Annotated in this window: 195 protein-coding genes, 9 tRNA genes, 1 rRNA gene, 1 other RNA gene, 3 pseudogenes and 2 riboswitches; of the genes and pseudogenes, 20 read left to right on the forward strand and 189 right to left on the reverse strand. The window is 41.4% G+C overall.

The window, feature by feature from the left end; genetic code table 11:
* Positions 1-167 precede the first annotated feature (167 nt).
* On the forward strand, positions 168-416 hold the full coding sequence (locus tag C7E02_RS18060; protein WP_242979016.1) for a hypothetical protein: 249 nt from the start codon (positions 168-170) through the stop codon (positions 414-416).
* Here C7E02_RS18060 and C7E02_RS18065 read toward each other — a convergent pair.
* The 8 genes from C7E02_RS18065 to C7E02_RS18100 all read right to left on the reverse strand — a co-directional run bounded on the left by C7E02_RS18065 (position 409) and on the right by C7E02_RS18100 (position 10,413).
* Positions 409-1,065 carry a DUF4230 domain-containing protein gene (locus C7E02_RS18065; protein ID WP_105310369.1) on the reverse strand — a complete coding sequence of 219 codons (657 nt, stop codon included), beginning with the start codon at positions 1,063-1,065 and terminating at the stop codon, positions 409-411. The two genes, C7E02_RS18060 and C7E02_RS18065, sit on opposite strands and share 8 nt — an antisense overlap.
* Positions 1,066-1,217: 152 nt before the next feature.
* Positions 1,218-3,455, reverse strand: a complete 2,238-nt coding sequence (locus C7E02_RS18070) for an ATP-dependent helicase (protein WP_242979018.1) — start codon at positions 3,453-3,455, stop codon at positions 1,218-1,220.
* 286 nt (positions 3,456-3,741) lie between these two features.
* Entirely contained in the window at positions 3,742-4,932 is a 1,191-nt protein-coding gene (locus tag C7E02_RS20005) for a hypothetical protein (RefSeq protein ID WP_105310471.1), read from the reverse strand.
* Between the two features lie 10 nt (positions 4,933-4,942).
* A complete protein-coding gene (locus C7E02_RS18080) occupies positions 4,943-6,118 on the reverse strand; it encodes a M20 family metallopeptidase (protein WP_158683098.1) in 1,176 nt (391 codons plus the stop codon).
* 14 nt (positions 6,119-6,132) lie between these two features.
* Positions 6,133-7,485, reverse strand: coding sequence for an amidohydrolase family protein (locus C7E02_RS18085; RefSeq protein WP_105310371.1), 1,353 nt, complete (start codon positions 7,483-7,485; stop codon positions 6,133-6,135).
* Positions 7,486-7,679: 194 nt separating this feature from the next.
* Positions 7,680-9,254, reverse strand: coding sequence for a PucR family transcriptional regulator (locus C7E02_RS18090; protein WP_105310372.1), 1,575 nt, complete (start codon positions 9,252-9,254; stop codon positions 7,680-7,682).
* Between the two features lie 64 nt (positions 9,255-9,318).
* Positions 9,319-9,987: an HAD family hydrolase gene (locus C7E02_RS18095; protein WP_105310373.1), complete on the reverse strand. Its 669-nt coding sequence runs from the start codon at positions 9,985-9,987 to the stop codon at positions 9,319-9,321.
* A gap of 69 nt (positions 9,988-10,056) precedes the next feature.
* Positions 10,057-10,413: a molecular chaperone Hsp90 gene (locus C7E02_RS18100; protein WP_105310374.1), complete on the reverse strand. Its 357-nt coding sequence runs from the start codon at positions 10,411-10,413 to the stop codon at positions 10,057-10,059.
* Between the two features lie 300 nt (positions 10,414-10,713).
* On the opposite strand from C7E02_RS18100, the gene C7E02_RS18105 reads away from it, so the two are divergent.
* A complete protein-coding gene (locus tag C7E02_RS18105) occupies positions 10,714-10,989 on the forward strand; it encodes an MATE family efflux transporter (protein ID WP_242979051.1) in 276 nt (91 codons plus the stop codon).
* Here the strand turns inward: C7E02_RS18105 and C7E02_RS18110 are convergent.
* From C7E02_RS18110 to C7E02_RS18175, 14 genes and pseudogenes are all read right to left on the reverse strand, one after another.
* A pseudogene (locus tag C7E02_RS18110) lies at positions 10,952-13,507 on the reverse strand (SpaA isopeptide-forming pilin-related protein); the annotation flags it as partial. The gene C7E02_RS18105 and the pseudogene C7E02_RS18110 overlap by 38 nt on opposite strands.
* A gap of 23 nt (positions 13,508-13,530) precedes the next feature.
* Positions 13,531-14,283: a DNA topoisomerase gene (locus C7E02_RS18115; protein ID WP_242979025.1), complete on the reverse strand. Its 753-nt coding sequence runs from the start codon at positions 14,281-14,283 to the stop codon at positions 13,531-13,533.
* Positions 14,284-14,311: 28 nt separating this feature from the next.
* Positions 14,312-14,644 carry a hypothetical protein gene (locus C7E02_RS20010; RefSeq protein WP_162496221.1) on the reverse strand — a complete coding sequence of 111 codons (333 nt, stop codon included), beginning with the start codon at positions 14,642-14,644 and terminating at the stop codon, positions 14,312-14,314.
* 122 nt (positions 14,645-14,766) lie between these two features.
* Positions 14,767-15,582: a DDE-type integrase/transposase/recombinase gene (locus C7E02_RS18120; protein ID WP_242979026.1), complete on the reverse strand. Its 816-nt coding sequence runs from the start codon at positions 15,580-15,582 to the stop codon at positions 14,767-14,769.
* 91 nt (positions 15,583-15,673) lie between these two features.
* Positions 15,674-16,240 carry a DUF6431 domain-containing protein gene (locus tag C7E02_RS18125; protein ID WP_105310376.1) on the reverse strand — a complete coding sequence of 189 codons (567 nt, stop codon included), beginning with the start codon at positions 16,238-16,240 and terminating at the stop codon, positions 15,674-15,676.
* 572 nt (positions 16,241-16,812) lie between these two features.
* Entirely contained in the window at positions 16,813-17,760 is a 948-nt protein-coding gene (locus tag C7E02_RS18130; protein WP_105310377.1) for a helix-turn-helix domain-containing protein, read from the reverse strand.
* A 146-nt stretch (positions 17,761-17,906) separates the two neighbouring features.
* On the reverse strand, positions 17,907-18,557 hold the full coding sequence (locus C7E02_RS19500; RefSeq protein WP_186279130.1) for a hypothetical protein: 651 nt from the start codon (positions 18,555-18,557) through the stop codon (positions 17,907-17,909).
* Positions 18,558-18,667: 110 nt separating this feature from the next.
* Positions 18,668-19,042: a TnpV protein gene (locus tag C7E02_RS18140; RefSeq protein WP_105310378.1), complete on the reverse strand. Its 375-nt coding sequence runs from the start codon at positions 19,040-19,042 to the stop codon at positions 18,668-18,670.
* A gap of 4 nt (positions 19,043-19,046) precedes the next feature.
* Positions 19,047-20,468, reverse strand: coding sequence for a plasmid recombination protein (locus tag C7E02_RS18145; RefSeq protein WP_105310379.1), 1,422 nt, complete (start codon positions 20,466-20,468; stop codon positions 19,047-19,049).
* 254 nt (positions 20,469-20,722) lie between these two features.
* Positions 20,723-20,950, reverse strand: coding sequence for a DUF5348 domain-containing protein (locus C7E02_RS18155; RefSeq protein WP_105310380.1), 228 nt, complete (start codon positions 20,948-20,950; stop codon positions 20,723-20,725).
* Between the two features lie 189 nt (positions 20,951-21,139).
* A complete protein-coding gene (locus C7E02_RS18160; RefSeq protein ID WP_330406873.1) occupies positions 21,140-21,373 on the reverse strand; it encodes a complexin-2 in 234 nt (77 codons plus the stop codon).
* Positions 21,374-21,488: 115 nt separating this feature from the next.
* The gene (locus C7E02_RS18165; RefSeq protein ID WP_105310381.1) at positions 21,489-22,490 is read right to left on the reverse strand and encodes an AAA family ATPase; all 1,002 of its coding nucleotides are present in this window, start codon (positions 22,488-22,490) and stop codon (positions 21,489-21,491) included.
* Complete coding sequence (locus C7E02_RS18170; RefSeq protein ID WP_105310382.1) at positions 22,462-23,679, reverse strand: site-specific integrase; 1,218 nt, start codon at positions 23,677-23,679, stop codon at positions 22,462-22,464. The genes C7E02_RS18165 and C7E02_RS18170 overlap by 29 nt, the downstream gene beginning before the upstream one ends.
* A 14-nt stretch (positions 23,680-23,693) precedes the next feature.
* Positions 23,694-23,888, reverse strand: coding sequence for a DNA-binding protein (locus tag C7E02_RS18175; RefSeq protein ID WP_105310383.1), 195 nt, complete (start codon positions 23,886-23,888; stop codon positions 23,694-23,696).
* A 158-nt stretch (positions 23,889-24,046) separates the two neighbouring features.
* On the opposite strand from C7E02_RS18175, the gene C7E02_RS18180 reads away from it, so the two are divergent.
* Positions 24,047-24,655: a helix-turn-helix domain-containing protein gene (locus C7E02_RS18180; RefSeq protein ID WP_105310384.1), complete on the forward strand. Its 609-nt coding sequence runs from the start codon at positions 24,047-24,049 to the stop codon at positions 24,653-24,655.
* A 207-nt stretch (positions 24,656-24,862) separates the two neighbouring features.
* Here C7E02_RS18180 and tuf read toward each other — a convergent pair whose 3' ends face one another.
* The 4 genes from tuf to rpsL all read right to left on the reverse strand — a co-directional run bounded on the left by tuf (position 24,863) and on the right by rpsL (position 29,468).
* Complete coding sequence (gene tuf / locus C7E02_RS18185; RefSeq protein WP_005338007.1) at positions 24,863-26,056, reverse strand: elongation factor Tu; 1,194 nt, start codon at positions 26,054-26,056, stop codon at positions 24,863-24,865.
* A gap of 129 nt (positions 26,057-26,185) precedes the next feature.
* A complete protein-coding gene (gene fusA / locus C7E02_RS18190) occupies positions 26,186-28,303 on the reverse strand; it encodes an elongation factor G (RefSeq protein WP_005338009.1) in 2,118 nt (705 codons plus the stop codon).
* A gap of 17 nt (positions 28,304-28,320) precedes the next feature.
* Positions 28,321-28,791 carry a 30S ribosomal protein S7 gene (rpsG, locus tag C7E02_RS18195; RefSeq protein WP_207635665.1) on the reverse strand — a complete coding sequence of 157 codons (471 nt, stop codon included), beginning with the start codon at positions 28,789-28,791 and terminating at the stop codon, positions 28,321-28,323.
* A 257-nt stretch (positions 28,792-29,048) separates the two neighbouring features.
* Positions 29,049-29,468 carry a 30S ribosomal protein S12 gene (rpsL, locus tag C7E02_RS18200; protein WP_005331923.1) on the reverse strand — a complete coding sequence of 140 codons (420 nt, stop codon included), beginning with the start codon at positions 29,466-29,468 and terminating at the stop codon, positions 29,049-29,051.
* 273 nt (positions 29,469-29,741) lie between these two features.
* On the opposite strand from rpsL, the gene C7E02_RS18205 reads away from it, so the two are divergent.
* Positions 29,742-30,503: a sulfite exporter TauE/SafE family protein gene (locus C7E02_RS18205; protein WP_005338012.1), complete on the forward strand. Its 762-nt coding sequence runs from the start codon at positions 29,742-29,744 to the stop codon at positions 30,501-30,503.
* 85 nt (positions 30,504-30,588) lie between these two features.
* On the opposite strand, the gene C7E02_RS18210 is transcribed toward C7E02_RS18205, so the two are convergent.
* The 20 genes from C7E02_RS18210 to C7E02_RS18305 all read right to left on the reverse strand — a co-directional run bounded on the left by C7E02_RS18210 (position 30,589) and on the right by C7E02_RS18305 (position 51,973).
* Positions 30,589-31,278, reverse strand: a complete 690-nt coding sequence (locus tag C7E02_RS18210) for a response regulator transcription factor (RefSeq protein ID WP_022279469.1) — start codon at positions 31,276-31,278, stop codon at positions 30,589-30,591.
* Complete coding sequence (locus C7E02_RS18215; protein WP_022279468.1) at positions 31,271-32,767, reverse strand: HAMP domain-containing sensor histidine kinase; 1,497 nt, start codon at positions 32,765-32,767, stop codon at positions 31,271-31,273. Before C7E02_RS18215 ends, C7E02_RS18210 begins: the two co-directional genes overlap by 8 nt.
* 131 nt (positions 32,768-32,898) lie before the next feature.
* On the reverse strand, positions 32,899-34,086 hold the full coding sequence (metK, locus tag C7E02_RS18220) for a methionine adenosyltransferase (protein ID WP_105310385.1): 1,188 nt from the start codon (positions 34,084-34,086) through the stop codon (positions 32,899-32,901).
* 135 nt (positions 34,087-34,221) lie between these two features.
* A riboswitch (SAM riboswitch) is annotated at positions 34,222-34,320 on the reverse strand.
* 86 nt (positions 34,321-34,406) lie between these two features.
* Positions 34,407-35,699, reverse strand: coding sequence for a UDP-N-acetylglucosamine 1-carboxyvinyltransferase (locus C7E02_RS18225; protein ID WP_005331917.1), 1,293 nt, complete (start codon positions 35,697-35,699; stop codon positions 34,407-34,409).
* 272 nt (positions 35,700-35,971) lie between these two features.
* Positions 35,972-36,466, reverse strand: coding sequence for a shikimate kinase (locus C7E02_RS18230; RefSeq protein WP_005338021.1), 495 nt, complete (start codon positions 36,464-36,466; stop codon positions 35,972-35,974).
* A gap of 102 nt (positions 36,467-36,568) precedes the next feature.
* On the reverse strand, positions 36,569-36,979 hold the full coding sequence (locus tag C7E02_RS18235) for a C-GCAxxG-C-C family protein (RefSeq protein ID WP_105310386.1): 411 nt from the start codon (positions 36,977-36,979) through the stop codon (positions 36,569-36,571).
* A gap of 252 nt (positions 36,980-37,231) precedes the next feature.
* Positions 37,232-37,615, reverse strand: a complete 384-nt coding sequence (locus C7E02_RS18240) for a hypothetical protein (protein WP_005338039.1) — start codon at positions 37,613-37,615, stop codon at positions 37,232-37,234.
* A gap of 105 nt (positions 37,616-37,720) precedes the next feature.
* Positions 37,721-38,155 carry an ATP synthase subunit K gene (locus C7E02_RS18245; RefSeq protein ID WP_005331894.1) on the reverse strand — a complete coding sequence of 145 codons (435 nt, stop codon included), beginning with the start codon at positions 38,153-38,155 and terminating at the stop codon, positions 37,721-37,723.
* A gap of 23 nt (positions 38,156-38,178) precedes the next feature.
* Positions 38,179-40,029: a V-type ATP synthase subunit I gene (locus C7E02_RS18250; RefSeq protein ID WP_105310387.1), complete on the reverse strand. Its 1,851-nt coding sequence runs from the start codon at positions 40,027-40,029 to the stop codon at positions 38,179-38,181.
* Positions 40,026-40,640 carry a V-type ATP synthase subunit D gene (locus tag C7E02_RS18255; protein WP_005331891.1) on the reverse strand — a complete coding sequence of 205 codons (615 nt, stop codon included), beginning with the start codon at positions 40,638-40,640 and terminating at the stop codon, positions 40,026-40,028. Before C7E02_RS18255 ends, C7E02_RS18250 begins: the two co-directional genes overlap by 4 nt.
* Positions 40,641-40,652: 12 nt before the next feature.
* Positions 40,653-41,948: a V-type ATP synthase subunit B gene (locus C7E02_RS18260; RefSeq protein ID WP_005338043.1), complete on the reverse strand. Its 1,296-nt coding sequence runs from the start codon at positions 41,946-41,948 to the stop codon at positions 40,653-40,655.
* Positions 41,949-41,959: 11 nt separating this feature from the next.
* Complete coding sequence (locus C7E02_RS18265; RefSeq protein WP_005338045.1) at positions 41,960-43,690, reverse strand: V-type ATP synthase subunit A; 1,731 nt, start codon at positions 43,688-43,690, stop codon at positions 41,960-41,962.
* A 13-nt stretch (positions 43,691-43,703) separates the two neighbouring features.
* A complete protein-coding gene (locus tag C7E02_RS18270; protein WP_005331888.1) occupies positions 43,704-44,225 on the reverse strand; it encodes a hypothetical protein in 522 nt (173 codons plus the stop codon).
* A gap of 12 nt (positions 44,226-44,237) precedes the next feature.
* Positions 44,238-44,798: a hypothetical protein gene (locus C7E02_RS18275; RefSeq protein WP_105310388.1), complete on the reverse strand. Its 561-nt coding sequence runs from the start codon at positions 44,796-44,798 to the stop codon at positions 44,238-44,240.
* A 339-nt stretch (positions 44,799-45,137) separates the two neighbouring features.
* A complete protein-coding gene (locus tag C7E02_RS18280) occupies positions 45,138-45,650 on the reverse strand; it encodes a tRNA (cytidine(34)-2'-O)-methyltransferase (protein WP_105310389.1) in 513 nt (170 codons plus the stop codon).
* 252 nt (positions 45,651-45,902) lie between these two features.
* Positions 45,903-47,069: an aminotransferase class I/II-fold pyridoxal phosphate-dependent enzyme gene (locus C7E02_RS18285; RefSeq protein WP_105310390.1), complete on the reverse strand. Its 1,167-nt coding sequence runs from the start codon at positions 47,067-47,069 to the stop codon at positions 45,903-45,905.
* Positions 47,069-47,560 carry an Lrp/AsnC family transcriptional regulator gene (locus tag C7E02_RS18290; protein WP_005338050.1) on the reverse strand — a complete coding sequence of 164 codons (492 nt, stop codon included), beginning with the start codon at positions 47,558-47,560 and terminating at the stop codon, positions 47,069-47,071. The genes C7E02_RS18285 and C7E02_RS18290 overlap by 1 nt, the downstream gene beginning before the upstream one ends.
* A gap of 27 nt (positions 47,561-47,587) precedes the next feature.
* On the reverse strand, positions 47,588-48,457 hold the full coding sequence (locus C7E02_RS18295) for an AIR synthase-related protein (protein ID WP_105310391.1): 870 nt from the start codon (positions 48,455-48,457) through the stop codon (positions 47,588-47,590).
* 112 nt (positions 48,458-48,569) lie between these two features.
* Positions 48,570-50,087: a VanW family protein gene (locus tag C7E02_RS18300; RefSeq protein ID WP_242979027.1), complete on the reverse strand. Its 1,518-nt coding sequence runs from the start codon at positions 50,085-50,087 to the stop codon at positions 48,570-48,572.
* 137 nt (positions 50,088-50,224) lie between these two features.
* The gene (locus C7E02_RS18305) at positions 50,225-51,973 is read right to left on the reverse strand and encodes a B12-binding domain-containing radical SAM protein (RefSeq protein WP_105310393.1); all 1,749 of its coding nucleotides are present in this window, start codon (positions 51,971-51,973) and stop codon (positions 50,225-50,227) included.
* Positions 51,974-52,133: 160 nt separating this feature from the next.
* Here C7E02_RS18305 and ffs point away from each other — a divergent pair.
* Positions 52,134-52,397, forward strand: an RNA gene (ffs, locus tag C7E02_RS18310) — signal recognition particle sRNA large type.
* Between the two features lie 49 nt (positions 52,398-52,446).
* Here ffs and tadA read toward each other — a convergent pair.
* From tadA to C7E02_RS18330, 4 genes are read right to left on the reverse strand one after another with little or no spacing between them, the layout of a single operon-like run.
* Positions 52,447-52,920, reverse strand: a complete 474-nt coding sequence (gene tadA, locus C7E02_RS18315; protein WP_005331869.1) for a tRNA adenosine(34) deaminase TadA — start codon at positions 52,918-52,920, stop codon at positions 52,447-52,449.
* Between the two features lie 12 nt (positions 52,921-52,932).
* The gene (locus C7E02_RS18320; protein WP_105310394.1) at positions 52,933-53,964 is read right to left on the reverse strand and encodes a hypothetical protein; all 1,032 of its coding nucleotides are present in this window, start codon (positions 53,962-53,964) and stop codon (positions 52,933-52,935) included.
* A 35-nt stretch (positions 53,965-53,999) separates the two neighbouring features.
* Complete coding sequence (locus C7E02_RS18325) at positions 54,000-55,439, reverse strand: deoxyguanosinetriphosphate triphosphohydrolase (protein WP_029730979.1); 1,440 nt, start codon at positions 55,437-55,439, stop codon at positions 54,000-54,002.
* A 35-nt stretch (positions 55,440-55,474) separates the two neighbouring features.
* The gene (locus C7E02_RS18330) at positions 55,475-56,752 is read right to left on the reverse strand and encodes a hypothetical protein (protein WP_105310395.1); all 1,278 of its coding nucleotides are present in this window, start codon (positions 56,750-56,752) and stop codon (positions 55,475-55,477) included.
* A gap of 294 nt (positions 56,753-57,046) precedes the next feature.
* On the opposite strand from C7E02_RS18330, the gene aroF reads away from it, so the two are divergent.
* The gene (gene aroF / locus C7E02_RS18335) at positions 57,047-58,060 is read left to right on the forward strand and encodes a 3-deoxy-7-phosphoheptulonate synthase (protein WP_005338141.1); all 1,014 of its coding nucleotides are present in this window, start codon (positions 57,047-57,049) and stop codon (positions 58,058-58,060) included.
* 67 nt (positions 58,061-58,127) lie between these two features.
* Positions 58,128-59,189, forward strand: coding sequence for a 3-dehydroquinate synthase (gene aroB / locus C7E02_RS18340; RefSeq protein WP_105310396.1), 1,062 nt, complete (start codon positions 58,128-58,130; stop codon positions 59,187-59,189).
* A gap of 225 nt (positions 59,190-59,414) precedes the next feature.
* On the opposite strand, the gene C7E02_RS18345 is transcribed toward aroB, so the two are convergent.
* The 7 genes from C7E02_RS18345 to C7E02_RS18380 all read right to left on the reverse strand — a co-directional run bounded on the left by C7E02_RS18345 (position 59,415) and on the right by C7E02_RS18380 (position 68,067).
* Positions 59,415-59,879, reverse strand: coding sequence for an HAD family hydrolase (locus C7E02_RS18345; RefSeq protein ID WP_330406881.1), 465 nt, complete (start codon positions 59,877-59,879; stop codon positions 59,415-59,417).
* Positions 59,876-61,036 (reverse strand): phosphopentomutase, encoded by a 1,161-nt coding sequence (locus C7E02_RS18350; protein WP_005338144.1) that lies wholly within the window; start codon positions 61,034-61,036, stop codon positions 59,876-59,878. The genes C7E02_RS18345 and C7E02_RS18350 overlap by 4 nt, the downstream gene beginning before the upstream one ends.
* Before the next feature lie 20 nt (positions 61,037-61,056).
* Positions 61,057-61,290, reverse strand: coding sequence for a hypothetical protein (locus tag C7E02_RS18355; protein WP_029730984.1), 234 nt, complete (start codon positions 61,288-61,290; stop codon positions 61,057-61,059).
* 155 nt (positions 61,291-61,445) lie between these two features.
* Complete coding sequence (locus C7E02_RS18360) at positions 61,446-63,008, reverse strand: glycogen synthase (protein ID WP_005338150.1); 1,563 nt, start codon at positions 63,006-63,008, stop codon at positions 61,446-61,448.
* Between the two features lie 1,121 nt (positions 63,009-64,129).
* On the reverse strand, positions 64,130-65,311 hold the full coding sequence (locus C7E02_RS18370; RefSeq protein ID WP_105310397.1) for a tyrosine-type recombinase/integrase: 1,182 nt from the start codon (positions 65,309-65,311) through the stop codon (positions 64,130-64,132).
* Between the two features lie 15 nt (positions 65,312-65,326).
* The gene (locus C7E02_RS18375; RefSeq protein ID WP_105310398.1) at positions 65,327-67,171 is read right to left on the reverse strand and encodes a DUF927 domain-containing protein; all 1,845 of its coding nucleotides are present in this window, start codon (positions 67,169-67,171) and stop codon (positions 65,327-65,329) included.
* Positions 67,171-68,067: a hypothetical protein gene (locus C7E02_RS18380; RefSeq protein WP_105310399.1), complete on the reverse strand. Its 897-nt coding sequence runs from the start codon at positions 68,065-68,067 to the stop codon at positions 67,171-67,173. The genes C7E02_RS18375 and C7E02_RS18380 overlap by 1 nt, the downstream gene beginning before the upstream one ends.
* A 206-nt stretch (positions 68,068-68,273) precedes the next feature.
* Between C7E02_RS18380 and C7E02_RS18385 the strand changes: the two genes are divergently transcribed.
* The gene (locus C7E02_RS18385) at positions 68,274-68,918 is read left to right on the forward strand and encodes a hypothetical protein (protein ID WP_105310400.1); all 645 of its coding nucleotides are present in this window, start codon (positions 68,274-68,276) and stop codon (positions 68,916-68,918) included.
* A 37-nt stretch (positions 68,919-68,955) separates the two neighbouring features.
* On the opposite strand, the gene C7E02_RS18390 is transcribed toward C7E02_RS18385, so the two are convergent.
* The 7 genes from C7E02_RS18390 to C7E02_RS18410 form a co-directional block, all read right to left on the reverse strand.
* Positions 68,956-69,510: a DUF1643 domain-containing protein gene (locus C7E02_RS18390; protein ID WP_158683099.1), complete on the reverse strand. Its 555-nt coding sequence runs from the start codon at positions 69,508-69,510 to the stop codon at positions 68,956-68,958.
* Positions 69,503-69,898, reverse strand: coding sequence for a hypothetical protein (locus C7E02_RS18395; protein ID WP_105310402.1), 396 nt, complete (start codon positions 69,896-69,898; stop codon positions 69,503-69,505). Before C7E02_RS18395 ends, C7E02_RS18390 begins: the two co-directional genes overlap by 8 nt.
* A gap of 272 nt (positions 69,899-70,170) precedes the next feature.
* Positions 70,171-71,679, reverse strand: a complete 1,509-nt coding sequence (locus C7E02_RS18400) for a hypothetical protein (protein ID WP_105310403.1) — start codon at positions 71,677-71,679, stop codon at positions 70,171-70,173.
* Between the two features lie 64 nt (positions 71,680-71,743).
* Complete coding sequence (locus C7E02_RS19275; protein ID WP_158683101.1) at positions 71,744-71,908, reverse strand: hypothetical protein; 165 nt, start codon at positions 71,906-71,908, stop codon at positions 71,744-71,746.
* A 14-nt stretch (positions 71,909-71,922) separates the two neighbouring features.
* On the reverse strand, positions 71,923-73,143 hold the full coding sequence (locus C7E02_RS19505; RefSeq protein ID WP_203226988.1) for an SHOCT domain-containing protein: 1,221 nt from the start codon (positions 73,141-73,143) through the stop codon (positions 71,923-71,925).
* Positions 73,106-73,279 (reverse strand): hypothetical protein, encoded by a 174-nt coding sequence (locus C7E02_RS19280; protein ID WP_158683103.1) that lies wholly within the window; start codon positions 73,277-73,279, stop codon positions 73,106-73,108. Before C7E02_RS19280 ends, C7E02_RS19505 begins: the two co-directional genes overlap by 38 nt.
* Complete coding sequence (locus C7E02_RS18410; RefSeq protein ID WP_105310404.1) at positions 73,251-73,625, reverse strand: hypothetical protein; 375 nt, start codon at positions 73,623-73,625, stop codon at positions 73,251-73,253. The genes C7E02_RS19280 and C7E02_RS18410 overlap by 29 nt, the downstream gene beginning before the upstream one ends.
* A gap of 120 nt (positions 73,626-73,745) precedes the next feature.
* On the opposite strand from C7E02_RS18410, the gene C7E02_RS18415 reads away from it, so the two are divergent.
* Positions 73,746-74,015, forward strand: a complete 270-nt coding sequence (locus C7E02_RS18415; RefSeq protein WP_105310405.1) for a helix-turn-helix domain-containing protein — start codon at positions 73,746-73,748, stop codon at positions 74,013-74,015.
* A 34-nt stretch (positions 74,016-74,049) separates the two neighbouring features.
* On the opposite strand, the gene C7E02_RS18420 is transcribed toward C7E02_RS18415, so the two are convergent.
* Together C7E02_RS18420 and C7E02_RS18425 are read right to left on the reverse strand one after the other, a co-directional pair.
* A complete protein-coding gene (locus C7E02_RS18420; RefSeq protein ID WP_105310406.1) occupies positions 74,050-74,430 on the reverse strand; it encodes a hypothetical protein in 381 nt (126 codons plus the stop codon).
* A 297-nt stretch (positions 74,431-74,727) separates the two neighbouring features.
* A tRNA-Lys gene (locus C7E02_RS18425) sits at positions 74,728-74,800 on the reverse strand.
* Positions 74,801-75,175: 375 nt separating this feature from the next.
* Between C7E02_RS18425 and C7E02_RS18430 the strand changes: the two genes are divergently transcribed.
* Positions 75,176-75,661 carry a QueT transporter family protein gene (locus C7E02_RS18430; RefSeq protein WP_005331853.1) on the forward strand — a complete coding sequence of 162 codons (486 nt, stop codon included), beginning with the start codon at positions 75,176-75,178 and terminating at the stop codon, positions 75,659-75,661.
* Between the two features lie 35 nt (positions 75,662-75,696).
* On the opposite strand, the gene C7E02_RS18435 is transcribed toward C7E02_RS18430, so the two are convergent.
* The 5 genes from C7E02_RS18435 to C7E02_RS18455 form a co-directional block, all read right to left on the reverse strand.
* Positions 75,697-76,080 carry a hypothetical protein gene (locus tag C7E02_RS18435; protein WP_158683105.1) on the reverse strand — a complete coding sequence of 128 codons (384 nt, stop codon included), beginning with the start codon at positions 76,078-76,080 and terminating at the stop codon, positions 75,697-75,699.
* A gap of 103 nt (positions 76,081-76,183) precedes the next feature.
* Positions 76,184-78,616: a hypothetical protein gene (locus tag C7E02_RS18440; RefSeq protein WP_105310408.1), complete on the reverse strand. Its 2,433-nt coding sequence runs from the start codon at positions 78,614-78,616 to the stop codon at positions 76,184-76,186.
* Positions 78,617-79,768, reverse strand: coding sequence for a class I SAM-dependent methyltransferase (locus C7E02_RS18445; RefSeq protein ID WP_105310409.1), 1,152 nt, complete (start codon positions 79,766-79,768; stop codon positions 78,617-78,619).
* A gap of 132 nt (positions 79,769-79,900) precedes the next feature.
* Entirely contained in the window at positions 79,901-82,543 is a 2,643-nt protein-coding gene (locus C7E02_RS18450; RefSeq protein ID WP_105310410.1) for a sensor histidine kinase, read from the reverse strand.
* Positions 82,544-82,594: 51 nt separating this feature from the next.
* Entirely contained in the window at positions 82,595-83,290 is a 696-nt protein-coding gene (locus C7E02_RS18455; RefSeq protein WP_005331843.1) for a response regulator transcription factor, read from the reverse strand.
* A gap of 228 nt (positions 83,291-83,518) precedes the next feature.
* On the opposite strand from C7E02_RS18455, the gene C7E02_RS18460 reads away from it, so the two are divergent.
* Positions 83,519-83,866: a sporulation initiation factor Spo0A C-terminal domain-containing protein gene (locus C7E02_RS18460; RefSeq protein WP_005338160.1), complete on the forward strand. Its 348-nt coding sequence runs from the start codon at positions 83,519-83,521 to the stop codon at positions 83,864-83,866.
* Between the two features lie 92 nt (positions 83,867-83,958).
* Here C7E02_RS18460 and C7E02_RS18465 read toward each other — a convergent pair whose 3' ends face one another.
* The 16 genes from C7E02_RS18465 to moaC form a co-directional block, all read right to left on the reverse strand.
* Positions 83,959-85,344, reverse strand: coding sequence for a citrate/2-methylcitrate synthase (locus C7E02_RS18465; RefSeq protein WP_005338162.1), 1,386 nt, complete (start codon positions 85,342-85,344; stop codon positions 83,959-83,961).
* Positions 85,345-85,347: 3 nt separating this feature from the next.
* Complete coding sequence (rsmA, locus tag C7E02_RS18470) at positions 85,348-86,226, reverse strand: 16S rRNA (adenine(1518)-N(6)/adenine(1519)-N(6))-dimethyltransferase RsmA (protein WP_005331837.1); 879 nt, start codon at positions 86,224-86,226, stop codon at positions 85,348-85,350.
* Between the two features lie 375 nt (positions 86,227-86,601).
* Positions 86,602-87,384: a TatD family hydrolase gene (locus C7E02_RS18480; RefSeq protein WP_105310411.1), complete on the reverse strand. Its 783-nt coding sequence runs from the start codon at positions 87,382-87,384 to the stop codon at positions 86,602-86,604.
* 1 nt (position 87,385) lies between these two features.
* The gene (locus C7E02_RS18485; RefSeq protein WP_022279451.1) at positions 87,386-88,372 is read right to left on the reverse strand and encodes a diaminopimelate dehydrogenase; all 987 of its coding nucleotides are present in this window, start codon (positions 88,370-88,372) and stop codon (positions 87,386-87,388) included.
* A gap of 158 nt (positions 88,373-88,530) precedes the next feature.
* Positions 88,531-90,477: a methionine--tRNA ligase gene (gene metG / locus C7E02_RS18490; RefSeq protein WP_005338168.1), complete on the reverse strand. Its 1,947-nt coding sequence runs from the start codon at positions 90,475-90,477 to the stop codon at positions 88,531-88,533.
* Positions 90,478-91,119: 642 nt separating this feature from the next.
* The gene (locus tag C7E02_RS18495; protein WP_005338170.1) at positions 91,120-91,740 is read right to left on the reverse strand and encodes a hypothetical protein; all 621 of its coding nucleotides are present in this window, start codon (positions 91,738-91,740) and stop codon (positions 91,120-91,122) included.
* Positions 91,741-91,833: 93 nt separating this feature from the next.
* A complete protein-coding gene (locus tag C7E02_RS18500) occupies positions 91,834-92,895 on the reverse strand; it encodes a sulfate/molybdate ABC transporter ATP-binding protein (RefSeq protein ID WP_105310412.1) in 1,062 nt (353 codons plus the stop codon).
* Between the two features lie 131 nt (positions 92,896-93,026).
* Complete coding sequence (gene modB, locus C7E02_RS18505) at positions 93,027-93,731, reverse strand: molybdate ABC transporter permease subunit (RefSeq protein WP_022279449.1); 705 nt, start codon at positions 93,729-93,731, stop codon at positions 93,027-93,029.
* A 115-nt stretch (positions 93,732-93,846) separates the two neighbouring features.
* Complete coding sequence (gene modA, locus C7E02_RS18510) at positions 93,847-94,737, reverse strand: molybdate ABC transporter substrate-binding protein (RefSeq protein WP_105310413.1); 891 nt, start codon at positions 94,735-94,737, stop codon at positions 93,847-93,849.
* Positions 94,738-94,910: 173 nt separating this feature from the next.
* Positions 94,911-95,846: an MOSC domain-containing protein gene (locus C7E02_RS18515; RefSeq protein WP_105310414.1), complete on the reverse strand. Its 936-nt coding sequence runs from the start codon at positions 95,844-95,846 to the stop codon at positions 94,911-94,913.
* 4 nt (positions 95,847-95,850) lie between these two features.
* Entirely contained in the window at positions 95,851-96,858 is a 1,008-nt protein-coding gene (gene moaA / locus C7E02_RS18520; RefSeq protein ID WP_105310415.1) for a GTP 3',8-cyclase MoaA, read from the reverse strand.
* A gap of 6 nt (positions 96,859-96,864) precedes the next feature.
* Positions 96,865-97,887 (reverse strand): XdhC family protein, encoded by a 1,023-nt coding sequence (locus C7E02_RS18525; protein WP_029730993.1) that lies wholly within the window; start codon positions 97,885-97,887, stop codon positions 96,865-96,867.
* A 10-nt stretch (positions 97,888-97,897) separates the two neighbouring features.
* On the reverse strand, positions 97,898-98,920 hold the full coding sequence (locus C7E02_RS18530) for a molybdopterin-binding protein (RefSeq protein WP_029730994.1): 1,023 nt from the start codon (positions 98,918-98,920) through the stop codon (positions 97,898-97,900).
* Positions 98,921-99,190: 270 nt separating this feature from the next.
* Positions 99,191-99,991, reverse strand: coding sequence for a selenium-dependent molybdenum cofactor biosynthesis protein YqeB (yqeB, locus tag C7E02_RS18535; protein WP_105310416.1), 801 nt, complete (start codon positions 99,989-99,991; stop codon positions 99,191-99,193).
* Between the two features lie 65 nt (positions 99,992-100,056).
* Positions 100,057-101,025, reverse strand: coding sequence for a LysR family transcriptional regulator (locus C7E02_RS18540; RefSeq protein ID WP_005338185.1), 969 nt, complete (start codon positions 101,023-101,025; stop codon positions 100,057-100,059).
* A gap of 85 nt (positions 101,026-101,110) precedes the next feature.
* On the reverse strand, positions 101,111-101,620 hold the full coding sequence (moaC, locus tag C7E02_RS18545) for a cyclic pyranopterin monophosphate synthase MoaC (RefSeq protein WP_029730997.1): 510 nt from the start codon (positions 101,618-101,620) through the stop codon (positions 101,111-101,113).
* Positions 101,621-101,792: 172 nt separating this feature from the next.
* On the opposite strand from moaC, the gene C7E02_RS18550 reads away from it, so the two are divergent.
* Entirely contained in the window at positions 101,793-103,595 is a 1,803-nt protein-coding gene (locus C7E02_RS18550) for a DUF885 domain-containing protein (RefSeq protein ID WP_005338189.1), read from the forward strand.
* Positions 103,596-103,631: 36 nt separating this feature from the next.
* On the opposite strand, the gene C7E02_RS18555 is transcribed toward C7E02_RS18550, so the two are convergent.
* The 4 genes from C7E02_RS18555 to C7E02_RS18570 all read right to left on the reverse strand — a co-directional run bounded on the left by C7E02_RS18555 (position 103,632) and on the right by C7E02_RS18570 (position 109,779).
* Complete coding sequence (locus C7E02_RS18555) at positions 103,632-106,994, reverse strand: SbcC/MukB-like Walker B domain-containing protein (protein WP_105310475.1); 3,363 nt, start codon at positions 106,992-106,994, stop codon at positions 103,632-103,634.
* Positions 106,951-107,595, reverse strand: coding sequence for a DUF4194 domain-containing protein (locus tag C7E02_RS18560; RefSeq protein WP_005338192.1), 645 nt, complete (start codon positions 107,593-107,595; stop codon positions 106,951-106,953). Before C7E02_RS18560 ends, C7E02_RS18555 begins: the two co-directional genes overlap by 44 nt.
* A 76-nt stretch (positions 107,596-107,671) precedes the next feature.
* Entirely contained in the window at positions 107,672-109,135 is a 1,464-nt protein-coding gene (locus C7E02_RS18565) for a Wadjet anti-phage system protein JetA family protein (RefSeq protein ID WP_105310417.1), read from the reverse strand.
* A gap of 116 nt (positions 109,136-109,251) precedes the next feature.
* Positions 109,252-109,779 (reverse strand): spore maturation protein, encoded by a 528-nt coding sequence (locus tag C7E02_RS18570; RefSeq protein ID WP_022279423.1) that lies wholly within the window; start codon positions 109,777-109,779, stop codon positions 109,252-109,254.
* 96 nt (positions 109,780-109,875) lie between these two features.
* Here C7E02_RS18570 and C7E02_RS18575 point away from each other — a divergent pair, with 96 nt between their 5' ends.
* On the forward strand, positions 109,876-111,282 hold the full coding sequence (locus tag C7E02_RS18575; RefSeq protein WP_105310418.1) for an MATE family efflux transporter: 1,407 nt from the start codon (positions 109,876-109,878) through the stop codon (positions 111,280-111,282).
* Positions 111,283-111,344: 62 nt separating this feature from the next.
* Entirely contained in the window at positions 111,345-111,965 is a 621-nt protein-coding gene (locus C7E02_RS18580) for a nucleoside recognition domain-containing protein (protein WP_105310419.1), read from the forward strand.
* 26 nt (positions 111,966-111,991) lie between these two features.
* Here the strand turns inward: C7E02_RS18580 and C7E02_RS18585 are convergent, their stop codons facing one another.
* From C7E02_RS18585 to C7E02_RS18635, 11 genes are all read right to left on the reverse strand, one after another.
* The gene (locus C7E02_RS18585; RefSeq protein ID WP_242979032.1) at positions 111,992-112,597 is read right to left on the reverse strand and encodes a hypothetical protein; all 606 of its coding nucleotides are present in this window, start codon (positions 112,595-112,597) and stop codon (positions 111,992-111,994) included.
* A gap of 164 nt (positions 112,598-112,761) precedes the next feature.
* Positions 112,762-113,280 (reverse strand): hypothetical protein, encoded by a 519-nt coding sequence (locus C7E02_RS18590; protein WP_105310420.1) that lies wholly within the window; start codon positions 113,278-113,280, stop codon positions 112,762-112,764.
* An 11-nt stretch (positions 113,281-113,291) separates the two neighbouring features.
* A complete protein-coding gene (locus tag C7E02_RS18595; protein WP_105310421.1) occupies positions 113,292-115,196 on the reverse strand; it encodes a hypothetical protein in 1,905 nt (634 codons plus the stop codon).
* Positions 115,197-115,424: 228 nt separating this feature from the next.
* Positions 115,425-116,720 carry an ATP-binding protein gene (locus C7E02_RS18600; RefSeq protein WP_005338227.1) on the reverse strand — a complete coding sequence of 432 codons (1,296 nt, stop codon included), beginning with the start codon at positions 116,718-116,720 and terminating at the stop codon, positions 115,425-115,427.
* A 171-nt stretch (positions 116,721-116,891) separates the two neighbouring features.
* Positions 116,892-118,052: an AI-2E family transporter gene (locus C7E02_RS18605; protein ID WP_005338229.1), complete on the reverse strand. Its 1,161-nt coding sequence runs from the start codon at positions 118,050-118,052 to the stop codon at positions 116,892-116,894.
* A gap of 37 nt (positions 118,053-118,089) precedes the next feature.
* Positions 118,090-120,633, reverse strand: a complete 2,544-nt coding sequence (locus C7E02_RS18610; RefSeq protein ID WP_005338231.1) for a cation-translocating P-type ATPase — start codon at positions 120,631-120,633, stop codon at positions 118,090-118,092.
* Positions 120,634-121,042: 409 nt separating this feature from the next.
* Positions 121,043-121,990, reverse strand: a complete 948-nt coding sequence (locus C7E02_RS18615; protein ID WP_005338233.1) for an ABC transporter permease — start codon at positions 121,988-121,990, stop codon at positions 121,043-121,045.
* Positions 121,990-122,964 carry an ABC transporter permease gene (locus tag C7E02_RS18620; protein WP_005338234.1) on the reverse strand — a complete coding sequence of 325 codons (975 nt, stop codon included), beginning with the start codon at positions 122,962-122,964 and terminating at the stop codon, positions 121,990-121,992. Before C7E02_RS18620 ends, C7E02_RS18615 begins: the two co-directional genes overlap by 1 nt.
* Positions 122,951-124,471, reverse strand: coding sequence for a sugar ABC transporter ATP-binding protein (locus tag C7E02_RS18625; protein WP_005338236.1), 1,521 nt, complete (start codon positions 124,469-124,471; stop codon positions 122,951-122,953). The genes C7E02_RS18620 and C7E02_RS18625 overlap by 14 nt, the downstream gene beginning before the upstream one ends.
* A gap of 18 nt (positions 124,472-124,489) precedes the next feature.
* Positions 124,490-125,578, reverse strand: a complete 1,089-nt coding sequence (locus C7E02_RS18630; RefSeq protein WP_105310422.1) for a sugar ABC transporter substrate-binding protein — start codon at positions 125,576-125,578, stop codon at positions 124,490-124,492.
* Positions 125,575-126,363, reverse strand: a complete 789-nt coding sequence (locus C7E02_RS18635) for an MBL fold metallo-hydrolase (protein ID WP_005338240.1) — start codon at positions 126,361-126,363, stop codon at positions 125,575-125,577. The genes C7E02_RS18630 and C7E02_RS18635 overlap by 4 nt, the downstream gene beginning before the upstream one ends.
* A 248-nt stretch (positions 126,364-126,611) precedes the next feature.
* Between C7E02_RS18635 and C7E02_RS18640 the strand changes: the two genes are divergently transcribed.
* Positions 126,612-127,283, forward strand: coding sequence for a FadR/GntR family transcriptional regulator (locus tag C7E02_RS18640; protein ID WP_005338242.1), 672 nt, complete (start codon positions 126,612-126,614; stop codon positions 127,281-127,283).
* 57 nt (positions 127,284-127,340) lie between these two features.
* Here C7E02_RS18640 and C7E02_RS18645 read toward each other — a convergent pair whose 3' ends face one another.
* From C7E02_RS18645 to C7E02_RS18700, 12 genes and pseudogenes are all read right to left on the reverse strand, one after another.
* On the reverse strand, positions 127,341-128,030 hold the full coding sequence (locus C7E02_RS18645) for a FadR/GntR family transcriptional regulator (RefSeq protein ID WP_005338244.1): 690 nt from the start codon (positions 128,028-128,030) through the stop codon (positions 127,341-127,343).
* An 88-nt stretch (positions 128,031-128,118) separates the two neighbouring features.
* Positions 128,119-128,892, reverse strand: coding sequence for an SDR family NAD(P)-dependent oxidoreductase (locus C7E02_RS18650; RefSeq protein ID WP_005338246.1), 774 nt, complete (start codon positions 128,890-128,892; stop codon positions 128,119-128,121).
* A gap of 33 nt (positions 128,893-128,925) precedes the next feature.
* Positions 128,926-129,966: an alcohol dehydrogenase catalytic domain-containing protein gene (locus tag C7E02_RS18655; protein WP_105310423.1), complete on the reverse strand. Its 1,041-nt coding sequence runs from the start codon at positions 129,964-129,966 to the stop codon at positions 128,926-128,928.
* A 75-nt stretch (positions 129,967-130,041) separates the two neighbouring features.
* A complete protein-coding gene (locus C7E02_RS18660; protein WP_005338249.1) occupies positions 130,042-131,289 on the reverse strand; it encodes an enolase C-terminal domain-like protein in 1,248 nt (415 codons plus the stop codon).
* 862 nt (positions 131,290-132,151) lie between these two features.
* Positions 132,152-133,405, reverse strand: coding sequence for an ATP-binding protein (locus C7E02_RS18665; RefSeq protein ID WP_105310424.1), 1,254 nt, complete (start codon positions 133,403-133,405; stop codon positions 132,152-132,154).
* 294 nt (positions 133,406-133,699) lie between these two features.
* A complete protein-coding gene (locus C7E02_RS18670; RefSeq protein WP_005338253.1) occupies positions 133,700-134,557 on the reverse strand; it encodes a YitT family protein in 858 nt (285 codons plus the stop codon).
* Between the two features lie 105 nt (positions 134,558-134,662).
* Positions 134,663-135,532 carry an L-serine ammonia-lyase, iron-sulfur-dependent, subunit alpha gene (gene sdaAA / locus C7E02_RS18675; protein ID WP_022278537.1) on the reverse strand — a complete coding sequence of 290 codons (870 nt, stop codon included), beginning with the start codon at positions 135,530-135,532 and terminating at the stop codon, positions 134,663-134,665.
* Between the two features lie 2 nt (positions 135,533-135,534).
* On the reverse strand, positions 135,535-136,206 hold the full coding sequence (gene sdaAB, locus C7E02_RS18680) for an L-serine ammonia-lyase, iron-sulfur-dependent subunit beta (protein WP_105310425.1): 672 nt from the start codon (positions 136,204-136,206) through the stop codon (positions 135,535-135,537).
* A gap of 133 nt (positions 136,207-136,339) precedes the next feature.
* Positions 136,340-137,152, reverse strand: coding sequence for a YitT family protein (locus tag C7E02_RS18685; protein ID WP_242979056.1), 813 nt, complete (start codon positions 137,150-137,152; stop codon positions 136,340-136,342).
* A 92-nt stretch (positions 137,153-137,244) separates the two neighbouring features.
* Positions 137,245-138,426, reverse strand: a pseudogene (locus tag C7E02_RS20610) (aminopeptidase).
* A 67-nt stretch (positions 138,427-138,493) separates the two neighbouring features.
* Complete coding sequence (locus C7E02_RS18695; RefSeq protein WP_105310426.1) at positions 138,494-139,171, reverse strand: GntR family transcriptional regulator; 678 nt, start codon at positions 139,169-139,171, stop codon at positions 138,494-138,496.
* 158 nt (positions 139,172-139,329) lie between these two features.
* Positions 139,330-139,620, reverse strand: a pseudogene (locus C7E02_RS18700) (DUF819 family protein); the annotation flags it as partial.
* Between the two features lie 199 nt (positions 139,621-139,819).
* On the opposite strand from C7E02_RS18700, the gene C7E02_RS18705 reads away from it, so the two are divergent.
* Entirely contained in the window at positions 139,820-140,860 is a 1,041-nt protein-coding gene (locus C7E02_RS18705) for a M42 family metallopeptidase (protein ID WP_005338281.1), read from the forward strand.
* Positions 140,861-140,994: 134 nt separating this feature from the next.
* On the opposite strand, the gene sdaAA (C7E02_RS18710) is transcribed toward C7E02_RS18705, so the two are convergent.
* The 19 genes from sdaAA (C7E02_RS18710) to C7E02_RS18795 all read right to left on the reverse strand — a co-directional run bounded on the left by sdaAA (C7E02_RS18710) (position 140,995) and on the right by C7E02_RS18795 (position 157,360).
* On the reverse strand, positions 140,995-141,864 hold the full coding sequence (gene sdaAA / locus C7E02_RS18710) for an L-serine ammonia-lyase, iron-sulfur-dependent, subunit alpha (protein ID WP_105310427.1): 870 nt from the start codon (positions 141,862-141,864) through the stop codon (positions 140,995-140,997).
* Positions 141,864-142,538, reverse strand: coding sequence for an L-serine ammonia-lyase, iron-sulfur-dependent subunit beta (gene sdaAB / locus C7E02_RS18715; RefSeq protein ID WP_022278543.1), 675 nt, complete (start codon positions 142,536-142,538; stop codon positions 141,864-141,866). The genes sdaAA (C7E02_RS18710) and sdaAB (C7E02_RS18715) overlap by 1 nt, the downstream gene beginning before the upstream one ends.
* Before the next feature lie 23 nt (positions 142,539-142,561).
* Positions 142,562-143,968, reverse strand: coding sequence for a dihydrolipoyl dehydrogenase (lpdA, locus tag C7E02_RS18720; protein WP_022278544.1), 1,407 nt, complete (start codon positions 143,966-143,968; stop codon positions 142,562-142,564).
* A 132-nt stretch (positions 143,969-144,100) separates the two neighbouring features.
* On the reverse strand, positions 144,101-145,099 hold the full coding sequence (locus C7E02_RS18725; RefSeq protein WP_105310428.1) for a lipoate--protein ligase: 999 nt from the start codon (positions 145,097-145,099) through the stop codon (positions 144,101-144,103).
* A 63-nt stretch (positions 145,100-145,162) separates the two neighbouring features.
* Positions 145,163-146,596, reverse strand: coding sequence for an aminomethyl-transferring glycine dehydrogenase subunit GcvPB (gcvPB, locus tag C7E02_RS18730; RefSeq protein ID WP_005338288.1), 1,434 nt, complete (start codon positions 146,594-146,596; stop codon positions 145,163-145,165).
* A gap of 3 nt (positions 146,597-146,599) precedes the next feature.
* On the reverse strand, positions 146,600-147,910 hold the full coding sequence (gcvPA, locus tag C7E02_RS18735; protein WP_105310429.1) for an aminomethyl-transferring glycine dehydrogenase subunit GcvPA: 1,311 nt from the start codon (positions 147,908-147,910) through the stop codon (positions 146,600-146,602).
* A 25-nt stretch (positions 147,911-147,935) separates the two neighbouring features.
* Positions 147,936-148,313, reverse strand: a complete 378-nt coding sequence (gene gcvH / locus C7E02_RS18740; protein WP_005333840.1) for a glycine cleavage system protein GcvH — start codon at positions 148,311-148,313, stop codon at positions 147,936-147,938.
* A 51-nt stretch (positions 148,314-148,364) separates the two neighbouring features.
* Positions 148,365-149,456, reverse strand: a complete 1,092-nt coding sequence (gene gcvT, locus C7E02_RS18745) for a glycine cleavage system aminomethyltransferase GcvT (protein WP_105310430.1) — start codon at positions 149,454-149,456, stop codon at positions 148,365-148,367.
* A gap of 55 nt (positions 149,457-149,511) precedes the next feature.
* Positions 149,512-150,753, reverse strand: coding sequence for a serine hydroxymethyltransferase (gene glyA / locus C7E02_RS18750; RefSeq protein WP_105310477.1), 1,242 nt, complete (start codon positions 150,751-150,753; stop codon positions 149,512-149,514).
* Positions 150,754-150,860: 107 nt separating this feature from the next.
* Positions 150,861-150,971, reverse strand: a riboswitch (glycine riboswitch).
* 263 nt (positions 150,972-151,234) lie between these two features.
* Positions 151,235-153,187 carry an acyltransferase family protein gene (locus tag C7E02_RS18755; protein WP_105310431.1) on the reverse strand — a complete coding sequence of 651 codons (1,953 nt, stop codon included), beginning with the start codon at positions 153,185-153,187 and terminating at the stop codon, positions 151,235-151,237.
* Positions 153,188-153,485: 298 nt separating this feature from the next.
* Entirely contained in the window at positions 153,486-153,695 is a 210-nt protein-coding gene (locus tag C7E02_RS18760; RefSeq protein ID WP_105310432.1) for a helix-turn-helix domain-containing protein, read from the reverse strand.
* A gap of 64 nt (positions 153,696-153,759) precedes the next feature.
* Positions 153,760-154,557, reverse strand: coding sequence for a hypothetical protein (locus tag C7E02_RS18765; RefSeq protein WP_105310433.1), 798 nt, complete (start codon positions 154,555-154,557; stop codon positions 153,760-153,762).
* A 28-nt stretch (positions 154,558-154,585) separates the two neighbouring features.
* On the reverse strand, positions 154,586-155,107 hold the full coding sequence (locus tag C7E02_RS18770; protein WP_330406880.1) for a phage holin family protein: 522 nt from the start codon (positions 155,105-155,107) through the stop codon (positions 154,586-154,588).
* An 18-nt stretch (positions 155,108-155,125) separates the two neighbouring features.
* Entirely contained in the window at positions 155,126-155,287 is a 162-nt protein-coding gene (locus C7E02_RS19510) for a hypothetical protein (RefSeq protein WP_005332055.1), read from the reverse strand.
* Complete coding sequence (locus C7E02_RS18775) at positions 155,288-155,557, reverse strand: hypothetical protein (protein ID WP_005332053.1); 270 nt, start codon at positions 155,555-155,557, stop codon at positions 155,288-155,290.
* The gene (locus C7E02_RS18780; protein WP_105310434.1) at positions 155,550-155,876 is read right to left on the reverse strand and encodes a PF13754 domain-containing protein; all 327 of its coding nucleotides are present in this window, start codon (positions 155,874-155,876) and stop codon (positions 155,550-155,552) included. The genes C7E02_RS18775 and C7E02_RS18780 overlap by 8 nt, the downstream gene beginning before the upstream one ends.
* Before the next feature lie 11 nt (positions 155,877-155,887).
* Positions 155,888-156,778, reverse strand: a complete 891-nt coding sequence (locus C7E02_RS18785) for an Ig-like domain-containing protein (RefSeq protein ID WP_105310435.1) — start codon at positions 156,776-156,778, stop codon at positions 155,888-155,890.
* Between the two features lie 13 nt (positions 156,779-156,791).
* A complete protein-coding gene (locus C7E02_RS18790; protein ID WP_233420457.1) occupies positions 156,792-156,932 on the reverse strand; it encodes a CD1375 family protein in 141 nt (46 codons plus the stop codon).
* A 56-nt stretch (positions 156,933-156,988) separates the two neighbouring features.
* Positions 156,989-157,360, reverse strand: a complete 372-nt coding sequence (locus tag C7E02_RS18795; RefSeq protein WP_105310436.1) for a hypothetical protein — start codon at positions 157,358-157,360, stop codon at positions 156,989-156,991.
* A 41-nt stretch (positions 157,361-157,401) separates the two neighbouring features.
* Between C7E02_RS18795 and C7E02_RS18800 the strand changes: the two genes are divergently transcribed.
* Complete coding sequence (locus tag C7E02_RS18800; RefSeq protein WP_105310437.1) at positions 157,402-157,674, forward strand: hypothetical protein; 273 nt, start codon at positions 157,402-157,404, stop codon at positions 157,672-157,674.
* Between the two features lie 42 nt (positions 157,675-157,716).
* Here the strand turns inward: C7E02_RS18800 and C7E02_RS18805 are convergent, their stop codons facing one another.
* The 46 genes from C7E02_RS18805 to C7E02_RS19310 form a co-directional block, all read right to left on the reverse strand.
* Positions 157,717-157,974, reverse strand: a complete 258-nt coding sequence (locus tag C7E02_RS18805; protein WP_330406882.1) for a hypothetical protein — start codon at positions 157,972-157,974, stop codon at positions 157,717-157,719.
* A gap of 157 nt (positions 157,975-158,131) precedes the next feature.
* Positions 158,132-159,121: a tyrosine-type recombinase/integrase gene (locus C7E02_RS18810; RefSeq protein ID WP_105310439.1), complete on the reverse strand. Its 990-nt coding sequence runs from the start codon at positions 159,119-159,121 to the stop codon at positions 158,132-158,134.
* 435 nt (positions 159,122-159,556) lie between these two features.
* The gene (locus C7E02_RS20015; RefSeq protein ID WP_242979036.1) at positions 159,557-160,429 is read right to left on the reverse strand and encodes a hypothetical protein; all 873 of its coding nucleotides are present in this window, start codon (positions 160,427-160,429) and stop codon (positions 159,557-159,559) included.
* Positions 160,430-161,452: a hypothetical protein gene (locus C7E02_RS18820; RefSeq protein ID WP_105310440.1), complete on the reverse strand. Its 1,023-nt coding sequence runs from the start codon at positions 161,450-161,452 to the stop codon at positions 160,430-160,432.
* Entirely contained in the window at positions 161,443-162,276 is an 834-nt protein-coding gene (locus C7E02_RS18825) for a phage tail protein (RefSeq protein ID WP_105310441.1), read from the reverse strand. Before C7E02_RS18825 ends, C7E02_RS18820 begins: the two co-directional genes overlap by 10 nt.
* Positions 162,273-166,094 (reverse strand): phage tail tape measure protein, encoded by a 3,822-nt coding sequence (locus C7E02_RS18830; protein WP_203226989.1) that lies wholly within the window; start codon positions 166,092-166,094, stop codon positions 162,273-162,275. Before C7E02_RS18830 ends, C7E02_RS18825 begins: the two co-directional genes overlap by 4 nt.
* 98 nt (positions 166,095-166,192) lie before the next feature.
* A complete protein-coding gene (locus C7E02_RS18835) occupies positions 166,193-166,798 on the reverse strand; it encodes a bacteriophage Gp15 family protein (protein ID WP_105310442.1) in 606 nt (201 codons plus the stop codon).
* On the reverse strand, positions 166,795-167,136 hold the full coding sequence (locus tag C7E02_RS18840) for a DUF6673 family protein (RefSeq protein ID WP_105310443.1): 342 nt from the start codon (positions 167,134-167,136) through the stop codon (positions 166,795-166,797). The genes C7E02_RS18835 and C7E02_RS18840 overlap by 4 nt, the downstream gene beginning before the upstream one ends.
* A gap of 52 nt (positions 167,137-167,188) precedes the next feature.
* Positions 167,189-167,695: a phage tail tube protein gene (locus C7E02_RS18845; protein ID WP_105310444.1), complete on the reverse strand. Its 507-nt coding sequence runs from the start codon at positions 167,693-167,695 to the stop codon at positions 167,189-167,191.
* Positions 167,696-167,698: 3 nt separating this feature from the next.
* The gene (locus C7E02_RS18850) at positions 167,699-168,133 is read right to left on the reverse strand and encodes a hypothetical protein (protein WP_005332035.1); all 435 of its coding nucleotides are present in this window, start codon (positions 168,131-168,133) and stop codon (positions 167,699-167,701) included.
* Complete coding sequence (locus C7E02_RS18855) at positions 168,130-168,549, reverse strand: minor capsid protein (protein WP_005332033.1); 420 nt, start codon at positions 168,547-168,549, stop codon at positions 168,130-168,132. The genes C7E02_RS18850 and C7E02_RS18855 overlap by 4 nt, the downstream gene beginning before the upstream one ends.
* Positions 168,550-168,978 carry a DUF6751 family protein gene (locus C7E02_RS18860; RefSeq protein ID WP_005332032.1) on the reverse strand — a complete coding sequence of 143 codons (429 nt, stop codon included), beginning with the start codon at positions 168,976-168,978 and terminating at the stop codon, positions 168,550-168,552.
* Positions 168,979-168,980: 2 nt separating this feature from the next.
* The gene (locus C7E02_RS18865; RefSeq protein WP_105310445.1) at positions 168,981-169,361 is read right to left on the reverse strand and encodes a hypothetical protein; all 381 of its coding nucleotides are present in this window, start codon (positions 169,359-169,361) and stop codon (positions 168,981-168,983) included.
* Positions 169,362-169,371: 10 nt separating this feature from the next.
* Positions 169,372-170,466 carry a P22 phage major capsid protein family protein gene (locus C7E02_RS18870; RefSeq protein WP_105310446.1) on the reverse strand — a complete coding sequence of 365 codons (1,095 nt, stop codon included), beginning with the start codon at positions 170,464-170,466 and terminating at the stop codon, positions 169,372-169,374.
* A gap of 18 nt (positions 170,467-170,484) precedes the next feature.
* A complete protein-coding gene (locus C7E02_RS18875; protein WP_105310447.1) occupies positions 170,485-171,090 on the reverse strand; it encodes a phage scaffolding protein in 606 nt (201 codons plus the stop codon).
* 177 nt (positions 171,091-171,267) lie between these two features.
* Positions 171,268-171,567, reverse strand: coding sequence for a DUF4406 domain-containing protein (locus C7E02_RS18880; protein WP_105310448.1), 300 nt, complete (start codon positions 171,565-171,567; stop codon positions 171,268-171,270).
* Positions 171,568-171,633: 66 nt separating this feature from the next.
* On the reverse strand, positions 171,634-171,843 hold the full coding sequence (locus C7E02_RS19340) for a hypothetical protein (protein ID WP_147350434.1): 210 nt from the start codon (positions 171,841-171,843) through the stop codon (positions 171,634-171,636).
* Complete coding sequence (locus tag C7E02_RS18885) at positions 171,791-173,539, reverse strand: phage minor capsid protein (RefSeq protein WP_005332026.1); 1,749 nt, start codon at positions 173,537-173,539, stop codon at positions 171,791-171,793. Before C7E02_RS18885 ends, C7E02_RS19340 begins: the two co-directional genes overlap by 53 nt.
* Positions 173,540-173,548: 9 nt before the next feature.
* A complete protein-coding gene (locus tag C7E02_RS18890; RefSeq protein WP_105310449.1) occupies positions 173,549-174,910 on the reverse strand; it encodes a phage capsid protein in 1,362 nt (453 codons plus the stop codon).
* Positions 174,910-176,973 (reverse strand): PBSX family phage terminase large subunit, encoded by a 2,064-nt coding sequence (locus C7E02_RS18895; protein WP_242979038.1) that lies wholly within the window; start codon positions 176,971-176,973, stop codon positions 174,910-174,912. The genes C7E02_RS18890 and C7E02_RS18895 overlap by 1 nt, the downstream gene beginning before the upstream one ends.
* 31 nt (positions 176,974-177,004) lie before the next feature.
* A tRNA-OTHER gene (locus C7E02_RS18900) sits at positions 177,005-177,076 on the reverse strand.
* A 194-nt stretch (positions 177,077-177,270) separates the two neighbouring features.
* Positions 177,271-177,681 carry a hypothetical protein gene (locus C7E02_RS18905; protein WP_105310450.1) on the reverse strand — a complete coding sequence of 137 codons (411 nt, stop codon included), beginning with the start codon at positions 177,679-177,681 and terminating at the stop codon, positions 177,271-177,273.
* Positions 177,682-177,689: 8 nt separating this feature from the next.
* On the reverse strand, positions 177,690-178,721 hold the full coding sequence (locus C7E02_RS18910; RefSeq protein WP_105310451.1) for a tyrosine-type recombinase/integrase: 1,032 nt from the start codon (positions 178,719-178,721) through the stop codon (positions 177,690-177,692).
* A gap of 143 nt (positions 178,722-178,864) precedes the next feature.
* Entirely contained in the window at positions 178,865-179,140 is a 276-nt protein-coding gene (locus C7E02_RS18915; RefSeq protein ID WP_105310452.1) for a hypothetical protein, read from the reverse strand.
* Positions 179,137-179,304 carry a hypothetical protein gene (locus C7E02_RS19285; RefSeq protein ID WP_158683106.1) on the reverse strand — a complete coding sequence of 56 codons (168 nt, stop codon included), beginning with the start codon at positions 179,302-179,304 and terminating at the stop codon, positions 179,137-179,139. The genes C7E02_RS18915 and C7E02_RS19285 overlap by 4 nt, the downstream gene beginning before the upstream one ends.
* 9 nt (positions 179,305-179,313) lie before the next feature.
* On the reverse strand, positions 179,314-179,961 hold the full coding sequence (locus C7E02_RS18920; RefSeq protein ID WP_005332015.1) for a type II toxin-antitoxin system PemK/MazF family toxin: 648 nt from the start codon (positions 179,959-179,961) through the stop codon (positions 179,314-179,316).
* Between the two features lie 10 nt (positions 179,962-179,971).
* Positions 179,972-180,526, reverse strand: coding sequence for a hypothetical protein (locus C7E02_RS18925; protein ID WP_105310453.1), 555 nt, complete (start codon positions 180,524-180,526; stop codon positions 179,972-179,974).
* 3 nt (positions 180,527-180,529) lie between these two features.
* Positions 180,530-180,910, reverse strand: coding sequence for a DUF551 domain-containing protein (locus C7E02_RS18930; RefSeq protein WP_105310454.1), 381 nt, complete (start codon positions 180,908-180,910; stop codon positions 180,530-180,532).
* The gene (locus C7E02_RS19290) at positions 180,897-181,070 is read right to left on the reverse strand and encodes a hypothetical protein (RefSeq protein ID WP_005332009.1); all 174 of its coding nucleotides are present in this window, start codon (positions 181,068-181,070) and stop codon (positions 180,897-180,899) included. The genes C7E02_RS18930 and C7E02_RS19290 overlap by 14 nt, the downstream gene beginning before the upstream one ends.
* Positions 181,071-181,462: 392 nt before the next feature.
* The gene (locus C7E02_RS18940) at positions 181,463-181,711 is read right to left on the reverse strand and encodes a hypothetical protein (RefSeq protein ID WP_005332007.1); all 249 of its coding nucleotides are present in this window, start codon (positions 181,709-181,711) and stop codon (positions 181,463-181,465) included.
* On the reverse strand, positions 181,708-181,980 hold the full coding sequence (locus tag C7E02_RS19295; RefSeq protein ID WP_154104217.1) for a hypothetical protein: 273 nt from the start codon (positions 181,978-181,980) through the stop codon (positions 181,708-181,710). The genes C7E02_RS18940 and C7E02_RS19295 overlap by 4 nt, the downstream gene beginning before the upstream one ends.
* Complete coding sequence (locus C7E02_RS18945; RefSeq protein ID WP_242979047.1) at positions 181,914-182,306, reverse strand: hypothetical protein; 393 nt, start codon at positions 182,304-182,306, stop codon at positions 181,914-181,916. The genes C7E02_RS19295 and C7E02_RS18945 overlap by 67 nt, the downstream gene beginning before the upstream one ends.
* 66 nt (positions 182,307-182,372) lie before the next feature.
* Positions 182,373-182,510 carry a hypothetical protein gene (locus C7E02_RS19300; RefSeq protein ID WP_005332004.1) on the reverse strand — a complete coding sequence of 46 codons (138 nt, stop codon included), beginning with the start codon at positions 182,508-182,510 and terminating at the stop codon, positions 182,373-182,375.
* A gap of 61 nt (positions 182,511-182,571) precedes the next feature.
* Positions 182,572-182,937: a hypothetical protein gene (locus tag C7E02_RS18955; protein ID WP_029732211.1), complete on the reverse strand. Its 366-nt coding sequence runs from the start codon at positions 182,935-182,937 to the stop codon at positions 182,572-182,574.
* Complete coding sequence (locus C7E02_RS18960; RefSeq protein ID WP_105310456.1) at positions 182,913-184,172, reverse strand: hypothetical protein; 1,260 nt, start codon at positions 184,170-184,172, stop codon at positions 182,913-182,915. The genes C7E02_RS18955 and C7E02_RS18960 overlap by 25 nt, the downstream gene beginning before the upstream one ends.
* Before the next feature lies 1 nt (position 184,173).
* Complete coding sequence (locus tag C7E02_RS18965) at positions 184,174-186,129, reverse strand: PcfJ domain-containing protein (RefSeq protein ID WP_105310457.1); 1,956 nt, start codon at positions 186,127-186,129, stop codon at positions 184,174-184,176.
* A 1-nt stretch (position 186,130) separates the two neighbouring features.
* Positions 186,131-186,571 carry a Cas9 inhibitor AcrIIA9 family protein gene (locus C7E02_RS18970; RefSeq protein ID WP_105310458.1) on the reverse strand — a complete coding sequence of 147 codons (441 nt, stop codon included), beginning with the start codon at positions 186,569-186,571 and terminating at the stop codon, positions 186,131-186,133.
* Entirely contained in the window at positions 186,564-187,004 is a 441-nt protein-coding gene (locus C7E02_RS18975) for an RNase H family protein (protein ID WP_105310459.1), read from the reverse strand. Before C7E02_RS18975 ends, C7E02_RS18970 begins: the two co-directional genes overlap by 8 nt.
* On the reverse strand, positions 186,997-187,200 hold the full coding sequence (locus tag C7E02_RS18980; protein WP_105310460.1) for a hypothetical protein: 204 nt from the start codon (positions 187,198-187,200) through the stop codon (positions 186,997-186,999). The genes C7E02_RS18975 and C7E02_RS18980 overlap by 8 nt, the downstream gene beginning before the upstream one ends.
* 1 nt (position 187,201) lies before the next feature.
* Complete coding sequence (locus C7E02_RS18985) at positions 187,202-187,963, reverse strand: rolling circle replication-associated protein (protein ID WP_105310461.1); 762 nt, start codon at positions 187,961-187,963, stop codon at positions 187,202-187,204.
* A gap of 173 nt (positions 187,964-188,136) precedes the next feature.
* The gene (locus C7E02_RS18990; RefSeq protein WP_105310462.1) at positions 188,137-188,358 is read right to left on the reverse strand and encodes a hypothetical protein; all 222 of its coding nucleotides are present in this window, start codon (positions 188,356-188,358) and stop codon (positions 188,137-188,139) included.
* Entirely contained in the window at positions 188,348-188,533 is a 186-nt protein-coding gene (locus C7E02_RS18995) for a hypothetical protein (RefSeq protein ID WP_105310463.1), read from the reverse strand. Before C7E02_RS18995 ends, C7E02_RS18990 begins: the two co-directional genes overlap by 11 nt.
* Positions 188,530-188,760 carry a hypothetical protein gene (locus C7E02_RS19000; protein WP_105310464.1) on the reverse strand — a complete coding sequence of 77 codons (231 nt, stop codon included), beginning with the start codon at positions 188,758-188,760 and terminating at the stop codon, positions 188,530-188,532. The genes C7E02_RS18995 and C7E02_RS19000 overlap by 4 nt, the downstream gene beginning before the upstream one ends.
* Before the next feature lie 18 nt (positions 188,761-188,778).
* Positions 188,779-188,946 carry a hypothetical protein gene (locus C7E02_RS19515; protein WP_203226990.1) on the reverse strand — a complete coding sequence of 56 codons (168 nt, stop codon included), beginning with the start codon at positions 188,944-188,946 and terminating at the stop codon, positions 188,779-188,781.
* A 38-nt stretch (positions 188,947-188,984) separates the two neighbouring features.
* Complete coding sequence (locus C7E02_RS19305; protein ID WP_158683107.1) at positions 188,985-189,134, reverse strand: hypothetical protein; 150 nt, start codon at positions 189,132-189,134, stop codon at positions 188,985-188,987.
* A gap of 13 nt (positions 189,135-189,147) precedes the next feature.
* The gene (locus C7E02_RS19310; RefSeq protein WP_158683108.1) at positions 189,148-189,291 is read right to left on the reverse strand and encodes a hypothetical protein; all 144 of its coding nucleotides are present in this window, start codon (positions 189,289-189,291) and stop codon (positions 189,148-189,150) included.
* A gap of 153 nt (positions 189,292-189,444) precedes the next feature.
* On the opposite strand from C7E02_RS19310, the gene C7E02_RS19005 reads away from it, so the two are divergent.
* Positions 189,445-189,795, forward strand: a complete 351-nt coding sequence (locus C7E02_RS19005) for a helix-turn-helix domain-containing protein (protein ID WP_105310465.1) — start codon at positions 189,445-189,447, stop codon at positions 189,793-189,795.
* A 12-nt stretch (positions 189,796-189,807) separates the two neighbouring features.
* Here the strand turns inward: C7E02_RS19005 and C7E02_RS20135 are convergent, their stop codons facing one another.
* Both C7E02_RS20135 and C7E02_RS19010 read right to left on the reverse strand, forming a co-directional pair.
* Positions 189,808-189,930, reverse strand: a complete 123-nt coding sequence (locus tag C7E02_RS20135) for a hypothetical protein (protein ID WP_278336565.1) — start codon at positions 189,928-189,930, stop codon at positions 189,808-189,810.
* A gap of 189 nt (positions 189,931-190,119) precedes the next feature.
* Positions 190,120-190,293, reverse strand: coding sequence for a helix-turn-helix domain-containing protein (locus C7E02_RS19010; protein ID WP_227096788.1), 174 nt, complete (start codon positions 190,291-190,293; stop codon positions 190,120-190,122).
* 144 nt (positions 190,294-190,437) lie between these two features.
* On the opposite strand from C7E02_RS19010, the gene C7E02_RS19015 reads away from it, so the two are divergent.
* A complete protein-coding gene (locus C7E02_RS19015) occupies positions 190,438-191,256 on the forward strand; it encodes a hypothetical protein (RefSeq protein WP_105310467.1) in 819 nt (272 codons plus the stop codon).
* Between the two features lie 150 nt (positions 191,257-191,406).
* The gene (locus tag C7E02_RS19020) at positions 191,407-192,525 is read left to right on the forward strand and encodes a tyrosine-type recombinase/integrase (RefSeq protein WP_105310468.1); all 1,119 of its coding nucleotides are present in this window, start codon (positions 191,407-191,409) and stop codon (positions 192,523-192,525) included.
* A 261-nt stretch (positions 192,526-192,786) separates the two neighbouring features.
* Here C7E02_RS19020 and C7E02_RS19025 read toward each other — a convergent pair.
* From C7E02_RS19025 to C7E02_RS19060, 8 genes are all read right to left on the reverse strand, one after another.
* A tRNA-Lys gene (locus C7E02_RS19025) sits at positions 192,787-192,859 on the reverse strand.
* A 32-nt stretch (positions 192,860-192,891) separates the two neighbouring features.
* Positions 192,892-192,964 (reverse strand) — tRNA-Phe (locus C7E02_RS19030).
* A 30-nt stretch (positions 192,965-192,994) separates the two neighbouring features.
* Positions 192,995-193,068: transfer RNA gene (locus tag C7E02_RS19035), tRNA-Met, on the reverse strand.
* 28 nt (positions 193,069-193,096) lie between these two features.
* Positions 193,097-193,169, reverse strand: a tRNA-Thr gene (locus C7E02_RS19040).
* A 17-nt stretch (positions 193,170-193,186) separates the two neighbouring features.
* A tRNA-Tyr gene (locus C7E02_RS19045) sits at positions 193,187-193,268 on the reverse strand.
* Positions 193,269-193,302: 34 nt separating this feature from the next.
* A tRNA-Val gene (locus C7E02_RS19050) sits at positions 193,303-193,375 on the reverse strand.
* 4 nt (positions 193,376-193,379) lie between these two features.
* A tRNA-Asp gene (locus C7E02_RS19055) sits at positions 193,380-193,453 on the reverse strand.
* A gap of 67 nt (positions 193,454-193,520) precedes the next feature.
* A 23S ribosomal RNA gene (locus C7E02_RS19060) occupies positions 193,521-193,630 on the reverse strand; the annotation flags it as partial.

Genomic DNA, 193,630 nt, shown 5'->3' on the forward strand with positions numbered 1-193,630 from the left:
AAAATACATGGACAATCCACCAGAAGGAATGACATCTAAGGACATTCGCAATATGAGCGAGGATGAACTTCTGGATATGGATTTCTTTTTAAACGAAAATGATTTATTTGCCGATGAGGCTGGTGTAGAAGGTTTTTATATCTTCTAACGAGCGTCATCTTGTTCTCATGCCCGATTTTGTGCGGGCTATTTTCATTCATTGTTCCAACAAAAATCGGAATTTCCTATTATATAAGAAAAAAGAGGACTTACTGGCAGATGGTTATGTCTGCGAGCGAAGTCCTCTTGGTAATGTGTATTATCGCTCTGATGGAGTTATTGCCACGGGAGATATTTCTGTAAATTATGTAACTTATCCATGGCTTACTTGTTTTGAAGTAGACGGGCTCACCATTAAAAATCAGACCTCTATTTAAACTGTACTACGACCTTACGTCCGCCTACCGAGCCGTCAAGGATCTTGTGGATCAGTTCTTTTGCATGGTCATCTGCTTTCTCCAGAAGTGAGGATGTATCTATATCATCATTGTTCTCTATATCTTTTTCTGCCAAAGAAATTGCTTTCTTGGCATCTTCTTTTGTCTGCCAGTTAAAAATGGCTCTCTTTTCATCCATGAACTTGATGGAATCCGGATCCACCTGTAGTTTTCCTAACACTTTTGCATGTGGAATCGTAACAATTACTTCTTTGTCTGTAATCTTTTCTTTCACCTCATCCATCTGGATTCCGGCTTTCAAAGTTGCGCTGTAATGCATCAAAAAACTTTTCTTATTAATAAACGGAATACTTCCATCTTCCATCTGCTCTGTGGACGAATAGGTAACCTGCTGTGTTGCGAGTTCACCAACGTCTTCCAGTTTTCCAGAAATATAATCATTGGTAACTTCTGTCTTAGTCATTGAATTGTAAATATTAATTCCACCAACTGCTCCAATGACAATTCCAACAACCAGGCTAATACAAATTGTTTTCACTTTTTTCGCTGCTTTTTTCGATGTTTCTTTCTTGTTCATTTTTGTTTCTCCGTTTTCCTTTATTGTTTCAATCTCTTTAAACTCTTTCATCGTTTTTCCTCCTTATGACATTGCATTTTGTGAAAATGTAATTGAAATGCTTGTCTTTTTTACTTTTGTTAATTCTAAGTATAAGGATTCTGTCTCTATAAATATACTTCCGTATCAGGGAATTATCTACCCCTATTCCCCTGATATAGAAGTTATAGCTGTAACCACCCTCCACTTGCAACAACTGCCAGGTTTAATTTTCGTATCTTATCCTTGAACCGTATCTGCACATTCTTTTCATCTACAGCAATCACGGTTCCAGTTCCGAATTTCCGATGCACAACAGTTATGCCAGGATGAATTTTTTCTATCTTATGCTGCGTTCCAGTAGCAGAATCTTTTTTGACTGCATGAGATGCATATGTCAGATATGCCCCGTCTTTCTTATATCCTGCGGGCTCCCCATTTCTTCCTGCCCTACTATTATTCGATCTGTTTCCGTTTTTTCTATTTCCGGTTGCGCTGTTCGACAAGCTACTATAAACGCTTTCTTTTTTCCCGGAGCGAGTGTTTGTCTTCTCTTGTTTTCCAAGAAGTTCCTCGCAAAAACTACTCTTTCGATTCGTTGTCATAAGCCGTAAATCCTGCTTCGCTCTTGTTGCTCCTACATAAAATAAACGTCTCTCTTCCTCGTATGTTTCCATTTCTTCTCGGGAAGGCTTTGAACTATGAAGGCTCCTCGGGATCTGTGTCGGCAGGATCCCATCCACTACATCTAACATATATACAATTTCATATTCTAACCCTTTACTTGCATGAATCGTAGAAAGAATAAACGGACAGTCTTCCGATGTTTTCTTAGTTTGAATGATTTCTTTCAATTCATCCAGGCGCCGGATCAGATCCTCTGCCGTAGGCTCTAATTTCCCAATAATCTTCACAACTTCCAGCTTGCTGTCATTTATTTCGTTTCTTTGTAAATAATCTTGATACCCCATATAATTTGTAATGCGATTCACTGCCTTGTCACCCGGTTCCTGTAACAGATGTTTCAAATGTGTTCGCATTGCTTTTGCATTGCTTTTTTTATATTCATCAAGCTTGGAACTTACAAGCGCAGCATCCAAGATCGGCAAATCTCTTTCACGGCTGATTTCTATAATTTCCAACGCTTCTTTCCGGCTTAAATATAGTCTCAGTTTATAATAAATCTGCAGGAACAGTTCTTCATCGCTCGGATTTGCAGCAAATTGAATGATATAAACAATATCAAGAACAACCCGATTCGTGAAGAAAGTCACTTCTGCGTTCCGCATCCGATATGGAATTTCCTGCCGTTCCAAAAGATCAATAAGCGGAATTGCACATTCATGATCCCGGTACAAAACAGCTGTCTGGATTTCACAACGTTTTGCTACTTTTAACAGATACTGATATTGTGCTCTTCTGTTTTTCAAAGCTATTTCCCGTATCTCTCTTTCTGCTTTTTTTGATGCCCGCATATGTTTCTCATGTCGGAATTGATTCTCCTGGATAAACCGGTCTGCCGCTTCTACGATTTTTGCATTAGAACGGAAATTTTCTTCCATCAGGAGTACTTTTGCTCTCGGATGATCTTTTTCAAACGAAAGCAATGCTTTCGGATAAGCCGCACGAAAGCCATAGATACTCTGGTCTTCATCCCCCACCATGAATAACTGTTCTGTTCCAGATGCAAGAAGTTTTATAATTGCATGCTGAATTCTGGATGTATCCTGCGCCTCATCCACACAAATATACGGATAAAGTCTCTGAAAATATGCCAGTAAATCAGGAAATTTACGAAGCATATTGTAAGCGTATACCATCTGGTCGTCATAATCCATCAGACCTTCTTTCCGCATTTTTACACAGTATGCCTGATAGATTTCCAACAGTTTTAATTCTTCTTTTTCTTCTAAATGCCGGATTTCTTCTTCTGTCAGCATCATGTTTTTTATGTATGTAATCAATGTCCTCACATTTTTCAGATCACTTTCTGTCGGGTAACTGTGTTCTGTTTCCTGATAGATTTCTATCAGAAAATGAAGGATAATCTTTTCATCCTGCACCAGTTCAAATGCAGATTTACCGACACTCCGGCTGTAATATTGTATAATTTTTGCACAGATTCCATTGATTGTGCGAAATTCTAACCGTTCAGCCAGTTCTTCTCCAAAATAAGATGCAAACCTCCTGGACATATCTTTTGTTGCTGCGACTGTGTATGTCACTGTCAAGATTTTCTCCGGTGCGATTCCTTTACAGAAAATCATATATCCAAGCCTTGTAACCAGTACGGTCGTTTTACCGGATCCTGGTACTGCTAAGAGAAGTATCGGTCCGTCTACACTTTTTACCGCTTGCTTTTGTTGTTCATTTAATTGTACAGGAAACTGCCTTTCAAATGCTTCCCATGACATTTCTTTCATGATTTCAAAATCCTTCCTGTTTCTTGATTCTTTTATTTCTTTACAATATTATTACTTTCTGACTTATTTTCTCTGTTTTTATCTGCCAATTATGTCGAATGACCTGTTGAAAATGTCTGTTTCATTCATTTGCTTTTTTCATGCTATAATATTTATTCACCAAGTGAAAAATAATAGAGAAAAGAACCATTGTGTTATAGATATTACATCGAAATCTATCTATCACGCAATGGTTCTTTTTATTTTCTTTTTATAGTATCTTTTTTTAAATAATAATATCCATTAATTAAAACCATGGAAGAGCACTGATTACAACAGATACCGTAATTGTTGAAATTGTCATAGATGTTACATTCGCTACTGTTCCATGTACACCTTCCGGCAGTTTTTCTGAGAAAAACTGTGCAATCGGTCCTCCTATAATTCCACCGAGAACACCTGCAAATACCGCCACCGGAATATTCGCACCATACATTAGAACACATGCCGGTCCGACACTGACAACCGGAACATACGTTGCATACCAGCCACCATTATCAAATTTTCCTGCATACAGGAACACTCCCGTTGCCGCTCCGACAAACTGTGATAAAATTATAGCCGGTACAGCTCCTGAGCCATATGCTCCATGATTTCCACATACGATTGTGCCAATCACTGCGCCTGCCAGCAAAAATGCAGATGCCACTTCATTTCCATAAAACTGTGCTTCTGTAAACTCTGCAAAAACCCTGCGTACAAACCAGCTTGTACTATATACATCATCTGCCGGTGCTGCCTCCGTCCGATGTGGTTTCACCGGCACAGGTTTTATCCACGGAAGAATCTTACAAACCATACATACAATAATTCCCGTAATTGCCATCGTTGACACATTTGCTACGACTCCCGGAAGTTTCCACGGAGTCACAATTGCGTCTCCAATCCATATTGCAGTAGGGGCACAGATTAAACCACCGATAATGGAAGATGTCAATAATGCCGGAACGCTTGGACCGTAAAGCAACATAACTGCCGGTGGAGCACCTACTACAGTAATAAATGTTGCGATCCATGTTACGGATGAATCTGCAAATCCATTAATATAACGAAATACAAAAATTGCCAATCCCAGGGAGATGAGCTGTGATGCCAACACCCACGGAAATAAGGTACTACTTCCATAGCAGACATCAAATCCTGCATATTTTGAATTTTTGATCGCCAATATCCATGCTACAATTCCTCCAAGTATAATTCCTATTCCGGCAAATACACTTGCATAAAACTGTGCTTCTGTAAAATTCATAAAGAACCAGGCAATCTGTTTTGGCACAGAATCCAAAATTCCAGAAATCATATTATTATAATCAAATACTGCATTATTACCGCTTAATGCTTTTAAGCCAAAATAAAATGCAAATCCAATGACTATACTTATGATAAATCCCGGTAATGCGCCAGTCATTTTTTCTTTCGTCTTTACTGTCTCACCCATTTTTACCTCCTCATAGATAATATTTTTCCAGATATTTCTGATACAATTTTGCATATCTTCTTACGCTTTCCAGAGAAATATGTTCATTAATACAATGTGCAAGTGCATCATCTCCTGGCCCTGCGATTACAAATGGTACAGATATTTCAGGAATGATCTGTGATGCATCTGTATAGAAATAATGTCCTTTATCTTCTGTTGAAATTCCCACCATCTGTGCTGTTTTCATGATCTGTTTCACCAGCGGGCTATCTTTTGATGTCTCCAATGCCGGTCTGTCATTCATCACTTCAATGGTAATTTGAATTCCCGGTATTTCTTTTCTGAATCGGTCTGCAATCTCTTCTGTACATTTTAAAATATGTTCATGACTGACTCCCGGAACTGTGCGTATATCCAATTCTGCTTCTGCAGTTGGTGGAATAATATTCGTCATAATTCCACCACACAGTTTTGTAACGGATGCTGTTGTCGTTCCCAGAATAGGATGCACCTCCCCGGTTTCCACTTGTTCTTTTAACTCTGCGACTAATTTTTCTACATACTCAACAGCATTAATCCCAAGGTCTGGTCTGGATGCATGCGACTGCTTCCCTTGCACCGTAATTTTCAACCAAAATGCACCTTTTTCACAAGTACCTATTTTCTCATCTGAAGGTTCGCATATAATTATTTCATCAACTTTATTCACCGTACCATCTTTTACAATTCCGCAAATTCCGCTTCCCTTACTTTCTTCATCCTCAGTAAAGCAGAAATAAATAGATTTCTTTGGTCTTTTTTTTGTTTCCAGCATCCATTTTAATGCCAATATCATGGCCGCGTCTCCACCCTTCATATCAGCAGATCCACGTCCATAGAGGATATCACCTTTTACAATAGCATCATGTGGCGGATAACTCCATTGACTGTAATCTCCACATGCAACCGTATCCATATGACCGACAAATGCGATACCGCCTTCCTCTGTTTCTCCATTTACTTTTATGATCAGAGACGCTCGGGTTTTTGAATGATTAATTTTTTTATATACGATGTTTTCTGGTAACATTTCTAATATGACATCCGCAAGTTTCCCTTCATTTCCTTCCGGCTGGCAAGTATTGATCTGCACCAATTTCTGAAGAATTTGTTTGCATTGTTCAGTTGTTATCTGTGCATACTTGTTATCATTTTCTTTTTTCAACTGTCTTCTCCCCTTTATTTCTGGTACGAAAACATTACAAGCTCACCTACTCCGGTCTTTCTTACCATACCAAATTTGCTAATCCATCCACCTGCTCCACAGTTTCTTCTCACCGCACGGTTTTCAAAGGATACAATTTCTCCATTTACGATTGTGTACGTTGCAAGTTTATCGTCCATATCTACAACTGTAACATTCGCAAGTGCGCCAACACCAAGATGACCAATCTTATCTGTCCACCAATTATTTGCTGTTCTATTTCCGATTAACGCTGCCGGATTACAGGTCATTGTCGCAACTGCATCACTCAGGCTTAAAACTCCACTTTGTGAAAGTTCTATAATAGCCGGAATATTATCTCGTGTATCCCCGAATCCTTTCATTGTTCCCTGATTCTGTCCATCCGAAATCAGAATCTTTACTTTTCCTGATTCCAATGCATCATATGCTAATTTCTGCGATTCTTTTGGAAGTTGAAGCCCTTCACGACTTCCTCGTCCTGCACGAAGCATGGTTGTAACAAACTCTGCGGAAATATTGTCTCCATTTACCAGATCAAGAACGCGTTTCATACCTTCTGCTGCTCCCATGTGTGTTCCACATCCTGCCGCTGTAGCATGTGCCAGATGTAATGGACGTCCTTTTGCAAGTGAGACCAGTCTTTCCGCATGTTCTGGGTCCTGTGTATGGGACATATAAATTAGATTTGCTTTTGAAGTAATTTCATAAATCTTATCAATATTTTCATCAGACATAATAAAATGTCCCATATGATCTTTAATTCCAACCGTTAAAGCAGCCGTTGTATTGGTAATTCCATTTCTTGTCATCTTTGTAGATAATGTATCTGCATCTATCTCGCCTTTAAACATACGAATCAACTCATCTACTGACATCTGTGTTCCAAGTACATTTGCAGCTCCAAGATAAACGCCAAGGTTAATCGGAACTCCATGATCTACTTCCGCACCGAGAAGAGATGGTGCCATAAATGTATTTCCGGCTCCCGGTGATAATCCTAATGTCACGCCATCTTCTGCTGCACAGAAAATTGGATTTGTACTTACTTCAAATAAATCGCCAAGATGTAAATGCATGTCAACCAATCCCGGCATAACAGTAAGTCCTTCGCAATCAATTACGCGATCACCGGTCTCTGCTGCGATATCATCTGCGACCTGACAGACAATCCCATCTGTAATCAGGATATCGGTCTGTTTGTCTACTTTATTCTTTGGATCAACAACATGTCCACCCTTTAAAATTAACCGTCCGCTCCTTTGTATCTGCCCGATTGTATCCTGCATCTGCTTCTTTTTTACAGTTGCCAGTGCTCCGTCCAAAAATCCTACTTTATTTTCGTACATTTGTCTACCTCCTTCTTTGAATACTGTATTGTTATTTATGTGACGTAGTATACCAGACTTTATTTTGACTTTCTTCATCTTTTTGATACTATTTTCTCAGTAAATTATTGTACCAAGTGGACAACAGCGAAAAATATACGAAAAAATATACAGCTAATAAATTCCTATTTACAAGATTTATTAGCTGTATATTTTTATTTTTCATGCATCTGATATAACTTCAATGCGAGTTCCAGATTTAAACGTTCTTCCTGATCCTGCAGATCCAGTTCTAATATCATTCCCAGTTTACGATATCGGTATTTCATAGAATTGTAATGAATAAATAATTTTTCTGAAGTTACTTTTAAATTCCATCCATTCGTTACCAGAGCAATAAAAGTATCCATCATATCTGTATGATGCTTTCGATCATATGTACAAATTTTTTCGATATATTGTTTTTCAAACTCTTTCGCTTCTGCACTATGACTTACCAGTGACAGCAACTTAAAAATCCCAAGTTCATCATAAAATACAACCGTATCTTCACGTTCCATACTACGGATAATTTCTATCGCTTTTCTGGCTTCTTCCCAGCTATCATGAATCTGGCTTATATCTTTTCTGTAATTTCCAATTCCGATAGTCGCCGTAAATGGAATTACACGAGCAATCTCATCTTTAATTTCCTTTGCCAGTTTCTTTAAGTTTCCTCTAAACGTCTCTTCATCCTTGTATTTTTCTGTAATAATAAATACAATCTGATCACTTAATTTACTATACACATAGTGTGCATATTCCTGTCCGACACGCTGTTTGCTGATTAACAAAACCCGTGTCATCATTTCCATCATACGTCTGTTTACATTTTCATCCAGATGTTTTAAATACTGTTTTTTAAAATGATCAATATCTACAATAAATACGACTCCACCAAGATAAAAATCCCAGTTATAGATCATCGCACGATTTATGATTTCTTCTTTAGAGCTAATATTTCTGGTTAACATGTCCTGCACAAACTGCTCTCTGTAACCAGCTTCAATTTGACGCGCTGTAAGTTTTTTCTGTAATTTTAATATTAAAATAGTGCCCGCCTGCTCAATCGCAATCTGGTAATAATCCCGAAAAGATTCATCATAGTCATTCCATTTACTTCCAAATACAAGGTATCCGTATTCTTCTTCATTGATATGAATCCGATACCGCCCTGTTTCTTCTATTCTCCCCTGGGCGGTGTCTTTCGTATAATAAGTTTTATCAAAACAGGTATCTACAAATGCGGCTTCCTGATGAATATGTTCTTCCAGAAAAGATAAAATAGTAGAAATGTCTTCATCTTCCAATACCATCTTTGTATAAGCCTGATGTACTCGTTCCGAATACTGCAGGATTCTGGATTGATGATTAATCACCTCCTGCAGCACTGGATTAATCACATCTGTAAATGCAAATTCGAATGGAATAGCAATAATGGGAAAGTTCAATTTATTTGCCTTTTCTATTGCATCTTGCGGATATTCATAAATAAACCGGTCTAACTTTATTCCCAGAGCACATGCTCCATGTTTGTCCAGATTTTCAATTAGAAAAGCTAAATATTCCGGCTGATCTTTGACTACATAACCAGATGTAATCAAAAACTCACCGCCTTTCATCCATTTATAAATATCCGGCGCATCCATAACACTGACCGTTTTCACTTCCCGATCACTGCCGTTTTTCCCGGCTATAATCTTAAAATCCAGAAATATATCCATGGCAAGAATATCTCTGAGTCTTATCATTTTCTCACCCGCGTTCCTCTAAACCGCCTTTATTGTCTGTTAATCAACGCAATAACTATTTTTCCTACATTTCCTGTATCAGCTTAACCAACTTCTCTATGCCATCTTCCGTCCACGCCGGGATCTCCAGAATTGCATTCGGGATGTCCTGATGTCCGGAATGTGGATTATGCAACCATACGCAATCCATCTTCGCTGCCAGTGCTGCTCTGCCGCCATTCGTAGAATCCTCAATGACAAGGCAGTTATCTGTCGGAACATTCAGCCGTTCTGCCGCAAGCAGGAACGTATCCGGTTCCGGCTTTGGATGTTCTACATAATCTCCGCTTGTAATGCTATCAAAATACGGCATCAGACCAAGTCTTGTCATTGCATCCATAATCTCACTCTCTGGTGAGGAAGAAGCAACTGCAAGCTTGTATCCCATTTCTTTTAATTGTTTTAAAGCATTTTCTACTCCTGGCATCTCCGGAAATCCTTCTGCCTTAACAATCTGTGATTTCTTCACCTTCATAATCCGATTCATTTCATCCAGATCCGGAAAATCCACTCCATAATGCTCCTTTACCAGATTTCTGAAAAACTGTCTGGTTGATCCGATACATGGTAAATAAATATCATAATCAAACTCCACATCATAGTGTTCTTTTAAGATCTCTTTCCAGCATCGGTAATGCAGTGGCTCTGTGTCGATCAGTACTCCATCCATGTCAAATATAACTGCTTTTATCATCTTGTAAACCTTTCTGTTTCTTATGTCAGTTTTTTATTTATGATATCAAGATTTCTGACATCATCGCAATTATGCTAATATCTCGTCTTTCTTTGCCAGAATTGCTTCGCATGCCGCACATGCCGGACAGTCACAATACTTCGCACCTGCTGCTTTGATCTCTTCTGCATGAGCAAGTACACCTTTTGCAGCATCTCCGAATACTTTTGCTCCCATATCAGATCCTGCAAATGCAATCAGTCCATCGATTGGCATGATATCTTCTTCCAGTTCTGCAATATAATTCTTTGTTACTTCTGCTTCTTTCTCTGTCCCAACTGCTTCAAGCCATGCATTTGCTGCTTCTTTTGCTTCTGCTGAGCAGGATGTTGCCGCGATCAGTTCTTTTGTTTTTTCTGTTACATAAGTTTTTACGTTCTCTGTCATTTCTACACTACTTCCTTTCTTTTATTCCCCTTGCCGCAATTCTCTATTTCAGATTATAAGCATATCCGCATAATTTTGCAATCAGGGTTGTATTTCTTTTTTCTGAAATCTATAATGTATTTGCCAGATAGAATTATAGTACTTTACTGTAATTATAAATACAGATTAATCGATTTTAACAGGAGATTTAATAATATGAATGAAACTACGAAAAAAGAATCGCGCCAGATGGATATGCTCCATGGCAAAATTTTCAAAAATATGCTGATCGTTGCACTTCCGCTCGCCGCCTGCAGTATCATGCAGCAGTTATTTAATTCTGTCGGCGTCGCCGTTGTCGGTCGTTTTGCCGGAAGTGAAGCGCTCGCTGCCGTTGGCAGCAATGGGGCTGTTATTAACCTGCTGGTTACATTATTTTCCGGCATTTCACTTGGATCAAATGTAATCATCGCCGGCTATATCGACGAAGGCAATCAGCAAAAGATTCCAAGCGTTGTACATACTGCCGTTACGCTGGCACTTATAAGCGGGATACTATTACTTCTGCTGTCATATCTCCTTCATAACTGCACGTAAGATCATGCTCTTCTGCATCTGCCAGGTATCCGGTCGACGGAGTAATCTCTTTGACATAATATTTGCCAAGATATAAGCCATTTACAGAAGCCTGTCCTTTGTCATCGGTTGTAAGAGAAGCTACCTGCTCTCCTGCTTTATAAATAGCTCCCGTTGCTCCATCCGGGTGCACGATATCTTCACGCGCATACAGTCCATAAACTGCACCTTTCAGTGTGGCGTCTCCCTGCGGTACTGCTTTTCCTGTCTCTTTATCCACTTTATAAAGATTGATCTTTGCTGTCACACGGTCATTGCTGAAGGTATGGGCAAAAGATACGGTTGCTTCTTTATCATTGGTGTAAGAAAACTTGAACGTATACACATCTTCTGTATTTCTTACATAACCTTCCGGTGCCTGATCTTCTTTTACAGAATAGGAATATCCGATTGGCAGGTCTACTGTGAATTTTGCAGTTCCGTCTGCGCCAGTAGTAACTTTCTCAATCAGCGTTCCTTTTTTCACAACAACGCTTCCGTCTGCATTTCTGATATCATCGGATGCATACAGAGCAAAAATACCGCCTTTCAGTGGTTTCTTGGTGTCTTTATCCTGTTTTACTACGGAAACATCTGCTTTTTGTCTCTCGTTGTTAAAAGTCACATCTGCAAATACAACTTCTTTGTTCTGACCAGCATAAGTTAGAGTCACTGACTTTTCTTCATTGCCGTTATAGAAATTGTCCTGTGCTTTTGCTTCTTTTACCACGTAGGTTCCAAGATGCAGGTTTTTCAGTGTGACAGAACCATTCTCACCTGTTGTCAGATTTTCTTTTACCAAGTCACCTTTGCTGTACACTTTTGTGCCATAAGCAGTTACGATATCAGCTCCTGCATACACGTTATACACTGCATTTTTCTGTCTGCGGTTTTCATACTGAAATACCGTTCCATTTTCACTGACATCTGCTCCGGTCAGAACCTGTCCTTCTTTGTAAATGGTAAGCTCTGCCAGCTGTTCCTTATTTTCCACGGTTACAGCTGAGGTCTTACTTGCTACCCGTTTTACATTTGTTGCCGTTGCATTTACTACATATCCCTGTGGTGCTGTGATCTCTTTCAGATAAACGGTATCCTGTGTCTTGATGATCGTAACAGAAGATTTTCCATTCTTATCTGTTGCCGGCATCTGAGTGATCAGCTTTGTACAAGCCTCATCGCTGTATACACCGAATACTGCACCTGCAAGATTGACATCCGCTGTATCATCTTTCTTTACGATTTCGATCTTAGCCTGTTCAATCCAGGACACCTTTAAGCTTACATATTTTTCATCAGCAACACCTTCTCCAAATACAAATGCCAGATCCTGAACACTTGCATTCGTAGTCAGTTTATATGCTGAGTAATCTTTTGTAATACTTCCCTTCATTTTTGCAGAAAAAGTAGCATTTACATATTTTGTCTGTGTCAGAGGCGCTGAAAGATAAAACGTGGTTCCTCCTCCAATTGTTACGCTTGCACCTGCCGCACTTACATTTCCAGTAGATACATTATGAAGCTTTACTCCTTTTGGTAAGTCCATTGTGATTTTCTGCTGGAAAGATGCGTTAAACTGAATGTTCTCCGTTCTCTGAACATTTCCATCTACATAAGCTTTTACATCCGGCTTTGAAAATGACATCGCTACATCTGGTATTTCCGGCTTATTCACACAATAATTATAGAGTTCTTTTGCCAAAGCCTCTCCTGTAGCATTTGTTCCGTAAAATGCATCACTGCTTCCATTGGCATATGATGCAGCCATGTGAATAATGATGAATCTTTTTCCTTCTGAAAAATCCGTGTGTTTATTCGCAAAAAAGCTTTCACTTCCTGCGGCATCTGTACCGTAATAACACACTTTTGCTAACGCCTGATTGTCTCCAATCTTTGTGATTGTATAATTTCCAGATCCTGGTCCAGGTTTTGCTGGCTGTACACAATACGCAGTTGCTCTGACGCTTCCGTAGCTGATATAGTACGGCTCTGTCAGATAGGTTCCAAGATTATAATCTGCATATCTATACAGAGGTCCTTTTTCGATTGTTACCTGCTGTGTACTTCTTGCTGAATAAGCCGAAACTGCTTCAAATGTTGCGATCTCTCCTTCTTCCATAGAATCAAGATCCACACCTTCGTCTCCTGCCTGTTCCAAAACATCATGAAGCTCTAACCCTGATTCTTCATCATAGGTATCCTGATTCTGTGCCTGCTCTACCAAATCATCAAATTCATCAGCGTCAATATCGGTAATCTCCGAGTCTGATTCTGACTCCTCCGCTTCTTCTGTCTGCCGTTCGCTGCCAGCTGTTTCGGATTCAGTCACTTCTTCACTCCCTGCTGCCTCTGTCTGTACTTCTGTTTCTTTATCACGCACAATCAGTTTTCGGCTGATCTGGTACTTCGGATGCTCCTGATTTACCGGTTCCACATAATAGACCGCTTTGTAAGTATCCACATGATCTGTCGTAAAATCCTCATTCTTGTCATTCTTTGCTTAGACTGCCTGCAATACACTACTTATCGTTGTGGGAAGATCAGATTGAACTGTACATTTCCCTCTCCGGAATCGACCATCTCCACAGTTGCTTCATACTGTCTCCCTGTTTTTCTTGATACTAGATCCTTATAATGGATTTTTCCTTTAGACAGAAATTTTTTTGCTGTCGTCTTATCCATCTTTTTCCCTTGGCTTGCAAGGAATTTATCATTCTTCCATAAGGTAAAAGCACAGTTCCGGTCAGAACAGTAAAAGTTTACTTTCCCTTCCCTGACATCTGCTCCACAGCGGGGACATTTGCCAATGACTTCTCCTTTTGTTTTTCCCTGAAACTGGTCTTTCTTTTCTTCTGAAATACCCTGATATCTGGCAACCAGTTCCTGCATCAGCTCTGTAATCCCATTTAGGAATTCATCTGCTGTCTCTGTATTCTGGGCAATATGATTCAATGCCATTTCCCACTCTGCGGTCATCTTCGGAGATTTAATCTCATCCGGTAGAACCGTAATCAGCACATTTCCATCATCTGTCGGCACCAGATTTTTCTTTTCCCTTTTCACAAAGCCAGATTGAATCAGTTTTTCAATAATTGCTGCCCTTGTTGCCGGTGTGCCAAGTCCTTTCTTTTCTGTATCTTCGGTCCGTTCTTCATTTCCTGCACGTTCCATTGCAGAAAGCAGGGTATCTTCTGTGTACTGTTTCGGTGGCTGTGTAAAATGCTCCGATACAAAAGAATCACAGGGACCATAATGCTTGCCTGCCCAGATATCCAACTCCGGCTCTTCTTTTTCTGCAATGATTTCAAAGAACTGTTTCAGTTTTTCTCAATTGTCTTGAAGCCTTCCTGTTTTGTTTTCTTTGCATTGAGATAAAACGTATGATAATTGCAGGTACTGCTCGAAGTTTTTCTCTAAACTTCGCCGGTGATCGCCGTGGCATAAGATGCGTTCCGAACATCTCATCGCAATAGCAGTTCCCAATCTCTTGATTGAATTCTGAGATGTTCTTTTCATTTAGCCATTTCCGTAAGCAATCCCATTGCTCTGTGATCCTTACATAATATTTGGACTCGTATTCCCTGTGACGTAGTTCTTCATCACATAGTGCAACGAGTTCTTCAAAATCTGTTACCATATATATCTTTACCTCTTTATTATGGTTTAGATAAATATGGTGCCATGATTATAACTTTATGTAAAGAAATCCAAGCTCAGTTCATTGGAAACACTGGGCTGAGCCGCATTTCTTTACATAATCTAATTCTTTACATAACCCTTGCTAGCACCATCTCTCACAGGTGTATGTAAAAGCACGGTTCCGATTGAAGCACAGATCATGTCCAGTTGCCGATTTTTATAAGGTGCTCCTGAATCAACATACAGTTTATTTGGAATTCCATATGCCGCAACAGCATCTTTAAGAACTTTCTGAAGGTTGTAGGCATTCTCCTGATAGAACAGATGTCCGCCTACAATCATTCGGGAATAATCATCCAAAATCATGATCAGATACGTTCTGTGCTTCTTTCCATTCTCTTCCAGATAAGGAAGATAACAGGTATCTGCCTGGTACATTCCCCCGAAGTATGCTTCCTCAAAAGCTTTCCTGTCTCTTCCGCTTAATGCAGCATCAGTACTTTTTAATCCGTTTCGTTTGATAAACCTCTGGACTGTTGCTACAGACACTGTCGCAGGAATCAGATTTTCCTGCACCAGACGGGCATGGATCTGCGTGGCATTCAGTCTGGGAAACATCTTTTTTATCTGATAGATTTCTTCGATTGCATCTTCCGTCAGTACCCTTGTGTTTCCAAGATTAGAACGTCTCTTTGGTGCCAGGGCATCAATCCCTCCATTCCGATACAGAGAAACCCATTTCCCGATTGTTTTTGGCTTATAATGAACAGTACGTCCATCTGGGAGCTGCATTGGAACCTTTGATACCCTCCGACAGTACGCCATAATAGATTCATCCGGATACGTTTCCTGAATCACCGGTGCGATCATCCCAAACCGGAGCCTTGCAATTTCCATTAATTCGTCTATTCCCTCTTTGTTATTGTGTTGTTCCATTTCTATCGCCTCCGATTAGAGCGTATTCCTAATCCGTGTTTTTGTACATGCCGAGATTATGGGAAGTTTCAGAGGTGTTTTTTCTCGGAAACTATAAGTGATGAAAATCTGATGCATGGTCTGCCTGCAGAAAAGAAAAGCGGAACGATTTCCAAAACTGAAAAAGTAATTGACCATCTATTTCTGCAATAAAATCGGATTGTTTCTTCTGCGCATCGTTTAATGCTCCAAGTATCAGCTTTTTATGAGAAAAGAACAAATCCCGAAAATCATAAAGCGTAGAGTGAACAATCTGATACATTTCACAAATTTTTTCCACGGTATGTGTACGCAAAAAATAGTCTTTTAATACCGTCAGAATGAAACGGATACTATAAGAAGTGTATGGAATCAAAACCTCCGGCAAAACTGCGTGGGTATGTCCACAGGAAGCGCACTTTACCCTTGGGATCTGTAATATTTCGGTTTTTATGTGATTGGCTTTTAAGGTGATCATGTAACGCGAATAACTATCATGAAGAATCATTTGCCCTTTGGAATCACAGTATGGACAGACTTGTTCAGAAAGATTTAATTTTACGATTGCCCGATCAAACCATTCTTGATCAGAAAGTTTTATATTTTTTAGCTTGCAAAATAGATTAAAAATACGTATCATAACATTTGGATACTTCCTTTGGGATGTATTTTAGAAAGAGGGAACCGGTTCTTGCCAGGAAGGGGTTCCTTCTTTTTTATTATAAACCTTTTGTAAAGAGAAAAAAGCATGCAGTAAATCACTACACACTCTCATCATTCATCCCACTTATCTATTCTTATTATCTGTTGTTTTCCTTTTGTCTCAATCACTTATAAAAAGTTGCTCTACACTTTCCGGTTGCGGATTCCTGTCCTGACTGTTATAATCGAAACATGGGTGCTACCATAACGGTAGGCGGTTAGTCCTTCAACAGAGGGACTGTGACCCTCTGATTACATAGAAACCCGAAAGGGAATCCACTGGAAAGGAGGGCTAGCCAATGAGTATTGTGGATTTCATTGCAGTTGTGAGCTTCGGCATCACCTGTTTTTGTGCCGGATACACATTCGGCAAAGATAATAATAAACCACAAAAATAGCCGCCCCCGTCTGGTAAACTGAGCGGCAATTTTTGCTAAACATTTATCGGACTAACCGTCTATCGGTAGCACTCTTTTTCTATAATCATATTATCACGCATCTATGAAAATGTCAAAATCTTTCTTTTCTTATGGACACATCCATAGCTTCAAGAATCTGTATTGCCCTTTCTGCTTCGTCCGTTTCCACAAACACATCCACACCATATATCCCAAATCCAGACATACCATGCATAGCAACATTGGCACTTGCTTCCTGTGAAAAAGCAGTAATTCCATGTTCTTTAAATAATTCTATGATCTTTCCTGCTTCTACTATATCTTTAGCATTATAGATTTTCGTACAACTTGTCGTTGTTTTTGAACTCGTTCTCTCTTTAAGCGCATTTCGGCGTCTATTCTGGTTTAAATATGATAATATTCGGAGAACAATAAATGCTACAATTGTAATTCCTCCCAAAAAAGACAAAGCAAAGTATATTATTTGCTTTTCGCTTGCCCCCATTCTTCTCAGGCAAATACCATAAAATACTGAGAAAATTCCTGCACAAATCACACTGGTAAGGAAATCTCTCCATAATGCTTCTCTCGCAGATAAACCTTTATCCCAGATACCATTATGTACCATGATAAACGCATATACAATTCCACCTACTAGGGCAATAAGCGTTTCTCCCAATACAAATCGAAGGTTTACTGTCAATAAAAGTTGTATGATAATAACTCCAATACTAATCAGGAACATAGATGCAAAAGCAAGATTTCCAGCTTTTAAAGCTTTTTGTTTTACCCAATTTTCATAATCAGCTACTTTGTCTAATGTTTCTTTCATCTCTTTATTCATAGTCTGGCTCCTTTCTCCATCCAGGAGCTCTTTCATTTCAATCTCGTAATATTCAGCAATTTCAACAAGCATACTGAGATCCGGCATATTTGTCCCTGTTTCCCATCTTGAAACTGTTCTTGCAGATACTCCAAACACCTCGGCAAGCTGTTCTTGTGTACGATTTTTCTCTTTACGACATTGTTTTAAAAAAGCTCCAATCTTTTTTGTATCCATGTCTTTACCTCTCTTTCACTTACAGCTTACCAACATATACCAAAATTACCACGACATAAAACGAGAATTATCTAATTTTCCACCAGACATCGCCTGTCCAATATAATCAGCGATACTTTCATCCCAATATTATTCAAACCGAAAGTTTACTCCCAGTTTATTTTGTGAATTTTTGCAATAAAATCATCCCAATTTTCTATACAATTTTTTGTTATACATTCATCGACAATTTTAAACTCAATGTCTTTAAACCTTTCCCACCAATCAAAATCTTTATTTGGATTTTCTTTTTCAGAATCAATTCTCTCATTGACCATCCCAATAATTCTTTTTATTAATTCCTCTGAGTATTCATTGATATAAAGGCATCTCCATTCTACGCCATTTGTATAAAGCACTTTTTTATACCACAGAATTTCACCTATAAGTTGCCCAATCTCCTTCTTAAGTTTATCTGGTTTTGTAGATAAGACCTCTTCTATTTGATCCTTGGTAATTAATTTAGTCTCCAATGCCTTTACTTCAAGGCATCCCTTAAGTTGATGCCATACCTCTTCGCTAATTGTCTTATTTGATATATTTTTAAATTTTTTATCTAATATAGCGACATCCGGAAAACTACTTATTCCATAGTATATCTGCCCTTTATCTGTCTTTCTCCTTGCAAAAACATACCTTTTAGACAAATTCTTTATTGTAGGCCGTATTATTTCTACCGCCATAGGGTAAATTTCAAATTCTGTATCATTTTGTTCTTTTATAAGATTTACTTCTTCAATATACTCTTGTTTTTCCATAGATTCACTTCTCCACCAACTTCCGATTTGTCTCTTACATTCTATCACATTCTACCTCAAAACTCTATTCTTAGATTACCAAAGAGCAGCCTTTCGACTGCCCTTTCTGCTCACATATACACAATCTCTTTTAGAACAATTTCTTCTGCACAGGCTTTAATATTGTTCATTATTCCAACCCATTTCATCAAATCCTGCTTTTTCAGTTGTTCCGTTATGCCCTGCTCTTCCGTCATCTGCTTTACCAAGGTTTCCCCCTGCTCTCTTGCATCCCGATCAACCTGGTTCAAATGTCCTGTCAATTCTCCCGTCATCAATAAATACTGGTATCGTGCCGGTTTATGCTCTTTCAGGAACTGTTTCCGCAACATTCCATATTTACCATAGGTCGGTTCTTCCTCATTCACTGCCAAATCCGGCAGATAATAATCTCCATGCAGTGTGTAGCTTAATCCATTACTTTCATCATAAATGTGCTTTTTCATTGTCTTATCTCTCCATTCCTCTGTTTTTTGTTTTATTTTTCTTACGCTGTTGATTCTCCATCTCACTCTTTCGAGCACCCCAGGCCAGTCTTTCGTGAATACTTCCTTGAGGCATTTGCTCCATTTGTCGTTTTTCTTCTAATACTTTCTGCTCCTGTATATCTTGCTGCACTGCATCCTCTACAACATTTTCCCCAAGGACACGCACTACCCGGTCATATCTGTCGGAAACGCCCTTCAATTGTTGCTTTTCCTCAGATAACTGCTGTTTTTCTTCACATACTGTATCTAGCTCTCTCTGCACTCGGTTATATGCCTGCTTTGTTTCCTGATATTTGTGTTTCCATTTTTCTACTTCTTTGGTAAGTTCTTTGACCTGGGCAGCCATTGCAGCAATTTTATTTTTCATCTGGGTAAACAGTGGTTTTATCTTTTTATCCCGGTAAGTTGTTGCACGTTCTAATGTCCCAGCTTCCGGTAGAATTGCTTTCACTGTCCCATATTCCTTTATTTCCTTACTAACATTATCCATAACAGGCTGCAACCGTTCTCTGCGTTCTTCCAGGCTGTGCAGATCTTTCTCAGCTTTTTCCGCACGCTTCTTAGCTTCCTCTTTATCTTTAACTGCCTGCTCCTTATCATCTTTTAAAAGCTGGATATCAGCTCTTACTTCCGCAATCTGTGCAATCAGTCCTTCATTCTCAGCAGTGAGATATTCTTTTTCCTGTTCCAGTGCCTGTACTTCCTTTTTACGCTCTTTCTTCTTAAAATTATAAACATCCAGATGTTCCTCATGTGTCCCTTTCTGCTCCCATTCAATTCCATGCTGTCGTGCAACCTCTGCAAGCACTTCTTTTTCATGGTTGATCCACTGATTCAACTCTGTATCGTGTTTGTTCCCACCTTCAAATCCCAGGCTTTTTAATGCCTGCTTCAGGGAAACCCTGGTATCCATTCCTTTCCCTTTCCAGCCAATCACATAAGGGACAAAATCAATGTGCAGATGCGGTGTAGCTTCATCCTGGTGCAGATAACAGCTAAATACATGAAGCGTTGGATTTCGTTGCTGAAAATTCTTTACATACTCATCCAGTACTTTTACCGCCAGGTCTCCTTCTGTCGTTCCCACAGCCATATCTTCTCGATTTCCAATCTGGACAATTACTTCGTGGAACAGCTTTTCCTGCTTTCCTTGACGGATTTTTTCATAGTAATTTGTAATCTGCCGATCCTTTCTTTTTCCTACATTGTACCGTTCCACAGAATCATCAAACAACTCTTTATATACTTCTTTCAGATTTTCATTCTGGTAACAGATATTCAGGTGTACTCTGTCCGAATCTACATTTTCAGCTATAAAATCCCGTCTGTTATGAGCCAGTGAGCCAGCTCCAATCATGCCACTTATTGTCCTTTTTATTGTCATATTCCTTCACCTCCCTTTCTAAAAGCAGTGCCAGATATTGCACATAATCTTTATTTACGCCTGCCATGGCAATTATAAGAAATCTTCGCCGGATACGGCGGTTTTGTTACTTTTGTCAAAAGTAACGCAAAAGCACTTTCGACAGCCGTACCGTCTATCAAAAGTACCCTTGCGCCCTGCCGGGGGCAATACGTCCATGGGACGTCTGCTCTGCACCGACCGAAGCGGAGCAACGATCTATGTATCCGCATATCCTATTCCGGTATTCTCGCCCGGATATATTCCAGATCCCCACAGTACGGTGTTCCTACCAGATACCATTCCCTTGCCGGATTCATCTCCATTCTGGTCTGCACCCACTGATCATCAATTAGTACTTCCAGGCATTCTCCACAATGAAATCCTGTATCAATCCATAAATCTGATGACAATAAACCATATCTGTCGTTACTGCTGTTATAACCTAATCTTCCTTCTCTCATTGCTGTATGCTCCTTTCTATTATCCTGCTGTAAGCACGCTCTGCTTCAGTACTCCCTTTCGCAACCTATAATTTGCCTATAAATAATCGGGTAATCTATAACCTCTCGTCTGCATCTTACAGACTTTCCCTTGTCTGATATTTACAGGTGCGTGACACGCTCCTGTTATAGAGTAATCAACAAGAAATTTTACCATCTAAAGCTTTCCTGTATTCCCTTTTTTTCCAGATACTCCTGCCGGAACTTTTCCCGTTCTTCTTCTGTTGGTGCAGTTTTGAATTTACTGTATACCTCACGATTTACCATTGCATCCAGCTTATTCTCCAGACCTTTTCTTATATCATCTGCTTCCTGTTCCTGATCCAGTAAATGATATTTTATAATCTTTCCAAATAACTCCTCTGGAATCATAACGTTTTTCAAGTTCTCACCTTCTTACAATTTATGTAAGGACGCAACACTGCAATGTCTTTACAGATTGCAACCTTACATTTTAATTCCGCATTTTCTATAAACTCTGCAATGTTGCATCCTTTATTTATTCCGGTTTAACTTTATCTAAATCCCAATACCATGAATTACCGATTCGTCTTGCCTTAATTCCGAGTTCTTTTTTTGCATTTTCCAGTGTTCTTTTGGAAATATTCAATTCTTCTGCCATATCAAAAATTTTGCTGCTTTGTACGGAATTTGATGTTTCTGCCAGTTCTCTCAACATCTTCTTGGCTTGTTCCAGCTTATTTATCTTGGGTGCAATTCCTCCAAGCACTTCATCTGCTGTGATTTCATAGTCACCTACCCACTCAAATCCTGTTTCTGTCAGGCGAAATGCTTTGGAATGTCCAAATGCTGCCAGATTATTTTTAATTTGAACCACTGCTCTTAAATCCGGTTCTCCCTCTATTCTTCCTACCAGCAATACGCTTCTGGCTACTGCAAAAAAGTCAATCGAACCCATTCCTCTATATGCAGCTTTGTTTCCACCAGCTTTATTCATGTGTCCAATCAATAAGATTGCACATTTGTATTTTTCTGCCAGTAAGCTCAATTTCTTCGTCATGTCCCTTGCTTCATTTGCCCGGTTCATATCCATTGTTCCACCAAGATATGCCTGGATTGGATCTAAAATAAGCACCCTGGCACCTGTCTGTTTAATGGCAGCTTCCAGTCTTTCATCAATCATGGAAAGTGATTTTTCTGTTTCATCTATAACCATGATTCTTTCACAGACCGCTTCTGCCAGTTCTAATCTGGGTTTTACCGTATCTGCCAGTCCATCTTCTGCTGTCTGATAAATAATATTTACTGGTTCTGTTACCTTCATATCGTTGTCCAATCTTTCTCCTTTAGACAATTTTGCTGCGATATTTAACACCAACGTAGTTTTTCCATCGCCGGGATCTCCCTGAATAATTGTTAATTTCCCATAAGGGATAAACGGATACCAGAGCCAGTCCACTGTCTGAGACTGGACATCTGACATCTTTATCATTTTCAATTCTGTTTTATTCTCATTTCTCTGTTCCATAAATTCCTCCATTTTTCAAACTGTTCTCTTCAATTGTCTGTTGTTCTCCGAAAGAATCCCTGCTATAATCAACTTGTCTAGGGTTGACATTTGTGGATTCGTCCTCATTTGTCACATTGCTCCGGTTGCTCGTACTTCCGGAGCTTTTTATATTTTCATCATCCAGCATATCTGACACCACTTTTTGCTGATCTGGATATAAGTGACCATAAGTATTCAATGTAATACGAATGTCTGTATGTCCAAATCTCTCTTTAATCATCAATGGCTGTACACCTTTATTAATCAGAAATGCCGCATGACTGTGACGAATGTCGTGTACTCTTATCTTTTTCACTCCGGTCTTTTGAACCACCTGTTTTAACTTATGCTGTACTGCTTCATGAACTATTGGGAAAATCCGTTCATCTTCAGGTAATTCATACAATTTACCAATATAATCCTGAATCTCTTTTTTGAGAAATTCTGGTATGGAAATTGTGCGATTAGATTCTTCTGTTTTAGGAGATGTAATTACATCTTTTCCATGCATACAGTAGTAAGTTTTATTGATATGAAGCAGATTCCTCTCAAAATCAATGTCCGCAGGTGTAATGCTGAGTGCTTCGCCCTCTCTTGCTCCTGTCCAGAATAATAATTCAAACAATACATAATATTTGCTTCCCTGTTCTATTCCTGTCATAAACTGTCGGTATTCTTCAATCGTCCAGAATTTCATTTTCTTTTTTGAAGTTTTTCCCATGCGTTTTACCTTGTCACAGGGATTATCTGCCAAATTGTAGATATTCTTCGCATGATTGAACAATGCCGTCATCTGATTCTGTATTGTTTTTAGGTAATCATCCGAATATCCTTTTTCAATAATCGTATTCTGCCACTGGATAATTTCTGCAGGTGTAATACTGTTCATCGGTCTGTCCTTAAAATACGGTAACAGCTGAGCATTCATCGTATCTCTTTTGTTCTTGATACTTCTGTCTTTCAATGACTGAGCCTTGTCTCGGAAGTAGACTTCTACAAACTCTCTCATTGTCATATCCATATCAGCTTTCGCTGTTCTTTTATACTCTGCTTCAAAATTTAACGCTTCTTTCTTGGTGCGGAATCCTCTTTTTACTTTTCTCTTTTTGGCTCCTGTCCAATCCTCGTAATAAAACGAAACATACCAGGTTCCTCTTTCTTCATCTTTGTATGCTGCCATACTTTCTCACCCCCTTACATTACAATCTGGGAATATCCATAAAATTTCTTTTCCCAGAATGCCCTTGGTATTTTGCCTGCAACGGTCACATAACCCTGATCTGCAAGCTCTTTGTTTAATTTACGAAGCAGCTTATAAGCATATCCAAGTGAAATTCCCATGCTTTCAGCTACTTCTTCTGCTGTAATCATATAGTTCTGTCTCTGCATATCATTTCCTCCTCATCTATAATTATCATTTTCACTGATACTATATCATTTTAAATAATCATTGTCAATAATTTTTATCTGTATAAATGATATTTTTCCATATTGTTGATTTTTATCATTTATGATATACTAATTATAGTTTTGAGGAGGTGTCTATTATGCAGGAATCATCTATTTCAGAGAAAATAAAAGAACTGCGAACTGATCTGAAAATGAATCAGAAAAACTTTTCCGCAGCCATTGGAATACGGCAATCAACTTTATCCAGTTATGAAAACGGTGTAGTTACACCATCCAACGAGGTATTATTGACCATTGCTCAAAAATTTCATGTCTCACTGGACTGGTTGTTTGGATTATCTGAAAACAAAATACAAATTTCTACCCTGAGCGATGTCATTTTGGTTCTGCTCCAGATGAATGAATCAAATGAATTACGCTATGAACTGGACATAAATAATAAACTTCCCGGAGACATAGAAACAGAAAGTCAGAGATGGTACGCCGGACTTCGCTTTTATGGAAATGATCCAAAACATTCTTTAAATGCGGATATGTGTAATTTTCTTGCAGACCTACAAGAGAACAGAGAAAGCCTGGAATCTTATTTCACAGGCAAGGATATGTACGATATGTGGAAAAAACAAACGCTGGAATACTATACAGCGAAACCTGTCACACATAAAGAAATTGAAGAATTGGATTTTGAAACACGAATTCGTAAACGAGATGAACTTTTAGCAAAGAAATTTTCCAATAACGAATAAAAATAGTATCATAACAGTATCACAGGCAGATATGTGAAGAAAATAAAAGTCTTCCCATACCTGCCTGTCTTAATATATTCGCTATTCTTTATAGCTGTATTCTTAATTTTCACATAACAGAAAAACCCCAGAAACACAAGGTTTCTGGGGTATCTTACGTTTGGACACAGAGTGCACTCCTGACACTCAATTTATATCAAGTTATAATTACTCGATGATTGTAGCAACACGTCCTGATCCAACAGTACGTCCACCTTCACGGATAGCGAAACGAAGTCCCTGCTCCATAGCAACTGGGTGAATCAGTTCGATTGTCATCTCTACGTTATCTCCAGGCATGCACATCTCTGTTCCCTCTGGAAGCTCGCAAACACCTGTTACGTCTGTTGTTCTGAAGTAGAACTGTGGACGATAGTTGTTGAAGAATGGAGTATGACGTCCACCCTCGTCTTTTGTCAGTACATAAACCTGAGCTGTGAATTTCTTGTGGCATGTAACTGAACCTGGTTTACAAAGAACCTGTCCTCTTTCGATGTCTGTTCTCTGGATACCACGAAGAAGAGCTCCGATGTTATCTCCAGCCTGAGCCTCATCAAGAAGCTTACGGAACATCTCAACACCTGTTACAACTGTTTTCTTAACATCCTCATGGATACCAACGATTTCAACTTCGTCAGATACATGAAGAACACCACGCTCTACTCTACCTGTAGCAACTGTTCCACGTCCTGTGATAGAGAATACGTCCTCTACAGGCATAAGGAATGGCTTATCTGTATCACGCTCTGGATCTGGGATATAAGAATCTACAGCATCCATAAGCTCCATGATCTTATCTCCCCACTCTGACATTGGATCCTCAAGAGCTTTAAGAGCAGATCCCTGGATGATCGGTGTGTCATCTCCTGGGAACTCATACTCGTCTAACAGCTCACGGATTTCCATCTCAACGAGCTCAAGAAGCTCTGGATCGTCAACCATGTCACATTTGTTCATGAATACAACGATGTAAGGTACACCTACCTGACGGGAAAGAAGGATATGCTCTCTTGTCTGAGCCATAACTCCGTCTGTAGCAGCTACGACAAGGATAGCTCCGTCCATCTGAGCAGCTCCTGTGATCATGTTCTTAACGTAGTCAGCATGTCCTGGGCAGTCAACGTGTGCATAGTGACGTTTCTCTGTCTCATACTCAACGTGTGCTGTAGAGATTGTGATTCCACGCTCTCTCTCTTCTGGAGCTTTATCGATGTTCTCGAAATCTACAGCTGCGTTACCCTCAACTCTTGCTGCAAGTGTCTTTGTGATAGCAGCTGTAAGAGTTGTTTTACCATGGTCAACGTGACCGATAGTACCGATATTACAATGCGGTTTTGTTCTTTCAAATTTAGCCTTTGCCATTTTGAATATCCTCCTTAAATATATGCTTTTAAAGCATTTTCTAAAAATATTTTACGATTACTCGGCTAGTTTTGATTATATTTCAAATCATACAGTTTTTCAAGCCTTTTTGCGCCTTTTTACAAGGAATTAAGCATTTTTATTGGATAATACCTTCTCCTGTACAGACTTTGGTACCTGCTCGTATTTCTCGAAGAACATTGAGTAGTTACCACGTCCCTGTGTTCTGGAACGAAGGTCTGTAGAGTATCCGAACATCTCTGCAAGTGGTACATAACCATGTACAATCTTACCACCGCCAAGATCATCCATACCCTCGATACGTCCACGACGTGAGTTGATATCACCGATAACATCTCCCATGTACTCTTCTGGCATTGTTACCTCAACCTTCATGATAGGCTCAAGAAGTACCGGATCTGCCTTCTTCATAGCATCTTTAAATGCAAGTGATCCTGCAATATGGAAAGCCATCTCACTGGAATCGACCTCATGGTAAGATCCGTCATATACGTTAGCGTGAATACCAACAACCGGGAATCCTCCAAGAAGACCTGACTGCATAGCTTCCTCAATACCTTCTCCGATCTTCGGAATGTACTCTTTCGGAATAGCTCCACCAACTACAGTAGACTCGAATTTGAATGTCTCCTCACCGTTAACATCCATAGGCTCAAATTTAACTTTACAGTGTCCGTACTGTCCACGTCCACCAGACTGTTTAGCATATTTGCTATCTACATCAACAGCCTTAGTAAATGCTTCTTTGTATGCAACCTGTGGTGCACCAACGTTAGCTTCTACTTTGAACTCACGAAGAAGACGGTCAACGATGATCTCCAAGTGAAGCTCACCCATTCCGGCGATGATTGTCTGTCCAGTTTCCTGATCAGTGTGTGCACGGAATGTAGGATCCTCTTCTGCAAGTTTTGCAAGGGACTCACCAAGTTTACCCTGGGAAGCCTTTGTCTTAGGCTCGATAGCGAGCTCGATAACTGGCTCTGGGAATTCCATAGACTCCAGAATTACTGGGTGCTGCTCATCACAGATTGTATCACCTGTTGTAGTGAACTTGAATCCGATAGCCGCAGCGATATCTCCGGAATAAACCTTATCCAGCTCTTCACGCTTGTTGGCATGCATCTGAAGGATACGTCCAACACGCTCTTTTTTGTTCTTTGTAGCATTCAGTACATAAGAACCAGAGTTCATTGTACCAGAGTAAACTCTGAAATATGCCAGTTTACCAACGAATGGGTCTGTCATAATCTTGAATGCAAGTGCTGAGAATGGCTCCTCATCTGAAGAATGTCTTACAACATTGTTTCCATCCTCGTCCACACCTTCGATTGGTGGGATATCTGTTGGTGCAGGCATATACTCGATAACTGCATCAAGCATCTTCTGAACACCTTTATTTCTGTATGCTGATCCACATGTTACAGGTACTGCTGTACACTCACATGTTGCTTTTCTTAAAGTTGCTTTTAACTGCTCGATTGAAGGAATCTCGTCTTCAAGATACATCATCATAAGCTCGTCATCCAACTCACAAATCTTCTCAACCATCTCTGTGTGATAAAGCTCAGCATCATCTTTCATATCTTCCGGAATATCAGTGATTGTGATATCATTTCCCTTATCATCGTTGTAGATGTAGGCTTTCATTTCCATCAAATCAATGATTCCCTTGAAATCATCTTCTTTACCGATTGGCAGCTGAAGAACGATTGCATTTTTACCAAGTCTTGTTCTGATCTGATCTACAGCATTGTAGAAATCAGCACCAAGAATATCCATCTTGTTGATGAATGCCATTCTTGGAACGTTGTATGTGTCAGCCTGACGCCATACGTTCTCTGACTGTGGCTCTACACCACCCTTAGCACAAAATACACCTACTGCTCCGTCCAGTACACGAAGTGAACGCTCTACCTCAACAGTAAAGTCAACGTGTCCCGGAGTATCAATGATATTGATACGATGCTCAAGAGCACCCGGCTTCGGCTTACAGTTCTCTTCCAATGTCCAGTGACATGTTGTAGCTGCAGAAGTAATTGTGATACCTCTTTCCTGCTCCTGCTCCATCCAGTCCATAGTAGCAGTACCTTCATGAGTATCACCAATCTTATAGTTTACACCGGTATAGTAAAGAATACGCTCTGTCAGTGTAGTCTTACCAGCATCAATATGAGCCATGATACCGATGTTTCTGGTTCTCTCTAATGGATATTGTCTCTCAGCCATTATTGCCTCCTAAAATATTAGAAACGATAGTGAGCAAATGCTTTGTTTGCCTCAGCCATCTTGTGCATGTCTTCTTTCTTCTTTACAGATGCACCAGTGTTGTTTGCTGCATCAAGAATCTCATTTGCCAGTCTTTCTTCCATTGTCTTCTCGCCTCTCTGACGGGAATATGTTGTAAGCCAGCGAAGCGCTAAAGTCTGTCTTCTGTCTGCTCTTACCTCGATTGGCACCTGATAGTTTGCTCCTCCGATACGTCTTGCCTTTACCTCAAGTACTGGCATGATGTTGTTCATAGCCTCTTCGAATACTTCGATTGCTGGCTTCTCGGATTTGTCTGCGATTCTTTCGAATGCTCCATATACAATCTTCTGTGCAACACCCTTCTTACCGTCTAACATGATGTTATTGATAAGCTTTGTTACCACTTTACTATTGTACATTGGATCTGCTAATACGTCTCTTTTCTGAGTATGTCCTTTACGTGGCACGGTCCTTCCCTCCTTAAACATTTTGATTAATTCATAGGTACTCACATGTGTCGTTCTGATGATACAGTGTAGTGCAAAGACATAACTCAACATCTATATGTCTCGCAACTTACTCAATCATAGTTCTGTTTGTGAATATAAATTCATATGGCAGTTCTTCTTACTAAGCTCGTGAACTACCTCGCTAAGTTCCGAAGAACAATCTTCGTACTAAATTCACATTCCCCTTGCGGTCATGCTCATTAAGTGCTCAGGATTTATTTAGCGTCTTTTGGTCTCTTAGCGCCGTATTTAGAACGAGCCTGTCTTCTCTTAGCAACACCTGCTGTATCAAGTGTTCCTCTGATGATGTGGTATCTTGTTCCTGGAAGGTCTTTTACTCTTCCTCCACGAATCAGTACAACACTATGCTCCTGAAGGTTATGTCCTTCTCCTGGGATATAGCTTGTTACTTCGATACCGTTAGAAAGACGAACTCTGGCGATCTTTCTAAGAGCTGAGTTAGGCTTCTTAGGTGTAGCTGTCTTAACAGCTGTACATACGCCTCTCTTCTGTGGAGCAGACTCATTAGTTGCTCTTTTCTTAAGAGAATTGTACCCTTTCTGAAGTGCAGGAGCTGTAGACTTCTTTACAGATGTCTGACGTCCTTTTTTTACTAACTGGTTAAATGTTGGCATTCTCTTTCACCTCCTATGATAGTAATAAGTTGCCTCGTTTACACGAAATATGCGCACTAAAAACTAATGCCTTTTTATGCACGCTAGATTATAGTATTATGAAACCGCTTAATTGTCAAGGGGTTTTGCAAGATTTTTACAGAGTTTTTCTACGGATTTACATAACGTTTTTCATGGATTTTCCCCTTGTCATTTAAATTATCTTTCTCTATAATAAAAAAGATTTCTTTTCTGGAATCAAAGTATTTTACAAAAGACAGGAGAACACTTGATATGAATATCACACTTCATACATTTTTAGTCGTATGCCCGCTTGTTTTTCTCGCCGGGCTCGTCGACGCCATCGGTGGTGGCGGCGGTCTGATTTCACTTCCAGCTTTTTTAATTGCCGGGCTTCCTCCTCATGCAGCAATTGCCACGAATAAAATATCCAGTCCATTCGGAACTGCACTTGCCACTTACCGTTTTGCGAAAGCAAAACTCATTAATTTAAAGCTGGCAGCGCCTGCGGTAGTCGCTGCGATCTGCGGTTCTTTCATCGGTGCACAGATCTCCCTTCGCGTCCCGGAACACATTCTTTCCTATGTATTAATGGTAATCCTTCCGGTATCTGCATTTCTCGTATTAAACAAGAAATTATTTAACGATGAAGGGAGCGAAGAGATCACTCTGAACCGAAGAACTTACTTAACTGCAACGATAGCTGCATTTATCGTCGGATGTTACGACGGATTCTATGGACCGGGAACTGGAACATTTTTAATTATCGCGTTCACAGTATTTGCTCATCTGAACATCCAGACCGCAAATGCACAGGCAAAAGTCATCAACTTGACTACGAACCTGACCGCACTTGCAATCTTTCTTTACAATGGACAAGGCGTTTTAAGTCTCGGACTTGCATCTGCAGCCTGCAATATGCTTGGCGGATACATCGGTGCCGGACTTGTGATGAAAAACGGTTCTAAAATTGCCAGACCAAGTATTGTATTCGTATTATTCCTGCTTGCACTAAAAGCACTTGGGGTTTATTAATTCAGCACAATCGCCAAAAGGGACAGCCTTAATCAGCGATGGGGACGTAGTACTTTGTTAAAGTGCTACGTCCCCCATTTAATTTTTATACTTTAAATCTGTATCCCACGCCCCAGATTGTCTCAATGTACTGTGGGTTTGATGTGTCTACTTCTACTTTTTCTCGGATTTTTTTGATATGAACAGTCACAGTCGCAATATCTCCGATAGATTCCATATCCCAGATTTCCCGGAACAGTTCTTCTTTTGTATATACGTGATTCGGGTGGCTTGCAAGGAATGTGAGTAAATCAAATTCTTTTGTTGTAAATGTCTTCTCTACATCGTTGACCCATACGCGTCTTGCAGTTGTGTCGATACGGAGTCCGCGAATCTCAATAATTTTATTCTTTTCCACTGCGCTTCCTGTCAGGCGGTCATATCTTGCGAGGTGTGCTTTTACTCTTGCTACCATCTCGCTCGGACTGAATGGTTTTGTCATATAATCGTCTGCACCGAGTCCCAGCCCACGAATCTTGTCAATATCGTCTTTCTTTGCGGATACCATGATGATTGGTGTATTTTTTTCTTCTCGGATTTTCCTACAGATTTCAAATCCGTCCACACCCGGAAGCATGAGATCCAGTATGAACAAGCTGTATTCATCTTTCAGGGCTTTTTCAAGTCCTGTCTCTCCGTCATTTGCAACTTCCACCTCAAATCCGCTCAGTTCCAGATAATCTTTTTCCAGATCTGCAATTGTCTCTTCATCTTCTACGATTAATATTTTACTCATTTACTGGTACCTCCTGATACTTTCTAAGCACAAAATACATGGTCGTCCCGGTATGTTCCCGGCTCGTTGCCCAGATTTTTCCACCGTGTTCTTCTATAATCTTCTTTACAATAGAAAGACCAATACCGCTTCCTCCTTTTGAGGAATTTCTTGATGCGTCCGTCCGGTAAAATCTCTCGAACACATTTGGCAGATCTTTTGACGCAATTCCTTTTCCGTTATCTTCGATTTCGACCTGAACAAAATCCCCTACATCTTTGACGCGCAAATTAATCTTTGGCTTGTCTTTATCCATATATTTTACAGAGTTATTCACAATGTTATGCACCACTCTCTTAATTTGTTCCGGGTCTGCAATAACCTTGACCTCAGGTTCTACATAATTAAAATAACCAAATTCCACATTTTTTGCCTCTAGATCCAAAGATAAATCCTCTGAGCAATCATTAAAATAATCATTCACAGATAAAATTGTGAAATTGTACGGAATACGGTTCGTGTCAATTTTTGAATAAAGAGTCAGCTCGTTGATGAGTACGTCCATCTCACTCGCTTTATTGTAAATGGTCCGTACATATTTTGCCACTTTGTCCGGAGTATCTGCCACACCGTCCATGATTCCTTCTGCATAACCTTTGATGGTCGTCACAGGTGTCTTTAGATCATGGGAAATGTTACTGATCAATTCTTTATTTTCTTTGTCAAATTTCAGTTTCTCTTCTGCCGTATTCTTCAGACGTTTTCGCATGTCTTCCAGATCCCCACAGAGCTGTCCGAGCTCGTCATCTGTCTCAACCGGCAGTTCAAAGTCAAGATTTCCTTCTTTTATGCTCTTTGTTGCCTCCCGCATCTTCCCGACCGGTCCCATGACACTTCTGTAAATCCAGATGATCAGCACACATGCGGTAAATACAAGCACCAGGAAAATGCATACGATAATCTCCACGAACAGATTTTTCACTTCCGGAATCAGGCTTCCTACATTTGTCACAATAAATGCACTGCCTTCACTTCCATCCGAATACTGAAAATCAATCTGTTTTAGAAGGACTTGTGCTTTTCCTCCAAGATACATGCCATTTTCTGATGTCGTCTCGGCCGCTCCATACTCCGGGAGCTGGCTGATGACTTTCTCAGCTTTAGAAGCCTCCGTACCAATATAGGCAATCGTATCATTCTTTCTCACAAGAAGATAAGATTTTTTATCTTGCAGTTCACCATTCAGACTTTCCAGTTGTGCTGCATCTTCCATTTCTTCCGGATTTTTCCGTATCAATGCCTCCAGCTCACGATATGGCTGTTCTGTCAGCCGTGTAAGAACGGTTACAGAACTAGCCAGACTCTCGACTGTCGTATTCTTGATCCCATAATTTTTCTCAATAGAACTAAGTTGATATTTTCCAACCATACACACAAGCGCCGAAGATAATACAAGTGGAATTAATATAATTGTAAAAAACGCTACTACCAGCCTGGTCTTAAATTTCATAAAATAAATCTCCTTTTAAGTTCAGGTCTCACTCAAAATGCACTTTTGCATCTAAAATCAAGTATAGCATGAAAAAGGACGCTTCACACGAAAGCGTCCATAAACATTTCTAAAAATTTTATAAATCAATCTTACAGATAACTTTTCAGTAACTCTGCTTTGTCTGTCTTCTCCCATGGAAGATCTACATCTGTACGTCCAAAGTGACCGTAAGCTGCTGTCTGTTTGTAAATCGGTCTTCTTAAGTTCAACATCTGGATAATTCCAGCCGGACGAAGATCGAAATTCTCACGGATGATTTCAACAAGCTTCTCATCTGAAATCTTACCTGTTCCAAATGTATCTACCATGATAGATGTCGGGTGTGCAACACCGATCGCGTAAGATAACTGGATTTCACATTTCTTAGCAATTCCGGCTGCCACGATATTCTTAGCAACATAACGTGCTGCGTAAGCTGCGGATCTGTCTACCTTTGTACAATCCTTTCCGGAAAATGCTCCACCCCCGTGGCGAGCCATTCCACCGTAAGTATCTACAATAATCTTTCTTCCAGTCAGTCCGCTGTCACCGTGTGGTCCACCGATTACAAAGCGGCCTGTCGGGTTGATGAAAAATTTTGTATTCTCATCTACCATTCCTTCCGGAATGATCGGGTCAAAAACATATTTCTTAATATCTTCGTGAATCTGCTCCTGTGTCACATCCGGATCGTGCTGTGTAGAAAGTACAACTGCATCCAGACGCTTTGGCGTACCATTCTCATCATATTCTACAGTAACCTGAGTTTTTCCGTCTGGTCTTAAATATTTTAATGTACCGTCTTTTCTGACTTCTGTCAGTTTTCTTGCAAGCTTGTGTGCCAGTGAAATCGGATATGGCATCAGTTCCGGCGTCTCATCGGAAGCATATCCGAACATCATTCCCTGATCTCCTGCTCCGATTGCTGCAATCTCTTCTTCAGACATTTTATTCTCTTTTGCTTCCAGAGCTTTGTCAACTCCAAGCGCGATATCTGCAGACTGCTCATCGATTGCTGTAATCACACCACATGTATCTGCATCAAATCCATATTTTCCACGAGTATACCCAATCTCGCGGACTGTATCTCTTACAATCTTCTGAATATCCACATAAGCATTTGTTGTGATTTCTCCCATGACCATAACAAGACCTGTTGTTGTGCATGTCTCGCAGGCAACACGGCTCATTGGATCCTGCTCCATAAGGGCATCCAGGATTGCATCTGAAATCTGGTCGCACATCTTATCCGGATGTCCTTCAGTTACTGATTCTGATGTAAATAAATGTCTTTCCATTCTTTTCTCCTTTTCATGTTCTTTACTCTTATTCTGAGATTCGCTAAAACCCTGAAAATGCACATAGCATGGCGGATTCATTGCACAAAGAAACAGCCCACACTAAGTGGACTGTTTATATTTCATAAGCCAATCCTCTTATTGTTCGATTACTCGCTCAGGTCGGCACCTTCCCGAACCGGGGGTTGCCGCAGCTTCACAGGTCCTTTGTACCTCCACTGCTCTGAATAAGAGAAAAATATTATTATTATCTTGTAACATATATGACTTTATCGCAATACATAAGAAATGTCAATATACATATCTTACTTTCTGTTGTATTAGCTGACTTTCAGCTTGAACTTCTGAATCTCACGCTCTGTAGACACACGTTCAATGATTCCGCCGATTCCACGGATCTTCTCCTCGAAACGCTCATATCCTCTCTGGATATACACAATGTCGTCAACAATCGTGATTCCGTCAGTTGCAAGACCTGCAATGCAAAGTGCTGCTCCTGCTCTAAGATCCGGTGCGCTTACCCTTGCTCCTGAAAGCTTCTCAACACCTTCAATCGTTGCAGAATTTCCTTCTACTTTGACATTTGCACCCATTCTTGCGAGCTCGTCAAGATATTTAAAACGATTCTCGAAGATACTCTCTGTCACAATACTTGTCCCTTTGCATAAAGCCAGTGTAACGCCCATCTGTGGCTGCATATCTGTCGGGAATCCCGGATATGGTAATGTCTTCACATGTGTGCTTCTTAAGTCCCCCTTTGACACTACACGAACTGCATCGTCAAATTCCTCTACTTCGCAGCCAATTTCAAGAAGCTTTGCAATTGTTGCTTCCAGATGTTTCGGGATTACATTCAGCACTGTCACATCGCCTTTTGTAGCTGCTGCCGCAAACATAAATGTTCCGGCTTCAATCTGATCTGGGATTACAGAATAATCTGTTCCGTGAAGTTTCTGAACACCACGGATCTTGATCACATCTGTTCCGGCACCACGGATATTTGCTCCCATGCTGTTGAGGAAGTTTGCAACATCAACAACGTGAGGTTCTTTTGCAACATTCTCCATAATGGTAAGTCCCTCTGCCATTGTAGCTGCCATCATAACATTAATGGTTGCTCCAACACTGACTACATCAAAGTAAATGTGCTTTCCGACCAGGCGGTCCGCTTCAGCAAGAATCTTACCATATTCAATCTCTACATCTGCTCCAAGTGCACGGAATCCTTTCAGATGCTGATCGATCGGTCTGCTTCCGATATTACATCCTCCAGGCAGTGCAACTTCTGCATGCTTATACTTTCCAAGCATAGCTCCTAACAGATAATAAGATGCACGAATCTTTTTAATATAATCATATTCAATATTGAAATCATGAATTGCTTTCGCATTGATCTTAACAGTGTGGCGGTCTGTACGCTGTACCATTGCTCCAATACCTGCAATCGCATCCAGAAGTACATTAATATCATTAACATCTGGAAGGTTCTCAATACGGACTGTCTCATCTGTCATAATTGCTGCAGCAAGAATCGCAAGTGCCGCATTCTTCGCTCCACCAATCTCCACCTCGCCTACAAGCGGGTGACCTCCCTTAATAATATATTGCTCCATAGATAACACCTCTATATATTCTACCAATATTCTCTAAAATATTATGCATCTTTCCTTCTCTCAAGCTCCTTATCCCTGAGCGAGACAAAAATGCATGGTCGAGGGACAGTATATTATATAAACTCCCCATATGTCAAGTCATATTTTTATGGCATGACAATAACACGCCCTCTTATGGGTACCACAACAGTATAGCACAAAACACTTGCCACGTAAAATATTTTTTACATTTACGTAATGTTTTTGTAACATTTGAACTTCCGTCGCATGGATTAGTTCAGACTCGCCAACACTTTCTCAATCGTTTCTTCCAGTTCCAATCCATCTTCGCACACTGTCACATCTGCATATTTTTCAAACAATTTTACACGTTCTTCGTATAAATCCTTCAATGTCTGTCCGTCACGCAGTACGACTCCACGGCTCTTTGCATTTCTAAGTCTCTTATTTATTGTTTCAAATGATACCTGCAAATATACGACTTTTCCGATTTCTTTGTAATGTTTCATTGCATTTTCACAATATACAACGCTTCCGCCCGGTGCAATCACTGTTTTTTCCGCCTCGATTTCAGCATTGATCCTATCCTCAACTTCCAGGAAACCGTCCGGTCCAACCTCCGCTATGATCTCTCTAAGAAGCTTTCCTTCCTTTTCTTGGATGACCAGATCTGTATCTACAAAATTATAACCCAGGCGCTTTGCAACAATAACACCCACGGTGCTTTTTCCAACTGCTGGCATACCTATTAAAATGATGTTATCCATGATGTTTTTATCCTTCTATTTTTGCTTTTCTTCCTTTTATAATAAATGTGTTTTCATCTTTTCCTTTTATTATATGCAGCCTCTAATGGACAGGTGACTTTTCTACTCGCCAAATACGACCTCTTCCAATATGCGGGCTGCATCTTTCACACAATCCGGACAGGCTTTTGCCGGCGTTCCTGTCTCGACTCCCTTTAATTCCTTACAGATTACGCTGCCGCTCTCCTCTTTGAATCTGCGCACAATTTCTTTGGATATTTTATAAGTTGCCCCTTTACTTCCCGGACCACCCATTTCCACAGTACTATTCCTGGCCCCGGCAATTACACAGGCTGCTGTGACAGCTCCACATGTTCCTTCCATGCCGCCCATTCCAAGGCCAAGCCCTTCTGTCATACGAAACATCGTTTCTTCATCAATTCCAACCAGATCACAATATGCACATGCTACTGCCTGTGCACAGTTGTATCCACTCTTATGTTTCTCTGCAACTTTGTCTACTCTTGTTTCCATTCCTATCTCCTTATCTTTTCCATAATTTATAGTATATCAGCCTATCTCACGACATATGATATGCATGACTTAATTGCATCTATCCGCTTTTCCAACAAGATATGTCACTTATGCATTCCGTGTTCCTTCACTTTTAATTTTCAAGCTATAAAAGATACTGTATATTTTATCACGAATCTTTTCTTTTTCCTATCCCTTATCTTTTTCTTCTTTATTGAGAATTCTAATAATACCCGATTTCAAACAGCTAAATCAATAATATTTCCGTCTCATACTTCTGTTTTCCCGTCTCCTCTGACACAGTTCCTGATAGGTCATGACCTGGATCAGATTCTGCAGCCACTCGCCTGTTTCCTCGCCTTCTTTTGCTTCATCTTTCTTTGTTTCATCTTCTTTCGCGCGATTATAAATTCTTCTGCAAAGCAGCAACAACTGCAGCCGGTCCGGATATTCGTCATACATAACGCTCCCCGTATACTCCAGACGGTCACATTCCTCTTCGATATATGGTATCAGCCGCTTTGCCGTTCCTGGATATACACTCTTCATATATTCATAATCCCTCTGGTTCTGACGCTCATCATCATATAATAGCGGCATTGGATACGCCATATAGTAAGGAAGTTTTTCATCCATGTTCATACACTCCCACAAAATTCATCTGCTTTATCATATGCAGAAAGGAAAAAAGCGGAACAGCAATTGCTGTCCCGCTCAAATTTTTCTGTATTCTGTTTTTAATTAGCCTAAGAGCAGTAAGCCGAATACCAATGTAAAGAGGGCTACTGTCTCTACGATACCTACTACGATGAAGTAGTTAGCTGTACCTTTTCCGGTTGCTCCTAATGCATCAGATGCTCCAGCGGCACATTTACCCTGGAATAATGCTGAAAGTCCGATTGCGAGTCCACAGAAGATACCAACACCAAGTGCCAGTCCTGCGTCTGCTCCGCCTTCTACTGCTGATTTGATAAAGTTCATAAGAAGGAATCCGTAGATTGTCTGTGTAAGAGGTGCTCCAGCGAACGCGATCATGATGAACGGTGCCGGTTTTCCACTTGCATAACACTTTTTCCATGCTCCTACTGCTGCCTGTCCTGCAAATCCTGCACCGAATGCTGATCCTGAAGCAGATAAACCAAGTGCAGCTGCCATTCCAACAAATGCTAAATTCATAATTTTTCTCCTTTAATTAAATACTATTTAATAATTTTATCGTTTACTTTAAATGGTTCGTATGCAATTCCTGTCCACTCCAGTCCTGCCTGTCCTGAGAACTCCAGAACGTTCAGTCTGACACCGTGTACTACGACTGACAGGAAACACATGATAATATTCAGTCCGTGTCCGATAAGTACAACTACAACAGCGAGAATAATAAGCGGTCCGTGGAATCCTGCTGCGATTCCGTTAAAGCTCTGAGAAATGGCAAGTCCTGCCATACCTACTGCGAACAGACGGATATAACTCATTACGTTACCAAAGCAGCTGATCGTATTCAGGAATACGGTAAACGCATCTGCAAGACCAGCTTTCAGTCCCTGTGCAAATGTACGATCCGGTGACATTGCACCAAAGAGAACAACAAGTATAAATGCTACACCAATCATTGCAAATACCGGTGTAATGTTAATGCTCTCTCCGATTACCAGATAAAGCGATAATAAATACATTGCTACAATTGCTACGAGCCAGCCAAGGTCTGCTACCCAGCTCAGGTTCTTCTCAGCAATCTTTTTCTTAATAGAGATCAGACTACCAAGTGCCATCTGGATTGCTCCTACAGAGAATGAGAACTTCATGATCATGTTCTGCTGTGCAAGAGCTGTAACTCCGAAGTAATCCGGATAGTTTGCAAAGCTTGGAATTACCAGTGCTTTCAGGAACGGAACATTCATTGCTGACTCCATTCCGAACCAGGTACCGGTAATTGCTCCCCATATAACGGTTGCAATTGAAAGTACAAATAATAAGTAAACTATGTTGCTATATTTCTTTTCGCCTTTTGTCTTCACTGCAAATACTATTGTTCCGATCAGAATCAGCATACCATATCCGGCATCACCGATGATCATTGCAAAGAACAGTGTGAAGAACAGGAAGAACCAAAGTGAGATATCAGACTCTCTGTATCCCGGAAGGATTCCTAAGATGTCAAATACCGGCTGGATCAGTCCGGAGACTTTTCCGTATTTAACTTTCGTAGGTACCTGATCGTCGTCCTCTGCTACATCTTCCTGCGCCCAAGCCCATTTATTTGCTGAAGCCGCTTCTTTGAATTTTGAAAGGTCTTCCTCTGGAAGATATCCTGAGATCCATACGAAATCCTCATCACTTTCTGCGGTCTCACTTGCGGAAGAATAATTCTCCTCGTTCTGAGCTTTGAGCATCTGAGCCTGAAAACTGGCATCATATACAGCAGCTTTTTTAAGGATTTCATCGCACTCTGCGTTCTGACGCTGGCACTCCTCAATCTCTTTTGTAAGTTCACTGATTCCTTTTTCCGGAATTGCGAACTCTGCTGCCGGAATTGTTGCCGGTAAAGCTCCGATTACAGCAACGGTATCCATCTTATCGATAGTAGCAAGACGGATCATCTTAACTTCCGGATCCTGCTCAGCCATCTCAAATTCATTTTTTGCCAGACGGTAAAAATGAAGATCATACCCTGCTTCTTTTAATTCTTTTAATTCAGCCGGTGCGAAATCGCCCCATGCTTTTACTCGTTCTATCTCTGCACCTGCTGCACTCATTTCCTGGGACAGCGCTGACTTTTTGTCTAGTGCTGCAAGCACGCCCTGATACATCTCTTCAAACTGTTCGTCTGAAAGGATCGGAGCTTCTTCTTTCCCCTTGGATTTTTTATCCGGCGCATAGTCTAATAATACTCCTGCAGTCTTAGAAAGTGTTGTAAATCTTTCTGACGCTGCACGTGCCGGACTTTTCTTCTCTGCCAGATGCAGAAGTCCGAGATCCCGAAGTCCATCGAGCATCTCATCTTTCTTGGAGACGGATGACACGACATAGACCATTTTCATCTTTTCAATCATTTTGCCGCCTCCACAAGTTTTTTCTTTGAAATCTTTCCGCGAACAACTGCCGCTGTCTGCTGATCTCCAAGGAATACACCGATCACACGGATATTCTCCTTTGCCTCCGGAATCTTAACCTTCTCGAACAGATTTACTCTCTGAGATGTAGCACGAAGCTCATTCTCAAGAAGTGTTTCCTGTTTTCGAAGTGTAGATACCAGTGCATCCAGACGAGCAATCTCGCGAAGTTTTACAATTGCAGTATCAACCCACAAAGGATAGTCGTCAACATCGTAAACAATGTCTTTAAATGTCAGCTCCTGAAATGTCGGAACCGTTACACCTGCGATGTTCTCATTCTTACAGATAACTGTCTCTGGCTGTACCAAGTGATCGAGTTTTTTCTCTTCATCGAAGATTTCATTCTCCGCGAAAACTGCAACCCAGTCATCCAAGTCTCCAATCATCTGAGCACGTTCGACTTCCTTCTGCTCCAGTTCAGCTTTCGTCTTCATAATTACCGATTGCAGCTGCTGTTTTTTAAGCTGCAGAGTAGGAAGATAGCGCTGATACTGTTTCAGGTGGTCTTTCTGCACCTTCTGCTCATTTTTTGTAAGTTTGATAGCCATCAACTACTCCTTTTAGTTTAATGCCTCTTTCTTTGGCCATCTTTCTTTCAGAAGACTTGTCTTCAAACCAGTCTCATTTGGCTCGAAGCACTCTGCAAGAATTTCCCAACCAAGATCAAGTGCATTTTCAAGTGGGATATTAACACTAAGGTCCATTAATTTTGTTTCGAACAATTCACCGTATTTCAGGAGTTTCTCGTCCCATTCACTCATAAGGAATCCCATGGATTTCTTCTCAAGAGCTTCCTTGTACTGTGAGTACAGACGAATCATACCATCCATCAGTGCACGGTGGTCATCTCTTGTCTTACCATTTACGTTCTGTTTCAGACGTGAAAGAGAACCGAATGGCTCAATATGTCCATTTTTCAAATAATACTGACCTTCTGTGATATAACCTGTATTATCAGGTACCGGATGAGTTACATCGTCACCTGGCATTGTTGTAACACCAAGGATCGTGATAGAACCTGCACCCTCGATATCAACCGCCTTCTCATAACGAGATGCAAGACAGCTGTAAAGGTCTCCCGGATAACCACGGTTTGATGGTACCTGCTCCATCGTGATAGCCATCTCTTTCTGTGCATCTGCGTAGTTTGTCATGTCAGTAAGAAGTACAAGTACTTTCTTTCCGGCAAGAGCGAACTGCTCTGCAACAGCAAGAGACATATCTGGAACCAGTGTACACTCAACGATCGGGTCAGCTGCTGTATGAATAAACATAACTGTGTGGCTCATTGCTCCACCTTTTTCAAGTGTATCGCGGAATGTAAGGTAATCGTCATATTTCAGACCCATACCGCCAAGTACGATAACATCTACTTCTGCCTGAAGAGCGATACGTGAAAGTAACGCATTGTAAGGCTCACCTGAAATAGAGAAAATCGGGAGTTTCTGGCTCTCTACCAGTGTATTGAACACGTCGATCATCGGAATACCTGTACGGATCATATTCTTAGGAAGAATACGTTTTGCAGGGTTAAATGAAGGTCCACCGATCGGAATCATGTTCTCTGTAAGTGCCGGACCGTGATCTCTTGGAACTCCTGCTCCGTCGAATACACGTCCGAGCAGATGCTCTGAGAAGGAAACCATCATAGGTCTGTCAAGGAAACGAACAGAATCGCTGGTTCCAACACCCTGTGCACCTGCAAATACCTGAAGAGATACAATGTCTCTGTCAAGTTTAATAACTGTCGCGTAACTGTCACCTACTAAAGCAAGGTCGCCAAGACGAACGCCTTCTGCTTTTACAGTAACAACGTTACCGACGATTGATTCAATTTTTGTATATACTTTCTGCACTTTAGAACCTCCTACTCAACTGCTTTTGACTTGTAGAATTCCTCAATCTTCTTCGCCTGCTCATGGTACTCTGGTGTCTCAAAGACAGTACCATGCCAGTCAAGGAATTCCTGTCTCAACTGGTTGAAGAAGCTTCGAATTTCATTCTTGTCTTCCAAATCATAGGACGCCATTAATGCTTCATAAAGTTTATCGAATTCCTGTCTCTGTCTCTCCGGTGGGCATGCTGCGTCAATCGGATCGAATGAGTTCTGCTGAAGATATACAGCATCAAGAAGTTCGCCTTTCTGATAAATAATGTAGTCTTCTGCGGATGTTCCTTCCTCACCAACTACCTTCATCATCTGATTGATCTCGTTTCCTCTTGTAAGGATTGCACGAGCCTCTTCGATACGTCCCATATCTACAACACCGGTATATTTAGACCATGAATCCATCGGATGGATCGCAGGGTATTTACGAGCATCTGAACGCTCTCTTGAAAGTCCGTGGAATGCTCCAACTACCTTCAGTGTTGCCTGTGTTACAGGTTCCTCAAAGTTACCACCGGCTGGTGATACTGTACCACCGATTGTAACAGATCCGACTTTACCATTCTTAAGTCTTACTTTACCAGCTCTCTCATAGAAAGAAGCGATTGTAGACTCAAGGTAAGCCGGGAATGCCTCTTCACCCGGAATCTCTTCCAGACGTCCTGACATCTCACGCATCGCCTGTGCCCAACGGCTTGTAGAATCTGCAAGAAGAAGAACGTCAAGTCCCATCTGTCTGTAGTACTCTGCAAGTGTTACGGCTGTGTAGCAGGAAGCCTCTCTGGCCGCTACCGGCATGGAAGATGTATTACAGATGATGATTGTTCTTTCCATAAGAGATCTTCCTGTCTTAGGATCTTCCAGTTCAGGGAACTCTTTCAGAATCTCTACAACCTCACCGGCACGCTCTCCACAAGCTGCCACGATAACGATATCTGCCTCACCATTCTTTGCTTCCATATGCTGAAGAACTGTCTTACCAGCTCCGAAAGGTCCAGGAACGCAGAATGTTCCACCTTTTGCTACCGGGAGGAATGCGTCTACACAACGAAGCTGTGTTACCAGCGGCTCGTCCGGACGAAGTCTCTCATCATAGCATTTTACAGCCTGTTTGATCGGCTGTGAGATTACCATGCTGAGTTCTTTCTCCTCACCTTTGCTGTTTGCGATCACGCAAATTGTTGCTCTTACATTATAAGAGCCTTTTTCTTTAATAGATTTAACTGTCCAGTCACTACCTTTCAGTGTGAACGGAACCATAATTTCATGTTTAAATAATCCTTCAGGAACACTACCGATTGAATCTCCTGCTTCTACGGAATCTCCAACTGCTACAGATGGTGTGAACTCCCACTCTCTATCTGGAATAGGATCAAGATACACACCTCTCTCAAGGAAGAATCCACACTGCTCTGCAAGATCCGGCAACGGGTTCTGAAGTCCATCAAATACCTGGGTTAACAGACCTGGTCCAAGTTCTACGCTCATCAGCTCACCAGTAAACTCTACCTGATCTCCGACTTTGATACCATTTGACATCTCGTAGATCTGCATGCTGGCAACACCATTGTTGATTCGGATAACCTCTCCTTTAAGACGTTTTCCATCAACAAGAATATAAGCAACTTCGTTCTTATGAACTGCACCATCAAAGCTGACGTTTGCCAGGTTTCCGTTAATACCAGTTACATATCCTGTTACTGTTTCCATCAATTCTCTCCTGTTATAAGCTATATACGCGTTGCTGCACCTGATCAAAAAGACGTTTGAATTCCTTCTGTCCTTTTGACTGAACAAAACAGCTCTGGCGTTCAAGCAATTTTAATTTAATCGCATACCCGAATAAATATACGTCATCGAAAGTATGCAAGCCTACCAATGAATCAAGATTATCAAATTCATAATCCAACAAGATCTTCTCTGCTTCCAGCGGATTCTTTGCAGCCAGCGCTGCTCCTGCTACCTGTGCAGTCACAGAATCCTTATCATAGGATGCCAGATATGGTCTTCCCAGATTTACACTTCTCTGATAGTTGAGTTCGCTCATAAGATTCTTATAAGAGGCAGCCCACTCTTTCATGATTGGTCCCTCTTCTGACGAAAGTGTCAGGTTCTTTAAGCACTCATACTTTGATTCACTTACATTTGACTGGCACATGCCAAGAAATTCCTCATAGGAAAATGGCATCTCCCCGTCTGTTCTCAGGTCCGGCAGGCTTGATATCAAGTAATAATATGAAGCCATAGGCACCTCCTGTTAGAAATCGAGATCTCTGAAGTATGGCATCAGCATCTGCATGATCTCATCATCAGAACAGTCGAAATAGCCTGAACCGTCTTTTGCAGCCAAACGGAATCCTGCTCGAACACCCTTTGTAGGTCTGATCTCAAGTCCATTCTTGATCTCTTCTGCAAGTTCTGCTTTGAGTGAATCGTTCACTTCTGAAACTTCAACTGCATAATTCTTCACATCTTCATCTGATACTACAGCGTGGATCAGCTTTCCAAGAGCTGCGTCTGAGAGATTGTTCTCAATCTTTGCTGAAAGAATCTTTTCAAATTCAGCCTGTACCTCAGTTTTGAATGCAAGCATAGCATCTCTTTTTGCCTGCTCTGCACTGATTGCAGCGCTTTCTTTAAGAATACCGATCTCTTTTTCTGAAGCTTCCTGAATACTCTTAGCCTCAGCCTTCGCATCTGCTACAATTGTTTCTGCTTTTTTCTTAGCTTCTGAAATAATTGCTTCTGCTTCTGCATTAGCCGCCTCAATTCCGTCTTTGCGGATTGACGAAACTAAGTCTTGAATCTGTAATTCCATAAGTTCACTTCCTTTTCTTTATTTTCTTGGTTCTGTTATGCCACAGCATCTGCTGTTATGGCATTTTTCGGACTTTTAATTCTTCTTTCAGGCTTTCATCCCATTGTCCGTGTCTGGGACTCAGCAGTATAAAGCTTCCCCAAGCTTCACATTAAGAACTCCAGAGGTTTTCCGTTCCCCCTTCTTCTCAATGGCTGCTTCTGCCGTTTGCTCACCACCTCTCCCTTTAGATAGAATAAACCTTCTAATTGAAATTATAATATACCAAACCTGAAAAATCTATAAATTTATCATTTTTTCATATATTTACAGAGTGTTTTGATATTTTCATGAAGGCTATTATAATAGTTTCCCTGAGTCTCCCCAGTGTAATCTGTGCAGATGTCCTTCCAGATTCATCCCTGCAAAGCCATTTTGCCGCAGAGCTTCATAAAGAACAATCGACACGGAATTGCTTAAGTTTAAAGATCTGATATCACCCACCATCGGAATTCTTACACAGTCTTCCTGATGTTGTACCAAAATCTCCTCCGGTATCCCCGCACTCTCTTTTCCGAACATAATATAGCAATCCGGTTCATAACTCACTTCCGTGTACACCTTCGGTGCCTTGGTCGTCGCCATGTAGATCTTTGCTCCTGGATTGCGTTCCAGAAAATCCGCATAATCAATGTATGTAGTCACATCCAGACTTCCCCAGTAATCCATACCGGCCCGTTTCAGGCTTTTCTCATCCAGACGAAATCCTAATGGTTCGATCAGATGTAATCTGGTATTAGTTGCCACACATGTGCGTCCGATATTCCCAGTATTCGCTGGTATCTCCGGTTCGTGCAGTACGATATTTAGCATTTATCTATCACCTTTCTGCATTTATTCAAAAAAACTATTTGTACAAAATTGTACTTAATTTTGTACAATAAGTCAATGGTTTTTCTAGTAAAAATGTGTTTTTCTTTCTATCCTAATTGTTATTTTTTGCCTATTATGAACAAACAATTTGCAAAAAGAGACATATTTGCTCTCTTCACAAATACATCTCTTTTCTTTCATTTTTCCTTTATTTCCAGGCTTTATTAGCATTTTTTAACAATACCAAAGCCTCTATTTTTTTCTCAGCCTTTCAATAAAATGATTTACCCGTCCGAGCGCTTCTTTCAAATCGTCCAGTGAATATGCGTAGGAAATTCGGATATATCCTTCTCCACTTGCACCAAATGCACTTCCCGGAACAACTGCGACCTTCTCCTCACGGAGCAGTTCCGTCGCAAATTCTTCAGACGTCATCCTAAACTCCTGAATGTTCGGGAACACATAAAATGCTCCAAATGGCTCAAAGCAGCGAAGCCCCATTTCTTTAAACGCATGCATAAGATAACGTCTTCTCTCATTATATGCCGTGCGCATCTTCTGGATCTCATCGTCACAGTTCTTCAATCCCTCGATTGCTGCATACTGACTGTTTGTCGGTGCACACAGGATTGCGTACTGATGGATCTTCACCATCTGCTCCATGATGATCTGCGGTCCGCATATGTACCCCAGTCTCCATCCCGTCATGGCAAGACCTTTTGAGAATCCATTTACGACCAGCGTCCTCTCCCGCATACCAGGAAGGGATGCAATGGAAACATGTTCTGTCTTATAAGTCAGTTCTGAATAAATCTCATCAGACAATACATAGAGATCATATTTCTCTACAAGTTTGGCAATCGGTTCCAGGTCTTCTTTTGTCATGATCGCACCGGTCGGGTTATTCGGGAACGGAAGCACCAGAATTTTTGTCTTCGGTGTGATTGCAGCTTCCAGTTCTTCTGCCGTTAGTTTGAATTCATTCTCCTCTTTCATCGGAATCGGCACCGGCACACCATCTGCCAGTGTGACACACGGTGCGTAGGATACATAAGACGGCTCAGGCACAAGCACTTCATCTCCCGGATTTAGCATAGCACGCATGGTAAGGTCAATTCCCTCACTTCCGCCAACCGTTACCACAACCTCATGCACATAGTCATAACGCACATGGATCTTTCTGTCCAGGTAATTGCTGATTTCCTGACGCAGTTCCTTAAGTCCTGCATTTGACGTATAAAATGTACGTCCTTTTTCCAGAGTATAGATTCCTTCCTCCCGTACTCTCCAAGGAGTGTCAAAATCCGGCTCCCCCACTCCAAGGGAAATTGCATCTGGCATCTCGCTTACAATATCAAAAAATTTACGGATACCTGACGGTGCAATGCCGGTTATTTTCTTAGATAATGGATCTCTCATTATGGCATCACCGGTATCCTTTCTTCTTTTTTCTCATGTTTCAGGATCGTTCCATGATCCTTATATTTCTTTAAGATGAAATGTGTCGTTGTTCCTACTACACCTTCCAGAGTCGATAACTTCTCTGATACGAATCTTGATACTTCCATCAGTGTCTTTCCGTCAATGCTGACAAGGTAATCATAAGATCCGGAAATCAGGTAAACTGCAGTTACTTCCGGATAGTTCACAATACGGTCAGCCATATGGTCAAATCCACGCTCTCTCTGCGGGGTCACGCGAACTTCGATCAATGCATTCACAAAACCTCTTCCGGCTTTGTCCCAGTCGATCAGTGTATGGTAACCACAGATAATCCCTTCTTTCTCCATGTCTGCGATTTCATTTGCAACAGAAATTTCGTCTGTCCCAAGTAAAATTGCAAGTTCCCCAAGATCAGCTTTGCTGTTCTTTTCCAGATGTTTTAATATCTCACTACGAATTTCGTTCATCTTAAACCTCCACTTTGGAGGATTCTGCTATATCTTCATCAATTCGTCCGGAGCAGGACGGTCGATATAGCGGATGTCCTCCCCATTCTGTATTATTTTGTCATTATTATCCGTAAGGCGTCCGATCACAGCCGCCTCTGTCTCCTCTTTTCGAAGCGCATCTGCCAGTGCTTCCCCGTCATCACATATCATTAATATGTTTCCCGTGGAAGCAAGCTGATACGGATTGAGCTTGTAATATTCACAAATCTCGATTGTTTCCTGTCTCACAGGCATTGCCCTGAGATCCACTACAAGTCCGGTATCAGCTTCCTTAGCCAGTCTGTAAAGTGAGGCAAAGATACCGCCTTCTCCAACCTGGCGCATGACAGATACGCCTCCGGCTTTTGCAACCCTGATTTCACGTTCTGCGAAGATGGTCTCTCGGAATTCCTCTACCTGATGCAAAAAAGTTCCGGAAAAACGCTTTCCAAGTTCTCTTCTTTTTTCATCCAGGATACGAAGAGTTCCCTCCAGGCCAATCCATTTTGTAAGGACAATGTCCTGACCGGCTCGCATCGTCTCCTTGTTCCACGCCTGCTGCTTTACATCAGCCGCCAAAGCGTTCACCTGTACAAATGTACCTGCTGCCCAGGCTGCGCGGATAATCTCCGGCTCCCAAAACGTCTGACCGTGTTCTCTTGCACAGCGCGCGGCTTCAGCTTTCACATCATAAAGATGCGTTTTCTTTTCTTCCAGCGGTGCACAGACTCTGATTTCCATCTGATCCACCCGTTCCGCCCGCGTCAGCACTTCATTCATTGCCGCCGCAATTGCATATCTTCCTATCTGTTTTGAATTTCCGTAAGCTGTTGCCATCTCACTGACCACACAGCCATGTTCTGTCTCAAACTTCATATCTTGTCCGTTCACCTCCTGTCTTTTATTTCATTTATTTTCTCATTGGTTTCCTGATTTTCAAAAAACAAATCTGTTCTTTTTACCCGGCAGAAAATTCCTCCCGGCATTCTTACTGCTCAGACGAAGATTCCATAGAGCTCGCCTCGCTAATCGCCGCCTGTATCTTTGCTTTATCCTGTGTTGAGACTGCTTCTTTCACAACCGCTGCCGCACTGCTGTTCTTTGTCTTGATTCCTACAGAAATGGTTTTGTCCGCTTTGCTGTAAGTACTTTCGTTAATGACATCTTTGCTCACCTGCTTACCATTCTCATAGACAATCTTCCAAAGTTTTACTTCTTTCCCCGTATGTGCACTTCCGGTCACTTCCATCTCTCCAAGCGCCAGTTCAGCATCTGCTTTATACTTGACTCCAGGCTCTTCTGTCGATACCTCTTCCGACTCAAATTCAATCTTTCTTGTCTTATCTCTTGTCTCTTTTCCGTAAATTGCAAAACAAAGCTGATTATCGTCATCAATCTCTCCGAAAATGTAAATCGGAGTATCATAGTTATTTTCAAACACAAAATCTTTCGTGTCACCGGCAATTGCCGCATCTCTTGACGGCGGTACATAGGACACCAGCATCGAATGTGGATACCGTTTTACGACTTTCAATTCAGAGAATAGCACTGCATTGTAGAGTGTCGTGGAAACCTGACAGATGCCACCGCCATATGTATCTACGACCTGACCATTCTCATAAGAACCTGCCTGCACATATCCATGTTCTTCATCATATGGTGCTGTTACATCGTGAACCGAAATCTGTTCTCCCGGCATCACGACTGTACCATTCAGTTTCTCCACACCATTTTTCAGATTCTTCCAGCGTTCTCCGCCTCCGGCATCTGTAGAAAATGAGCCAAGTTCATCCTGTATCGTGGACAGATCCGCCTCTGTCACACTTGGCTGTTCTTCTTTTACCTTTGCCTCCATGGCGAATGATCCATGATCCCAGGAGTCATTTAAATGCTTCTTAATTGCTTTTATAGTTCCACTCTTATCTACGGTCTCGCCAATTTCCTCTTTGTTAATCTGAAGTCCGCTTCCACTTTTCGTAATGGTCGCATTCTGTGCGTGCTTTGCAAATGGAACTGCACGTTCTTCCAGAATATTCTCCATCGCTTTCTGATCCAATGTATATTCCGGGCTCAGGACAACTTTTTCTTTAGATAGTTTACGAAGACTCTTATATCGTCCAAAAAGTCCGCCGCTTTTTCCATAGTCCATGGCAGCCTTCACATTCGCCTTCACGTCTGCGTAATCAAATCCACATTCCTCAAGTGTCGCTTCTGCCTTCTGACCTTCCACAGTCAACGATACCGTCTGCTTCTGATCTGCTTTCTTCTGACCGGTCAGTTTCTCTAGTGCCTCTTTTTTTGAAAGCCCGGACAGATCTACGGTTCCGACATAGATATTCTCTGCAATCTTATCCTCCGGAAACTGTGATACATAGTGATGAAACGCGCCACAGACAATTCCAAATATCAGAATACAGCCTGCAAGACAAAATCCTGCAATCCTGATTCTGCGTCTTCTCATTCTCGCCTGTTTCCTGGTCATTCTCCTGCGTCTTCTTCGCGCCATCTTATTTTCTGCATCCTTTCCGGTTTATTCTAGGCCATCATATAAGGGATAATCATCGTTGCCACCATCGCGACAATCACAACAAGTACTACGATTGAAATGATTCTCCTTGTCTTTTTATCATTGAAATTCATTCTCTATCCTCTTCTTTCCAACGAATCTTTCTTTATCATACACGTTCTCGCTTCCTGATTCAATGGATTTCGAAACTTGTAATCAAAAAGTAACATTTTCCCCATATGCGGGAAATATTCCAGGTGCGTCATCTTGCGCATCTGATTTCTATCAAACTGTTCATATCCCGGCAAATGCTTTCGTTCTTTTTCCTCTTCTTCATAAAATGCTCTGACAAACCGCTTGTCTGTTGCATCTTCGCCTGCAAATTCCGGACGGCTCTTCGCATTTTCCCTGAGATAATAATCATAAGTCAGAAGTTCCCGCATTACGTCTGCCTGCTCTGGATATTTTTCTTTCACAAAATCCAGCACGATCTCATACCGGGCGCTTCTTCGGTGCTGAATCCCCATGTAATCATGCTCTTCATAATACTGCCACAAATCTTGGTACATCTGATATGCAGATGCATAATTTTTCACCAACGCTTCCACTACATGGGTGAATTGTCCACTATTATAGTAGATTTCCACCATTTCTTCAATCCCTTTCAGCTCAATTACATCTGAATATGGAAGCCATTTTGTAGAAAGTACTTCATACGGCGGCTCATCTTTATATCGCAGCTCATATTCCTGCTGCATCTCCTGCATATACGAACCTTTTAACACTTTCAGAAAACCAAGCTGTAACTGGTCCGGGCGCATGCTGTAGACATCATCAAATGACTTTCGAAAGCTTTTTATGTCTTCATACGGAAGTCCTGCGATCAGATCCAGATGTTGATGGATATTTCCCTTTTCTTTTATCCTTGCCACATGCTCACGGACTTCCTCAAGCCTCATTGTTCTTCGAATCTCCCGAATCGTATCCGTATTCGTAGACTGCACCCCGATTTCCAGCTGGATCAGTCCCGGACGCATCTGCCGGATCAGTCTGATTTCCTCATCATTCAGCAGATCCGCCGCAACTTCAAAGTGAAAATTCGTGATTCCATTGTCATGCTCTTGAATATATTCCCAGATTGCCATAGCATGGTCATGTTTACAGTTAAATGTACGATCTACGAACTTCACCTGCGGAACCTTATGATCCAGGAAAAACTGCAGTTCATTAAACACCAGATCCAGGCTCCGGAATCGAAGCCGCTTATCAATCGAAGACAAACAATAGCTGCATGAAAATGGACACCCCCGGCTCGTCTCATAATAAATAATCTTGTTCTCGAACTTTTTCATATCGTGATAGACAAATGGAACCTCACTCAGATCCATTGGCACACGCCACGGCCGCTCACAGATTGTCCCATCCGGACATCGGAATGTAATCCCGTCTATTTGCTCCAGCGATAATTCTGATGTTTCGGAACGCTTCCCATACACTTTACATAATTTTGCAAACGTCTTCTCTCCTTCCCCTTTCATCACACCAGTCAGTTCCGGCAGCCTCCCCAAAGTCTCCCGGGAGTCATAGGACACCTCCGGTCCCCCTGCCCAGATGATTACATCTTTCATAACTTTTTTCACGTCCCGAATCATCGACTCCACATAATCCAGATTCCAGATATAACATGAAAAACAGATCATCTCTGCCTGTCTCCTATAAATATCTTTTAAAACCTCATCTCTATTCTGATTAATCGTATATTCCGCCAGTTCTATCTGAACATTCACATCCTGCGGCATATTCTTTTCGGCATATGCCCTCAGACAATACACGGCAAGGTTCGAATGTATATATTTCGCATTGATCGCAACAAGTAAAATCTTCATAAATATATGCTCCTTTTCGAACGATTATACCACCTGAAATCAAAAAGGGACAGGTTAAAGTTCAATTGGGGACGGGGTTTTTTTGAAAAAGAACCGGGGTAAAACTGAAAAAACCCCGTCCCCAATTGACTTTTCCACCATCTTCCGTTATAATATGGACTTGTGCAGCCGGGGTGGTAGCGGTACCTTGAACCTGCAATCCGCTATAGCAGGGGTGATGTTGTGCCGAGGGCATTGGTCTGGTGAAGCCGCCCCTGGTATGTGGCGTTGATATCTGGGTCTTACGCGACGAAAATCCATGAACCGTGTCAGGTCGGGAACGAAGCAGCACTAAGTGGAATCTTTCGGGTGCCGTAAGGGTGCCTGGGTTGAGTTTACTGCCAGGGTAACGTTCGTTGGATCATGTTCGACGCACAACGCACGAAAAAAATATTATTCGTGCACAAATAAAAGCAATAATCCGTAACTTTGGATTATTGCTTATTTTTTTTACGTTTTTCCCTCAGTTCTTTAAAAAATGTTTTCATCATCTGACTGCATTCTTCTTCCAGAACCCCTGTTGTAAGCTCTACCTGATGATTGAACTGCGGCATCTGCAACAGATTTAATATAGATCCTGCGCATCCTGCCTTTGGGTTCATGCAGCCAACTACAACTCTTGTCATTCGAGATTGAACAATTGCGCCGGAGCACATCTGGCACGGCTCCAGAGTCACATACATCGTACATTCTTCCAGCCGCCAGTCTTCCATTTTCTTACTTGCTTTACGAATTGCCTGAAGCTCCGCATGAGCCAGTGTATTTTTATCGATTGTTCTTCGATTATATCCGCGAGCAATAATTTTGTCCTGATACACGATTACACAACCAATCGGAACTTCTCCGATAGCATATGCCTTTTTCGCCTGTTTGATTGCCTCCCGCATATATTTTTCATCTGCAGTCATTTTTACTCCTTACTATCTCGGCGGTCTTCGCACCTGCCGGCACCAGTAGCCGAATTGCTGATTTTCATTTCTTTCCTGTGGTTCAAGCGTCACATTCACATCTGCTTCTGCAATAAATTCCGGAAATCCAAATGTTGCCGCCGCTCTTGCTTCCCGTTCATGATAAATGCCAGGAACTCCCAGCTTTAATTGATTACCTTCGTCGATCAGAACAAGATGCCGGTAATTATAATATCCATGAAGCAGAAAATTATTATTGGCAAGTTTCCACTCGCATCGTGGCAGGATACTGATTTCTCCACGCTGGATTTTCATGATCTGCCGCCGGAAATTTTGCAAATCTATGTCTCTATCGTCTTTTTTCAGATCTTTTTTCTCCGAGGATTCTTCTACTGTTTCCTGTTCTTTTTTCTCCGGGAGCTCTTCTACTGTTTCCTGTTCCTTTTTCTCCGAGGATTCTTCTACTGTTTCCTGATCTTTTTTCTCTGGCTGTTCTTCTTCCAGATTTTCTGTCTCTTCATCGTCCCCGAACCGCGTTTCTACCTCTGCCTCTTTTTCGTCTATACTCTTAGTACTCTTAGATTCCCCGGCGGTTTTATCACTATCGAATTCTTGAAAGACCTTCGCCTTCGCAATATCAAGGTCTCCATACATTTCCTCATTCCAAAGCGCTACATAAAATGCTTCCTTAGGATCACCAAGACCAAGCCCACAAATGTCGTCTTTTTTCTCACACGTCTGACCGGCACTCTGCTCTGTCTTTCCATAGCCAGCTCTTATCAGTTCTTCTGTATAGCAAAAACATCCCCCGCAGGAAATCATTCCAATCTGTATCTCTCCTGCCGGAACGAAAAGTATATTTCCCATCTCAGAATCCAATTTTATAAGATAACAGGAAATGTTTTCATTGCTTTTTCCACACAGCCCTTTCCCATGTACAGAAATCATTGTTTCTTTCCCATCTTGTTCGACTTTTACAAACCCGACATTTCTTTTTTTCTGATTCCCTTCATATTCATACAGATATCGAATAAACCTCTTCAATCCTATCCGTCCTGACTTGTATCATTTACCACAGTCTATTCTGTTCCACTCAAAAACATTCCTCGCATTTCCTGATAAAGACGCATTGCATAGCTGTCCGTCATTCCACATATATAATCTGTCACAAGCAGAATCCTCAAATACAGTTTTTCCGCCTCCGTCTTGCCCTCTGCCTGACAATGATATGCCCGCTTATAGTTATCAGAAATAAATGACACAATCCTAAGATCCATGGAATTTAATTTCTGCGACGGGTCATCATATTTGATGATTGCTGTCATAAACTTATCCAAAAGGTCACTCAGCATGACAGATTCTGTCACTTCCATTCGATAAATAGGTTCCGATGTAAAGACTTCTCTGTATGCCAGGTCACCAAGAAGCTGCATCAGCCTCTCACAGTAAGTACCGTAAAACAGATCATACTTATATTCACCCTTCATAATTGCATCATAATTCGATGTAAACCCATAAGTTGCGCAGTTGATCACAAATCCCTGCACACGGATGATCCAGTTCTTTACTGCATAATCCTCTGGATTTGCCACATGCATCTCTTTCCCCCGAAAATATAACTCTTCCAGCTTATCCGCCGGGCGAAATATATTCGTTTCCTGATGATACATCCTTTGCAGTTCCTTAAGTTCCTCCAACAATGTATGATAACTTAAGTACCCTTTTACAAATGCATCCTCGATATCCGCAGTCTTATATGCAATGTCATCTGCCGCCTCTAATATAAACGTCAACGGATGCCGACAGCCATTCGTTCCAGTCTCCCTCTCGATCTCACGGAACATTTTCTCATCTGCCAGATAATATCCCATCTTGCGTGTCTTAATATCCCCGGAATCCAAGTCGATTCCTGTGGACGGCACCGGATATTTTACAATGGTGCTCAGAAGCGCATACGTCAGGTTCATACCTCGCTCATCCACCAGAAAATGCAGTTTCGTCACAAGCCGGAACGCCTGTGCATTTCCTTCAAAATGATACAGATCCTCTACCATCTGCCGGCTCATCACTTGTTCCATCGGCTTTCCATGATATGTCATAAGTGGCAGCTTCCGTTCGAACCACTCCCGGATCACATCTTCTCCAAAATGCCCAAAGGGCGGATTCCCGATATCGTGAATCAGCCCTGCGCATTGCAAAATATTACATATATCTTCTTTCATCTGTGGTGTAAACTCAGAATCTTTTTTGTAAACTAAAATGTTTTCTCCGATGTTCTGTCCAAGAGATTTTGCAAAAGAAGAAACCTCCAGAGAATGAGTTAGTCTTGTCCGGATAAAATCACTTTTATCCAGTGGAAATACCTGTGTCTTATCTTGAAGTCTTCGAAATGAAGCACTGCCAATAATTCGATGGTAATCTTTTTCAAATTCACTCCGCAAGTCTGAACTTTTAGCATTTCTCCCTCTCGTCTGTCCACCACGACATCTCTTTGCCGACAGAAGTTCTTCCCATCTCATCTTCTTATTTCTCCTCACAAATGATCTACTATTACTTAATCCAGATAAATCGGAGGCTCGTAATCCTTGCCGAGAAGCGCTTTCTTGCGCTCCTGATATCCAAGGAATGCCCACTCTGTCATGTCGGTCCACTGATGATCACTTCTGTCATAGACCTGGACATAACCGATTCTCTTTGGATGCATTCTCACACTGTTGGATTCATATTCCATGCCCGTATATGGGTTGATATCACCCACATTTTCTTCTTCCGGAGCTTCCCAATCCTGTGCGGTATCAGCAAACTCTTCTTCCATATCCTGTTGATTTTCCTCAACATATTCTTCGTATGCCTGCTCCTCTTCCTGATACGGTTCTGACTCCTGATACTCTTCAGCTTCCTGATATTCTTCCAGCTCCTGATGCTCTTCAGCTTCTTGATATTCTTTCGGCTCCTGATATTCTTCTGACTCCTGATACGGTTCTTCTGATACAGCCTCTTCTGTCTTGTCTTCCGGCTGCGCCTGATTCATCGCAGATTCTGTCTCCAACTGTTCTGTGGCAGCTTCCTGCTTGTCCTCATGAACCGCCTCTGCTTGCTTTTTCTTACGGCGCGGGAAATAAGCCCTCCAGCCACGTGGCTTCTCCTGCTCTTTTTCCTGTTCCTTTTCTCGCTCTCTTTCTCTTTCTTCTCTGTCTTCTCTTGCCTTCTTCTCTTCAGCCTCTATCGCAGCCATTTCTTCCAGAATATCCTTCACATCCTCCTGCTTGTTGTACTCAGGAACTTCCGAAGACTGCGGCTCTTCTTCATATTCTGCCGGTTCTTCATATTCTGCCGGTTCTTCATATTCTGTCTGGTCTGCATATTCTGATGTTTCTTCCATCTGATCTAAATCTTTATGGATATCTACCAGTTCTCCAATTGTAATATCACGTTCTGCTCCAGATATGCCAAATTCCCTTGCTTTTACCGGCTGTTCTTCCTGTACCTGCTCTGGTTCATCATACTCCAGATTCAGTGTCAGCTGTTGTGGTTCTTCATCTATAATAATATTATTTTCAGATCGCTTATCGATTTTGATATTTTCACGGGTTGTATATTCACTATCCGCATTCTCTTCCAGTATACTCAGATGAAATGGGCACTCTAATATAGATGCAATTAAACGCATGTCCTGTTCCTGAAAATTATCTCTGGCCAGTCTCTGCGTCAGATTCTGTCTGGACATTTTCTTTCCTGTTCGTTCTTCAATCATCTCCGCTAGCTGCTTGATCGTCATATCTTTACGGTTCAGAACGATTTTGACCTGTTCCCCAAATGTTAACTCTAACATCGCATTTCCTCCTTATTAAATTTCCCTTACTCTCCCTTGAGAATTTTCTGTCTTTGTAAACTTTTTTGTTGCTAGATAAACCCTTATTTTTCCTCTTTCATTTTAGCAAATGCCCTGTATCAAGTCAACTTAATTAAACTGGAACATAATGAGAGATATTTTCATAAAACCCATTGACAAATGCTATTCTAACGGGGTACTATATGTATTAGTTTCACACTTTAAACAACTAAAATTTTACAGTGCGAATATTATAGAAGTTACATATATAAAGGTATAGAAGGAGTTACTATTATGATTATTGTATTAAAACCACTTTCCCCAAAGGAAGATATTGAACGTGTTGAAAATATGGTCAAAGCAAGAGGTCTGGACACTCACGTAATTGAAGGAGCAGAGATGACGATCATCGGCTGTATCGGTGACACATCACGTATCGACCCAAAACTCTTCGAAGTTGATCCTGCTGTCACAAAGGTTATGCATGTGCAGGAGCCTTACAAATTAGCAAGCCGCGCTTTCCACCCGGACAACTCCATCATCGATGTGTCCGGAGTCAAGATTGGAGGAGATAATCTGGCGCTGATCGCCGGACCTTGTTCTGTAGAGTCTGTAGACCAGGTTCTTGAGATTGCAAAAGCTGCGAAAGCTTCCGGAGCCAACATGCTCCGCGGTGGTGCTTTCAAACCTCGTACAAGTCCATATTCATTCCAGGGACTCGGTCTTGAAGGTCTGGATATCCTCTGTGAAGCAAAAGCTGCAACAGGACTGCCAATCGTTACAGAATTGATGTCCGCCGAATATCTGGATGTATTCAACGAAAAAGTTGACCTGATACAGATTGGTGCAAGAAATATGCAGAACTTCGATCTGTTGAAACAGTTAGGACAGGTAGACCGCCCGATTCTTCTGAAACGTGGTCTGAACGCTACCTACGAAGAGTGGCTGATGTCTGCAGAATACATTATGGCATCCGGTAATGAAAATGTCATTTTATGTGAGCGCGGTGTCCGTACATTTGAATCCTATACAAGAAATACACTGGATCTCCAGAGTATCCCGGTTATCCAGAAGCTTTCACATCTTCCGATCATCATTGATCCAAGCCATGCCGGCGGAAAATGGTGGCTGGTTGAACCAATGGCTAAGGCTGCTGTTGCTGCAGGAGCAAACGGTCTGATGATCGAGGTTCATAACAATCCTGAGATGGCACTGTGCGACGGTTCCCAGTCTCTGAAACCTGCGAAATATGATGCACTGCTGAAACAGGTTGCTGAGATCGCAAAAGTAGTCGGAAAAACATTTTAACTATTCAAGATCCGTTCGCGGGTCTTGACGTTTTCACAGGTGTAAAAGAAAGAAGAGGATTATCAGCATGGAATTATATGTAGACCTCGGAGCACACAGCTACTCCATTTATATTGAAAATAATATTTTGAAAGATACCGGAAGCTATATCGAAAAAGTTTACTCCGGGAAAAAAATCATGATCATCTCAGACGACAACGTATTTCCTCTGTACGGAGATACTATTGTAAAAACACTGGAAGATAAATATGAGGTTCATTCTCTTATTCTCCCACACGGTGAGCCAACCAAGAGTTTTCAAAGTCTTCCGAAAATCTATTCCGCACTTTTGGAAGCCCGTTTTTCACGAAGTGATCTGATCATTGCCCTCGGAGGCGGTGTCATCGGAGATCTGGCAGGATTTGCAGCCGCAAGCTTCCTTCGCGGGATCAAGTTTATCCAGATTCCGACCTCACTTCTGGCACAAGTCGATTCTTCCGTCGGTGGAAAAGTCGCCGTAGATCTGCCGGAAGGCAAGAACCTGGTCGGTGCTTTTTATCAGCCGGCTCTTGTGCTCATCGACCCACTTGTGTTAAATACACTGCCAGAGCGTTACATCAACGACGGTATGGGCGAGGTCATCAAATACGGCTGCATCTGGGATGCTGATTTATTCAAAAATCTGGAGGCACACATCTCATTTGAAGATTTGAAGAAAGATCTGACCGAAGTTATCTATCGCTGTGTAGATATCAAGCGAATCGTTGTTGAGCACGATCAGTTCGACACCGGCGAGCGCATGCTCCTGAACTTTGGTCACACTCTGGCACACACAATCGAACAGCATTACCACTACACACGTGAAAGCCACGGTGAGGCAGTTGCCATCGGAATGTATCAGATTACAAAGATTGCAGAGGAAATGGGACTGACGAAATCCGGCGAGGCGGAACATATACGCAAAGTCCTGGATATCTATGGACTTCCACACAAGTGTGACCTTATGCTCCACGACCTGATCGGAGCCATTGCCCTAGACAAGAAAAACCTGGGTGGAAAATTAAATGTCGTGCTGCTCAAGGAAATTGGTAAGAGTTATACCTACCCGACTACAACGGAATTTTTCACAGAGCATGATAGAATGGTGTAATATGTAAAATTTCTTAATATGTAAATAAAAGCCCAACCGGGCATCTTGAAGTCTACCCGGTTGGGCTTTTATATCATGAAATTAATTTCAAACAATAAAATAGGACTGCATGTTTGGGAGGTTGCAGCCCTGAGGAAAAAGTTATGAAAAAGAAAATTGTTTTGTTCTTTCGAACAATTAATAGTATAGACACAAAGTGTGATGAAACTATGTTTAAAATGAAAACTAATTGTGAACAAAATATGACTGAAACCATTCATATAATTCTTCCATAGTCCCTTTGTACTCTGTCTCAGCTTCTTCTAATGGAATGTTCTTTTTATTTTCCAGTGTATCTGTTAATAAATATGTCTTTACGCCAAGGGAGCGGATCGTCAGGTCTTCCTGCACATCATTTCCTACCATGAGGCATTCTTTTGGATTAAGTCCAAACTCCTCCATAACTTCCTGAAAATATTTCGGATTCGGCTTGCAGTAATGATATGTTTCATAGGTCGTAATAACTTCAAAGTCTTCTGCATCGATTCCTGCCCAGCGGATACGGTTCATAGTTCCCACACGCGGGAAGATCGGATTGGTCGCAAGGTACACTTTCACACCATGTTCTTTCAACAGTTTAACCACCTGGTCTGCGCGCGGATTCGGTTTTGTAGATGCAATTGCCTCATTAAATTCATTTCCAATCTTTATTTTAGCATTTCAAGAAATCCCGTACCATCACCATGATACTCGATTTCAAATATCTGTGCAAGGGTGGCCGCTATATCAGCGTAAGTATCTCTTGTTCCGATATTCACGCCCTGTTTCCAGCATTTACTGTAACCAAGAAGCGGTACAGACTCACGCGTATGATCAGTTCCTTTATATCCCGGATCACAGCCATGATCAGCTGTGATAAATAACACATCATCGCCGCGCATATTAGCAAGAAATATTTCAAGATCCTTGTCAAATTCATTTAATGCAGTTGTATATCCTAAAATATCTCTTCGATGGCCATATATCATATCAAAATCAACCAGATTAATGTAACACAGTCCATTAAAATCTTTCTTTTGCAACTCAAATACTTTCTCCATGTTCTTTTTATTTCCATGGTTCGCAGTTGTCTCTGTAATTCCTTTTCCGGCAAATATATCATATATCTTGCCAACACCGATGACATCTTTTCCGGCATCTTTCAAATCATCCAGCACCGTCTGTTTGGGCGGCACAAGCGAAAAGTCATGTCTACGGTCTGTTCTTTCGAAGTTCGGATATTGTCCTACAAATGGTCTTGCAATGACTCTTGCTACTGCATGAGCGCCCATCAAAATTTTTCTTGCTATTTTGCAATATTCATACAGAGTTTCTACCGGCACAACATCTTCATGAGCTGCAATCTGGAACACACTGTCAGCGGATGTATATACGATCAACGCACCTGTTTCCATATGCTCACGCCCATAATCCTTGATAACTTCTGTTCCGGAATATGGTTTATTACACAGCACTTCCCGTCCTGTCTGCTTTCGGAATTCATCCAGCACATCCTTCGGGAATCCGTCCGGATATACCGGAAATGGTTTCGGAGATATCATACCTGCCATCTCCCAATGCCCGATGGTCGTATCTTTTCCCATAGATTTTTCATGAAGTCTTCCGTAACATCCAATTGGACTTAAAGACTTATCCCCATAATTCATCTCGTCGATGTTATAAATCCCTAATTTTTCCATATTCGGAATATGCAGTTTTCCGGAATCATAACAAGTCTTCCATGTATTGCTTCCCTCATCACCAAATGCTTCTGCATCCGGCGCATTTCCTATTCCTGCACTGTCCAGTACGATCCAAAATGCTCTCATAATAACCCCTGCCTTTCGTATTATGCATTCGCTTTCTTATAAGCAACAAACTCTTCGGGACTCAATAATGCATCCCTATATCCAAGCTCATAAGGATTGATCTTCTCCGCTCCCTTCAAGCCTACCATATCCAGTGCTTTTAATGCAACTTCTTTCGCCTGCTTTTTGCTCATTCCAATCTGAAGCGGACCAAACATCACTTCATCCAAAACTGTATTTTTGAAAATCTGATCATTCGGATTCTGGAACACCATTCCTACTTTCTGGCAAAGCTCATCTACCTCTATATTCTAGCACCAATATTTCTTTTTATTTAGGACAAATGTCCTTTTTATTTCTCACCTTTTACAAGGATGTGCGTTCCACTTAAGAACAACACACCCTTATAATTTTTATTACATATATTTTTTTAGTTTCTCGGTGTCAGCTCTACATACAAATCTTTGTATTGTTTTGCACTCTTTTCCCAGGAAACATCTTTGTTCATATCCCGGATCACCATATCATCCCAATACTTTCTGCTCTCAAAATAGAGCGTCTTTGCCCTGTTAATGGCATCGTAAAGAAGTCCGCTTTCATACCGGTCAAATGTAAAACCATTCCCTGTATTGTCGTACATATTATAAGGGGAAACGGTATCCTTAAGTCCTCCTGTTTCTCTGACAATCGGAATCGTACCATATCTCATAGCTATCAGCTGTGTAAGCCCGCATGGTTCAAATCTTGACGGAACCAGGATTGCATCACAGCCCGAATAAATGCCGTGGGCGACATTTTCATTATAATCAATGTATGCACAGAAGCTGCCTTTATATTTATATTCATAATAACGGAATGTATTTTCATACCAGGCATCACCGGTACCAAGAACCACCACCTGTGTATTCCCATCCATAATCCCCGGAATTACAGCATTTACAAGATCAAGGCCTTTTTGGTTGGTAAGACGTGAAATAAGTCCGATTACCATCTTATGGTCATCCACTTCTAATCCCAAAGATTCCTGGAGTGCTTTCTTGTTTATCTTTTTATTTACTACTGCTGACTCGGCATCATAATTAGCTGTTAACAGTTTATCTGTTGCAGGATTCCAGTTATCTGTATCAATTCCATTCACAATTCCTCTGATTTTATTATTATGATATCTCAAATGTTCCGCAAGACCTTCACCGTACTCTTCCGTCTGAATCTCGCCCGCATAAGTATTGCTAACTGTCGTAATTTTATTACAGTAAGCGATACCGCCCTTTAACATGTTGGCATCCAGCCAGTTCTGAATCATGCAGTCTTTATTGAATACATAATCCGGAAGACCTGACCAGTATTGAATCATTTTTCTGTCATATATTCCCTGGAATCTCAGATTATGTATCGTAAGTACTGCACTTGCCCGTCCAACATTCGTATTCTGAAAACAGGTTCTTAAATAAAGCGGTACTAAAGCGGCCTGCCAGTCATGACAATGTACGATGTCAGGTGTCCAGTCCAGATAATTGAGTGCGGCAAGCGATGCCTTCGCAAAATAACAGAACTTCGGAATATCATCTATGAGGTTCGTATACGGATTGCCCCAGGAAAAGAACTCGTCATTGTCGATAAAATCATAGACAACTCCATCTTTCTGATATTCCATGATTCCTACATAATACTGTTTCCCGTCAGAACAAAGATCCATATAAAAAGAACCTCTGTACTCCATCTTTTCCTGAAACTTCTGAGGAATACATTTATATCTTGGAAGAATTACCTTAACATCCAGATTTAACTTCGCCAGAGTCTTTGGAAGCGCAGACATAACATCTCCCAGTCCGCCAGTCTTAACAAATGGATAGCATTCCGAACCGATGAATGCAACACTTCTTCGCGGTCCTAAATCCAGTTGCACCATCTGTTCCTCCTGTTTCACAGGGGTTTTGTTTACAACTGCTATTTGCTTAACAAAATTCTTTTTTCTATTCTTTTTTCTACTCATATCTGGTCTCCAATCTGTAAAACATTTGCACCATCACGGATAATATCATCCTATTATTTTATTTCAAGAATGCCTCGGCATTCTTGCTGCGAGGTGCGCATCATGCAATTGCATAACATACTTCTACTGCGCACCTCTGCAAGTCTACACTCCGTTTCGGTCGGCGCAAAACCATTGTCCACCGGACAATGTGCGCCCTGCCGGAGGCTATATCAGCTGGGGGATTGACTCCCGCCACTGATACCAGCTTGTTTCTCACCACCTATAGAGGTGGTAGTCATCTNACACTCCGTTTCGGTCGGCGCAAAACCATTGTCCACCGGACAATGTGCGCCCTGCCGGAGGCTATATCAGCTGGGGGATTGACTCCCGCCACTGATACCAGCTTGTTTCTCACCACCTATAGAGGTGGTAGTCATCTCCCAGCTGATATAATAATTGTAGCGAATAATACAACGATTATCAATGACAAATCATCGAATCCAACATTCTGGCAAATCTTAACGGATCAAGAATCTGCATCTTTCCTGGACTGTTTATTTTCTCGCGGCGAGCTCGCGACAGAATCTGCGACAAAGGCACTTCACCCTTGCTTTCCCTGGTGATTTCCGTTTTATCCCCCATAAAGTCCCTATTTTCAGGCACAAAAAAATCACCGTCCCCAGAGCTCTAAGCCTCTAAAAACAGTGATTTTGTAGTGCGCGATCAGGGGTTCGAACCCTGGACACCCTGATTAAGAGACATACAAAGTCGCCACTTCTGCGACTGGTCAGTTCCCTCTACAATTCACTTCCACTTTGCCATATATCGCATTGGAGATAACTATGTATTATCTGTTTTCGGCTAAATTTCTGTTTTCTTCTATGCTCCATAAAGGCGTTTTAGTTCGCGACGAATTTCGCGACAGACTTCTTATAACAAGCATAACTTCTACTAAATAACAATAAACTCTCAGCAAAGCTTTTTCAAGCTTTGCTTCCTTGTTCGCACGAATTCACGAATTCCCGTGCCCCCTCAAAAGGATATTGCAAATTGTCATTTGCTATTTATCCTTTTTCATGACGGGGCACACGGGATTTCGGAATTCTTAGTCTCACAAACGCAAAAGCATAAGATACTATTTATTCTCCCACTGCTGAAAACAGTACATCTTCAAGTGTATCTGCTACTAATGATTCTTTGTCTTTTGAGACATGAGAGTATACACCTAGAGTAATTTTAGGATCTTGATGTCCTGCTCTTTGCTGTGCTATCTGAATTGGTACACCTTCTGATAACAGTAGTGAAATTGCACTATGCCTTGTTCCATGTAGTTTGATATGTCTCAATCCACATTTTTTCAATGTTTTTGACCATTTGCTTGTAAAACTCTTTGGACGGTACGGTTCTCCATTCTCTTTACAGATAACATGATTACTATTACAGAATTTCTCCCCATACTTCATTCTGTTTCTCATATATATCGTTCTTTGTCTGCGAAGAAGATTGATTGTATGGTCACTTACAATCAGCTTTCTATAAGAACTTTCTGTTTTACAATCTTTCAGTACTGGTTCATTCGTTTCCGTCTCTGTCCAAGCGTGTTGTATCGTTACTTCTTTCTTATCAAAGTCTATGTCGCTGTACCTTAGTCCTAACAGTTCTCCCCTCCTCATAACACAGTCAAACAATAATGCTACGGGTAACTCCATATCAGTTCCTCTAACTGCTTTTTCAAGCGCTCTAATTTCCTCTACTGTATATACTTCTAAACGTTCTGAACGTATATCTTTACCTATTTTCATCTTTCTCACTGGATTCTCCTTTATAATACCTTCGTCAACTGCTACATTTAAAGCACATTTAAGTATGCGGTCAATGTGTTTAATCGTAGATGCACTTAATGGATTATTACTTCTATTCGACTTCTTTCTTAGACCGTTATAGACCTGTTGTACCTTTGCCCTTGTCAGTTCCTGAACCCTCATATGACCAAACAGTGGTTCTATATACCTCTCAATCATACCTTTGTAATCTCTTGTCGTAGCCGGACTAAGATTTCTTCTTGTATCTTCCAAAAACCTTTCCAAGAATTCTGCTACAGTCTCTTTTGATGGTTCAAGAAGTTTTTCCTGTAAGTACTCTGCTTTCTTTATCATGAGCTCATTTTCAGCTTCTTCCCTGTCTGTTGTATTTACCTTAAAATACATTCTTTTCCTTTTACCTGTAGCTGGGTCAGTTCCTAATTCCAGTGTAATATCATAATACTGAACATTTTCAGCATTTGGTCTTGGTCTAATACTTCCGTTAATTCTTTTCTTCACATTTCATCTTCCTTTCTACTTCCAGTCTTCTGGAAAATCTAAATCATCATCGTCATCAATTGAGAAAAAATCATCCTCAACGTATTCATCTTTTATTACTTGTCTGGGCTTATTTATCCTTTTTCTTCTCTCTTCCAGAACTTCTTCATAATCTTTTACACCAGCTCCGCTTATTTTGTTAGATGGAACGGGTAATTGTATAATGTAACCTTTTACCTGTATATCACCTACAATTTTGATTCTGCTTATGTATCTGTCCGATTGTGCTTTCAGATATCCCATTTCTTTCCACTCTTTTAGTACAGTTGCTTTCTCACTGAAATGTCCTTCTTTTAGAATCTTCATAAACTCACTGTCAGTAACTTTTAACCGCATACCCGATTCTTCATCCGTATTTAGCAGAACTGTCTGCATGTTTTCCAACTTACCACGGCAGTTACTAATCTCTTTTGGACTGTCCTTGGAAAGAAACTGTGTATAATTCTTTGATATAAATTGTAACAGCCATTCCATTGCCCTTTTTCCTATGGAGACTTGTTCCACACTATTCACAAGGGAATGCTCTTCCATAAAGTCTCCTATCGCTTCTTTATTCAGCTTTAACTTCAATACCTCATTCACAATGTCCACTGCTACCAGTATCAGTGCAGACTGCTTTGCAGTTCTTTCCGTTAGATTATTATAGGTCTTTGCTTCTCTCGCCCTTTTTATGACTGCATTTGTCTCCTGTACAATCTTTTCTACCAACTTCTGCCTGTCCTGTTCCAGTAACCACTTTGCCAGCCTCGGAATGATATGACCGTAATTCTCTGTAACAACAGACTTTATCCTGTCGGCTGATTCTGCACTGCTTGTCCACGTCACATTCTGAAATTCAAAGTTTCTTGTCAACAGTCCTGTATTCATATTGCACTGTGCCAAAATACTCTTTTCTGACGTAAGAAATAATGCTGTACGGAAACGTGAAGATTCATTTACTTCCATGCCTCCTGAAAGTCTTCTCTTTTCTGTACCACTGCTAAGACTGTATAACGTCTGTGTCATATCTCGGTCTGTAAGAAGACTTCCTTCGTCTATCAACGTTGGATAAGAGTTCGGTATCAGACGCATTAAGGAATTTAGCGTATCCTGAAAAGAAAATACAAAGTTATTTCCAAGAAAATCTGGTGCGCTCCCACAGGACACTGCCAGAAGTGCTCCTGTAGTTTTTCCTGTAGAAGATTCTCCAATCATATGCACCATAATATTTTCTACACTGATACTTTCTTTCAGATAATCCACCAACAATCCACTGATAGACGCTGACAGTAAAAACTCCATTGGTGTATGTCCTATGACATCTTGCTTTAACATCTTCTTGTAGTTTGCATAAGTACCTTTCGGGGAAACTCTTAGCTTCCCCGTGTACTTACTGTCAATACCTACTCCTTTCGCGCCTTTAAATATCTTCTCACCGTTCCACTCTGCCATACCTAATTTTGCATGACATAATAAATGCTTAACGTTTACCTCTTGATTCTCTATGGACTTTATAAGATAATCTGCAGTCTTTTTTGACACCTGTACTCCATATGCAGTCAATGATACTATCTTATTTTCCACCAAGTCTTCTCTTGGGAAGAGAATTGTCCTCCTCTTCCCATCTCCACTGTCGAAATACAGCGTTAAATACTGCTTACAGGTTTCAACTTCAGTAATAGCATTCTTTACATAGACTGCGCCTCCGCATGGGATATATATCATTTCATCTTTTTTGTAGATGTAATGACCATACTGTCCTTCTATGATTTCTACGGACTTATGTACTACGGCTTGAGTAACCTTTTCAGTCTCTTCTTGTATTGTTACGGTGTAATCCATTAAAACAAGTCTCCTTCTTCTGAATCTTCATAGGGATATTCATAACATTGATCTACTACTTTCGTATGCCATGCTACCGTAACATTTTCAAAAATAAAACTTTCCAATTCTTTCTTTTTTGTATGTATTCCATACACTTTTCTCACAATCTTCAGAGCTACAAGTATCAAGCCTATTTGCCTATAAAACTCCTCTGGTGCATCCTTATATAAACCTCTTTCCTCTGCATGTCTTTTAAAACTTTCAATCTCAGAATCCAGAATGTCTATCATCCTCTCGTCTCCCCATCTTATCAATTGATTATATGCCTCCCTACTCTTATAACCGCTCACATCTCTATAAGCGCGAACCGCCATTAAGGCACTTTCCTTGTACTTAAACCAAGATACCCCAGGTTTTATTTCCAACCAAACTGTCGGAAGTGGTCCTTCCATTTTTGGTTCAGGTTCTATTCCCTGAAATTCATAGCTTTCTCTAGTCGCTATGTCTATCCATTCTTTATACACAACAATAATAGTTTTATGATGTGTATAATACCCTCTCTCCGTTTGAAGCTCTTGCATTACAGGAATGCTGTCCATCAAATATGTACCGCCATCTGATGTTTCTTTCGAATTTATTTTAAACTTTCTGCATGATATACATCCCCCTGTTCTTGCGAATAATAGCGTTGCATTGGCTACCAAACTTTCCTCGGTACGATCGCTATCTATTTCTGATAATATTACTTTTACACTTTCTTCTCCTCTAAACTCTGATACCATTCCTGCTACTGCAGTACAAACCATAAAGGTCATTGGTACACAATTGTCTATTTCTTCCTCCAACAGCGTCCTCCAGCGTTCCTCGAGTTTTCCTACTGCATAGGCATAAGAGCAGTTATTCATTTCTTTCATAGATTTTTTCCTCCTATTATTCATATACTGTTTTTTCAAGCTTCAAAATCTACGCGTATTGACTTATCCCCTTGTAGTTTCTATGGGAAACGTTTTCCATGACTTGATAATATCACCGCTCTTCTTAATCGTATTCCGACAATTTGTTTTTTTAAAAATAAAACTCCGAACAACTAATTATATAGCAACGTAAAGGAGGTACATTCATGACCAATGAAAAACAAATGGAATGTCGATATCTAACACCTAACATTCCAAAACTTAGGGTAAAAGTTCTTGAAGTAATCGAACTCGTTATCCCTGACGAGAAAAACAAATATGTATGTGCATTAAATTCAATTTCTCAACCTAAAGATACTTATAAGCACTCAGACTACCAAACTGTAGCCAAATGGAGAGAACGTACTGTAGCCCATACTATCGAATATTTAAAATTAAATTGTCCAACATGCTACTTTACAAGTGAACACTTACGCTTATTTACCACATATTTATTCGGTATTCTTTTAAGATCTAGATATCCTGACAAATACCTTACCGAAGCACTCTCCAAGTACCCTAATTCAAATCTTACCGACAATGGACAATATGCTTATTTCATTATTCATCACTTACTTCACCCTGATTGTATTGATAATCCACGTGAGTACCAAAAAATGGTCATATCGCAAAATGATATGTCTGTTTTTTTTTGCCTATTTTTAGATGTGAGTAAGTGTTTCGATGGTAGTACTACTTATAAACTTACCGAAATTCAACGCAGTAAGGTAGAAGCGTTAATATCCCAAACGGATATATCTTTAAGAGAGTCTTTCAAAAGACTTGTTAAAATATTCTTCCCTGAAAATTAATATGTTGGGGCGTTAGACAAGCTAACGCCCCGAACTATCACTTCTCTTCTGGAAACACAAAGTTTCTGAATTCCCATTTACCACTGAATCTCTGACCTGCAAATAATGGGTGTATCGTTCTTAGCCCTATATATTCACCGTCTGTATCTACAAGTTCATACACTTTTTTGGCATGTGGTTTTAAATATTCACACACCTGTCTCTTAGCTTCTTCTACACGTCTGTTCCCAATGAATGTATTTCCCCACCCAATCAGTACCGCATTAAACTTTTCATTCAGCAATTCCTGTAAGTATTCCATGTTCTCAGTATTGTCACCTGTCTGTGTCGGTTTTAACTTTGTACAAATGTCTGCAAACAAGTTCCACACAACAATCTCTGAATATCCCATGATTCCAAGATTGTTCAGTAAATAATTCGTTGTGTTATCAAATACCTGTACACTGTTTGACGCTGGATTCATTCCTATTACAAGAACTTTCTTACCTTTCATACCGTTATACTTTAATGTCAGTGCGAACCGACGTTTTAAATCTTCATCATACACACCTGTTTTCTCTAATAATTCTGTCTGTTTTACTACATTATCCATTTTCATTCTCCTTTTTTACTACCCTTACTACCTGTACTGCATAATCTGAGGAACATAGATAAAGCCGGAATGTTACTTCCACAGTACACTCCGGCTCTTTCTGCTTATAAACTTCTTCATACTCATATTCGTCTGCATTCAGATTAAAATATTTTAAAACGTTTTTCTCCTGTTCAAACACTTCTGTTCTGTCTCCGAACAGCACAATTGCAAAACCTCCCAAGTCAGCCTCTATACGGCGTTCTTTACCATATGCCGTATCAAACCTCTGTAATACCTCTTTCAGGCTGTTTTTTACCGCTGTTTGGGTGCTTATAACGCTTACCTCATCAGGCAACACTCTTATCCAGTCATCAAAATCACTTTCATTCTTCAAAACCTTATACATCTTTCTTCCCTTTCTGCACTTGTCCTCTGTGTTGAATCACCAACTTTAGCATAGTTGTGACTATCGTTATACCTGCAAGTACCTGTTTTAACTCCTTTTCGCTCACTTCTGCACCTCCCACACCGTGATATTTATATATAGTACATTCAGCAATACAATTCCGATTGCTATTCCCAGCAAATAATACTGCATACGTTTCCTCCTAGAAAAAGCCCAACGCTCCTGTGAACGTTGGGCTTATATTAAACACTTCTTAACAACCTCTATTACAATTATTCTGGAATTGATGCGGATAGATTATCCATATCTATTCCAATCGCTTTTAATTCATCCTCACTTATTGCATGAAGTGTTGCTTTATTCTCTTTTGTTCCATCAAAAATACTATCACTTACAGCATCTGTTTTGTCCTCATTTTTATGTATTACTGTCTCTCTGTAAAAATTGCTGTTTACAGTGATATTTCCGTTTTCAATATCGCTCATATCTAATTTAAAATAGTTTGCATATGGTTTATCTGTTACAGTTCCCTCCTTTTCTGTTAATGCCTCATCACTATCCCATGTCAGACCAACAAGTTCTGGTACATCATAATTAAGACTTGCAACATATATCATAGAATTATACATACCATCTGTAATATACTTTCCACCCATGTTTACAAATCCATAGAGATTAATTCCTATATCATATTCTCCATTGACATATTCATCATTATCAGTACCACCACTTGCCCAATACTGATTAGCCTCTTCTTGAGCTCTTTCGTCTTCCGTGATTGCATAAGTACTGTCAAATGTGCCTTCTTTTCCTGCGTTAACATCACCTGCACTCCACTCCATTTTATGACTGGCTTCTTTTCCTGTTGATACTCTCATTATTAAAAGGGGCTCTTTCTTAGAAGGGTCACCTTTTATATAATACTTGTCCGTTGGAATGTATTTTATGTATTTAACATAATTGTCATGGTCTCTTCGGTTTGTAAGTGGCTGAGTATTGGTTGACTGAATTTTATCTCTTTTTTCTGTCAACTTATTATCATATCTTTCATACAGGTCTGCGTCATACTGCGTAACGGTTTCTGCTTCATTATAAGTCAGATTATATACTGTTTCTGGGTAATCTGCTCTGATGTAATCTCCTAACTGATATTTTTTAAAAGTATCTGCCACACGGTCTTCACTATACCCTCTATTTGCTGGAATAAGATAATAACAATAGTCCGTCCACTCCAACATACTCATTTCTATTTCATTGGTATTATCTACAGTAAAACCGTCCTTAGTGAATAAAATATCTTTGGATTCATCCATATCATCGGAGAAATTAATCGTAACCCCCTTAGTAGTTACATCCATAATATTTACATAAACATCTTTGGTTCTATATCCAAATTCAATCTTATCTCCCTTAAGGAAATTTCCATCAATTTCTCTGAAATCATATCCAACATTTCCGTTCGTGTAATATCCTAAAATATCTGTTGGCACATTCATCGGATTCCCATCTTCTCCTACTTCTGGAACAGACGGGTCTTTCACATACTCTACAGAATCAAGATTAGTTATACCGCATTCGTACTTTACATTTTTCTTTGCATCTTTCTCTGTTTTCTCAGAAGCCTTTTCACTTTTCTTCTCTTCTGTATCCTTATTACTTTTATTATTCGTTTCTGTCGTATGCCTCTCCTCTTTTTTACTTGTATTACCAGAGCACCCCGTATTCATAATGCTTACTGCCATCACCATACACAACACTGCTATCAATGCTTTTCGCTTCATACTTTTCCTCCGTTAATAAAACAGACTGACATCCACCATATTGAATATCAGCCTGTACAATTATCTACTTGTAATACTTCTTAACAACCGCTATTACAATTGCAATCACGACTACAATTCCAACAAGTGTCATAAGTCCTGTCAGTGCTGGAATCAGTAAATATATAAAGAATCCTGCTACTATAATCGCAATGATTACGGATATTAAGTACTTTAATGCTTTCTTCATAGCATTCTCAACTCCTACATCTGTGCAAGCAATTCTGCTTTCTTTTCGTTAAATTCCTCTTCTGTAAGAATTCCTGCTTCTTTCAGCTTGTTCAGTTTCTCAAGCTTAGTAAATACATCATCTTCTGCAGGTGCGCTCTGCTGAACAACTACCTGTCTTGCATTCTTCTCATCCTGTTTAATACTACGTCTATATTCCTGATATACACGGATAACTCTTTCTGCCTCATAAGTATAAAGCGTCTGTATCTTCTCCTGTGCTCCTGATACATAAATTGTAATATTACAAAGCTTAAATGCAGCCGTTAATGCAAACTCAAGTAAACTGTTTGTCTTCTGGTCTGTAGACATTGATGTAATATCTTCATAATAGAACTGCTTTACATTCTTAGTTGCTCCGAGCATTTCTCTGTCTAACATCAAAATCTGCTTGTTCGTACATACAACAAAGTCTTTTGCTGTGATATTGTCCATGCCCCATGCAAAGTAAATTAACAATTCATCATCAAATACATACTGTCTGATAATCTTAAGAATGTTGTCACCGATTTTCTTTTTAATTACTTCATCAATCTGTGTTTCTGTAATCTCAAAGTCTTTTTCTTCCAGTCTTCTTACATACTCTTCAATTGTAATTCTATCAAATTCAGACACATTATCTGCTGAGAATAATTCTACACCATTACATACAATCTGATATCCCTCTTCTGTACTCACAAAACCAAGCTGAGATACCTGCTGTAAATCTACTGCAACGTTGGCTACAAATGTCTGATTCTCTGGAAATGCGACCGCAATATATAACTTTGTAGGAGTCATTAATATAAATTCTCCCTTGTTTCCTTCAAACTGAAATACAGGAGTTTCTGTATCATCATACTCTCTTAAAGCTTTCTGAGCCTTTTTCTGAATTTTATCGGAATATGGATACATAGTTATCTTTGATGCAGACACACTGTTTGCCGGAAGTAACAGTTTTTCAAAATAGTCTTTTGTGAAGTCCAGTATATTATCTTCAACATCAATACATGATGCACCACTGAATCCGCTCAGAATGCTCTGCAATACTTCCTGTTCGTATTCTGTTACTCTTTCGTTCATTTCCTCCATTTTCTTATTCTGTTCTTCTTTTTTAATTGCGGAAAGTTGTTTCTGTTCTTCCAACTTTTCCTGTGCTGTTTCTGCAATAGAAGTTGCCTTATCTGTTACATTCTTCATCAAATCTTTCCAGCCCATTTTTTTGTTCCTCCTTATGTTTATTTATTTTCTTTTGTACTTCCAATGGAACTTCTGTAATTGGTTTTACGTTTTCCAGTTCTACTTCCTTATTTCCGTAAAAGTTCTTATTTTTTGTGCAAAATAACTTTTTCATCTGACACCTTTTCCAACCGATAGCCTCTTAATTTATTCAATGCAACAACTCCACCACCAGCCATTGCTATTCCTATCGCTGAAATTGCTGTAGACATTCCTAAGACGCCTGATGCAGTTGCTATCGCTGGCGTTGCTATAAATGCACTCGGAACAGTTGCTGTTCCTGCTGTCGATATAGCCACAACTCCGCTAACTACAGCAACACCAATTGCAGTTATACACAATGCCCACATGGCATTTCCTGTAGTTTTTATTTTTGCTACTTTATGAGCCAAATCAAATTCCACCTCTATTGTAGAATCTCCTCTTTTCAACGCCTCTCCTAATTCTTTTTCTGTTGTCATATTATATTCACCTCTTTTTATGTATGAGTATGTTTCTACCCATATATAAATATACCATGTATTTATCACTCTTACAATAATCTACAGGTCAAAATATAATAAGAACTGGAGGGAATTATAATGTATAAGAAAAAAGAAAATCCCCTGCGTCTATTACCAGCAGACCCAGAAAAACGTGGAAAAATTAAGATTCGTTTAGAAGATATTTTAAAAGAACGAGACATCTCTCTAAATCAGTTATCTTTCCGTGCTGAAATGCAGAGAACTCAGTTAAGAAACTATCGTGACAACAAGGTACAACGCTTGGATATAGATATCCTGTTACGACTTTGCTATGTCCTTGAATGTGACCTGACTGATTTAATTGAATATATACCGCCAGAAGATTAAAGAAATGCTGATGACTTTTTAGTTGTCAGCTTTTTTATTCATCATAATACACTTTTAGTTTTAATGAATACACGACAAACACCTTACTCTTCTCCCCTTTCACTTTAAAACAGTCTTCATACCAGTGTTTTCTCTTCGTCATCCACAACCCGTTATCAGAAATGTCTATCTGCTCCACATCACTACAAAGCTGTAATCTCTGCGGATAGTAATCAAGAACATTCAGAATTTCCTGTATATCTCCTTTTACTGGATTCAGTAGAATTGCTATGAAACCTTTTTTACCAATCTTTTCACATGCCAATATCTTTTCTACTTCTGTCAACAACTCCAAAGGCAGTCTATACTTTCCTAACAGCGGATTTATCTGTTCTAAAAGAATCAACTGACTTTTGTTATAAATTTTGATGTACATACCCAATCACCACCTTTCCTACATCAAAAAAATAATATACTTTTATAAAACGCAAAAAGAGCAGTGAAAAGTACTTTCCAAACCGTACATTCCACTACTCTTCTATGCAAACTTCTCTTACTACACTTGGACTGTTTATTTTCTCGCGACGAGCTCGCGACAGAATCTGCGACAAAGGCACTTCACCCTTGCTTTCCCTAGTGATTTCCGTTTTATCCCCCTTAAAGCCCTTATTTTCAAGCAAAATAAAATCACCGTCCCCAGAGCTCTAAGCCTCTAAAAACAGTGATTTGGTAGTGCGCGATCAGGGGTTCGAACCCTGGACACCCTGATTAAGAGTCAGGTGCTCTACCAACTGAGCTAATCGCGCATCTCTTATTTTCTGTCGCATCTCTTAACGACAAGTGTTATTATATAATAGCCTTTCTGAAAATGCAAGCACTTTTTTTCATTTTTTTTACAAATTTTTGCAATTGAGCCTCTTTTCCCATTTTATACTTTTTTGTTTCTTCCCTTGATTTTTCAGAACTTCCATGCTATACTATCACCCGATGTAAAACCCGAAAAACCAAGGTCTTACAAGGGTTTCGCCGATTTCCGGCGTAGGTCATATATCAACATATATGCCTCCGCAGCATTCGTCAGATGTCCATGCAAGCATGCCCGCCTGACTCATTGCTACGCGAAAATGAATCGTGTGTTCGTGACCTTCCACACGTAAAACAAAACTAAAGGAGATTTTAAAATGAAGAACAAAAACATCAGTTTCATGACACAGGCTGCTATGATTGCAGCTATCTATGTGGTGCTCACTTATGTATTCGCACCATTTTCATTCGGAGAGGTACAGGTTCGTATTTCAGAGGCCCTGACCATTCTTCCGGTATTCACACCAGCAGCAATTCCAGGATTATTTATCGGCTGCCTGATAGGTAATATCCTCGGAGGCGCAATACTCCCTGACATTATCTTTGGAAGTATCGCAACATTAATTGGAGCATTCTTTACATGGAAGCTTCGCGAGAAGAGTCCTTACCTTGCCCCGGTTCCACCAATTATTGCAAATATCCTGATCGTTCCGTTCGTTCTGCGTTACGGATACGGAGTGGCACTTCCAATTCCATTTATGATGTGCACAGTTGGCATCGGAGAGATTATTTCCTGTGCAGTACTCGGAATGGTTCTTTACTTTGCACTTAAAAAATACGCAAAGACATTATTTGCACAGTAAAATATCAATCACTGACACTTTTATCGAACTATATATCAGCTGGGAGATGACTCCCAGCTGATATAGCCTCCGGCAGGGCGCACATTGTCCGGTAGACAATGGTTTTGCGCCGACCGAAACGGAGTGTAGACTTGCAGAGGTGCGCAGTAGAAGTATGTCATGCAATTGCATGACGCGCACCTCGCAGCTTCTAACTGAATTTTATCCTCCTTTATATTCGATGCTGCGGCTTTTCCTTTATTTTGTTGCTGATTTTGTTGTTTCCCGTCTTCATCATCTGCTGCTGACTGTCCGGCTGCTATAACCGGAGTAATCATTGTTGATGCTGCGACTGCAGAAGCTGCAATAACTGTAGTTACTTTTTTCACCGTTTTTTCTTCATAATTGCTCTCCTTAATTTGAACTTTTTTATCTGTCATCCTGATTATTGCACGAGAGCAATATGAATCCGTAATCGAGAAGAGCCAGAACCGACAGTTGCCGGTTCTGGCTCTTCGTAATGCCAAAGCAAATATTTCACTTCTATTTTGCTGCCAGATATACACTGACATTTGCAAAGTCACTTTGTGCATGATTGCTGCGTGCACCGCTTCCGATATCTTCACAGCTGACTATTCCGTCACTATAACCAACAATCATCAGCGTTGTTTGCGCATCTAAGACGGCAATTAACGGTCGTCCCTGATTAACATTGTAAAGCAGTTCGTCTATCGTACAGCCACTTAAATCCATCACGCTTCCATAAACTTCTGTAATTGCATCGACCGCAGATTTTCCACCTGCGAGTGCCTGTCTGAGCTGTTCTGTATCTGCATCTTCCGTGTCAATCGAATATTTCAGATCGCGGTTTCCACGCTCCCAGATGTAATTCTGATCAGCATCAACCACGACTCCGCCACAGTCATTGGCTTTCTGAATCGCTTTTCCTGCAGTATTATAAGTTCCCTGAAGCCTTCCATGACCATACACATAAAATGCGTCTGTTTCTTTTTTGCGGTCCAGACTGACCTGTGGAATATTTTCAAGTACCACCTGTTTCGGTTTTAATAGCTTCGGCTCCTTGTCAGAAATGCCATCATCATACGTCAAGCGAACCTGTGTCTCTTTCAGATCTGTTTTATATGTCTGCACATAAATATTGCTTTCTTTCGCCTCTTCGCTGCTTGTAATATAATCCTGTGCTGTTCCGGTGTAAGTATCGCCGTCTTTTACCGCACGGTCAAGGGTGATCATATTATCCTCAAATGCAGCACTTAACACATAGATTCCTGACTGTTCATAAGTTTTGATCACCTTATCTTTACTACTTGTAATCTCCACTTTATACATCGGAATGACCTGGGCTCCTGACAGTGTTGTTCCGACTTCTTCCGTTTTTGCAACACCGTAGACAAAATCACCATCCATGAAGCCAAGTGGTTTGATACACTCGCCATCTTTGCAAGTCACTTCATATTCTTGATCAGTCTCCAGATTCATAACTGTCACAGACTTGGACTTCGAAGGATCTTCTTTCTCATAAGCTACCAGATGTCCATCTTCGCTTGCAACATACTGATCTTCATTCAGTCCTGTCGCAAGCTCCTTTTTCGTACTTTTATTCATATCCATTTTGTAGAGTACGTCATCTGCAATCGTATACAGACAGCCATTTCCTACATTATAGTAGACCAGTCCGCCCACTTCTTCCTGGGCACGGTCATAAGCCTTGTCACTGGATACGAATAATTTTTCCTCAACAGAATTCTGTTCAATATTATAATAGTAGACTGCTGATCCAGTCTCACCTTCATGGCTGCCCCGGTTCATGTATCCACATACGGCAAATGTTGTATTTCCCTTTTCGTCTACATTTAAAATCTTAATATCATGCTGCATCAGCATATTCCGGGTATCCGTATTCTCCGCATCTGCAAAGCTGAACACAAGAGAAACTTCATCTCGGTCACGATTATAATTCCATAGTTCTCCCGCCTGCACAAATGACACAACGGTTCCGTTTTTATTTACCATGTAGACCGGATTCTTGTCTGTGATGCCAAGAAGTACACCTTTTTCATTCAACACCTTCTTCGTTGCATCAAGTATCTGGTCCATCGTCCGGTCATAATCTAACAGATATGTCTTCTGGCTTCCGGAAATGTAACGCACACGGAAATATTCCCGTACCTGGTATTCGTCTTGCTCATTTTCCTCACCAGTACAGTTCACACGATATTCCAGCTCCACTGCCATATATGCGCTGTTCAACTCTTTCATCGTCCAACGCTCACTTCCATCAACCTTCGGGGCCAGATTTCCCCATGTTACATGCGTGTAATCTGAGTGGATCGTCACATGCTGTAATGTCGTGTTGTCTCCTTCATCACTGGGCTCAATCGCCGTTCCAATTCCAACACCTTCCGCTTTCGCCAGTGCATTTTCATGGAAACTTTGTACATAATCCAGGCTTGGCGCCGCATTTAACTTGGCTCCGTCCACGATTCTCGTATAATAATACATGTCGTGATTGTCCATATGCAGCGTGATCTGAAGCATACGCTCCTCAGACAAAATATTTTCACCATCGACATTTCCTACTTCCAGCGTTGCATTCTCTCCTGGCTTCTTCACCTTTTGTTCCAACAGCTTTTCTTTGCCATCGATCGAATAAACCGTATAGTCCAGGCTGTCGATCACATTTTCATAAGCTTTAATGGTGACCTGAAGCTGGCCATTGCTGACCGGTGTGATGGAATCACGTACGCCTGTCAAATCCATCTCATTCTTATATCCGGGCAGGTCATTGAGCGAATAACCGTTATAAGAAAACGCAATCTGGGGACGTGTTGCTGCCCCCATATCTGTCGTCATGTTACTGTTCTTTTTATTTGTCACATAGCCAAATATGACCACCGCAGCAAGAAATACCAGAACCAGTACCCCTGCGTGGATCACGCGATTTTTCCATTTCATTTAAAGCTCCCCTTTTTCGTCTAGCAGTCTCCCCAGTGTCGGTGTCACGCGAAGAAATGTCTCGCATGCGCGGATGCTCTCTTCATTGTCTGCCCGACGACCTGTTTTCACCGCACGAAGCAGAATATTTTTCGGTGTATGTTCCATGTCAATAAATTCCAGAACCTGCACGTCGTATCCCTCCCTCTTTAGATACTCCGCACGTAATCCATCTGTCACAAGCGCCGCCATACGTTCTTTCAAAAGTCCATAATTCATGATCGGCGAAAGCACATCGTTCTTCATCTGCCGGTTCAGTTCATGTTGGCAGCAAGGCACCGATAAAATAACCTTCGCATTCCAGCCAATTGCTTTTGCCAGCGCAAAATCCGTTGCTGTATCACAGGCATGAAGTGTCACAACCATATCTACTTCCTCCGCGCCCGTATAGTCTGCAATATTTCCCTCCAGAAACGTCAGCTTATCATACTGATACTTCTTCGCCAGCTCGTTACATTTCCGGATTACATCCGTCTTCAGATCCAGACCGATGATCCGGATGTCATAAGATTTCAGCTCATGAAGATAATAATACATAGCAAATGTAAGATAAGACTTTCCACAGCCAAAATCCAGAATTGTAAGCTCTCTTCCAGAATCAAGCTGTGGTAAAATATCCTCGATAAATTCCAGGAACCGGTTGATCTGCCGAAACTTGTCGAACCTTGCATGCACAATCTTTCCTTCCTCCGTCATAACACCAAGATCCTGTAAAAACGGAACCGGTACACCTTCTTGCAGGATATATTGTTTCTTCCGGTTATGATTCAGATCCAGCGGGCGCATCTTTGCTTTCTTCTGCTTCTTCTTAATTGTAACCTTCCCCTTCTTGCTGATAAGCACAGAAAATTCCGCATTCGCCGTCACAAGCTGCATCTGCTTCATATTCTCCATAGCCTCCAGCATCTTTTCGCACGCCTCATCCGCACTTAAATTCTCATGAAATGCCTGATTCCCACGAAACGTCTCCATCTGATAGACCCTTGTATCTTTCATGAGCACCGGGCGCACCTTAACCTTTGCCGAGAGCTTCTCATCTCTCGGATTACTCAAAACCGCCGATATAAAATTGTCATTTAAATTTTGTTCTAATATATTTTTTAATTCATTCATAGTAGTAATATTGTACTAGCGGTACGGGAAAAAGTCAATTTGGGACAGGGTAAAAGTTGATTGGGGACAAGGCAAATTAAAGTTAGGGACGTAGTACTTTGGCGAAATGCTACGTCCCTAACTAAAAATTTATCAATCTATTTTATCAAATATAATCACGACTTTGAATAGATCACCGTCCAGATACAGATCAAATGTTCCACCCATCATTGTGGTCAATGTCTTCGCAATAGACAATCCAAGTCCGCTTCCTTCGGTACTTCGTGACAGGTCGCCGCGGATAAATCGTTCAGTCAGTTCTTCTGCCGAGGAAATGTTAAGTGGCTGCTCAGATATATTTTTCAGACTGAAGATTACTTTTCCATCCAGTGTCTGCAGATCTGCATAGATGCGTGTTCCTTCCATAGCATATTTTGCAGCATTATTATAAATATTTGCAAGCACGCGCCACATTCTTCTTCCGTCTACCCGAACAATCGCATCTTCTTCCGAGAGATTCATAATTTGTGTCAGATTTCTGGCCTGGAATTTTTCTTCAAATTCTCCGCTCGTCTGCAGGATGAGTTCTATCATATTAATATTCATAAACTCGAGAGAAATATTACCTGAGCTGACTTTCGATGCTTCTACAACATCTTCTGTCAAAGTCTTCAATCTCTGAGATTTTTCTTCCAGAACTTCAATATATCTTTGAATCTTCGGATCATCAAATTTTTCTTGTTTCAAGAGATTTACATAATTAATAATGGAGGTCAGCGGTGTCTTGATATCGTGAGATACATTTGTAATCAGATCTGTCTTTAACCGCTCACTTTTCATATTCTTCTCGACTGTCGCATCAAGTCCGCTTCCGATAGAATTGACTTGTTCTGCAATCTTGCGTTGTTCTCCATGTATATCTTCGAGATCAATCTTGTAATCCAGCTCACCTTCACTGATTTTCTCAATACCTTCTTTAATTTTCTGTCGTCCGACTGCCCAGTTGACAAGGATTACAAATCCTGCTGTCTGCACAATGAAAATCACGAATGTCCAAAATGCACTTGGCCAGCCTGATGCCAGATATGCCACCCAATGTACTGCTGCATACGCAAGATATAAAACAATGATTTTTGCTATGTGTCTGGCATTTCGAATCAATAATTTCACAAACTCTACGACACTGTACAGAAAACTGTTCTTCCATGCAATTCCTGCTTTTATTCTTCTGGCCAGACTCAAAATACCAACGAGAAACATATTACATGTATAGACTGCAAGTCCTCCGAATCCAATCATTCCAAAAAATGTTTCGTAAGAAAGAATACCATTTCCTGCTGCAAATGTTTTCTGGGAGATAATTCCTGCAGCTCCCATGAAAAGCACAGTCAATAGTGACGGTACGAACCATGCAAATATAACTGCTGCAGCTCCGATTTCTGTCTTACATCTGTCAAATTTATATAGATGCAGTTCTCCATCTCTTTCCGTTCGACCTGCGATTACAACAAGCCATACTACACTGGCAAAAAATATTAAAAACGCCAAAATCATTCCTGCACTGACTCCTCGGACAAACGGACTATACTTTTCATAAAAATGTGCATTTTTATAATAACTATCTTTCACAGGATACTTCGTATCCACACCTGTCATAAACACAAACTCTCCTTTATCTACATTACTCAGATAAACGGTCTGTGACTGCCATAGTTCTGCATCTGCTTCCTGAATATTCGTCTCAAACTCTGACAGTTTTGATTTTATTATGACATATTTTCCCATCTTACGAACACTTTTAGCAACATCATTAATATTATTTTTCTGCCCAAGCTCCTCCCGATTTGTGACAACTTTTCCACTCTTTAAATCTAAATAATAATAGAAAAAGTTACTATCTCCTTCTTTATACTGCTCTGTCAGGCTCTCATAATTTGCATAGCGGTCTCCAATCTGATAAATACAGCTTTCCAGCATATTATAAGCTTCATTGAGCCTGCCATTCCAGTTGGAATTCTCATTCACTATCTGCAAGAGATTTTCTGCTTCCAGTGGAGCTGCCTCCTCACGGAATAACACTCCATCATATTTCCAGCAATCTACATAGAGCATAGTTCCCTCTGCATCTACGATTCCCCGAAAATTCTTTTCCTCTTCCGTCATTTCATTTCTATCTGATATATCCACATTTTCCAGCTTATATAAGATCTGCTCCGATGTCTCCGCACCAATTCCATCTGGCATTAAAAATTTTAATTCACCATTTAACACCTTTTCATTAAAATCATCCTGGCTATAGTAATGATAGCTTCCATCTGATAATTTACAAACGATCGGAGCCTTCAGATCTTCTGCGTCGTTACCTTCTAATTCTGCTGAATCTGTAAGTGTATCTCCGACATAACTGGTACTCTCACTGTAGATCAATTTTTGATACCAATTCAACAAATCTCCCAATCGATACGAAAGACCACTTTCATTCTGACCACTGATCGTCTCACTATTGTTATATACCTGAATATCGACCAGCTTATCCTCGTCAATCTTTCCATCTGTCTCAAACATCTGCTCACTGTCAATGCCGGACATCACTTGATACGCACTGTTCATAAGCTCTGTATCAAAGTCATAGGAATCTTCATAGCTCTGCGTAAGTTTTCCTGTTATAAGGTCATCGAAAAGTTCTGCGTAAGACATGATGCTCATAACGCCGAGCATCATCGAAATAGCCATAACATTTGCAATTATGATCAACAAAATTCTGGTATTTTTTTTCTTATGCCATATCTTTTCCATAACGTCTCCCTTCTGTTAGCTTTTTCTTGCTGATTTTACCCCGACCTGCTTTTACTGCTTCTCGATCTTATACCCTACGCCCCACACGACTTTCAGATATCTTGGTTCTTTCGGGTTGATCTCAATCTTCTCACGGATATGACGAATATGCACTGCCACTGTATTATCAACACCCACCGCATTTTCATTCCAGATATTTTCATATATCTGGTCAATAGAAAATACTTTGCCCTGATGCTTTACAAGCAGCAGCAAAATGTTGTACTCGATCGGGGTAAGCTTCACCGGCTCGCCATCTACTGTCACTTCTTTCAGATCATCGTTGATCGCCAGTCCGCCGACTGTATAGATTGCCTCGCTCTCCTTTATCGCCGTGCTTCCAAGCTGCATATATCTGCGCAAATGTGATTTCACACGGGCAACCAGCTCCAGCGGATTAAATGGTTTCGTTATATAATCATCAGCTCCGATATTAAGTCCCAATATCTTGTCCGCATCCTCGGATTTCGCAGACAGAATAATGATCGGAATATTGTGCTTCTCGCGAATTTTTAAAGTTGCCCTGATTCCATCCATTCTCGGCATCATGATATCCATGATCAGAAGATCTACACTTTCTTTTTTCAAGATCTCCACTGCCTCGATTCCATCGTAAGCTTCCAGAACCTGATGTCCATCCTGGGTCAGATATATCTCGATCGCCTCTACAATCTCTTTATCATCATCACATACTAATATTTTTGCCATCTCATTTCACCTCTCATATCTACTATACAAGATTAGCAAATAAAATTTAAGACATAGGAATGGATTTCTTAAGAAATGATGAATATTTTCAAGAACAACGTCGAAAAATGTCTAAAATAATGTAAACGAAATCCAAGACCCTTTATTTTCAACAAATTTTGATAAAATACTAAAAGATAAAACTTACTTAGACTTCATAATTTCTAGTTTATAAAGGGGGAGTTTTCTATGTACACTCACGACATTGACTATGTAATCCGTACCCTTGGAGTAGGTGCTACATATAGGGGGTATCGCTATCTAAGTTATGGGATTGAATTATGTCTGACAGACGAGGAATATCTGCTTGCCATCAGTAAACAGCTTTATCCGGAGATTGCCAGAAAGTATAAGACGACAGTCGGAAGTGTTGAACGTGATATCCGCACTGTTATAAGAGTCTGTTGGGAAAATGGTTACGATCAGCTTCAGTCCTACTCGTTCCGGCCATTACATGTCCGTCCAACGGCCGGTGAATTTTTCGACATCCTTGTCGCCTATCTAAGCCGTAGCAAACCAGTTCTTCAGGCTGTATGATCCTAAGTAAAAGAAACGGAATTTTATTATCAAAAACAAAGTAAAACCCCGCAAGCTTCGGGCCGCTGCAGGGTTTTATTTTTTACCGGAGACTAACGATCTTCCATCTTCATATACTCACGGTATGGAGACAACGGCTTATAAGCCGGTCGGATAATCTTATCTACATTCTTGAGCTCTTCCAGTCTGTGGGCGCTCCAGCCTACAATACGGGCCGCCGCAAAAATCGGAGTGTAAAGAGATGGCGGAAGATCCAGCATACTATACACAAGACCACTGTAAAAGTCCACATTTGCATTTACACCTTTGTAAATTTTACGCTTTTCGCCGATGACCTGTGGAGCCATGCGCTCTACCATAGCATACAGTGCGTACTCTTCTTCCCGTCCTTTTTCTTTCGCAAGCTGCTCTACGAATTGCTTGAAAATCTCCGCACGCGGATCGGATACAGAATAAATCGCATGACCCATGCCATAAATCAGCCCTTTCTGGTCAAATGCTTTCTTATCCAAAAGGTCTTCCAGATACTGATGTACTTCGTCTTCGTCCGTCCAGTCGGAAATTTTTTCCTTCATGTCTGCGAACATCTGCGTTACTTTGATATTGGCACCGCCATGCTTCGGTCCCTTAAGAGATGCCATCGCTGCAGACATTGTAGAGTACGTATCTGTTCCTGAGGACGTAACTACGTGAGTGGTAAATGTTGAGTTATTACCACCACCGTGATCCATGTGGAGCACCAGTGCCATGTCCAGGATCCTTGCCTCAAGCTTCGTATATTTCTTATCCTCACGGAGCATCATCAGAATGTTCTCAGCTGTGGACAGATTCGGCTGTGGTGCATAAATATACAGGTCTTCTCCCATGCGGAAGTTATATGCATGATAACTATAGACCATTAGCATCGGAAACTGGCTAATCAGGTTCAGACACTGTCTCAGTACGTTCGAGATGGTCGTATCGTCTGCTTTATCATCGTAGGAATAGAGATTCAGGATTTCTCTGGACAGACTGTTCATCATGTCGCCGCTCGGAGCCTTCATGATAACGTCACGCACAAAATTCGGCGGAAGCGTTCTTCTCTCCACCAGAGTTTCATGAAACATCTCAAGTTCAGAACTACTCGGAAGTTCACCAAATAAAAGCAGATAAGCAATCTCTTCGAATCCAAAATGATCTTCTTTCAAGAAACCGCCAACCAGATCTTTGATGTTGTAACCCCTGTAATAAAGATTGCCTGCACATGGAACCTCTTCGCCATTCACAATCTTCTTGGCACATACATCGGAAATATTGGTCAGTCCTGCAAGCACACCTTTTCCGTTCAGGTCACGGAGCCCTCTTTTTACTTCGTACTTAGTATACAGCTCTTTATCAATGGCATTATTCTTCTCACATAATCCTGCAAAATGCTGAATCTCCGGAGTAATCTCAAATAATGCACGGTCTACACTTTTATTCCCTGTCTTTCCTACCATAAATCATCTCCCTTTCTTTTCCCACAAGTCGTTGCTAAGCGCAGCAAATTCTTCCAGCGATAATGATTCACCGCGAACACTTTCTCCTTTGCCAAGCTTTGCGATTGCTTCTGTAATCACATCTTTCGGCAAATCAATCTTGTCAGAATTAGACAATCCATTTGCCAGTGTCTTTCTTCTCTGGTTGAAGGATGCTCGGATAATATCAAACATCCACTTCTCATTGTCCACTTTCACCGGAGGAGCCGCATGTCTTGTAAGACGAATGACTGCGGAACCAACCTTCGGTCTTGGCATAAAGCAGTTCGGAGGTACATTTGCCACTATATACGGATCTGCATAGTACTGGACAGCCAGTGATAATGCTCCATAATCCTTGTTTCCCGGTCCGGTCTGCATACGGTCTGCAACTTCCTTCTGCACCATGACCGTAATACTTTCAACCGGAACATTTCCTTCGAACAGCCCCATAATGATCGGAGTCGTAATGTAATATGGAAGATTCGCAACCACCTTCACCGGACGTCCGCCGTTCTCCTTCTCCACAAGACCACGGATATCTACTTTCAGAACATCATCATTGATCACCATGACATTGTCATACTCGCTGAGGGTATCTTCCAAAATCGGGATCAGATTCTTATCAATCTCCACGGCAGCTACCTTTCCTGCCGCCTCAGCCAGATATTGGGTCATGGTACCGATTCCCGGTCCAATCTCCAGAACCATGTCATCTTTTGTAATTCCGGCCGCACTGATGATCTTCTCAAGCACATGCGTGTCAATCAGGAAATTCTGTCCGAATTTCTTCTGAAAATTAAAATGATACTTTTGCAATATTTCAATTGTATTCTGTGGATTTCCAAGTGTTGGTTTACTCATACTTCTTTCTATTACTCCTTCATTCCATCTAACCATAAGCCAGATGAACAAACAGCAATTTATGTTCATTTGGCTCAAGTGCCGGTACTGGAAAGATTATCCTCCTCGTACCGGCACTGTTGCCATTAAAGATATTATACACTATGTCGATAAAAAATGTTGTTAAGATTGTGTGAATTTTTCGACATATCACTTCACATATTTTTAATTTATGATACTGCCAGCAGCTGTTCAAGAATGCCTCGGCATTCTTGCTGTGAGGTGCGCGTCATGCAATTGCATGACATACTTCTACTGCGCACCTCTGCAAGTCTACACTCCGTTTCGGTCGGCGCAAAACCATTGTCCACCGGACAATGTGCGCCCTGCCGGAGGCTATATCAGCTGGGAGTCATCTCCCAGCTGATATACCTGCTTCGCATTTATCTCAGTCTGTGTAAGAACCTCCTCCACAGAAATTCCTTTCAGCCGGGCGATCTCCTCTGCCACATACTGGATATATGCAGATTCATTTCGCTTGCCACGGTTCGGCTCCGGTGCCAGGTACGGGCAATCCGTTTCCAGTACAATCGATGTCAGTGGTATTGCTTCCACGACACTTTTTAGTTTCTTTCCATTTTTAAAAGTGACGACACCACCGACTCCGATATAATATCCCAGTTTCACATACTCAGCCGCCAGCTCTTTTGAACCGGAAAAACAGTGGATAATTCCGGTCAGATCCGATGCGTGCTCCTTTATAATAAGAAATGTATCTTCCGACGCATCACGACTGTGGATATTTACCGGAAGCCCGACCTTTCTCGCCAGATCAAGCTGTCTGATGAACCACTTCTGTTGAACCTCTCTCGGCTCCACATCCCAGTGGTAATCAAGACCAATCTCACCGACAGCAACCACCTTCGGATCGTGACACATTTCCTCCAGACGCGCCAGCGCATCATCGTTCAACTCGCCGACCTCGTCCGGATGGACACCGACAGCCGCATAAACTGCCGGATACTGATGTGCCAGCGCAAGTGCATTTTCACTTGTCTGCATAGAAGCACCCACCGTCACAATTGCTTTCAGCCCACGCTCCTTTAAGTTCGTCAGCAACATTTCCCGGTCCACATCGAACTGTTCGTCATCGTAATGTCCATGTGTATCGATAATCATATTACAGAATCTCTTTTCTGAGCTGCTCTGGTGTCTTCATAGATAACAATGCAGGCGCAATATCAAATACACTTCTTGCTCCGTTCTCGCCCTTCTGATTCAGTCGGTAAGCTGCTCTTGCATAAGCAATCAGAACGCTCGCTGTGAACTCTGGATTAGAATCCAGTTTCAGAGAATACTCAATCACATGCTTGTTGCCCTCTTCTCCAGTTTCACCTGTGCGGATCACGAATCCACCATGAGGCATCTTGCTGTGGTCTCTCTTCAGCTCTTCCTCAGAAATAAAATGAACGGTCGTGTTGTATTCATCAAAATAATTCGGCATAGTCTTGATCGCATTTTCAATCTCAGCTTTGTTGGCACCCTCTTGCGCTACGACATAGCACTCACGCGTATGTTTGTCTCTTGTAGTCAGCTTTGGCTCACTTCCACTTCTCACCTGATCAACAGCCTCGTCAACAGGAACTGTATACTGGATCGCATTCTTCACACCCGGGATACGGCGGATAGCATCAGAATGTCCCTGGCTTACACCCTTGCCCCAGAATGTATATGTGCTTCCCTGGACAAGAATAGACTCCGCATAGAGACGGTTCAAAGAGAACATTCCCGGATCCCAGCCAACAGAAATAATACCGATATTATTTCCCTCTTTTGCAGCTTTGTCCACATTTGCAAAATACTCTGGAATCTTGGCATGTGTATCAAAACTGTCAATTGTGTTAAAATTCGCTGCAATCTCTGGACCCATGACCGGAAGATCCGTTGCAGAACCACCGCACAGAACCATTACATCCACGTCACCCTTCATAGATAACATATCATCCATGTGCATTACTTTCGCACCCTCAGTCGCAACTTTGACAGACGCAGGATCTCTTCTTGTAAAAACTGCCGCCAGTTCCATGTCCTCATTTCTCTTAATTGCCTGCTCAACGCCACGGCCAATATTACCATAACCTACAATACCAATTCTAATCTTACTCATATTTCCTCCTTTGGGGACGGGGTTTTTTCAAAAAAACCCCGTCCCCAATTAAATTGTGTAATTATTTAAACTGCCTTTTTCCGCTTCTTACAGCGATTGTTAACCTGTCCCTTTTTGAATTGTGCTTCACCGTACACAAAATTTTTAAGCTCTGTATATTAACAAATCTCTGCTCCTGCCGGCATTGCTTTTTCCGGTGTCATCAGGGCCAGATTTCCTTCTGCATCTTCTGCGCACAGAAGCATTCCTTCTGAAAGTACTCCTGCAAGTTTTGCCGGCTTCAGGTTCACAAGTACCATAACTTTCTTGCCGACCATTTCTTCTGGTGTATAGTGTTTGCGGATTCCGGATACAATCTGTTTTACCTGGCTTCCGATTTTTACTTGTGAGCACAGTAATTTCTTAGATTTCGGGACTGCCTCGCATGAGATGATCTCACCTACCTGGAACTGCATTTTTCCGAAGTCGTCAAATGTAATTTCTGGTTTTGCATCAATATCGATTACTGTCTCTTCTTCCCCATCTGCCTGATTCTCTTTCTCTTCTGCTGTCATCTGTGGGTGAAGTTCTTCTACTTTCTTCATTACTTCTTCTACGTCTAATCTTGCGAAAAGAATTTCCGGCTTTTCTGTCACTTTTCCGTCACCAAGTTGTGCAAGAATCTTCTCAGATGTTTCTGGCATGAAGGACTCCAGAAGTCTTGCTCCTGTTTTGATGCTCTCAATCAGATTATAGAGCACTGTCTCCAGACGGTCTTTCTTAGCCTCTTCTTTTGCAAGTGCCCACGGCATTGTCTCGTCGATATATTTGTTGCAGCGTTTGAAGAGTACGAAAATCTCTGTGATTGCATCTGCCACACGCAGCTCGTCCATCTTAGCTTCCACTCTTTTTGGCGTATCCTCTGTGATTGCTTTCAGATCCGCATCAACTGCTTTGTCTTCTTCTGTCTCAGCAACACCTTTATTCGTCACCGTTCCGCCAAAGTATTTATTTGTCATAGAAATGGTTCTGTTGACCAGATTTCCAAGTGTATTTGCCAGATCGGAATTCATACGCTCTACCATAAGCTCCCAGGAAATAACTCCGTCATTCTCAAATGGCATCTCATGAAGTACGAAATAACGTACTGCGTCAACTCCGAAGAAATCTACCAATTCATCAGCATACAATACATTTCCCTTGGATTTACTCATCTTACCATCGCCCTGCAGAAGCCATGGATGTCCAAATACTTGTTTTGGAAGTGGAAGATCCAGTGCCATCAGGAAGATTGGCCAGTAAATGGTGTGGAAACGGATAATATCCTTTCCGATCAAATGTAAATCTGCAGGCCAGTTTTTCTTGAACTGCTCTGTGCTGTTTCCATCACAATCGTATCCGATTCCTGTGATGTAGTTTGTCAAGGCATCCAGCCATACATACACAACATGCTTTGGATCAAAGTCAACCGGAATTCCCCATGTGAAGGATGTTCTGGACACGCACAGATCCTGAAGACCTGGAAGAAGGAAATTGTTCATCATCTCATTTTTACGAGATACAGGCTGAATAAATTCCGGATGCGTGTTGATATAGTCGATCAGACGGTCAGCGTATTTGCTCATTTTGAAGAAATATGCTTCTTCCTTCGCTGGTTTACATTCGCGTCCACAATCCGGACATTTTCCGTCTACTAACTGAGACTCTGTCCAAAAGGACTCACAAGGAGTACAGTACATTCCCTCGTATGAACTCTTATAAATGTCTCCCTGATCGTACAGTCTTTTGAAAATTTTCTTGACCTGTGCTTCATGATCCTCATCAGTCGTACGGATAAATTTGTCATAGGAAGTATTCATTAAATCCCAGATCTTCTTAATCTCTCCCGCTGCATTGTCAACGAACTGTTTTGGTGTAATACCGGCCTCGTCCGCTTTCAGTTCAATTTTCTGACCATGCTCGTCAGTTCCTGTCTGGAAAAATACATCGTATCCCTGACTTCTTTTGTATCTTGCAATTGCATCTGCAAGAACGATTTCATAAGTATTACCAATATGCGGTTTGCCTGATGCATAAGCAATCGCTGTAGTAATATAATACTTTCCTTTGTTGCATTTCTCACACATATTCTTCTCTCCTTCTATAATCTTAATTTTTCATTATTTAATGATAATTTTTGTCACATCCTGCCGGTGGCTTTTTGTATAGGTAGGAAATGCAATTTCCTACCTATACAAAAAAACCGCCTTCTCATACTGAGAAGGCGGGATATTCCGCGTTACCACTTCTTTTCGCTCTATCCTCACGGATCAGAACCTCATCGAGTGCCATCTACACTCTTTCGCTGTAATGGGCGAATCCCATTAAGTGCTAAATTCCTGACCTGTCTGCCACTCTTCACACTCACTGCTCCAAAGCCATCTTCCGCTTGTTCCAATCCGCCCTTCTCAGCTTAACCGGGGCTTCTCTGTAGAATCTTTCCAACCGTACTCTCTTTTTCCACGCATTTTCTGTTTCATTTTCAATATTCAGCAATTTCCATAAATCATTCTGGCTATCTTATGAATATTTACATCTCTTTTATATAGATATAAAAGAATTTCAACGTAAAAATCGTAGCACAGTAAGGACTGGCATGTCAAGCCTTTTATATAGCTTTCCTATGGCCAGCTATTAATACCCTGCCATTAATACCCTGCCATTAATACCCTGCCATTAATACCCTGCCATTAATACCCCCGGCTATTAAATACTTTGTTTTGTCTAATTTATTCGCCTGGGAACATAGTTGCTTCCAGTGTCTCCATCTCCGATTCTTCGATTCCGTATGCCCCATCCTTGTCCGCTGTTACATGAACTTCCAATGTCGTCTCATCACCGTAAGAGTTTGCTTCCATCGCACGGTTCAGGCTCTCAACTAAAATATCCATAAGCACATCTGTCTGTGTCGGATCTTTTCCCTGATCTGCATACTCTGTTGCAATATCATTTACATAATTGGAAGAATTACGGAATACATCTGATGGCTTGATCACTACAGTTACTACATAGCTGTCATCATCCTGTTTCTTGGCATCTTTTACTGTGAAATCTGCCAGATCATAGGCCTTATCAGCTACCTCTATGTATTTATCCATCATCTCATCACTAACGTCCATTCCTGAAAATGCGCTCTCGATCTGAGTTCTCATACCTTCTGTCACTTCTTTTTTCGCATCACTCTCAGAAATTCCACGGTATTCAGCATATTTATCATACTGCGCATGATAATTTGCATCTAATACCGATTTTGTGTATCCTGCTGCATCAAAATCTTTGCCACATGCAGTCAGCCCCATACACATCAGTACCGCCATCCCCAAAGCCAATACTCTTTTCATTCTCTTCATACCTTTTTCCTCCTCATTTTGAGTTTTTTCAAATCTATTCTATGTTCAGTCTAACATACCCCTATAAAACCCGCAACTACTTAAACCTCTCTTTTATCCTCTCAGGAACATCATGCCCTCTTCCGTAAGTTCCAGATAATCCGGCATTCCTTTCTCTCCGATTTTTTCCAGCTTTTCTCTCTGAAGAAACCAGCAGATTGTCTGTTTATTCTGATTTTCTTCCCCCTCCGGGTAAAGGTAATAATTTCTTTCGAAAGGAAGTGCTGCCTCACTTTCAACAGTTATCTTCAGACAGTTCTCCTTTCGCTTTCCCCACACCGGCACAAAATCATGAGCCCGATACCCAAACCAGGTTGCCTGTTCATCAATCTCCTGATTTGTATGTAATGTAATTCCCCAGTCAAGGATCTCTGCCGTATGTACATCTACACGTTTTATTCTGGAAAAGTTCTTACAGCCGGTCAGTTTTGCAGCCTCTTTATATACAGGCTTCGCAAATATTTCTTTCGTTTCTCCATAAATGACCGGTTTCCCCTGATCCATGATCAACAGTTCCTCGCTGAAACGATAAATTTCGTCTCTGCTGTGCGATACCATAATAACAGTTCCGTCATAATCCTTCAGCATCTCGGTCAGTTCCTGCTGAAGCCGGTCTTTTAAAAATACGTCCAATGCGGAAAATGGTTCATCCAACAGAATGACATCCGGCTCATACGCCATGATCCTCGCCAGTGCAACTCTTTGCTGCTGCCCACCGGAAAGCTGTCCCGGCAACCGGTCAGCAAGTCCTGTCAGCTCAAATTTTTCAATCATTTCCTGTACTTTTTTTTGCTTTTCTTCCTTGCTGCCTTTCAGACCTGCCGCAATATTTTTTGCAACTGTCATAGTTGGAAACAACGCATAATTCTGAAAGAGGTAGCCGACATTTCTTTTCTGTGGTTTTAAATCCACTTTATTGGCCGAATCAAACAGCACCTTATCATCAATCTGTATCATTCCAAAATCCGGTGTCTCAATCCCCGCGATACTCTTAAGCGTCATGCTTTTTCCACAACCAGATGCTCCCAGAATCCCGATTCGTTTCGATTCTGTCTGAAAATGTATATCAAGACTGAATTCTCCCAGTTTTCTCTTAATATCTACTTTAATTCCCATTTTTTATCCTTCCCGCATCTTTCCACAATTTCCCGTACAATCCCATGCATTCTCCATCCACAATTTCTTTTTGTCGTATGCCTGGCGACTCAAACAACATACAGAGGATGCAGTATGTTATTTAACCGGATCTACCAGCGTTTGATATTCTTCATCTTTGTGCCGGATATAAAATTCATGGAAAAGATTACAAGAAATGCGATGAGCATAACGATCGCTACCCATACTCCCGCTGTTGCATAATCTCCATCCTGAATGACCATAGCAATTTTCTGAGAAATCGTTCCCGTCTTTCCGGGAATATTTCCAGCCAGCATAGATGTTGCTCCGTACTCTCCAAGGGCTCTTGCAAATGTAAGAATGGTTCCGGATGCAATTCCAGGTCCTGCACTTGGAATCACAACTTTCCAGAAAATCCGGATGTCAGACATACCAAGTGTGCGCCCTGCATAAATCAGATTGACATCTAACTGTTCAAAAGCAGCTCTTGCATTACGATACATTAGTGGAAATGCGATAACGGTTGCTGCAATAATACAACCAAGCCATGACTGCACGACCTTAATATCAAATGTCTCATACAAAAAAATTCCAAATGGTCTTCTTTTGCTAAAGATCAAAAGCAGGAAGAAACCTGCGACAGTCGGTGGCAGTACCATCGGCAGTGTCAGTATTCCATCAATGACCGCCTTCTTGCCCGGTGTTGTCTTTACCACTTTTCTCGCCGCATAAATTCCTAAAAAGAATGATATAAAAGTCGCCACGATTCCTGTTTTTAATGATATAAAAAGCGGGCTCCAGTCCAGATTTTTAATAATCGATTCCATTGCATCCATCTACATTCCTCCTCCGACTTCAAGAATGTCCCTGACCTGTTTTGAGACAGGAAAGGGACTTTTTTTGCTTTTTTAATTCCCAGTCAACTTTTTGCTGGCTTAGGAAAGATATTTCTTACTCTACATCTGTATCGAAATAGTATTTCTGGAAAATTGTTTTTGCTTTATCAGATGTTACAAAATCGATGAAATCTTTTGCTTCTGAGACTTCTGCATCACTTGCTTCGTCATTTTTAACCTGAGCGATCGGGTAGATTACATTTCCTGTAAGATCATAGCTTACTGTCTGAAGGATATTAAGCTCATCCTCATATCCATATGTATCAGAATAGTATGTTGTACCAACTTCACAAGATCCCTCTACAACTGCTGCCAATACTTTACTTACGTTATCCTGCTCGCTGATCTCAACTCCGCCAAGTGCCTCAGATACTGTCTCTGTAGGAATTGTGGATACATCGTCAACTTTATCAAGGATTCCAAGGTTTACAAGTGCCTGTCTTGTATATTTTCCAACCGGTACGCTTCCACCTGCAAGAGCGATGCTGGAAGCCTCTTTTAAGGTCTCAAGTCCAGTAACCTTTGTTCCACTGTCTTTACGTGTTACAACTACGACCTGGTTGTTTACAACGTTCTTACGTGTGCCGTCAACTACAAGTCCGTCTGTCTTCTCCAGCTGATCCATCTGTTTCTGAGCTGCTGAAAAGAATACATCACACGCATATCCTTCCTCGATCTGTGTAAGCAGTGTTCCTGAACTATCTGCATTAAATGTAATCTTCACATTTGGATGATCTTTCTGATACTCTGTTGCGACTTCATCCATAACTTTGCTCAAGCTGGCGGCAATAAATACCTGAAGCTCTACATCTTCTGCAGCATCAGCCTTCGCCTCTGTTTTTGTCTCCTCTTTTTTGTCATCTTTGCTGTCGGATTTACTTCCGCATGCTGCGAGTCCTAATACCACAGACATTGCAAGTAATGTTGCTAATACTCTTTTTTTCATCTCGTTTCTCCCTTCTTTTGGATTAGCATAATGACTGTTTTTAAAAATCGATTTGTTTTACAAAAACAATCGGTGTTATAAATAATATAGCGGTCGTTTATGCGTGTTTAAACATTTTCATGTCTGCTCTCACATGCAACCGCTATTATTATCCTCACTGATATCATGAATTATCAGCTATTTCCACATTCACCATCTGTGCCACGCAAAATTCCAAGTCCATGTCCCAGATGTGGCAATACATACTCCAGACTCTCTTTTACAGCCTTCGGGCTTCCCGGAAGATTGACGATCAACGTCTTTTTTCGAATTCCGGATACAGCCCGGCTTAACATTGCTCTTCCGGTAATAGAAAGTGAATACTGACGGATCGCATCTGCAATTCCCATCGCCATGCGGTCACAGACTGCCTGTGTTGCCTCTGGTGTCACATCTCTTTCTGCAAATCCGGTCCCACCTGTCGTAAAGATCACATTGACCTGTCTCTGGTCTGCCAGTCTCATAAGCTGATGCTTCAAAGGCTGCTCTCCGTCCGGAAGCAGTAATGTCTCTATCACGTCATATCCTTCCTTCATAAGCATCTCCTGAATCAATGGACCACTCTTATCCTCCCGCTCTCCTGCAGCACCTTTATCACTCAAAGTAATAACCGCCGCCGTAAACGGACGATCTTTTTCTAATGGAAGCATTGTGATCTCATCACCAGCCTTAATCTCGCCGCCTTTCAGAACCCTTGTGAACACACCTTCTCTTGGCATGATACAATCACCCATAACCTTGTAGATTGCACAGTGGCTATGGCATTCTTTTCCAATCTGCGTCAATTCCAAAATTGCTTCTCCAATCTGAAATTTCGTTCCTACCAGGACTTTACTCAGATCAAACCCTTCCACAACAAGATTCTCTCCGAATGCTCCAAAGTCTACGTCCGCACCTTTCTCTCGAAATGCTTCAATCTTTTCAAATGAAAGCATGCTCACCTGACGGTGCCATTTCCCCACATGGGCATCTCCTTCAATTCCCCATTCTTCCACCAGTCTTGCAGACTCGATCGGTTTTTTCTGGGTTCCTTTTTTCTCACTAATACAAATTGCTAATATCTTTCCCACAGCTCTATCCCCCAATTTGACTCATTTTCTTATCTTCTGTAATTTCACTTAAATTTTCAAAACGGTGGCTTTTCGGCTTTAACTGAATTGCCTCCGTGATTGCCTGATACAAACATTCCAATGTTTCTTGATCTGCCATTGTTGTTCCGCATCTCTGCGGCTTTTCATGCCTGTCAAAAATATCCTTCAGCTCCACGCCTTTTCCATAGCACAGACAAGGTTTTAAACACCCTTGCGCCGTCATGCGTATCCGGTTACAATACTGACAGAATTTTCCATGAAGTGCACTGATAAATCCTACACTTCCCTGTCCTCCCGGAAGCTTCACATAAACTGCCGGTCCATTTCCATGAATCTGTCGATCTTCCTGAATATCAGGATATTGTTTCTTTAACTCTTCCAAAATGTCTTCATTGTAAATCGTCTCAAACTTTTTTCCAAGCCCAATCGGCATCATCTCAATAAAACGTACATCCAGCTTTTTCTCCAGCGTCAATCTTGCAAGTGCCAGAAATTCATCCTCATTCATGCCTTTTTGAAGTACACTGTTGATTTTCACCGGGATTCCGGCATCTACTGCCTGATCCACACTTTTCAGCACCCTGAAAAGTTCGTCCCGTCCGGTAATTACCTGATAACGTTCCCGGTCCAGTGTATCCAGACTAATATTCACCGCATCCAGCCCATTTTTCAATAGTTCTGGCAAATATTTTGACAGCAGGACACCATTCGTAGTCATTGTTACCTGCTCTACTCCCGGAATCTTCTTAATCTTTCCAATCAATTCCGGACACCCCAGTCTTACCAGCGGTTCTCCTCCTGTAATTTTGAATTTACGGATTCCGGCCTTTGCAGCCGCCTGACAGACCATCTCAATTTCTTCGTAAGAAAGAATGTTCTTCATCGGAACTAATTCTACTCCTTCCGGCATACAATACCGACACCGGAGATTACACCGATCCGTAATGGAAATTCTCATATAATCTATTATTCTTCCATACTGATCCTTCATAAATCTTTAAACTTCCTCCAACAATACCTTTACTTTACCACCACACACCATGCCTTCTTCCTCGGCATCTTCACCAGTCATATCCACATGCACGATTTGTGGCGCTTTTGCGCATCCTCGCAGTATTAATAACGCTTTGCTGACAATCGCGGCTTCAATACAGCCGCCCCCAATAGTGTCTACACATCGTCCGTCTTCCATTATCAACATCTTCGTTCCAATACTTCTTGGCGCACTTCCTTTTCGTTCGACTATCGTCGCCAATATCTTTTTCTGATCCTCACATTTCACGATTGCATCCCGGATTTCATTCGAATAACCGGCTCCTCGTTTATCCTGATTCTTGACCTGTATAATTTCTGCCATAATGGATATTGCGATTTCTTCCGGTGTCTCCGCCTTTATATCCAGGCCGATTGGAGAATGTAACTGACTGATCACCTGTGGATCGGCTCCATTTTCAAGAACACTATGTTTTACCTGTGCCACTCTTCTGTGGCTTCCCATCATTCCAATGTACGCATGTGGTTTTCTTACAATACTTTCCAGACAGATCCGATCATACACATGTCCGCGGGTAACGATTACAAAAAACGTATCTGAATCACCGGGAATCTGTTCCAGTCCCGCTTCAAATGTATCACAAATAACTTTGTCTGCTCCTGCTCTTCTGGCGTTATCTGCAAATTTCGGTCTGTCTTCCAGTACTGTTACATAACATCCAATCTGTCTGCCAAGCTGAATAATCGGCATGGAAACATGTCCCCCACCACAGATCACGATTTTCTTCTGTCCACCTATAACTTCACCAAATATTTTTTCGCCATCAACAAGCGCTATACCATTTACTTCTAACTGCTCTATCTGCTGGTCATGCTGTTCTAAAAATCCCCCTGCAACAGATGCCCATACCAGCTTTCCATTCGATACAAGCGCTTTTTCCCCAAGTACCTCTCCTGTCAGTCCTGTCAAAACGATATTTTTACTCTCTGGCTGCAGTTGTTTTAATTTTTGTAAGAATTCCCACATCTGCACTCACCTACTTTCCAAATCCGCAATTCGGGAAAGTACAGACCGGACAATTCAAGCATAAGCCGCCTTCTCCCAGTGTATCAATATCTGCTTTTTTCAGAATCTCTCCAGCCACGATCCGTGGCAGAACCAAATCAAAAATAGTCCGTTTCGCATACATAACGCATCCCGGAAGACCAATGACTGGTCTTTTTTTCTCTCCATAGTAGGACAGCAAGAACATGGCTCCCGGAAGTACAGGTGCTCCGTAAGTCACGATCTCAGCACCTGTATTCTTAATCGCAAGCGGAGTACGATCATCTGGATCCACACTCATTCCGCCTGTACAAAGCACCATATCCACCCCTTCATCCAAAAATTTCTGAATAGCCGCTGTAATATGTTCATGGTTATCATCACTTACTACATGCCCGACGACCTCTGCTCCATATTCTTTCAATTTTTCGATAATAACCGGTGTAAATGTATCTTTGATCCTTCCGTAAAATACTTCGTTTCCAGTATTTACAATTGCAGCTTTCATCTTTTTAAATGGAATCAGCTCAAAAATCGGTTCTTCACCAGCTGCTTTTTTTGCACGCTCCATTTTTTCTTTTTCTATAACAAGAGGAATAATCCTTGTCCCGGCAATCTTATCGCCCTTTTTTACCGGAAAGTTTCCATGACGACAGGCAATCATCATTTCACCAAGCGCATTTACTGCATTCAATCGCTCTGTATCAACCTTTAAAAGACCGTCACACTCCGCGATCAGTTCAATTTTTCCTTCTTTGATTTCCGATGGGATCATGTGCTCATTTGCACACATATCATACAAGATCTTAGCCGCATCATTTTCATGAAGCATATTCTCATTATTCTCCCAAATGTAAATGTGATCTTTTCCCACACTTAAAAGTACCGGTATGTCTTCCTCTGTAATAATATGGCCTTTTCGAAATACGGCATCCTTCGTAACGCCTTTGATAATTTGTGTGATGTCATGGCACAATACCTGCCCCACTGCATCTTCCGTTCGCATTAATTTCATTTTATCCATTCCCTTCGAATATTTTTTCAAAACTATTCGCAGTTTAAAAAAATATTTTTATAACATTTCTCAGTTATTTTAATATCAATTTTTTTGATATTAAAATAGGGATTTTTCACCTTTTATCTAAGGTAAACAAATCCCCGTTGATCGCAATCAAATTTATATAATAATATTATAGCAAAACAGACTTTTTTGTCAACCAATTCGTCACATTCTTCAGTCATTCAAAATTCACAAATTCTTTTATCCTGTCCCTCGCATCATTTCTTATAGGATATGTTTTTCTCCATTGAAATGCTCCATGATTGCTTCCAGCACCCCGCCACCGATTGCTCTGGCTTTATCCGAAATTGTATAGCAATATTCTTCCTTACATCTGGCATCAATATCTCCACACTTCATGCCAATTGTAACATTTACCCCTGGCTGCAGCATTCCCCGGACAATACCACTCATCAACGCTCGGACAGATTTTCCACCGCTATAAGCAACAATCTGATCTTTTTCCACATGATCACCGATTTTAACCACAGGCTCATAAAGTCCGTCTGCCGATGCACGGATGATCCTTTCAATAGAATATCCTCCTATTTCTGCCGGGATTCCTGTATTCTGAATTGCACAGCCTTCATGGATCACTTTACCAAGATTATGTCCTCTCATAGTCTCCACTACTACGTGGCAGTCTTTTCCAGCGGTAAATCCAGGTCCGACCCCAATTACAAATTCAGCAGCGTCTATCGTTGTTCCCAGATTTTTTTTTGCCAGTATTGCATCTACAACTACATCTGCCTTATACTCTTTCAGATACTTAAGTCCTGGATCCACAAGAAGCGGTATATACCCCTTTTTTATTCTATCATCTATCTGTTCCGGTCCGTCAGTCAGTTTCGCAGTAACATGTTCTACTTCTGCATTTCCTTCATACACTGCTCTAGAAAATGCAATTGTCCGTCGTACAGTCAATGGAACTTTCGTCTCTGTCATAATAATTTCAAATCCGCATTTATATAGGCGATATGCAATTCCTGTAGCCAGATCTCCTGCTCCTCTTATTAAAATTCTCATGCGCCAGTCTTCTTTCCCTTTTTGTGATTATCTGCTCGTCCCCTGTAGAAGTGCTTTCGACTTAATTAAAATAATTCACCGTCTTGAAAAACATCTTTATAAATGTCCTGAGCTGCCGCTTCAACACGTTCCCTGTAAAGTTCATATTTTTCAAGAAGCATATGCCCACGCTCAGTTATATAGGCTTCGCCACCATTCTTTCCACCGCTCATGCGCTCCACGATCTTCCAGCCAGTCTCTTCCTCCGCTGTATGGATGAGCTTCCAGCCTTTACTGTAAGACATACCGGTCTTTGCGCAGGCCTCCCGCACAGAACCCAGACGATCGATCTGAGTCAGAAGTGTTACAACACCCGGTCCAAAAAAAGAACGATTCACTGCAAGGCTTACTTTCACATGACCTCGTATCTGCTTCTCTGCAAATATCTGCCGTCTTTCTTCATATTCCTGTGCCGATGTCACCTTCACAAGAATCCCTTCATTCTCAACCTCTATATGCGCGATCCGATAACCGAACTGCTTCCAGAAAGCCGCCACACCGGTACTTCTGACAGTTCCTTCTGCCATCTCTGCGCTCTCTTCAATCTGTTGTTCCAGTTTTTTGCAGATATTTCTTGCGCATGCCTGACTGGTACAGATCAAGTCGCCAAACATACCTCCATATACTGCACCAAGCAATTCTGCCTGACGCTTCTGCATCATTACCAATATATCCGGTTGAAAAAAAGGAAAACGAATATCTCCGACAAAAATACGTTCGCATGTATCCGATAGATAAGAAAGTCCCTTCAGAACTGCTAAATCAAAGGAATCTGACTCTATATCCAAAAATGTAACCCCGCGACGATGCAATGTCTGCTCTATCTTATCTGCCATTCCATCCCGTGTGACCAGAGCAATGTCTGCCACACCCGCACGTTGATAGCTTACAATCATCTGTTCGAAAATGGTCGGTCTCTTCATCTCAAGAAACTTTTCCATCTCCTCATCTGGTATCCCGACTCCGGCCACCAATATTACTGCGCCTATCTTCATCTGTCCCACCATTTCTAATATGTAATAAAATTATTATAGCAATAACCTCTTATTTGTCAACGAATTTAGCTCTCCCCTAACTTCCCTAGTTCTGGCACGGTCTTGCTTTCTGACCGTCAATCTTTTCGTTTCTGATCTCACCACTTTTTCCGCCACTTTTATGACAAAGATAAATCTCTCCGATTTCCATAGATTTATCGATGGCTTTACACATATCGTATACAGTAAGAAGTGCCACACTGACACCTGTGAGGGCTTCCATCTCCACGCCTGTCTTCCCGGTCACTTTTACTGTACAATAACAGTCAATTGCACATTCCTCTGGTTTCATCTCGAAATTCACACGGCATTTTGTGATTGGAAGAATATGGCACATCGGAATCAGTTCGGAAGTTCTCTTTGCACCCATAATTCCGGCAGTTGTTGCCACTCCGAGCACGTCCCCCTTTCCGACTGTTCCGGCTTCAATCGCATCGTAGACTTCCCTGCTCACCAGGATACGTCCTTTTGCCGTAGCCTCCCGGACTGTGTCATTTTTCTCCGTAACATCGACCATGATTGCTTTTCCATTTTCATCAAAATGTGTTAGCTGCATTTTCTAACTCCTTTCAAATGTGATTTTCTGTAAATTCACTACACATTTTACAAAAATCACTTTTTTTCAAGAATGCCTCGGCATTTTTTCTATGTCATGTATTCCATGATAACACATTTTCTCCGAACTCTGTTCATAAATATTATAGAAAGGCACTGAAAGGATTCTTTGTATGTCTCTTTATAAAAAACGGCACTTTCTATTGGTTGGTTTTATGTCCGGCCTGCTGATTTTTGCGCTGCTTCTAAGTGCGATAGTTGGTGGAACTTCAGCTTTGGATATGAATTCCCGCTTCGACCGATACGTGGAGGAACTATTTAGGCAGGAGGTGTCTGCGAATACGATCACGCTTCATTACACAGTAAAAGATCCGGAATCTTATGGAATTCAAAATCCACCTGTCTCTTGTGGATACGCCGGAACAGACTCGGCGCTTATATGTGCTTCTGCGGAAAATGCTCTTGCAAGCCTTCATCAGTTCAAACGGAACAAGCTGTCTGATTATAATAAGCTGACTTACGACATTCTTGAACACTCTTATACCTCTTCTTTGGAAATGGGGCCGTATCTTTTATATGAAGAACCTCTCACACCACTTACCGGTACTCAGGCACAGCTTCCTATTCTTCTGTCAGAATATCGTTTTTATAATACTGACGATATTGACACTTACCTGAAACTTCTGACTACCATTCCCGATTATTTCCAATCTATTCTCACATTTGAGAAAGCAAAAAGCAACGCCGGACTTTTCATGGCTTCCTACGTCGCCGACGACATTATCACGGAATGTCAGACATTTGCCACCATGAAAAATAACTATCTTTATGCCACATTTGATTCTAAAATTGACGCTTTGAATTTGCCTGCTGTAACTTCTGAAGATTATAAGAAACAAAATCGTGACGCCGTTTTAAATTACGTTCTTCCGGCGTTCACTTTTCTTAGTGACGGACTCCAAAATCTTCGTGATACCGGAAACAACAAACGGGGACTCTGTTATCTTCCTGATGGGAAAAAATATTATGAACTCTCAGTAAAAGAACAGACCGGTTCTGCCAGAACCATTCCACAGCTTCAGAAACTTGCACAAAGACAAATTCAAAGTGACCTGCTAACGATGCAGAAATTATTAAACAATTCCAGTTTCCATAAGAACTCTGAAGCTCATTCTGGCTCTGTACAAGGTACCACGCCGGGAGCAGCTTCTGATTTATTCAAAGGTCACGGTACCGAATTTTCTTCCGATGATCCGGTCAACATTTTAAATACGCTGCAAGATAAAATATCCGGCTCATTCCCAGAACCTCCAAAAGTTTCTTTCGAAATAAAATATGTTCAGGAAGCTATGGAAGAATATTTAAGTCCTGCTTTTTACATGATTCCGCCAATTGATAACAGTGGCGAAAACGTCATCTATATTAATCCCGGACACATTTCTGATGACCTGACTCTCTTTACAACTCTGGCACACGAAGGTTATCCGGGGCATTTATATCAGACGGTCTACTACTCCGCCACTAAACACCCTCCGATTCGAGATCTTCTGTCATTTGGCGGATATACCGAAGGTTGGGCTACATATTGTGAAATGCTGAGTTATTACTATTCCCCGCTTTCTCATGATATGGCAACACTTCTCCAACATAATGCCTCCGTCATTCTCGGACTTTACGCCCTCGCCGATATGGGCATCCACTATGACGGCTGGACTCTTGCTGAAACAGTTGCCTTTTTCCGAACCTATGGAATCACGAATGAAAAGACAATCGAGGACATTTTTGATCTGATTGTCGCAGATCCCGGCAATTATCTCAAATATTACATCGGATACGTGGAATTTCTGGAATTAAAGAAACTGGCAATAAAAACCTGGGGAGATGATTTTACCCAGAATCAGTTCCACCAATGCATCCTCGATACCGGACCAGCGCCATTTGAAATTCTACAGAAGCAAATTAAAAATGCGTATTAGCGGGAAAGTTTCAAGGGAAGGTTTGACTCATGCGAGTCAAATCTTCCCCTCAATCATATCCAGATATTCTCCTTTATCGATATGCATCATACTTACCTGATTCTGATATCTTCTAAATCCGTACACACTGTCCACATTTCGAATCAAGGACTGCAGCCGCTCGTCCGGTACGCACACAATCAACTGTAATTCCAGTTCTCTTGCGTAGTGCAGGCAGACTTCGCTTCGTTCTTTGTCCATTTTGGAAAATGCTTCATCCAAAAGTACCAGTCTTATCTTGGAATCGCGGTTTGTCTGCTGCATATAAAGCATTGCAAATCCAGCCAGAAGTGCCACATATTTCGGGTTCTGTCCTTCTCCTCCGGAATCACGCCCTGCCATGTCATCGACCGCATTTTTTTTCACATTTCCATCTTCATCTTCTACTCGTTCATACATACTGAAGGTCAGATAATTCCGGTAATCCACGTACTGCTCCATCTGCTGACGGTGCTGACTTAAGGACTTGGCATCTTCGTCTTTCGGAGGCATGAATTTCTCTGTTAGGCGCAGGATCTGTTGCTCGTACTTCTGATAAAATGTGTCTTCGCCAAGCGTGATCTGTCCGTCGAAGCCATCATCGTCCAGCACTTTGCTGTCCAATTCCGGTGCCATCAGCATCTCATAGAACTGTCCATTTTCATTTTCTGCCGGAAGAATATCAATCTGGTAAATACTGTCAGAAAATTTAATCTTTGCCAGCATACGATTGATTTCTTTCCTGTGACGGTATGCCGCTTTGATTTCACCGTGGATCGTCGCGATTACATTTTCACGAAGCGTATGGTAGATCAGATCATACTGTTTCTGAAATTCATCTTTATACTTCGGCTCAAAGTCCTGTCTGCATTGATTCAAAATCCTGTCATAAGAAACATTTTCGTGTTCTACGCCCGTCAGGCCATAGGATGGATATGCCTGATTGAACTGATTTCTCGCACGGGTCAGAAGATCACGTACTTCCTCTTCCTGCTTCATCAGCTCTTCAGATTCTTTACTTTTCTTACGTCGGTATGTCTGCTCAGATTGTATCTTTAATGCTTCCTGGACTTCAGTCTGCAGTTCTTCATTCAGTACAAATCCCTGCATCAGGAAATCCATACGATTCTGGAAATTCACGATATCCTGCTCTGCCTGTCCCTGTGTCTTGACATAGCCCAGTATTTCTTTCTGAAGCTGTTCAGATATCTTCTCAATTTCCTGGATTTTTACTTCTAATTCTGTCTTCTGCTGATTGAGTTCCGCAGTTCTGCTTCCTTCGCGAAGCTCTCGCAGTTCCTTCTCCAACTGATCCTGTTTCTCGTAAAATGCCTGCAGTTCTTCTCCCGCCCCGGCCAGATGCAGGATCTGATCTGTGCTTTGGTTCAGCCGCTCAAATCCCTGGGCTGCTTTCAGGCTTTGCTGCATCTGCTGATCTTGCAATACTTCTTCACTCAGCTTCAGAACCTCATCTTCCATTTCATGAAGCTTTGCCTTAGAAACCTTCGTTCCAATGCAGGCATATTTTTCGTAATCATTTTTCTTCAGATGACGGAAAATGTAATTATTATAGGAATAGCAGTCGGCTGTCACACCATTTCCGGAGGCACGGAGTTCTTCCTCTGTCTCGCATTTGGCAATTCTTCCGAGATAACGGCGCAGGCACTGGTCCACGTATGGTTCTTCTGCATGAACAGCCTCATAGATTGAATTGTCATGAACTTTTGGCTCGGACTTCACAATTGCGGCCGTATCTAACAGATCTACTTCATCAATCCCACCAAGATATTGAAGCTTACGAAATACTTTCGCTGCATCAAGGGCGTACTCCGGTGCGGTCACAAGACTGTGTTTCACACGCCCCATACGACCTTCAATCGCATTTTTCCACTTCTCATCTGTAATGTCAAAAAGGTCTGCGAAAATGTTGACGTGAATGGTTCTTCCATATTGTGTGCTCAGACGGTTCTGTAACTCCTGCCTTGCCTGTTTCAACTCTTTTCGGTACGGTTTGCGGTCGTTTTTCAGATCCTCCACCATTTCCTTTTTCTCTTTCAAATCCTTGCGGTTCTGACTGATTCTTGTACCGATTTCATCAACTTCTTCATTAATGCTCTCCTGCGCGTCACTTAGTTGTTTCTTTAGCTTCTCAATTGCTTCCTTTGAAACATTTCCCGACTTGATCTCATCAATTCTCTGAAGTGCCGGATTGCTCACATAGGCACTGATCTCTTCATCTTCCTCCCAGCGGGCAAGTCCTTTTACAACCTCTCGCCACTGCTCACTGTTGCGGGCCAGAAGCTTGATGGTCTCCTTAAGACTCTTCAGCTCCTTCTCCTTCTGACCATAATCACTGGATTTTAGTTCCGCTTCTACCTCAACAAGTGCGTTCGTAAGCTGTGTCTTTTTCTCATTATTCTCATTCTGCTGTTTTTCTCTGGCACGAATCTTCTCATTGATATCCATAAGATCCTGACTTCTCGCCTCAATCTTCGTCTTGAAGCTTTCAATATCAATATATTTTAACACCTGTTCTACATGGATCTTATCCGCACGCGTCGTCTGAAGTGCCAGATTCTGCCGGCTGATCTCATCCAGAAGATGGATCCGATTCTCCAGGTCTTCCACACGCTCTTTGATCTCACGGTACGCACCAAGCTGGTCACTGATGGTCGAAACCGTGTCCTCCTTACTCTTCGGGAACATATAATCACGGATAAACTGACCCGTTCCATTTGTCATGCGAAGGGCAATCGCACTCTTTTCCATGGTCATCATGCGCCCCGGCTCCACATATCCAAAGATCACATCATAAACCGTTTTCAGATATGCCTCTTTTGACGGATAAAGACGATTCACATCACCTCGTCCACGATTGTCCGAAGAATCCACCCGCTTTTCCACAAGCTTTCTGAGTCCTGCAATTGTATATGGCACACCTTTCTCCGTCAGATACTCGTCCTCCGGAATTTTCCCGGAGTGGCTGAAAAATGTATACTTTCGGATATCAGTATCATTTTTTCCAACTTCGAATGCAACACCGATACAAGTGCTCACCTTCGTTCCGGTGTCAAATATCTCCAGTACGATCTGAGAGCAGAAGTCCTGTTCATCACGATTGTAAGATCCGTCTTTCTGCGCACCTCGCAGGTAACTGAGCACACTTCGGCGGTTCTTCGCGTCGTCCGCCGCCTTATTTAGAAATGTAGCGGAAATACTTCCGTACAGAACGACTTGAATGGCATCCATAACTGTTGATTTTCCAGAGCCACTCTTACCACTGAACAGATTCACATACTCATGGAACTCCATGATCTTGTGGCTGACACCGCCCCAATTATTCATCAGCATTCTTGTAAATATCTTCTTCGCCTGCTTCAACTTCTGCACCGCCTTCCTCATCAACATATTCTTTTATCAATGCCTGAATATCTACACCACTGCAATACAGATTAATTGTGCTGTAAATGTAAATCTTTGTCTGATCTTCTACGTTCTGGATCGCGCCCGGCACCTCGATGATCTGATGCTTGCTCATAACATACAGCGCATCTTTCCACTCTGCCATAGTCAGCTTCTCATTGATCAGATTCGTGTTCTTTCCATACTCACGGATCTCCGCCAGATTCGTCACAGTCGCATTCAGACCTTCCCCGAGAATCTTATCCCGATAGATTATTTTAATAAGAAGAATGATCTTCGTAGCCGTCACATTCAAACGTTCCACAGCCACGCCTTCTCCGGTCAGCCTGAAAATGTGTTCCTGCGGGTCGTGTACCAGTTCGCACCCAAGTACGGACAGATAGTCTTCTATAAATTTCCGGTGTCTCACACAGATTTCATAGTGAAGGTTATCCCTCGGCGTCAGCGTGACCGGATCGTATTTTACTTGTAAAATGCATGTCTGCCGAAACAGCGCGGAAATGGTTTTCTTCAGATTCTCCGTCTCCGTCACAGACAATTGTTCCATATAATTTACCATATATTTTTCCTTATCCTTGTCTTTCTTATTATGATGTTGGGGCACAAGCCCCCATCTATGATATTTCACCTGATGATTACTGAGATTTTTTAATCACAAGCTTAGAGAATCTCAGACCATTCTCGTTCTCAAGCTCTTCTCCGACCTCAATCTCTTCCGTTCCTTCCGCAACTTCCGTAGCATCCTGCCAAACAAGAAACAGCTTTTCCAGATCTTCCATGGATTTTACTGTGTCTTTCGTCACAATAAAGTTTCCATCCTGCTCGTTTTGTTTCCGGAACTCTCGGATTTCCTTCTGCGTGTAAAGCGGCTTCAGAATATACTCATTCATTTCTTCCGAATCTGCCTGTTCTGTTACCTCTGTCACCGCCTGCGGTACAAATGCTTCTTTTTTCCGGTCCCGTCTCTGATACAAACTCTTTTCATTCATCACACGGTATGGTTCGGTCAGCTTCATTTTCTGCGACAGCTTGTCCAAAATTTCATCACGTTTTTCACTCTGAGTCAAAAGATTTACAAAGGCAATTGTCTGATCTTCCTCGACCGCGCCTTCCATCAAAATGTACCGGATTCTCGCAGCAGCCCGGCTTGCAAATACAGTCTTCTGCTCAATCAGCATATTGTATCTTCGCTCAATGGCATCAAACTCTCTGGAAATGCGATACAACATTTCATTCGCTTCGTCACAGAGCTTCACTGCCCGCTCCAGACGGTAACGCTGAATGCTCAGCTTATTCTGCACATTTCGTTCTTCAGACTTCTCCTGCTCCTCTCGCGCCAGCTGAACTTGAATATCCATGAGCTTTTCCACAAAACCTTCGCGCCTTGTCTCATTTTCCCCAAGATTCTTCTCTATCAGCTCTTTGACCGCTTCCTTGTAACGATAAAAGCTGTCGGTTGTCGTCAAAATCGCATATTTTTGGCTGTCACTATTGTTGATTTCCTTTACAAGAACTTCCTGGATTCCTAAAAAACTTCGCTGGCTCGATAATTCATCAAAATATCCGCGCATCCCTTCCTGCATATTTGCCAGCATCTGAAGCAGGGATCTTGACGTATGCAGTGCACTTTTCAGAATGTCATTATTCTTCTCCCGATCCGAACTATATGTATAAAGGTGACTGTACACTGCCAGCACACTCTCGCGCTCCTTGCTGTCCTCATCACTATAAAGATTACGGAACAACTCCACATACAACTGACTATACTCCGGGAAAGATACTACATAGCTGTTTAGTGTTTCGTCATAGTCACGTCTAAGCCATCCCCAGTCTTCAAAATGCCGTAAACTTATCATTGCCATGTTCGACCGCGTCAAAAGCTCTCCTTCCTCATCAAAGCGCTCCTCACTCCAGTCTAACGTCATACGGGCAAGCTGCTCATTCATAATCGCCTGACACTCGCCCTCAGTCAACCCCAAAAGCGAATACGACTGGCTGCTCTCCTCGTAAACCGCCACAAGAAACTGCATATAGAATTCCATATATTTACTTCCGAATACCTTGTAAAAATCCTTCGGAATCCGACTGATCAGATTCATTCGTTCCTCCTTCACCCACAAACACACGGGATTTGCTCCTATCAGTATACCGAATTTTGCCCCTGAGAGCAACCTTTGGGGGACGTAGTTATTCTGCGTTTTCTACCGTAACTTTTCTATTTTACTACGTCCCCTAGTACTACGCTGGCCGCCAATCCGGCGAGTGTTGCCAGTAATGCCCCTGGCAGTGTGTATCTTGTTTTTGTTACTTTTGCGGTCATGAAGTAAACGCTCATGGTGTAAAATATTGTCTCTGTGCAGGACATGCTGATGGATGCCACTAGTCCCAGATAGGAATCTGTCCCGTACTCTTTGTAGACATCAAGGAGTAAACCTGTCGCTGCAGACGAGGAGAACATCTTTACTATTGTGAGTGGAACTAATTCGCCTGGGAATCCGATATATTGTGTAACTTTTCCAATCATTTGTGCCAGAAATTCCAGAAATCCGGATGCTCTTAGTACTCCGACTGCTACCATAAGCCCTACCATAGTCGGCATAATTTTGATAACAGTCAAAAATCCGTCCTTCGCTCCTTTTACAAATGTGTCATAAACTGGAATTTTCATTGTAATTCCGTAACAGATAATCCCAAATATCATGAGTGGTACAATAAAATCCGACAGGTAAAGAAATACTTTCAATCCTTGAATTCTCCTTTTGCTTGCCCTATACTATCTGTTGTATATTATGCCGGTTGGATAAAATCCATACCGGCATCAGAAAGGAAGTTTCCGAAATTGAATCTTTTACATAAAAATAATACAACTGCTTTACCAAAAGCAAACTCTACGGACACTCATGACTTTGGTGAGGGCAGCATCTCTGGAAATATTCTGCGTCTTGCAATTCCTATGACGCTTGCGCAGCTCATTAATGTCCTTTACAACATTATTGACCGCATTTACATCGGTCATCTCCCAGACGTGTCCACCCAGGCGTTGACCGGAATCGGTCTGACTCTGCCGGTCATTACAATCATCACCGCTTTTGCCAATCTGTTCGGTATGGGCGGCGCACCGCTTTTTTCTATGGCAAGAGGTTCCGGTGAACCTGGGCGCGCCCGGAAAATTCTCGGCAACTCCTTTTCCATGCTCCTGATTTCCGGCGGCATTCTCATGATTTTGTGCTACCTGTCCAAGCGCCCATTGCTTTACCTGTTCGGCGCCAGTGATATTACTTATCCTTATGCAAATGCATACATCAGCCTCTACCTTATCGGCACACTTTTTGTTATGATCAGTCTTGGCATGAACAATTTTATCAACGCCCAGGGATTTGGAATGACCGGAATGCTCACCGTCTCCATCGGTGCTGTCCTGAACCTGATCCTTGACCCTCTTTTTATCTTCGTTCTCCATATGGGAGTCCGCGGAGCCGCTCTTGCGACCATCATTTCGCAAGGAATCTCTGCAATCTGGGTATTACATTTTCTAACCGGAAAGAAAGCAATCCTTACACTCTCACTTGCTTATATGAAACTGGACTTCCGATTAGTAAAGGAAATCTGTGCTCTTGGACTTGCCGGATTTATTATGGCGATTACAAATGGATCGGTACAGATTGTCTGTAACGCAACTCTTTCCAGATACGGTGGTGACCTGTACGTTGGAATCATGACCGTTATTAACTCCGTCCGGGAAATCATTACTATGCCGGTCACCGGTCTTACAAGTGGTGCGCAGCCTGTCATGAGCTTTAACTATGGTGCCAGAAGACATGCGCGTGTAAAATCAGCAATCAAATTTACAACGATTGTCTGTATCTTATTTTCCTGTTTTATGTGGGCATTACTGCTCGCCTTCCCACGCTTCTTCATTCACATGTTCAACAGCGAACCGGAATTGTTAGCCGAAGGCGTACCTGCGATGCATTTATATTTCTTTGGAATCTTTATGATGTCGCTGCAGTTTGCCGGACAGTCCACATTTACTGCACTGGGAAAAGCAAAACAAGCCGTATTCTTCTCCCTGCTGCGAAAGGCAATCATCGTTATTCCACTGACACTGTGGCTTCCGACTGTAGGCGGACTTGGAACAAATGGAGTCTTTCTTGCCGAGCCGGTTTCCAACTTCATCGGCGGAACCGCCTGCTTCGTCACGATGATCTTTACCGTATGGAGAAAGCTGGATGATTCTCTAAAATAATATGACATACTTATTACACAAACCTCATAGTTTTTATAAAGCGAAAACTATGAGGTTTTCTTATGCTCAATTATCTCTGGGCCGGTATGATGATGCTTGGGATTATCTACGCCGCATTCACGGGACGCATGCCCGACATCACCAATGCCGCACTGGATTCTTCTAAGGAAGCAATCACGCTATGCATTACTATGATCGGTATCATGTCCTTCTGGGTAGGGCTTATGGAAATTGCAACAAAAGCCGGCATCATCGAACAGCTTTCTCGAAAGTTGAAGCCACTGATTCATTTCCTGTTCCCAAATCTTCCGGACAATCACCCTGCTGCCACCCACATCACCACGAATATCATTGCTAACATTCTGGGACTTGGCTGGGCTGCAACTCCCGCCGGACTGAAAGCAATGGAGGAACTGAAAAATCTGGAAGACGACCGTCGCAAATACCGCCTTCCGGGAAAAGTGCGCACCCCCGGAACCGCCAGCAATGAAATGTGCACATTTCTTATCATTAATATATCATCCCTGCAGCTCATTCCTGTAAATGTCATTGCCTACCGCAGCCAGTACGGCAGTATCAATCCTGCTGCCATCGTCGGCCCCGGAATACTGGCGACCGCTATAAGCACACTAGTGGCCGTGATATATTGCAAATGTAAGGAAAAACCAGATGCTGGACAGTAACACAGCATCTGGTTTCTATAAAATTTTTAATCAAGGTGAAATTCTTCTAAAATCTTTTTCCTATAAGTATCATCTTTAACAGCTTTCATAACATCTTCACTTCTCCCACACTCAAATAACTTATTATATAAATTGTTTACTTGTTCAATTCCTTCTTCTCGTTCCTGCCTCATATGTTCTTCTTCATCATACTCAAATATGCTCACTCTTAACACCTCTGCTCTGTTCTTCCTTAAAAACTCCGCAAGAATACCCTTTTTTATACATTCATCAATTGCCTTTTCCACTGCTTCCGGAAATGGCATTTCCTGCTGATATTTGCGGACTGTATCTACAAATTTCACATATTGATATAATGTCGGACTTTTTTCTATCATTTCCTCATTATATCCAGGATTTATATTTATGAATCGAATCCTCAGTTCCAAATCCAGTTCTTCCGACTTACTTTCATAAGCATCGGATAAACGTAAAACACTTTGTTCCGGCATCTTATCTGTTCCATTATAAAATACCACAAATCTCGGTTCGGGAATCTTAATTAACTTCCGTCCATACAGATTATCCCCAAATACATACGCCATATAAATATTTCTAAAAATCCCTTCTGCTTGTTCATTGTGGTAATTCAAGCATTGAAAATTCCTAGAAAATATATTGAAATTAGAAATGGTACAAACCTTCAAGATCTTGGAAATATAATGCTTGAAAGGATTGTACCACAATTAATATATTATGTCGAGATGTTTTTCTAAAATGACGCTACTGTAAAGCAACTATAACCATTAGTTGCTTTTTACTTTACATTCACCGTAATACTGCCTTGCACTACGCTAAATCTTAGCTTCATATTATCCTGATCTAATTTTTCCCAGTCACTTTCAGACATGAGTTGTCTATATGCCACATATGGTATAACGTTTGTTTTCGTTTCGCCCGCCGGTATCGGCCAGACTAACTCTGAGTTGTCATTCATTTCCGGAAATAAATCCCAGCTCACTGCAGAAGACCATTTTCCAACTTCCAGATTCACCTTGTAAATGGTAAATGACTGCCTGTCTTTTGTAGGATTTTTTATATCTACCGTCAAAACCGGAATCTTGATATCTTTTCCTGATTCTCTCAGGTTTTCCTTTACAGAGTCACTGCAAGAAACCTGCCCCAGAGTCTGCACAGTCAACTCTTTTACAATCATCTGTGTAGTTCCCAGATCTACTCCCTGTTTTGGCTCTTTCCATATGTGATTGACGATCATAGCTCCCAATCCTGTTCCCAATAGAACTGCCAAAAGACCTATACATATTTTCTTTCTCATAGCAGCTTCCCCTACTCCGCCAGTCCTTCTGCCGCGGTTCCTTCAATCTGAATCTTCTTTTCTCCGGTATACTCTTCTGTCGGATTGCTTTCCGGCACATATTCTTTTACTTCCATCGGCAGGAATTCGGTTCCGATATTTGTTCCGGCGGCATACATTTTTCCGTCCTTTGTCAGGATAAATGTATCATCATAACAGGTCGTACCGTAATCATTCGGGTTCACATTTGCCAGATCTGTCCAAATTGCATTCTGCTCAATCTCATCACACCAGACCATTCGTACATTTTCCATGACCTTTTCCGGCTCCATCAGAAATGTTTTCTCACCGGTATATCCACACTGGCCATAGGTGTTATCGCCCCAGGTGTACAGGTCACCATTCATCGTTATCGCTGCTGAACGTCTGTTAGTGGTCGTGACGTAAATTGCCTGATCCAGCATCTTGTGTGGTTCAGTGTACATCAGCGTTCCTTCCCCGTAAATGCTGCTTGCTTCGCCGGACATAAACTCACCCCACCAGTACACTTCCCCGTTCTTTTTGAGCGCAATCGCACAGGTCGCACCAGCCCGCATATAATCCACATCACTCATCAGAAGCTTCGGCTGGTTCACCACATTTTGCTGTGGATTCATGGCATCGTTTTCGCCTGGTTCTTTTCCAAGAATTCCCTGCAGATTCGCACCTGCGCCGTACAGTTCTCCATTTTCCGTGAGATACATCATAAAATATCCGTTGGCTGATGCGTCTACATGAACAACATGCTCGGCTATTTTCTGAGGTTCCATGTACTCCTCATGATACCAGTTGCCCACATCTTCCGGGTGATTGATTCCAAGCTGGGCATAGTAGTTCATGCCCTGTCCCCACAGCACATGATTTTCGTCTACATAATAGCGATTGCCTGCAATCACTTTATTCGTAATATAATAATCAGAAATGTGAAAATCTTCCGGCTGGTTCAACAACGACATATCTGTTGTATAAAATTCCTTTTTTTTCTGATTTTTTGCATTCTTTTCGGCTTCTTCTTTTGCTTTTTCTTCCTTCGATTTTTTCTTCTTTTTGTTCAAATCGTCTGTCGCCTTTTCCAGATTCTCTGCCTTCGCAAATACATTTTCCCCAAGCTTTATCTCTCGGATATTCTCCCAGTCACTAAGTTCCAAGGCATAATAGCAGTGGAGCCCTTCTGATTTTTCTTTCCCTGTGGAAATCACTTTCGGGACGATAATATCCGCAGCTTCATACTCTGATACGTCTGCATTTGGATCAAACTGGATCTGTTTCTCTTTCCCATTTTTCCAGCATACTGTCATAAGACCTGCGGTCATTGCCTGCGAATTATAAAATTCTTCGTCAGTTCCCGCATCTAACAGAATTCCTTCCTCACTCACATACAGATCTTTTCCCCGGTACTCATATCTGCGCGCGTCCTTTTTGACTTTCGGTGAAGTCTTAATGTTGATAAGCTCCTTACCCGTTTTTGCGTCATTCATCACCAGATGCATTTTCCCTTGCCTGCCGGAAGCTTCATGGTTTACATAATAAAGCGTAAGATACTGCGTCCCGCCGGCATTTTTCTGCTCATAAATATTTCCATCATAGGCAGACGCATCATCGACAATCCCCAGTTTATAAGAATCTTCTACGATCTGAAAAGACTGGCTCTGCTTAAGCTCCTGCTGTGTCTGCAGCAGCTTGGCCTTCTTTCCGCCTTTTCGCCTGATCTGCAGATCCACTCGCCCTGTCTGCGTCTTCTCACAATACACATTCTTCTTCACGACAATATCATAATTCTTATAAGTGGCATGGGAATTCTCCCAGCGGATCCACAAAACTAGCAGACTGACTGCAATTACAGCCAGAAAAATAATAAGTTCTGCTCGAAACACATTTTTTCTTTTTGTCCGTTCCATAGGCACCTCTCTTTTCCCCTGGTCAACAGTTTCACCGGTTCATCCTGATAAATCCAAAATCCCCATTTATTATAACATTTTTTCTATATATATGGAATCCATTGGCATAACTGGTAACAATCCGGTATTATCTCGCACATTTTCCTGATTGTATGAAAATACCGCTGGCAATTACTATCAGCAACTCCAGCGGTATCTTAATGTCTTATTTATTAAATTTTCTTCCATTTAAATGCAAAATGCGGCATAAAGCGGAACTATCTTTTTATCATCTTCAAATGCAAAATTTTTCGTTGAAAGCTTTATCGCATAATCGGGTTTATACTTATCCATATAAACCTTCAGGCTCTTTGCCCTTGTGTTGTCCGCAGACTTCACTTCTATTGGAATCAGCTTACCTTCACGCTGAATAATAAAATCTATCTCTGCGCCCCGCTCAGTTTCCCAATAGTAGGTATTATATCCATTAATAGTAAGCTGTACGTTGACATAATTCTCAACCATACCACCTTTAAAGTCATTCAACTCTTCCACCATATAAAGGACATCATTTGCCACAATATCTTTCTTTGCACACAATAATCCCAAATCCGACACATAAATTTTAAACGCATCTATATCCCGGTAATTTTCCAATGGTTTCCTGATCTGTTCCACTTTGTAGACTTGTGAAACAATCCCCGACAGGCAAAGCCATTCAATTGCATTTTCAAATTCAGAAGCTCTTCCACCCTTTTTTATCAGTTTATATTGAAATCTGGTATTCTTTTTTGAAAGTTGAACTGTAATATTGTCATATGCAAGTCTTGTCTTTTTAATTTCATTTAAATTGTTGTACTTGCTCATATCATTAAGATAACTTGCAAGTATCGTATCCTGTGTATGACGAATCAGTATATAATCTCTGGTCTCTGCAAACTGCATGACACATTCCGGCATTCCTCCCACAACCAGATATTGTCGATAAAGCTGCATGGCTGCATCATGGAGCGCAGACGGCATCGGTTCATTTGTCTCAAAACATTTCTTAATCTGGTCTACAAGTGATTTCTCGCCCATTGCAATCATGAATTCTTCCAAGTCCATCGGATACAATGTCTTCATATCTACTTTCCCGACTGGAAATGAAAATCTTGCCCTGTTCACCGCAACACCGAGAAGGCTGCCTGCCACTATAATATGATAATCTGGTCTTTCTTCATAAAAATATTTTAATGAAGTTAATGCCCGTTCACAAAGCTGTATTTCATCAAACACGATCAAAGTTTTTTCTGTCACTATTGTCTGCCCTGCAATATGAGATAAAATCGGTATTAAATAATCTGGACTGATATTTTCTTCAAATGTTTCATTTAGCTTTGGGTTTGTTTCAAAGTTAAAATATGCTACGTTCTCATAATGTGTACGCCCAAATTCCAAAATCGCATATGTCTTTCCTACCTGCCTCGCGCCTTGTAAAATAAGTGGTTTTCTATGTTCTTCATTCTTCCACTCTTCCAAAAAGTCCATGATTTTCCTGTACATATACCGTCCTCCCTTCATACTCAAAACTTGTTCTAAATATAGTATATGAATTATTCGTGTAAAAATCAATGTATTTTCATCGTTTTTTCACACTAAACTGCACGAACTTTTCTTAATTTTTAACATTATTCTACACATAAGCACTTCATTGGTCTGACTTAATTGTCTTTATTAATCCTCCAGCTCTACCGGATCTACCCCCTGTTTTTTCAGCTTCAGATACACAATTTCCCGGAACAGTGCATATGCCACCGACACGATCGGTATAAATATCAGCATTCCGACCACGCCCATAAGGCTGCCTCCGATGCTGACCGCCGCCAGCACCCAGATGGACGGTAACCCTACAGAATTACCTACTACATGCGGATAAATCAGGTTCCCTTCTATCTGCTGGAGCACAAGAAACAACACGATGAACATAAGCGCATTCATGGGGTCGACCATGAAGATTAAAAATGCTCCCACCGCACAGCCTAAGAATGCTCCAAAGATCGGTATCAGTGCGGTGAATGCGATAAAGATTCCTACCAGCAGTGCATACGGCAGCCGGAAGATTGTCATGGCCACTACGAACATGCTTCCAAGAATCACAGCCTCCAGGCACTGTCCGGTCAGGAAGCTTGAAAATGTGCTGTAAGTCAGGGAAGAGACTTCCACCACAGCCTCCGCACGACCTCGTCGTACGAATGCAAACAGTACCTTTTTCGCCTGTATCCCAAGCTTTTTCTTCTGCAGCAAAATATAAATCGCAAATACAAAAGCTATGACAAATGTTGAAACTCCGCTGATAATGCTTTTTGCAGCGGTAAGTGTCGAATTCAGCATATTTCCTGCACCATTTTTCAGGAAATCAATCAGTGTCTCCACAATCTTGTCCCAGTCAAACTGTACACTGTTGATCAGTTCGACAACCTCCTTGTTTCCATGAAAGACCTCTTTCCCCCACGCCTGTGCATGTGGGATGAACTGGGTAATACTCTGCCCCAGATTTCCAAATGTATTTACAAGCTGAGGTACAACACCAAAGATCACTACCGTCAACACGCCAACTACGATACAAAGTACACTCAACAGACTCACCGGTCTTGCAAGCTTATCTGCCACTTTATTTTTTCTTACTTTTTCCGTAAACAAGTGCCGCTCGATAAAGTTCATCGGTACATTCAGTACAAATGCAATGGCTCCTCCAAGCAGAAATGGAAAGATCAGATGTCCCACATATCCCAGTACCTCCAACACCTCTTCATATTTCCACAGTACCACGATCAGCAGTGCTGTGAACAAAATCAGCTCCCGGATTTTCCGCATATTTTCCTTATTCAGTTCCATTTAATTCCTTCCTTTATCCAATATCCTGTCAAATCCTCTATTTCTTTCGCGTTCTGATCCATTTCAGCAGCTGAATAACCGGCAGATTCAAAAGAGCCAGTCCATATACAGTCATCAACTGTGCTACCGTCAGTGTCTGCACTTTGAACATTCCCTGAAGTGCCGGGATCATCAGTACTCCTGTAATCAAAAGACAGCCAAGTACAAATGCTCCGATCAGATAAATGTTATTCCAGAATCGTTTCGTAAAAATGATCGGTTTGTTTGCTTTACAGTTAAATCCGTGAACCAGACGGCTGCTGCAAAGTGTTCCAAATGCCATCGTACTTGCCAGCACCGCATTTCCATCGCGATATCCGATCATAAATGCTGTCATGGTCATGATTCCGATACACAGACCTTCCACTCCTATGCTTGTAAGAAATGGTTTTGTCAAAATGGACTCTCCCATGGCACGTGGTTTTTCTTTCATCACTTCCGGATTGTGCGGCTCCAGTCCAAGCGCAATCGCCGGCAGGCTGTCTGTCAGAAGGTTGATGAACAGCAGATGTACCGGTGCAAATGGAACCGGCAGACTTGCAAGTGATGCGTACAAAACTGCAAGAATCGCTGCAAAATTTCCAGAAAGCAAGAACTGAATCGCATTTTTAATATTCTGATAAATGTTTCGTCCATTTTCCACTGCCTTGACGATCGTTGCAAAGTTATCATCCGTCAGCACCATAGCTGCCGCATCTTTCGCCACTTCACTTCCCGTGATTCCCATGGCAACTCCGATATCTGCCTGCTTCAGTGCCGGGGCATCATTCACGCCATCTCCCGTCATTGCCACAATATTTCCACGCTCCTGCCATGCCCGCACGATACGGATCTTGTGTTCCGGTGAAACTCTTGCATACACAGAAATGTTCGGTACGAACTCCTGGAGTTCTTCGTCCGTCATGTCTTCGATGACCGCACCTTCACAGGCTTCCGACATATTTTCCAGAATTCCGATTCGTTTTGCAATGGCCGCTGCTGTTACCTTGTGATCGCCCGTAATCATGATTGGCTTGATTCCTGCCTTGATACATTCTGCAACTGCATCTTTAGACTCCACTCTTGGCGGATCCATCATGGAAATCAGTCCCAGGAATGTCAGGTCATTTTCATCATTTAATGTAAGCCCCTGCTCCTGTTCCATCGTCTTAAATGCAAATGCAAGAACTCGCAGTCCGTTTTCTGAAAAATGTTTATTCTGCACTTCAATTCTGACGCGGTCTTCTTCTGTAATCTTTCTTAGAGTATCTCCATCCTGAATGTGGCTCATACGCTCAAGAAGCACATCGACCGCACCTTTTACGACCATAACATACCGTCCGTCTATAAAATGCTCCGTGGACATGAGTTTTCTGTCACTGTCGAACGGCACCTCAGAAAGCCTTGGATACTCTTCACGCACTTGTGCATAATCTTCTCCCAAAAGGCTGCCAAGATTAATAAGAGCCGTCTCCGTCGGATCCCCAATCTCCTGACCATTTTGATTTGTAGAATCATTGCAAAGCATACTGAACATCAGTAACTCTCGCTGTGCCGGATCCTTCAGATCAATCTCTCCGGAACAGACACTCTCACCATTTACATAATAATTTTCCACAGTCATTTTATTCTGCGTCAAAGTTCCAGTTTTATCAGAGCAGATGATTGACACACTGCCAAGTCCTTCGACCGCTTGAAGCTTACGGATGATTGCATGCTCCTTCGCCATCTTCTGTGTACCAAAGGAAAGCACGATGGTCACGATAGAACTAAGCGCCTCCGGGATAGCTGCTACCGCCAGCGCTACCGCAAATAAAAATGCATTTACAATCGATTCTCCACGGATCACGCTGATGGCAAATAAAATCCCACAAAATACAAGGATTGTGATGGACAACTTCTTACCAAAATCATCCAGATTCTTCTGAAGCGGTGTCTGCTTCTCTGATGCATTTTTCAGAAGCCCGGCAATCTTACCGACCTCCGTACTCATTCCGACTTCCGTTACTTCATAAGATGCTCGCCCATAAGTCACAAAGCTTCCGGAAAATACTCGGTTCGTCTGATCTCCGAGTGCTGCGCCCTCCGGCACTTCATCTAAAGACTTCTCCACTGGAAGACTCTCACCTGTCAGTGCACTTTCGTCCACTTTAAGACTTGCAACTGTAAGTAACTTTCCATCTGCCGGGATTAAGTCTCCCGCCTCCACAATTACTTCATCACCGACGGTCACTTCTCTCGCCGGTACCTGCATTAACTGCCCGTCACGTACAACTTTCGCATCCGGTGCCGACAGCTGCTTCAAACTATTCAGCGACTGCTCCGCCTTCACCGTCTGCACCGTTCCAAGAATCGCATTCATCGTAATAACTACAAAGATTACAATCGCACTCTCCACATCTCCAAGAAATCCTGAGATCACCGCGGAGATGATCAGAATAATTACCAGAAAATCCTTGAACTGTTCTAAAAATATTTGAAAGACACTTTTTTTCTTTCCCTCTTCCAGTTCATTCGGTCCGTATTTCTTTAGATTTTCCTTCGCCTGCTCATTTGTCAACATAATTTGTACCTCCTTTTTCCTATTATGGCTCATCTGATGTACAAAAATAGAGACCTTTATTGCACACCAAAAATATGCAATAAAAGTCTCACCATTTCATTACGATACGGATGATCGCTCATCGTACTGACGACATCGCAAACGCCTGATTTTCTACTTTGCAAGACTGACAGGCGCCAGTTACTCCCTTTTACTAATGTTAATATAGTCGATTCTTTCGAATCTGTCAACGGGGTTTCACTTGATTTATTACATTATAACGTAATAAGTTTGCATTTTCATTGATTTGTTCTATTCTAAGTGTATTAAGATTATATTAGGATACTATGTTCTATTATAAATAGAACATAGTATCCTAATATAATAATTCCTTATTAAAAAAGTGACTATTTAAAGCCACTTTTTTACTTTATCTTGATATTTTTCTCTTACTTGATATCAGTACTGCAAATAACAGCACCACGCCATATACTATTTTTTGCACACCCTGAGAGAAGTTCATTGCTGCAAGAAATCCCTCTAATATTACAATTACAAAACATCCCGCCATGGTACCAATATAACTTCCACTTCCTCCGATTAGTGAAACGCCTCCAATTGCAACCGCTGATACGGAAGCCATTTGATAAGTATCTCCCATTCCAAGGTATAGCTGGCTTAACTTACCAGCATATAACATTCCAGCCAAAGCAGCCATCATTCCACAAATGGCATACGCAGATAATTTTGTTAGTTTTACATTAATGCCTGAAAACATGGAACATGTTTCACTATTTCCTACTGCATATATTTTTCTTCCATATGGAGATTTTGATAATGTAAACCAGGCAGCCAACGAAACCAATAACCAGAACAAAAATAACGTTCCGATAAATCCAACTCCTCCAGATGCTAATGACTTAATTGCTTTTGGAATACTTCCTCCTGGTGTTCCTTCTGTTATACCTACAAGAAGTCCTTGAAAAATAATATTGGATGCCATTGTCATAATTACTGGTGCGATTCCAACATAAGCAATTCCTATGCCATTAAATGCTCCCATTAAAAGACCTACAATTAATACAATCGGAACCGCATAGATCAATTTTGTATTATCTCCGTTTGTCAATGCAGCACATAAATATCCACCAATACAGAATACCCACGGAATTGATAAATCCATTCCACCAATTAGAATAGGAAATGTCTGTCCAAGAGCTGTAAGTCCAAGTACTCCAATTGAAATGGATAAGACTTTTAAATTTGCCGGGCTTGAATATCCCACTTTTACAATTGATACAATGATTAGTAAAAGAAAGGCAATCACAAATGTTGCTATAATCGACGAATTCTTTTTAACAAATTGTTTGGCTGTCATTAACTAAGACCTCCTTTACGTTTTCTTCGCACTGTACCATAAGCACTTAATGCAACTGCCAAGATTAATATAATACCTTGTACTAAACTTGACCAATAAGAAGATACTTCCATAAATACCAACAGATCAGAAATATAACGAAGAACAAAAGCTCCGACAATTGTTCCGACAATTCCGCCAACCCCACCAGTAAGTGCCGTTCCACCAATTACTGCTGCTGAGATAGATGTCATAACAAAATCTCCTCCTGCGGTTGGTGAACCAGATGCTACAACTGCAGTTCTAACAAGTCCTGATAATGCTGCAAATCCTCCTGATATTGCATATGCAACAACTGTTGTCTTTAACACATTCACACCATTTAAATTTGCGGCTTTCTTATTACTTCCAACTGCATATATATTCATACAGATTTTTGTTTTTTTGAAATAAATCCAAATTAGTAACAACGCTATCAAAATTATAAGTGAAATTGGTATTGCCCCAAATCTAGTCAACATTGCTTTCATGTAAGTTATCGGTACATTTCCTCCGTCAACCTTTAATATCAAAAGAGCTGTTCCCATACACACCGACTGTGTAGCTAATGTTACAATGAATGGTTGCAATCCTGTTCTTTCTATTACAAATCCATTGAAACATCCAATCAAAATTCCAATCAGAATTCCAATTACGGACCATAATATCATACTTCCTACACTATCAGTCATCCTAGTTGCCATCAAACAATTAACAATACAGATAATTCCTCCAACAGACAAATCAAATCCACCTGTAATAAGCACAAATGTTTGTCCGATTGCAACTAAAATTAGCGAAAGTGAAGCATCACATTTGTTTGCCAAATAATTACTATTTAACGTATTCGAGTTTAATACTCCCATTACAACAATAATTATTAGAAGCATTACATATGGAATAAGCGCAATCCAATTATCGGAAAGGAATTGTTTTACCGACTTATTTTTCTTCATTTCCTTCTCCTCCTATCTGGTTCGCACCAATTGATGCACCAATAATCTGCTCTTTTGTAAGTGTTTCAAGTTTCAAGTTTGCTCTAATTTTTCCGTCATACATAACCAGCACCCTATCACACACATTTACAAGCTCTTCCACATCTGTCGAAAAGAAAATGACAGCATTTCCTTCCTTTGCAAACTCTCTCACAAGCGTAAACATTTCCTTTTTAGTTCCAACATCAACACCTCTTGTAATATCATGAAGCAAAAGTAATTCTGGTTCACACGATATAATTTTCGCCATAACCACCTTCTGCTGATTTCCACCAGACAAGTCTTGTACTGGTGTCTGAGGTGTTGGCGCTTTAACTGCCAATGCTTTCATATACTTAGATACAATACTATTCTCTTTTTTCTTGCTTATAATTGGACCTTTACTCATTTTATTGACAGATGTAATGGAAATATTAAAATCAATTCCTAGTTGAAGAAATAATCCTTGTATTGCTCTTTCCTCTGGAACCAATGCAATTTTTTTATTAATTGCATCTTTAGGATTTTTTATATGAATCTTTTTCCCTTGAAAATAAATTTCTCCTGTTACTGGGTAAATTCCATATAATGCTTGTAAAAGTTCCGCCTGTCCCTGTCCTGCAAGACCACCAATACCAACAACTTCTCCTTTTTTTACTTTTAAATTCACACCATTTAAAATATTTCTATATCTAACATCTTTTAATTCCAGTGCATCTTCATCCATAGAACAATCTGTAATCTGTGGAAAATAACTAGACATCTTACGACCCAACATCATAGATATTACTTCATCCATATCCAAATTATCATTTACTGGAAGATCTCCTGCATATGTACCATTTCGCAATATTGTGATATTATCACATCCATCTTTGATTTCTGCCATACGATGCGAAATAAAAATAACAATTTTTCCACTATCTGCTAATTTCCTTGCCAATTGAAGCAACCATTTTACACGATTTTCATGTAAAGCTGAGGTAGCTTCATCCAAGATAATTATTTCGGGATTTTTTGACAATATTTTTAGTATCTCAATAATTTGTTTCTGCGATAAAGATATTTCTCCTGCCTTTGCATTTGGATCAATTTCATCAACATCATATTTTTCCATTAACTCTAATGTCATCTTACGAAGCTTTTTGTAATCAAAACTTCCAAATTTTGTCTTGGGAATTCTTCCTATAAAAATATTTTCGGCCACTGTTAAATCTGGAATAAATGATAATTCCTGATATACACATCCAATTCCATATCTCATTGCATCAGCTGGATTATGTATCTCTGCTTTTTCACCGAATACATGAATTTCTCCTGAATCAGGCCGGTAAGCACCTGCAAGCACTTTTAAAAGTGTACTCTTACCGGCTCCGTTTTCACCCAGCAATGCATGGACTTCTCCTCTATTACAGGAAAATGATACATCATTTAGCGCATAATTTCCATTGAATGATTTTGTGATATGCCTTAACTCTAAATCTGCCATGCTATCTGCTCCATTCTACTATTTACTAAAGTCTGATATTTCCTCAACCGTTAATGTTAGTGTCTTAAAATCATCTGGAAGCACTGGCCAATCTAATCCATCCACTTGATTTTCCCAACAATTTACACCTTCTTCAATAACTGTTATTGGTAATCCAACATCAATATTTTTATCTTTATCATTTACAAAAAGTCCAGATGTTACGAATGTGTCTTGTTCAACTTTCTCTCCATCTAAGATTTTAACTGCATTATCAAGAGCAATGACTCCAATTCCTGGACAGTTATTTCCAATAATAACATCCATATCATTATTTAATGCTGTCTCCATACCTAAATTTGTATCGAATGCTGCACATGGAATTAAATCCATTCCAGCTTGTTTTAAAGCAGTATAACAAGATTCTACATATGCCTGACAAAAAATTCCATCCAAATCCGGATTTGCTGCAAGTACACTGGCCAACTGCTCCTGACAAACTCCATCAGCGTATTCTGATGCATATTCTGCAACAATATTCATATTATTCTCTTTAAATACTTTCATTGCAGCTTCATAAATTGTATTTCCATTTGTTGATCCAGGCATTCCAGTGTCAACTGCAATTTTTGCACCTGTTCCACATTTTGTAACTAAATATTTTGCCCAAGCCTCAACCATTGTTTCAAAGTCTGTCTGAACTGTATAGATGCCTTCTCCATCTACAACTGAATCAAATGTAACAATGGTAATCCCCTGTGCAATTGCACGATTAATCGCTGGGAGTAATGCTGCTGATGATGATGCATCTATAAGAATTGCATCATATCTCTGTTCTACCAAGGCATCAATTGCAGATGCCTGAGCTTCTGCAGAATTTTCGCTGTTTACAACTTTTAAATCAACTTTATTTTTATATGGCTCTTTTGTTGCTGCAACTTCTAAACATTTAATCATCAACTGACGCCAATCATTTCCCATATAAGCATTAGAAACTGCAATCTTATATTTTCCCTTAGAATCTGAAGATTTACTTGAATCTGATGAACCACCATTTGAAGAACCACATCCTACCAAAAGTCCAATACACATAACCACACTAATTAAAACACTTACTATTTTTTTCATAATATCTCTCCATTTCTTTTATTTTTTGAATAAATTATACATTCTCCCTGAGCCATTATATAGGAATATAAATCTGGTGCAACATAATTCATTTCCATTTGAAAATCATGTGGACTGCCCTGATGTCTTGCAAATGTCCAAAAATGGCACGGAATTGTAATTTTAGCTTTTGTCTGAGCTGCCAACATTGCTGCATCTCGCTCATTCATATTGCCGTATTCACCATTAATTGGTAAAATTAGAATATCAATATCTTTCTTTGTCACATATGACATTCTATCACCTTGATAAGCAGTATCTCCTGTATAATAGATAGAAATCCCGTCAGTTTCGATTAAATAACCTATTGCTTTTGGTGCTGTATCTCCGTGATCTGCAAAAACTGCTTCTATCTGGAAGCCACAACATTCCTGCTTATCTCCTATCGTCATAGATGTTATCTTATGCATCGGAAGGTCTGCTTCTTTGCACAATTCATACGATTCTTCACAACAATACAACTGTGCATTCTGAGATAGCATATTAGGAAGGCTATCTAAATCGAGATGATCTGCATGGCAGTGCGATGCCAAAATGACATCTGCTTTCACCTCTTCTGCATCAATCAATGCTGGGGTCAATCTCTTATTTCCATCCAGTCTTTCCACCAAATTAGATAAATAAAGATCAATAGCCATAACTCTTCCCTGACTGTTTTTCACCATAAATCCCGCCTGTCCCATCCACATCAAAGTCACTTCTTCTTTTAATGGGATGGACTTATCTAGTTTCTTTCTGAAATCCATTTACTACCTCCCTTATTTTTTTATAACTTGTCTGACATGTTTGTGTCTCTATTATGACAATTTACCAATAAATAGTCAATACAATTCTATTCTTTTATTCATTTTCAGCATTTTACACTTGTTTTTCACTATAAATATGTGTAATATACTCAATTTTCTAATATAAAGTTGTCATATTTCAGTTTTTTTTGTATACTTATTAACACAACCTGTCATATTTTATTTTTCTTAAGGAAAGGATTCCATTTATGGATAATAAATTAAATGCGATGAATATTGTAATAGAATATCTTCGGAATGGATTGCAATCGAATGAATGGCCTGTTGATTCTAAGATCCCCTCTGAGCATGAATTATGCCAAAAACTAAATGTCAGTCGTTCTAACGTACGAAACGCTTTATCTCAATTAAATACTCTAGGAGTTTTGAAAACTGTCCATGGCAAAGGTACTTTCGTTCGTTCTACTAATTTGTCTGTATTAGGTCTTGGACAGACTTCTCACGAACTACTTGAAAAAGCTCTACCGTTCTTTGAATTTCGCAGAATGTTGGAACCAGAAATTTGTTACTATGCTGCAAATAAAGCCTCTGAAAATGATTTAGATATCCTAAATTTTACTTTACAAATGATGATTCAATATAATGATCAACCATTAAAACGAGTCTCCTATGACACTCAGTTTCACTTACAACTTGCAAAATTGACCCAAAACCCATATGCATTCAATACTCTTTCTAATATACTTTTAGAAAACCATCTTTTGCTTCAAAGCGTAAGCGAAAGTGTAGGATCTTATAACGGTATTTATTATCATTCTCTGATTATAAAAGATTTAAAAGATCGAAATGCAAAAAAAGCCCGTAGTTCAATGTATGAACATTTAGATAAAACCATTTGTGAATTATCAAATAAATTATAAAAGAAAACAGAGATCGATACTTCACTATACAATCTCTGTTTTCTTTTATTTTTTTATCTAAGTTTCTTTTTGTTGTTCAACAACACGGTCTATACCATTCTGCAAATGCTGGTACATATAGTGTCTGGCCAGTCTAGCATCGCCAGCCTCAATAGCTTCAATAATTTTCTCGTGATAAATAATACCGTCCCGGAATCCAAATGTTTTTCTTGTCAATTGCTGACTTTTTTTGTTTTCTTCAAAAACACGATACATACACTTTTCAAGAAGCGGATTCTGAGATGCCTTGCAAATTTTATGATGAAATTTAATGTCTGCAATAACAAATTTTTCAATATCATCTTTACTTTCAATCATTGTTTTTAAGCACTTTTTCAAATCAACAATCAAATCATCCGACTGATAAAGCGTAGCCATATAACAGGCTTCACTTTCAACAATCCTGCGAAACTCAAGCACTTTCAGAACATCTCGACAATCCTCTGCCGTGATTCTGCTGTTTCCCCCCAAATTATCTTCAATCTGATCATCTAACAGATATGTCCCTTTTCCATGAACACTTTCCAGTACTCCTATTCCAATTAGTTGATTCATTGCTGACCGCACACTCGCCCGACTCACTCCTAGCATTTGCGTTAATTGATTTTCAGAAGGAATCTTCTCTCCAACTTTCCATTCTCCAGATTCAATTTTTTGTTTAAAATAATTAACTATTTGTTCTGTAATATTTTGATGTGTTATATTCATTTATCATCACCTTCCATTGAACTTTCAAACAACCTATTACATATAGTATAGCTTGCCTTTTCTTTTGGTTCAACAGCAAGTAAAATATTTATTTAACCAAATATGCTCCATCTACTGGTATTACAGCACCATTTAAATAATCAGATGCACTAGAAGCTAGGAATAATACTGGTCCCTTTAAATCATCTGGAGTTCCCCAACGACCTGCCGGAATACGCGCTGTGGTCTCATCTTTTCTTGCCTGTGTCATATTTGCACACATTTCTGTATCCATATATCCTGGTGCAATTGCATTAATATTGATATTTCTTCCTGCACAGTCTACTGCAAGACTCTTTGTCAATTGTGTAACAGCTCCCTTGCTGGCTGTATATGCAGGCACTGTTGTTCCACCGAACCAAGATACCATCGAAGCAATATTAATAATTTTTCCACCTTCCGGCTGCTTCAACATAACCGTCAATGCTTTCTGTATCATAATAAAGACATGATCCAGGTTAATCTTCAAAACAAGATCCCATTCTTCAATTGGAAATTCTTCTGGGAGATGACGACGTTGAATACCTGCTGCTGGAATTAATACATCCAGATGACCATTTAAGTTTTCCATAGCTTTATTAAACATTCTATCAATTTCTGCTCGGTTTGATAAATCACCGCATACTCCGTAAACTTCATACCCCATCGCACGATACTCATCAACAACTGCCTGAAGTTTTTCTTTCTGAACATCCATTAATACAACTTTTGCTCCATTTTCAAGAAGACCTTCTGCCATACCTTTTGATAGTCCTTGTGCTCCACCTGTTACAATACAACATTTTCCTGCCACATTAAACTGCTCTTTATAATCAAATTTCATAGTAATATTCTCCTTCTTATTTTCTACACTTTATTAATCAAACATAATAACCATCTTCTTTGCACTTGGATCTGGATGATCCATAAGATCAAACACTTTCTCAATCTCCGAAAATTTAATAAATGTAGTTGCTATTCCTTCTGTCTGAAACTCATGGTTTTCCATTCTCTTAATAGTTGGCTCAAACTGGAATGCTGACATTCTCGTTCCAATAATATCGATTTCCCTTTGATTAATCATTGCCTGTGTAATCTGCTCTGGTGCTGTACAGAAACCAAGTGGAACCATTCTGCCTGCATTGCAGATAATACCTGGTTGCATACACATAGTCAATGACCCTGGAAAGCATGCAGAATCAAATGCAATAGTAACTCCTTTATTGTTCGTAATTTCCTGTACTCTTGCAACAATGTCCTCTGTCTTAGAATTAATGACATAATCTGCTCCATAGCCTTTTGCTCTTTCCAATGAAGAATCATCAATATCACAACAAATAACTGTCTTACATCCTTTTGCTTTACATGTCTGCAATATAATAGAACCAATTGTTCCTGTTCCAAGAATGAATACAACATCTTCTGGAACAACTCGTCCCCTAGTTGTACTATGTGCACCAATTGCATACGGTTCAACCAATGCAGCATCTTCCCATTTTACGGATTCATTAATTTTATATACTTCGTTTGCTGGTGCTGTGAAATATTCTCTCCATCCTCCATCTGCTCCAGACCCTCTCACTTTCACATGTTCACACACGTTTTTTCTGCTGATTTTACACTGATAGCATTCTCCACATGTTGAAATAAGATCAACTATTACATGATCTCCTACTTTAACATTAGTTACATTTTTTCCGATTTTTTTTACAATACCTGCATTCTCATGTCCTGGAATTCTTGGATATGTAGAACACGGATTTAATCCATGATAAATATGATGATCACTTCCACACACACCTGCAGATTTCATCTGAATCAACACCTCGTCTTCATTTGCTAATTCAGGAATCTCCACTTCTCTTACTTCCACTTTGTGGGGCTCAACTACAACGACTTCTTTCATTGTATCTTTCATGTTTCTCCTCCTTAATTATTAACGCTATTCTTTCTAAAATTAATATAAATAAATCTTACGATTTACAATTGCTCTTTATGGTGTTTGTAATGACCCATCTCGTTTTCTGGTTTGTGTCCACGTTGTAACAGTATTCTCACACGGATATTTTGCTGCTTCCTCTTCATTAATATCCACTCCGAGTCCAGGTGTATCATTCGCGTACACATACCCTTTATCAAATTCTGGAAGTCCTGGGAATACTTCAAGCAATGCTCCATGTGGACCTTTCAAATCTTGAATCACAAAATTGGGTGGTTCTATTCCTGACCATTCTTGAACTCCAAAATTGGGTGCTGCCAAATCAATGTGAATATTAGCAGCATGGGCAATAGGAGACATATCGCCTGGTCCATGCCATGCTGTTTTTACACCATATTGCTCTGCGAAAATCTGTAATTTTCTAGCTGGTGTAATACCGCCAATCTGACTGATATGTACACGAATATAATCAATCAATTGCTCTGATATCAACGTCTTCCACTCTTTTGGATTGTTGAACAATTCACCCTCTGCAATTGGTATGCTACTCTGTTGTCTCAGTCTTCTAAGCCATTCTGTCTGCTCTATGCATACAGGATCTTCTAAGAAAAATAGGTCAAATGGTTCCAGTTCTTTTACAAGTCTAATCACTTCCGTTGGTGCAATTCGTTCATGTACATCATGCACAAGGTTCATATCATACCCAATTTTATCTCTGATACCGCCAAAAAGTTCAACTGTTTTTTTTATATAAGTGCGAGAATCCAGATATACTCCTGGAAGTGCTCCGTTTGGAGATGTATTTGGAGTTGTTCCATAACTGTCTCCTCCATATCCACCACATTGACATCTAATATTTGTAATACCCATTTCCTGAAATCTCTGAATATTCTCACATAATTCACTAAGATCTTTTCCATCTGCATGTCTGTACACTGGAATTCCTTCTCTGCACTTACCACCGAACAATTGATAAACTGGCATATTTGCCATCTTGCCTTTGATATCCCAAAGTGCCATATCAACACCCGAAATTGCATTGTTTTCAATCGGACCATTTCTCCAGTATCCATTTTGATGCATTAACTGCCATATTTCTTCAATGTTTTCCACATTGCGACCTTTCAGCAAAGGATCCAGATACTCTTCGACTACTGTTTTTACCGCCAAATGTCGATATGCAAATGTTGCACAACCTAATCCATATAAACCATCTTGATTCGTATCAACTTTTACTACAACCAGATTGATTCCCTCTGGTGCTGTACAAATAACTCTGACTCGCTCTATCGTTGTTGCCATAAATTCCTCCTTTTCATGCTTTCTTAGTAATTGTTGTATGTTGTCTGACAAGTTATACTTTTATTATATTATCTTTGTTCGTTTTGTCAATCTTTTTTTAATTACAATAAAATAATAACAAAATTGCAGTAACTTGGCTGTTAGGCTGAATAGTAGCAAATTACGATTTTTTACTGCTAACTCTTTTTTTTACAAATATTCTCTTTTATACACTCTCCTCGTATAATAAGTTTGTAAGCCTGCTAGCAATGTTGCTAATTCTCCCGACAACAACCGGCTATTGGAACCCGTGATAAAAATACTTACATTTTTTGTTGATGACAAGAATTTACACCCGTTCAAATTTTTCAACCATTTGAATCTCATCTAAAAAAATGTAATATTTTTCATCATCAACGATAAGCGTCTCCACATACTCATACAAATCCATTGTATTTTTGTGCTTATATCAGCTGGGAGATGACTCCCACCTCTATAGGGACGCCACTGAAAAACTGTTTTTACATACAATATATAGTAGCGTAAAACATATAAATATACTTTATCTTGTGCTGCTTTGCGCAAAATAAGGACTTTTTCAGTGGCGTCCTATAGGTGGTGAAAAACAAGCTGGTATCAGTGGTTGGAGTCAATCCCCCAGCTGATATAGCCTCCGGCAGGGCGCACATTGTCCGGTGGACAATGGTTTTGCGCCGACCGAAACGGAGTGTAGACTTGCAGAGGTGCGCAGTAGAAGTATGTCATGCAATTGCATGATGCGCACCTCGCAGCAAGAATGCCGAGGCATTCTTGGATCTATTATAAACAGATTTAATATCTCTACTATTCGTGATCATCATAAATGTGTACGACTCCACGCTTCTTACAATTCCAAACTATTTTCTTTTAATAGAAAATCATAAATACTCATTGTCGTAATTCCATCTTCATCCCTCGTAACATTTACAATATCTTTTACAACAATAATTTTCTTAAAAGAATCATTTATATTTACAAGAGATGCCTTTTCCTGAATACGCTTTTCTTCAGTCGGCATACTGAATGCCGACTGGATATAATAACGTTTACTTCCTAGATTTGCCACAAAATCAATTTCCAGTTGACTTCTATATTCTTTTCCATCTTTGTTAACCCCACGTTTTTCTACCATACCGACATCTACAGAATAACCTCTGCTTCGTAATTCATTGTAAATAACATTTTCCATTAAATGTGTTTCTTCAACTTGTCTGAATCCTAGTCTTGCATTTCTGAGTCCCACATCCTCAAAATAATATTTCAATGGAGTGCCAATATATTTTCTCCCCTTCACATTATAACGATTTGCTTTGTTAATGATAAAAGCATCTTCTAAATATTCGATATATTGTCTGATAGTATTCAAACTGATTGTTGACTGAATCACACTTTTAAATGTAGCTTCAAGCTTCGGCGGATTTGTAAGTGAGCCAATCGAAGAAGCCAGAATGTTAATTAAATCCTCAAGTTCTTGTATTTTTTCAATATGATACCTTTCGATAATATCTCTCAGGTAAGTTTCTTTGAATAAATTTGTCAAATAACTAATCTTCTGTTCTTCTGTTTTCATCGTTACAGTCAACGGAAGTCCCCCATATACAACATACTCTGCCCATCCATGATACATATCACCACCATAAGCTTCCATAAACTCTTTAAAAGTTAAAGGATAAATATGAATTTCATCGCCTCTTCCTCTAAACTCAGTAATCACATCCTTAGATAAAAATTTAGAGTTGCTACCAGTTACATATACATCCGCATTTCGGATATGAAGAAGTGAATTTAAAACCTCTTCAAATTCCTGCAACATCTGTACTTCATCTAACATAATATAATATTGTCCATCTTCTTCTATCAAAGATTCAATATAATCTAATATTACATCTGGATCACGATACTTTTTATTTTTACGCTGATCCAATTCAATCATAATAATATGTGATGCAGGTACTCCTTGCTCTAATAAATAATTCTTGAAAATGTTAAATAAAAGATAAGATTTTCCGCATCTTCTAATACCTGTTACAACCTTAATCATTCCGTTATGCATACGATTGATTAAATCATTCAAATATTTATCTCTCTTAATGTCCATAAATCCTTCTCCTTCACTGAACATTCTATACAATTTTGTCATTTTTATTCAACCAATACTTATTTTCCTTATTCAGCATGACATAATTAAATATTTTTGACGTTTATGGCAAAAATGTTTAATATCATTTTACCTCTTTAAACTATAAAAAACAATCTATATTGAATATTTTTGCCGTTAACGTCAAAAATATTCAATAGCATCAAACTTAATGTTTACAAAAAAGCAGATGATGAAAAGTCACAGCGCCTCTTCATTCACCTGCTTTATTTTCTTACTCTCACCATGTTTTTCCTACATCGTATTCCGGAATCCTTTTCCTATAATCTCACTACTGTTTGTAATCATCATAAATGCATGCGGTTCTACGCTTCTTACGAATTTCCTCAGTTTCAATGCCTGGTCCCTGTTCACAACGGTTATGATGACTTTCTTCGGCTCGTGTGAATAAGAGCCTTCTGCTGACATAATGGTCGCACTATGATTCAGCTCTTTATGAATATAATCGCAGATTGTATCAGCATTATCTGACACGATTGTAAAATATTTACACAGGTTCAGACTCTCAATTACGGAATCAATGAAAAATGATTTTGCAAGGAATCCGGCAAATGAAAACAGTCCAACGGTCGGATTATATACAAAGAAAGAAATCACAACAACTGCGAAGTCTACAAGCAGTAACGCCATTCCGATTGACACGCTGGTATACTTTTTTAATATCAAAGCAATAATATCGGTTCCTCCGCTGGACGCATCCATGAAGAAGAATATCGCGGAACACACTGCCAGCAGCATAAAAGAAAATACAAGCTCCAGCACCGGCTGGTTCGTGATTGGCTTGTCTATCGGATACACATACTGCGCAACTTCCAGCACACCACTGAATACGATACTGACATAGAAAGACCGCATTGCAACTTCCTTTCCCAATATTGGAAATGCGATCAATAACAGTAACATATTGATTACAAATGTGTACGTACTGGCGGAACCGCCAAACATTCCACTTAAAATAACTGCAAAACCGGCTACACCTCCGAAACTGAAATGGTTCGGAAACTTAAATACATAGTTCGCCAGTGCAAGTACGACTGCCCCCACAGTCAGTATACTGTATTTTTTTATCGGTCCCATGTGCTCATCTAACATAATTTATCCTCTCTTTACCTTACTCATGACTCTTGATTGTTTATCTTTGTTATAACATACTCTCCTAAAAAAGGGAATGCCCTCCGGCATTCCTTTTCGTAATATTTACATTCCAAGTCTCTCTGCAATTTCAAGACCCTTAGGACTTGTTGCGACACCACCCATACTTGTCTCTCTGAGTGACACGTCCATCTTCATTCCGACTTCGCCCATGGCATCAATGACCTGATCTACCGGAATGTGGCTTGCGATTCCTGCCAGTGCCATATCTGCTGCCGCCAAAGCGTTGACTGCACCGCCTACATTTCTTTTCACACACGGAACTTCTACCAGCCCGGCTACCGGATCACAGACAAGTCCCATCAGATTCTTAAGTGCCATGGCGCATGCATGTCCCATCTGCTCTTTACTTCCGCCGCGTACACTACAGATTGCCGCTGCTGCCATTCCAGAAGCAGAACCTATCTCTGCCTGACAACCGCCGGAGGCTCCCGCCAGGGAAGCACGGGACGCAATGACCTGACCGATTCCTGCTGCCACATACAGCGCCTGGATCATGGTTTCCTCTGAAGCTTCATATTCTTTATAATAAGTAACAAGAACTGCCGGCATTACTCCACAGGCTCCGGCAGTCGGCGCTGCCACAATTCGCTTCATACAGGCATTGTTACATCCCATTTTTAATGCATTTGCAATAACCTTTGATACAAAATCGCCGCACAACGGTTTTTCCTGCTCCCGATATGCATCCATCAGCTTTCCTTCTCTTCCGACAAGTCCACTTCTGGAAATTGCCTCCGGGTCATATGCTGCAACACTCTCTTTCATAGAATTCCACATATGTGTCATCTGATTCCAGGACTCTTCTTCACTGATTCCGTTTTCCTCACAGTCCTCAAGCTGAACGGCTTTCCAGAATTCTACACCGTCTTTTTCGCATCTTGCCATAATCTCATCCACTGCCTGATATGCCATAACTATCGTCCCTCCTCCAGATTCAGAGATATTACTTCCAGAATATCTTCTTTCATTTTCAGTTCAGCCACAACATTTTCCGGTATGGACTGATCTGTCTCTACGACCATAACGGCAAGACCGCCTCTTTTGTGACGGAACACCTGCATCGTCGCAACATTGATCTTCTCCCGGCTCAGTGCCGCGCTTACCTCTGTAATACAGCCCGGGCGGTCCATGTTCCGCACGATCAACGTATTGCTCTCCCCGCTGAAATCAACTTCTATCCCGTCAAGCATACTGACACGGATCCGGCCTCCTCCAATAGAGTATGCCTGCATGACCATCTTTTTATCCGCACCATTTTCCATGATCACTCTTGCTGTATTCGGATGTGCGCCGCGGATTTCTTTTTTTGCAATGGTAAATTTCATATCATTTTCTTCTGCTACTGTAAAACTATCCGGGATTCGAAGATCATCTGGTTTCATTCCGAGAAGACCTGCAATGATCGCCTTGTCTGTTCCATGACCTTCTCCTGTCGCCGCAAATGATCCGTGCAGATACACTTCTGCTTTTTTCACCGGTTCTCCAAAAAGTTGTCTGGCTGTATAGCCGATCCGCACTGCCCCCGCTGTATGAGAACTGGACGGACCGACCATAATTGGCCCTAATATGTCAAATATGCTGCTCATTACAAGCTCCTCCTATTAAATCTTTTTCTTTACTTTTTCCTCTGCTATCCTTTTTATCACTACTATGAATGATACCTCACGTATTGCTCCGTACTCTCGCACTTTCACAATACTCCCTAATCTTCGAATATCATTACTCTATAAATCCCTTACCTATGATCTCGCTGCTGTTGGTGATCATCATAAATGCGTCTGGATCTACCTCATGAACGTAATTTCTGAGGCTTCTCGCCTGCTCACGTTTTACAACTGTCATAACGGCCTGCTTGTTGTCTTTTGTGTAAGCACCTCTTGCATCGTAGATTGTCGCGCCGTGATTCAGCTCTGTATTAATATAATTGCAGATTGGCTCCGCATTTTTTGAAATAATCGTAAAATACTTACACAGATTCAATGTCTCAATGACCGTGTCAATGAAAAATGACTTCGCAAGAAATCCGGCCAATGAGAATACTCCTACAGTTACACCATACACGAAAAATGCTACGATGACAACTATGAAATCTACAACCAGCAGAGCCGTTCCTATTGAGACATTTGTATACTTTTTTAATACCAAAGCAATAATATCCGATCCTCCGCTGGACGCGTCCATGTTAAAGAAAATTGCGGAGCATACTGCAAGAATCATAAAGCAGAACACAAGCTCCAGCACTGGCTGATTCGTAAGCGGTCCTGACATTGGCCACACATACTGGATGACTTCCAGTGTGACACTGTACAGGACACTCACGTAAGCAGATCTCATTGCCACTTCTTTTCCCAGTAATACAAATGCAACTACAAGTAAAAGCATATTAATGACAAATGTATACGTGCTCGCAGAGCCTCCAAGCAGACCGCTCATAATCACGGCAATACCGCTAACTCCGCCAAAACTGAAATGATTCTGAAATTTGAACATGTAGTCCGAAATTCCGAGTATGACAGAACCCACTGTCAATATCCCCTATTTTTTAACTGCTTCCATCTCATTTTATACTCTTTATTTTATACTTTTTACTTCATATCTTTTAAAAATGCTTTATTTTACACTTTTTATTTCATATCTTTTAAAAAGACTTTGTATCCGCGGTATACTTCATATACATCAGATTTACTTGTCACTTCGTATGGTGCATGCATGGACAGAACTGCCACACCACTATCAATAACACTCATTGCTTTATTTGCCATGACGTAGGCGATGGTTCCACCGCCGCCCTGGTCGACCTTTCCAAGTTCTGCGGTCTGAAAAGCAACATGATTGTTGTCAAATACATTTCTTACTTTCGCAACATACTCTGCGTTAGCATCATTTGTTCCATTCTTTCCACGGCTTCCTGTGTATTTATTCAACACAAGTCCTCTCCCGAAATATACTGTATTCTTCTTCTCGAATACTTCCGGATAAAGCGGATCGTAAGCGGCACTTACGTCAGAAGATAACATACAGGAATTGCGAAGCACTCTTCTTACTTTCACCGGGCTATTCTCCCCTGTCAGTGCCAGAACCTCTGCGACCATATCCTCGAAGAAGTTTGACTGCATACCGGTCGCTCCCATATTTCCAATTTCTTCTTTGTCCGCAAGAATACAGCAGCCTGTACGCTCCGGATTTTCTGCCTCAAGCATTGCAAAAAGTGAAGTCAAAGCACATACCTTATCGTCCTGTCCATATCCGAGAATCATACTTCTGTCAAATCCACAGTCCCTGGATTTTCCTGACGGCACAATTTCAAGCTCTGCAGAGATGAAATCTTCCTTCTCACCGATAACGACCGGCACGACTGTTCCGTTTTTTTCACAACAACGCCGTGAATTGCAAGAGGAATCGTCACCCACTGGTATTTCTTCACACCACCATAGTAGTGTGTGTCCAAATATGCCATCTGCGTATCTTCATATAATGGATTCTGTTTTACATCTAATCTCGGTGAATCCACATGTGCACCTAAAATGTTCATTCCCTCTGTCAGCGGTTTTGTTCCGATGTGGAAAAGTGCCAGCGTCTTCTTCATATACTGTGCATAAACCTTATCTCCGGCTTTCAGTGTCTCGCCCTCACGGATACAGTCCTCAATATTCTGATATCCATTTTCCTCTGCCATCGCGATGGACAGTGTCACACATTCTCTCCGTCTTGGACTGATCCAGACATTTTCTGTATCTGACTGCCAGTTCCTCCAGTTCTCTTTCCTTCTCTTCCGTATAGTGTTCCCACATATTTTTACGTTCCATACTTAAGCCTCCACAAAAAAGATGCCGTCCCCCATGGACCGGCATCTTTCATTCAATTCATATACTTCTACACTTTATATTTAAAACCTTCGTCTGACATGGATCCCTCTTTCATCAGACGCTTTACTGTCGTCATATAATGCTCCGAAATTGCGTTGCAGATTGTCTCTTCGTCTTTACTCTTGAATACATTCAAAAGTCGTTCATGAATACCATGCTGTCGGTTTGCCGCTTCCTTCCGGTCCGAATTTCCGGCAAAATAGCAGACGATATTGCCGTAATTCAATTCGGTCCAGGCTTTCAGAAGTCTGTTCAGACCTGCTTTTTCGACGATCACTTGGTGAAACCTACAATCACAATCTACAAGATTCCCTAAATCATCCTCACCAAAAATCTTCATCTCTTCCACGATGGATTCCATCTGTGCAAGATCTTCATCGGAAAGCTGTCCCTCATATGTTCGAACTGCAACCTGCTCATAAGTTGCACGAAGCAGATAGATTTCATAAATATCTTCCAAAGTAACCTGCTTGACCGAACATCCAACATTTCTAACATATTCTACGAGTCCTTCCTGTTCCAGCTGACGCAAAGCTTCCCTGATTGGTCCTCGACTTACTCCAAGTTCATCGGACAGGTTCTGCTCCACGATCCGCATTCCCGATTCATATTCCCGGCTCAGGATTTTCATCCGAATTTCATCTACAACATTTTCTCTCAATGTACGATATCTTAGTTTTGCCATATGATTTCATTTCCTTACTACATATAATATCATTCTGCTCCCAGCAGTTGTTTTCATGCAATGCGCAATAATTATAATTTCTTTAATCATAGCACAGTAAATGTAGAAAAGGAAACTTTTTACTGATATTTTTTTACTATATACTACCACTTACAAACCTATAGTCCACATATAGCTTTGACCGCATAGGCGACAAATATTCCGACATAGTTTCCGCATGCTCCGGCGATAACTCCCATGATCAATCCGACATTAATCAGTGATTTCCAGTTTCCACCTGCTGCTGTCAGAGATGCTGTCGGTCCGTCTACTATACATCCTACCATAGAAAGAAGTACATACTCGTATTTGATCTTGAACAAACGGCGGATCAGGAAATGTAATACTGTACATCCGATTAACATCAGGAATACATATAATGTCATCATAAATGCTGATCCTACGAACTCTCCTAAAGCAATAACCGGCTGACGATTCAGCTTCTTAAGCTTTGTCACATTCATGCTTAACAGACAAATGGATTTTCCTAGTAATACTTGACAATTCATTTTGTTTAATGTAGATTGTTAACAATAGGATTTGTGGTTTAAATATACTACGCGGATTCACAAAATGCAACAACAAATTTAAAATACCGGAGGTTTTACTATGAATTTTGAACAATACCAAGATTATCTGATCGACACAGCAACTTCTCTTCTGTCCATCGACAGTGCCAGCGGATTCACATCAAATGTAGCTGATTACTTATTAAAAACCATAGAGGAGCTTGGGTATCCTGTTTTCAAGAATAACATCGGCAATGTTATCGTAACAATAGAGGGGGAAGATAATACTGAGCCAGTTGCTCTGTCTGCACACGTAGATACATTGGGACTTATGGTCCGCTCTATTACATCTGACGGAATGCTGATGATTACTTCCATCGGATCACCACTTCTTCCATCTCTGGACGGTGAATACTGTAATATCCACACAAGAGACGGAAGAGTTTACACCGGAACCATTCTTTCCCTGTCACCGGCAGTTCACGTATTCCCGGATGCATCTACAAGAGACAGAGATGAGCAGAACATGGCCGTTCGTATCGATGAGATTGTTCACTCGAAAGAAGATGTAGAAGCACTCGGAATTCATGCAGGAGATTTCGTATGCTACGACCCTAAGACAACATTTACAAAAAGCGGATTCTTGAAATCTCGTTTCATCGATGATAAAGCTTGTTCCGCGCTGGAGCTTACACTTTTAAAAATCATGAAAGACAACGACATAAAACCAAAGCATAAGACATATATTTGTTTCTCAACGCACGAGGAAATCGGATACGGCGGAGCAACACTCCCGAAAGATATTAAAGAACTTCTCGTTGTAGACATGGGATGTGTCGGTCTTGACCTGAATTGCACAGAAGAACAGGTATCCATCTGTGTAAAAGATTCATCCGGTCCTTTCGACTACGAGATGACAACTAGACTTGTTAACCTCGCTAAAAAACATAATCTTGACGCTGTCACAGACATTTATCCACGTTATAGCTCAGATGCTTTAGCAGTATGGAGAGCCGGATATGACACACGCGCTGCACTCATCGGACCGGGCGTGCAGGCTTCCCACGGTATGGAACGCACACACATCAAAGGACTGATGAACACATTAGAACTGTGCGCAGCATACCTCGAGCTGATCTAAACAATCAGCAATATGAAACAGACGTTTTCATTTCCCTATTGATAAATCTTATAGAAAAAAAGCTGTCTTCAAAGGCAGCTTTTTTTCTATATCCATACACTTCTTTTTCAAACTTAAACTTCGAAAGTCCCTACCTACATTCCAAGCTTTTCCGCAATCTCCACCCCTCGTGGGCTGACCGCTACGCCCCCAAGACTGGTCTCTCTAAGACTTACATCCATCTTGATTCCTACTTCTCCCATGGCATCAATGACTTGATCTACCGGAATCTGACTGATGATACCAGCCAGTGCCATATCTGCTGCCGCCAGTGCGTTTACTGCGCCACCGACATTTCGCTTCACACAAGGCACTTCCACAAGTCCTGCCACTGGATCACAGACAAGCCCCATCAGATTCTTAAGTGCCATGGCACAGGCATGTCCCATCTGCTCTTTACTTCCTCCGCGAGCACCACAGATTGCAGCCGCAGCCATGCCGGAAGCAGAACCAATCTCTGCCTGACAGCCACCAGAAGCTCCCGCCAGGGACGCACGGGACGCAATGACCTGCCCGATTCCTGCTGCCACATACATAGCTTCGATCATACGGTCTTCCTCTATCAAAAATTCTCTGCAATATGTCACAAGAACTGCCGGCATTACACCACATGCTCCGGCAGTCGGCGCTGCCACGATTCGCTTCATGCAGGCATTATTACAGCCCATTTTCAACGCATTTGTAATGACCTTTGAAACAAAATCTCCACAAAGCGACTTTTCATTCTGGAGATATCCATCCATAAGACCGCCTTCTTTTCCGACCAAACCACTTCTGGATTTCTCGGAAGGATCATAGGCGTCAACGCTTTCTTTCATCCGCGTCCACATGAGTGTCATCTGCTGCCAGGATTCCTCTTCCGTAATCCCATTTTCCTCGCAGTCTTCTAACTGAACTGCTTTCCAGAAAGGAATGTTCTCCTTCTCACATCTGACCTGTATTTCTTCTACTGCCTGATACGCCATTATCCATTCCTCCCTTCCAAATTCAGCGAAATAACTTCCAGAATGTCTTCCTTCTTCCGCAGTTCTTCTGTCACACTAATCGGTATCCGTTCATCTGTCTCTACAACCATCACTGCGCCACCGCCTCTTTTATGTCGAAACACCTGCATCGTAGCCACGTTTATTTTTTCGCGGCTCAGTGCTGCTGAAACTTCTGTAATACATCCCGGACGGTCCATATTCCGGACAATCAATGTATTACTCTCCCCGCTGAAATCTACTTCAATTCCATCCAAAATACTGACCCGGATACGTCCTCCTCCAATAGAATATGCCTGAAGTACCATCTTTCTTCCTTCTGCATTTTCCATCACAACGCGTGCCGTATTCGGATGTGCATTTTTTAATTCTCTATTTGCAATGGTAAATTCCATCCCAGCCTTTTTTGCTTCTTCAAATGCCACCGGAATCCGAAGGTCGTCCGGCTTCATGCCAAGAAGTCCGGCAATAATTGCCCGGTCTGTACCGTGTCCTTTCCCTGTAGCAGCAAATGAACCATGAAGATAAACTTCTGCTTTTTTCACAGGTTCACCAAAGAGCTGCCTGGCCGTATAACCGATCCTGGCAGCTCCCGCTGTATGGGAACTGGACGGACCGACCATGACCGGTCCCAAAATATCAAAAATACTTCCCATATCCGTTCCTCTTTTATTTCTTTTTATTTCTTTTTCTTCGGCATTACATGGATAGCTCCGCCTTCCAGCTCTTCAAGCGCTTCTCCGATTCCTTCATTGTAAGTCGGATGTGCCCGCATACCTTTCAGAAGCTGTGATACTGTCATATTATTGGCAACTGCTGTCACGAATTCACCGATCATATCGGTCGCTCTTGCACACATCATCTGTGCTCCGACAATCACGCCACTCTCTTCTTCTGCAACGATTTTAATAAATCCCCGCTCCTCTTTTGTGATGAGCGATTTTCCATTTGCGCTCATAATGAACTTACCAACTTTAACGGCAATACCTTTTTCTTTTGCCTCATCTTCCGTAATACCGACAGATGCAATTTCAGGATCTGTGTATACACAGCCCGGAACTACATTTACATCGACAGACACTTCTTTTCCGGCAAGCTGCTCTACAACCTGGATTCCCTGGGCACTTGCTGCATGGGCAAGCTGTGCTCCAAAGATCAGATCGCCGATTGCATACACGCCCGGAATACTTGTCTCGAACTTCTCATTTACAACGACACGTCCTCGGTTCATCTCCGGTGTCGCATCTTCTGCAAAGAGTCCGTCTGTGTTCGGGCATCTTCCAACCGCACATAATACATACTGGGAGGCTGCACTCTGCTCTTTTTCTTTCTCCACATACTTACAAATGTACTGGTCTCCGTCTGCTTCTACACCCTGTACAGCAGCTGCTGTGTGAATATCAATGCCGCGTTTTTTCAAAATCAATTTCAGATTCTGAGAAATCTCCTTATCCATATTCGGAAGAATTCTTGGGAGTGCCTCAAGAATCGTCACCTTACAGCCAAGTTCTGCGTAAACCGTTGCGAATTCCACACTGATAACTCCGCCACCGATAATTGTAAGGCTCTCCGGCACACTCTTCATACGGAACAGTTCATCACTGGTCAGGACTCCCGGAAGATCCATTCCCGGAATCGGCAGGAGCAACGGCTTAGATCCTGCTGCCAGAATGATATGCTCTGCTTCCAGCACCTGTTCCCCGCTTTCAGACACAACTTTTACTTTCTTATCCGGAAGAAGGGTTCCTTTTCCAGAGATCTGGTCAACTTCGTTGCCCTTAAACAGCCCTTCCACACCGGAAACAAGCTGCTTTGTTGTCTCTTCTTTGTATTCAAATATTTTTTCAAAATCAAATGTTACATTTTCTGCATGGATACCAAAGCGCTCACACTCTTTTGCGTTTCTATATACTTCTGCTGCATGAATCATTGCTTTTGCCGGAATACATCCACGGTTCAGACATGTTCCGCCTGCTTCTCTTGCCTCAATAACAGCCGTTTTAAATCCAAGCTTTGCTGCCTTAATAGCAGCCACATATCCTCCCGGTCCGGCACCGATCACGATTACATCATATTTCTCGCTCATACGGATGTCCTCCTGTAATTATCCACAATACTGCCAGATGGCAGTGTCTTTTTCCACAACTTCTTTCATATCTTTCCACCTTGTTCAACTGGATGTAACACTTGAATTGAATTCGGAAAGACATTTTTTCTGCTAGAGTTCTTCCTCTTTTATCCACTCGATAATATCTGCTATCATCTCTTCTTCCTGCTTATCCTCAGCCCAGTAAAGTCTAAGCTCCGAGCAAATATTCTTCTTATGATAACGGATACCTTTTAAATACTTCGGAAGCTTCTCGATCGTCATAGGTTTCAGCGAATCTGAGTACACATTGACATCAGAAATCTTTCCTTTATCCACCTGGAACTGAATATTCATCTGCCCCCACGAAAATCTCTTTGATATCTCATACTGGAAATCAATTTTCCGTCCAAAGCGCCAGTCCCAGGAGGAAAAATATTTCGTCCTCATTTCGATTTCTTCCTGATCCAGGTCTTCCATCTTACACTCATTCGATGTCAGGCCATAGACTTCTTCAAATGCTTCACGAAGTGCTTTTTTCAATGCTTCCAATGTCAGATCCGGTATGTAATCCACCAGATTAGTCACTCTTGATTTTACAGAGTCCACACCTTTGGACTGTAATTTTTCCTTTGATACAGTCAGATACTTGGAAAGCATCTCTTTGTTCACATTCATCATCAATGTTCCGTGATGATAGCAATGCTGCTCCTGCTCATAAAATGCATTTCCGGAAAATTTCTTTCCATCAATCAAAATGTCATTTCTTCCGGACTTCTCCGCCTTTGCACCTAACTTTTGCACTGCTTTGACAATAACTTCCAACTGTCTGTCAATGCTGTAATTTTCTTTTGATACGAGAAATGTGAAATTCAGATTTCCCAGATCATGATATACCGCTCCGCCACCGGAAAGACGACGTGCCAGATGTCCTCCATTTTCCTCAAGACTTTCAACTTTACATTCTTTCCAGGCATTTTGATTTCTTCCGATTACAACGGTATTCTGATTCTGCCACAAATATAAAATACACTCCTGAGGTTCACAGTGGAGGAGTAAATACTCCTCCACTGCAAGATTTTTATATGGATGAAACTGACCGCTCTCAATGTATGTAATCTTCTCTACCATACGCAATCCCCTTATCCTATTTTCAAATAATATCTTTCGCTTTTATTTACATTACTTCTGAAATTATACCTCAAAATTATACTTAAGTACCGGATGTCTTGCTGCCTCTACCTCATCCATTCTTGTGACCGGTGTTGTCACCGGTGCCTGAAGCAGGCTTTCCGGATTCTCAAGTGCGTCATTGTAAAGCTTACGAAATACCTCAATTGCATGATCCAGTACTTCTTTTGACTCTGTCTCTGTCGGCTCTACCATCAGCGCTTCATGTACAATTAACGGGAAATACATTGTAGGCGGATGGATTCCGTTATCCAGAAGTCCTTTTGCGATATCCATTGCAGATACGCCTGCTTTCTTCTTCAGATCTTCCAGACTCATAACAAACTCATGCATGCATACCTCATCATATGCCATTGTATAGAGGTCTTTTAACTTGTTCATCATATAGTTCGCGTTCAGAACTGCGTTCTGGCTTGCCTCCGGAATTCCTTCTTTTCCAAGTGTCATCAGGTAAGTCAATGCTTTGACAACTACAAGGAAGTTTCCATAGAATTCTTTCATCTCACCAATGCTGTGCTCGGCTTTCTCCATTGCCAGAGCCCCTTCTTTTTCTACCACTCTGTAGGATGGCAGGAACTGCAGCAACATACTCTTGCAGCCAACCGGTCCGCTTCCCGGACCTCCGCCTCCATGAGGTGTTGAAAATGTCTTATGAAGGTTCAGGTGAATCACGTCGAATCCCATATCTCCAGGTCTTACAGTTCCCATAACTGCATTCAGGTTTGCTCCATCGTAATAGCAAAGACCACCGCATTCATGTACAATTTCTGTAATTTTTAAAATATTTTTGTCAAACAATCCAACCGTGTTCGGATTGGTCAGCATCAGTCCTGCAGTATCTTCTCCACATGCTGCCTTTAACGCTTCAAGGTCTACTCCTCCGTCCGGTGCAGATGCAATGCTGACTACCTTATAGCCTGCCATTGTAGCACTGGCCGGGTTGGTTCCATGCGCAGAATCCGGTACAATGATTTTTGTTCTCTTCTCGTCCCCTCTGCTCTCATGATATGCCTTAATGAGCATCAGACCTGTAAACTCTCCGTGAGCTCCTGCTGCAGGCTGGAATGTCATACCGTCCATTCCTGTGATCTCGCACAGGTATTCTTCGGATTTTTTCAGAACTTCCAGGCATCCCTGTACAGAATGTTCTGGCTGTAGCGGATGGATCTGGGTAAATCCAGGCAATGCTGCCATATCTTCATTAATTTTCGGATTGTACTTCATCGTACAAGATCCAAGTGGATAGAATCCATCATTGACTCCATGGGATTTCTTTGCCAGTTCTGTATAGTGTCTGGAAAGGTCATTCTCAGACATTTGCGGAAGGTGAAGCTCTTTTTGTCTTGCATCCTTCTCACCAGGTTTTTTGATTTCTACATCGCAGGCTGGGAGCATGCTCATGCCTCGTCCGGCTCTGCTTTTTTCAAATACTAACATGCTCTACACCTCCTTTAAAATGCGGATAACTTCATCCATCTCTTCTTTTGTGTTCATCTCTGTACAGCACCATAATACTCGATGGTTTCCAAGTGGATATCCTCCCAGGATTCCATGCTCTTCCAGCGCCTTTAATGCTTCGCAAGGACATTTTTCAGATACAGTTACAAATTCGTGGAAGAATTCTCCCTTATTCTCTACTTTGAATCCGATCTTATCAAGCTCTGCTGCCAGATAATGTGCTTTGGAAGCAGACTGAAGCGCTGCTTCTTTGATTCCTTCACTTCCCATAGCCGACATGTACACGCCAACTGCCAGCGCACAAAGTGCCTGATTGGAACAAATGTTACTGGAAGCTTTTTCTCTGCGGATATGCTGCTCTCTTGCCTGAAGTGTTAATACATATCCGGTCTTTCCATTATGATCTTCTGTCTGACCGACAATTCTTCCCGGAAGCTTTCTTATCATGCCTTCTGTGGCTGCCATAAATCCTAAGTATGGTCCTCCAAATCCAAGTGGAAGTCCCAGTGGCTGTCCATCTCCGACTGCCACATCTGCACCGTACTCTGCCGGTGTCTTGATGATTCCAAGGGAGATTGGATTCACACCCATGATATATTTTGCCCCGGCACCATGAGCAATTTCCCCGATTGCCTGTGCATCTTCCAGATTACCGTAATAGTTCGGATGCTGGATATAGACACATGCTGTCTGCTCGTCTATATTTTCTTTCAGATAATCCAGATCTGTCACGCCGTCTTTTTCCGGAATCTCCACGATCTCCATTCCATTTCCATGACAATACGTATGTATCGTTGCCAGTGCATCCGGCAGGATCGCTGCGGATACGAAGGCTTTCTTACGCTTTCTCTCCTGGCACATTGCCACGCCTTCTGCTGCCGCCTCGGCACCATCATACACACAGGCATTGGACACATCCATTCCGGTCAGATCACAGATCATTGTCTGATACTCGAAAATGGACTGTAAGATTCCCTGACTGATCTCTGCCTGATACGGTGTATATGCTGTCAGCAGATTTTCTTTTGAAATCACACTGTTCACTATGGATGGAATAAAATGTCTGTATGCTCCTGCACCTCGGAAAATGATCTTAAATACCTGATTCTTTGATGCAATATTTTCCATCTCTCTGCGGACTTCCAGCTCTGACTTTCCTTCCGGAATATTCAGTCCGCCTTTGATCTTAACCTCATCAGGAATGTGTGCGAACAGATCCTCGATAGAACTGTATCCAATCTCTTTTAACATTTCCTGACGTTCTTCTAACGTATTCGGTACATAGCTTCCCATATGCCGTCCACCTCCCGTCTTTGTCTTACTGCTCGCTTGCTACAAATGCCTCGTATTCTGATGGGGATAATAATTCCTCTTTCTCAGATACTTCTTTTACTTTGATAAACCATGCATCATATGGTGCTCCGTTGATAGATTCCGGTGCATCTAAAAGCTCCTCGTTAATCTCACACACAACTCCGGAAACCGGTGAATATACATCGGAAACAGCTTTTACAGACTCAACATCACCAAATGCCTCACCAACGGATACGCTATCTCCCTCTTCCGGAAGATTTACAAATACTAAGTCTCCAAGCTCAGACTGTGCGTAGTCTGTAAGACCAATTGTAACAACATCTCCTTCTTCTTTTACCCACTCATGTGATTTTGCATATAATAATCCTTCTCTGATTTCCATCTTAATAATCTCCTTTTTTATATATTCTCTTTTTTAATCCTTCAACAAAACTTATTTCGCTCTCTTGTAGAATGGCAGTGCTATGACCTCTGCCTCGACTTTACGTCCTCTTACATCTACTTCTACTTTATTACCGATCTCTACACTTCCGGCATCTACTAATGCCATTGCGATTGGATATCCCAGGAACGGACAATGTGTTCCGCTTGTTGTATGTCCGATTTTCTTTTCTCCAATATAGATATCCTGATGTTCACGGATAATTCCTCTTCCGGTTACTTTAAGTCCGATTCTTGTAATCTTCGGCTCACCACGCTCTTCCATGGCTTTCTTTCCGATGAAGTCTTCCTCTTTTCCCATCTTGACTGCAAATTTCAGGCCTGTCTCAATTGGTGATATTTCATCATCCATCTCATGTCCGTACAGTGGCATCGCTGCTTCCATACGAAGTGTATCTCTGGCTCCAAGTCCACATGGAATCAGCCCTTCGTCTTTTCCGGCCTCTAAAAGTGCATCCCACATTTTCTCAGCATTTTCACTTGTCAGATATAACTCGACTCCGTCCTCTCCTGTGTATCCTGTCTTGGAAATGATACATGGGATTCCAGCTACCTCTGTATCGAATACTGCATGATAATATTTCTTTGGGATGTTCTCTTCTGCCGTTAATTTCTTCAGGATCTCCATTGCTTTTGGTCCCTGAAGTGCGATCTGCCCATACTGGGAAGATGCATCTGTAAATGTGACCTCTCCGAATTGATGATCTAACATCCACTGATAATCTTTATCTTTGTTCGCCGCATTTACTACGATAAAGTAATCATTATCTCCACGTTTGTATACGATCAGGTCATCAACCGTTCCACCATTCTCGTTACACATCGGGCTGTATCTTGCCTGCCCATCTACCATGTTGGTAAAATCATTTGTCAGCAGCTTCTGCAGGTTTGCAAGTGCATCTTTTCCCTGGCACAATACCTCTCCCATATGAGATACATCGAAAAGTCCTGCTTTTTCTCTAACTGCCATATGCTCTGTGATAACACCTGTTCCATACTGTACCGGTAAGAGATATCCTGCAAATGGAACGATCTTACCGCCTGCTTTCACATGCGCATCATAAAGTGGTGTTTTTAACTCCATATCATATCCTCCTTCTTGTTTTTAATAGGGACGTTAATTATAGAGGTACATTAATTTATTCATATAATGGATATTTCTCGCAGATTTTTGTAACTTCATCTCTGATTTTATCTGCCTTTGTCTCAAAGTCTGTCACTGTCATCTTGATCAGTTTTGCGATTATCTTCATATCCTCTTCCTTCAGTCCTCTTGTTGTAACTGCTGGTGTACCGATTCTGATTCCACTTGTTATAAATGGGCTTGCCGGATCATTTGGTACTGAGTTCTTATTGACTGTGATGTAAACCTCATCCAGTCGGTTCTGAAGTTCTTTTCCGGTAATGTTCATGTTCTGAAGATCTACTAACATCAAGTGGTTATCCGTTCCACCACTTACCAGATTGAAGCCTTCTGCAATCAATGCATCTGCAAGTGCTTTCGCGTTATTCACTATCTGCTTCTGATACTCTTTGAACTCTGGTTTCAATGCCTCTCCAAAGCAGACAGCTTTTGCTGCAATAATATGCATCAGCGGACCACCCTGAGTTCCCGGGAAGATTGATTTGTTAATTGCTTTTGCATGTTCTTCCTTACACATGATCACTCCGCCTCTTGGTCCTCTCAGTGTCTTGTGAGTTGTCGTTGTAACTACATCTGCGTATGGAACCGGATTCTGGTGAAGTCCTGCTGCAACCAGTCCTGCGATATGTGCCATATCTACGAATAGATAAGCGCCAACTTCTTTTGCAATATCTGCAAAGATATCGAATCGGATCTCTCTTGGATAAGCAGAAGCTCCTGCAACAATCATCTTTGGCTTACATTCATGTGCAAGTTTTCGAATCTCATCGTAATCCAGTACTCCGTCATCGTTGATGTTGTAAGGAACAAAATTATATAAAATACCGGATTGGTTTACCGGTGATCCATGTGTCAGATGTCCGCCGTGTGCCAGGTTCAGTCCCATTACTGTGTCACCCGGTTTAATCAGTGCCTGATATACTGCATTGTTTGCATTTGCTCCTGAGTGTGGCTGAACACATGCATGATCACAGCCAAATAATTCTTTTAATCTCTCAATTGCCAGATTTTCAATGATATCTACATTCTCGCAGCCACCATAATATCTCTTGCCCGGATATCCTTCTGCGTATTTATTTGCCGGTACAGTTGCCATAGCCATCATCACTGCCGGGCTGATAATGTTCTCAGATGCAATCAGCTCCAGGTTTCTTCTCTGGCGTCCAAGCTCCAACTCAATTGCTTTTCCAACCTCTTCGTCATAGTTCTTCACATAATCTGTTACCTGTTCAACCATGTTCATTTTCTAATCATCCTCCAAATTTCCCCAAAAATTTTTAAAAAAGGGTACAAAAAAAAGCAGGTAAAAAATAATTTCTTAACAATCTTAAGACTTATTATTTTTTATCTGCCTCTGTCCTTTCACCTGAAAGATTGCTTACCGGTCTTCGCGTGTATGGCAGGTAAGTTACTTCTTCGGTACAATCCCTTCCATTGTTCTCCAGAGTGTTGTCCAGACCCGTTCCTTTTGCCTGAGAGTTTCTGCTTGCCCCTTCGGCTCCAGTCTATCATTCCATGTGCCGCGTATCACATGATAGTGGTATCTCACAAGTCCTTCCTTCAACTTAACCTCAGAATACAACTGTCTGACAATAAAGTCAAGCGTTAAATATTTTTCTTACTTGTTAGAATTCTATCAGTGATTATTGTTAAATATCTGACACCGTATTTACAGCCTTTACACCAGTTTTACATGCTTTTTTCTCAGTAAATAAAAACTATTCTGTACTTGCGTTTTTACTACTATCATTACTGCTGTCCGTACTTGTGTCTGTACTACTAACTAATCTTGACTTAGGAATTTCGATATTCTCCTTCTTGTATGCATCCAGTACAGCCTCCTTGATACATTTTGCATATGCTTTCGCACCTGCCGAGAGCAAATGTGTATCGTCTGCATCAAAATACTCATCATGACCCTCGCTTGCAGCATACCAGTCAATCAGATATGTATGATCATTTTCTTCTACGAATTTTTTTATCTTGCTGTTGCTTTCCTCTTCGAACGTATCATGCGGAATTCGGACTGTTGTCAGAAACAATGGCATATCCTTCCCTATCTTCTCCCGAATATCTTCAAGTTCACCATTGATCGGACTGTTCGAAAGTGATGCAAAGATGACGCCTTCTCCCTCCCATTTCTTTTCGTCAATGTAGGAATCAAGAACTTGTTTACCAAGTGATGTGATCCGTCCGATTTTAGTATCACTGACACTGTTTGGAAATATTTCATAAAAATCATCTGTTACATCAACTGCAATAGAATCCCCGATGAGCAGGAGATTTAAACCTTCCAGAATCTCATCATCCGTCAAATCAGCCGTACAGATGGTATCTTCACTCTCTGAACCATTCGCTTTCTGCTTTGCAAGTTGTTCTTCCGTCATCTTACCGGTCTCTTTTGCCTTTGCCTCACGTTTTTGTAATGTATCCAATGCATTTTTCTTCGGCACAAATATCATGCAAAGTATCAGTGACACGGTCAGTACAAATGTGCCTGCCATTACCTTTAAACTTCTTCTTGCCACCTGTATCTGGCGCTTCTTCTCCTGCCTGGATTTCGGTCTGCTTCTTAAAATATTCAAATATTCCCCAATAATACCATGGCGGATCGGTGTCTCAATAAAACGATAAGAAAGCTCTGACAGGACAACACTTAATACAATCTCAATCAATGTAATCCACCAGGATGCCTTTATCCCCTTACTGATTAACAAAATGATTGGATAATGCCACAGATATATGCTGTATGAACGATCCCCCATCCATTTCAAGACTGGGTTACTTAAGAATCTGCTAAGCCAGGTCTTTCGTCCTGATACTGCATAGACCATCAATACGGTCAGAATTGTTCCAAAAAATTGTCCTCCTCTGTACCAGAAATTACTGGAACCATTGATTGCTATCGTCATCACGAGCAACACTGCAAAAGACACACTGCCCAAAACCATATTGACACTAGCTGAAAGTCTTCTTGGAACCATCCGGTACTCCCACAGAATTGCAAGTAATGCACCGAATAAAAGGGAAAATGCTCTCGTGTCTGTCCCATAATATACCCGGCTGGCATCCTGCTGTGGATCAAATAATACAATCATCAAAATTACTGAGATCAGCGCCAGCAGCAACGTTACTCCTGCAAACAAAAGACCTCTATTTGCCCGTCCCTCTCCTCTGCTTTTTACTAACTTATAGATTCCCAGAAGAATCAATGGATATATCAGATAAAATTGTGTCTCAATCGCCAGTGACCAACAATGCGTAAATGGTGACGGTACTCCGGCCGCTTCAAAGTAAGATATCTTATTAAAAATCTGCCACCAGTTATTAAATCCCAGAACAGATGCCAGGAAATCCTTACAGCCCTTTGTAAAAATAATCCTGTTTACGACTGCGCTGACAAATATTATAACAACTGCCATTGACATAACTGCAGGAACAAGACGCCTGATACGCCTCAGCCAAAAGTTCTTCAAATCTATTGTTCCTTCTTCTTCTACTTCGGAAATCAGTATGCCTGTAATTAAATATCCTGATAAAACAAAAAATACTGTCACACCAAGAAAGCCGCTCTTAAATAAAGCCAGCTTCAAATGATATGCCAGTACCATAATAACCGCAATTGCTCTTATGCCATCAAGCTCTGTGATGTATCTTCTCTTTTTCCCCATAACTCTTCATCCTCATTTGTACTTTTTATTGTTTAGCTCATAACTTCTGTTGCCTCTCTTCTTGTCTCTAATATCTCTTATACATGATATTAAATAAAAGTACAAAAAAAAGCAAGAACCTTTAAAGTTCTTGCTTGTCTGCATGAGCGTGCGGGGATTCGAACCCCGGACAACTTGATTAAAAGTCACGTCGTTCAAATCCTTGCAAGCGCCGTAATAACGCCGTTTTTCAAGTGTGCTCTGAGACACATTTGAGACATCTTGATTTTAATTGATTTTTTCGCTCTTGTCAATAATATTATTTTTCGTCTTTTCGACCAACCAAATAGTCCATAGAGACATTATAAAAATCAGCCATGGTAATTAACATATGTACATCTGGCTCTCGTCCTTTTGTCTCATATCCGGCTATGGTTGATCTTGATACTCCCAGTGCAGTGCCTGCTGCCATCTGTGATAGTCCCCTCTCTTCTCTCAGCTCTTTCAGTCTTATCGCAAGCTTTTCCATGTAACCACCTCTTATTATAATGTAGCAAAATTTTCACTGATAATAAAGTGGGGAATATTTTCCACTATCCTACATACTTCTTACCAGCGAAATATGCAGCAATCCAACCACTTGGAATCTTAATCCAGATGTCACTACCGTTCTTGCGAACGTCCTTACAGGTTACGCGAGTGCCTTTCTTGAGTCTCCCGTTATCGTGTGCGTGTTGCTGTGCATTACTGGATAACTCCGCATAAGATTTTTCCGGATTATTGGTTCCCGGACCGGTTCGGACGCTCAGGTCGTCCACCTGTGTTGTATAGACTTGTCCGACGACATAAGCTCTGGTACTCTTTGAAGCGGAAGTCACTCCAGATCCATTGTCCAGGACTACAACTGTATGTCCCTTGGTGTGTGTAGCAAGAATATCCCCTCGTTTCAGATATGTACTTTCCTTGCAGCGCTTATCATCTTTCAGGATTTCGAACGCTCCTGTCTTTCGCAAGGTTTCCAGCTCTGACGCTGTGTTAAAATCTCCAACTTGTATTCCGGCATATAAGCAACATACTCTGACCAGTGCAGAGCAATCTGCCTCCACATCAACATTGACCTTGCTGAGATTATAGTTATACTTAACCGCAATCTTTCTAAGGCTGTCTCTGTGTGCCTGGCAATAACCGATGTGATTATTGTTGCACGCTGCTTCCATTGCCTGTGCAATCTTCTCTGCTACAGTTGGATCTTTCGGTCTTGCTACGTACCAACCTTTTCTGTGCAGATAGTAATTCTGTATAGATACTTCTCCACCGGTCTGATCTCCGGCTTTTCCTCCGGTGGTGGTGCCCTTCTCATTAATACGTGCGCTTCCAATTCTTACTGCCATAATATCACTCCTATCAATAAGAGGGCGATTACTCGCCCTCTGAATCACTACTGTTAATCTGTTCCTCCACCTGTGACCTGATATGTCTGACCAATGGCTGCAAGAACGCTGGTATCTTAACGCCCATATCCTGGATATTTTCTAATATACTAATAATCTCGTTACAGATCAGCCACATTGCTACAATGCATGCAATCAAGAATGCCACCGGAGATTTCCAGCCAATCGTAGTGGATGCATATAATAGCATTTCGTCAATAATTGCTCCAACCACTACCAAGAGCCACATGGACACCTTCTTGAAAATTCCTCGAATGCTCTTATAGGAATTTATGTCCTCCGCTCTATACTTACTGGCCATAAGCCCGGTCATGTAGTCAATCAGATTGCATGCCACCAACAGGATCACCGGCACTGCCAATACTCCAAGGAGCGCTGACAGGAAGGCGAATACCGCTGTGAAAATAGCTTTGATGTAATTAGCCTGTTCCATTTTCATATACCTCACTTCTTTCTTTAGTTCGAATTTTCTGTACAAAAAATTAATCACTTCCGTTCTCCTTCTGTGTTATTCTTTTACCGGCTCCGCAAGGCTTACCTGCGAAACCGGATATTTGCGCGGATATCTATAAGGATAGCTTTTCTTTTCCACAATCTGTATCGAAATCTTAAATTGTTCTCCGGTACTGACCGGGTTCTTACTCAGCTTAATCTCTGTTATTTCTAACATTTAGATAACCTCCACTTCTATCCTCGTTTTTCTCGTCGAATCAGCCACTGTATAAGTCACTTCCAGTTCGTATGACCGCGACTTTACTTTCGGGCTTAATTTTATGTCCAGATAATGCTCATTAATCTCGCACTCCCCACACGTTTCCACCTCACCATATCTGATAAGCTCATAGGATGCGCTTAATATCGTGAATGGTTCATTGTTGGGACTTCTGATCAGAAGTTTTACGTGCTTATCTTCACCTAAAATGAATACTACTTTATTCACAGCAACACCCCCTTCCGTGATGACATGGATATACTGCTTCCACAGTATAATCGTCTGCTTGTACAACTGCTTTGTATTCTTCCGGAATTACTTCCGTCACGTAATCAAGCGGAACGAGCCTAGCGCATAGCGTAGCTGGATCCACAATCAACAGCATCTTTGCACAATACGCTACGTTTTCCGCATCGTCATAAGCTGTGACTTCAACCACATACATTCCATCTAAATCAAGAGGGACTGTGGTGTTCCACAAGTCCCCCTCTGCACGCTCAAAGACAACTTCTTTTCCATCGACCTTACCGATTACTTTCGTAACCATAAAAATAGCTCCTAGTCTGTAACCTTAACAGAGATAATGAACGTCTTACCACAGTCAACTGGGTTAGGAGTAAGAGTAACTTTCTCAAATACCGGTGCGCCAGTATCAAGAGTAACCTTACGTGTTACAGTTGTAGTCTTGCCAGCCTTATCCGTTGCAACAACAGTAATTGTATTAGAACCATTAACAAGAGTGATTTCCTTGCTGAATGAACCATCAGAATTAACTGCAACGGATGCACCGTTTACTGTAACTGTGACAGGTTTAGATGTAACATCGTCTGTTTTACCAGATACAACCAGAGCTGTCTTATTTGTGATAAGTTCATCTGCTGGATTTGTAAGAGTAAGTGTCGGTGGAATTGTATCAATTGTAAATGTGACTGTCTTAGCTGTTGCAGCGTTTCCATCAAAATCAGATGCTTCAATTGAAATAGTATGCGCGCCATCTGCCAATGCTGTTCCTGGAGTGTAGGAACACTCGTAACCACCGGTGACTGCTGTTTTTGTAAATGCAGTTGTAACTTTTGCGCCATCAACTTTGATAACGATTGTATCTGGATTAACCCCAGAGTCATTATCTGTCACCTTGAATTTAATAACCGGTGTTGCATTGGTAATGTAAGCACCAGCTGTCGGGTAAGTGAAAGCAAGTGTTGGCGCAACTTTTTCAAGGACGCGAAGTAACAGATTTGCTCCGAAAGTAGCATCACTTTGATTTATTGTAGTTGAGTTTCCGGCATCATCTGTAGCTATTACAGAGCCCCCATATTTATGACCATCTTGTGAGTAACTGGATTTGCTAGGCACCGGGACTGTTGCTTTATACTCTCCTGTAGATGCATCAAACGTCAGATCATATGTCTGACCATTAAATATATATTGTACTGTTTTTACTGCCATCTACGTTGCCCTCCTACTCTGTCGCTTCTGTAACAAGTTCACCCATTCCAGAATCTTCCAGAATCTCTTTTACCTTATCCTTTAAAAGTCTCGGTACCTGCTTATAAGTTTTCTTTCCTAACATAATCTGCTGTGCCCATAACATTGCCATCATTTCTTTACCTCCATTGTTTTGTAATAATATGAATAAGTTTGTTAATAGAGTTACCATTATTGATATACCAACTCTGACATTTCAAGAATGCATTCCTGGAGCATATCAACAGTCTTTTTCAGTCCAGCATTCTCTGATGCTAAAGCCTCCATTTTTTCTGCTGGTGTCTCGCCAACTTTGTAGAGAATCACACCGGTAATTCCAGCCGTATACTTCACGATAGCGTCCATATTGGTGTAATTCTCATACTCCCCCAATGTGGACTCCCGTTCTTTCACAACCATCTTCTTAGTCTTCATCTGATCCTGGAACATGGTTTTTAAATTCTCTTCTGTATCAGAAATCGTCTTGATCAGAAGTCCTCCATTATCCTGAAGGTCGGCTGACTGAATGGTTAATTCAGTCGCATCATTGAATATAATCTTCAATTGTTACTCCTTTCCGGAGTGATTCTTAGTTAAATAGCAATATGAAAGTAAAGTGCTTTCGTAAAACCGTACCATCAGAGACGAATATCCTCATTGATTTCTCAAATGAAGTCGCTGCTTTGATGACACAAGGTAATAAAATTGTAGACTGCATCTGTGGAGCAACAACTAATTCTAATAATGCCTTGGTCTACGGAAAAACCGCTATTCAAGCCACTTCGGATTGGACATATGTCTATGCTAGAGTCAATCAGAATTACTATGACGGACTTGGAGGCACTACGACCGTCACTTTGTTAGCTATTTACGAGTAAATCAAATCGGCAGGCACACCGCAGACCACTGACGGTTCCAGCTCATGCCAAAGGAACTATATAAGTTTTGCCTTGAAAAACTGTATGAGCTACCTTTTTTAACCCAGAAAAACCGCTCTTTGCATTTAATGGGATGTATACATTGTTGTTTCCAGAGCATGCGCCAGTATGAACGAACATTTCTTGTAATATGCTTTGATCGTTTTTGATTTTAAACTCAAGGAATTCTCCATTCATGCCCCAACCTGCGCACGAAAAAGAAACGATTGCAATACAGTCAAACGGAGCTACGAATGATATAAAGTCACTATCAGAGGATTTAAAAACCTTTGGACTTTTGCTATTTAACTAAGAATCACTCCTTCCTACTATTAATAAAGTTACATATATAAAAGCACATAACAAAAGCACCCGACCATTGCCGAGTGTGAAGTGAGTGTGAATTGTGGTAAAAAAGCTATGCGCTTAAATATTTCTTGTGGTGATATTTCACCGATTCCTGATCAACGTTGCAATACAACATTGTCGTCTCAGTTTTAGCGTGCCCGGCCATGATAGAAGCTTCCTGTAACGGCATGCCTCTGTTAATGGCATTAGTAATGGACGTACCTCGAAATCTGTGTGGATGAGCCTTTTCGACTCCTGCACGTTCTCCGGTACGTCTTATCATATCTTCTATTCCAGCCTTCGATAGCCGATTGTGTGGACTCTTAAGTCCTACAAATAATGCCGGATTATTATCGGTTCTGCTCTGCAGGTATTCCTGCAGATACATGTTCGTGCGTTCATTTAGGTACACCGTCCTTTCTTTTCCACCTTTGCCGTATACAATTAAGTCCTTGGTACTCCACCGGACATCATCAATATTAAGACTGGTGAGCTCCGACACTCTGACTGCCGTGGAATGTAAGAATTCCATCATAGCCTTGTCCCGGATAGTTGCACAGCTTCTAAGCAACTGCTCACGTTCCGTATCTGTGAATGGACGCTTGACGCGTTTCTCCACCTTGATTGATTCCACCAGTACCATCGGATTTCGCCTTACCCGATCTCTGTCTCTGAGCCACACGAAGAAACTACTGTACACTGCACGTACTCCCTTTAGCGTACTGTTCTTGACTGCCCGGATATTCTTGTAAGCTCTCAAGTAACTTGATATATCCCCGTCTGTTATGTCTGCCACAGACTTATTGATGTGAGATAACAATCTTGTCAGCTCATATCGATACCGATTTACCGTATCAGTACTCTTGCCCTCCAATGCCTTAGACATTAAGTAATCTTCCAGGTCAATCCTCCAGGAATCGTCCACGCATTGTACCTCTGTCTTTTGTGCGACGTCGCACCCAGCGAATACCATGTGCAGCACATTCTTAAGCTCCCGGAGTTTCTCGTCCTCCAAGGCTGGTTGCATTCTCCTTAACACTTCCATGATTCGTTGTTCCATATCGATCTCCTTTTTGCTTTATGGTACATGTAGGAAATTCATATGATGCAACAATTCGTTGCTTAATTAAATAGCAAAACAATACACATCATAGAAAATGATAATGAATATCAGATATGTAGCCTGTGTGACGGGAAAATAAAAATTGTATCTGGCAGTATTATCAAAGAAGTTCAAGGCACAGATTATACGCGCTTATTTGACAAAGATAAGCTAAGAGAAATTTTTGGTAATTCATATTATTTAACCCGACTCAGCATAAATACATATAACGGTGATAACGAAGCTACGAATACACGCTTTTTAGGGGTAGAAAATTGGCAAGGGCACTTATATCAGTATTTTTCACAAAAGCTAAGCTGTAGTGTTCGTATTAATTACAGAATGGTTTACATATATCCATAAGCATTTTAGTCAGAAGCAGCGATAGGCAAACTATTTCCATGTTCCAAAGCAACGCCAAAAAATCGTTATTATTTCGCTTGCAGATTTGCTTGAAGAATATATCCATGCTTGAAATAACTTTGTTCCAACCCCATTTAATGGAATTGAAATCCAAGGAGCACATGATCCGGCTGCTGTTGCTATAACTGAAACCCAGGTTTTGGATTCCATTGGGAGGGGAACATTAACTTTTCCACCAGAATAATAATTCCAATTATCTGGAGTTTGCATATTTATATCCTCAAAACGTTTACTTCCCCACATTTCAAGTGTGCCATCAGCGTATTTGCGATAATATCCATTATCATTATGACCAGATTCAATTATGCTATTGCTATTTAGTGACTCAAGTTCTTTTTCCAATTCCTCATTGGTTTTTCTCAGCGTAAAGAGCTGTTCTACCGCCGTGATGCTCAGTCCCTCTATCTTCACCCTGTACAGAGGAAGTTCTCTCACCTTTCCCGCCTTGTATAGGTCTTCTTGTACAATCTCTGGATCCGTTGCTGTGCTTCCTGCCGTGCCCTTCTTGACTTCACATGTGTATGTATCGATACCGCCCGTTCCGGTCGTCTCGAATCTCGCTACAATGATATCGTTCCTTTTCTTTCCACTCTGCCCATTTTCAATTTCGCAATCAATATAATCCCCGTAAGGGATACGGGCGAAATGTCCTCCTACGCAAATAATTCCATCTGCGATTCTCACCTTATTATTAGACAGCACTGTGGCTTTACACGACTGTCCGTTGGTAGATACTCCATCTCCACCAAACATGCTCAGGTAGATGGACGCGTCATCTTCCGCGTATATATGCGCCTCGTCTGCTGTTGGAGTATTTACTGTGATTGGTTTTAATCCAGACATTTAATCATCTCCTTTCACTTCATAATCTATCGTTAGCTGTCCATCGTTGATTTTTAATATTTTCTTTTTAATTGGCTTCATGACTGTCGTATCTGTGACTTCGTCATACCCAGCTACAATGTCGCCGATTTCCAAGTCTACATCTTCTATCGTCATTTGACATTTTTTATAGTTCTGCAGGTCTTTCAATCGTTTCGTGCCGTCTTGTCGAAGCTGATTTGCGTCTGCGCTTGTGAATATGTAGACTGCTGCCACTTCGTCCAATCCATAATAATATTGCTCATCACCTATCGTTCCATCCTCTTGTACATACAGGTGTAATATAGTTCTGTCTTGATTCTCACCTTCTCCAGCGCACACCAGATGGTTGACGCCAGCTCTGTAGTCTTCTATATCCAGATTAATGCTACATTCCTGATCATATTCTTCATTAAGAATCTTCTTTTCTTTTGCCCCTATCTGCACATATCCATATTCCAGCCCTTCTGGCTGAATATATTTGATATCCAGTCGGTATCCGTACTGATCCAGGAGCTTCATAATGGCATCATATAATGTTACATATCGGTCTACTGACCAATTCTGCACCTGTACTCCCGTATTTTCTGTTGACACCGCAAACAGGTCTTCGAATCTGTCTCCTATTAATGTTTTCAGCGTTTCATTCAGCTCTCCTGAGAGTATTAAATGTTCCTCCCCCAAGGGAGGTTCAACTACTTTGTATTCAAGCATCCCTCTCCATGTTGGACCTGAAAACACTACCTCATTACTTTCTGATATGGATTCTATATTTTTAACGATTCCGCCGTATTCTGTTCCTGGAATGTATACCCTTCCCTTATTTCCGATAGACTCTCTATCCCATTCTGATTTGGGCAAGCGTATTTCAAAATCGTTTGTATCACCATTGTCCAGATCTACTTTTGCTGTTTTATTCAGCTCTCCGCATTCTTCTCCTGTTGATTTTGCAGTGATGAACATTAATTCTTTTTCCTCTGGGATATCTGTTACAATCATCTCCATTTCGGTTCCCCTCTCTCCTCGTAAATAATCAAGTCGAAATCAAACTTACCTGTCCATGATATAGGTTGTCGCCCCGGATCAATTTTTCTGAAAAAGTTTCTTCCTTTCTGACGATTATGATACAGATTTTCCCGTTCGCCATTCTTTGTCACTTTTATGATGGTCCTGCTCCTGCTGTCAATGGCAAGGTATTCCTCCTCTTCCAGTATCACATTCACCAGATACGGTACACCACCTATTGTGACCATTGGATTTACCGCTGATCCGTAAATGATCAACTTGAAATTCGAATTCGTAAAATGTGGATTGATTATGTAAGTGCTGTTCATTCCATTCGCATATCGATACGGATATCTTCCATGATATCTCTTATTATCCGTACTGCTTACACCGAAACTATGAAATGTATATGGATTTTCTCCGACCCACATTGGGTACTCCACGGCAAGCGTTAGGCTTACATCTATATATCCCGCTTCCGGTTCCCATTCCGACTTCTCACTAGCCGTCACATAGCAGTTGAGATACATATCTCCCACGTATAATCTTCCTGGTGTCTTTTTTAAGACGTCAATGTCTGTGATCTCGTGCAAATAATCAATTGCCTCTTCATAGTTTTCTACACCATAATTTACAATGCTTAATGTCAGTGTTCTTTCTTCCAGGTCTTTTCGGATATTGGTGATTTTTCCACCTCCGCCAAGTCTCTGTTTACTTTCATAGTTCCATTTGTATCCGAACAGCTCTCCTGTCTGAAGCATGTATGGCGGTTCCAACAAGTCAATCTTCTCATTATTGCTATTTACATAATAGATGTCTTTCACTGCTGTACCTCCCGCACAAATCTTCCACATTCGCGTCTGTCCATTACCATTTTTATTCCATCAATGTTTTTTGCAAATTCTTCAGATGCAATTCCTGCAAATTCTGATGCCAGTTTCTGAATATCTGAATCCTGTATATAGGCTTTTACAGATTCGTCCTTTCGTTTCCACAGCTGATCTTCTTTGACCCTCACGGCTCGGATTGCCTTTTCTGCCGACCGGTTCGTCTGGGCGTTTACTGTCGTTTGAACCATTGCCATTGTTTCCGGGATATTCAGTGTCTTGATTTTGTTTTGCAATGTTTCTAATTCCAAAGCGCTCAGTGTTCTTTCTGACAGCTTTTCAGCTTCCTGTACTGCCACATCTGCGTTTTCCTCAATTCCTCTACCAAATCCAAGGTCGAAGTTCTTGCCGGACTTTTTCGTTTTCCTCGACGGGGAATGTTCGTCAAGTGTTCTTCTGACTGCGTTGTAAGCTGCTGATGCCAGCTCTGCTGCCGCTGATGCGGCACTTCTTACCCAGGAGCCGATACCTCTAACGAATCCGGAGCCAAAGTTAGAACCCGGTGAATAACCATCGGCTGATTCTGCCCCTGATTTTGCATTTGATGCAAGTGCGCGTCCTTTTGCGCCAGCTTCACTGGCTTTTGCTCCAACTCCTGCGGCATATCTCGCACCGAACATACTGCCTGCTCCGGAAGAGTCTATACTTCCAGCTCCTTCGTTGGCTGCTGTAGCATTAGCACGCCCGGCATTCTTAGAATTTCCTGTTTTAGACTGTATTCCTAGTCCGAACAGATTCATAATCTTACTTCCGATACTTTTAGCACCTTCCAATACTCCGCCACTTTGCAAGGAATTCAGAAAGTCTGTAATTACACTATTTCCTTTTGTGCTCAGCTCTCCAGTGCCCTGTTCCAGTCCTTGTACTGCTCCTGGCCATACATTAGAAAATATCTCTTCCACTTTTCTTGATGGAGAATGCACTTCCAGTGCTGTCCTTAAAGACTCCAGGAATGCATCTGCTCCCTGTTCTGCCGGATCTGCCAGGTCTTCAAAACCTTGCAGTCCTTCCAAGGCTCCATACCAGGCTTGTGCAAATGTATCTTTTGTTTTGGAATCCAGGCCGTTGAAACCGTTAATAAAACTGTTTAGGTCTGCCTGTGCTTCGGCGTCCAGTTTTCCGTCCAGATCTGCCTGTGCAAGCGCGCTTATCATTGCCGTGCCGGCTTCTGGTCCTATATCTTTGATTCCCTGTGCGATTCCTCCCGGAAGCTTGCTGAATTCATTGATGGAATCAACCGCGGCTTTTGACAGCGACTGATACGTGCTGTCTGCCATCTGTAATGTTCCATCTTGTACAAGCTGCATAGTACTTATCATAGAATTGGCAGTATTATACATCTCGTCACGCGCGCTCTGTGAGCTTGCAAGTGTCTCTTCGTTGAATGATCTGTATCCGGTTATTAATTGATTCAATGCAGCTTCAATCTGTTCTGAACTTCCAGAAGCCATAGCCTCAACTAATGCATCATAGTTATTGACTTCTGACGATAACTGCTCCATGGAACTTCTAGTGTTATCTAACTGTTTTTCCAGCTTTTCCTGTTCGCCTTTTGCCTTATTCCATGCGTCTTCGTAAGCCGCTGCTGCTAGTGAGCCTTTCCCTGATTCTTCTCGATATTTTTCCTCTGCCTCAGTAACCTTTTTCTTTTGTTCTTCCAAGGCTTTGCTGACTTCTTTATATTTTTCCGCGGCATCTATGGACTTCTGGTAAGAATCTGCCATCTCATCCTTCATGGATTCTACAGTAGCTTCTGCTTTTTTCTGTACAATCAGTTCTTTGATTGCCTCAACAGTCTCTCCGTATTTCTGGATCACACCATCCGTCATTTCTATCTCGGTACCAAGCGCTTCTGACAGTTCCCCAGTGATCACCTTTGCTCTCTCTTCGTATCCGGCTTTCACCTGACCATTGGCATCGGTGATTGACTGTAATTCAGATAACAACGAGGAATACTTGTTGTATTCCCGATCAATGCTTCCAATCGCTTCCTCTCTCGCCTGTCTTTCTTCTGCAAGAGTATCTGTAATCTCCTGACTGGATTTTAGTGCTTCTTTCTGGCTGTCCGATAGCTCATATTGTGCCTTCGCCGCATCACCTGTCGCTGCTTTAATCGCATACATGGCACCTACCAGAGCTGCTGCCGCTACAACGATTGTTCCTATTGGATTCGCCGTCATTGCAACATTCAGCTTTGTCTGTGCGGCTGTCCACAGACTCGTAAGTCCTGTTGTTGCAGTAATCTGACCATTGTACACCGCCATGAGCGTCTGACGCGCTGTAAGCCCTCCATTGGTCGCCATTAACTGCAATGCATTGGCTTTCTCCATTTTATTAAGTACTAAGGTAGCCGCTGCATTCGCTTTTACAACCTTTGTCGTTACCTTGCCAATTGCTGAAAATGATTTCATTCCGGCTGCTGATGACACTACAAGCGGTGCTAATGTTCCGAAGTTCTTAGCCAGGAACTTCACTGTGCTTGCCGCTACCGGAAGTGTTGTTTTTGCAAGCTTACCGCCTACATTCACGATTTCCTGTATTGGCCTTACAACTCCGGCTGCTTCGTCACTCATTCCTGCGATTTCATCCGCGGTATCATTGAATATCTCACCGGCTTCTGCTACAACTGCATTCAGTCCACCGGACTGGAATGCTTTTGACAGACGGTTGATATCCTCCGTTCCTTTATTCACCGCGTCTTTGAGCGGTGTCTGCATCTTTTCGTAGATTGCAATGCCGAATCCCTCTAGTGCAGATCCGGCTATCGTAATGCTTCCTTTTAGATTGTCATTCATGGTGTCCGCCATTTGTTCAGCGGCACCGTCTGCATTGTATATTGATGTCTTTAAGGCATTGAAATCTTCATCAGAAGCATTTACAATGGCAAGTAATCCGGACATTCCTTCCTGTCCTGCCAGTGTCGCTGCATACTGCGCTTTCTGTGCCTCTGAAAGTCCGGAAAAACTCTGCCTTAAGTCTCCCATAAGGGTGTCTAGTGATTTTGTTTTTCCTTCCGTATCATTTATTGAGATTTTAAGTTCTTCCATTGCCTGAGCCATGGCGTCTGTCGGTTTTACAAGGTTCGTGAATAGCTGTCTCATTGATGTTCCAGCCTGACTTGCCTTGATACCGGAATTAGCCATGAGTCCGATTGCTACTGCACAGTCTTCCACGCTGAATTTCAGCGCTCCTGCCACTGGTGCTACATATTTGAACGTCTCACCCATCAATGCTACGTTGGTGTTTGAGTTCGAAGATGCTTTTGCCAAAACGTCAGCAAAATGTGAGCTCTCTGACGCTGCCATTCCAAATGCAGTAAGGGCATCTGTTACAATATCTGATGTTTTTGCGAGGCTTTCTCCTGAAGCTGCTGCCAGGTTCATAATTCCATCAATACCGCCTAGCATGTCTTTGGTCTTCCACCCAGCCATAGCCATGTACTGAAAGGCTTCCGATGCCTCTGTGGCTGAGAATTTCGTCTTGGCGCCCATCTCCTTAGCCTTTTCAGTTAATTCGCTTAAATCAGCGCCTGTAGCTCCTGAGATAGCGGACACCTTTGACATACCTGCTTCAAAATCAGCTCCGACTTTGATGGAGTATCCTGCCATAGCACTTATCGCGGCTGATGCCGTGCTTACTGCTACTGTAATTCCTGTCATCGCTTTACTCGCGAGCGATGAAAATTTGGACATTGCCGCTTCTGCTTTTGCACTGTCCAATTCGGTCGTGATTCGGATTGTTCCGTCACTGGCCACTTTGCGTCACCTTCTTTCGGTACGCAAAAAAAGCACAGCCTTTCGCTATGCTTTCATTGCTATTTTATGGGGTGACAGGAGCTTACGCCTGTCATTCCTTACCCCTGCTTCCTGGATTTCACATATGCTATCCAGGAAACATTTCTTTGCTCTAGTGTCATTTTCTTTTTGTCTTTACTAAGGCTATAGAGTTTTTTCATCTCATTGATGTATGCTCTTCTATCTCTATCCATGCCAGATGTGCTTACCTTTCGGTAATACATTATTTTCTTCATCTGCGTCTCTTCGTTTAGGGAATCGAACAGAGCTTTGAATTTCCACCAATGCAGATCCTGTATTTCTGTAAGGTCTATATCGTACTGCTCTTTGAATGCTGTATAGATATATGCGGCATCTTTTGAGAATGAGTACGCTGGTTCTCCTGTGCTTTTTCTTACATACCGTTTCTTTGTCTCTTCCTGCTCTTCCACGCGTTCTCCGCAGCCGTAGAACCAGAGGATTTTTTCTATCGCCTCCGGAAGATTCTTCGGAATCCACGGATAATACAGAATCAGCATTTTCAGTATTCGCTCTTCGTCTTTCATGTCTGAATTCAGAAGTGCATCTAACTGTATCCCTACCCGAAAATCTGTGTTTATCGGAACTTCTTTCCCGTCTATTACAACTTTGGAAGGAAGTTCCTTTGTAATCATGTCGTAGATCATTTGCTAAACCTGTCAATCAGTTCCTGCTTTTTCTCTGTTACCTTTGGTGTAATGTGTTTTTCATACATATCATACATCTCTTCCATGATATCCATACACTCCAGAAGATCTGTGCTTTCCCCAAATACTTTTTTCGCCTGCTCTTCTCCGAAAATGTCTGTTACATAATCAATGACTGCCTGGCACTGCATTCTAATTCCGTCAGATCCTCTTTCGCATTTTGCTGCTTCATTGAATGTTTTTACTACTTTGTCAAATCCGTCTTCATACCGTTTCGATACTTCCGGATTCAACAGATTCGCTTTCAGTGTCTGTCCCTGTAATACTACTTCAATCATTATCTTCCTCCTCTACCGCTTCTGTTGATACGCTGTTTGTCTCAGCCTCTGTTCAAGAAGCTGAGTACTCAAACTCCTCCGGTGTCTTTCCCTGTTTCTTGAACTCAATGTCAATGGAAGAAGATTCTCCGGCATTTCCTGAACCGTCAGAATTTACGATAATGGAACACTGTCCTTTTTCTCCTTTTCCGTTCAAAATATTAAAGTACAGGTAGTTTACAACAACCTTGTTTCCTGTGCCGTATTTTCTCTCGTGAGCCAGGCAGTAATCCTGAGCTTCGTCGCCAACATATCTGTCTCCTGTCACTGAGAATGATCTCTGCGTTCCTGTCTTCATTGTGTTCTGTCCTGCACGGATATAGGTCTTATCCTGTGTGATCGGATTCAGGTTAGAATCCAGTCCGGCAATTCCCATCTCCACAACCACAAAATCTGCCGGTGTGGTTGCTGTCTTTCCTCCTGGGTTTGTGTCAATGGCAAACACATAGTCGTCATTGGTTACCCAGCCTTCATAATTCGCGTCTATGGTATAACCTTTCATTAACTCGCTTAATTTCATGTTCTACTTCTCCTTCTCGAAATATACAACCCTGCATGGTATCTGGTACTGCGCAAGTGCATTTTCCCAGTCTACCGTCGCAAGGTTCGGCATGTTCTGTAAGTTCTCAATTTTCTTAATCTGGCACTGTTCCCCGAAATCCGGGTAATTCTTTTCCCGGTTCTGTTCCTCAATCCAGTCCATGAATTCCTGTCCAACTTTCATAGCCTGCATATTCAGGTCGTCCGTATCCATGGAATAATGCCATGTGATCAATATGGTGAAACCATATTCCTTGTCTGCAGCTCTTATATACTTCCTCAGTACTCTTCCGGAAAAATTCGTGATAAATGATACGGAATGCGCCTCGCCATCTGCAAAGTTAAACGTCATATTCGCTTTACAGAGTTCATTTATTTTATCTCTGACATATTCCGTCATGATTTCATGTTTATTCATCGTTTACTCCTTATGTATGCCTGTACTGCTGCCGTATAAGCTTCCATCTTTGCTGCTTTCATTTCTTTTTCCCACTCTGCTGTTGCAAGTGGGTGTCTGGCTCCGCTATGATTCAGGAACCGGTCTGTCACAACTTTACTTTCACCTTTTTTCGCCCAAGGACTTCCCGTGATTCTGGACACCATGACATAACCTTCATGCTGGAAGTGTGCATAAGGTGACAGATAATGAATGACTCCTTTATCTCCTTCCACGAATGTTCGAACATTTGAAGACAGAACCATGTTCTTTGCCGGAACATATGGCGTCATTAGCCTTTTTGCTTCCTGTGCCATGAATAGCAGCGTTCTCTTCCCTCCGGTCGCCTCTGTTGTGATTATCGGTATCGGCTTATTCCATTGGAAATGTATATCCATCTAACCACCTACCCTGTAATGTTTCTCACACATGTGAGAGGTGTTGTCCGAAAATGCAGTGACCTCAAACGCTTCTGGTTTCCATCTGTTCAGCAGCTCCGATGCAGTGTTCGGTGTTTTTCCGGTGATTTCTTCCTGGCAGTCACCTTTTACTACAATGTCGCCTATGTTGAATGTGAAATAACCTGCTCTTTCTTCTTTTGAGAGTTTTGTATATTCCCTGTACGGAAGATACTGTGGAGACTGTGCGATTCTGGCGGTGTACACACTTGCCATGCTTGCAGTTTTATCTCCGTTCGTTCTTCCCATTACACACTTGAAGAAACACTTATCCACTGTCGAACGATGCCAGGTGTTCTCTTTTTCACCACTATCTTTTGCTTTTACGCAATTGTATATGGTGATTGTCTGGTTATAGTTCGGATTCATGCCTACCTCCCACTGTATAGAAGCCCTGTGTCTGCCAGATGCTTATATAAAGTCTCCTGTATCTTTTCTTTTCTCTTGGATTCTGTGTAGATGGAATTGGACAGGTCGTAAGTACCCGTCTCTCCATCGTTTCCGAAAGAGGCTAACGGTCCAGGTGCGTCAGATCCAGAATACCTGTCGTACTTACACAGATATTCTGCGACGTCGCACACGCAATCTTTTACCTCTTCCGGTATCTCATCTAATCCTCTGCATCGGTTGAATGTGATCTTATCCACCTCAGCTCGCGCCTGCTTTTCATAATACAGATAGTTGCCTTCTGCAATTACTGGCTCTTTTCCAAGGAGGTATTCCTTTTCATAGTATTCGTAATCTGCATACATAACGATCTCCTTATGAGAAGTCTACTAACAGGCTTGTGTCCAGTTCCTTGATTCCATAAATACAATCGAAAGAGACTGTATCTTTCTTTGTTTGTGGGTCATAATCCATAACTACGCGTACTGCAAGTCCGTTTGCAGATGCGATATGGGCTTTTGATGCACCCATCGGAAGTTCCAGCTGTCTTGTTACAAGAGCAATACCATTTCTGTGGAACCCTAATGCATGAGCCTTGTTAATTACCTTGACTGGTGTTGCAGTTTTAATGTCTGCTGGAAGATTCTGATCTACTTTCAGCGTTCCTGCTCCTCCTGTAAGAGTGAGTGCCTCTGTTACTGTATATGTGTAACCATTCACAATGAGCTGATCTCCTGCCGCAATTGTTCCCGCTTCCGGTTTTCCTTCCGTCACATTAAGTTTTGTAGTATCTGCAGTTCCTGTTACTTTATATTCTGTAACCGTTCCTGGCTTATCTGCTGCAGAATGCGGGCAATTTTCTGTAGAATATGTCTCACATGTGTATACCCTTCCGATTTCTGCATCACGGAGTGCCTGTGATGTTCCCGCATAGCACTGTTTTGCTAAATTGTCGAGGGTATTATACTTGTACTTGATCTCTGCCGGCAATACAAGACGTCTGTTCTGCAACGGTGCGTTCGACATATCGAGCGCTTTTCCTACTCCTGCGATATCTGTAATGCTCGGTTTTGCTGAAACTGTTGCGGATTTAGCTGCCATCTGAATTCCAACAGCTAAAAGATCCTGGTCGATTGCCTGCGCAATTGCAGATAATGCCGGTGCAACTACCTGAGTAGAAAAATCTTTAATGTCGAGTGTTAATTCTTTCGCTCCAACCTCTACAGTAACATCTCTGAAACGATCCATCTTTACAACTGCCGAACCTTCGGTGATGTTCTGGCTGTGTACCTGCCCTGTAAAGTTCTTTGCTGAGAATCTTGCAGGCTTTCTGATGGTAATGCTGTCTCCTACTTTTACAAATTCTTTCGAATAGTCTCTGTGTACAAGATTTGCCATGGTGAGCTGGTTCTCCAGTACCATGAGCGCCTCCTGTGCAATGATTTTCGGTGTTAAAAATGTATTTAGCATTTATTTATCCTTCCTTTCCTATTTGCCCTCTCTCCATGCTCTATACTCTTCATAGGACATGTCTTCCGGGTTCTTTCCTGGCGGCGTGACAGTCTGTCCTCCTGTCTGTCCAATTGGGTTGTTGATTGGCTCATCGTCTCCGAACATGTAGGCATTTTCTTCCTTGCATGCATTGACTGCTGCCTGCACGTCTGCAGTCTGGTCTTTGCTTTCCATTAAGCTCGGAATATCCAAAAGCGCTTTGATTGCTTTTGTATTTCTTCCACCTAATGTCGTGATTGCAGCGTCCAGAATTGCATCGAATTTCATCTGTGCAATCTGATTTTCATATTCTTCTTTCTGTGTTCCCATTTTTGTGGTGAGGTCAGCTAAATCAGTCTGTAACTGTTTTACATCCACCCCTTCAAAGCCTCTCAGCGTCTCCTCTGCCTCGTCAAGCTGGCTTCGCAGTGTGTTTCTTGCGGTATCTGCCTCATCATACTTGGCTTTGCTGACATATTCGCCTTTATTCAGGTCAATCAGCTTCACCTGTTTGTCTTTGTTCTCTGGTTTCTCGTTGTACCCTTTGATGAGATTTACGAATTCCTCATATCTGTCTCCAAGTACTGCTTTCAAAAAATCCATATTCTTTCCTTTCCATTGTGTTTTTGTTTTTATCTGCGGTGTCTTCCGCCCACAATACGTTGTTTATATCTCTGTTCGCAAGAGAGCGTTAGTTTATATGACTTCCCGGTCAAAATTGTATAAAAATAAGACGCATAACCCTGCGTCTCAACGGGAGATATCTGGATCACCGCCTTCCTAGGCAACAATGCTCTTGATTCCATAAGCTAATGCGCTGTCATGCTCAATCACACAACCTCTTGCATCTTCCCACCCCTGCGCAAAATACGCCACATCTGCTCCTGACAGAAGTTCCAGGGATTTTCCAAGGAACCACAGTGGTTTTGCATCTGCGGGTGCTTCCTGGAAGAAGGAATCAATCACTTCTACCGGTTCACCGATCATTTCTTGTGCAAGCTCAATTGCTTTCTTGCGTTCTGCCAGAATATCTTCATCTGACTTACCTCTCATAGGCTGACTAATAAATAATTTTTTCACTTTTTCTCACCTCCCCACCTTAAAAATGGATATAAAAATACCACCGGCCATATTGACTGGTGGTACCTATTTCATATTTTGAAATTTTATTCCCTTTTTACATTCTTTTTCGTAGGGCTCCTCAAAAACCGCATCTGGGATTCCATCTGGAAATGCTTTGCATTTCATTTTGTTCGAATCTGTAAAACAGTGTTTGCATATCATGCATTTTGGAACTGCAGAACTATTTCCTCCTCCAAGGAAGGATGTATTTTTCGATAAGTTTCCTTGCTTCATCTGGTATCCTTTCTCCATTCCTGTATCTGACGAATGCTTCCGCCAGGCATTCTCTTCCATCTTTTGTTCTGTCTGCATATTTTGAAATTCCCGGAACGTACTGACCTTTTATTTTTTGAACCATGTTCATGTATTCCGTTGCAGTAGTGCAATTCTGGAATGGAATTATATGTGCTATTTCATGAGCAATACAATCTTCGTAGTTTTTCTCTGCAAAGTATCCATCAGAATGTTTTGCTCTTATTCTTTCTTCAAGCTTATTATAATCTATTGAATAATCAAATACAATCCCATGTTTTAACACGCCGTCTTTATCCAAATACGCTCCTGTTAAGAAGAAATCATGTCCATTAAGCTTTTCGCCCTCTATCGAATCCAGGTAGATGATATATTCTTTCTCCAGCTTCTTAAGTGCCTGATTTATTTTCGTTTCAATATCCTGATTCAATTTTGCTTTCTTTACCACTTCCTGTGGGATAGACAGCTTCATTTCACTTAACTTTTCGCTCTTCTTGGCAATCTTAGTAGATATTCTTCCAAGTCCATCCATGTAGATCCGGTCTCTCTGCTCCGGGAGCTTCATGGTCTTGGAGAATCTCACGTATTCGTTCATGGTTTGGTTGTATCTCGCCTTTGCGCCCATGATTTCCAGTTCGTTTAAGCTGCCTTCTTTCATCAGCTTAATGTCCTGTCTGTATTTTCTCATGGTCAGTTCCATTTTTCTCTGATACTGTAATGCCTGATATGTATTATACTCCTTGCCGTAGTATGGTGTTGTCTCATTTTCCCTCGCCACCATATCTTCCAGTTCTTCATCGGTATAGTTCCTTACGGATATTCCAGGAACGAAAGGTTCATACCAGTGGTAGCAATTGGCTCCACATAATCCGGTCACGGTTCCCAATCCGCAGACTGACTGTAATTCCTTATACGGATATACGCGTCCCTGCCATGGCTGATGCGTCGGTCTTGCCCCGATGTGATAAGACACTTCATAAGTGTCAGTGTCCAGATCATCAGCCAATTGCTCATTGATATGCCCAATCACTTGACGAAAACCGGTCATTAGTGCTGTCCTGGAGGCTGAATCTACCCTGTAAGTCCTGCCGGAAGCATATTCCACAGTTCGAAGTCCGCTCCTGGTCATATCCTGTATTACCTTTTTGAGCGCCACATCGTAGCTGAATGCCCCTGTGGTCACTCCAAGTATGGCTTCGTCTAGGGATTTTTGAAAGAACTTAGCTGTGGGGAGGAATTGTCTCTTCCCATTCACGATTCTTGTGAATCCCAGTGTCTGTGAGATATTCTGGAATGTTCCTTTTGTCTGTGTAACTGCTGCCGCAACCGTCGCCTGTATATCCGGGTGCTTTCCAAATGGTGTCTGTTTCTTTCCCATGGAATCATACGTATCTTCGTACTGACCGTAGATATTTGCGGTTGTCTGGTTGTATAGCCTGTCTACTTCCTCATCAGAGGCTTTGAGATATATCTGGATCTGCTTCTTGATGTAATCATCAGAATATCCCATCTGTCTTAATACATTGACCTGATAGTCTGCTGATGATGTCATGGACTTCTCTATGTCCAGGTTCGCTTTTATTCTCCGGACAATATCCAGCATGATGTTTACTTCCAAATTCCTGGCTGCTTTTTCCATCGCAAGTGTTAGTGCTTCGATTTCTCCTTGTGACATCATGGCTTACACCTACTCAATCACATCGGCTGTCTGAGCTACCATTTTCTTGGCTGTCTCTTCGTCCTCTGCATAATGCTTCATACGGTACTCCCATAACTGCATAGCTCCAAGCGCTACATCTGCCCTGTCGTTCTCTCGTTCTGTTGCTTCATCCTCCAGAATACTATCCTTGAACGTGCAGCTGAATTCATAGCCACTGCGTAACATTGCATTGTAGAATGCAAGCGCATATACCAAATCTTCCAAGCAATCCTTTAAATTGGACTGAATCGCTGCTACCATGTTAAACTTTCTCTTCTTGGCAATCTTGGCTTCTGTGGCAGTCTTATCTACATCTGCAACATCTGACAGATCTCCATAGCTTAAGCATACACTGAACTCTAACTGTCTTAGATGGTAGTTGAGTCCGTTGATGATGTTGGTGTCCCGGAATTCCGGCGACCATTCCCGGTAGAAGTCCTTGTACTCTCCATCCTGAAGGTCTACGGTTCTGTATAAGCGCTCATCGAGATCTGCAGTCTCAAATGACATTTCACCATTCGGTCCAATTGTTGTCTTCTTGACCGCCTGCGGTGTTACCTGTATCGCACGTTCGCCGGATTTGAATTCCCATTTTATGCGCGCATTCTGATTGTCCACCTCTTCCAGTCTGTCAATTCCGGCTTCGTAGATAGATACACCACAAGGACTCCCATCTATCTCATTCTTGATTGGATTACGATAATAGCCGAAGTCCGGCTTATCTATCCCCTGATAGGAAACGCTCTTCGGAAAGTTCTTCCACTCTTCTACAGATTCCAGACTTATCTCTCTTCCTATGTCGTCCTGTGACTTACTGACAAATGCCCGATTACTAATCGTTAGCATGCTATCTATTAAGGTGTGTCTTTCCAATCTGCGGTAGTAATCTTCTCCATCTTTCTTATCTTGAATGAATACTACATCTGTCAACCTGCCTCTTTCATCATAGGCAAGTGGTACGAACTTATCCGCTGTTAGATACTCTACCTTATCACCGCCCAACGGCTTGATGATGAATGATCCGAGTGCTAGCCCAGATTGCAGGTTCTCATTCAAGTCTTGAATCGCTTTCTTGTATATATCATCCAAGCGTTCAATGGATACCTGTGACTCCATTTCATTCAGACACACGTTGGCGAACTCCATACAGATGCCCTGCTCTTTTCTCAATGACGTTACGCTTCCTTTGCACCAAGGTGCTATTCCGATATACATGTTATGCCAAAACTCTATTCTCTCCTGCATGACACTTGAAATGCAGGGCTTTACATCTAATGCCTGTTCTATGCTTTTTGCCGGGAACATCTTTCTTATCACCCCTCTCACGAAGGTCTTTATTCTTTCGAGCATTACTCGCCCCTCCGTTTCCATATACTGTTTGTTGCATACCTTGTGGCGTCAATCGTGTGATCGTTACCATCTGGGTAACCACTGATGACTTCTCCGTCCTTATCTCTTTCGTACTCATATTCCATGAACTCCTGTGCCGCTACCGGACATCTTACATTGTCAATGATGATCTCCCGGAGTGATTGCAGCCATTTGTACGAATATGTACGGCTGTCCGGTCCTTTGTTTGCCGGACGTGCAAATAATCCGTATGCTCTATAGTCTTCGATAGACTTATTTTCTGCACTATCACAGGTCAATAAATCATTTCCTGTGATTCCGAGCTTGATCAGCTCTTCAGCAGTTTGTTTGTTTCGTTTCTTCTGGCAGGTGTACTCCTGCCAAATGTATAGTCTCAGCCTTGCCGCGTCATAATGAACACGGACAAATGCATACTTGTCTGGATAGAATCCCCAGTCAACACCATTTTTGATGTTATCGAACTGAGCTATCTCTTCATCGGTAATCGCTCGGATTACCAGATTATCGAATACACTTCCTCCGGATCCGTTAGGAACTCCAAGATATTCATTCTCGTAAGCATCTGGGTTTGTCTCTTTCAGGAACTGAGCCTCGTCAATGAATGGCTTTCCAAGCCATTTCTGAGGAATGTCCAGATATGTGCTCTCTGTCACAAGCCTTGTGGCTTTCGGTATCTTGATGTACTTATTCGCCCAGTTGCTTGCACTCTTCGGTGGGTTGAACGTCTTGAAGATATAGGCTACATCTCCACCTCGGATTACAGACTGTTCAATCTTTCTGACTGATTCCGGACCGGTGAACTGGTCTAACTCTTCCAACCACAGGATACCGATATATCCAAATGGTACTTTTATGGATTTCACTTTTCCCGGATCATCTGCTCCACGGAAGTAAATCTTCTGGCCGGTACTCTTTCTCGTAATCTCCAGTGGGCTTACGGTTGCATCGAATTCTTCTGATAGTCCTAATGCATCAATCGCCCATTTCACTTGCTGGTATATAGAACCCCTCATTGTATCGGCAACCTGTCTCATAACTACCGCATGCATTTCCGAATTCTTCATGATCAGATCTATAATGTTCAGACTGACAAATGAGGACTTGGTACTTCCTCGTCCTCCTGGGAAAACATATTCTGTATGTCTCTGTTCCTGGATATCAAAAAGCACCGGTGCAAATACCGGTGCGACCATAGTGGCTGGAATTCCAGTGTATTCTTTTTCTGGCGGTGGCTCAGGCATTATTTTCTGAGTCTCCATCTGAAGCTTCTCTATCCTTGCCTTCTGCTCCGTGGTGGCAAGGTCCATGTGATCGGACAGCCACTGCATAGCTTTCATTCTGTCCGCAAGCTTAATACCTGCGCCGTCTCTTCCCTGTTTTACTTCAGCAATGATTGTACCGTCCACATTTGCAGAATCTTTGAATCTTGCAACATTCACTATTTTTGTGAGCGTTTTTTCTTTTCCAGTCTTTTCGTCTTTAATCTTTGCAGGTCCATACATTGTCATCACAGGAACTTCCTCTGTCCCGAATTCCATGTAATCTGTGATGTCTGAAAAGGCTATGTCCATATACTTTTGAAATATATCTGCTTCGGATAGCAGCTCTCTATTGAGCTTATTCTGCTTTAGGCTTTGGATTTCATTTTTTATCTTAGTATTTCTTAGCATTTTGCTGCCATTAACCATGGCAGTTTTATAGCTACATTCATATGTCTTTTGATACGCCTTTGTGGCATTGAAATAGCGCACGTAATATATACAGAAAAGCCTTTGTTTTTCGGTCAATTCTGCATTTTCTGACAATTCTTCCATGCACTCTATTTCTGTATCTTTTTTCTGACTTTTTTCTGTCGTTTTTTGTGTGCACACTTTTTTGCTTTTTGTGTGCACACTTTTTTTGTCATCTCGCGACCATTGATACCTGCTTTTCCAGGATTTTACTGTATTGATTGTTACGCCATACTTTGCGGCGATGTCTTTGTACTTCATGCCGTTCAGATAGTCTGCATAGGCATGGTCTGAATTCGGCGCTGTAGCCAAGGATCACCACCTCTCATTCATTTTTATGTTAATGGTCATACGGGAATTGAACCCGTGACATATGGTTCGAAAACCATTGCTCTAACAACTGAGCTAATGACCATTAGAAATGGCAGCAATCAATTGACTGCTGCCACTGTTCATTCTCTTCTGTTGTTTCGTTCTTCTTTTTATCAGAGCGTGATTAGGCCACGCTCTGATGTGTGAAATTCTAAGGAGTCCTTTGTGATTCGTCTGATCTCATCTTTTGGACGCTATCATATTAACACGAAATACTGTCCCGTGAGTGGTGATGTTTTATATTTTTTGATCTAACAGCCAATAGAATTTTCTTCTGGTTCTGTAATACTTCTGATCTCCGCATGGCATACCTTTGGCATCTCTCAGATACCGATATGTAGCATAATCGCTTGTGACTCCTTCCAGGATCCACTGATATAACTCCGCATCTGTCTCAATGGCAGTCTGCTCAATGGTCTTGCATTTCTGTTCTAGTTCCACTCGTTTGATCGCTAACTGTTCTGTGGCGCTTCCTTGTGGTGGGCTTCCCTGTCCCTCCTTGCCATACTCAATTGCCTTGACGGTATCTGTGAGCGTGGCAAGCTCTCTTCTCCATTCCTGATACTGCATACAGTGATGCTTGAGTTCCAGGAATCTGTGCTTGGAGATATTATATTTCTTTTCATTAATTGGTCTTGTGTCCGGCATATATCCTCCTACGCTGTTCTTCTCCGTACATCTCTCATTGCCTCTGGACTGATTTGCGCGTAATAGCGACTTGTCACAGTCGGATTGGCGTGTCCCATCACTTCCTGAATGATTCCAATGTCTGTTCCCTTATCCTTGAGATTAACTCCCAGAGTCTTTCTGAGCTTATGCGGATAGACTTTACAGTCCATATTCTTGCCTACTTCCTTCATGGCGTTTCTGATGCCACTCTTCTTTAGACGGTTATATGGCGCCTTGTCCCACACGAACAGTGCTTCATTGTCATCTGTGCGACTGTCCAAGTATTTCCGCAAGTGATATCTGGCTACTTCATCTAGATACAGCAGACGATACTTGTAAGACTTTTCACTCATAATCATGATGTCTCCAGTCGCCCAGTCTACGTGATCGATGTTAATCTGTGGAATTTCTCCAACGCGTGCTCCGGTACTTCTGAGCACTTCGATGATGGCTCTGTCTCTCAGAGAGACGCAACCCTCCCGGAGCTGTTCGATCTGTGCTGGCCGGAAGTAATCAATTGGCTTTATTATTTCCTTCATCGGCTCCGTAGCCTCCACCGGATTATAGCTCATGAACTTTTCTTTGCGCATCCATGTGAAAAAGGCTGATAAGTATCGGCGTTCGTTGTTGCAGGTTGACGCCTGATTCTTCTTGCCTCCTGCTGCCACGTTCCGCTTCTCATACCAGTCGAGATAACTGTCAATGTCAATCTCGTCCATTTTGTTAAGTGGCTTTTCTATGACACTGGTAAGACGCATAATGGCATCACGGTACTGAGCCTTTGTCTCTGGACGTAAGTTCTTTTTCTTGATCATCATGAGGCTGATGTAATAACGGTTCTGTTCTTCGGTTGATGTCCTGATTTCTGCCGGAAGATTTGTAATCTCTTCCATGTTCACGGCTACTAATTGTTTTTCAATGACTTTTTGCATGATATCTAAGGTCGTGTTGTCCACGTATCCGGACATCTCGAAGATGATATTATTAATAATTTCGGTTTTGATACTGGCATTATACATAATAGTCCTCCTTGTTTCCTAAGAGGCATTATGGTATAATGCTCTTAGGTGAATGAACAGTAGATATAGTGTCTTGCCGGACGGTCTACTGTTTATTTTTTTTATTGTCAATGTTCACTCACCCTTGACTGCTGCCACAGTTGTTATACTCTTTTTTGGAATTTTTCAAGCATTCTTGCTTTCCAGCCTTCCGGCTGTTCTTCTGGCTGTTCCTGTTTTTCTCTATTGTATAAAAATGATTTTATTTCCCGTTTACACTCTCCACAGTAGCATCTGGCTTTTACCGCGCCTGCTTCAAATGCTGTTGCCAACGCATCTACTGTGCCAAGTATACTTACGCTCTCGGCTGTGATTGCCACTCTATAGATGGTTCCGTCTACAATTGCTTTCCCGCAACGGTCACAATAATATGCCATCATTTTACTCCTCCTCTCCTTATAGTTATTAGCAAGTCTTCCACTCCCTGAATGTATCCTTCGTGGTATTTGTTAACTTCTTTTATTTGCTGATTGCATCTTCTACCAGCTTCACTCTGTAACCTGTTTGCCTGTTCTTCTATTTCGTCATATTCTTTCTTGTCCATTGCAGCCTCCTAAATCTTATCTCCTATAAGCTTTTCTGTTAATTTCATGTATAAGTCTTTGTATATGTCTCTTTCTGCCGCGACTTTGATGGTTTCGTCTGTGTTTTCTGTCTCTATCTGTGATAATTGTTTTTCTAATTCCTGCTGTTTATCAGTCTCTTCCTTAATTCTGTTTCGAAGTCCATCATTTATTCTCTGTGCCTCACTCAGAGAATCTGTCAGCTCTTTCAGCTTTTCTGCCATAGTGTCGTCGCTTTCTGTGATTCCGAGTGAGATGGATAACCCCTTGTTAATTTTCTCTATTTCCTCGTCCGTACAGGTGCGTATGAATCCGTCAATTCTGTCTTTGCTGACACTTACAACCTGCTCGCATAGCGCCGTAGATGGTAGATGGCATTTTACTTTTGCGTGTGTTGGCAGTGATTCATTTGGCTTTTCTACCAGATATGCCACTTCTACCATGTTCTGACTTTCGTTAATGTCGTTGTTCGACACGATAACCGCAGGTCTACCTGTGTCCTGATTTATTTTTTTGATGTAGAATATGTCTCCTCTATATATTTCCATTGTTTTTTTTGCTCCCTTCTCTGTATTTTTGATAGCTTGAAATGCTGTTGGGTCGTAATAACCGGCTCCATTTCTTTTTGCACTGTCCATATTCCCTCTCCTATTTTCCTGATCTGAGCATGTAGAACAGTAATTCTGTTATTGATCGTTTTCTTGGTCCTGGTGTGCAAGGAATTATTTTATGCAATCTCCACTCTCCAGCCATTGTTGCTTTTGTAAGTGGTGTAGGATTTTCAAATTCGTCCCACTCTTTTCTGCTTTCTGGGATCGCTACCATGATTCCGTAGTACCTAGATGATTCCGGGTTACATTCCCTGATGTGTTCTAAAAGCTTTCCTGAATTTCTGTCTGCGATTAAATCCTTGTAACACTCCATTGTTGTTACGATGTAATTTTGCTCACCAAGAAAATTCAGTCCGTTTCCGCTGTAGATATCTTCCCGGCAACTCTTAATTTCGTAACAGATGAATTGTCCTTTTTCGATTGCTCCTACGGAGCATTGGTTTGGTGGCATGAACTGCATGAAATCTACTCTTTTTACGTTCTTGCTTCCATGATCGATACTGACTTCTGATGCCCAGTATTTGCCTATTCCTTGTAATTTCTTTGTTATCAGCAGATTACTTAAAAAACTAGTTACCATTTTCCTGTTCATTTTCTACTCCTTATATGGTTCTGGAAGTGGTCTCCAAGCTTCTACGACTATTCCGAAGTCTTCACACGGTACGTCTTCGTTAAGATAGAATGTTCCTCCAATATCGTCTTCCTCGTATTTTCCGACGCTTGGAACGTCAAAGCCTTCGCATGATATCAATACATATTTTCCATGCTCCGGCAAGCGTTTGCTTGCCGGAATCCATCTTGTCTCTTCTACTACATTTTCCGGGTAATACTGCGGTAATCTGTCTACTGCGCGTTCCATGCAGTTGTAGCAAAACTCAATTAATTCCTTTTCCTGGCATCCTTCATAACACATTTTAGTATCTTGCATATCTTCTCTTAATGCATTAATTACCATGTCTTTTCTAAGATATCCCATTTTCTTCTTCCTCACATTCTATGACTGCAAAATGAAAGCCGCATTCGTCACATACTGCGGTTCCGTCTCCGTAGTATGCGTTTGTTCCCAACGCCTCTCCGCATATCGGGCAATAGTCTATTCTGCTATTGTCGGCAATTCCACATATATATCCTTGCATCTTTTTTTCCTCTTTTCTTAACTTAGTTTTTCTTTCATTGGTTTGCCTTTTTCGTAGACAGTGCAATTATCAGCTGTGCAGTAATGGCTTCTGGAAAATTTATGGAATGCTCCGTAATTACATAAGCTGACGGGATATCTTGCACGCCATTTACAGGTCTTGCATTTTTTTTCTATCACCGTTTGAGCCTTTTGGTTTTTCTTTGTGTTTTTCCTTTACTTCCCGCGGCTTTCTCTGTGTTGGGTCTCCACCCTCTCTTCGAATTCCGACTAATCCATCTGCCGTAATTCTATATTGTACCTGTGTTTGGGTAAGTCCCATCTTTTCTGCTATCTTTCTATTGGTCAGCCCCTGTTCTACCAGGGATCTCAGCAAGTCTTTATCATATTCTTTTACGCTGCCGCCTCCCTTCTGTACTTCCGAAAGCTTTTGGCTTTTTCGGCGTGGTATCTGATTAATTCCTCGACTGCTGCCATCTGCGCTTCTTCTACCTGGTGTTGTTCATAGATTTTCAAATCTATGCCCCACTCTTCACCGCCTTCGTAGAGAAGCCACCGGAAGCTTTTGTATACGATATAAGCAAGCTTTTTCTCTCCGTCTACGAGATCGATTTGTGTCATGCTTTCCCGAATCCACTTCATAGCATTTCCTCCATATCCGCTGCACGTCCTTCCCATTTATCTGCTTGTCTCTTGCAGTAATCTATAATGGTCTCAACTGCTGCCATCTGTACCGGTTCAATATCTAACTTGCCGAAGCCTTCCATTTCTCCAATACATGAAAGCCTTGGAAATAGGCTCATCCGATACCACAAGAACCAGCATAATTCCGCTTCGTCCCAGATCAATGCTGCGATTTTTTCGTCTTCTTGATATAATTCCAGACATTCGTCCGATTTAATGGACCACATTTCTTTCTGCGCCTCCTTGCTACAACCATCTTGTTCCGGTCGTCGATATAATAATCTGCATAGACCTTCCGACAGTTGTTCTTATATTTGTTCTTATATTCTGGAATATTGTCATTGACTGCATCAAACTCCAATCCATTCGCCCTGCAGTATATGACTGCCTCCTGCAATAGGTCTCCCTCCCTGCATGTCCAGAGTATAATTTTATCTCCGGACTGCTGCCGTTTGATCAGAAATTGGAATAATTCTGTATTGGGTTCTCCCAGTTTCGGGTATTCTGCTGTATTTAACGTGCCGTCGAAATCTACGGCATATATTTTGTTCATGTGTCTCCTTTCTCCTCCGGCTCCACCGGCCGGAGGGAATCTATGGTTAATAGTGACTGTGATACACTATTGGTGCTGTAGTTTTCTTACTCTTTTTACCGGTAATACGACAAATACTCCCGTGTCTTCCAGGTATACTGTGACTGTATCTGCCAGATGTTCTTTCTCGAACACGATTCCCAGCCTCTCTTTCTCTTCTCCCATCGGAATGCACTTCACATATTCACCCTTATAGAAATCTCGGGAGCTTTTGTCTTTCCTAAGGTTAGAGGTAATTTTTGTAGGCAATATTCATCCACTCCTCTCGTGTGTGATCCTGTTCGTATGCTTCCTGTAGATAGGCGCATAACCTTTCACGGGTTGCACGGCAATTATGTACAGCGTCTTTGCCTTCCTTGTGGTGTCTCCGGCACAAATATACTTTTAAACCATTCTCTTCGCTTCTGGTGCGTCCTCCGCCTCCAAATACTACATGGTGGCATTCTGTGTACTGATAATTCCAGTTGCCTTCTTCCTTGGCACACAGGTAGCAAATACCCGGATATGTTTCTACGATTGGCTCCGGGTGGTGCTTTCGTTTCTTTTTTTTCTGTGGTTTGGGATACATCAATTCGCACATTGCTCTACGCATTCAATCTCCTCTCCGTTCTTATCCACTTCCGCCTCGAGCAATTCTGTCCAGAATTCCTCTTTTCCCAGTGCTGCAAAACTTACACCTCGCATGGAACGCATTTTCTTATCCATAACTTTCGCCATATACTCTGCTGCTTCCTGCGCTGGGATTGATGCCATGTATAATCTTCTCGTGGCGTAAGCCCTTTTGATTTCTTCCTCTTCCGTGACCTCTGTCGGCACTTCCATGTTATCTGGACAATATTCCGGAAAATCCTTCGTGATTTCGGTCTGTCCCGGAATCTGTTCTTCCGGATCTTTCTTGACTTCCTGTGCCTGTTCTTTTGGCGGTTCTTTTTTCGGCTCTGATTTCTTCGGAGCTTCTGTCTTTACTGAAACTGGCGACTTTTTCTCCGGTTTCTTTTCCGGTATTTTTTCTTGTGTATCCGGATGTAACGATTCGTCATAGATTCTCTTATACAGGTCGCCTGCTGCCATCTTCAGGTCTTCCGAATACTCCGGGAGGAACAATTTTTCAAATCCTTTAGCAAAGTCCATGTAATCATATTCCTGATTTTCTCCATGATTCCGATACGGCATAACCTTGATAGTATGTTCAGTCATCATGACATTGGCATATTCTAAGCGAATCATTTTGAATTTTGTCGGGTTTAAGATAACCAGAAGCTCTCTGGATATGTCTGATCCATCCGGATCCTTGCGCTCCCAATCGAGAAGCTTCTGAAATGCTTCTTTTCCGTCTTTAAAATACTCTCTTGCTAATTCCACCATCCAGTCTGTTTCCTGTGGTTCTTCCTGTGCGATGTCGCACAGCTCCATCTGATCATCATAATGTACTTCTGTTTCCCGGATAATCCCTTTTGCCTCCCGGATGTCCTTGACCGTGGCTTCTGTTGATATAGCTTCCTGGATTTCTTCCGGAAGTCCCAACATCTCCGTGAGCTTACTGCTTCCATAGCCTCTCCATTTGTCATCGATCTGCGTTGAGAATCCTCCGATACTGTATTTTGTGTTGATGTCCATGAAGCGGCTTGCCGTGGAACGCCCTATTCCAAATGTGTCCTTGGCATATTCCCAGATATTTCTGTATCCTGCCTGTTTATACAGCTCGTCCTGTTCTGTCTTTTTTAGATAAAATCCCACCGATATAAAGCTCTCTGCTATATCGTTTAATAGTGCTTTTATGATTATCGTCATCTCGTCCAATGACTCGGTTACTCTTATTTCATCCATATTATCCCGCCTTTCTCATTTGAATCCGCTTTTTGAATGTATTCATAAACTTTTTTACATCTTCTCCCGGATCTTTATTGTACTTCCCACGCACTTGGATCACTTCTCCCTCTCTGACCTCGACCGTGTAATAACTCTCTTCCGGTTCTTCCTTTTTTCTGATAAAAAGAATACAGGTCTCTCCGGATACCATTCTATCTATATAAGTCGCTACACAATGGTGCTGGTTCTGCCCTTCCTGCCTGATTTCTCTTACTCTTTTTGGTAATCTCATCAACAGGTCATCCGTCTCCATTTCGTAGGCTTTCCATCCACTCCTTTTTATCATCTCTCTTAGCGTTCCGTCCTTTTGGTCGTCTTTCTTTCCCTGCAATTCTATTTTTCTTTCTTCCTGCTCTTGCACGAGCTGATCATGACGTTCTTTTAAGTTCTTTGGATATAATACATATGGGTCGTCCATGTTGTATCCCAAGATTGCGGCCATCTGTAGATAATCGTGATAATCCGTGACTGTCTGTCTATCCCCATTATTCCATTTTCTTGTGGTATTTTCCCGGATATATCTAAGCATCTTATGTGGTGTTGTATGCCTCATGTATATTGCAAAATCCCTGCCATATTTAGACATTTCCTGAACCTGTTCCCATGTTACCCGGATTCCTGCCTGCTGGCAGTTATACAGCGCTCTATACTCTCTCATGTGTGGGTCTTTCTTTTTGATGAGATTGTAGTATTCACCTTGAAGTCCCAGCACTTTTCTTAATTTCTTTTCTCTTAAGGAAAGTGCTGCATCACTTCCTCCATTGATGCTGTCTGCAGTCAGATTGTAATATCCTGCTTTTACCAGTTTTTCGATTCCCTGATATTCTGTTGCTGTATCTATGTAATTCTGTTGGTAAAATGGAATATTCTGGCAGGCAAATTCCGGTAATCCTGAGTATTCCAATTTACTTCCTTTTAGCGCCCTTTTTAAATTTCGCGGATATAGGACTGCTTTTCCTTCTTCTTTTCCTCCTCCCCAATAACATCCTCCGAACTCATATCCATTGCACCAGCGCACCTTATTCGTTGTCTTATATCTGTGGTAAGAATAAATGCCACGTCTATACCATAAGTCATCGTATGTGATCCTTATACTTTCGTAGATGTTAAATTCTGTTCTTTCCCCTTCGCATATCCGCTGATATACGTCGAAGTATCTGAACACAAATCCGGCCGGAGTTTTTTGAATCAATGCAGCGCTTGATTTATCCGTAATTTGTGGACTTTTTTTATAAGTTTTGTAGATAACTTTTCTCTTGCAGTATTTGCATTTTCCTTCTTTTCCGTACTTATGGCCGGACAACTCCTGCGTCTTTCCACAACAGGTGCAGCGTCCTATGTTCTTTCCGGATTCGTAGTACATATATTGTGGTACTGCATCTTTTTTCGCCCAGTCCTCAAAATCTTTTGGAATCTCTGGAATGATTGCCATCTCATCATCAATCCGATCCGTTTCTTTCCGATGTTTTTCGTACTGCTGCCACCCAAGGATTGCACTGTGTGGGCTTTCTTCACCATTTTTCGTAAAATCCTTTATAGTTTTACGGTCTCTTTCTGTGATCCAATATGTCTGATACGCGGCACTCTCGCCGTCGTTGTAACTCACTCCAAACTGCAGGTTCTCAATGGTTGCTGTGCGCCACTTTCTTTCAATCGTCTCGTATGTATCGTATTTTCCATCATGTAAAAATATCCGAAATGCTGGGCGAGATGTCTTTAGTCTCAAGTCCCTGTAGTAAAATACATCGACTTCCAATATTCCTTGTGTTTTTCTGGCTCTGTAGAATTTTCTGTATTTCGGTCCGGTGACTGATGGGCGTCGATAACGATCATACTCCTCTTCGAGCCATGCTTTTTCGTACATTTCTTTTGTGGCTTTCATAGCTGGAAGCTTTAATAATTCGCTCTTTTTCATATCATGCCTCCAGGAAGTAATCTCTTGCCCACTCAAATACTGTCATGTCTGCCACATAATGCTTTCCAGTATCCTTCTGGATTTTTTTGCAATTATCCTCAATCAGTTTCATGCAGTTTTTTACGGATTTTGTGCGGCGTCGCACACACGCCGCAAAGTGCTCGTCTGTGCACTGGCTTTTTAAGTAGTCCAAGATCGGCTCGACCGGAATCTGATTATTTTTATATCCTACTGCCTCAATGTCCAACTTTCCCATGGCAGCATTCAGGTTGTCCGTCAGCTCTTTCGACCGCCCCTCTATCATGTCCTGTGCGAAAAACTCCGGAATACCGTTCTCTTTCGCAAGTTCCTTGATTCTTTCGGTATCCCCTTCCTGCAGCAACCCTAACGCACACGCATTAATCTCCTCTATAGAATCCATATTTCCGAAAATATCATACATTTTTCTCTCTCCTTTTCATTTCGCTCTCCAACCATTCACTGTAAGCATGATGGCCGCTCTCAATTTCAAGCTCATGTCCTTTTTCTGCTATTATTTTCCATAGCTCTTCCCACAGCTCCGCATGTTTCAATGGATCTCCTTTGGCGTTCCTGAAATCTGTTTCCGCCCATTTTTCCAGATTGTTCTTCATCATGTTCAGAACAAATCGGTCTTCGGAATGTACTGTAATCTCACACGGCTGTGTCAGAAGCTCCATGGCGTCCAACAAGCATATTAATGTCGCCCCGTGATAGGTCTCCTCCGTCTCTCCAAATCCCTGCCTGGTCTCGTCCTCTCCATTTTTCTTTTTGTAAGCAATCACGAAACCGTGTGACCTCTTGTATTTACTGGTGCTTGCTGTGTCTTGAGCTAAGTAGATATTCACTTTAAACACCTTCTTGTTCCTCCAAGTATTTTTTCCTTTCCGTATCTGCTTCGATGTGATCTCTCATGACCATGACCGCTTTCGCAATTGCCATATCTGCTAATGCTCTGGTATCCAATACTGGCTCCATGCCATGTTCCTTGTTCCAGGCGTTATACACGCGCCCAAACTCTTTCAAAAGCGTCTCATTCACTTCAACTTTCACTTTAAATCCTCCTGTTCAATCGTATTTGCGTGACTCTCCGGTATTTGTAGCCTGTTTTGGGATTTATACCCTCCCAGATGCGTGCTATGTAATAGCCTTTCTTTGGTTTGACTTCTTTCTTCCACCTTACAAGCTTGTCCACGTGAGGCTCTGGGAGTGGCATATTCTTGGAAGTGTTGTAACTGGCTTCCCGGAGTCTTGGTTTTCCCTGTGTGCCGTCGGCTTTTGTCTCTGCGGAATGTTCGTCTTTTGTGATATAACTGGCAAGACTGGTGAAATCTTCATCATAGAATTTCGATTTCTTGATTTCTGTCAGCCATGTTCCTCCCTTGGTCCATGCCTTTTCTACGATGCTGGCTGAATCTCCTATTTCATTCACGACCAAGTGGATGTGCCAGGCTCCCTTTGTTCCGCGCTCTATGTTACGAATCCAGAATAAGGATTTCCCTCTTTTCTTGTATTCCCTTCGTACCTTCCGAAGTGCTGCCTGAAAATCCTTCAGGGCCGACTCCATATCTGGTGGTCTTGCCTCCACCCGGTATGTCCAGGTGAGTAATAGGTCTCCCGGTGAGAAATAACACAATAACCTCTGACGGCATCTCTTCTCTTTATTCCATTTATTTACCCGGAGCATATCTTCCGGTGTTGCTTTTCTTCTTTTTAACCGCTTCCCTCCAGGATCTCCATACTTCCCGTCATGGTATTCTTCTATGTCCAGGATATCTCCCTTTCTGAAACGGTATTCCTTTCTCTTTATAGCCATGGTTTTGTCCTATCTTTAATATCTTTATCGAGATTGGAAAACGGGGCGAAATCCCCGTGTTTCCTTGACTTTTCCACCCCGTTCAGCTATACTATAATTGTTTTCAATAGCAGAATCTTTCGAGGAATCGGAAGGGTGAAGAGGAATTTGTTGACGCAGATTCCTTTTCTTTTTTATCTCGCATACCTGACCACCTTATTGACTATATAGGCTGCAGTCACGATGATTAATCCGGCCACGATTCTTGTTCCTCCTGGGAGTAATGCCGGACTACTGTTTGTCATGCGGGCTACACCTATCCAGGTGGCTGCCATTCCGATGACTCCGACCGTCTCCGTGACTGCTCTTACTGTCTTACAGATCAATATCTTTCGCTTGTGCGCTTTAATACCCATTTTTCCTACACCACCTTATATACTCAATATCCAGCCTTGCTTCCTGGATCACCGATTTCAATGCCCGGAGCTTGGCTATTTCTGTTCGCCTTCCTACTTGGCAGACTTCCATGCTTTCACAGCGTTTTCTCTGCTCCGCCACGTGTCGGAACAGGATCTCTTCTATTTTTCTCACATCACACCTGCTCTCTGCCGTCTTGCCTTTTTCTGCATGGCAATGTGTTTCTGCCTCCATTTTTCAAACTCGTCAGTGTCGATCTGATACCGACTACTCTTATATACATTTGTTTTTTCTGCAAATGTCTGATCTGGTGCTGCTATTGCGTTTTCAATATATGTCCGGGTAAATCCGCACTCTTTTACGAGTGCGTTTGCAGACATTATCTTCCTTGGGTATTCCATATATGTAACCTCCTTTGTTTAATTGATGTAATGACGTATAGTTCGCTTCACATTCTCAACGTCATTGAATCTGATCTGTTTCTTTACTTCGCCAATCTGCCGACTGAACTCTTCATTCATACACATCTGTAACTTCATCCAGTCAGAATATGAAATGCCTTTTAAGGCTTCTATATACTTATCCACTTTTTTCCTCCCATCATTCAGACAGTTCTTTCTGTAGCCTAGCCAAGCCAAGCTCTGGCAGTTATCAACTCTGCCAGAGCTTGGGTTAATTCTGCCAGTTCGTTTACCTCATAGCTTTCTTTGCAATTTTCTGTTTTTTTCTGTATGAGTTTACACAGGTCATCTATTGTCCTTTCTACTTCTTTCATCCTTCCCGCCTCCTTATGCACTCTTATCTTCTTTAATAGATGCACATGCAGCAAATCCTTTTAAAAATATTTCCGCATCTTTTTTTCTTGTTTTTGGTACTTTTACCAAAATTTCTGCAAATTCTGCTGCATCTTCTCTTATTTCATTGATTTGCATTTTCCCTTTGTCCTCCATTTATTTTCCTCCTTTCTTGCGTTCCGTTGGTATCATTATATGTTCCATTGTCACATATGTCAACACATTTTTTCTTTTTTGTTGACATCGGTACGTTATTGCGATATACTCGCATTAAAGGTGGTGAGAATAAAATTGAATGAACGATTATTAACGCTTAGAACTGTGTATCTGAAATTAAGTCAAGAAGAATTCGGCAATAAAATAGGTGTTACACGCGCCGCCGTCTCTCGTTATGAAAATGGCGATAGAAAAATATCGGAACCAATACTGTTATCTATTTGCAGAACTTTTCATGTTAATTACTATTGGTTGGTCAATGGTGATGGAGATCCATTTGTTGATACTCCTGAATCTGTTATCGATGAAATTGCTGAAGAATATGAGCTTGATGATATTGATAGAAAAATGTTGGAAAAATACTTGTCACTTTCTCAAGAACAACGGCGTGTAATCAAGGATTACTTCCAAAGTGTATTTACCTAAAAAAAGAACAGGTTATTCACCTGTTCTTTGGATAAAGAATCTATGTACATAGGCATAAATTCTCTTTAATTGTGAAATGTCGTCAATTTTTTCGATCATTTCAATAATGTGCTTCTTACATGTTTCTTTGTCCATACTGCGTACCTCCTCTTAGAGCATACATCCGAAATTCCTTGATTGAATCTTATCACTATTAGATTTTGTTTTCAATGGTTTTTCGAACATTTGTTCTATTTTATCTTTTATGTGTTCTTCTATTAATAAAGACACATGAGTTATAGGAAGCTGTTGGAAATGGTTGGAATCGTCCCAGATGTGGGACACTTATTGAATATCGGATTTGAAAAGGTCCGTAACTTTCAGATGAAGACCTTTTGCAAGCTGCTCCACAGTATCTAAGGTTGGAGATACTTGTCCATTAACGATTCTGTTTATTGTGGATTTGGACACTCCGGTCATGATAGATACCTGGCGCACAGAAAGATTTTTGTCATACATGATTTGCTCCAGTAATACTTTCATAGTTTTTATTATATACCATGTAGCTTGATATGTATTCTGGAAAATATTTGTATATTCGCCTATGGCGTTTATATATAAACTTACTTATACTTATTTCATTCTCTTTTTAAGGAGTACAATATGAGAAAAAGAATTGTTTCAAGTCTCCTTGTATTATTGGTTCTTTCAACCATAAGCGCATGTGGGGCAAAAACTCAAAAAACTGAATATAATATTGATGAATTAGGTCCTATATATCAAAAATCAATGGACCTGTTTCAGGAGAAGAGCTCTGATTTCAAAGACGAAGATTTAAGCTCTGATAAAGGGATTGCTCTCTTCAAGCAATGTTCTGAAAAGAATGGACTTCCTTTTAATCAAGAAATCACGCTTACCGGTTTTAAAGCTGAGTCACTAAAAGGATTTTCATTAGAATCAACAGATGGAAAATATCATATTTCTTGCGATTTTCCAAATGATGAAACTAATCTTAGTTTATTTATTGAACATGGTACAGAGGTTACCGTAACCGGAACTATGTCTCGGGAAGATTATCCTTACGGTGAGTTGATTGTTTCTAAAATACTTACACCTGAAGACATAACTCCTAAATTCGAATCCAACGTTGCTCAAGCTTTAGATTCTGATTTATTGTGTTCTGTTGTGCAAGGCACTGTTTTAAATGTTAATACACTGGATCAGATGGAAGGAATTTTTTTAGCTTTATGTCCAGATAAATATGAACGGCAAGACTATTATTATGACACTATTCTTACTTTGACCGATGGCGGAACTGACAAACTTATATATATGGGATATGATTCAGAACAATCAGTGGAGATTCATGTTGGTGATAAAATTGCTCTTTCCGGTTACTTTGATTTTAAATATCCGGATTCCGAGGATCCGTCTTTTGGCTATATGAGTAACGTTTACGATATTTATATTTTTGACAAATAACTAAAAACCGCCCTTGCTGGTTACAAGGACGGTTGATGAATACTATACGTGCTGTGCACGATACAATACTCCCTGACAAGAATATTGTATCATAAATCCACGGCACCGTATAGGTGTATTTTTTATACTCATTTTTAGGAGGTTGGTGCTATGGCTAGTAAAAAATATAAACTCGGTGCAGATGGATATTATCAGACTAAGGTTTGGGATGGGACGTACAACGCTAACGGCAGTAAGCATCGTGTATCACTCAGGAGTGATAAAAGCAGCCGGGATCTGGAACGTCAGGTTGCAGCTATGAAAGCTCAAATTGAATCCAGAAACTATGTGAGGAATACGGATATATTGTTCATAGACTATTCCCGAAGCTGGCTGAATGTGTATAAGTCCAGGCGCTCCAATAATACCAAGCGCATGTATGAGAATATTATTGAAAAGCACTTCACGGCTCTTAATGCGCTAAAGTTAAAAGATGTAGAGCGTATCCACATTGAAACTTTATTGGCAAATGCAGAGGATAAGAGGCGCACTCAACAGCAGATTTTATTGACCTTTTCTGCGGTCCTGAAGTCTGCAGTGTCTGACAAGCTCCTGGCTGCTAATGTGGCTGATGATATTCTCAGGAATACCGACAAAATAAAATATAAGCCGAGCGAAAAGCGTCCTCTGACACCAGCTGAGAAGAAAGCCGTCTTTGATGCGACTTATAAATATGATTCTGATCAGGCTTATGTGTATCTGATATATGGATGTGGATTGAGACGCGAGGAATGCGTGGCACTTACGATATTTGATATTAATTTCAAAAAGCGCGAAGTTTCCGTCAGCAAAGCCTATGAGTATATTACAAATACTCCCGGTGTTAAGGATCCGAAGAGCTCTAATGGAATTCGTACCATTCCAATACCTTCCAAGATTCTCCCCGTGGTCCAGGGCTATGTAGAGAGTGTTAAGCATTCCGGCCGGACTCAGCTATTTGTGACCATGCGAGATAAGAAGCCTCTTACCAAAAGCGCTTATGATAAAATGTGGAAGAGAATCTTGGAATCGATGCAGGCTGTGTGTAAAGAAGATATCGTTGGATTGACCGGGCATGTGTTCCGGCACAACTATTGCTCATCCTTATGCTATCAGATTCCTCGTGTATCTATTAAAAGGATTGCACAGCTTCTTGGTGATACAGAGGCTATGGTTATGAATGTGTACTCACATATTCTGGCCGAACGTGAAGATGTAGATGGCGCTGTGAATGATGCGATTAATTTTTAAGAGTGTGGGATTTTTTATCTCATACTCTTTTTTGATACACTTCTGAATTATTTGATACGCTTCCGTGGTATTCTGAGGCGCTTCTGAATTATTTGATACGCTTCCGTGGTATTCTGAGACACTTTTGAGACATCTTGAATTCAATGAGACACTTTTGAGACATTAATAAAAGCAAATAGAAGCAAATAACGCGTGTTTTGTATGATACGAAAAATCCCCACAAACCCAATGTTTTCAAGGGTTTGTGGGGATTCCATTCAGTGAGCGTGCGGGGATTCGAACCCCGGACAACTTGATTAAAAGTCAAGTGCTCTACCACCTGAGCTACACGCCCGTCTCTTCCAATATGCTAATCATAAAGGAAAATGCCCAGAACCGGAATCGAACCAGTGACACGAGGATTTTCAGTCCTCTGCTCTACCAACTGAGCTATCTGGGCATTCATCACATCAGCTATTGCCAATGTAAGTTGCGGGGGCAGGATTTGAACCTACGACCTTCGGGTTATGAGCCCGACGAGCTTCCAGACTGCTCCACCCCGCGATATTAAAATTTCTCTTTAAAAGAGTTAAGCCGATGATCGGACTCGAACCGATAACCTGCTGATTACAAATCAGCTGCTCTGCCAATTGAGCCACATCGGCGCAAGCCTTTAGGCTAATGGGTGGAGGTGGATTCGAACCACCGAAGCATTAAGCAGCAGATTTACAGTCTGTCCCCTTTGGCCACTCGGGAATCCACCCATATTCAATATAACTAACAACTTTTAAGCTGTAATGGGACCAATAGGGCTCGAACCTATGACCCTCTGCTTGTAAGGCAGATGCTCTCCCAGCTGAGCTATGATCCCATAACGACCCAGAAGAGACTCGAACTCTCGACCTCCGCCGTGACAGGGCGGCGCTCTAACCAACTGAGCCACTGGGCCTTATGAAGGATGTACCTTCAAAATCACATATAAGAAATCTTTTAACATCTTTACCTATCCACCTTACTTGGTTATGCCCTCGACCTATTAGTAACAGTCAGCTCCATGTGTTACCACACTTCCACCTCTGTCCTATCTACCTCGTCGTCTTCAAGGGGTCTTACAACTTTCGTTGGG

Origin of the sequence: Dorea sp. Marseille-P4042 (assembly GCF_900290215.1) — a bacterium.
Classification (GTDB): Bacteria; Bacillota; Clostridia; order Lachnospirales; family Lachnospiraceae; genus Dorea; species Dorea formicigenerans.

What these genes read in the sequence shown, in the direction of transcription:
- C7E02_RS18870 (WP_105310446.1), bottom strand. Translation starts at nt 170,466, where the DNA reads ATGCTAAATACATTTTTAACACCGAAAATCATTGCACAGGAGGCGCTC.
- C7E02_RS18155 (WP_105310380.1), bottom strand. Translation starts at nt 20,950, where the DNA reads ATGAGAGAAGGAAGATTAGGTTATAACAGCAGTAACGACAGATATGGT.
- C7E02_RS18085 (WP_105310371.1), bottom strand. Translation starts at nt 7,485, where the DNA reads ATGTACGAAAATAAAGTAGGATTTTTGGACGGAGCACTGGCAACTGTA.
- C7E02_RS18530 (WP_029730994.1), bottom strand. Translation starts at nt 98,920, where the DNA reads ATGAAATTAATGCGAACGGAAGATGCAGTGGGGCAGGTATTGTGCCAT.
- sdaAB (WP_105310425.1), bottom strand. Translation starts at nt 136,206, where the DNA reads ATGAGCAGCATATTTGACATATTAGGGCCAATTATGGTCGGTCCGTCC.
- C7E02_RS18420 (WP_105310406.1), bottom strand. Translation starts at nt 74,430, where the DNA reads ATGTACATCAAAATTTATAACAAAAGTCAGTTGATTCTTTTAGAACAG.
- C7E02_RS18500 (WP_105310412.1), bottom strand. Translation starts at nt 92,895, where the DNA reads ATGGGAATTAAAGTAGATATTAAGAGAAAACTGGGAGAATTCAGTCTT.
- C7E02_RS18210 (WP_022279469.1), bottom strand. Translation starts at nt 31,278, where the DNA reads ATGAGTAAAATATTAATCGTAGAAGATGAAGAGACAATTGCAGATCTG.
- C7E02_RS19285 (WP_158683106.1), bottom strand. Translation starts at nt 179,304, where the DNA reads ATGGACAAGAAAGAATATGACGAAATAGAAGAACAGGCAAACAGGTTA.
- C7E02_RS18495 (WP_005338170.1), bottom strand. Translation starts at nt 91,740, where the DNA reads ATGAAGAGAATGAAAAGAGTATTGGCTTTGGGGATGGCGGTACTGATG.
- C7E02_RS18400 (WP_105310403.1), bottom strand. Translation starts at nt 71,679, where the DNA reads ATGAAGCGAAAAGCATTGATAGCAGTGTTGTGTATGGTGATGGCAGTA.
- glyA (WP_105310477.1), bottom strand. Translation starts at nt 150,753, where the DNA reads ATGGTTGAACAGGTAACAGATTATGTGAAGAACTATGACGAAGAGGTT.
- C7E02_RS18450 (WP_105310410.1), bottom strand. Translation starts at nt 82,543, where the DNA reads ATGGAAAAGATATGGCATAAGAAAAAAAATACCAGAATTTTGTTGATC.
- C7E02_RS18660 (WP_005338249.1), bottom strand. Translation starts at nt 131,289, where the DNA reads ATGGCAACAACGATAGAGCGAGTCAGAGTTATTTGTACAGCACCAGAG.
- C7E02_RS18385 (WP_105310400.1), top strand. Translation starts at nt 68,274, where the DNA reads ATGACCAATGAAAAACAAATGGAATGTCGATATCTAACACCTAACATT.
- C7E02_RS18455 (WP_005331843.1), bottom strand. Translation starts at nt 83,290, where the DNA reads ATGGCAAAAATATTAGTATGTGATGATGATAAAGAGATTGTAGAGGCG.
- C7E02_RS18665 (WP_105310424.1), bottom strand. Translation starts at nt 133,405, where the DNA reads ATGGACATTAAGAGAGATAAATATTTGAATGATTTAATCAATCGTATG.
- C7E02_RS18645 (WP_005338244.1), bottom strand. Translation starts at nt 128,030, where the DNA reads ATGAATATAACACATCAAAATATTACAGAACAAATAGTTAATTATTTT.
- rsmA (WP_005331837.1), bottom strand. Translation starts at nt 86,226, where the DNA reads ATGAGTAAACCAACACTTGGAAATCCACAGAATACAATTGAAATATTG.
- C7E02_RS18485 (WP_022279451.1), bottom strand. Translation starts at nt 88,372, where the DNA reads ATGAGTAAGATTAGAATTGGTATTGTAGGTTATGGTAATATTGGCCGT.
- C7E02_RS18620 (WP_005338234.1), bottom strand. Translation starts at nt 122,964, where the DNA reads ATGAAGAAAAATAAGTCGGTAAAACAATTCCTTTCCGATAATTGGATT.
- gcvPA (WP_105310429.1), bottom strand. Translation starts at nt 147,910, where the DNA reads ATGGGAAGCTATGTACCGAATACGTTAGAAGAACGTCAGGAAATGTTA.
- C7E02_RS18635 (WP_005338240.1), bottom strand. Translation starts at nt 126,363, where the DNA reads ATGGATTTCAGAAAGAAACTAGATAAGTCCATCCCATTAAAAGAAGAA.
- C7E02_RS18915 (WP_105310452.1), bottom strand. Translation starts at nt 179,140, where the DNA reads ATGATGGCATATTATTGTGACCGTTGCGGGAAAGCAATTGTAGACGGA.
- C7E02_RS18810 (WP_105310439.1), bottom strand. Translation starts at nt 159,121, where the DNA reads ATGGAACAACGAATCATGGAAGTGTTAAGGAGAATGCAACCAGCCTTG.
- fusA (WP_005338009.1), bottom strand. Translation starts at nt 28,303, where the DNA reads ATGGCTGAGAGACAATATCCATTAGAGAGAACCAGAAACATCGGTATC.
- C7E02_RS18615 (WP_005338233.1), bottom strand. Translation starts at nt 121,990, where the DNA reads ATGACAGCCAAACAATTTGTTAAAAAGAATTCGTCGATTATAGCAACA.
- C7E02_RS18465 (WP_005338162.1), bottom strand. Translation starts at nt 85,344, where the DNA reads ATGGTAGGAAAGACAGGGAATAAAAGTGTAGACCGTGCATTATTTGAG.
- C7E02_RS18800 (WP_105310437.1), top strand. Translation starts at nt 157,402, where the DNA reads ATGAAAGTAAAGTGCTTTCGTAAAACCGTACCATCAGAGACGAATATC.
- C7E02_RS18640 (WP_005338242.1), top strand. Translation starts at nt 126,612, where the DNA reads ATGGATAATAAATTAAATGCGATGAATATTGTAATAGAATATCTTCGG.
- C7E02_RS18860 (WP_005332032.1), bottom strand. Translation starts at nt 168,978, where the DNA reads ATGAATCCGAACTATAACCAGACAATCACCATATACAATTGCGTAAAA.
- C7E02_RS20015 (WP_242979036.1), bottom strand. Translation starts at nt 160,429, where the DNA reads ATGTCTGGATTAAAACCAATCACAGTAAATACTCCAACAGCAGACGAG.
- C7E02_RS18325 (WP_029730979.1), bottom strand. Translation starts at nt 55,439, where the DNA reads ATGAGATGGGAAGAACTTCTGTCGGCAAAGAGATGTCGTGGTGGACAG.
- C7E02_RS18445 (WP_105310409.1), bottom strand. Translation starts at nt 79,768, where the DNA reads ATGAATGAATTAAAAAATATATTAGAACAAAATTTAAATGACAATTTT.
- C7E02_RS18100 (WP_105310374.1), bottom strand. Translation starts at nt 10,413, where the DNA reads ATGACAGAGAACGTAAAAACTTATGTAACAGAAAAAACAAAAGAACTG.
- C7E02_RS18070 (WP_242979018.1), bottom strand. Translation starts at nt 3,455, where the DNA reads ATGAAAGAAATGTCATGGGAAGCATTTGAAAGGCAGTTTCCTGTACAA.
- C7E02_RS18095 (WP_105310373.1), bottom strand. Translation starts at nt 9,987, where the DNA reads ATGATAAAAGCAGTTATATTTGACATGGATGGAGTACTGATCGACACA.
- C7E02_RS18670 (WP_005338253.1), bottom strand. Translation starts at nt 134,557, where the DNA reads ATGTTAGATGAGCACATGGGACCGATAAAAAAATACAGTATACTGACT.
- C7E02_RS18355 (WP_029730984.1), bottom strand. Translation starts at nt 61,290, where the DNA reads ATGGTGTTCCAGAATCCGAATGATCAGATTTTCAAAAATACAGTTTTG.
- C7E02_RS18565 (WP_105310417.1), bottom strand. Translation starts at nt 109,135, where the DNA reads ATGAATCTGATCAGTCGGATTCCGAAGGATTTTTACAAGGTATTCGGA.
- C7E02_RS18300 (WP_242979027.1), bottom strand. Translation starts at nt 50,087, where the DNA reads ATGGCGCGAAGAAGACGCAGGAGAATGACCAGGAAACAGGCGAGAATG.
- C7E02_RS18120 (WP_242979026.1), bottom strand. Translation starts at nt 15,582, where the DNA reads ATGGAACAACACAATAACAAAGAGGGAATAGACGAATTAATGGAAATT.
- C7E02_RS18295 (WP_105310391.1), bottom strand. Translation starts at nt 48,457, where the DNA reads ATGAAGTTTGAGACAGAACATGGCTGTGTGGTCAGTGAGATGGCAACA.
- gcvT (WP_105310430.1), bottom strand. Translation starts at nt 149,456, where the DNA reads ATGGAGTTAAAAACACCACTTTATGATGCGCATGTGAAAGCAGGCGGT.
- C7E02_RS18290 (WP_005338050.1), bottom strand. Translation starts at nt 47,560, where the DNA reads ATGAACGAAATTCGTAGTGAGATATTAAAACATCTGGAAAAGAACAGC.
- C7E02_RS18910 (WP_105310451.1), bottom strand. Translation starts at nt 178,721, where the DNA reads ATGTATAATGCCAGTATCAAAACCGAAATTATTAATAATATCATCTTC.
- moaC (WP_029730997.1), bottom strand. Translation starts at nt 101,620, where the DNA reads ATGCAGCTAACACATTTTGATGAAAATGGAAAAGCAATCATGGTCGAT.
- C7E02_RS18965 (WP_105310457.1), bottom strand. Translation starts at nt 186,129, where the DNA reads ATGAAAAAGAGCGAATTATTAAAGCTTCCAGCTATGAAAGCCACAAAA.
- C7E02_RS18330 (WP_105310395.1), bottom strand. Translation starts at nt 56,752, where the DNA reads ATGTTAGAGTTAACATTTGGGGAACAGGTCAAAATCGTTCTGAACCGT.
- C7E02_RS18625 (WP_005338236.1), bottom strand. Translation starts at nt 124,471, where the DNA reads ATGGCAGATTTAGAGTTAAGGCATATCACAAAATCATTCAATGGAAAT.
- C7E02_RS18650 (WP_005338246.1), bottom strand. Translation starts at nt 128,892, where the DNA reads ATGAAATTTGATTATAAAGAGCAGTTTAATGTGGCAGGAAAATGTTGT.
- C7E02_RS18255 (WP_005331891.1), bottom strand. Translation starts at nt 40,640, where the DNA reads ATGGCTATCAAACTTACAAAAAATGAGCAGAAGGTGCAGAAAGACCAC.
- C7E02_RS18060 (WP_242979016.1), top strand. Translation starts at nt 168, where the DNA reads ATGCCCGATTTTGTGCGGGCTATTTTCATTCATTGTTCCAACAAAAAT.
- C7E02_RS18725 (WP_105310428.1), bottom strand. Translation starts at nt 145,099, where the DNA reads ATGGTAGAGAAGATTACATACATTGAGAGCGGTCAGTTTCATCCATAT.
- C7E02_RS18820 (WP_105310440.1), bottom strand. Translation starts at nt 161,452, where the DNA reads ATGGAGATGATTGTAACAGATATCCCAGAGGAAAAAGAATTAATGTTC.
- C7E02_RS18890 (WP_105310449.1), bottom strand. Translation starts at nt 174,910, where the DNA reads ATGCTCGAAAGAATAAAGACCTTCGTGAGAGGGGTGATAAGAAAGATG.
- C7E02_RS18560 (WP_005338192.1), bottom strand. Translation starts at nt 107,595, where the DNA reads ATGGTAAATTATATGGAACAATTGTCTGTGACGGAGACGGAGAATCTG.
- C7E02_RS20005 (WP_105310471.1), bottom strand. Translation starts at nt 4,932, where the DNA reads ATGGGTGAGACAGTAAAGACGAAAGAAAAAATGACTGGCGCATTACCG.
- C7E02_RS19340 (WP_147350434.1), bottom strand. Translation starts at nt 171,843, where the DNA reads ATGAAGCAAGGAAACTTATCGAAAAATACATCCTTCCTTGGAGGAGGA.
- C7E02_RS18970 (WP_105310458.1), bottom strand. Translation starts at nt 186,571, where the DNA reads ATGTATGATATTTTCGGAAATATGGATTCTATAGAGGAGATTAATGCG.
- C7E02_RS18835 (WP_105310442.1), bottom strand. Translation starts at nt 166,798, where the DNA reads ATGATCTACGACATGATTACAAAGGAACTTCCTTCCAAAGTTGTAATA.
- C7E02_RS18285 (WP_105310390.1), bottom strand. Translation starts at nt 47,069, where the DNA reads ATGAGAGATCCATTATCTAAGAAAATAACCGGCATTGCACCGTCAGGT.
- aroF (WP_005338141.1), top strand. Translation starts at nt 57,047, where the DNA reads ATGATTATTGTATTAAAACCACTTTCCCCAAAGGAAGATATTGAACGT.
- C7E02_RS18765 (WP_105310433.1), bottom strand. Translation starts at nt 154,557, where the DNA reads ATGGCAGTAAGAATTGGAAGCGCACGTATTAATGAGAAGGGCACCACC.
- C7E02_RS18600 (WP_005338227.1), bottom strand. Translation starts at nt 116,720, where the DNA reads ATGTACAGGAAAATCATGGACTTTTTGGAAGAGTGGAAGAATGAAGAA.
- C7E02_RS18790 (WP_233420457.1), bottom strand. Translation starts at nt 156,932, where the DNA reads ATGATGGCAATGTTATGGGCACAGCAGATTATGTTAGGAAAGAAAACT.
- C7E02_RS18480 (WP_105310411.1), bottom strand. Translation starts at nt 87,384, where the DNA reads ATGATTATCGATACACATGGACATTACGATGACGAACAGTTCGATGTG.
- C7E02_RS18955 (WP_029732211.1), bottom strand. Translation starts at nt 182,937, where the DNA reads ATGCGTAGAGCAATGTGCGAATTGATGTATCCCAAACCACAGAAAAAA.
- moaA (WP_105310415.1), bottom strand. Translation starts at nt 96,858, where the DNA reads ATGAAGGATCAGTATGGAAGAATAATAGATTATATGAGAATTTCCATT.
- C7E02_RS18240 (WP_005338039.1), bottom strand. Translation starts at nt 37,615, where the DNA reads ATGGATGAAAAACTTCCTTACTATATGGCGTATCCAATGCCGCTATTA.
- C7E02_RS18280 (WP_105310389.1), bottom strand. Translation starts at nt 45,650, where the DNA reads ATGCTAAATATCGTACTGCACGAACCGGAGATACCAGCGAATACTGGG.
- C7E02_RS18905 (WP_105310450.1), bottom strand. Translation starts at nt 177,681, where the DNA reads ATGCCGGACACAAGACCAATTAATGAAAAGAAATATAATATCTCCAAG.
- C7E02_RS18440 (WP_105310408.1), bottom strand. Translation starts at nt 78,616, where the DNA reads ATGAAATGGAAAAATCGCGTGATCCACGCAGGGGTACTGGTTCTGGTA.
- C7E02_RS18885 (WP_005332026.1), bottom strand. Translation starts at nt 173,539, where the DNA reads ATGATGTCACAAGGAGAAATCGAAGCACTAACACTTGCGATGGAAAAA.
- C7E02_RS18180 (WP_105310384.1), top strand. Translation starts at nt 24,047, where the DNA reads ATGCAGGAATCATCTATTTCAGAGAAAATAAAAGAACTGCGAACTGAT.
- C7E02_RS18360 (WP_005338150.1), bottom strand. Translation starts at nt 63,008, where the DNA reads ATGAGTAGAAAAAAGAATAGAAAAAAGAATTTTGTTAAGCAAATAGCA.
- C7E02_RS20010 (WP_162496221.1), bottom strand. Translation starts at nt 14,644, where the DNA reads ATGGTAACAGATTTTGAAGAACTCGTTGCACTATGTGATGAAGAACTA.
- C7E02_RS18960 (WP_105310456.1), bottom strand. Translation starts at nt 184,172, where the DNA reads ATGGATGAAATAAGAGTAACCGAGTCATTGGACGAGATGACGATAATC.
- C7E02_RS18705 (WP_005338281.1), top strand. Translation starts at nt 139,820, where the DNA reads ATGAATTTTGAACAATACCAAGATTATCTGATCGACACAGCAACTTCT.
- C7E02_RS18215 (WP_022279468.1), bottom strand. Translation starts at nt 32,767, where the DNA reads ATGAAATTTAAGACCAGGCTGGTAGTAGCGTTTTTTACAATTATATTA.
- C7E02_RS18270 (WP_005331888.1), bottom strand. Translation starts at nt 44,225, where the DNA reads ATGGCTTCATATTATTACTTGATATCAAGCCTGCCGGACCTGAGAACA.
- C7E02_RS18245 (WP_005331894.1), bottom strand. Translation starts at nt 38,155, where the DNA reads ATGAATTTAGCATTTGTTGGAATGGCAGCTGCACTTGGTTTATCTGCT.
- C7E02_RS18375 (WP_105310398.1), bottom strand. Translation starts at nt 67,171, where the DNA reads ATGGATTACACCGTAACAATACAAGAAGAGACTGAAAAGGTTACTCAA.
- C7E02_RS18840 (WP_105310443.1), bottom strand. Translation starts at nt 167,136, where the DNA reads ATGATTGAAGTAGTATTACAGGGACAGACACTGAAAGCGAATCTGTTG.
- C7E02_RS18760 (WP_105310432.1), bottom strand. Translation starts at nt 153,695, where the DNA reads ATGGAAAAGCTTGCGATAAGACTGAAAGAGCTGAGAGAAGAGAGGGGA.
- C7E02_RS19500 (WP_186279130.1), bottom strand. Translation starts at nt 18,557, where the DNA reads ATGGAAAAACAAGAGTATATTGAAGAAGTAAATCTTATAAAAGAACAA.
- C7E02_RS19010 (WP_227096788.1), bottom strand. Translation starts at nt 190,293, where the DNA reads ATGTATGACAAAAATCTTTCTGTGCGCCAGGTATCTATCATGACCGGA.
- C7E02_RS18540 (WP_005338185.1), bottom strand. Translation starts at nt 101,025, where the DNA reads ATGAAGATAGGCGCAGTAATATTGGTGGCCGGAGTCGGGATACCAGAT.
- C7E02_RS18785 (WP_105310435.1), bottom strand. Translation starts at nt 156,778, where the DNA reads ATGGCAGTAAAAACAGTACAATATATATTTAATGGTCAGACATATGAT.
- C7E02_RS18235 (WP_105310386.1), bottom strand. Translation starts at nt 36,979, where the DNA reads ATGGAAACAAGAGTAGACAAAGTTGCAGAGAAACATAAGAGTGGATAC.
- sdaAB (WP_022278543.1), bottom strand. Translation starts at nt 142,538, where the DNA reads ATGGGAAGTATTTTTGATATTTTGGGACCGGTCATGGTCGGTCCGTCC.
- C7E02_RS18695 (WP_105310426.1), bottom strand. Translation starts at nt 139,171, where the DNA reads ATGGCAAAACTAAGATATCGTACATTGAGAGAAAATGTTGTAGATGAA.
- yqeB (WP_105310416.1), bottom strand. Translation starts at nt 99,991, where the DNA reads ATGAGAATTTTAATAAGAGGAGCAGGAGATCTGGCTACAGGAATTGCA.
- C7E02_RS18990 (WP_105310462.1), bottom strand. Translation starts at nt 188,358, where the DNA reads ATGGGTATTAAAGCGCACAAGCGAAAGATATTGATCTGTAAGACAGTA.
- C7E02_RS18655 (WP_105310423.1), bottom strand. Translation starts at nt 129,966, where the DNA reads ATGAAAGATACAATGAAAGAAGTCGTTGTAGTTGAGCCCCACAAAGTG.
- C7E02_RS19020 (WP_105310468.1), top strand. Translation starts at nt 191,407, where the DNA reads ATGGCTAGTAAAAAATATAAACTCGGTGCAGATGGATATTATCAGACT.
- C7E02_RS18945 (WP_242979047.1), bottom strand. Translation starts at nt 182,306, where the DNA reads ATGAACAAAATATATGCCGTAGATTTCGACGGCACGTTAAATACAGCA.
- C7E02_RS18380 (WP_105310399.1), bottom strand. Translation starts at nt 68,067, where the DNA reads ATGAAAGAAATGAATAACTGCTCTTATGCCTATGCAGTAGGAAAACTC.
- C7E02_RS18940 (WP_005332007.1), bottom strand. Translation starts at nt 181,711, where the DNA reads ATGAAGTGGATTCGGGAAAGCATGACACAAATCGATCTCGTAGACGGA.
- sdaAA (WP_022278537.1), bottom strand. Translation starts at nt 135,532, where the DNA reads ATGGCATATCAGGCAGTGGATGAGATTATGGCAAGATGCGAAAAAGAC.
- C7E02_RS19300 (WP_005332004.1), bottom strand. Translation starts at nt 182,510, where the DNA reads ATGGGAGAAGAGAAAGAGAGGCTGGGAATCGTGTTCGAGAAAGAACAT.
- C7E02_RS18925 (WP_105310453.1), bottom strand. Translation starts at nt 180,526, where the DNA reads ATGAACAGGAAAATGGTAACTAGTTTTTTAAGTAATCTGCTGATAACA.
- gcvH (WP_005333840.1), bottom strand. Translation starts at nt 148,313, where the DNA reads ATGGAAATCAGAGAAGGATTATTATATGCAAAATCACATGAGTGGGTA.
- tadA (WP_005331869.1), bottom strand. Translation starts at nt 52,920, where the DNA reads ATGACTGCAGATGAAAAATATATGCGGGAGGCAATCAAACAGGCGAAA.
- C7E02_RS18755 (WP_105310431.1), bottom strand. Translation starts at nt 153,187, where the DNA reads ATGGGGAAAAAGAGAAGATACATCACAGAGCTTGATGGCATAAGAGCA.
- modB (WP_022279449.1), bottom strand. Translation starts at nt 93,731, where the DNA reads ATGGATGCAATGGAATCGATTATTAAAAATCTGGACTGGAGCCCGCTT.
- C7E02_RS18170 (WP_105310382.1), bottom strand. Translation starts at nt 23,679, where the DNA reads ATGGCAGCATACAAAGATGAAGAAAGAGGAACCTGGTATGTTTCGTTT.
- C7E02_RS18175 (WP_105310383.1), bottom strand. Translation starts at nt 23,888, where the DNA reads ATGCAGAGACAGAACTATATGATTACAGCAGAAGAAGTAGCTGAAAGC.
- C7E02_RS18460 (WP_005338160.1), top strand. Translation starts at nt 83,519, where the DNA reads ATGTACACTCACGACATTGACTATGTAATCCGTACCCTTGGAGTAGGT.
- C7E02_RS18140 (WP_105310378.1), bottom strand. Translation starts at nt 19,042, where the DNA reads ATGAAAAAGCACATTTATGATGAAAGTAATGGATTAAGCTACACACTG.
- C7E02_RS18855 (WP_005332033.1), bottom strand. Translation starts at nt 168,549, where the DNA reads ATGGATATACATTTCCAATGGAATAAGCCGATACCGATAATCACAACA.
- C7E02_RS18435 (WP_158683105.1), bottom strand. Translation starts at nt 76,080, where the DNA reads ATGACAGATAAAAAAGTTCAAATTAAGGAGAGCAATTATGAAGAAAAA.
- C7E02_RS18850 (WP_005332035.1), bottom strand. Translation starts at nt 168,133, where the DNA reads ATGAATAAACATGAAATCATGACGGAATATGTCAGAGATAAAATAAAT.
- C7E02_RS19310 (WP_158683108.1), bottom strand. Translation starts at nt 189,291, where the DNA reads ATGCAAATCAATGAAATAAGAGAAGATGCAGCAGAATTTGCAGAAATT.
- C7E02_RS18875 (WP_105310447.1), bottom strand. Translation starts at nt 171,090, where the DNA reads ATGGATTTTTTGAAAGCAGTACTTGGAGACAGATATGAGGAATTCGTA.
- metK (WP_105310385.1), bottom strand. Translation starts at nt 34,086, where the DNA reads ATGGAAAGACATTTATTTACATCAGAATCAGTAACTGAAGGACATCCG.
- gcvPB (WP_005338288.1), bottom strand. Translation starts at nt 146,596, where the DNA reads ATGTTAGTATTTGAAAAAAGCAGAGCCGGACGAGGCATGAGCATGCTC.
- C7E02_RS18105 (WP_242979051.1), top strand. Translation starts at nt 10,714, where the DNA reads ATGCAGCAGTTATTTAATTCTGTCGGCGTCGCCGTTGTCGGTCGTTTT.
- C7E02_RS19305 (WP_158683107.1), bottom strand. Translation starts at nt 189,134, where the DNA reads ATGAAAGAAGTAGAAAGGACAATAGATGACCTGTGTAAACTCATACAG.
- C7E02_RS18265 (WP_005338045.1), bottom strand. Translation starts at nt 43,690, where the DNA reads ATGGAAACAGTAACAGGATATGTAACTGGTATTAACGGAAACCTGGCA.
- modA (WP_105310413.1), bottom strand. Translation starts at nt 94,737, where the DNA reads ATGAAAAAAAGAGTATTAGCAACATTACTTGCAATGTCTGTGGTATTA.
- C7E02_RS18415 (WP_105310405.1), top strand. Translation starts at nt 73,746, where the DNA reads ATGTATAAGAAAAAAGAAAATCCCCTGCGTCTATTACCAGCAGACCCA.
- C7E02_RS18130 (WP_105310377.1), bottom strand. Translation starts at nt 17,760, where the DNA reads ATGGATACAAAAAAGATTGGAGCTTTTTTAAAACAATGTCGTAAAGAG.
- C7E02_RS20135 (WP_278336565.1), bottom strand. Translation starts at nt 189,930, where the DNA reads ATGGACAAAGAAACATGTAAGAAGCACATTATTGAAATGATCGAAAAA.
- C7E02_RS19015 (WP_105310467.1), top strand. Translation starts at nt 190,438, where the DNA reads ATGAGAAAAAGAATTGTTTCAAGTCTCCTTGTATTATTGGTTCTTTCA.
- C7E02_RS18630 (WP_105310422.1), bottom strand. Translation starts at nt 125,578, where the DNA reads ATGAAAAAAATAGTAAGTGTTTTAATTAGTGTGGTTATGTGTATTGGA.
- metG (WP_005338168.1), bottom strand. Translation starts at nt 90,477, where the DNA reads ATGTGTGAGAAATGCAACAAAGGAAAGTATTATATTACTACAGCGATT.
- C7E02_RS19505 (WP_203226988.1), bottom strand. Translation starts at nt 73,143, where the DNA reads ATGGGCTGGAAAGATTTGATGAAGAATGTAACAGATAAGGCAACTTCT.
- C7E02_RS18580 (WP_105310419.1), top strand. Translation starts at nt 111,345, where the DNA reads ATGCTCAATTATCTCTGGGCCGGTATGATGATGCTTGGGATTATCTAC.
- C7E02_RS18605 (WP_005338229.1), bottom strand. Translation starts at nt 118,052, where the DNA reads ATGGAACTGAATAAGGAAAATATGCGGAAAATCCGGGAGCTGATTTTG.
- tuf (WP_005338007.1), bottom strand. Translation starts at nt 26,056, where the DNA reads ATGGCAAAGGCTAAATTTGAAAGAACAAAACCGCATTGTAATATCGGT.
- C7E02_RS18610 (WP_005338231.1), bottom strand. Translation starts at nt 120,633, where the DNA reads ATGTTGACAAATGAGCAGGCGAAGGAAAATCTAAAGAAATACGGACCG.
- C7E02_RS18350 (WP_005338144.1), bottom strand. Translation starts at nt 61,036, where the DNA reads ATGAGAGCATTTTGGATCGTACTGGACAGTGCAGGAATAGGAAATGCG.
- C7E02_RS18305 (WP_105310393.1), bottom strand. Translation starts at nt 51,973, where the DNA reads ATGAAGATTTTACTTGTTGCGATCAATGCGAAATATATACATTCGAAC.
- C7E02_RS18410 (WP_105310404.1), bottom strand. Translation starts at nt 73,625, where the DNA reads ATGACAACAGAAAAAGAATTAGGAGAGGCGTTGAAAAGAGGAGATTCT.
- C7E02_RS18275 (WP_105310388.1), bottom strand. Translation starts at nt 44,798, where the DNA reads ATGGAATTACAGATTCAAGACTTAGTTTCGTCAATCCGCAAAGACGGA.
- C7E02_RS18205 (WP_005338012.1), top strand. Translation starts at nt 29,742, where the DNA reads ATGAATATCACACTTCATACATTTTTAGTCGTATGCCCGCTTGTTTTT.
- C7E02_RS18065 (WP_105310369.1), bottom strand. Translation starts at nt 1,065, where the DNA reads ATGAAAGAGTTTAAAGAGATTGAAACAATAAAGGAAAACGGAGAAACA.
- C7E02_RS18590 (WP_105310420.1), bottom strand. Translation starts at nt 113,280, where the DNA reads ATGAGAAAGAAAATATGTATAGGTCTTTTGGCAGTTCTATTGGGAACA.
- C7E02_RS18090 (WP_105310372.1), bottom strand. Translation starts at nt 9,254, where the DNA reads ATGATAAGACTCAGAGATATTCTTGCCATGGATATATTTCTGGATTTT.
- rpsL (WP_005331923.1), bottom strand. Translation starts at nt 29,468, where the DNA reads ATGCCAACATTTAACCAGTTAGTAAAAAAAGGACGTCAGACATCTGTA.
- C7E02_RS18430 (WP_005331853.1), top strand. Translation starts at nt 75,176, where the DNA reads ATGAAGAACAAAAACATCAGTTTCATGACACAGGCTGCTATGATTGCA.
- C7E02_RS18165 (WP_105310381.1), bottom strand. Translation starts at nt 22,490, where the DNA reads ATGGAGGAATTTATGGAACAGAGAAATGAGAATAAAACAGAATTGAAA.
- C7E02_RS18145 (WP_105310379.1), bottom strand. Translation starts at nt 20,468, where the DNA reads ATGACAATAAAAAGGACAATAAGTGGCATGATTGGAGCTGGCTCACTG.
- sdaAA (WP_105310427.1), bottom strand. Translation starts at nt 141,864, where the DNA reads ATGGCGTATCAGGCAGTAGAAGAAATACAGGTCAGATGTGAGAAGGAG.
- C7E02_RS18550 (WP_005338189.1), top strand. Translation starts at nt 101,793, where the DNA reads ATGTCTCTTTATAAAAAACGGCACTTTCTATTGGTTGGTTTTATGTCC.
- C7E02_RS18985 (WP_105310461.1), bottom strand. Translation starts at nt 187,963, where the DNA reads ATGGCTATAAAGAGAAAGGAATACCGTTTCAGAAAGGGAGATATCCTG.
- C7E02_RS19000 (WP_105310464.1), bottom strand. Translation starts at nt 188,760, where the DNA reads ATGGAATACCCAAGGAAGATAATGTCTGCAAACGCACTCGTAAAAGAG.
- C7E02_RS19290 (WP_005332009.1), bottom strand. Translation starts at nt 181,070, where the DNA reads ATGCAAGGATATATATGTGGAATTGCCGACAATAGCAGAATAGACTAT.
- C7E02_RS18930 (WP_105310454.1), bottom strand. Translation starts at nt 180,910, where the DNA reads ATGGGATATCTTAGAAAAGACATGGTAATTAATGCATTAAGAGAAGAT.
- C7E02_RS18920 (WP_005332015.1), bottom strand. Translation starts at nt 179,961, where the DNA reads ATGGACAGTGCAAAAAGAAATGGAGCCGGTTATTACGACCCAACAGCA.
- C7E02_RS18780 (WP_105310434.1), bottom strand. Translation starts at nt 155,876, where the DNA reads ATGGTTACGAAAGTAATCGGTAAGGTCGATGGAAAAGAAGTTGTCTTT.
- C7E02_RS18225 (WP_005331917.1), bottom strand. Translation starts at nt 35,699, where the DNA reads ATGGAGCAATATATTATTAAGGGAGGTCACCCGCTTGTAGGCGAGGTG.
- C7E02_RS18230 (WP_005338021.1), bottom strand. Translation starts at nt 36,466, where the DNA reads ATGGATAACATCATTTTAATAGGTATGCCAGCAGTTGGAAAAAGCACC.
- C7E02_RS18595 (WP_105310421.1), bottom strand. Translation starts at nt 115,196, where the DNA reads ATGGAACGGACAAAAAGAAAAAATGTGTTTCGAGCAGAACTTATTATT.
- C7E02_RS18395 (WP_105310402.1), bottom strand. Translation starts at nt 69,898, where the DNA reads ATGTATAAGGTTTTGAAGAATGAAAGTGATTTTGATGACTGGATAAGA.
- C7E02_RS18390 (WP_158683099.1), bottom strand. Translation starts at nt 69,510, where the DNA reads ATGGATAATGTAGTAAAACAGACAGAATTATTAGAGAAAACAGGTGTG.
- lpdA (WP_022278544.1), bottom strand. Translation starts at nt 143,968, where the DNA reads ATGAGCGAGAAATATGATGTAATCGTGATCGGTGCCGGACCGGGAGGA.
- C7E02_RS19280 (WP_158683103.1), bottom strand. Translation starts at nt 73,279, where the DNA reads ATGAAAAAGTTATTTTGCACAAAAAATAAGAACTTTTACGGAAATAAG.
- aroB (WP_105310396.1), top strand. Translation starts at nt 58,128, where the DNA reads ATGGAATTATATGTAGACCTCGGAGCACACAGCTACTCCATTTATATT.
- C7E02_RS18525 (WP_029730993.1), bottom strand. Translation starts at nt 97,887, where the DNA reads ATGTGGGAATTCTTACAAAAATTAAAACAACTGCAGCCAGAGAGTAAA.
- C7E02_RS18125 (WP_105310376.1), bottom strand. Translation starts at nt 16,240, where the DNA reads ATGATACGTATTTTTAATCTATTTTGCAAGCTAAAAAATATAAAACTT.
- C7E02_RS18845 (WP_105310444.1), bottom strand. Translation starts at nt 167,695, where the DNA reads ATGAAATTAAGCGAGTTAATGAAAGGTTATACCATAGACGCGAATTAT.
- C7E02_RS18865 (WP_105310445.1), bottom strand. Translation starts at nt 169,361, where the DNA reads ATGTATGCAGATTACGAATACTATGAAAAGGAATACCTCCTTGGAAAA.
- C7E02_RS18250 (WP_105310387.1), bottom strand. Translation starts at nt 40,029, where the DNA reads ATGATTGAAAAGATGAAAATGGTCTATGTCGTGTCATCCGTCTCCAAG.
- C7E02_RS19295 (WP_154104217.1), bottom strand. Translation starts at nt 181,980, where the DNA reads ATGTGGTCCATTAAATCGGACGAATGTCTGGAATTATATCAAGAAGAC.
- C7E02_RS19510 (WP_005332055.1), bottom strand. Translation starts at nt 155,287, where the DNA reads ATGTTAGAAATAACAGAGATTAAGCTGAGTAAGAACCCGGTCAGTACC.
- C7E02_RS19275 (WP_158683101.1), bottom strand. Translation starts at nt 71,908, where the DNA reads ATGAAGAAAGCATTAAAGTACTTAATATCCGTAATCATTGCGATTATA.